Raw genomic sequence first — 230,686 nt, 5'->3', positions numbered from 1 at the left:
GTGGGCAGCGGCTACGCCGTTGACCGGAGCCGCGACTTCGTTTTCCCCACCTACCGCGAAATGGGCGTAGCCCGAGCCATGGGCCTGGACATGGTGGGCTACATGTCCACTCACAAGGCCACGTGGCACGGCGGAATGTACAACCCGTTGGAATCCCGCTTTGCGCCGATCCAGGCCGTCGTGGCCGGCTCCGTGCTGCACGCCGTCGGCTGGGCCCACGGCCAAACCCTGTCCGGAAAGCCTGCCGGCGAATTGGGCGTGGCCATGACCTACTTCGGCGACGGCGCCTCGTCCCAAGGCGATGTGCACGAGGCCATGAACTTCGCCGCGGTCATGAAGGCCCCTGTGGTTTTCTTCATACAGAACAACGGCTGGGCGATCTCGGTCCCCACCGAACGCCAGGTAGCCGGCGGTTCGGTCGCTGCCCGCGCAGCCGGCTACGGCATCCCGTCCCTTCAAGTGGATGGCAACGACGTTGTTGCGGTCTTCGAAGCAACCCGGTCGGCATTCGCGCATTGTCGCAGCGGCAACGGCCCTGTGGTGATCGAAGCCATGACCTACCGGCGTGGCCCGCACTCCACCGCAGACGATCCCGGGCGTTACCGAACGCTGGACGAAGAACGCCTTGATGCCGGCGAGGATCCACTCCAGCGCTTCAAGAAGCGGCTGCTCGCGGACAACGTGGCGGATGAGGCGTTCTTCGCCGCGGCACAACGCATGGCAGAAGAGGAAGAAGAAGCCATCCGCGCAGGTATCGAAGCCCTCGGCCCACGGCCGGGCGCAGAGATGTTCAGCATGGTCTTCCAAGAGCCAACGTCCGCCCTTCAATCCCAAGCCACGGTGTGGCGCGAGGAGTCCGAACATGTCTGAGACCATCACCGATTTGCGCAGCACCGGCAGCAGCACTGATAGCGGCGCTGCTAACGGGGCAGCGGACGTTCCGCAGATGTCCATGCAGCAGGCACTCAACCGAGCACTCGACGAAGTCTTGGCTGAGAATCCCAAGACCGTCATCTTTGGCGAAGACTGTGGCCGGCTGGGCGGCGTCTTCCGAATTACGGACGGCCTGCAGGCCAAGCATGGTGAAGACAGGGTCTTCGATACTCCGCTGGCCGAGTCCGGCATCCTGGGCATGTCGGTGGGCCTGGCCATGGCCGGATTCCACCCCATCCCGGAGGTCCAGTTCGACGGTTTCGCCTACCCCGCCATCAACCAGATCGTCTGCCAGATCGCCCGCATGAATTACCGGAGCCGCGGCACCCTGCCGATGCCGATCACCCTGCGCGTTCCCAGTTTCGGCGGCATCCGCGCCCCCGAACACCACGGCGAGAGCCTCGAAGCGTTGTTCGCCCACGTCCCGGGCCTCAAGGTGGTCTCCCCATCCACCCCGCACGACGCCTACCACCTCCTGAAGTACGCGGCCACGCGACCGGACCCGGTGATCTTCATGGAGCCGAAGTCGCGCTATTGGCAGAAGGGACCCGTTGACGTCACCTCCGCGGCCGCGGACACCGCAGGAAACAGCGGCGGCAGCCTCACCGGCGCCCGCGTGGCAAGGCCGGGCCGCCACCTGACGCTCGTAGCCTGGGGTGCCATGGTGGCTCGCTGCCTGCAGGTCGCCGACCTTGCTGCCGAGGACGGCATCGACGTCGAGGTCCTGGACCTGCGCTGGCTGAAACCGATTGATGCAGAAGCGCTGGCGACCTCAGTGCGCAAGACCCGACGCGCCGTCGTCGTCCATGAAGCGCCGCTGACCTCAGGCCTCGGCGCCGAAGTCGCCCAACTCATCACGCAGAGCTGCTTCGACACGCTGAAGGCTCCGGTGGAGCGCGTCACTGGCTTCGACGTGCCTTATCCCTCCGGTGACCTGGAGGACGAATACATTCCGAACATCGACCGCATCCTTTTTGGGATCCAACGCGTACTGGAGTACCGCCGTGGCTGAAATCTCTTTCCCGCTGCCCGATTTGGGCGAAGGCCTCATCGAGGCAACCGTGCTTGATTGGCTCGTCGCACCAGGCCAGCAAGTGGAACGCAACCAACCGCTCGTGGAGCTCGAAACGAGCAAGTCAGCCCTCGAATTGCCAAGCCCCCAGGCGGGTAAAGTGGTTCGTATTCACGGAACGCCCGGTGACACCATCAACGTTGGCGAACCGCTGATTGTGTTCGAGGTTCCGGACGACACCGCCGGGATCGTGGGCACTGTTCCGAAGGACGAAGCACCCAAGCGCCGGGTCCGCCTGAGCGCCGTACTCGATGAGGACTGACATGATGACCGGCAGGCACACCGTGGAACAGCACAGGCACACAGTGGAGGGCACCGACCCCGAATTGTTCGTGGAAGTCCATGAACCAGCCACCGACGCCGGTCTCCGCCCCATCCTGCTGATCCATGGCTTTTCGTCCTCGAGCAAACTGAACTGGGCGGACAGCGGCTGGATCACCACCCTCCAGGACGCCGGCCGCCGGGTAATCACGGTGGACCTTCCCGGCCACGGCCAAAGCCACTCCCCCGAGGATCTGGACTCCTACACGCCCAGCCGGATCCGCGCCGACCTGCTGCAGATTGTCACCGACGCCGGAGCCCGGCCCCTGCGCGACGGTGACCCTTCCACTGGTATCGACGTCGTGGGCTACTCCTTGGGCTCCAGGCTGGCCTGGGAATTTGGTGCCACGCAGCCGGACCTGGTCCACCGCCTGGTCCTGGGTGGACCGAGTTCCGCAGACCCGCTCGCTGCCTTCGACCTCGCGGCCGCGCAGAGGTACCTGGCGGACGGCTCGCCCATTGAGGACGAGTCCACCGCCGGGCTGCTGAAGATGGCGCAGTTGCTGCCCAGCAACGACCTGTTCGCGATGCTTTCGCTCATTGAGGCCATCAAGGGCGAACCGTTCGATCCTGCCGAGGCCACGCCGCACATGCCCGTCCTGCTCGTTGCAGGCGAGAAGGACGAGCGGGCCGCCACCATGCCCGAGCTCGCTTCCCTTGCCGGTAAGCGCGGAGGCATGGTGGAAACGTTGGTCGTTCCGGGCCGCACGCACACCAACGTCATCACGAGCCGGGCCTTCAAGGAAGCTGCCATCGAGTTCCTGGGAGTCTAGGCCAACGCAGCGGCTGGTCCTCTCTTCCTGAAGTCGTCGGGCTCCACGAAGTTAGCGGGCCAGCCGTTCTGCGTTAAGGCTCATGCGCTCCAGGACACTGAGCGCCATGGCATATTCATCCAGGCCGATCCCCATGGACAGGTCTTGGCGTGCAGCCTCCACGAGCCGCTGTGCCTCGTGGTACTTCTCCCGTCCGCGCTCACTGAGGGTCAACCGGTCATCGATCATGGTGATCATGCCCCTGCCCACCAAGGCAGCGAGTTCCCGCTCCCGCAGCCGGATATCGTCGCCCCAGAACGGGCGCAGGATCCCGTCGAGTTCCTCCGGGCGAAGCGTGGACTCCGCGAGCGTGTTGAGGGTCTGCCATTGGCGCCTGGTGAGTTTGAGTCGCGACAAGGTGCTGTCCAGTTGGGCTTCCAACGCGGCGTCGAGCCTTTTGAGCCAGTATCCGATGGGCTTGTTCACAAGGCCATGTTTCCAGTGGAGGCCGCGCCGGGCAAGGACGGAAAGGTAGGCTTGGAATAGCCGCCGAATGACGTGAAAGTGGGGCAGATGGGCATGCGTTTCAAGGACCGTGCGGAAGCCGGTCGACGCTTGGCCGAGGGCCTCCCCCAATTTCGGGAGCGGCCGGACACCATCGTCCTGGGCTTGGCGCGAGGCGGAATCCCGTTGGCCGTCGCCGCAGCCGAAGCACTCTACCTGCCGTTCGGCGCCATCCTTGTCAGGAAGCTGGGCATCCCGGGCCGGGAAGAAACGGCCTTCGGTGCACTGGCCTGGTGTCAGGGAGACGTTGTCCGGATTGTGAACAAGCCGCTTCGGGACCTCGTGCTGAACCGCGGCATCTCCGAAAGTGCATTGCAGGCCGTCGAGTCGACAGAACGCTCCGAGTTGTTGCGCCGCGCCAAGGAATATCCGGGCATCGACCACGACCTTCGGGGCAAGAACGTGGTGCTGGTGGATGACGGGCTGGCTACGGGCGCCACCATGCGTGCTGCCGTGGAAGCCGCCAGGGCCGCGGGCGCCAGCATGGTGGTGGCCGCCGTTCCCGTTGCGTCCTTGGATGCCTACACCTCGTTGGCACGTGTCTGCGACTTTGTGATGGCTTTGCACACGCCCGGAAAGTTCCACGCCGTGGGAGCCTTCTACGAACACTTCGAGCAACTGTCCGACGCCGACGTCGTGAGCCAACTGGAGGGGGCCGGATCCCAGACCCGGCACCGGCAACACCACTGAAGCCACAAGATGCGGACACAGTCGGTATCGACCATGTCCGCATCTTCTGCTCTTGGTGCGTCTGCTTGAAGTTTGCTGCTTGTGCCTAGTGGTGAACGCTGAAGCCCAGCGGACGGCCCCGGGTTTCCTTGGCCAGGATGACACCTACTGCGGAGATGACGCAGAGGACCATGATGTATATGCCAACGGAGCCGGACCACTTGGTGTTATCCAGGAGCAGCTGTGCAATGAACGGCGCAAACGCGCCACCAAGGATCGCACCGAAGGCGTAACCGATGGAGATTCCTGAGTAGCGGACCTGTGCGGGAAACATCTCGGCGTACATGGCGGACATCGGGCCGTAGGACAGGCCCAGACCGATCGTCAGCACGAACAGCGCAGTTCCGTACAGCAGGATGTCCTTGGAATCGATCAACGCAAACATCGGGATCATCCAGGCGAAGACGAGCGCGTAACCGGCAAGGAAGGTCTTCACGCGGCCAATCTTGTCCGAGAGCCAACCGCCCACCATGGTGAAGATCAGCCAACCGAAAGAGGCGATGGTGGTGGCCAACAACACCTGCGGCGCGGGCATCTTCAGCGCTTTGGTGGCGTAAGAGATGAAGAAGGCAATCAGCAAGTAGCCGGCGGCATTGTTGGCGATGAAGATCAGGGCAGCGAGGACGACTTCTTTCTTGTTCTTGCGGAAGAGTTCGCCCAGGGGCGCCTTGCTTTCGGCCTTTCGTTGCGCGATTTCCTTGAAGACAGGGCTTTCACCAACAGCGCGGCGGATCAGGTAGCCCACCACGATCAGGACGACGGACAGCAGGAACGGAACACGCCAGCCCCACGCTCCGAAGTCTTCCTTGGACATGCCGGACTGCAGGAAGAAGAGCAGGCCCGTTGCCAGGATCATGCCGATGGGAACACCGATCTGCGGGTAAGACCCGAACAGGCCGCGCTTGGAGATCGGCGCGTGTTCAACGGCCATCAGAGCCGCACCGCCCCATTCGCCACCGGCGGAGAAGCCCTGGACCACCCGCAGGGTAATCAACAGGACAGGGGCCCAGAGTCCGATGGTTTCGTAGGTGGGCAGCAAGCCAATGAGCGCCGTGGCTGCACCCATCATGACCAGGGTCATGACGAGAACGGCCTTGCGGCCCAAACGATCGCCGAGATGCCCGGCGACAAACGCGCCGAGTGGACGGAACAGGAAGCTGATGCCGATCGTGGCGAAGGACAAGAGCTGTGCCACCCCCGGGTTGGACTTCTCCAGCGGAGTGAGGAAGAGCGGCGACAACAGCGTGGCCGTGAGCTGGGCAAAGATAAAGAAGTCGTACCACTCGATAGTGGTGCCCACCAAGGTCCCTGCCAGGACCCGGCGCTCTTCGCGTTTGCTGCTGGGACCGGACGGGGAGTCGACAGTGGAAGTTGCGGTCATTGGAACTCCAAGGGGTGAGAGTGACTGGTCGGCGCTTGTGACTTGCATTAACCGACAGAACGGTCAGTTAGGAAAGAATACTACAAACGTGACCCGACGCACAGCATTTTCCGCTTCGCCTCCATTCACGCTGCCACTCGACAGCAAAGGTTCGATAATTGAAGCGCACGTTCTTATATGGAACGATTGCCGGAGATGGCCTTTAGCCCACTATTCCTCCACCGGAAGCTTTCCCCCCACATAGGATGGATCGCATGAATCCCGCCAGCGACGTCAAAAGCCCACAGGACGCACCCAACCAGGCCCCGCCGTCGCAAACCCTCTCGCGCGGGATCCGCGCCCTTGAGATACTGGCCGAAGCAGAACGCCCCCTGAGCATCGCCGAACTTGCCGAAGCCCTGGGAGTCCACCGCTCCGTGGCGTACCGCATCCTCAGGACACTCGAAGACCACTCGCTGCTCATCCGTGACGACTCCGGCCGCGTCCAACCCGGCCCCGGACTCGCCGTCCTGGCCCGGGGCGTGTCACGAAACCTCCAGACCGCCGCACTGCCCGAACTCACGCAATTGGCAAACACCCTCCACATGACAGCGTTTGTTGCCGTATGGGACCACCAGGAATGCGTCACCCTGGTCACCGTCGAACCACGGCATTCCGGCGCAGCACTCGCCCAGCACCCCGGAACCCGCCACCCCATCAGCACGGGCGCACCGGGAATCGCGATCCAATCAACCATGACCGAGGACCGCTGGCACCAAGTCGGCGCGGGCATTCCCTACCGCGCCGAAGCCCACGAGGCCCGACGCATCGGCTACGCAGCAAGCCACGATGAAGTCATCACCGGGCTCTCTTCCCTCGCCGCCCCCATCCACGTGCCCGGCGGAAGGCCGGCCGCGATCGCCGTCGTCTATGTCCGCCTCGACCAGGACACCGAGGCCGTTGGCCAGGCGCTCGCGGCCAGCGCAGCGCGGATCGAAAGCCAGCTGGCCTGATCCACTCCCTCCCGGAACATGTCCGGGACATGAAAGTAGCCCCGGCGCCTGCCGGGGCTACTTTCATGTACGCCTCAGTCCTCCGAGCCGTGGCCTATCCGCGCGTACAGCTCAGGCTGCGAGCGCCGCAACCGCAGGCCCCAGGCAACTCCCACCACACCTGGAAGCAGGACCACCAAGGGAAGGACGAAAGACACTGCCGTTGACTCCGTCTGCCCAAGTAGGACGTTGAAGTTGGCCAGAATCAGCACGAAGACCACAGCCAGCAAGATGAATCCCAGCCCGGGAGCGATGACGCGGACCCACAGGCTTGCCCCATGCTGCCGCCGGCGGAAGAAGCCGATCACGGCCACGGACACGACCGTCATGAGCAGAACCAAGCCCATGGCACCGCTGTTGGTCAACCACGTGAACATGGTCAGCACGGGGTACAGCTCGCCGAGCTCGGAACCTGCCCCCGCGATGGCAAACGCGATGGTCACGACGACGGCGATCAGCGTCTGCGCCAGCGAGCCGGCGAATGGCGCACGGCTCTCCGTACGGACCGCTGCAAGGAAAGGAGGAATGACGCGCTCGCGGCCGAGGGAGAAGAAATAGCGGGCCACGGCGTTGTGGAAGCTGACCAGAGATGCAAAGAGGCTGGTAACGAACAGAATCTGGGCGATGTCGCTGAGCAGCACGCCGCCGTTGGCCCCAAGGAAGGCAAAGATCATGTCCGGACCGTTGCTGGTGGCTGTTTCAATGACGGCGGACGGTCCAGCGCCAACGGTCATCGCCCAGGCAGACACAGCGTAGAACAAAGCAATAATGGCGACAGCCGCGAACGTTGCACGGGCGACGGTGCGCTTGGGATCCTTCGATTCCTCGCCATAGATTGCGGCAGACTCGAACCCCATGAATGCGGCAATGCCGAAGGACAGCACAGCGCCAATGCCCGGAACGAACAGGCTCTCCGGACTGAAGGTCGCGGCGGTGACGCCTTCCGGTGCCACGGCCAGGCTGATCACGTCATAGACAATGACCACCAGGAATTCCAAGGCCACCAGCACGCCCAGTACCTTGGCCGAAAGATCCACACGGTTCACGCCGAGCCAACCAACGATCGCGATACACACCAGGACAGGAATCCACCATGGAACGCTGATGCCCAGGCGGGCAGAGAGAAGTGAGGAGACCGTGAAGCCGAACAGTCCGTAAATGCCCACCTGCATGAGGTTGTAGGCCATCAGCGCCACCAGGGATGCGCCAACGCCGGCAGGGCGCGAGATGCCTTGGGCGATGTAGGCGTAGAAAGCTCCTGCGTTGGTCACGTACCGGCTCATCGCCGCGTAGCCGACCGCGAAGAGTGCCAGGATGCCGCCCAGGATCAGGAAGGACAGCGGGACGCCGGTCACGCCGGTGACGGCGAACGTCGTCGTCACGCCACCGGCCAGGACGGTCAGCGGCGCCGAGGCCGCGATAATCATGAAAGTCACGGCGGGTACGCCGAGTCGCCTTTTGGTGTCTGCGGGCCCTGCAATCTTGCCCTTGACGGGATTGTCCACGCTCATAGTGTGCTCCTGCCTCGGTGCCGCGGGAGATTTGCGCGGCACGGTGTCGGTCATTCCGCAATCTTCCACCGGAGGAGGACCGCGTGACTTGTCTCACACGGCAAGGTGTTTGTCTGTGCACGCAAGCACCAGCGGCGGTGACGCCCCGGTGTAGAATCGTGGGCAAGCTCACGTCCGCGCCGGTGGCCTTTCGGTAACCGTGGAATGCGGCACGGCGGGCCACTGAAAGGGAGTTCGATGACCGTCGTGGCTGACATGGGCCCCGCAACCGTGCATACCGTGGTGGCGGAATCGTTCCAGGAATGGAGCCGGGCCATCTCTGCGTCCTTCGTGCCGCTGGTGGCCAAGGGCCCCAACACCATGCATTTCCGCGGAATGATGCGTGCACGCGTCCTGGGGCAGATCTCGGTGGTTGAAGTCACTGCTGGACCTCACACCGTACTCCGCACGCCTGAACTGATCGCCAAGTCCACTGGGCGCTTCTTCAAACTCAGCATCCAGCTCTCCGGATCCGGCCGCCTGATGCAGGACGACCGCGAGGCGGTGCTTCGCCCCGGCGATCTCGCCATCTATGACACCTCCCGTCCTTATGAACTAACGTTCGACGACGACTTCCGCACTTTGGTGCTGATGTTTCCGCACGTCCTGCTCGACTTGCCGGCCGAAGCCATGGGCCATGTCACGGCCCTCCGGATTCCCGGGGACGAGGGCCTCGGCGAGTTGATCAGCCCGTTCCTGGTGAAATTGGCCGACAACCTCGAAGCCCTCTCTGGCGCAAATGGACTCCGTCTGGTGCACAACGCCTTGGACCTGGTGACGACGCTCTTCAACGGAGAGCTCGATCAGCTGATCGAAACCGGCAGGGACCCGCACCTCCTTTTGCTGGGCCGGATCCACGACTACATCGAGGCCAACCTCGGCGACCCCGAGCTCTCTCCGGGGACCATTGCCGCAGCCCACTACATATCCACCCGGCACCTCCATGACCTGTTCCAGGAGATCGACACCACGGTGGCCGCTTCCATCCGGCAGCGCCGCTTGGAACGTTGCCGGCGCGACCTTCGCGACCCCGTCCTTGCCGACCGTCCCGTCACGGCCATTGCTGCCCGATGGGGATTCACCGACGCGGCCCACTTCAGCCGGATTTTCCGGGCCGCGTTCGGGAACTCGCCCACGGGCTACCGCAACAGCCGCTAACGGCGGGCCGGGCCCGGTAACCCGGTTGCCGCCGTCGAGCATTGCATCAGGCAGCGGCCGTTGGTGCCGTCCCCTGATCCGCAACGGCTGCCATCTCTTCGAGCATGGCCCGCAGCAGCCTGTCCTCCAACGCTGCGAAAGCAGGGTCGCCGGCCCGGTTGACCAACTCACCGGGGTCGCTCCTGTGATCGTACAGTTCGGCCATCTCCGAGCCGAAGTAGCGCGTCAACCGACCCTCGGCTGTGATGATGGTGCGCATCCGTACCGGCCCCGGCAGGCCCTCCAGGCCAAACGGCTGCTCTTCCTCCACCAGCAGCGCCTCCCGGTGATGGCCTGTGGTCCCGTCCAGGAGCGGCACCAACGATCGGCCCTGGATTCCCCGGTACGCGGCGGACCCAGTCAGTTCCAGCAACGTGGGCGCCAGGTCCGCACTGGAAACCAGAGCACTGCTGCGGCTGGGTGCATTACCCGGAACGTGGACCAGCAGAGGCACGTTGGTGACGGCGCGATAGTGCACAAAATGCTTAAGCATCAGGCCATGGTCACCAAACAGGTCTCCGTGATCGCTCGTGAAGACCACTACGGTGTCATCGGCAAGTCCTTGGCGTTCCAGCTCGTCCAGGATCCTGCCAATGTGCTCGTCCATCATCGTGATCAAGCCATACTGGGCGGCGGCAGCATGCCTGTACTGATCCTCGGTGGCCGCCCATGTCATGGTTGGATCCGCGTTGGGCTCGCCCCGGCGTTCCATCATGGCGCGGATATGTTCCGGCGACCCTGAGTGATCCTGGTTGAAGCCCAGTGGCAGCGGAAGGGACTCGGGGTCATACAGGTCCGAGTAGCCGTGCGGCGGAGAAAACGGATGGTGCGGATCCGGGAAGGACACAAACATGAAGAACGGCTGGTCCTGGCCCGCAGCATCCTTCAGATGCTCGATCGCTTTCTCGCTCACATAGCTCGTAGGGTGTGCCTCCGCAGGGATAGCTGTCTCGTACACCTGGTCCCAGCCCGCATAGTGGCTTGCGGAATGACCCTGTCCGCCCAAGGCTTCCGGATCGACGCCACGCTCACGGGCCCAATGGACATAGTGCCCGCCGGGCCGGTCGCCGTGGCCGATGACCAAGTCCACGTGGTGGTAGCCGTAGTAGTCGGCGGGGAGCCCGATGAACCGCTTGTCGTGTGCTTCCCGGTTCTCCCATTGGTCCCATCCCGGGGCGAAGCCCGGCCGCCGCGCATCGGCGGCCCCCGGGTCCAGGAGCATGGGGTCTGTTGCCTTGATCTCGTCCGCTTGATGGGGTTCAAACTCCCAGCCCATGTTTTGGTGATGCAACTTCCCCACGCCGATGGTTCTGTAGCCGCAGGCGCCCAGCGAACCCGGGACGGTCCGTGCCAGCGGATCCAAAGTGATGCCGTTGCACCGTGTTCCATGCGCCGAAGGCCACCGGCCGGTCATGAGGCTGGCACGGTTGGGCATGCAGGTCGGATTCGCGACCGTTGCGGCTTCGAACACCATGCTCTTGGCCGCGAGTGCGTCCAGGTTTGGTGTCTTGACCGTTTCATTGCCACCAAAGCCCACATGGTCTGCCCGCAGCTGATCTGCGATGAAGAACAAGACGTTGGGCCGGCGCCCTGCCTCCCCCGTCATGCCGGCCTCTTGATCATGGAGAGGACTTCGGTGCGTTGCCGCGCGAATTCCGGGAGCGAGCGGGTGGTGATCTGGTCGCGCGGGGCCGGCAGGTCGACGTCGACGATCTTCAGTACCCGTGCGGGCTTGGACCCCAGGACCACCACGCGGTCGGCCAGGTAGACCGCTTCGTCGATGTCGTGGGTGACGACGAGGATGGTCATGTTGAAGTCGTTTCGGATCTTGAGGCACAGGTCCTCGAGGTCAAAACGCGTCTGGGCATCCACCGAAGCGAAGGGTTCATCCATGATGAGGATCTCCGGACGGTAGGCAAGGGCACGGGCGATCGCCACGCGTTGCTGCATACCGCCGGAAAGCTGCCAAGGATAGTGGTTGTCCGCGTGGGAAAGTCCGACGGCGGCCAAGGCACCATCGCAGCGCTCCTTCAGTTCCGCTGCTGACAGTTTCAGGTGCCGCAAGGGAAGGACGAGGTTCTTGCGAACCGTCAGCCACGGCATGAGGGAACGGTTGTAGTCCTGGAAGACGAGCGCCATTTCCGGCGGCGGCCCGCTGATGGTCCGGCCGTCGATGGCAGCCCGGCCACTGCTGGCTGCGTGCAGGCCGGCCAGGCACTTGAGCAGTGTCGTCTTGCCCACGCCTGAGGGGCCGACGATGCAGACGACCTCCCCGGCGTCCACTGTGAAGGTCAGGTCTTCAATGACAGTCCGCGCCTTCTCGCCTGTCCCGTAGGTCTTGGCGAGGTGCGCGACGTCCAACCTTGGAGTGGTTGCACTGGTGCGTGTTTCGGGTTGCTGGGCCATGGCGGACTTTCTGTCTCGGTGCGGAAGGAGAGGGGCCTGCTGGGCGCTCATGCCGCACGCGCCATGCGTCGGGAGCCGATATACCAGGCCAGGACCCTGCGTTTGAGCAGGCTGAATAGGAGGTTGACCAGGAAGCCGATCACGCCCAGAAGCAGGATTCCTGCCCACATGTCGGCGGTCATGAAGCTTTGCTGGGCCAACAGGGTCATGGCCCCGATTCCTTGCGAGCTGCCCAGCATCTCGCTGGCGATCATCACAATGAAGGCCACCTGCAGGCTCACCTGCAGGCCGGAGAAGATCTGCGGCGCAGCCGCGGGAAGGAGGACATTCAACACCCGTTCCTTCCGCGTCAGGCGGTAGACCCTGGCCACGTCCATGAGGTCATTGCCCACCCCGCGGATCCCGTCCACCGTGGCGATCATCGTGGGGAACAGCGCCGCAAGCGCAATGCTGGTGACGCGCATCTGCGTCCCAAAGCCGATGAGGGAGATGAAGATGGGCACCAAGGCGACCGGCGGGATGCCCCGCAGGAAGTGAATCAGTGGATCTATGAGCCAGCGAACAGGTGCAACCAGTGCGGTCACGAAACCGATCGCTACCCCCGCAACGGCCGCGATCACGAAGCCCAGGAACAGGTTTCCCAGGCTCAAGAGGACGTCGGATTGGAAGTGGTCAAAGAGCCAAAGCTCCTGGAAGCGGAGCAGGATGGTCCGCAGTGGCGGGAAGAACGGATCGGTGGAGTTCTCCGACAGGAGCCACCAAGCCACGATCAGCACGATTGGCGTGCCGGCACCGATCAGCCAGTTCCTTGCTATGGAATTCATGATGGCACCACTTCCCGGTAGGACTCATGCCAGTGCAGGACCCTGCGCTCAGCGAGCCGGGTTGCACCTTGGAACAACAGGCCCAGGATGCCGAGAACGATCACCAGACCGTAAAGGGTGGCGTAGTCCCCTGCCGCTTGTGCCTGGTAAATGCTTTGGCCGAGGCCCGGACCGCCGCCCAAGAGGCCTGCCACCACGGTCACCACCAACGCGGCCGGTGCTGCCACGCGCATGGCAGTTCCGATGTAGGGCATGGCGCTGGGCAGCACCACGCGTGCGAGGATTTCTGCCTCGCCCATGCCGTAGGACCGTGCAGTGTCCCGGGCTACGGGGTCAGTGCTCTGCACTCCATCCACGGTCTGCATGACGATCGGCAACAAACAGCCAAACACCACCAAGAACAGTGACATCTCCGTGGTTGGCCCCAAGACCAGAACCGCCAACGGCAGAATGACGATCGGAGGAACGGGCTTGAGGAATTCCAGCACAGCCAAGGTGGCGTACCGGACGGTCTCGAAGCTCCCCACGAGCAAGCCGACCCCCACGCCAGCCACCGCCGAGAGGGCCAGCGCCAGCAAAGCGATACCAATGGTGGCACCGAGGGAAGACCAGAAACTCCCGGTACCCAGGGTGGTGGCCAAGGTGGCAAAGACGGTGCTGGCCGGAGGCAACGCATTGCCCGCAACTTTCGCCTCTGCAAGGAACTGCCAGATGATGATTGCTGCCACGATACCCAGGGCGCTGAAGGCCAAGGGGCGTAATACCGCCTTCATGATCGGTATCCGATTCTTCGGTAACGAATGGTCTTTAACACGCCGGCTACTTTCCGAAAATCAGGTCACCCGGAAGCTTCACGGGCGAGTTCAGGAAGCCGAGATCAGCGAGGTTCGTGTTGGCGCGCTCGATATCTTCGATGCGGACCGCGTCCGGCCAGTAATTGACGGCACCGGATTTGACGACGTCGATGGAGGTCTTGGTGATGTCTGCGCTGACCTGCTGGGCCTCATCGATGTGTTCGTTCGCGTAAGCATTGGCTTTGTAGATTGCGGCCCTGAATCCCTCCAACGCCTTCTCCTTGGACTTCACGGTGTTGGCTCCGGAAACCCACAGGCCGATTGCGCCTTGTTCGAAGAACTCGACGCCGGGGGACGCCAGCAGTCGGTTACCCTCGGACATCGCTTTGGACGTGAAGGGGGCTATCAAAGATGCGGCGTCAACGCGACCGGAGTTCAGTGATTGAAGCGCCGACGACGCGTCCAGGACCATCCAGTTCACCTTGGCGGGATCGCCGCCGTCGTCCTTGACGAGTTTGCTGACGGTCACCTCAAGCTGTGCCTTGCGCGCCGGGACACTGACATTCTTGCCTTCAAGATCCTTGGGCCGGCTGATGGCAGACGTCTTCTGGACGAGCAGCCCGGTATCGTCCACGCGGCTGAGCTCCGACCCGGCATTGGCACCGTCCTTGTAGCCATCGGCCGCGGCCACAATCTTCAGTGGCACGTTCTGGCTGAGGGCGTTCAACAGCGGAATGGAGGGAGTATAGGTGACGTCTATCTGGCCGCTCTGGGCCGCGGCGATGCCTGCAGGAGGGTTGGCAATGACAGAGAACTCGACGTTGAGGCCCTGTTCCTTGAAATAGCCCTTGTCTGCGGCCAGCTTGATCGCGGCATCGGAACCAATGCCGATGGTTCCCACTTTGAGGGTGGTTGTTTCACCGGGTGCAGGGCTTCCCGCCGAGCCCGACGAGTTGCCGCCGCAGGCAGCGAGCGTCATGGTCAGGACCGCGGCCAAAGCCAAAGGAATACTGCGTCGCATGTGGTGCTCCTTGAATCGCGAAGAAATGGAAATTGTTCAGGTGGTGGATTGGTGGACAACACGGCCGCCGCTGACGGTGAGCCTGATGTCGGTTTCGAGAAGCTTCTCTATCTCCTCGTCGTCCGGCCAAGGGCTGGCCAAGAGGCAAAGATCGGCCGCCATACCAGGCACAAGTGCGCCCTTGAAGTGTTCGGCGTGGTCCTGCCACGCCGCCTGGCTGGTCATCGCCGCGAGTGCCTGGAGGCCCGTGATCCGTTCCGGATCATCGGGAGCTCCGGGCGTGGAACGTGTGGCCCTTCGAACTGCGGCGACCACGGTAAGCCGCCAGTCCGGGCTCGTGACGGGGGCGTCGGAGGCGAGGTTGAAGTGCACGCCAGCCTCGAGGGCCGAATGGAGGGGCTGGTGGCGGGAGAACCGTTCCTCGCCGAGCACTCCGCGCATCATGTCGCCGGCCTCTTGGCGGATCAGCGGGTTGGTGCTGTAGCCAATGCCATTGGCAGCCATGGTGGCCAACGTCCCGGTATCGCTGAAAGCTCCGTGGATGATGTAGTGGCGGTTTCCTGATCCCTTGGAAGCGGCCTTGGAACCAGCTTGGCGACCCGCCGCCATGAGGGCCTGGACTGCAACGGAGGTTGCAGCATCGCCCGTGGCGTGCACGCCTGCCTGCAGTCCGGCGTGGTCGATGAGTTCGACGATGCGGTGGAGTTCAGCCACCCGTTCGTCGTCGCTGGCGCCCTGGATCACCAGGCTGCCGTGCTTGCACGCCACGCCGTAGGGCTCGGACATCCACGCTGTACCGCTGCGGGGGATTCCGTCGGCGAAGATCTTGACGCCCGCGATCCTCAATTGCCGGGGATCAATGCCGCGGTCCGTGCAGGAATGGGCGAGTCCGCTGCGCAGGCCTTCGCTGATCGCAGCGGCGTTCGCTCCCCCGGTGCCGGCGAACAACATCAGCACATTGATCCGCAGCGTCAGTTCACCTGCTGCCGCGAGGTCCGCCAGCAGCCCGAGTGCCGCCGTTGAACCTGCACCATCCATGAGCCCGGCGCTGGCCGGCCCCAGACCCGGTTCCGTCAGGGACGTGATGCCCAGCATGTGTAGCTGCTCCTGCAATTGCAGGACTGCGGGACGGAGCGTGGAGTCGGGAATGGGCGGCATCGCCCTGGACAGCAACTCCATGGCGCCATCTTGGAGAAGTCCTGTGGGTGTGCCGTCGGCAGCACGCTCAACCACGCCGCCGTCGACGTCGGATGTTGCCGCCGTGATTCCTGCGCGGTTGAGTGCCTCGTGGTTTGCGAGCAGTTGGTGACCTGTCGCGTCGAACGCCACGACGGGCGTACCGGGGCGGCACCCCAGAAGATTGCCGCTGGAGGTTCCGAGCAGGACTTCATCCCACCCATGGGCGCGAATCCAGCCGTCCTCCCCTGCCGGGGCGGCATTGATGACCTCGACGACGGATGCCCAGTCCGGCGCGACGGCAGGATCGAGACGGACATAGCCAAACGCGGCCATCGCCGCCGAAACGAAATGCAGGTGGGCATCGTTGATGCCCGGAATGACAGCGCCTCCGGCGGCGTCCACAACCTTGGTGTCGGGGCCGGCGAGATGATCCGCTTCTTCGCGGCCCAGCCCCACAATCGTCCCGCCCTTGACGGCGATGGCATCGGAAATGCGGTCAGGCTCTCCAGGGTCCATGGTGTGGACCGAGGCATTCACGATCACCAAATCGGCGAATTCTTGCATCCGTTCTCCTCAAAACACCGCGTCCACATGTGACGCAGACAACGTTCTAGAAAGAAGTATGTCGCCTGACTGGGTCACTTGACTAGGTTTTGCCGTAAAATTCTTTTTACGGGTCATTCCAGCCCGCCCGGCACTGCCGAAAGCTACCCGGGGCACAGAACGCCTAGGATCGATGAGACCGATGATCGGTGAACCTGATCACGGGTGACGAAGCAGAAAGGGGCGCGGATGGCCAGGGTTCCCGCCGAAGCAAGGCGGTTGCAGTTCGTCGAGGCCGCAGCCAGGGTGATCGCCCAGGACGGACTCGCTTCAGCAACAACGCGTCGGATCGCCAGCGAGGCAGACGCGCCACTTGCGGCATTGCACTATTGCTTCCGGAGCAAAGACGAGCTCTTGGAAGAGGTCTACAACTTCCTGAGCCGCGACTACGCCAAGGCGCTGGAACCAGTGACCGACCCCGGCCTGGGCCTACGCCACATGATCGGCGCCCACGCACGACGCATCTGGATGCGCATGCTCGAGAATCCGCACGAGCAAGTCACCACGTTTGAGCTGCTTCTTCGCCGGTTCCGGGTGGAGGCCGTGGACCAGCCCCAAGCCCTGCTCATGAACCGCTCAATGTACGACGGCTGGGTCAGGTCCACCGTTGAGCTTTTCCGCGGAGCCGTTGAAGCCGCCGGCGAGCCCGTCCCCACCAACCTGGATGACATCACCCGCTTGTTCATTTCGGGCATCGACGGGATCAGCATGCAGCATCTGGCGGATCCCGACGACGAACGGTCCCTGCGGCTCGTGGAGCTCATGGCGCGCTCCTTGGCGGCATCGCTCGATTACGACTGAGGACGACTACGGCTACGGACGGCTCTTGAGTGCCAAGGCCGCAATGACACCCAAAAGCAGCAGACCGGCGGCCGCCGCCATGGACACGACGAATGCCGCACCTGGTCCTTGCGACTCGGCCAGCTGACCGGCCACGTAGGATCCGAGCGCCGTGCCAGCCACGATTCCGCTTGCCAGCGCCGTCATGACAGTTGCCATGCGTCCAGCCGGAGCCACTACCCCGCCAATGCTGAACACCGTGACCATGACCGGCCCCACGGGGATACCGAGCACCAGCAGCACCACCACCATGGGCCAAATACCCGCCGGAACCAACAGCAACAGGGACAACAGTGTCATCGCCAGCGCGGCAACCACCCACCGCGCCGAAAGGCCAAAACGCTGCGGCCAGAACGCCACGGACAACGCGGCCACGGCCGAGCTCAAGCCCATGACGGCATAGAGGATCCCTGCGATTTCCGCGGTGGCGAACTCCGCCGAATAGGCACTCAGGGCATTCTGCGTGGCACCAAAGAACGTGCCCATGAAGACCATCGCCAGCACGGGCACGGCCACCACGGCCCACCCCCAGCGGCGTCGACGTTTGTCGGTGGCCGGTGTCGTCCTCGCGGAGCCATGGGAATCCCCGACGCCGGACACCGGCTTCCGCGGTGCCGGCGCCACCGCCAGTTGGCTGGGGTGAACGGCAAACGCCGGGACGAGCGTAATGGTCATGAGGGCAGCCAAGGCGAGGGGCAACCACGGCGCCACCAGGCTGGCCAGGACTCCCACCAAGGCAGGACCAAGGACAAAAGTGATCTCATCAGCCGTGCCCTCGTAGGACAGCGCAGTGTCCAGGTCCGCACGGTTGGCCGCCACGCTGCGGCTTCCCCCGGTGGATGTTGGCTCCGAAAGATTGCGTGTGGTGAGCGCCATCCAGCGAACGCGGGCCATAGGGCCAACTTGGGGGCAACTGGCACCGGCAAGGAACCCTGCCACCAGTACGCCAGCTGCTTCGCTGACGGAACCAAGGGCGGGTGTCAGGTAGGCAACGGCCAACAATGCGACGACGGCAAGCGTGTTGACCACTGCTGCGATCAGGAGAATGCGGCGTTGGCCTGCTCGATCCGCCAATGACCCGAGCACCGGGGCGCCCACTGCCGAGCCGATACCGACCGCTCCCGCCGCCATCCCGCCGATTGCGTAGGAGTTGCTTACGGCCGTGACAAGCGTGAGCGTGCCGACGGTGAGCATCGCCAGGGGAAGCCGGGCAAAGAGGCCAAGGGGCAGGAATCCAGGGCCGGCGAGTTCAGGGAGGCGGGCGAACCTGCCCGGCAGCTTCGATCTGCGCGCGGGCGCAGTGACGCCGGACGAAGGTTCGGTCGCAGGGCCTTGTGGGTGTGCGCCTTGAGCGCGTGCGGCTTGAGAGCGTGCGGCTTGAGAGGCCAAAGAAGTGTTGTCCATGTTTCCGGGTTCAGTAAAGTTGCGCATCGTCCCTCCTCCCGATGCGCGCAACCCGGTGTAACTCAACCAGTCTATCGGATGGGCGCAACCCAAGGCCCGTTTCCCCTTGGCCTTGGCTTGCGGTCGCTCGCTGGTCCTGAGCTGGTCGGGGTTCAGTTAGGCCGGGAGTATTTCAGCGATCCGCACACTCGAGCCGTTTCGCCCCTTGACCACCTGAAGTTGGCTGCTGATGCGCTGTTTCATCTCGGCTACGTGGCTGACGAGCCCCACTACCCTGCCACCGTCTCGAAGGCCTTCCAAGGAGTCCATGACCTGTTCCAGTGCCTGCTCGTCGAGACTGCCAAAGCCTTCGTCCACGAACAACGTTTCGATGTCCACGCCGCCGGCCTCTTGCTGCACAACGTCTGCGAGGCCCAGGGCCAGCGACAACGAGGCCATGAACGACTCCCCACCGGACAATGTGGAGGTGTCCCGTCGCTGGCCCGTCCATTCGTCCACCACCTCCAAGCCCAATCCGGACTTGGCCCCGCGGGCAGCCTTGGCATCGGTGTGTTGCAAGGTGTAGCGGCCGTCGCTCATGGCAACGAGCCTTTCGGATGCTGCATTGGCTACCTGTTCCAGGCGGGCGGCCAGCACGTAGCTGGTCAGGCTCATGCGGTAGCTGTTGTCGCCCGATCCCCTTGCAGTTTCCGCCAATGCCGTCAGGACGCGAGCGTGTTCGCGCGGACCCCGTCCAGACTCGGCAAGGACCACGTACGAGGCGCGGATCCGGGCGACCGAGGCCACCGCCTTTCCCGCGAGGCCCGCGGCAAGGGCTGCCCCCTTTGCTGCCTCTGCTGCTGCGGCGGCTGAGACCCGAACTCCGGCAAGGTCAACTTCGTTCAGGGGCAGCTCACCGATGCTCGCTTCCTTGCCCGCCAAGACCAAATCCTCGGCCGCGAACAACTCATCCAACCGTGCGGTTTCATTCTCAAAATCCGTTATTGCGTTTTCCATCGCTACGACGTCAGCGGTGGGCAACAGCTCGTGTCGGGCCTCGTCAGCCGACTTAAATCCGACGCCGGGAAGCGCCTTTTCCAAGGCAGCAACGGCCTCAGCACTGGCTTGCTCGGCCATTTCGAGTTCGTGCCGGGCGTCGAAGGCCGCTTGAAGGAATCCACGCTGAACGGACAAAGCCTCCAACCGCTCACGGAGAGTCCTAAAGCCCTGCCTCAAACCGGACAATTCAGCTTCCAACGCAAGATATTGCTCTTCCAGCAAGACACGTGAGGAGGAAGCCTGGGCGGCGGCATTCGTCGCTTCACTGTGCTCCTTTTCAAGGAGCACGATCCGCTGACGAACCTTTTCGAGAGCGACGGCGAGCTTCCGCACAGCACTATCTGCGGTGCGTGATGTGGCCGCTTCCGCTTCCGCAGCCACCAGCTTGGCCTCAGCTTCCTCGGGATCGGCAGCGCCACCCTGCGCCGCCAGTCCGGCCAGTCTCTGCGCTGCGGATGACAGCTCTGCGCCGAGGAGTCCCAGTGCTTTCTCGCTGGCTTCGAAGCGGTTGCTCGCGGTCTCCTCTTCCTGGGCGATGGCGAGTGCGGAACGCACAGCCGTTGCGGGGGCAGGATGGTTTTCGCTGCCGCAGACCCCGCAGGGTTGGCCGTCCACGAGCGCCGCTGCGAGTTCGCCAGCAGCATTGGCAAGACGGGCTTCCCTCACATCAAGCCAAGCCTGACGAAGGTCCTGCGACTCAGTCTTGGCCTGCGCATGCCGTGCGGTGATGCCCTCAAGCTGGGCTGCAGCCGCCGCGTGACGTGCAACAACCTCCACCAGCCCGGCCGCAGAGGCTGCTTCCCGCTCAAAATCCGGGAGCTGGGCCGCGATGGGTTCCAATGGCGCGATCTGGGTGGTCAAAGCAGCTTCTTCTTCGCGCAGCTGCTCCAAGGTAGCTGCCGCCACACCGGCTGCGCCCAGGGCCACTGTGTGCTCATCACGCTTGGCAGCCAGCCTTGACGCAATGTCCTCCAGTCGCTTCTCATCGGTGAGCCGGGCCTCCAGGACGGCGCAATTGGCCTTCACAGCATCCAGGGCGGCACCTGGATCGGAGGCATCCAAGGCTGCGGATTCGAGTTGCTCGAAGGCGAGGGAAACTTTGTTGGCGGCCGTTTCAGCCCTGCGCGCTGTGGCGTCAACGGCGTCGAGCTGCCCTCCCAAAACAGCAGCACGACGATGCCTCCCCAAGCGGTCCTTGTTCTCTTGGGCCCTGGGAGCTGCCAGTTCAAGGAGCACGCGCCGTTGCATGGCGGCGGCCAGGCGACCGTGCCGCTGGGTTTTTTCCTGGGCTGCTTGAAGCTGGTCCGCTATCCGCGAGGACGCCGATTCTGCGGCAGTGGCTGCATCCTGCTTCAGCGCATCTTCCGCGCGGAGTTCCATCTCCAAACCGGCGAGCCAGGCCTCAGCGTCCTGACTGGCCTCCGGAGGGGAGTCGTGCATGGCCGCGCCGGATTCGGAGGCAGCGGCCGGCAGACCCAATTGATCGCGTTCTGAAGCCGCCCGTGCAAGCAGGACCTTCAATTCCGATTCGTTGTCCTGCACCAACCTGGCCGCGTCGGCGGCCTGACGGAGCAGTTGCCGTTCCATTGCTTCAAAGCGCTGGGTCCCGAACAACTTCTGCAGGAGTTCCAGTCGCTCGTTGGCCTTGGACCTCAGGAACGCGGCAAAGTCTCCTTGGGGAAGCATGACCACTCGCGTGAATTGCTCGCGATCCATGCCAAGCACGTCCGAAAGTTCGGCTCCCACTTCGTCGTTTCTGGACGACTTTTCCTCCCAGACGCCCGCAACCCGTTCGCGCAAGAGCGTCTTGGCTTGTTGGGTGGTGAAGCCGTTGCGGCCGCGGGCGCTGGGCCTCTCCCATGCCGGGGACCGAGTGACTTCGAAGCGCCTGCCGCGGGCCGAAAATTCGCACACTACACGCGGCTCCACATCGGCGGCCGCATGATCGCTTCGCAGCCTCTTGCCATCTTGGCGGGCCCCGGGCACGGATCCATAGAGGGCAAAACAGATGGCGTCGAGGATGCTGGTTTTTCCGGCTCCCGTGGCGCCATTGAGCAAGAAAAGCCCGTGCGCACTCAGTTGGTCGAAATCGATCTGCTGTGCTGTGGCAAACGGGCCGAAGGCTTCAAGGTCCAAGCGGTGGATTCTCACAGTTCGGCCTCCTCAAGACGGGCAGCTTCAAGGGCGTTCCGCAGGGCGGCTTCCTCAGCGGGGTCGGCGCTTCGGTTCCGCACATGGTCCAGGAAACCACAGCAAATTCCGAGGTCGTCCTCCGCGGCTGCAAGTCGGCCGCTGTAGCTTCCCTTGTTGCGGGCTTCGGCTCCTTCAGGGTCAAAGGCAAGGACCAAGGTGTCCGGGAAGCGGGCACGCAACTGCTCCATGGCCTGCGCCGGGCGCTGGGAATCTGTGAGTGTTATCTGGCAATAGGCAGCCTCAGCCCACGCGTGCTCGGCGGACTCAAGGAGATCCACCAGCTTGCCGCGCAGGACCGCGAGGGCGCGCGGTGCTTCCCACACGACCTCTTCAACGGCCGCGACTCCCTCAACTCCTATGTCCACGAGCCAGGCGCCCTTGCGGTGTTTGGCCTCGGAGAACGAATAAGCCAGCGGGGAACCCGAATACCGGACGTTGGCTGCGAGTTCCTGCCGCCCGTGGAGGTGCCCCAACGCTGTGTAGTCAAAGTCCTCGAAAAGGTCCAAGGGTACGGCTCCCAAACCGCCGATGCTGAGGTCCCGTTCGCTGTCCGAAGTAATTCCGCCGCTGGCAAACGTGTGCGCCAAGACCACTGACTGCACAGGCCGGCCGGCCCGTCTGTGCTCAACGTCCCGCCGGATGCGGGCAACGGCTTCCTGCGTAACGTCGAAGTGACTGGCGTTCTCCACCCCCAGGCGCTCCGCCACGAGTCGCGGCTCCAAGTAGGGGATGCCGTAGATGGCCAGGACAGGATCCCCGTCCGTGCCGGTTGTTTTTGCGGCGTCGAACGGCACCAGTACCGGAACATCAAGGTCCTCAACCCGGGTCCTGAGGTGCACTCCCCCACGTTCCAGCAACCGGGAAGCGAACCCCAACCGGATGGCGGAATCGTGGTTGCCGCTGGTCAGCACCACGCGGGCGCCAGCGGCGGTGATCCGCACCAAGGCGTCATCCAGCAGCTTGACGACATCGAGCCCAGGGAGAGCCCGGTCATAGACATCGCCTGCAATCAGGACAACATCAACCGATTGGGCGTGGACAAAAGACACGAGCTGGTCCACGAAACCACGCTGGGCATCAAGCATGCCAACGCCGTGGAATGACCGGCCGAGGTGCCAATCGGAGGTATGGAGTAACCGCATATTTTCAAGCTAACCGGGGGCACCGACAAAAAAGCGCAGACAGGCCGTCCGCCGTCGATCCTGTCCGGTTTCTAGCCTTTCTTGCCGTCGAAGAAATCGCGTGCGTCGTCGCCGCCGGCTGCGGGCGAAGCAGCAGGTTTGCGGTCACCGTCATGCTTGACCGCACGTGCATCTTCTTCGACGTCGAAGTCGTCATCTTCGGTGTCGTCGGCATCCAGGTGGTAATCGCCGTCGTCGTGGGAGTCAGCATCATCCGGCACAGCATTCGAGGTCGTAGCGTCGCTGAAGCCCCGGTAGACGAATCCGGCCAACGCGGCGCCCACGAGCGGCGCAACCCAGAACAGCCAGAGACCCTCAAGCGCCCACGGTGAGCTGAAGAAGGCTTGGGCAGTTGCGCGGGCAGGGTTGAAGGGAATGTTTCCCAACGATTGGCCCAGCTGAAGCAGGACGGCGAGGGTCAGGCCCACAGCGAACGGAGCCATGGCCGGAACCGCACGGCGCCCGGCGGTGGAACCAAGGAAGACGGCGACCAACATGGCCGAGCCGACGACCTCAACCAGCAGGACGCCTGCAAGCGGTGCCTGAACCATGGAGTGTTCCCCAAAGCCAGGTGCCACGGTGTCAAACGCCGTACGGATGTCCGTAAAGCCCGGCAATGTCCGCAGGACGAAGTAGATCAGTGCGGCACCAATGCCGGCCCCCACCAGTTGCGCTGCAACGTAGGCTGCGGCCGCTACGGGCCGAACGCGGCCTGCAATGAGGTTGCCCAAGGTGATGATCGGGTTGAAATGACCGCCGGACACATAGCCGAAGGCCAACATTGCAGCTGTCACGGCGAGACCGGCGGCCAGAGCGGGGGGCAAAGCGTCAGTCTGCGGAACCCTGAAGATCGCCACGCCTGTCGCCACCAGCACCAGGAACATGGTTCCGAGAAGTTCCGCCGACAACCGGGCGATGAGCCCCGGTTCCCGTTCGGTAGTGACTTGCACAGAAGATGTCATGGCGGATTGTTCCTTACGTTGGTGTGGAGGCCGTTTGGCGGGCTCCGTCGCTGATGACCGGACCGTCGGTTGGCCGGGCCTGCTGCCTCGATCCAGCGGCAGGCCCCTGTGAATCCTGCCAGCCGAATCTGGACAGTTGCTGGGTCCCCGCTGGGTCCCGTATTCGAGCTTAGCCGCCCAAAGCAATGGCCGCGATGGCCGTGCCGCCCAAGCCCATAACGGCCAGAGTGCTTACCAGGACAAGCTTCGCGGACGCCGCCTCGTTTCCGCGGTGCAGCTGACGTGAGCGAACCCACACCACGCACGCCACCACCACGGTGGCCACCGCTGCCATTAACGCACAAACCCCCTGGTAGTCGAGCCCCGGAAGGCCCGGCACCAACTGGTTGGTCGTTGGCTCCGACGTGAACCAGCTCCGCCAAATGAAGAGGTCCACCACCACCAGGGAGATCAACGTTCGCCGCCAAGCCAAAATGGTTCGTTCGGGCTGAAGTCCGGGATCGCGAGTGTCGAAGCTCATGGGGCCGGGCAGCTCAACGGGCCACCAGGATGAGGACGGCGAAAACAAAAGCAGCCAGCGCGACCACGATGGTCATGAAGAGCATGACCCATGAGAAGGGCAAGGCTTCGTCATTGCGCATTGCGGCTTCCATCCGCCCCCACCGACGATAAGCCAGGGCAGCGAGGCCTGCCCCAATAAGGGACAAAACAACGCACAAGATGATCCGCACCGGTTGCGGGGCGATATTAGGTGCCAACTGATCGATGGCGACCGCTCCCGCCAGCAAAGCCAAGGAAGTGCGGATCCAGGCGAGGAAGGTGCGCTCGTTGGCCAGTGAAAACCTGTAGTCAGGGGTCTTGCCGGTCCGTCGCCAAGCCGGTTCACGCACGTTGTCTCTCCAAGTTTCCTAGTGCTGGGCAGCTTCCTCACCATATCAGCGGGGGTGCTTTGGCACGGTAAGTTACTGGCATGAGTGTTCAAGCTTCCCCCGCCGCTGTGCCATCGTTCGAATCCCGCGTCCACGGGTGCCTTCTGGGCGGAGCTTTGGGTGATTCGCTCGGATACGCCGTGGAGTTCGAGCCCATCGAAGCCATTCGCGGACGGTATGGATCGGCGGGACTCACGTCCTTCGGAGAGATCGACGGCGGTAGCCACTTTTCAGACGACACTCAAATGACTCTCTACACGGTTGACGGCTTGGTCGATGCACTTGAATGGGCCAATGACGGCGTTGCCGCCGATGAAATCGCGTGCCTGTGGCTGGCATATCTGCGCTGGCTGGCCACCCAGGACGTCCCCGTTCCAGCGTCTGCCCCGGTTCCGCAGCCACGCTGGATCGATGCCCAAGAGGTCCTCCGGCATCGCCGCGCTCCCGGAAACGCCTGCCTCAGCGGGCTGGCGACGGGCGAGATGGGTACCGTCGGCCGGCCCGTGAATCCCGAGTCAAAGGGCTGCGGCACGGTGATGCGCTCCGCCCCGTTCGGGCTTGTTCCGCACATCTCCCGCGAAGCCGTGTACAAGTTGAGCTCCGACGCAGCTTCGCTGACCCATGGGCACCCCTCGGCCCGGTTGAGTGCAGCTGCCTTCAGCCTGCTGATCCACAACATCGTGGCCGATCAGGACATCCGCCGCGCCGCAACGGCAGCTTTGACCCACATCAACAACGTTCCTACCAAGGCACCTGAGCTCGCCGAGCGATTGGAAACTGCTTTGCGCTTGTCTGCCGACCAGGCCGTCCTCAGCCCGGAGGAACTGACTGCGACGCTCGGTGAAGGCTGGGTGGCTGAGGAAGCACTCGCCGTCGGACTCTATTCGGTGTTGGCCACGCAGGGAAACGACCCTGCAGAACATTTCCGGAACGCCATCGCGGTGGCCATCAACCACAGCGGCGACAGCGACTCCACTGGTTCGATAGCCGGAAATATCCTGGGCGCTTTCTACGGTGAGCAATGCCTTCCCGCTGAATGGCTCAGTGTGCTTGAAGCACCAGAGGTGATCCGTGGCATGGCTGATCGGCTCCTGGCCGTGACCACGGGCTAACTCCGGCGATCTTCAGTTCGGGACGGCCTACAGTCGGCGCAGCGAAATGTTATTGCACGCTTCGCAGATCTCAGCCGGAATCAGTCCGCAGCGCTGCAGGAGACCGAAGATCGCGCAGCCCAGGCAGAAGCCCACGAACGCTTCCAATGACGCCGCCACGATGAGAAGTGCCAGCAGGACCCAGGCGCCCGGTTCCAAGCCAACGAAGAAGAGAACGACGGCGGCGCTCGTCAGCGCGGCGCCGATCCCTTGGGCGAATCGCTTGGGCGGACCCGGCACCAGCTTGGCGTGGCCGATTCGCGGGGCGAGAACCTTGACGGAGAGCAGCGCGATCGGGGAAATCCTCGGCCCAAAAAGCACGCGAAGCCAGAAGCCGACAGCGAGGGCCACCAGCCCCCAGCCAAAACCAGTCAGCAACGTTCCAACCGCAACCACCACTACAAGCCCCGCGGTGATGCGGGCAGCGTATTCGTTGACGGGGTTGGGAAAGGCAAAGACGGCCCGCCAGTCCACGCCCGCGCTGGACGCAGCAGCAACGGGCTCACCCACCGGCCCCTGCGGAAGCTTGGCCTTCTTCATGGACCAAGGCTAGGAGCCGGTTCCACCAGGCCGGAAGCATTGTTGCGCAGTATGACCGGGACGCTTCCCGCATCCCCCGCCCTTCCGGGCCACCCTCCCACATCCCAGGGCGAGCGAACGACGTCGGCACTCAACCGGACTGCCGACGTCGGGCGCCCAGGTCCCACCAAAACCGACGGGACGTGAGAGTGCGTCCCACCAAAACCGACGGGACGTGAAAGTGCGTCCCACCAAAACCGACGGGACGTGAGAGTGCGATCAGGAAAAACCCGCGGGACGTGGGAGAGGATCCGGGGAAGGCGGTAGGGATGTGAGAGAGGAACCGACGGGACGTGGGCTAATTGCCGCCGACCATTTGAAGGAATTCGCCCTCGGAGACTACCTCGATTTGCTGGCCCTTGGCATGGAGCTCCAGGACGCGTTTGGCTTTGCCGGTGAGCCGCCCGGCACGGAGGTCTCCTGCAACGAAGCCGTCGCCCACCACCAAAACGGTCGTGCGCGCAGTTACACGGCTTTCCGGGCGCGCACCCATGTCAGCAGCTCGGGATTTGGCTTCCGGACGCGTCATCGCAAGATCGCCAGTGAAGACCACGGTCTGGCCAAAGAGCGGGTGCCCGGGCTCCGCCGCCGGGTTCGGCAGCGGGTTGGGCCCTTCCTCGGGCCAAGCAGAGAAGGTCCTGCCGGAACCGTCGAGGGTACGTTCGAGCGTCCGTTCGGCCGGACTCGCGGATGCTTTGGCGGCGAGCGCCGCAATCGTGGCCTTGGACAAGCCCCGGGTGGGATCAAACGCTGGCTGCTTCGGCAACGACAGACCCAGCGACAAATAGAGCTCCGCGATGCTGTTGGCATCGTTACGGCGGGCAATGTCAACGAGAATGCCCGCGCAGGCACGGGCATCTTCTGCAGCGTCGTGATGGTTGACGAGGGGCACACCGGCCTCTTCGGCGGCATACGGAAGGGAGTTGGAGACCAAGGAGTAGCATCGCCGCGAGAGCATCACGGTGCAGACGTATTCATAGGCCGGGCCGGCGAGTCCGGACACTTCCAGGCCGGAGCGGATCACTCCGAGGTCGAACGCTGCGTTGTGTGCTGCCAGAACGTCGTCGCCAATGAAGGCCCCGATCTCCGGGAAGAGTTCGCCGAAGCGTGGCAAGCCCACAACGTCTTCCGCGCGGATGCCGTGGATCCGGGTGTTGTGGTACTCGAAGTGATCGTGGTTCTCGGGTGGACGCATCAGCCAGGACGCTTCTTCCACCACGACTCCGCCGCGGACCTTGCTCAGGCCGACGGAGCACGGAGACCCCCTGAAGCCGTTGGCTGTTTCGAAGTCGATCGCCGTAAAGTCCAATGCCACTGGACAAGGTTACAGGTGGAAAGGGCCGCCCTTGCCGTATTGCACGGCGGGGCGGCCCCTTGTGACGTGTTTGTGGCGAACGCTACATCACGGTGTTGCGCGCCGCAGGGTGAGGTAGGAGCCTGCCGCCAACGCCACGCACAGCAGCGCTGCCCATCCGCTGATGCTCATCGGCGTCTGAAGGGTGAACCAGTTGCCGATGGAGCCCCACCACTCGAACATGGTGGACAAAGCGCCGACTCCGATCAGGACGACGCCCGTTCCCACTGTCGAGATGAGGACTCCGGTTGTTCCCCAGCGTTTGAAGATGGTGGCGAACCAGAATCCGATGATGAACATGAACATCATCACCACGAAGAAGAACGCCGCCGTGGCGTACCAAGGCCCGCCTGTAACCCAGGGAATCTGGAAGAAGTACCCTTGGACGCCCCAGCCGTTGGTGGCCCCCTCGATGGTTCCGCCCAGCAAGTAGAGTCCCGTCATTCCGAGGGCGATCAGGGAGAAGAGTCCCAAGGTGCCGAGGTAGAACGCCTTACGGCTGATACTCAGGCCTTGGGAGAACGGGAACACCAGGGTCATGCTTTGGATCCCGAGAACCATGAAGTACCACAGGGGCGCTTGGCTGCCTCCGCCGTATTTGGCGTCCTGGACGGGGATCAGGGCGAAGATGGCGAGTGACATCAGGAACGAAGCCGCCAGGATGGTCAACGGCCATCCGATGTACGTCCATTTGTTGATCAGTTGCATTCGTGCGACAGCCAGCGTCCTGCTCATCGCTTTGCCTCCATCGTGTCATCGGCGAAATCGGTGGAAGCTGAACGTTGTGCGTCCGTTCCCGCTCCGGCCATGGTCTTGCGGACCACCAATTGCTGCAGTGAGACCGGCGACAGTTCCAGGCCAAGTTCGTTTGCTTCAGCCCGTTCGCGGCCATCGAGAGCTTCATCGACAGTGACCGACGCCAACGAACCCAAGGTCTCCCGGTGCAGGATCTTCCGACCAGCCAGGAACGCGTCAACTTTCTCCGCGGAGCCGGATACCGTGACGGCAGAACCGCGGATGGCCTCTGCTTCCGCATCCATGATGATCCGGCCGCGGTCGATGACCACCACGTGCTCAAGAAGGTTGGCAACCTCATCGATCAGGTGCGAGGACAGAATGATCGTCCGCGGGTGTTCTGCATAGTCCTCCACAAGGCGGTCGTAGAACAATTGCCGGGCTACGGCGTCGAGCCCCAAATACGGCTCGTCGAAGAACGTCAGTTCTGCACGCGACGCGAGGCCAATGATGACGCCAACGGCGGACAGCTGTCCTCGGGAAAGTTTCTTGATCCGCCGCTTGACGGGGAGTTGGAAGTCTTTGGCCAGGCGGTCGGCGAAGTTCTGGTCCCAGTTCTTGTAGAACAGCGCCGCAGAACGGAAGGCGTGCTGTGGCTGGAAGTCATCCGGGTACTTCTGGGATTCACGGATGAAGCAGATCCGGGAAAGCATCGCCTCGTTCTCGTAGGCACTGGCTCCGAAGACGAGCGCGTCGCCGGAGGACGCGAAGGCCTGGGCCGTCAGGACCGACATCAGCGTAGTCTTGCCGGCGCCATTGCGTCCCAGCAGACCGTAGATACGGTTTGCTGTGAGGCTCAGATTGACGTTATCCAGTGCGTTGACCTCTTTGTAGCGTTTGCTCAGGTTACGGGCCTCGACGATGGTCTCGTTCACAGGGCCGCGCTCCTTTCTTTGTCTGTCCCGGGTTCCGGGACCAGCCCGGAGCCGCGTTCAATCATGCTGTTCAGCTGCTGCGCCGAGATTCCCAGTTTGCGGGCCTCGACAGTCAGCGGCCTGACGTACTGTTCGAAAAACTCCTCGGTGCGACGCGCCACCAGTTGGGCGCGGGCCCCTGTAGCAACGAACATCCCTATCCCCCTGCGTTTGTAGAGAATTCCTGAATCCACCAGCACATTGACGCCCTTGGCAGCAGTTGCCGGGTTGATGCGATGGAAAGCTGCGAACTCATTGGTGGAGGGTACCTGTGACTCTTCGGCCATGGTGCCGTCCACAATCCCGTTCTCGATGAGTTCGGCGATCTGCATGAAGATCGGCTTGCTGTCATCGATCATGAGCACCACCGCCTCACTGGTTCATTACTCATGTAACTAACCATACAACCAGTGAAGCTCGAGTCAAGAGATTTGCAAGAAATCCCGACGGCGGCAGTCAAGTAGGCTTGATGGGTGATCTTTTCTGCGATGAGCGACCTTGCCGTATCCACTTTCGGGGGCGCGGGACCGGTGCGGCCGCCCATGGCCTCGTTCCTGCCTGACTGGCTCAACCCCCAGATCTTCCTGGCCGATCCCGCCTTGGCTCCCTGGGTTGTCCTGCTGGTCTGTGGCATCGTCTTTGCCGAAACGGGCCTGCTGGTGGGTTTCTTCCTGCCGGGCGATTCCATGCTGTTTACCGCTGGACTCCTGGTAGCCACTGACACCATCAAGTTCAACATTTGGGCCCTTGCCGGCCTCATCATCGTTTCTGCCATCATTGGCAACCAGACCGGCTACCTCATTGGGTCAAAGGCCGGCCCCGCCATCTTCAACCGGCCCGATTCAAGACTCTTCAAAAAAGAGAACGTTGAAAGCGCCCATGCCTTCTTCGAAAAGCACGGCGGCAAGGCCTTGATCCTCGCCAGGTTCGTCCCCATCATCCGCACCTTCGTTCCCGTGATCGTCGGCGTGGCCCAGATGGACAAGCGGAAGTTCTTCCTCTTCAACGTCATCGGCGCTGTCCTTTGGGGCGGGGGCGTCACGCTCCTGGGCTACGTCCTGGGTGACCGCGTGCCGTGGGTGAGCAACAACCTGGACATCATCTTCATCGTCATCGTGCTGATCTCGGTCATCCCCGTCATCATCGAGGTAGCCCGCGGCATCATCGCCAAGCGCAAGGCTGCTGCCCAGGGCACGGACCCCGTGGAGGAATTCATCGAGGAACACGAGGGCGGCAAGCACGGCGAGCGCTGAACATGCAGCTTCGTATTAAAAGCGAATGGCACCCCGCAGCGCGGGGTGCCATTTCTTTGTGGCCACACATGGAGTTTAGAGGCGAACCTTAGTTGGACGCCGCACCGGAGAGCGCAGCCACAATCGCCGGGAGCAAAGCCCGGAAGGCCTGGCCACGATGGCTGATGGCATTCTTTTCCTCGGACGTCAGCTCGGCACAGCTGCGGTCCATGCCGGCCGGCTGCAGCACGGGGTCGTAGCCGAAGCCACCTTCACCGCGGGGTTCGCGGAGCAAAGTTCCTTCGAGCTGACCGTATTCAACGGTTTCGTGCGCGATTCCATCTGCTCCGGGCACGGCAAGCGCGGCGGCGCATACGAACGCTGCGCCGCGGAAGGAATCCGGAACGTCGGAGAGTTGCGCAAGCAGCAATTGCAGGTTTGCGGCGTCGTCCCCGTGCTTGCCGGACCAGCGTGCCGAGAAAATGCCCGGAGCTCCGCCCAGGACGTCCACGGCGAGTCCCGAGTCATCAGCGATCGCCACCAGGCCAGTGGCCTCAGCAACGGCGCGCGCCTTCAATAGCGAGTTCTCAGCAAAGGTGACTCCGGTTTCAGCAACGTCCGGAGCGCCAACCGCAGCTGCGTCCACCACCTGGGTATCGACGTCGAGCCCTGAAACCTGACCGCGCAACAGTTCGCGCAGCTCCTTCAGCTTGCCTTGGTTGTGCGTGGCGAGGACCAGGCGCGGTGCGGGGCTCACGGGGCTTCCGCCAGCGTCTCGCGCTGGATGGCAGCGAGCTGCGTGGTGCCGAGCAGGGCCAGATCCAGCAGGGCGTTGAGCTCGTCGCGGTCGAACGGCGCACCCTCGGCGGTTCCCTGGACCTCGACGAACTTGCCCGAGCCCGTGACAACGACGTTCATGTCCGTCTCGGCGCGGACGTCCTCCACGTACGGCAGGTCCAGCATCGGCACGCCGTCGATGATGCCCACCGAGACGGCGGCAATGGTGTCCACCAGGGGTTCGGCGTTTCGGGCGATCAGCTTGTTCTCTCGCGCGAAACGGATCGCCTCGGCGAGCGCCACGTAGGCGCCGGTGATGGCTGCGGTGCGCGTACCGCCGTCGGCTTGCAGAACGTCGCAGTCCAGGACGATCGTGTTCTCACCGAGTGCTTTGGTATCGATGATGGAGCGCAGCGAACGGCCGATCAGCCGGGAGATCTCATGCGTGCGGCCGCCGATCTTGCCCTTCACGGACTCGCGGTCCGAGCGGGTGTTCGTGGCGCGCGGCAGCATGGCGTATTCGGCCGTGACCCAACCGCGGCCTTCGCCCTTCAGCCAGCGCGGAACGCCCTCGGTCAATGAAGCCGTGCACAGTACCCTGGTGTTGCCGAACTCGATGAGCGCCGAACCTTCGGCCTGCTTTGACCAGCCTCGGGTGATGCTGATGGGTCGCAGTTGGTCAGGAGTCCGGCCATCGGCGCGGATGACGGGGGTGGCAGTAGCTTCAGAAGTCATGGTTCAAGCTTAGCCAAGCTGACGGGACCGCCCGACGCCGGTACCCGCCTTAAGCGGTCGCGGCACGCCGACCCACCCAAGTAAGTCGCAGCACCGCCCGTTGTGAGCCCGCAAAACGGTCCTCAACGGCTCAGGCCTAGACCGTGTAGTGAACGCCCGCTACGGCTACGGCGACGTCTCCGCCAAACACGGGCTTGGCCTCGGACATAACCTTGGTCTGCGATGTCCATACCGGGATGTGGGTCAAAAGCAATCGTTTGGCGCCGGAGTTGCTTGCTGCTTCGCCGGCACGTTTGCCGGTGAGGTGCACGTCCTTGATGGCGTCGTCACGCCCCTCTTCGAAGGCAGCCTCGCACAAGAACAGGTCCGCGTCCTTGGCAGCGTCCTCCAGGCCCTGGCACGAATCGGTGTCGCCCGAGTACGTCAGGACGCGGGTGGACACAACGCCGTCCTTGCCCGTTTCGGTTGCTTCGACGCGGAGCGCGTAGGCCTCTTCGACGGGGTGGTTAACGGCGTAGGGTGTCACCCTGAACGGACCAACCGTGACGGGCTTGAGCTCTGTCCAATTGGTGAAGTCGAATTCCTCATGCATGCCCGGGTCAAGGTCCAGGCCGTACGCAGTGGCCATCCTGTCTGCCGTGGCGGCGGGCCCCCATACGGGAATCCGGTCCCGTCCCCAGCCACCCGGCTTCCAGCGCACGGCGACGTGCAGGCCGCACAGATCCATGCAGTGGTCCGGGTGCAGATGCGTGAGGAAGATCGCATCGATATCTTCGAGATCGGTGTAGCGCTGGATGGCGCCCAGGGCTCCACTGCCCAGGTCCATCACGATCTTCCATTCCCGCTCGCCATCGTGTGCGGTGACCAAGTAGCACGACGCCGGGGAGCCGGGACCGGGGAACGAACCCGTGCAGCCAACAATGGTGAGTTTCACTGGCCACGTCCCGTGGCGTCGCCGATCCCGCCGTCGGGTTGCACAAAATACGAGCGGCGGGAGATGCCGCCGCCCGAACGCGCCGCCGCCAGCATCTCGGGGGTGATGCGGGCCAGGCTGCCTGTGGGGTACTGCGCAGCTACGTGGTCCACGTGTTTCACGGACAGAACTTCGGGGCCCAGGAAACGCCGCGCGAGTGTCTCGAATTGACCGGCGTCGCCGGTCGCGATGAACTCATGGCTGGGGGTACTGGCCGCTGTCCGCTGGATCCCGTGGGTAGCCAGCGCGCGATACACGTCTTTGGCTGTTTCCTCGGCACTGGACACGAGCGTGACGTCCTCCCCCATGACAAAGGAAATAACGCCGGTCAACAAGGGATAGTGCGTGCATCCCAGCACCACGGTGTCCACGCCCGCGGCTTTGAGGGGCTCCAGGTATTCGTTGGCCGCCGCAAGCAGCTCGGGACCAGTGGTCACCCCGGCCTCCACAAAATTGACGAACGCCGGGCAGGCCACGGACGTGATGGTCAGGTCCGGAGCAGCGGCGAACGTGTCTTCATAGGCGCGGGAGCCGACGGTCGCCGACGTCCCGATCACGCCAATCCTGCCCGTACGCGTAGCTGAGACGGCACGGCGGACGGCTGGTTGAATGACTTCGATGACGGGAATGCCATACCGGGCTGTGTAGCGTTCGCGGGCATCCCGAAGTACGGCAGCCGAGGCCGAGTTGCAGGCGATGGTCAGCAGCTTGACGCCCGAGTCCACCAGTTCATCCATGACGCCCAAGGCGTTGGCGCGGACCTCGGCGATGGGCAAGGGCCCGTAGGGTCCATTCGCGGTATCGCCCACGTACAGGATGGATTCGTTGGGCAGTTGGTCGATGATGGACCGTGCCACGGTGAGTCCACCTACGCCCGAGTCAAAAATTCCGATGGGGCGGGTGCCCTGTTGGTCGATGACCACGTTTTCCTGGGATTCTGCTGAACTCATGATTATTCGAGAATAAGGCTTCCCCTGTGTTGCGGCCATCACTTGTGGTCCCTGCCTCGTGTCTGATTTATCACACGCCAGGGGCCACATTCATCCGACCGGATCAGGATTTTGCCTGCCTGGCCGCCATCATGGACTGCACCAGGGACTCCTGGAGCCAGGTGGTGAAGTTGTAGACAAGGGCCAAGTAGCTCTCTACATCCTCGGCTTGGGACCAGTCCTGCATGCTGTGAATGTGCTCGGCGTCGGCTTCGTCGCGGATGTCCAAGCGCTCCGCGAGCACCAGCCGGACGTCGTTGAGCGCCGTGGACCACCTGGTGGCGTCCTCGAGGCTGAGTGAAAGGTCGTCCTTGTCCAACGCCATGACGGTTGCCTTCAAGGCGCCGATTTTGCCTTCCCGGACGGAGCGCTCGGTGAGTTGGCGGAATTCCAAGGACCCGGCGTCGTCGTCTTTCATGACGTTCGGCAACAACCGCAGGAGGGCGCGGTCGCTTGGTTGCTTCACGTCCAGGTCCAGGCCGATCAGCGCTGCCAGCGGATCCTCGTTCTCCTTGGATTCCGAGTCGAGCATGGAGATGACGTCTTCAAGCAGTCCACGCAGGAGGTCCCGCTCGGCGGGTTCAAGAAAACCGGTAATGCCCTTAAGGCCGTATTTGAATGCCTTAGCCACGCTCGCGGCCACCCTTCCCGGGAGTCTCGTTGCCGCTTGCTGCCTTCTCCACAGTGGCCCACAGCCCAAAGCCGTGCATGGCTACGGCGTGCCGTTCCACTTGCTCCTTGCTGCCATAGGCAACAATCGAACGTCCCTTGCGGTGGACCTCGAGCATCAGCTTGTTGGCCTTTGACTCGGAGTAGCCGAAGTAACTCTGGAACACATAGCTCACATAGCTCATCAGGTTGACGGGATCGTTCCAGATCACCAGGTTCCAGGGGATGTCCGGTGCTGTCAGGACATCGGTGGACGACTGCTCCGCAGCTTCTGTCCGCTCATCGATGTCCGTGCCGAACGCAACGCTTGGGGTCATCTGTCCATTCTATGGCCGCTCGCACTAGAGTGAATTCGTGAGTAGAGCCACCTCTTGGGATCACCCCGCAACTTCCTTGTACACCGACCACTACGAGCTGACGATGCTTCAGGCCGCCCTGCATTCGGGGGCAGCACACCGCCGTTCGGTGTTTGAAGCCTTCGCCCGCAGGCTCCCCGACGGTCGCCGCTACGGCGTGGTGGGAGGAACGGGACGCCTGCTCGAAGGCATTGCGGACTTCCGGTTCGGCGACGCCGAACTTGAGTTCCTGGAGCACAAGCAGGTAGTCAACCAGGAGACCCTGGACTACCTCGCCAACTACAAATTCAGCGGCGACATCTGGGGCTACGCCGAAGGCGACGCCTACTTCCCCAACTCCCCCATCCTCATTGTCGAATCGACGTTCGCCGAGGCCTGCATCCTCGAGACATACATCCTGTCCGTGCTAAATCACGACAGCGCCATCGCGTCCGCGGCGTCAAGGATGACGACGGCGGCCGGGAACCGGCCGTGCATCGAGATGGGTTCGCGCCGCACTCAGGAAGAATCGGCGACGGCGGCAGCCCGCGCCGCTGTGATCGCCGGCTTTGCCAGCACGTCCAACCTTGAGGCCGGCCGCCGGTACGGCATCAAAACCGTCGGCACTGCTGCCCACTCCTTCACGCTGCTGCACGACACGGAACGCGAAGCCTTCGAGGCACAAATCGCCGCCTTCGGCCCTGGCACATCGTTGCTGGTTGACACCTACGACGTCGAGACCGCGGTGCGTACCGCCGTCGAACTCGCCGGTGACAAGTTGGGCGCAGTCCGGCTGGATTCCGGCGACCTGATCGCCCAAGCCCAGTGGGTCAGGCAACTCCTGGACGACCTCGGAAACGTCAACACCCGGATCGTGGTGACGTCGGATTTGGACGAATTCGCCATCGCTGCCCTGCAAGCCGCTCCGGTGGACTCGTATGGGGTAGGGACCTCGCTCGTCACGGGATCCGGTGCTCCCACGGCCAGCATGGTCTACAAATTGGTCAGCCGCACCAACGACGCCGGTGAATTCGTCTCCGTTGCCAAGGCTGCCAAAAACAAGGCCAGCGTGGGAGGGCGCAAGTACGCCCTCCGCAGGCTCAACGACCACGGAATCGCCACACAGGAAATCGTCGGAATCGGCCACCGGCCCGAGGACGACGGAAACGATCGCTCCCTGCTGCAGCAATTCATCAAGAACGGTGAATTGCTCCCGGGTTGGACCGGCCCCGAAGGGGTTGTCCGAGCCCAGGAGCGACACGCAGCAACCATGGCCGAAATGCCCGCAGTGGTCAATCGCCTGCAGCGCGGCGAGGCCGCCATCCCCACCGTCTACGAGGAGAACTGATGTCCCGCGCCCTGATCATCGTCGACGTCCAAAACGATTTCTGTGAAGGCGGCGCACTGGCCGTGGAGGGCGGAGCCGCTGTAGCCGGCGCCATCACGGAGTATGTCGATGCCAACCAGCAGCACTTCGACCACATCGTGGCCACCCAGGACTGGCACATCGAACCGGGAAGCCATTTTTCGGAGACTCCTGACATGGTGGACTCCTGGCCACCGCATTGCCGCGCCCGGACAAAAGGTGCGGAGCTCCATCCCGATCTGGACCCCGAATACATCCAGGCGTACTTCCGCAAAGGCCAATACACGGCGGCATACTCCGGATTTGAAGGCGTCCTGGCCCCCGAGGACGACGTTCCCTCCGGTGACCTCAAGGCCGGCGCAGCAGTGGCAGAAGTCCTCGACGACGACGCGATCGGCCTCGATGACTGGCTTCAAAGCCACGACGTTGAGGATGTCGTCGTCGTAGGCATCGCCACGGACTACTGCGTCAAGGCAACCGCCCTGGATGCTGTCCAGGCGGGCTACAACACTACAGTCATCGCGAATCTCACCGCTGGTATTGCGGAGGACCTCAGCGACACGCTGGACGAATTGGAAGAAGCCGGAGTCGACGTCGAAAGCGACTGACGCGGACGCAGGCTCAGATAACAGGCACAAATAAAGGGGCGGCGCGAATGTGCCGCCCCTTTATTTGTGCCCGCGAATATTGATGGGCTGCGAAGCGTGAGCCTATTTACGCCCGATGAACCAGTCCTGAAGTTTCCGGAGCCGGGCCTGCAGCTGCTCCTCATTGGCCTGGGCAACGGCTGGGCCGCCGCAGACCTCGCGCAGCTTCGTGTGCACCACTCCGTGCGGAATGCCTGTCCGGGCTGACCAGGCGGCCACATTCTTGGCCAGTTCGTTGCGCAGGTCCATGAGCATCCGGTGGTCCGGAATGGCTGGAGACGCAGCAGCAGCCAGAGGCGACTGGCGCTTCTTGCGGGACTGTTGCTCGTGCTGGCGCTGGCGTAGGAGCGTGCCTACTTGCTCGGCGTCGAGCAGTCCGGGAATGCCGAGGAAGTCCAGTTCCTCGTCCGAGCCGATGTCCGCTCCGGTGCCGAACTCGCCGCCGTCGAACAGGACACGGTCGAAGGAAGCCTGTGAGTCCAAGGCTTCGAACTTGCCCTTGGTGAGCTCATCGGAGGCCTTGTCCTCACGGTTGGCCTCCGCCATGAGGTTCTCTTCCGGGCTGAACAGGCCGTCCTCGTCTTTTTCCGGACGGTCCAGCGCGTGGTCGCGTTCGGCTTCCATCGTGTTCGCCAGGATCATGAGCGGAGGTACGGACGGCAGGAACACTGAGGCAGTCTCGCCCCGCTTGCGGGCACGCACAAAACGGCCCACAGCCTGGGCAAAGAACAAGGGCGTGGAGGTGGACGTCGCATAGACACCAACCGAAAGTCGCGGAACGTCCACGCCTTCGGACACCATGCGGACGGCGACCATCCACCGCTTGTCCCCAGCGGAGAATTCCTCGATCTTGTTGGAGGCCTTGGAGTCATCGGAGAGGATCACCGTGGGTGATTGCCCCGTGATCTTCTTCAACTGCCCGGCATAGGCACGAGCGTCGTCGTGATCGGTCGCGATCACCAGTCCACCGGCGTCGGGAACCGTGCGTCGAACTTCACTGAGGCGCTTGTCCGCGGCGGCCAGAACGGCAGGGATCCATTCACCCGTTGGGTTCAGTGCCGTACGCCATGCCTGCGATGTGATGTCCTTGGTCACCGCGGCCTCGCCCAGCGAAGCCGCCATCTCATCACCGGCGCTGGTGCGCCAGCGCATCTGCCCCGAGTAGGCCATGAAGAGTACCGGGCGCACCACGTGGTCACGCAAGGCATTGCCGTAGCCGTAGGTGTAGTCGGCCTTCGAACGGCGGATGCCGTCGCGGTCCTCGGCGTATTCGACGAACGGGATCGGCGAAGTGTCCGAGCGGAACGGGGTACCCGTCAGGGACAAACGACGCGCCGCGGGATCGAAGGCCTCGCGAAGCCCGTCGCCCCAGGACAAAGCCTCGCCGCCGTGGTGGATCTCGTCCAGGATCACCAGCGTGCGCGCAGCTTCGGTCTTGGCCCTGTGCAGCATGGGCTTGCTCGCCACCTGGGCGTAGGTCACCGCAACACCCACGAAGCCACGGCCATGCTGGCCGTCCGAATTCTTGAAGTTGGGGTCGATCGCAATGCCCACACGGGCCGCGGCATCGGCCCACTGGCGTTTCAAGTGATCGGTGGGGGCCACGATCGTGATGCGGTTGACCACTCCGTTGTCCAGCAAGGTGGTGGCAATACGCAGCGCGAAAGTGGTCTTACCGGCGCCCGGGGTAGCCACGGCCAGGAAGTCTTTGGGATTGCGCGTGAGGTAGAGGTCCAACGCCTCCTGCTGCCATGCACGCAGCTTGGGCGCAGTACCCCACGCAGCCCGTTCGGGATACGCAGGAGGCAGGGATGGCCCACCAAAAAGTGTCTCGGTCATGCGGACTCCCCCAGTCTGATGGCAGGCAAAGCTATCCCGGTTCCACCGGGTGTGTGGCAAGGGACCGCGTTGCGGTCAAGATGGGCAGGGACCTGTGTGTATTCCCCACCCACTACTTGGAGTTGCCCGAGCCGCTGTCTCCACCGTCTTTGCCAGGACGGAGGCCTTCATAGATTTCCTTGCACTCCGGGCAGACCGGAAACTTCTGGGGGTCACGCCCCGGCGTCCACACTTTGCCGCACAGGGCAATCACGGGCTCGCCGGTCATGGCCGACTCCATGATCTTTTCCTTGCGGACGTAGTGGGCGAACCGCTCGCGGTCGCCGGGCTCCACTTCCTGGCGCGTTTCCTCGCGCTCAATGGTGGCAGTGGACGTTCCGGCTCCGGAAAGCTCGCGCATGGGGTCGTTTTCGAATGGATCCGGAGGAAGCGTAGTCATGCCATCCATCTTAGCGTCTACAGACCCTGCCACTCCGGCTTGTTGTCGTACGTGTGCCGGTAGTAATCGGCCAGTTTCAGGGACGATGCGGCGGCTTCGTCAATCAGGATGGTCGCGTGGGGGTGCATTTGGAGGATGGATGCGGCGCAGATTGCGGCAACCGGACCTTCAACAAAGTCGCGGACCGCTTGCGCCTTTTGCGCACCGGTTGCGACCAACACCACATGACGGGCATCCATGATGGTTCCCAGTCCCTGCGTGACCACATGGTGCGGGACGTCGTCGATGCTGTCGAAGAAGCGGGCGTTGTCCTTGCGCGTCTGCTCGATCAGCGTCTTGATCCGTGTACGCGAGGCCAACGACGAACCTGGCTCGTTGAAGCCGATGTGACCGTCGGTGCCAACGCCCAGGATTTGCAGGTCCACGCCGCCCACTGCCTTGATGGCGTCTTCATAGGCTTGGCAGGCTGCTTCGAGGTCCTTCGCAGCGCCATCCGGGCCGTGGACGTTCTCGGGCTGGATGTTGACCCGGTTGGTAAATTCGCGCCGGATGACTTCGCGGTAGGACTCGGGGTGCCCGGGTTCCAGCCCGACGTACTCGTCCAGGGCGAAGCCGTGCGCCTGGCTGAAGTCCAGCCCGCCCGACTCGTAGCGGCGTGCCAACTCGTCGTAGATCGGCAGAGGCGATGAGCCCGTTGCCAGTCCCAGGACCGCGTTCGGCTTGCGGCGCACCAGGGCTTCGATGGCGTCGGCAGCGAGAGCGCCGATCTGCTTGGTGCCGGGGAGAATGACAACTTCCATCGTCACGGCCTTTCTCGGTAAGGAATCAACGGACGTTTCTGAGATGAGGTTATCCCATGTCCCATAACTTCACCATCGTTCGATGACGGGGACAGGACATACAGCGCCCGACGGCGGTACGGGACTACCGCCGTCGTCGTCGCTTCTACTTGTTGACGGTGAGCTGGGCGAACATCTCGGGCCCCCTTGCATCCAGCCACTTTCCCCCCAAACGCACTCCGATCACAAGAAGGATTACGCCAAGTACGGGGCCAACCACAAGATTGATCCAGCCCGCCTCCGGCCCACCCCCGAATGCCTGGACTGCAACGAACGCCAACTCCGGGACGAGCAGGAGCGCCAAAACGCCCATTCCCACCATCTGCACGGCAAGTGTCTGGGCCACATTTCCCGGCGGTTTCTTGAACGGACTGTCACCTGGCAACGGAACGGCAATGTTGTAGCGGGCCGAAATCACGGACGAAAGACCCAAGCCTGTGAACAGGGTTCCGAGGGACAGCCCCAGGATGTTCGGGAGCCAGAGCCAGTCGCCCGTAAAGAAGAACGGGCCGATGGCGAAAAGGAGCACCACGGGAAGCGATATGGCCAAACACGCCAACGCCCTCCCGAGCCGGTCATCGACGCCACGGACGCCTGCCGCTAAATGCAGGGCAAAAGCCGTGTTGTCATAGGAAATGTCTGCCGAGATCGACCACGCCAGGACGAACGCCGTCAAGGGTCCCAGGATTGTGAGCAGTCCGAGGCTGCCACTCTGCGCACCGCCGAAGAAGAAAATAACAGGCAGCAAGGGAACCACCACCAATGACGCGGAATAGCGCGGATCCTTCAGCCAATAGATCAGCGCCCGAGCGGTGACAGCGCCGGCAGGTGTCCCGGGAAGGACCCCCAGGAGCCCGAGCTTGCCGCCCTTCTTGGCTGCCCCGCCCGCGTAGGGAGGGGTGATCAAAGCGCGCTGCAACAGCACATGCCAGCAAAGGAGCAAAGCCACCACAGTTGCCGCTGCAATCAGGAACTTCAGGGCAGCGGCACCAACATTGCCGGCTTCGAGGTCACCACCCAAGGACCAGGCCGCCCCAAGCGGCGTCCATGACACGGTGCGGGCAAGCTGGGGAAGATAGTCAGCGGTTCCCCGCAAACCCTCGGTCACGCCCACGACGATCGGACCGATCAGCATGAGCGGAATGAAGAAGATGATGCTGCTGACGTCCTTGAATCGGCGCGACGCGGCCAGACCGGCTGTGGCGGTAGTCACAACCTTGGACAACACCACACACGTGAGAGACCCAAGAACGGCCCCCACAAGGGCCCCCGCTACGGCTGGAATACTGCGCCACCAGGTTCCCACGGTGGCCAGTGCAGCCAACGCCGTGGCCAGGCCCGGAATTCCGATGAAACCCGCCAGGGCCAATCCGGTCAACAACTGCTTGGCTGGAATGGCCGAGGTGGTAAAGCGCGCGGGGTCCAGGGTCATGTCAGCAGCGGAAGCCAACAGCGGCACCACCGCCCACCCGAGTACCGTTGCAGCGCCGCCCAACACTACAACCGTGTGGGCGATCCCGGCATCTGCCCATCGCAGTGCAACCAAGGAGCCAGCGAACAAGACCACGATGCCCAACGCGTACAGGATGCCGATTGCCATGCCGATGAGCTGCGCCGGACTGCGCTTGAAGCCGTTGAGGAGCAGCCGCCATTTCAGGCTTAGAAGGTGCGCAACCATTCCAGCCCTTCCGTTCGGTGCCCGCCGCCCACAAGCTGGACGAAGCGTTCTTCAAGGGTGGACCCGTTACGTACTTCGTCCACGGACCCTGCCGCCAGAAGGCGACCCGCGGCCACGACTGCCACATGGCTGCACATGCGTTGCACCAGATCCATAACGTGGCTGGAAACGATCACCGTGCCGCCGGAGGAAACATAGCTTTCCAGAATGCCGCGGATGTTCGCGGCCGAAACCGGGTCCACTGATTCAAACGGCTCATCCAGGACAAGGAGCCTGGGGGCATGGATCAGTGCGGAGGCCAAAGCGATCTTCTTGGTCATACCGGCCGAGTAGTCCACAACCAGCGAGCCCGCGTCGGCATCAAGGTCAAGGGCGGACAACAGCTCCCCGACGCGCGAACGTACAACATCGCGATCCATGCCGCGCAGCAATCCGGCGTACGTGACAAGTTGCTCGCCGGTCAGCCTGTCGAACAGGCGCACGCCGTCCGGCAGCACTCCCATGAGTTTCTTGGCTTCCAAAGGGCGGGCCCACACATCGACGCCATGAACCAACGCCGTGCCAAAGTCCGGGCGCAGGAGTCCCGTCGCCATGGACAGTGTGGTGGTTTTACCGGCGCCGTTGGGGCCCACCATGCCGTAAAAGGAACCGGCCGGCACGTCAAGGCTAATGCCGTCGACGGCGATCTTCCCGCCGAAGCGTTTGGCCAGGCCACGAATCGAGAGCGCTGCCGGCCGCTGCTGTCCGAGCTGAGCCGGCTCCGGATCTGTGGATGGCATGGACATGGGCTCATGGCGTGGTTCCGTCATGAGCCCAGCCTAACCGCGCTGCCGGGGCAGGCGTGAGGTCCTAGAACCCGTGGCGGGGAATTGCCCGTTCGTACTGTGGAACCCAGGCAAGATCGTGCCCTAACTCGTAAGCTGCCCGGAGCCACCAATGTGGATCCCGCAGGGCGGCCCGCGCCATGAATACGGCATCCGCCCGCCCGTTGGCGACGATGTCCTCGGCTTGCGTTGGGCTGGTCAGAAGCCCTACGGCGCCTGTGGGAACACCGGCGTCACGCTTCACCCGTTCCGCGAAACCCGCCTGGTAGCCAGGTTTTGGCTGGATCTGCTGATGCGCTACCGCCCCGCCGCTGGAAACATCCACCAAGTCGACGCCGCGGTCGGCAGCAGTCCGGGCCAGCCGAACGGAGGCTTCCACCTCAACGCCGCCCTCAGCCCAATCCGATGCGGAGATCCGCAGCAGAAGTGGCATCGAATCGGGGATAACGTTGCGGACGGCGTCCACCACAGTCAGCATGAGCCGGTTCCGCCCGTCCTCGCTGCCACCCCACGCATCGGTCCGGGTATTGATGAGGGGGCTCTGGAACTGGTGGAGCAAGTAGCCGTGGGCGCCATGGATCTCAACGGTATCGAAGCCTGCGTCCACTGCCCGTTGTGCGGCAGCTGCGAAGTCGGCCACCACGCTGTGGATGTCGTCTTCAGTCATGGCTTCCGGTGCGGCGTAGCCATCAAACGCGTCGGTGGTAGGGGCCGTGGTAACCCAGCCGCCGTCGGACGCTGGAACTGAACCGGACCGGCCCGAAAAGGGCCAATACGTTGAAGCTTTCCGCCCCGCGTGGGCAAGCTGCGCGCCGATCTTTCCACCCACCGCGCTGTGGCGGTGAACGAAATCCACCATCCGCTCCCAGGCTGCAGCCTGTTCGTCGGAATACATTCCCGCGTCCAAAGGACTGATCCTGCCGGCAGGGTTAACCGCGGCCGCCTCGCTCATGATCAGCGCAGCACCGCCGGTCGCGAACGACCCCAGGTGCATGAGGTGCCAATCGTTGGGAACCCCTTCGCCAGTCTCCGGAAGGCAGCTGTACTGGCACATGGGTGAAACCCAGCCGCGATGCGGGATGGTGAGAGAGCGGAGCCTAAGGGGAGAGAAAAGCGCCGACGTCACTAGAACAGGACCCTCGCGAGCCCCTGACGCGCCTTGGCAACCCTCTCGTCCGACGTCCCGACGACGTCGAAGAGTTCCAGCAACCGGACGCGTGCCGTTTCACGCTCGGGACCGAAGTTCCGGCCGATGAAAGTAATGATGCGGTTGAACGCGTCCTCAATGTGGCCGCCTGAGAGATCAAGGTCGGCGACATCCAGCTGGGCTTGAACGTTGTCCAATTCCTGGGCGGCCAAGTGGCGGAGGTTCTCCGCCTCGGGCGCCGTCACCTTCTCCACGCGGGCCATCAGTTCAACCTGGGCCAGGCCTGCCTTCGCCTCAGCGTCGGCCGGCATTTCGAGGAGGGCTTGTTTGTAGGCTGCCGCTGCTCCGGCATAGTCTCCGGCTTCGATGGCGTCGAATGCCGCTTGGTGGAGCGGTGGCAGCGGAGGTGCTTCAGTTTCCGTCTCCTGGCCGTTTTCGCCACCGATGCTGCCGGTGACGCCGTTGGCCGCAGCCACTTTGAGAAGCTCATCCACCAGGGCACGGATCTGGTCGTCATCTGCAGGACCCTGGAAGAGCGGAACCGGCTGGCCCTTGATCACGGCGATCGCCGTGGGAACGGCCTGCACTTGGAACGCTTGTGCAAGTTGCGGGAAAGCGTCGATATCGGCGGCGGCAAGTACCAACCGGCCGTCATAGCTTTCGACGACGCGCTGCACCCCGTCAAGAACTCCTGGGGACTCGGCGGCGTAGCGTGACCACAGGAGGAACAGGACCGGAATCTGCGATGAGAGTTGAACCAGGTCCTGGAAGTTGGCTTCCGTCGCATCGACGCGAAGGTGTGCGCGCCCTGCTTCGCCTTCTGCGGCCGGGTCGCTGGCAGCGGTCCCCGGCGGCGGCGCTTGGGGTGGTGCGGGGCGGCGCAGCGACGAGAGGTCGACGGCGCCGCGGAGGTTGAGCTGGTTGGCAGCGGCTGGAGTGGGTCGGTGTCCGGGCGAACTCATACCGTCCACTCTAGCCGCTGCCTTGCGGGCGAAACGCCTACTTGAAGCTGGCACCAACCAGTCCACGCGTTGCAGCTACGAGCTTCATCGGGTCCGACGATCCTGCTGGCGGAATGTAGATCGCCACGGATTCCGCGAAGTTCAACACCATTCCCGTTGTGGTCTCCTTGCCACCGGCAAAGACTGCGGAATCGTCTTCGAGGATGAGCTTGTCGCCTGCGGCCTTGGGGGTTCCTTCGAAAGCGAAGTCCAGGCGTCCGACCACCAACGCACCGCCGTCAGCGGTGCGAAGCACCACAGTCTGGGTCGGCACGGGAGTGTGGGTGAACTTGAAGTTGGCACTGGTGCCGTTCTTTACCGTGTCCGCCTGGTACGACAATGCTCCGGCGATGTAGGGCGAGGATTGGCCGTCCGCCAGTTTGCTGCGCTCGGGCGAGTCGGCGCTGGTCAGCAGGCTGCCCAAAACGTCCAAAGCTTCGTTGCCACTGAATGCCAGCCCGGTCTTATCACCGGCCGCTTGGGCACCGGTTCCGTCACGCGGAACAGGGAACGACGGGAAGTTCGTGCCCGGCTGGAGCGGCGCACTGCCCCAGAGCTTGTAGTTCTCGCGGGGTGAGAGCTGCACCAGCGTCAGAATCTGGGGCACCACGTTTCCATCGCCCTGCGTCAAGGCCATGACCGTGCGGGGCCATTCACGCTTGGTGCTGATGACACTGCTCTGAAGCTTGGTGGCGCGGACCGGCATACGGGCCTCGTAGGCCGAGACCGTAGAGCGGATCTTGTAGTTCTGGGTCCGAACCTGGAGTTCCATCTTGTCCACACGCGGTTCCAGCTTCGCAGCGTCCTTGGCGGCATCGGCCGCATCTACGGTGCTTGCAGTCTGCTCAAGGATCCGCTGAAGCTGGGATTCAAGCAACACCGGAACGCCGGCATCGGCTTCAGCAGCAGCTGAGCCTGCAGGGTTCGACGTCGGTTCCGGCGTCGAGGCGTTGGCAGCAATTGCAGTTCCACCCACCAGGACGGCAGCAAGCGTCGCAGCTACTGCCGAGACGCGGAGGGCCGGGCCTTCCGTGCCGGCACGTCGGCGAGCGGCGTCGCTGTCCGTCGGCTGCACAGGGAGCGTGGTGGTTTCCTGACCGCCAAGTGGTCCGTTACCCGAGCCGTCCTTGCCGCGGTTGCTGAGCGCCTTCGCAACGAAAGGAAGGGCTGCGCCAGCGAGGATGATGATGATGCCCAGGACGATCAGCGGGACAGCCCAGGGAGTGGTGGCGTTGTTGGGGAACGTCATGGAAATCGACGACGGCGCCGGCTGGGTGCCGTCGCTGGCCACCAGCAGTGACCACTCGCCGCCAGCGGGCGGGTTCCAGGTGTAGTCCAGTTCGCCGCTGGCATTCTCGGTGTTAACCCAGAGATCCGAGCCGGCGGGCGACGGTGCTGTGGCTTCGCCGTCGGCCGAGGTGACTTCCAAGGACTTCTGGTCCGCGGAAACGCCGGTGAGCGTATTGTGGGCCGTCTTGCCTACCCAGGCCTCGACGTCGTCCGGGCGGCCGGTGGCAACCATGAAGTTGCCTTCGCCCTGGATCTTGATCTTTACGGGCCCGTCATGGAGGGCAATCAACTTCTGGTCGATCACCGTCAGCGGGGCAGCTTTTGTGTCGCCGGGAGCCGAGGCTGTCACAGTCTCGGCGGGAGCCCAGAAAGTCAGCTGGCCAATACCGGCCAGCATCGTCAGCAGGCCCAGCAGCACCAGCAAGGCTGCAGTCTTCAAACGCACAGGAACACCTATCATCAGCGGTCGTTGAACTTCAAGGGTAACCGTTTTGTTACCAAAGAGTCAGATCGGGGGGCCTCAGCGAGGCCGTAATGAGGCCCGCCGAAGCAGTGCTGCGGCGCCATTCCGGGCTCCTGATAGTGTGGCGATGATCATGATATCCGGGCCTGCAGCCGCCTGAATACAGCGTGCACCACCAATGAAAAGGCAGTAGAAACCGCGTGAAAGACCACTTGGAGCCCCGTCCCGACCATGAGTCCGTGCCGACTCAGGTGGACGCCCCCGCCGACGGGACGTCCGCAACGGTTCCGGTCCGGACCGGACGCCTGGCCTCCATGGCGCGAAAGCTTCGGCAGCCGATACCCGGGGCACGGACCCGCGTCCGTTTCGAAATGCCTCCCGAAGAAGAGGAGACCGACAACTCCGTTGACGCCATCAAGGCCGAGGACGACAAGGGCTTTGGCTCTCCGGGTCCGAGGATGTCCTCGCAGCACCCCCTGTATGTAGGTTTCATGGGGACGGCCGGTGTTGGTGTGGCATTGCTGGTCTTCTACATCGCGAGCAACACCACACAGCTCCTCTTGTGGATCGTGGCCGCCCTGTTCATTGCCCTCGGCTTGGATCCTGTTGTCCGCTGGCTTGAGTCGCGCAAAGTCCCGCGGCCCGCAGGCATCCTTCTGTCGCTCTCCGTACTGGTGCTCGCCGTTGCAGGATTCTTCGCAACGCTGATCCCGACGATCGTCGAGCAAGTATCGGAGATCGTACGCCAAGCCCCGGAGTGGATCCGAGGGTTCCTGGATTCAGAATTCTTCCGCAACGTCGATACCCAGTTTGGAATCCGCGACCGCATCACCACGGAACTGGACAAGTTTGTCAAAGATCCGGAAGCGATGGGCGGCATCTTCGGTGGTGTTGTTGGTTTCGGTTCCACCGTGGCCAACGGACTGTTCGGCACGCTGATCGTCCTGGTCCTCAGCCTCTACTTCCTGGCCGCGCTTCCCTCCATGAAGAAGTGGGCCTATCGGCTGGCGCCCAGGTCCCGGCGTCCCCGGGTGGAAGCCCTCTCCGAAGCCATCACCGATTCCGTAGGCAACTACGTGATCGGCCAGGCCTGCGTGGCCCTGCTGAATGCGCTCTTTGCGTTCATCGTCATGAACATCCTGGGCGTGCCCTTCAGCGTCCTGCTGTCGTTTGTGGTTGCGTTGCTGGCCTTCATTCCGCTGGTGGGCGGCATGATTGCAGCTGTCGTCGTCATCCTCGTGGCACTCACGGCAGGCTGGCAAACGGCAGTGGTCTACGCGATCTGCTACTTCGCCTACCTGCAGTTCGAGGCGTACTTCATCTCCCCACGCATCATGCAGCGAGCCGTAGCTGTTCCCGGCGCCGTGGCCGTCATCTCAGTGATCGCAGGCGGCAGCCTCCTGGGCGTGCTTGGGGCATTGATCGCCATCCCCACGGCGGCCGCCATCATGCTGCTGATCAAGGAAGTCTTCATCATCCGCCAGGACAGGCACTGACCCTCTGAGGCCGTAGCTACCGGGCTAGGCGGTAGCCACCGGGCTAGGCGGTAGCTACCGGCCCCGCCCACTCGCGTGGCAGGCCGTCAACGCCCGCACCCGCCTCCGTGACGTCGTCGACAATTTCATTCAGCACGCGGGCAGCGTATTTCTCGCCGACCCACAAATGCTTGGCACCATCGACGCCGACAAGCCGGGCTTGCGGTACCAGGCTGAACCGTTCGGCTGCTTCTGCCGGCTGAAGGTAGTCGTCATGTTCGGGGACCAGGACGGTCAGCGGTTTACCGCTTGCGGCCCATTCCTTGAGGTGCACATCGGTGGCGCGGTGCAGCGGCGGCGACAGGAGCACGGCTCCTTCCACCTGTGAGGCCACCGGCTCCACGGCCCCGTACATCAGGGCAAGCTCGGTGCCGAACGACCACCCAACCAACCAGCGGTTTGGCAGCCCGCGTTCCACTGCAAAGCGGACGGCGGCCTCAACGTCGAACCGTTCGCCGATGCCCTCTTCGAAGTGGCCCTGGCTGGTCCCCCGCGGTGAATGCGTACCACGCGTGTTGAACCTGAGCACGGCGACGCCGGCCAGCGCCGGGAGCCTGTAGGAGGCCTTGCGGTACACATGCGAATCCATGAACCCGCCGTGCGTCGGCAACGGGTGCAGCGTAATGAGCGTGGCAGTAATGTCGCCGGATTCCGGAAGCGCCAACTCGCCCACAAGAACCTTGCCGTCATCGGTGGTGAACTCGACGTTTTCACGCCGGGCCGGCAGGACAGTGGAAGCCCGGATCTCCGAGGCGGCGTCCTGGTGGCTGAAATCGAACGAGGCGGGGTCGAAAGTCATGATTCCAAGCCTAAGGGAATCAGCGGTAGCGGTACGTGCGTGACGTCCAGCAGTTGGTGTGCCAATGCCTGCGTTCTGCGAGCCCTGCGGCATCCCCAAAAATGTGGCTGTCGGACCAGACCACCAAGTGCGCAATTCCGGGGAGGATCGCGGTGGAACAGCCAGGACAAATGTACTGTTTTTCAGCCTTGCGGGCTGTCATGGTACGGACCATCCAGTCTCCGTCCGGCGCGCTTTCCCGGCGGGCAATACCGGCGCGGGCCCGCTCCAGATCAAGCTCGGGGACCTCGCCCGTCCGCTTGCCGCCGCCCTTGGTGGACCGTGTGCTTGACGTGGTACGACGAGGGCGGTTGGAGCGGGGCATGCCTCCATTCTGCCCCAGTCGCCGGTCACTACGCGGTAATGTTGGGCGGGTGCGACTCGTCATAGCCCGTTGTTCTGTTGATTATGTTGGCCGTCTCAAGGCCCACCTCCCGCTTGCCACGCGGCTGCTGCTGGTCAAGGCGGACGGCTCAGTGCTGGTGCACTCTGACGGGGGGTCCTACAAGCCCCTGAACTGGATGAGCCCGCCTGCCAGCCTCCGGGTCACCACCCCGGAAGAGACGGAGGTGGAAGAAGGAGTCGTTGAACAGTGGACCGTCCAGTCCGCAAAGACTGATGATCGCCTGATCATCAACATCTATGAGCAACTGCACGATACTTCCCACGAGCTCGGCACCGATCCCGGCCTCATCAAGGACGGCGTGGAGGCGGATCTGCAACGGCTCCTGGCTGAACAGATCGAAACGTTGGGTGCCGGCTACTCCTTGATCCGCCGGGAGTACTTCACGGCGATCGGCCCGGTGGACATTCTTGCCCGTGATGCGAAAGGCGCCACGGTGGCCATCGAACTGAAACGCCGTGGCGACATCGACGGCGTCGAGCAGTTGACCCGCTACCTCGAACTGCTGAACCGCGATCCCCTGCTGGCACCGGTCCGCGGAATCTTCGCAGCACAACAGATCAAGCCGCAGGCGAAAGTCCTGGCCAATGACCGCGGAATCGACTGCATCACCCTGGATTATGACGCCATGCGCGGAGTGGATGACAGCGAGTCGCGGCTCTTCTAGGCAGTGTGGCCAAGGCCACTAGAATCGAAGGCATGACTGCCGCAGACCTTTTTGCCCCTTCTTCCGCGTCCAGACACCAAATCCTGACGGGAACGCTTGTCAGTGACGGCGTGGTGGTGGAAGACGGTTTGTTGGCCGTCGACGGCGACCGCATCGCCTTCGCAGGGCCTGCGGCCGAATTCGATGATGAAGTGTTCAAAGACTTCAAGGACATCGTCAGGCGTGATGTCCCCAGCGGGCACTACTTGTTCCCAGGCCTCGTGGATATCCACTGCCACGGTGGAAACGGCGGCGATTTCCCGGGCGGCGAGGAAGCTTCGGCACGCAAGGCCGTAGAGTTCCTTCACCGCTCCGGAACCACCACATTCCTCGCCAGCATGGTCACCGCCCCCCGCGAAGACCTGCTGCGCGGCATCGAACTGTACGTCAAGCTTGCCGACGAAGGCCTCGTGGCCGGCATCCACCTTGAGGGCCCTTTCCTCTCGCACGCCCGGTGCGGCGCGCAGAATCCCGCCTACCTGCTGGAGCCTGACCTCGACCTCATGGACGAACTCGTCGGCGCAGCTGCCGGAAAGCTTGCCACCATGACGTACGCACCGGAGCTCCCCGGAGCCGCTGCATTGGTTGACCTGATGACATCCCACGGCGTCACTCCGTCGCTGGGCCACACTGATTGCGACGACGCCACCGCAGCGGCGTCGTTGGCCGCGGCCCGCGAGGGACTTGAGTCAGCAGGGTTCGACGGCGTCAGCTCGCTTCCCACAGTCACCCACCTTTTTAACGGCATGCCTCCGATGCATCACCGTTCCCCTGGCCCCGTGGCTGCTTGTCTGCGGACAGCGCAGGAGGGCAAAGCCGTGGTAGAGCTCATCGCTGACGACACGCATCTCGACCCGCGCATGGTGGCCACGGTGTTCCAGCTTGTGGGCGCCAACAACATCGTCCTCGTCACCGATTCCATGGCAGCCGCAGGCCTTTCGGACGGAAGCTACATGCTCGGCCCCTCACCGGTGACGGTCAGTAACGGCGTGGCGACGTTGGATTCCACTGGTTCCATCGCGGGCGGAACCGCCACGCTCCTGGAAGTTGTCCGCAAGACAGTGAGCGCCGGCGTCGCACTTCCCGATGCCATTTGTTCGGCGACGGCGGTCCCGGCCGCTGTCTTGGGCTTGTCAGACGAAGTCGGTGGGCTGCGTCGGGGACTCCGTGCCGACGTCGTGGTGGCGAATGCCGACCTTGGACTTGCCGCCGTCATGCGCAATGGAAACTGGCTGGCCTAACTGCAGTGTCCAATTGCTTTGCGACGTTACCTTCTTTTTACCGAAAATTTTCCCGAATTGCCTAAAAGACCGTTGACCTCCGGCACAGCGCATGAAAGTGTTGTAGCAGTCTTTGTGTAGGTGGTTTTCATGCTCGCAAGACGAGTTGCGAGCGTGAAGCTCCTGCGAATCCAGCCGGGCTTGTCCTGGAAGGAATCCTGGTCTTCTCGCGGAGTAACAAGACCGGTACGAGGTGTATCGGACTGATGTTCCACAATGAGGAGAAATACATGGCACTGGGAACCGTCAAGTGGTTCAACGCTGAAAAGGGCTTCGGCTTCATCACCCCGGATGACTCGGATGGGGACGTTTTCGTTCACTACTCCGAGATCCAGACCGGTGGCTTCAAGACCCTCGACGAGAACCAGCGCGTTCAGTTCGAGATCGGTCAGGGCGCCAAGGGCCCCCAGGCAACCGGCGTTACCGTCGTCTAGTCTGTCACGTTGATTCTGCTTGCTGCTGAATCAACAAACATGTTGACCCTGGCTTTGTGCCGGGGTCAACATGTTTAACAAACCCGAATGGGCGGGAAATGTCTGATATTTCGACAAGATCAGTTACAAACCTTGAAGAAATGCGAATACCGCGCTTCCAATTGGCGTTGACATTTCAACCAACCAGTGTCCTAAGCAGCCTTGCAGAATGTCGCACTGACAATCCGGGCAGGTATGCCCGGCTCAGCGCCCGGCCCATTGCAGGAAGGTGCAAGGGATCTTGGTAATACATGTACAACGTTCGGTAATCAGGCTGGAACCTTGATTTAAAGGAAGCCAGCGAGCGGAAGCCGTAGACCGGCTCCAAGGCCTGGCCAACCAGATCCAGGATCCCCGCGAGACCTTCCGCCTGCTGTTCGATTTCGCCCTTGTCCCTGGCAAGCGGTGAGCCGGACAGGGATATCACTTCTACCGAATCGCGGAGCTCCAGAACGGCAGACGCGATCAGGAACTCCATGACGCCAGGGAAACCGTCGCCCCTGCGCCGCATGAAGTCCAGTGTCCAACTGACCACGGTTCCATCCGCGTACACGGGCAACCAACTCGTCACCCCGTAGACAAAGCCGCGCTCGTCGGCCGCGACACAGCACAGCACGTCGTCATCCATGAGCTCGTCCAAGCCGCCCAGCGTGAAGCCCATCTCGGGAATGCTCTTCTGTGCAGCCCACTCTTCCGAGACCTCTCCAACCTGGGCCCGCAGGTGGTGTGACAGGTCGGCATACCGTCCCCATACCGCCGTAACCCCCATCTTGGCCGCACGGTTAAGGGAGGTCCGCACGTTCTGCCACTCCTTTCCCCGGAACTCCAAGCCTCGGATCCTGAGCCGCGTCTCCTGGGCAACGGCCACACGGCGGAAGCCGCGGGCCGCCAGCATAGGCCAGAGCTCATCCGTGCACGAATAGAGGCACGGGATGAGTGCGTGGCGGGAACAGTGCTCCAGGAAACTGACGGCAGTAGCCACATGATGCTCCCTGGCTCCAAGGGGACCGGCCAACGTCACGGCAACATTGCCGTGTTGCTGGTAGGCCACTCCCCCGTTGGCCTCGGCGTTGAACCAGTACTTGTTGGGCTCCCACAGAGCCATCCAGGACAGTGAGTCCCCGCCGGCCTTGACCAGTTGCCGGGCACGTTCACGGGCCTGGTGGTCCAGCCCTCCGATGTGATGGCCCCGGATCAGCAGTGTCCAGACGCCAACCAGCGCAACGAGCCAAAACATGGTGCCGGAGTAGGAAAAGAGGAAGACTTCCACGGCGTCGCGCTCAGCGAACACTTTTCTGTAAACACCCGGAAGTGGAACCGGAAGGTACTGTCTGGCGAGTTCAGCGCCCAAACCCAGCAAGCCGCCGTCGCGCGTCATGCCGCCTGATGCCAGCCACACCACGGTGTACGCCAGGCTAAGCGCTGCACCGGTCGAGCCCACCAGCCAAAAGACGCGGCGCCGCAGCCGGGAAGAAGACTCAACCCGGAAGTGGCCGCGGTTGATGAACAACAGCACGGCAAGAATGAGCGGAACCAGCACAAGCGGAAGGATGTGCAGCACCGAGGAGCTCAACATCCCACCCTTCGGACGGCCAGGGCTCAGCGGGACACTTGCAACAAGGCCAAGGTAGACGGTGGACAACGCCACCACCACCAGTTGAACGGCGATCGCAATTCCCAGCGCAAGGCGGCGGCCCCGGCGCATGCCATCAGCGCAAATCAGCAGCAACACCACCGGCACAACTGCCAGGGCCAAGCCGAAAGGACCTGTGTACCCTTGGCGGCCCAGTTCGAGGCAGGCCACATCGATTGAGCCACCACAGTTGCTTTCAATCTGGCCAAGTGTGGGCAGCGGATTCAGGATCACGTCACGCAACAGCGCAAGAGGACCCGACGGGCTTTTCGCCGCCGCCGTCAGGATGGGGCCGACTGCGAAAATCGCCATGGTCAACGACAACAGGTTGCGGACTTCGCGTCCCGTGGATCGGTGCAGGTGCAGATGTCCCTGGCTGCTCTGGTTCCACCAACCCGCCGCAAGCCCGATGATGGCCCCAAGGAGACCCACCACGGTTTCGGCGTGGCCAATGTACAAAACCAAAAGAAGCGACAGAGAAATGGTGACTGTCCGCAGCCGGCGCTGCCACAAAGTGGGAAGCACTCCACTGGCTGCCAGCGCAGTTGCGATGACGGCACCGTACGGGCCAATCAGGCGGGTATCCACCATCTTTGACAGCCAACCATCGTCAGCGAACCGTGCCACCTGGGTGACCAGCAGGAAAGCTGATACACAGGCGAACTGGCTGCCGAAGAACACCAGGGCCGTACGCCGTAATCCAAAATGACGTTCTGCCAATCCCAGCATGAACAGGATCATCAATGCCGCCGTCAGGAACGCCAAGGGGTTGGTCGTGAAAAACAGTGACGTCCAGATGGACCACCAGTCGCCCGACTTGAGTCCATCCATGCTCACGCCGGCCACGGGCAGCATGTGCTCCGGAGGACCGGCAAAGAAACTCCCGGTCAATACCGACGTTGCCACAAAGGCTGCCAGGACGAGGAGCGTGAACGGAGTGGATTTAAGATGCCTGCGGGTTTGTCTCAGAGCGGGCCGGATCACACCTTTGAGGGCAAGGCTCACTGGGGCAACCCCCATCTGGCAGACAAGAACTTCAGCGCACCGGGCATACCCCGGACCACGGCATCCCAGGAGTGACCCGCGTGTTCTATAACGTGCTCCTCCGTAGCGAATCCCGCTCCGCGCGAAGCCTCGGCCAACTCCCGCATGTACTGCGTGAATTCCGTGTCAGTTGCACCGGCCGCAAGATACACGCCGCTGTCCGGGAATTTCCGCTCCTGCATTAACACCAAAGGTGTCCCGGACTCGAACGCTGCCACATCGCCGTCGAAAGAGTCCTCTATTGTCTTGTTCCGGTCCTTGGCCAAAGCCGGCTCCCGCTCGCCTGAGAAGGAAACTATGGAACGGAAGAGATCAGGATGATTGGTGCCCATTTGCAGGGCACAGGTGCCGCCGAAGGAAAAGCCACCAACGCCCCACTGGCCGGGATCGGTTGAAACATCCAACGTAGCCTTGATCCAGGCAGGAACGTCCTGTGAGAGGTAAGTGCCGGCCTGCGCTATACGGCTGTCCATGCACATGGTGTTGGCACTACCTGTGCCATTGGGATCCACCACGATGGTCACTGGCGCCAGCCCGCCGTGGGATTCGGCAAACCTGTCCAGTTGCGATCGGAGTTGACCGCCGGTCAGCCAGTCCGCCGGGCCACCGGGCTGGCCGGAAAAGAGGATCAGGACAGGGAGGCTCGGACGTGCCTTTGTCAGATATGCAGGCGGAAAGTAAATGTACGCTTCCCTTGCCGTAAAGCCGGAAATGCTACCGGGGATCTCGGCTTTCCTGAGAACGCCGGTGCCGGGCATGCCATCCGGCGCTTTCCACGCCGCCGGCCCGGGACCGGGCTTGGTGTCCGGAAGCCGTTTCAGTCCGTCTTCCAAGGGTTGAATACGCGCTACGGCAGTGCCGAGAAGATCGGCGACGGTGTTGTTGAGCCCGAAGTACAGATTGACTTGGACCACGCTCAGGAGAACGACGCCGAGCATCGCAACAGCGCTGGCCGAACGGCCCTTCCACGTCGTGCGGCGCATCCTGGCCCCGCAGAGGATGACTGCTGCAACCGCCGGAACCGACCAGGCCAAGGTCTCAAAGGGAAGGTTTTCCGAGAATATGGCCATGACGTCAACCAGCAGCCAGTGCGCCAAGGCCACAAGGCCGATGGAAACCAGCACACCTGCAGCGATGACCAATGGCCAGGAACGCTGGCGCCGCCACAGTAAGTAGACGGCGCCCGCAACGCCACAGGCAATGCTGAACCAGAGGAACGGCCCGTCAACAAGGCTGACGTCGAAGAGTGAGTCCATGGCGCCTAACGCCAGGTTCCGACGCCGATGACCGGCCCGGCCTCCAGCCAGGACGAAAGTCCGGCATAGGCGTCAAAGTTCATGGCGAGCATGAACTTGCTGCCTTCGTACTGCAATTCGACGACCACGACATCGGGTTGGACCCGGACGAGCTCGTCCTCAGTTGGCTTACGCCGGCCAAGGAGCTCAAGCGAGCTTCGTTTGAACCGGTGCTTGGGAATCACGCTCAAGGACATCAAACGGAACCACTCGAGTTCATTGTCCTGATAACGACAAACCCCCATCTGCCAGCGGTTTCCCGCCGTGCAAATGGAGGCGTCGACCGTGCCCAGGGCGCGCCGCAAATTGAAGCGGCGCACCCCGAAAAGGCACAGTGAAAAGATCAGCAACGCAAACGCCGTTGCCAGGGCGATGAACGGAATAAGGGAATCGTCCATCAAGGTCGTGCTATCGGATCCCCGCTGTAGCCGCTTCGCCCAGTTGGGCGTTGTCAGCAACAATGACCACGCGATCGTTGTCGACGGAGAAGAATCCGCCGTCGACCACTACCGAGATACGGTCACCGGAAACCGGCTGGATTGCCAGCTCGCCACCGGCCAGGATGGCCAGGAGGGGCGAGTGGCCCGGCAGGATTCCGATTTCACCATCACTGGTGCGGGCCTTCACCATCTTGGCCGCACCGGACCACACGAAGTGGTCCGCTGCGACAATCTCAACCTCAAGCTCAGCCATACTACTTGGTCTGTTCCTGGATCCGGGCCCAGTTGCGCTCAACGTCATCCAGGCCACCGACGTTGAAGAACGCCTGCTCTGCGATGTGGTCCAGCTCGCCGTCGCAGATAGCGGTGAAGCCTTCAACGGTGTCCTTGATGGACACAGTGGAGCCCTCGACGCCGGTGAACTGCTTGGCGGTGTAGGTGTTCTGGGACAGGAACTGCTGGATACGACGCGCACGCGATACGACGATCTTGTCTTCTTCAGACAGTTCGTCAACACCGAGGATGGCGATGATGTCCTGGAGTTCCTTGTTCTTCTGCAGGATCTGCTTAACACGGACGGCCGTGTTGTAGTGGTCCTTGCCGATGTACTGGGGGTCCAGGATTCGGGAGGTCGACGTCAGCGGGTCAACGGCCGGGTACAGACCACGGGAGGCGATTTCACGGGAAAGTTCCGTGGTCGCGTCGAGGTGTGCGAAGGTCGTGGCCGGAGCCGGGTCGGTGTAGTCATCTGCGGGAACGTAGATGGCCTGCATCGAGGTGATGGAGTGACCCTTGGTGGAGGTGATTCGCTCCTGGAGGAGACCCATCTCGTCGGCGAGGTTCGGCTGGTAACCCACTGCGGACGGCATACGGCCGAGCAGCGTCGAAACTTCCGAGCCTGCCTGCGTGAAGCGGAAGATGTTGTCGATGAAGAGCAACACGTCCTGGTTCTGGACATCGCGGAAGTACTCCGCCATGGTCAGAGCGGACAGGGCCACGCGCAGACGCGTTCCCGGCGGCTCATCCATCTGGCCGAAGACAAGGGCGGTGTCCTTGAGAACGCCTGCCTCTTCCATTTCAACCCAGAGGTCGTTACCTTCACGGGTACGCTCGCCAACACCGGCGAATACGGAAGTACCACCGAAGTTGCGGGCAACACGGGTGATCATTTCCTGGATCAGAACGGTCTTGCCAACACCGGCGCCACCGAACAGACCGATCTTTCCACCCTTGATGTACGGGGTGAGAAGGTCGATGACCTTGATACCGGTCTCGAGCATCTCCGTGGAGCCCTCGAGGGACGCGAAGGCCGGTGCCTTGCGGTGGATCGGCCAGTAAGCGTCAGCCTTGATCTCGGACTCGTCAACATCCAGCGGCTTGCCGAGGACGTTGAAGATGTGGCCCTTGACGCCGTCGCCAACAGGCACGGAGATCGGGGCACCGGAGTCCCGCACGGTGGTACCGCGGACAAGGCCGTCGGTTGCCTGCAGGGAGATGGCGCGAACGAGGTTGTCACCCAGGTGCTGGGAGGTCTCGAACGTGATGGTCTTCGTCTGGCCGTTGAGAGTGATCTCAGTGGTCAGAGCGTTGTAAATCGAGGGGATTGCGTCAGCCGGGAATTCGACGTCGACAACCGGACCAATAACACGGGCAATGCGGCCGGTTGCACCGGCCGTTGCGGCTACGTGTTCGGTAGCAGTGGCAGTCATCTCTCTCACTTCACTCAGTAGATGGCGTGGGGTTAAGTTTATCTGTTTGGTGCAGGTGCGGCTTCGAGCCGAATCCGTGACCGGCTAGGACGCGAGGGCGTCGGCGCCGGCTACGATCTCGGAAAGCTCCTGCGTAATCTCGGCCTGGCGGGCCGTGTTGCGAAGGCGCGTGTACTTCTTGATCAGATCCGTCGCGTTGTCACCGGCCGACTTCATGGCACGCTGGCGGGCTGCGAGCTCGGAAGCAGCGGCCTGCAGCATGGCTGCGAAGATGCGGGACTCGATGTAACGCGGCAGCAGGGCGTCGAGGACCTGCTCGGTTTCCGGTTCAAATTCGTACAACGGCAGCAGCTCGGACTCCGAGGCTGCTTCTTCTTCGACGACCTCCAGCGGGAGAAGACGGATAACCGTCGGCTCCTGGGTCACCATGGACTTGAAGCGCGTGTAGACAACGTGGATCTCGTCCACGCCACCCTCTTCGTAGTCCGTGGCGAAGTCTTCGAGAAGTGCAGCGCCGACTTCCTGGGCGGTTTCGAATTCCGGTGCGTCCGTGCCGCCGGTCCATACGCGTGCGTAGGAACGGTTGCGGAAATCGAAGTACGCCTGTGCCTTACGGCCAACCAGGTACGCCTTGACTTCCTTGCCTTCTGCGTGAAGAAGCTCGGTGAGACCTTCTGCCTGCTTGAGCACGCTCGCGGAGTACGATCCTGCAAGGCCACGGTCCGAGGTGATGATCAGGACTGCGGCGCGGCGGATCTGCTCCGGCTCGGTGGTCAGCGGGTGGTCGATTTCGCTCTGAGTTGCGACAGCAGAAACGGCACGGGTAATCGCGTTCGCGTAAGGCAGTGAAGCTGCTACGCGGGCGCGGGCCTTACCGATGCGCGAGGTAGCGATCAGTTCCATCGCCTTGAAGATCTTGCGCATCGACGTCGTCGAGCTGATCTTCTGACGGTAGACCCGAATCTGGGCTCCCATACTTATCCTTTCCTAAGTTCTCGATGTACTGCCCTGCCGGGGCCCTTGCGGACCCCGGCAGAACAGGTCAACGAAACTAGCGCTTCTGCTTGACGATCTTTTCCTGGTCGACGTCGCCGCCGGAAATCGCTTCGTGCTCTTCGTGGCCAGCGCCAACCAGGTGGTTGTCGCCTTCCCCGAAGAAGCCCTTCTTGAAGGCAACGATCGATTCCTTCAGCGCGGCAGCGGTGTCGTCATCCAGGACGTTGGTCTGAGCCAGCGTGGTGAGGATGGAGGACTTGTGCTTGAGGTGCTCCAGGAACTCGGACTCGAAGCGGCTGATGTCCTCAACCGGAACGTCGTCCAGGTAACCGTTGGTGCCGGCCCAGATGGAAACAACCTGGTCCTCAACCGGGAACGGCGAGTACTGGCCCTGCTTGAGCAGTTCCATCAGGCGTGCGCCACGGGTCAGCTGCTGGCGGGAAGCCGCATCCAAGTCAGAGGCGAACATGGCGAATGCCTGCATGTCGCGGTACTGGGCCAGGTCCAGCTTCAAGGTACCGGAGACCTTCTTCATGGACTTGACCTGGGCAGCGCCACCAACGCGGGACACGGACACACCAACGTCAACAGCGGGACGCTGGTTGGCGTTGAAGAGGTCCGACTGCAGGAAGATCTGGCCATCGGTGATGGAGATCACGTTGGTCGGGATGTAGGCAGAAACGTCGTTTGCCTTGGTCTCGACGATCGGCAGACCGGTCATGGAGCCTGCGCCGAGCTCGTCGGAGAGCTTTGCACAACGCTCCAGCAGACGGGAGTGCAAGTAGAAGACGTCACCCGGGTATGCTTCGCGTCCCGGCGGACGACGCAGCAGCAGGGACACGGCGCGGTATGCTTCGGCCTGCTTGGACAGGTCATCGAAGATCACCAGAACGTGCTTGCCGCCGTACATCCAGTGCTGGCCAATGGCCGAGCCGGCGTACGGTGCCAGGTACTTGAAGCCTGCGGGGTCCGATGCCGGGGAGGCCACGATCGTGGTGTACTCCAGGGCGCCGTGGTCCTCGAGGGTCTGGCGGACTGCGGCGATGGTGGAAGCCTTCTGGCCGACACCAACGTAAACGCAACGTACCTGCTTGGTCACATCGCCAGAAGCCCAGTTGGCCTTCTGGTTGATGATGGTGTCCACAGCGATTGCGGTCTTACCGGTCTGGCGGTCACCAATGATCAGCTGACGCTGGCCACGGCCGATCGGGATCATGGCGTCGATTGCCTTGAGGCCGGTCTGCATCGGTTCGTGAACCGACTTGCGCTCGGTGACGCCCGGAGCCTGGAGTTCCAGTGCACGGGTGGTCTCGGCCTTGATCTCGCCGAGGTCGTCGATCGGCTGGCCCAGCGGGTCGACGACGCGACCCAGGAAGGCGTCGCCAACCGGAACGGACAGGATTTCACCGGTGCGGTGAACTTCCTGGCCTTCTTCGATGCCGGTGAAGTCACCGAGGATAATGACACCGATCTCGCGGACGTCAAGGTTCTGGGCCAGGCCCAGCGTGCCATCTTCGAAGCGAAGCAGCTCGTTCGCCATGACCGAGGGAAGACCCTCAACACGGGCGATGCCGTCACTTGCGGTGGTCACACGACCAACCTCTACGCGCTCTGCGTTACCGGGTTCGTAGGACGCCGCGAACTCGTTCAACGCATTACGGACGTCGTCGGCGTTGATGGTCAATTCGGCCATCTGCAGTCCCTGCTCTCCTGTTTTCGTGATCATCGTTGCTCACGATGACCGGGTTTTATATCAGTTAAGTTGTGCTTTGTCTGGCTAGCCAGCGAGCTGACGGCGGAGGTCGGTCAGGCGTGCGATGACCGAAGCGTCCAGCACTTCGTCGCCAACCTGGACACGGATTCCACCAATCAGTGAAGGGTCAACAGTGACGTTGACCTTCAGTTCGCGGCCGTACAGGGCATCCAGCCCGGCCTGCAGACGGCTGGCCTGCGTTTCCGTCAACGGACGGGTAACGCTGACAGTTGCAATCCAGCGCTGCTGACGCTTGGCTGCAAGCTTGGCGAAGGAATCGACGAGCTTGCTCGGCTTGACACCGCGCGGCTGTGATACTGCCTGGCCGATGAGAACCTTGGCTTCCTCGCTGCTGGCAGGAACAAGCTTCTCGGCCAGTGCAACCTTGGCCGCGGCGGATGCCTGCGGCTCAGACAGAGCACGTTGTACTTCGTGGCTGGAAGCAACGGCCTGGTTGAAAGCAAACAGATCGTTTTCCAGCTCTTCCAGCCCCGTGATACCGGAGGCAGAAACGGCCGACTTGTTTTCAGCTACGGCGATGACGACCGTGGCGGCAAGCGTCTCGAGTGCATCGCCGATATCGCGTGCAGATGCCCAGCGCGAGCTGGCCAATCCGCCTGCAATTTCAGCAGCATCAGCGGAGACTTTTCCGCCAACCAGCTGCATGACCAGCGCCGACTTCTCGTCTCCGCTACGGGACGGGTCAGTCAGGGCGCGGCGCAAGCCAGCCGAGCTGTCCACCGTTCCCAGGATTCCGAAGAGGTCCTTAGCCAACTGCAGCGAGGCAATGGGAAGCTTGGCTTCCAACTGCGCCAGCGCTGTGGTCAGCGATTCGCTCGATATACCTGCCATTACTTAGCTGCACCTGCGTTCTGGGTCTCCAGATCTGCCAGGAAGCGGTCCACAACACGTGCGGAACGCTCGTCGTCGGTGAGTGCTTCACCAACGATGCGGCCAGCCAGCGTAGTGGCCAGGGTGCCGACCTCGGAGCGGAGCGAGACAACTGCTGCCTGGCGCTCGGACTCAATGGCAGCGTGTGCCTGCTCGGTGATGCGTGCAGACTCAGCAGCTGCCTTCGCCTTCAGATCTGCGAGGATCTGCGCGCCTTCAGCGCGTGCTTCCTCACGGATACGGTTGGCTTCGGCACGGGCGTCGGTGAGCTGCTGCTTGTACTCTTCAAGAGCTGCAGAAGCTTCAGCCTGGGCCTTTTCTGCCTTTGCGATGCCACCTTCAATTGCTTCGGCGCGCTCTGCAAAGGTCTTCTCGAACATCGGGACAATGAACTTGACCACGATGTACAGGAGGACAGCAAAGCCGACGAGGACGACGCCCATTTCCCAAACGTTGGGAACGAGAGGGTTGGCGGCCTCTTCGCCTTCAGTGGCGGCTGAGATGATCAGCTGATTCATATTTCACCCGTCCTATCTACTCGGTTGCGGAATTCGCTTTGTTCTGAAGCCGAAGACTAGAGAACGAAAGCGAAGACGAGGCCGAGGATGGCGAGAGCTTCGGTCAGTGCCAGACCAAGGAATGCGATCGGCTGCAGCACGCGCTGAGCTTCCGGCTGACGAGCAACACCGTTGATGTAAGCCGCGAATACGAGACCCACACCGATACCACCGCCGATTGCGGACAGACCGTAACCTACGAGGTTGAGATTGCCTTCCATTTTTTTCCTTTCAAGATGCCACCCATGTGGCAGGTTGTTTGGTTTACTTCAATCCCCTCAAGGGGAAGTTTTGGGAGCCTAGTGGCTGTCGGCGTGCAGGGCGCCTTCAATGTAGATCGCGGTCAGCAGTGTGAACACATAGGCCTGCAGCGCCATGATCAAAGCTTCGAGCATGTACATGGCGATGGCGCCGACGAGAACAAGAACCGAGGTGCCCTTGAGCAGAACGTTTTCCTGCATGATCAGGAACTCGATTCCGGAGCCGGCGAGCATGACGATCAAGTGGCCAGCCAGCATGGTCGCGAACAGACGGAGGCTGTGCGTTACAGGGCGGACCAGGAAGTTCGAGATGATTTCGATCGGAACGACGATCGGGAGGATGTACCACGGAACGCCGGAAGGAACGGTTGCGAGCTTGAAGTACTTCAAGCCGTTCTTCTTGATACCGATGATGATCCAGGTGAAGTACACGATGCCGGCCAGCACGTAGGCGCCGCCAACATGGGAGAAGCTCGGGAGCTGGATGACCGGAATGGCGCCGTAGATGTTGTTCACCAGAATGAAGAAGAACAAACTGAACAGCAGCGGGACGTACTTGATGAAGTCCTTGCCGCCGATGATGTCCTTGGCGATGCTGTTGCGGACGAAGCCATAGGCCATTTCGCCTGCGAACTGCAGCTTGCCGGGAACCAGCTGCTGCTTACGTGCAGCGAGGATGAAGAATGTAGCGATAATGACGACCGAAAGGATTACCAGCAGCATCTGCTTGGAGAATCCGTCGTGCGCACCCCAAGGCAGGATTGCCGGCAGGTGCATTTCGTCGATTCCGGGTGGGGTGAAGGACCCCGAATCCTGGGCGGGGAGCGCAAGCGCGATCAACGCGTTTCCTCTCTGCTGTGTCCATCATTGGGCATTTGGCGGAATGTGGACACGTTGGACGCATCCGTATTCCATGTGAAATTATTTGGCATTACTGTCCCCGTCCTTGGACGGACCGCTGTCTGCGTTGCTCTCGCCAGAAGAGGTGCTTTGCCTGGTGAGGCCGTGCATATGGGAAAGATAGAACCCCCCTGTGGCTCCCAGCAGAGCGCCGAGGAGCACAATCCAGCGGGTCCCCCACAGATTATCCAGACCCCAGCCTATCAAACTCCAGACAATGATCCCGCCAACGATGTAGCTGAAGACGGCGATGCCTGCGTTGTATCCGCCGTCATTTCCGGCCTCAACCGGATCAGTGGCGTCGAGACCCTCTGAAGCAGAGTCAGACTGGCGGTGCTTGCGCTTACGCAGAGTCATCCGGACGGCCCTTCTCCTCGGCGGGATCGTTGAAGATCTGCAGACGCGCCTTACTGAAAGCGTAGATTTCTGCAGCCTGCCAAAGGACCACGGCTACGACTGCGCCGATGAGGAACCATCGACCGTGCAGCCATTCGGGGGTACCGATCGCAAAAAGAACAACGGCAAATCCGACGACCTTGACGAAGTACGTCGCAACAAAAAGGCCGACTGCGCCCGAGGGATTGCTGCGGCCGACAAAATGGCCGATCAAGAGACTGATCGCAAAGAAGACCATGACGAGTCCGCCACCGAAGGCGGTTGACAGCGCGCCCTGGGCACCATTGATGAATGCTGCCACAACGCTCGTCACGGCCAGTCCGGCCAGAGCAGCGGCGGAACTCACGAACAGCAGGCGGAGCCAGAGGTTCGACGTCTCGCGGGAAACTCCAACAGCACGTTTGCCGGACGGGCGTCCGGAATCGGCGTTGGATGTCATGGGGATACCAATCCTCGTGGCAGGGGAGCCATATTCTCAAAGTGGGGTTACGGGCGAGTGACTGTCCGCAGTAAGAATTCTACATGAGATAGAACTGTGACGATAACCCGGCGTCATGCACTACTCCCCCGATGGCAACGCTTTGCGGGCGAAGTACGGCCAGGCGGTCACAACAGCCATGACAAGGGCAGCGGCCACGTCCACGATCAGCACGATCTGCCAAGGGAACACAGCGAAGGCCACGCCGCCGAACGCCAGGATGCAAGTCCATACGTACAGCATCACAACAGCCGTCCGGTGGGAGTACCCAAGGTCCACGAGCTTGTGATGAAGGTGTCCGCGGTCTGCTGACCAGGGCGACTGGCCCCTGGCTGTACGCCTGATCACTGCCATGCCGAAGTCGAGCAGCGGAAGGGACAGGACAGCGAACGGAAGCAGGATGGGAATGATGGTGGGAATACCGTTTGCGCGGTCGTAAAGGCCGGAACCGATTTGCCCCGTCGCCACCACACCTGCCGAGGCCATGAGCAGCCCGATCAACATGGCTCCGGAGTCGCCCATGAAGATCTTTGCCGGGAACCAGTTGTGCGGAAGGAACCCGAGGCACGCACCCACGAGGATTGCCATGAGGAGCGTCGCGAGATCCGAGTTGTCTGTGGATGGATTATTCCTGTGGACCCAGTAGGCGGTGAGGAAGAAGGCGCCGCCACCAATCGTCGCCACGCCAGCGGCCAAGCCATCAAGCCCGTCGATGAAGTTCACCGCATTCATGGTGGTGACGATGAGTCCGGCGGTGAGCACAATTTGGACGAGCTCGGATTCGATGACGATCGGCTCGGGAATGAACGGCACTACTGACATCCGGACGCCCCAGATAGCCACGATCAAAGCAGCGGCGGCCTGGCCCATGAGTTTGATCCACCAGCGAATGTCCAGGATGTCGTCGGCCACACCAACAGCCACGATCACCATGGCTCCGGCCAGAATTCCCCACGGGGCGTCGTTATGCCGGAAGATGTCCTTCACAAAGAAGGAGTTGCTCGCCACAACCAATGCTACAAAGAAGCCGGCAAAGATCCCCAGCCCCCCGAGCTTGGAAATCAGCGACGAGTGCATGTCCCTGCTCCTGATGGGACGGTACAGCCGCAGGCGGTTACCCAGGACGCGGGCACCCCATGTTCCCGCGTATGCCACCACGGCAGCAGTGAGCATCATCAGCAGATACATGATCATGATGCGGCTCCAAGGCGTACGGCGCCGGCGCCACCAGAGACGTGGACCAGCTGACGCAGCCAGGGCGTCGCCGAAAAGTCGTGTAGTTCTGGGCAGCTCAAGGTCTGGAATTCTGTCTGTCGATAAATGGAACTACTCCGTCGCCATGCCTGCACCGGCTGTGCCGAATGTAGCTGGATTTCAGTGGACTCTAGTCACGATACTAATGCCAACGGCCGTGACCGCTTCGTGACACAGCCGGAGGACCGCAGCTTGATTCGCAGCGGCTTTACGGCTTGGCTTTTACTTCGCTTGCTCCTGCACGTTGCGCAATGGGTAGATTCCATCGAGCACTGCAGCGTTGGACCGCGGAGCTTTCAAGCTATGACGGAGGCCCTTAAGGAAGCCTGCCAGCAACACTCTGCGGTTGGGGGATGACGCGATGGTCCGTGTCCAGTTACGCAGGGATGCTCCGGTGAACAGCACCTTTTCCCACGGCGTCAGGGCATTCGAGCGCGTGTAGACCCACAGCTTATTGCGCACTTCGTAGTAGAAGCGGGGGCCTGGATCTGCGCCTGCGTCGCCGAAAACCTTGGTGTGGTGGTTGGCGACGGATGCAGCGGTTGCCAGCGCCACGCCGTGACGTGAGACCCTGGCCGTGTATTCCAGGTCATCGTTCCAGATGAAGTAGTCGGCGATCGGCAATCCGTGCCTGCGAATCTCTTCGGCCCTCATGAGCACCGAAACGAAGGATGCGCTGCGAATCTGAACAGCACCGATCCGCGACGCGACGGTCCGTGCTTCCACGCTGGCGCCAATCCTTGGGCGCATGCGGTTCATGGGATGGTCTCGTCCGTCGGTCCACACCACCCGACTCGCAATGAACGCCGGCGCGTCGCCGGTCTCGTGCTCGTATGCCTCCGACACGTCCAATGCCTCACGGAGTGCACCCGCCTGCGGTTCTGTGTCGTCATCCATGATCCACACGTAGTCAGCGCTGTGGTCCAGCAGGGCGCGTTCCATGCCCACCACAAAGCCTCCGGCACCACCCACGTTGGTTTTGAGTGTCACGACATCCGTGGGGACCGGTCCCTCATACGAGCGCAGGTATTCTGCGGTGGCGTCCGTGGAGGCATTGTCGATAATGACCACGGCATCAGGCACCAGCGTGCCGGAGGCGATGCCGCCCAGCGTGGTTTCCAGGAGTTCCCGCCGGTTATAGGTCACTACGACAGCGACCACAACAGGTTTAGACGTCATTTACTTGCCTTCGGTATGGGGTGGTTGGAGGCGGCGCCGAATCAGCAGCGCTGCAAGCTTCCAGGGCTCAATGAAGACGCGGTAAGCAACCCGGCCCGGATGAAGGACCAGGCGCCACGCCCATTCAAGGCCCAGCCGTCCCAGCCATCGGGGAGCCAGCTTCTGGACGCCGGCAATCTGTTCAATGGCACCGCCCACGGCACAATACACGGCTGGAGGCAGTTCGGCGAGCCTGCGTCCCAGGACGGATTCCTGGAGTGGCATACCGAGACCCAGAAGGACCAGTTGCGGACGGAAGGCCTTTAGCCAGTCCACCACGGCGACCTCCAAAGCATCGTCCCAGGCCTCGCCGGGCATGCCTTCGACGGACGCGCCGGGAACAATCGATTGAAGTTGCGCTACTGCCTTGGTGTTGGCGTCGCGTCCCGCGCCAATGACGGCCACGCGTTCCAGTCCTTGCACTCCCCCAAGCGCCGGTATCCAGTCCATAGAGCCCAGCCGATAAGACATCGGACCCTGGCCTGAAGCACTGAGCTGCTTTCGGTGGGCCAACCCCCACAGCATAGCCACAGGTGCGCCGTCCAGAAGGACAACGGAGCTGCCCTGGTAGAGGGCTCGAAAGTCGGCACACGAGTGGAGCAGCGTAACACTATGAAGATTGTGGCCGAGCACCGTCTTGGAGTCGCCCGCCGCGATGAGCCCACCCAAGACATCGACGAGGTCATCGACGCGCAGCGGAGTGGCGTCGACGTCGAGGACGGGGACGCGCTGACGCTCAGCGATCATTCGGGCTTGGCCTCGCGTGCAGCGTTCGGTTCAAGGGATTCCTGCGGTGCGTCATCGACGACGACGGGACCGGCCACCGCTTCCTGCTCACCTTCGGCGTCGGTCGTGTCAGCACCAGCCGGCACGTCTTCGGCAGGGAGGGCTTCCACAGCGGGGGCTTCAACGTCTGGCTCGCCGTCGATGCCGGTCGCAGTTTCCGCTTCGGGCTCCGCTTCAGGTACCGCGGTTTCGCCAAAGCCGAGGATCGCCGGCACGATTCCGCGGAGCTGCTCAAGCGACACTGCACCTTGGCGAACCACACGGAAGGGTGTAGCAGTTGCGTCGACGATCGTGGAGGAAACAGCCGCGGTGCCCTCCACTGGGCGGAAGCCGCCCTCAAGGTAGACCTCCACGGACTCCGCCAACTGCATACGGGCTTCGGAGGCGGTCTGTGCCGGTTCCTGCCCCGTACGATTCGCCGAGGACACGGCGAGGGGCCCGGTCAGGGCAAGTAGCTCCAAGGCGATCTCGTCATCGGGCATCCTGAGGGCCACAGTGCCCTTGGTCTCACCGAGATCCCAGTCGAGGGAAGGCTGAGCGTGCAGGATCAGCGTCAGCCCGCCCGGCCAGAATGCTTGCGCGAGCGCCCTGGCATCGGCGGGAACATCGGTAGCCAAGCCATCCAGAGCATTGATCCTGGGGATCAGGACCGGAGGGGGCATCTGCCGGCTACGGCCTTTCGAAGCCAGCAACAGCGTCACAGCCAGTGGGGAAAAGGCGTCAGCGGCGATTCCGTACACGGTGTCCGTTGGCATCACGATGCACTTCTTCTCGCTGATGGCACGCTGGGCGTGCTGAAGTCCGTCAGCACGCAGGTCATCGGAAGTGCAATTGTAGGTTGTGGTCACAGCGCTATTCTTTCACTCATCGGGGGCGGTGTTTGCCAGCACCGCGCTCGTGGCACGTTCCTTACCGTTCAGGTCAAAGTGTGTAGTGATCTGAGTCCAGTTTCCCGTCCGTTGCATCATGCCTGCGATCCACGCCGCTTGCACTTCGGCGTGTTCCATCACGAAGTAGCCACCTGGTTTCAGGAGACGCGCCGCTGACGCGGCTGCCGCCGTCGGCAGTTCCATACCGTCCGCTCCCCCGCCATACAGTGCTTCGGGGGGATCGTGGAGTGCAACTTCGGGTTCGTTCGGGATCGCTTCTGCGGGGATATACGGCGGGTTGGACACGACGACGTCGAAGGTTCCGTCGTGCTCGGGTAGCGCATCACGTAGATCGCCTTGGATCAACCTAACGCCGAGGGGCTCGAGGTTCCTGACAGCCCAGGCATGGGCAAAGACGCTGAACTCCACGGCATGGACCTCAGCACCGGGTACTTCGTGCGCAATTGAACCGGCAATCGCACCGGAACCCGTACCGAGATCCACCACCTTTGGGTGCGGCACGCCAGCCAAATGGTCAATGACCAACTGAACCACGGATTCGGTCTCGGGCCGCGGGATGAAAACCCCCGGACCCACCCGTAGCTCAAGGTGCCGGAAATACGCGACGCCGGTGATGTGTTGCAGCGGCACGCGTCCGGCACGCTCGGCAACCAGTTCACCGTAGCCTTCAGGAGCCAGTGCATCCCCGAGGAGCATGGCCCGCAAACGGCCAAGGCCCACTCCGAGCAAATGGTCGGCGAGCAGTTCTGCGTCCACGCGGGGAGTTGGCACGCCGGCGTCGGACAAAATGGCAGCAGCCTCGCGAACTGCGTCCGCGAGGCTCTGACCTTGGTAAAACGTCATGGATATGCTCTGTTGGCTGTTACTCGCCGATGGCATCCAGGCGCGACTGTTCATCCAGTTCGATGGCCGACTGGATGACGGGTTCGAGGTCGCCGTTCATCACGGCATCGAGGTTGTAGGCCTTGTAGCCGGTCCGGTGATCCGCGATGCGGTTTTCCGGGAAGTTGTAAGTTCGGATGCGCTCGGAGCGGTCCATGGTCCGGATCTGCGACTTGCGCTGCTCGGAGTTGGCGGCGTCAATCTGCTCCTGCTGGTGGGCCAAGAGGCGGGCGCGCAGGACGCGCATGCCGGCTTCGCGGTTCTGCAGCTGCGACTTTTCGTTCTGCATGGCCACCACGATGCCCGTGGGCAGGTGGGTGATGCGGACAGCAGAGTCAGTGGTGTTAACCGACTGGCCACCGGGACCTGAAGACCGGTAAACGTCGATCTTGAGGTCGTTCTGGTTGATCTCAAGCTCTTCTGGCTCGTCCACTTCGGGGAGCACCAGGACACCGGCAGCCGATGTGTGGATGCGGCCTTGGGATTCCGTTACGGGAACGCGCTGCACGCGGTGCACGCCACCCTCAAATTTCAAGCGGGCAAAGACGCCCAAAGCGGGGTCGTTGGAGTTGCCCTTGATCGCAACGGAAACGTCCTTGTAGCCGCCCAGGTCCGATTCGGTGGCGGAGATCATTTCGGTCTTCCAACCGCGGGATTCGGCGTAGCGCATGTACATACGCAGCAGGTCGCCGGCGAACAATGCAGCTTCGTCGCCGCCTTCGCCGCCCTTTACTTCAAGAATGACGTTGCGGGCGTCGTCGGGATCGCGCGGGATCAGGAGACGGCGAAGCCTTTCCTCGGCGGCGGGAATCTGCTCCTGCAGCACCTCCACCTCAGCGGCGAAGTCGGGATCCTCTTCAGCCATCTCCTTGGCAGCTTCAAGGTCATCGTTAAGCCCGCGCCACTTGTTGTACGCCTCCACGATGCCCTGGAGCTGAGCAGAACGCCGGCCCAACTTGCGGGCCGCAGACTGATCGGCATAAACAGCAGGATCACTCAACTGCGCCTGGATAGCAGCATGCTCGTCAAGCAATCCCTGTACGGACTCAAACATTTTCAAACCTCTTTCGACTCGTATCCAAGTCTAATTTGCGCCGACGATTCCGTAGGCCGCACGAATTTCCCGCACGGGGAGATGACGGCCGGACGCAAAGGTGACGAGTCCGCCGTCGAGTAATTTTGCCGGCCCGGGAGTGGCATCGGGCCTTTCGTAACGTTGCTGCTGACGTACGCAGTACGTCAGCAGCAACGCGAAGGGGCGGGGCCGGCAAAATTGCTTGACGGCCCCACCCCACGTAACGCTATTTGTCGTTGTCCGACTTCGCTCCAAGCGTCGTCTTCTGAACCTGCATGAGGAACTCGACGTTGCTCTGCGTCTCCCGGATCTTGTTGGTCAGCAGCTCAAGGCTCTGCTGCTGCTCCAGACCGGAGAGGACCCGGCGCAGCTTCCACATGATCTTGACTTCCTCAGCCGAGAGCAGGTTTTCTTCGCGACGGGTACCGGAGGCGTTGACGTCAACAGCCGGGAAGATGCGCTTATCTGCCAACTGGCGGGACAAGCGGAGCTCCATGTTGCCGGTGCCCTTGAACTCTTCGAAGATGACCTCGTCCATCTTGGAACCGGTCTCGACGAGCGCGGTTGCCAGAATGGTCAGCGAGCCGCCGTTTTCGATGTTGCGAGCTGCACCGAAGAAGCGCTTCGGCGGGTACAGCGCTGCGGAGTCAACACCACCGGACAGGATTCGGCCGGAAGCCGGTGCTGCCAGGTTGTACGCGCGGCCCAATCGGGTCATGGAGTCCAGCAGGACCACCACGTCCATGCCCATCTCCACAAGACGCTTGGCGCGCTCGATGGAGAGTTCAGCAACGGTGGTGTGATCGTCGGCGGGACGGTCGAAGGTGGAGGCAATGACCTCACCCTTGACGGTGCGCTGCATGTCCGTGACTTCTTCCGGACGTTCGTCAACCAGCACCATCATGAGGTGGACCTCAGGGTTGTTGGTGGTGATTGCGTTCGCAATGGACTGCAGGATGAGCGTCTTTCCGGCCTTGGGCGGGGAGACGATCAGGCCACGCTGGCCCTTGCCAATCGGGGCCACGAGGTCGATGACACGCGGTCCGATCTTCTTGGGATCCGTTTCGAGGCGCAGACGTTCGGACGGGTAGAGCGGGACGAGCTTGGCGAACTCGACGCGGTCCTTCAGTTCTTCAGGCGTCTTGCCGTTGACCGAAGTGACACGGACAAGTGCGTTGAACTTCTGGCGTGAGGACTGCTGGTTACGGTCTTCACCATCACGCGGGGCGCGGATGGCACCGACTACGGCGTCGCCCTTGCGCAGGTTGTACTTCTTGACCTGGGCCAAGGAGACGTAGACATCGTTCGCGCCGGGGAGGTATCCCGAGGTGCGGATGAAGGCGTAGTTCTCCAGGACGTCCAGAATGCCGGCCACGGGCAGCAGGACGTCGTCTTCGGTAACCTCGACGTCGTCGACATCCGGTCCCTGGGCACGGCCGCGACGGCGTTCGTTCCGGTCGCGGAATCGGTCGCTGCGGGTGTTTCCGTCACGGCTGTCCTGACCCCCGCGGCGGTCATTGGGCTCGTTGCGGTCACGACGGTTGCGTCGATTGCGGCGGTTGCCGGTCTCTTCGACGTCGATGGTGTCTTCACGGCGACCGCGGGTGTTGTCGCGGCGCTCACGCTGGGCCGGCTCAGCGGACTCGCCGGCCTGCTCGCGCTGCTCAGAACGCTGTTCGCGCGGTTCGCGCTGCTCACGGGGCTCGCGCTGTTCACGCGGTTCGCGCTGTTCACGGGGTTCCCGCTCCGTGCGCGGCTCTGCTGCGGGTGCCTCGGCGGTTTCGACCGGGGCTGCGGCAGCTTCGCCGCGGCGACGGTTGCGGGTGCGGGGCTGGCGGCGCTCAGCAGCAGCGTCACCGGCCTCCGGTGCGGCAGCAGCGGGTACCTCAACAGCGGCAGCAGCCGGAGCTTCGGTGGCCTCGGCAGCGGGAGCTGCCACGACGCCGTCGCTCGTTGCCCGGCGGCTGCGACCACGGCCACGGCCGCGGGGAGCTTCCTGGACGGGCGCTTCGGCAGACCCGGCCGCAGGGGCGCTGGTCTCGGTGGCCTTGGCCTCGGCTGCAGGAGCTTCCTTAGCCGGGGCTGCGGCCTTTGCCGTCGCCTTGGCCGGAGCCTTCACAGTGCTCGTCCCCGCGCGGTGGGCGGAAATGGCCGTGACCAAATCCCCCTTACGCATACGGGACCCCCCGGAGATGCCCAGCTGGCTCGCGAGAGCCTGAAGCTGGGCGAGCTTAAGGCCTGCAAGGCCGCTGCTCTTGGTGGTTGCGGCCGTTGACGACTCGGCAGCAGAAGATGTGGTGTCCACAGCTGAAGCCAGCTCAGTGGTTTCTGTCACGAAGGATCCTTCCCCCTCGACGGCGTCCAGAGCAAGAGCTGGACGCGATGATTTGTTCTGGGCTGCAGTTCAGATCTGCAGCCGGTGATGTCGGCCTTGCCGGACGGATTTGTGGCCAGCAAGGCCGGATACTGATCGTCTTCACTGATTCCAGTTACCCGGACAGCCGACTAAGAGTTCAGGAAACAGAGAGAGTTCTGCGGCACCTGAGACAGGCCGGAAGGAGACGGCACCATCAGGGCGTTGGCACAGTTGACGAAAGGAACGGCGAAATCACCGAAATCCAAAATCAGGGAACTGCCCGCGGCTTTACCGGCGGTGCACTTCCACTCTAGCACCTTCAACGTCCACAGCCAGCGTCATCACACGCCAGCCGACATCGGGTGTGTTGGCCGCAGTGAACGCCTCGATGAGTTCAGCAATCCTGGCGGCCTCGCCGCTGCCGTTGGCCAGAACCATGACGGTGGGCCCGGCCCCAGAGACAACAGCCGCATGACCGGCAGAACGGAGGGCCGCTATGAGGTCCGCGCTCGGGCGCATGGCCTGGGCACGGTAGCTCTGGTGCAGGTAATCCTCGGTACCAGGCAGCAGGAACTCCGGCTGCGTGGTGAGGGCGTGGATCAGCAGCGCCGCACGCCCGGAGTTCATTGCGGCAGCGTGGTGACCGATCGACGCCGGAAGGAGTCCGCGCGCCGTTTCTGTAGAGAGCTCATAGTCCGGCACGGCAACTACAGGAATAACTGACGGCGCGACGTCCGCGCGCGTGCTGCTGTACTGCTCGCTGTCCTGCCATGACAGCGCCAGTCCGCCGAAAATGGCGGGGGCGACGTTGTCTGGGTGGCCTTCCATCTCACTGGTCAGCTGCAGGATCCAGTCGCGGTCCTGCCGTGCTTCCTCGGGAACCAGTGCGTTGGCTGCGGTCACTGCTGCCACGACGGCCGAAGCGGAGGAACCCAACCCGCGGCCGTGCGGATTGACGTTGTCTGCCGTGATGCGCAGGCCCGCACGCTGGTAGCCCAAACGGTCGAGTGCAAGATCAATGGCGCGAACCACAAGGTGGCTCGCGTCGCGGGGAAGGGTATCCGCGCCCTCACCGGAGAGCTCGAACTCGAGCTCTCCGGTGGTCAGCGTTTCGACCGTCAAGGTGTCGTAAATGGACAGGGCCAGGCCAAGGCTGTCGTAGCCGGGACCCAGATTGGCACTCGTACCGGGGACCTTGACGGTCAGCCGCTGGCCTGCCGCGACAAGTGCACGATCGGTCGCGGTGGGCTGCGATGATTCCACTCTTACTTTTCTTCCAGTCCCAGTTCGGCGGCAACGGTGACGACGTCGTTCGGCACCTTGACGGGCTGGACGTCGCTGCCGTCCTCGGTGCGAAGGGCCCACTGCGGATCCTTGAGGCCGTGGCCGGTAACGGTGATGACGATGGTCTTGCCGGACGGAACCTCGCCTGCGGCGTGCTTCTTGATCAAGCCTGCGACGCCGGCGGCCGAACCGGGTTCGACGAAGACACCTTCCTTGGCGGACAGCCACCGGTGGGCTGCCAGGATTTCATCGTCAGTGACGGCTTCAATCAGGCCTCCCGACTCGTCACGGGCTGCCACTGCGGTGTCCCAGGATGCGGGGTTGCCGATGCGGATGGCCGTGGCGATCGTGTCGGGTTCGGTGATCGGGTGTCCGGCAACGAACGGTGCCGCGCCGGCTGCCTGGAAGCCCCACATGATGGGGGTCTTCGTGGAAACGGCCGGAAGGGTGCCGTTCGCGGTCTCGAAGGGCGCGGAGTACTCCTTGTAGCCCTTCCAGTAGGCGCTGATGTTGCCGGCATTGCCGACGGGGAGCACGTGGATGTCCGGGGCGTCGCCGAGGGAGTCTACGATCTCGAAGGCGCCGGTCTTCTGGCCCTGGATGCGGGCCGGGTTGACCGAGTTCACCAGGAACACAGGGTAGGACTCGCCGAGCTTCCGGGCGATGTCCAGGCAGTTGTCGAAGTTGCCGTCCACCTGCAACAAGGTGGCACCGTGCGCGATGGCCTGGCTCAGCTTGCCCATGGAAATCTTGCCCTCGGGAACCAGCACGGCGCACTTGAGTCCGGCAGCAGTGGCGTACGCGGCGGCAGACGCGGACGTGTTGCCGGTGGAAGCACAGACCACTGCCTTGGCGCCGGCTTCAACAGCGGCTGTCATGGCCATGGTCATGCCACGGTCTTTGAACGAACCCGTGGGGTTCATGCCTTCAACCTTGAGGTACACCTGCGAGCCGGTCAGCTCGGAAAGCTTCTGGGCGTGAACGAGGGGCGTGCCGCCCTCGCCGAGGGTGATGACCTTCGTGGCTTCCGTTACGGGCAAACGATCAGCGTATTCGCGGATTACTCCGCGCCATTGGTGAGCCACTTAGACCCCTTCTACCCGCAGTACGGATGTCACAGAATTGATGACGTCCAGGCTCTTGACGGCCTCGACGGTTGCTGCGAGTGCAGCTTCGGATGCACGGTGCGTCACGATCTTCAGCTCGGCCGACTCAACGTTCGACGCAGAGTCACGGTGGATCGTCTGACGCATGATTTCGATCGAGACGCCGTTCTCCGCAAAAATGTGCGCGATACGCGCCAGCACGCCTGCCTGGTCAGCGACGTCCAAGCCGATGTAATAGCTCGTAGTAGAAGCGTCGATGTTAAGCGCCGGGACGTGGCCGGTGGTGGTTTCCGTGCGGCCAGGGCCACCCAGGACCAAGCGACGCGCAGCGGAGACGAGGTCGCCCAGCACCGCAGATGCGGTTGGAGTTCCGCCTGCGCCCTGGCCGTAGAACATCAGCTCGCCGGCGTTTTCGGCCTCAATGAACACAGCGTTGAATGCGCCGCGGACAGCAGCCAGCGGGTGTTCCCGCGGAAGGAGCGTCGGGTGGACGCGCACGGAAATTCCGCTGCCATTGTCCGATGAGTCGATCTTCTCGGCGATCGCCAGCAGCTTGATGACAAAGCCGGCTTCCTTGGCCGACGCGATGTCCGCAGCGCTGACCTTGGTGATGCCTTCGCAGTAGACGTCGTCCAGGGAGAAACGTGTGTGGAAGGACAGTGACGCAAGGATGGCTGCCTTCGCGGCAGCGTCATGACCTTCGACGTCGGCCGTGGGGTCTGCTTCGGCGTAGCCAAGACGCTGGGCTTCTGCCAGGGCATCGGCGAACTGGGCACCCGTGCTGTCCATCTGGTCAAGGATGAAGTTGGTGGTGCCGTTGACGATGCCCAGCACGCGCGTGATGCGGTCGCCGGAGAGGCTGTCGCGGATGGGGCGCAGGATGGGGATGGCGCCGGCCACTGCGGCTTCGTAAGACAGCTGGACGCCGGCCTTGTCTGCCTCTTCGTAGAGTGTGGGACCGTCCTGGGCAAGCAGTGCCTTGTTGCCGGTGACAACGCAGGCGCCGTTCTGGATGGCGGTCAGGATCAGTGAACGGGCAGGCTCGATTCCACCCATGAGTTCGATCACCAGGTCCGCGTCCTTGACGAGCGTTTCGGCGTCGGTGGTGAACAGCTCGCGCGGCAGTTCAACGTCGCGCGGAGAGTCGAGGTTGCGCACGGCGATGCCGGACAACTCCAGACGGGCGCCGCTGCGCGCAGCGAGTGCCTCGGCGTCGTCAATCAGAATCCGCGCGACCTGGGCCCCAACGTTGCCACAGCCCAGCAGGGCCACCTTCAGGGTTCGCACTTCAGACATTCGCCACTCCCATGTCGCGGTTCAAGAGATCTTCTTCGGTTTCCCCGCGGACAATCAGCCTGGCGGCTCCGTCGCGCACAGCGACAACGCCAGGCCGGGCCAGGTAGTTGTAGTTGCTGGAAAGGGCCCAGCAGTAGGCGCCGGTACCCGGTACTGCGAGCAAATCACCGGCTGCCACATCCGCGGGCAGATATACATCTCTAACAACTATGTCGCCGCTCTCGCAATGTTTGCCCACTACGCGGGACAGCTGCGGAGCTGCTTCCGAGTCGCGCGAGGCCAAAATTGCCGAATAATCCGCGTCGTACAGCACCGGGCGGGCGTTGTCGCTCATTCCACCGTCCACTGACACATAGCGGCGCGGATACGTAACGTTCCCGGGACCGTCCTCGCCCGCCGGAGCGTCAACGCGAACCGTTTTCAGCGTTCCGACCTCGTACAGCGTGAACGTGGTGCTGCCGACAATGGCGCGTCCCGGCTCGATCGAAATGCGCGGTGACTCGATGCCGAGTTCGGAGCATTTTGAGCGGACGACGGCGGCCATCGCCTGCGCAATCTCGGCCGCGGGACGAGGGGTGTCCACCGGCGTGTAAGCGATGCCGTAGCCACCGCCAAGGTCCAGCTCCGGCAGGACGATGGAGTACTTGGACTGCATGGCAGCCAGGAAACCAAGGAGTTTCTCTGCAGCGACTGCGAAGCCGTCCGGTTCGAAGATCTGCGAACCGATGTGGCAGTGCAAGCCCAGGAGTTCCACGCTGGGGTAGGACGTCGCTGCGGCTACGGCTTCTTCTGCCGCGGACAGGCCTGCCTCCTCCGTGGAGTCGTCCGCCATGGAAAGGCCAAACTTCTGGTCCTCGTGTGCCGTGGCGATGAACTCGTGGGTGTGTGCGTGGACGCCAGGGGTCAAGCGCAGCATGACCTTTGCCGTTTCCCCCCGGCCGGAGGCGATCTTCGCCACGCGCTCAAGCTCGTCAAGGCTGTCTACAACAATCCGGCCGAGCTTCATGTCCAGAGCACGGTTGATCTCGGCGTCGGACTTGTTGTTGCCGTGCAGGCCAAGGTTGGCGCCGTCTATTCCTGCACGTGCAGCGACGGCGAGTTCGCCGCCGGAGCATGTGTCCAAGCGAAGGCCTTCCTCTGCCACCCAGGCTGCCACCGCGGTGCACAGGAAGGACTTACCTGCGTAGTAGACGTCCACACCCCCGCAAATATCGGCGAAGGCAGCATCGAAGGCGTCCTTGAACGCGCGCGCCCGGGCCCTGAAGTCCGATTCGCTCATCACGAACAGCGGCGTGCCGAACCGGGCTTTGAGCTCACTGACGGGAATCCCGTCGATGGTGACCTCACCGGCGTCGTTCTTCTCAACCCCGGCCGCCCACATGGGCGACTGAAGGACGCTAAGGTCTTCGGGAACAGCCAGCCACTCTGGAGCGAGTGGGGAAGCGTGTGTGTTCATTGCCCTACATCCGTTCCGGCGCCGAGACGCCCAGCAGTTCGAGTCCATTGGCGAGGACCTGGCTTGTGGCGTCGTTCAGCCACAGGCGCGTGCGGTTGACGTCCTGAACGGGATCGTCGCCCTGGGGCGAGACCCTGCAGGCGTCGTACCAGCGGTGGTAGGCGCCGGCGATGACCTCGAGGTGGCGTGCCACGCGGTGCGGCTCGCGCAGTTCGGCAGCCTTGGCCACGATCGAGGGGTAGCTGCCCAGGTAGGAAAGCAGCTCATTTTCGGTGGCGTGGTCCAGCAGCGAGGCGTCGAAAGCGTCCTCGCCATTAACCTGGCGGTCCACCCCGGCATCTGCCGCGTTACGTGCCGTGCCGCGGGAACGGGCGTGGGCGTACTGGACATAGAACACAGGGTTCTCGTTGCTGTTCTTCTTCAGCAGTTCCGGATCCAGCGTCAGCGGCGAGTCGGCCGGGAAGCGCGCCAGCGAATAACGGACCGCGTCCTTGCCGAGCCAGGAAATGAGGTCCTTGAGCTCGATGATGTTGCCCGCACGCTTGGACAGCTTGGCACCATTGACGGACACAAGCTGGCCAATCAGGACCTCGATGTTCACTTCTGGATCGTCGCCCGCGCACGCAGCAATGGCCTTGAGGCGGTTGATATAGCCGTGGTGGTCTGCGCCAAGGAGGTAGATTTTCTCGGTGAAGCCGCGGTCCTTCTTGGACAGGTAATAGGCGGCATCCGCGGCGAAGTAGGTAGGTTCGCCGTTGGCACGGATCATGACACGGTCTTTATCGTCGCCGAAGTCGGTGGTGCGCAACCACACAGCACCGCCGTCGTCGAACACGTGGCCTTGCTCGCGGAGGCGGGCCACGGCCGCTTCGATCGCGCCGGCGTCGTGAAGTTCCTTCTCGGAAAAGTAGACGTCGAATTCAACGCCAAACTCGGCGAGTGTCGTCTTGATGTCGGCCATCTGGGCCTCGTAGGCGGCTGCCCGAATGACGGGAAGCGCAGCTTCATCAGTCAGTTCACGAATGCCCGGGTGCGCCTTGAGGACTTCGTCGCCCAATTCCACGATGTACTCGCCGGGGTAGCCACCCTCCGGTACGCCGCGGCCGTGGAGCCGGGACAGCACCGAGTTGGCGAAGACGTTCATCTGCGAGCCGGCGTCGTTGATGTAGTACTCCGCTGTGACATCGGCGCCGGATGCACGAAGGACACGCGCGATCGCGTCACCCAAGGCAGCCCAGCGGGTGTGGCCGATGTGCAGCGGGCCGGTGGGGTTCGCAGACACAAACTCCATGTTGACCACACGGCCTGCGAGCGCCTGGTTGGTCCCATACGTGGCACCTGCCTCAACGATGACCTTCGCGAGGGCGCCGGCGGTGGCAGCATCGACGGTGATGTTAAGGAAGCCGGGGCCTGCAATCTCCACGCCGGTGACCCCGCTGATCCCCTTGAGTCGATCACTCAGGATTCCGGCGAATTCCCGCGGATTTGTCCCGGCCTGCTTGGCCAGCTGCAGGGCGATGTTGGTGGCCCAGTCTCCATGCTCCCGGTTCTTGGGTCGCTCCACTCGCACCTCGTCGGGCACGGCGGATTCCGTCAAGGCGATTTCGCCGGCGGAGACGGCATCCTTAAGGCAGGTGGATATGGCAGCAGAGAGTTCTTCGGGAGTCACGCATCTAGCCTACCGGGGGCCTGCAAAGTCGCGGAATTGGTGGCCCCGTATGTGGATAATGTGGACACAGCCGGCACACAGAAATGACTGTCTTGAGCCACAGGCTGAACCATTACGCTGAATTCAACGTTGTGAAGACGTAAGAGGTGGCCTCGGCGGTCATCCATTGACCGAATTACATCCGTTGACGAAATCTTGTCCAGTTGAAACGAGCAGAACCATGACTACGCCACTCCGCAAGAGCCTCTACGTCGGCATCGCCGGCCTCTCCCTCGTTGGGGCGGTGACCGGCTGCGCGCCCTCCACGCAATCACCGTCAACGCAGTCGACGCCTGCTGCAGAGAACGGCGGCCAGGCCAGCACCAGCAGCCCCTCGTCGTCTGCCACCAGCGGTTCCACCACGGGGACCTCGACCACCTACAAGGACGGTACCTACAGCGCGGACGGAACATACACCTCCCCCAACGGCCAGGAAACCGTAGGTGTGGAGATCACGCTCGCCGGGGACAAGGTGTCCGCAGTGAACATCACTACGCACCCTTCCAACCCGAACACCAAGAAGTTCCAAGGGGAGTTCGCCAGCGGCATTTCGGCGCAGATCGTGGGCAAAGACATTGATGAACTCAATGTCTCCAAGGTGGCTGGCTCGTCGCTGACCAGCGGCGGCTTCAACGAGGCCGTGGAACAGATCAAGTCCCAGGCGAAGTAGCGTCATGCCGCATCCGGGCTGGAACAACTTCAGTTTCGAAGGGATCGGCACGAAGTGGGAAATTTCGACGCCGGACGGTCTTGCCGTCTCCGTGCAGCAGCGGTTGCTTGAAACCGTGGAGGAATATGACCTGACGTATTCGCGGTTCAGGCCGGATTCGTTGGTCTCCGGCCTGTCCCACGGGCCTGGAAGCGTTGTCCTGCCTGAGCATGCAGCCGAACTTCACGATGTCTACGCCACCCTTTACCGGTTGAGCCACGGGGCGGTGACACCGCTGATCGGCAGCAGCCTTGAACGGCTGGGCTACGATGCCGGCTACACCCTCCGGCCTTCCGGGACCGCGTTGGCCCCGCCCCGGTGGGAAGACGTCCTTGGGTGGTCCGGGTCAAGACTGACCGCCAAGGAAGCTTTGGTCTTTGACATCGGCGCTGCCGGAAAGGGACAGCTCGTGGACCTGCTGGGCGGAGTCCTCCGTTCAGCAGGTCACATGGATTTCTTGGTGGATGGCAGCGGGGACATGTTGCACGCGGGGAACCATCCGGTCACGGTCGCGTTGGAGCACCCCTACAACCGCCGGCAGGCTATCGGAACCGTAGAGCTGGACAATTCCGCTCTCTGCGCTTCCGCCGCCAACCGGCGCAGTTGGGGTGACGGACTGCACCACGTCCTTGACGGGACCACCGGCAAACCGATCCAGACAACAGTTGCCACCTGGACCATGGCCGGGAGCGCCCTTGTGGCTGATGCTTTGGCCACTGCACTCTTCATGGTGGAACCTGCCGGGCTGGAGGACGAGTTCGAATTTTCCTGGCTGCGCGTGTCTTCGACCGGTGCTGCCACGTTTTCGACCGGTTTCGAGGGGAGACTGTTCACATGAACGCCGTGAAGTCGCGATTGGACACTTGGCTGGGCCGCTTCACCATGTACCGGCTAATCCTGTGGGTGTTGGCCATCCTGGTGGTTTACAGCATGCTGCTCAACGTTCTGGGGTGGCTGACATTCGGGCTCCCGCAGATGCTGGTGCACCTGGCCCTTTGCCTCGGCGTGACCTACGTTACCAACCGACTGTTGGCGCTGCTCTTCCGGACAAAGCCCCATTCCGAGTCTTCCCTCATCAGCGGTTTGCTCCTCTATTTCCTGTTCTGGCCAACCTTCGCCTCCTTGGATATGGCAGGAGTTGCACTGGCCTGCTTCTTGGCGAGTGCATCCAAATACGCACTGGCCGTCCGCGGGCGGCACATCTTCAATCCGGCCGCCGCCGGCGCATTCATCACGGGCTTGACGGGCCTGAACATTGCCACGTGGTGGGCCGCCACCCCGGCCATGCTGTGGCTCTTGGTTCCTGGAGTATTTGTCGTCTTGTACAGGACCCGCAAGCTGCTGATGGCCTCCACTTTCCTTGTGGTGGCAGCCGGCATCGTTTGCGTCGAGCTTTTGAGCCGGGGCATGACGTTGGGGCAAGCCCTGTGGCAGCCCCTCGCGCAGCGGCCCTTGCTTTTCTTCGTGGGCTTCATGCTGTCCGAACCGCTCACGCTGCCCCCGCGGCGTTGGCAGCAGTTGGCCCTTGCCGCCGTCGTGGGTGTTGTCTTTGCTGTTCCCTACAACCTGGGCTTCGTCGCCAACTCACCGGAGCTTGCCCTGCTGCTCGGCAACGCGATCGCGTTCTTCCTTGGCCAGCGCGGCGCCGTTGAGCTGACATTCAAGGGGTCCCGGGCGCTTACACCGGGCAGCACTGAGTTCCGCTTCGAGCCAAAGCGTCCGGTCAGGTTCTCGGCCGGTCAATTCATGGAGCTGAACCTGCCGCACACCGGCTCCGACGGTAGGGGACGGCGCCGTGTCTTCAGCATCACCAGCGCGCCGGGCGCTCCCGAGGTGACGTTCGGCGTCGGCACTGCCGAGCCGGTGTCGACCGCTAAAAAATCGCTCCTCAATCTCCAGCCCGGCGACACGATCACCGGAACCGCCGTGGGCGGCGACTTTGTTTTACCGCACGACGCCGGCAAGCCGGTGCTGCTCATTGCCGCGGGTATCGGCGTCACACCTTTCCTCTCGCACCTGGGATCCGAATCCGTTTCGGGCCGCGACACCGTGCTGCTCTACCTTGCAGCCGGACGCGACGAACTTGCCTGCGTCGAGCAGCTTGAGGCGTCCGGAGCGAAGGTGATCGCCCGCCTGTCCGACGGTTCTGCTCCCCCGGCATTCATGCACGACGCCGGTACCGCCAGAATTGACGGCTCGTCGCTGAAGGAGCTCGTCCCCGACATCGGGGCCCGGGATGTGTACGTTTCCGGTTCACCTGTGAGCGTGGATTCGTTGCGCTCGGCTGCCCGCAGCGCAGGTGCCCGGCGCGTCCACGTTGATTCGTTCGCAGGGTACTGACCCGGGGTTTCGTCTTCAGAGCCCCGTTTTCATTTGCGGCGTAGTGGCTGCTAAGCTCTAGGACGTCCCACCGGCAACGGAGGGAACCCCGGATGCCCTCGTAGCTCAGGGGATAGAGCGTCTGCCTCCGGAGCAGAAGGCCGTAGGTTCGAATCCTATCGAGGGCACAGTGAACACCCCGCCAGTCCAACTGGCGGGGTGTTTTTTGCTTGTCGGCCGCTGCCGACTGATGCCACTCTCCCAGTTCGAGGCTTGCCGGGCCGGCACGCAAGAATTGTCAGAGCCCGCTCCTAAGCTGATTCCACGATCTGTCCTCGGACGTTGTCCGGAGCTACGAAGGGGTTTGCCGTGATTTGTTCGATCGTCCCGCCGTACATGCTGCGCAGGATCGCAGCGCAAAACGAACCACGGTTGTGGGCGGTTGCCCGCGCTGCCAAGGAGTCGCTCCTCCACATCAAGGACCTCCAAGCGGTCCGGGCGGCTCCTTCACCTGCCGCGCCACCACGGGCGATTGAGGCCAAGCCAGGGCCGCCCCAGCGCACTGTCTACGACGCCGATACGTCAGAAACCCTGCCTGGCCGGGTGGTCCGCAAAGAAGGCGCAGCACCCACCGGAGACGCCGCCACGGATGAAGCCTACGACGGCCTCGGCAGCACGCACCGCCTCTACGCGGAGGTCTTTGGCCGGGACTCCATCGACGCGGTCGGCCTTGCACTCGATGCAACGGTCCACTATGGCAATCTCTACGACAATGCCTTCTGGGACGGCAAGCAAATGGTGTTTGGCGATGGCGATGGCGAGATCTTCCAGCGGTTCACCAAGTCCGTGAGCGTTATCGGCCACGAACTGGCACATGGCGTCACCCAGTTCACCGCAGGGCTCGCCTACCGCAACCAAGCCGGAGCCTTGAACGAATCCATGTCGGACGTCTTCGGCGTACTCGTGGAGCAATACCTCAAGCAGGAGACCACGGAGCAGGCAAGCTGGCTGATCGGGGAAGGACTTTTCACGGACAAGGTACAGGGTGCCGCGCTGCGGTCAATGAAGGCGCCCGGTACTGCATACGACGACGACGTCCTCGGGAAAGATCCCCAACCCGATTCCATGGATACCTACGTGAGGACGAGTGCTGACAATGGCGGAGTACACATTAATTCGGGCATCCCCAACCGCGCGTTCTACCTCGTGGCCGCGGAACTCGGCGGCAATGCCTGGGGCGTCCCGGGTCAGATCTGGTACGAGACACTCACCAGCGGATCCCTCCCTGCCACGTGCACCTTCGGAAAGTTCGCGAAGACCACGGCCGCGGCCGCCGAGGAACTCTTCGGCCAAGGCTCGGTAGAGCATGACGCCGTCCTGAAGGCGTGGGAGACTGTGAAAGTCAAGGTTTAACCGGCTTCGGGACCGCCCGTCTTCGGGTGGTCCCGCCGGAAACCACCAGCAGGTCGAATGAGAAGCAGCCGGTCATGAAGATCACTGTCCAGCGCAGCGGGGGCGTCGCCGCAATGACCCTTGTTTGGAGCGTGGACGCCGTCTCGCCTGATGACAAGGAACGCTGGATGCCCATCGTGGAGGCGTGTCCTTGGGAAGAGGCAAAGGCCCAGGCCCGGACGCCCAACCAGCCGGACCGCTTCATGTACTCCATCAGGGCCGGCCAACGGCGGGCCACCCTGCCGGACAAGGCAGTGACCGGGCCGTGGCAGGAACTCGTGGAGTGCGCCAAAGCGGAAGGATCCGAGTCCCGCGGACGACTCGGCAGCCGCCGCTGACGCGCCGGACACAGCGCCCAGTGATCAGATAGCCTCCGCCAACTGCCCCCGGAACGCCCTGCGGTAACTCTGCGGACTGGTGTCCAGTACCTTGGCGAAGTGGTGCCGAAGCAGCACAGAGTGCCCGAAGCCGGCCTCCCGCGCGATTTCGTCGATGTTCAGCTCAGTGGATTCCAGCAGTTCCTGCGCCCGCAGGACCCGCTGGGAATTCAGCCACGCGGCCGGAGTGGTACCGGTCTCAGCCCTGAAGCGGCGCGCGAACGTCCTGGGCGACATGTGCAGGCGGGCAGCCAACTCATTGACGCTGTGCTCTTCATCCAAGTGCTCCACCATCCAACGGAGGAGTTCCTCCATGGGAGCCGAACCGCAGCGGGGCATGGGCCGATCGATGAACTGTGCTTGGCCGCCGTCGCGGTGAGGCGGCACCACCATGTCCCTGGCAATCGCGGCAGCGACGTTTGCGCCCAATTCCACCCTGACAAGGTGGAGGCACGCGTCGATGCCGGCTGCCGTACCGGCGCTCGTGATAATGGTGCCGTCCTGTACATACAGGACGTTCTCGTCCACGATGATGTCCGGATACCGGCTCGCCAGGTCTTGGGAGTAGTGCCAGTGCGTGGTGCAGCGGCGCCCGTTGAGCAATCCGGCCCGGGCCAGGGCGTACGCGCCGGAGCAGATGGACATGACCCACGCACCCCTCTCGTGGGCCGCACGAAGCGCCTCGAGAACGGCTTCGGGGACTACCTCATCCCGACCGAAAGGCGTCATGATCACGAGGTCGGCATCGACGGTGGCTTCCAGTCCGAGGCTCACATGCATGGAGAGTCCCGATTTCATCCGGACATCGCCCGGTTCCGGTGTACAGACCCTGAAGTCAAAAGCCGGAACCGAGCTGCCACGTTCGGATCTGTCGATGCCAAAAACCTCGAATGCCGTCCCGAACTCAAAGATCGAGAAGTTGGGTACAACGATCACTGCCACTGATTTCAACATATCTCTAGTGTGGCAGAAAATTGTCTATTTGGGTCGTTTCTGCCACTGTTTCTTGAGTCTTGCCAGGAGAAGGATGGAGTCATGGAAATCTTCGGAATCATCCTCTTCATCGTCCTAGTCACCGCCGTCTCCGCAACCGTTACCGCCCTCTTGAAGGACGGCCGCGGCCACAACCCTCCCATCAACTCAAAGGAACCCTGGAGCGCTTTCGACGCTCCGAGCACGCCGTACTGGAACCCGCGCATTTACTAGCCCGGCAACGTGCACTGTCCTTGTCCCATCACTAACAACCGCCTGACGCCCGCTGACCGGGGAGTTCATCAGTAACTCCAAGGCAGCGGGCGTCCTTTCGTGTCGCCACCCAGCTTGCCGGTCCGTGTGGTGGGCTAGATTCGAAGGCATGATCCAGACCTCCGCCAGGCTCCTCCAATTGCTCTCCCTTTTGCAGGTGCGTCGGGAATGGACAGGACCGGCCCTCGCAGACCGGATGGGCGTCACCGAGCGGACCGTCCGACGCGACGTGGATAAGCTGCGCAATTTGGGTTACCCCATCCATGCGTCTCCGGGGGTTGCTGGCGGCTACCAACTGGGCGCCGGCGCGCAACTCCCGCCTCTGCTCCTGGACGACAATGAGGCGTTGGCGGTCGCACTTGGACTCAACGGCGTGGCGGCGGGCCCGGTGGCCGGAATCGGCGAGGCTTCAGTTCGGGCATTGGCCAAGCTGGAGCAGGTTCTCCCTTCGCGTCTTCGCCCGAAATTCGCCATGCTCAAGGCCGCCGTGACCACGCTCCCCAGCAACGCCGCTTCTGTGGACCCACAGCAACTCACTGTGATCTCGGCAGCCATTTCAGACCGGCGGCAGATTTCCTTCGAATACATCAAGTCCGACGGCGACTCCGGGCGCCGCCTGGTGGAACCGTACCGACTGGTGGACACCGGCCGGCGCTGGTACCTGGTGGCGTGGGACGTGGACCGCGAGGCATGGCGGACGTTCCGCGCAGACCGGCTCGCGTCGCTACCCACGGAACGAAAAAAGTACTCGCCGCGGCCCCTGCCGGCAGAGGACCTGGCCCAGTATGTCCAGCAGTCCATCACGCGGTCCCCGTACCGGTTCGACGTCGTTGTGAGGTTCCATGCGCCTCTCGCTGACGTAGCCGCCGTCGTCAATCCCCAGTATGCGACGCTGAGCGCCGAAGGTCCGGCCGTGACTATCCTGCGGGCTGGTTGGGACAACCTGGCGGCCCCGGCAGCGCATCTGGCCTCCCTCGACCTGGAGTTCGAGATCCTGGAGCCCGCAGAATTCCGGGAGTTCGCACTTCACCTTTCCAGCAGGCTCCGAGCCGCCGCGACCGGCCCTGTGACGGGCGCAGCGGACGTCGGAGCCCCGCCACAGTAGACTGTCAGCAGCCATGACACTTCATATTTCCTATCCCGCAGAGCTGCCCGTATCCGAGCGCCGCGAGGACCTGATGGCGGCCATCGCCGCGAACCAAGTGACCATCATTGCCGGAGAAACGGGTTCCGGTAAGACCACTCAGATCCCCAAGATGTGCTTGGAACTCGGCCTTGGAGACAAAGGCCTGATCGGCCACACGCAGCCGCGTCGCCTCGCCGCGCGCACCGTCGCGGAACGCATCGCGTCCGAACTCGACGTCGAGATCGGCCAGGAAGTGGGCTTCCAGGTCCGCTTCACCGGAGAAGTCAGTGCGTCCACCAAGATCAAGCTGATGACCGATGGCATCCTGCTGGCGGAAATCCAGCGGGACAAACTGCTGCGCAAATACAGCACAATCATCATTGATGAGGCCCACGAGCGCAGCCTGAACATCGACTTCATTCTCGGCTACCTCAAGCGGATCCTGCACCAGCGTCCGGACCTGAAGATCATCATCACCTCGGCAACGATCGATCCCGAGCGCTTCGCCAAGCACTTCGGCAGTGAGGAGTCCCCCGCTCCGATTATTGAGGTATCGGGCCGCACGTACCCCGTGGAAATCCGCTACAGGCCGTTGTCACAGCCAGCCGGCGCCGACGAGGACAGCTCCGACGACGAGCTCGAAGAAGACCGGGATCCCCTGGACGCCGTATGCGATGCCGTGGATGAGCTGGCCAAGGAAGCGCCAGGAGACATCCTGGTGTTCTTCTCCGGTGAGCGGGAAATCCGGGATGCAGCAGAGGCCATCAACGGCCGCATCCAAACAAACCGACGACTCGCAGGGACTGAAGTCCTGCCCCTGTTCGCCCGGCTCAGCCTGCAGGAGCAGCACCGCGTCTTCAATCCTGGCGGAAAGCGCCGCATCATTCTGGCCACCAACGTGGCGGAGACCTCGCTGACGGTTCCCGGCATCAAGTACGTGATTGACACTGGAACCGCACGCATTTCCCGCTATTCGCACCGCACCAAGGTTCAACGCCTGCCCATCGAGCGGGTTTCGCAAGCGTCGGCCAACCAGCGTTCCGGCCGTTGCGGCCGCGTGTCAGAGGGCATCGCCATCCGCCTCTATTCAGAGGAGGACCTCGAGTCGCGTCCGCAGTTCACGGACCCGGAGATCCTGCGGACCAACCTCGCCGCCGTCATCCTGCAGATGACAGCGATGGGGGTTGCCCGCGGCCCCAAGGACGTGGAGAACTTCCCGTTTGTTGAGCCCCCGGACTCCCGCGCTATTAACGACGGCGTCACGCTGCTCCGCGAACTCGGCGCCTTGAGCGCACCTGCCCCGCAGAACGGTTCCCGCGGACCGGCGAGTCAGGGACGCGGCGGCGGGCTGACCGCCGTCGGACAAAAGCTGGCCCAACTGCCGGTGGACCCGAGACTGGGCCGCATGATCGTCGAAGCAGGAAAGCGTGGTTGCGTCCGCGAGGTCATGATCCTCGCAGCTGCCCTCACCATCCAGGATCCGCGGGAGCGGCCCACCGACAAGCAGCAGCTCGCCGCGGAAAAACATGCGCGGTTCCGGGACGAGAATTCGGATTTCACCGGCTACCTCAACCTCTGGAACTACATCCAGGAAAAACAGCGCGAGCTGTCCTCCACGCAGTTCCGCAAACTGTGCCGGACGGAATTCATCAACTACCTGCGCTTGCGGGAATGGCAGGACCTCTTCACCCAGCTGCGCCAGCTTGCCAAGCCACTGGGCATCACGCTGGACAACAAACGCGAGGCCGACCCCGTCGGGCTCCATGAGGGAATCCACATCAGCCTGCTGTCCGGGCTGCTGAGCCACATCGGTCTCCTTGACGAGCGCAAACGTGAATATGCAGGTGCTCGGGGCAGCCGCTTCGCGATCTTCCCGGGCTCTGCGCTTTTCAAGAAATCACCGGCCTTCGTCATGGCCGCCGAGTTGGTGGAAACCAGTCGTCTCTGGGCGCGGGTCGCGGCAAAATTCGATCCCCTATGGGCTGAGCAGGTTGCCCCGGACCTGGTAAAGCGCTCGTACAGTGAGCCCCACTGGTCCTCGCGTCAAGGCTCCGTCATGGCGCATGAGAAGGTCACGCTGTACGGCGTACCCATCATTCCCAACCGCCGCATCAATTACGGCCGTATAGACCCCGAGCTCTCCCGCGAACTGTTCATCCGCCATGCCTTGGTGGAGGGCGAGTGGAAGACGCACCACAAGTTCTTCCATCGAAACCGCGCCCTGCTCCAGGAAATCGAAGAACTGGAAACGCGCATGCGACGGCGCGACCTTCTGGTGGATGACCAAACTCTGTTCGAGTTCTATGACGCCCGGGTGGGCAAGGATGTAGTCTCCGAACGGCACTTCGACAAATGGTGGAAGGACGCCCGGCAAGCTGACGACACTCTCCTGGACTTCGACCAGTCCCTGCTCATGAGTGAGGATCCGGAGGCCCTGGACGATACCGCGTATCCACAGACGTGGATGCACAAGGGCTTCGAGCTGCCATTGAGTTATGAATTCCATCCCGTGGCTCCGGGCTCCCCGCCGAATCCGTCGGATGGTGTCACTGCCGAGGTGCCCGTCCTGTTCCTGAACCAGCTGGATGATGCACCCTTCCGGTGGCAGATTCCCGGCCAACGTACCGATCTGGTCACCGCCCTCATCAAGTCTCTGCCCAAACAGATCCGGAAGAACTTCGTCCCTGCTCCGGACGTCGCCCGCCAGGCAACCGCCGCGTTGGAGGCCGACTTCGACCCCGCCACGGACGAGCTTGAAGCCTCCTTGGAGCTGGTCCTGCGCCGGTTGCGCGGACACGTTATCCCGGCGGGATCGTGGAACTGGGAAGCCGTACCCGCCCACTTGCGCGTGAGCTTCAAGGTTGTCGACAGCCGGGGGAAGGTGCTTGACGAGGGCAAGGACCTTGCCGAACTGCAGGAAAGGCTGGCGCCCGCGACACGCCGCGCGATCGCTGAGTCGCTCGGCGCAACGCCTGCCACGACGGCCCGCGCCAAGGGCGGCAAAGGCACCAGCGCTCCTGCGGGAAGACACGGCCCGACGGCGGCCGGAACCTCTGCAGCGGCCCTGACCGGCCCGAAAGACGGAGTTGTCGCCGAACGAACCGGCATCACCGAATGGGACTTCGGCACCGTGGAGCGCCAGGTCACGCGGACCGTCAAGGGCCATTCCGTCACGGGATTCCCTGCCATTATTGACGAGGGCACAACGGTGGCACTCAGGGTCTTCCAAACGCGGCCCGAACAGGAAGCGGCCATGCGAGGTGGCGTGATCCGGCTGCTGGCCCTCAGGATTCCCGCCCCAGACCGGTATGTCCTGGAGCACTTGAGCAACACGGAGAAACTCACGTTCAGCCAGAACCCCCACGGCTCAGTCAGCGCCTTGATCGCCGATTGCGCCTTGGCGGCCATCGACAAGCTGACGCCCGAGGCCCTGCCGTGGGACAAAACCGGATTCGACGCGTTGTACGAAGTAGTCCGGGCGGAATTGATCGATACTGTCTTCACCGTGACGGCCGTCGTCGAACGTATTCTGGCCAGCACGCGGCGAATCCAGAAGCAGTTGAAGTCCAGCACCAGCCTGCCGCTCATCAGCGCCCTCAACGACATGAAGAGTCAGCTGGAACAACTGGTGTTCCCAGGTTTTGTGGCACAGACGGGTTACGCCCAGTTGAGCCAGCTGCCGCGATATTTGCAGGCAATCGAGAAGCGGCTGGAGAAGCTTCCGGGCAATGTGCAGCGCGACGGCCTGAACATGGCCATGGTGCAAGCTCTGGAGGACGACTACGACGACGCCGTGTCCGCCTTGCTCCCAGGCCGGCGGGCAGGCACTGAGTTAACCCGGGTGCGCTGGATGATCGAGGAATTTCGGGTGAGCTTGTTTGCCGTCGAGCTCGGCACCGCGTATTCAGTGTCCGAGAAACGCATTCGGACTGTGCTGAACCAGGCCCTGGCGCCGGCCTAGCGAAAAAGAAACCCGGCGGCGCTGATTCAGCACCGCCGGGTTAACTCGTGGGGCACTCAGTCCTCCGGGACAGCGTTCTCGTGGCCCGCGGCCCGCAGCGCGCCACGCAGCTTGACGGCAGTGGCGTCCATGATGGCCGGATCCGGGTTGTGGTCCACGTTGTGCACTTCAAAGTCAGCCATGGAGTAGGCCGGCCAGACGTGCACATGCAGGTGGTCCACCTCGAAGCCTTCCATGAGGACACCTACGCGCTTGGCGGCGAACAGCTCTTCCTGGACTTTGCCAATGCTCTGGGCCACATCCATGACCTTGGCAAGAAGTTCGGGGGCGGCGTGAGTCCAGGAATCAACTTCTTCGCGCGGTACCACCAGCGTGTGGCCCGGAGTAATCGGCGCGATGGTCAGGAAGGCGACCACATCCTCGTCCTTCCAGACAAAGCGGCCCGGGATCTCCCCGTTGATGATCTTGGTGAACAGCGTGCTCATGCGTCTGCCCTTTCCGACGGTTTCTGAAGTGTTGAAGTGTCCAGCACAAAACGGTACTTGACGTCGCCCGCAACCATGCGGTCGTAGGCTTCGTTCAGCTGGCCGGCATTCACGATTTCAATATCGCTGGCTACCCCGTGCTCCGCACAGAAGTCCAACATCTCCTGGGTTTCCTCGATGCCACCGATCAAGGAACCGGCGTAGGCAAGGCGGCGCCGGATCAGGAGCCCCGGGCTGACGGGAGGCATGTCCTCAGCCGGGAGTCCCAATTGGAACAGGGCACCATCGAGGCGGAGCGTACGGAAGTATGGGTTGAGGTCGTGCGGGGCAGCTACGGTGTCGATGATGACGTCGATGCTCCGGTTGGCTTCTTCCATGGCTTCGGGATCCTTCGAGAGGACCGCGTGGTCCGCTCCGAGGTCCCGCGCGGCGTCAAACTTGGCTTCGGAGGTGGTGAAGACGGTGACTTCCGCGCCCATGGCCTTGGCGATCTTGACCGCCATGTGCCCGAGACCGCCGAGCCCCACCACACCCACCGAGTCGCCCTCTTCGACGTCGAAGTACCGCAGGGGTGAGTAAGTGGTGATGCCTGCACACAGCAGCGGTGCCGCAGCTGCGGGATCGAGGGCTTCCGGAATCCGCAGGACAAATCGGCGATCCACCACAACCGACGTGGAGTAGCCCCCTTGCGTGATCGACCCACCGTTGCGGACGTCCGTGGCGCCGTAGGTGCCAACGTTGCCTCGCTCACAGTACTGTTCCAGGCCCTCCAGGCAGCTCGCGCATTCGCGGCAGGAGTCCACCATGCATCCGACTCCGACACGGTCGCCGGGGACGAAATCCTGCACTCCGGAACCCACCCGCGTGACCTTGCCGACGATTTCGTGGCCGGGAACCAAGGGGTAGGGCGGCAGCCGCCATTCGCCGCGCGTCGCATGGACGTCCGAGTGGCAGAGGCCGCAGAACTCGATGGCGATCTCCACGTCGTCTTCCTTCGGGGCCCGGCGCGCCACCGTCATGGGCAGCAATCCGCTCTCCGGCGACGTGGCTCCGTAGGCTGCGGCGAGCGTGCTGCCCTGGGACGCGGTGCGCTCAACGGGGATCGGTTTTGCAAGGGGCGGGGGCACAGGGCGTCCGGGTGTCATGTTCCGACGCTACTCCCGGCCGCCGCACTTGTGCCACTTGGGGCACTCGCCCCTGGTTCTTCCTCCCAGTGCTTGTGTTCGAACGGCTCGCTGCCTGCTGCCACTGGATTTTCGGCATGGTTGGACCACTGCGAAAACGAACCCGGGAACAGCGCTGCGCTGTGGCCGGCGATTTCCAACGCGGCGATCTGATGGGATGCGGTCACGCCGGAACCACAGTAAACAGCGACGTTGTCCCCGGCCTCCACCCCCAACTCCGCAAAGCGCCTGCGCAACTCGTCCGCCGACAGGAACGTACCTTCGGTGGCGAGGTTCCCGGTGGTCGGTGCGCTCACCGCGCCTGGGATGTGTCCGGCACGTGGGTCTATCGGTTCGATTTCACCCCGGTAGCGCTCCCCTGCCCGCGCATCCAGGAGGACACCGTCCTCATGCCAACGGGCCGCCTCCTTTTCCGTGATGACCGGCATGAGGCCGTCTCCTAAAGAGACATTTCCGACGGCGGCAGTCACCTCGCCTGCCTCCACGGCGTAACCCGCCGCGCGCCAGGCGGCCAGGCCGCCGTCGAGCAGGAAAACTGTCGAAAGGCCGGCATTGCGCAGCATCCACCAGACGCGGGCGGCGGCCATGCTGCCGCTGTTGTCGTACGCCACGACGGTGTCGCCGTCGTTGATGCCCCAACGCCTGGCGGATTCCTGGAAGGCCTCGGCAGATGGCAACGGGTGCCGCCCCAATCCAGGCTGTGCATGGTCTGCGAGCTCGGTGGGCAGATCAACGAACACAGCTCCAGGAAGATGCGCCGCCACATATTCGCTGTGCCCGTCCGTGCGTCCCAGAACCCACCTGACATCCAGGAGGACAGTGCGCTCCCCCGCGGTGAGCCGGTTCTGCAGTTCTGTTGCACCCATGATGGTGGCCATCGGTTCTCCTTCGTTACGCAGGCTTGGCGCGAGCTATCGACGCCCGGTTTCAAGCCTAGTCTTGTGGTCGATGGCACGCCGGTAGGCTTGGACCGTGAGCAAATCAGCAACGGGCAGCGCGTGCATTCAGGACAGGGCATGGGCCAGCGAGGCCATCCGCAAGATCGAGGCCGAGAACAACCGATCGGCGGACACGCATCTCTACGCAGTGCCACTGCCCCAGCACTGGGGCGTTCAACTCTATCTGAAGGATGAGTCGACGCACCGTTCCGGCAGCCTGAAGCACCGTCTGGCACGCTCACTTTTCCTGTACGGGCTGGTCAACGGCTGGATCACCGAGGGCACCACGGTTGTGGAGGCCTCCAGCGGCAGTACAGCGGTGTCCGAGGCCTACTTTGCCCGCCTCATCGGACTCCCGTTCATCGCGGTCATGGCCAAAACCACCAGCCCGGAAAAGATCGCGCTCATCGAGGAGTTCGGCGGAGCTTGCCTGCTGGTGGACCATGCCTCTGAGGTGTATGCCGTGGCTGAGCAAACCGCCCGGACGTCCGGCGGCTATTACATGGACCAGTTCACTTTTGCCGAGCGCGCCACCGACTGGCGCGGCAACAACAACATCGCTGAATCGATTTTCGAACAGCTCGCGCTCGAAGAACACCCAGTGCCCGAATGGATTGTGGTTGGTGCCGGAACGGGCGGTACCTGCGCCACGATTGGGCGCTACCTGCGCTACAACCGTCACAGCACAAAGCTCGCGGTAGTGGACCCTGAGAATTCGGCTTTCTACCCGGCCTGGCGCGACGCCGGTACCACCGCCGCCACCGGCCTGCCCTCCCGCATCGAAGGCATCGGTCGTCCCCGCGTGGAACCCAGTTTTGTGCCTGCCGTGATCGACCACATGATCCAGGTCCCCGACGCGGCCTCCATAGCGGCCATGCGCCATCTCCGGAAGCTCGCCGGTCTGCACGCCGGGCCATCCACCGGCACCAATCTCTGGGGCGTATGGCAACTCGTGGCGCAGATGGTTTCCGAGGGCCGCAGGGGAAGCATCGTCTCGCTCATGTGCGATGGCGGGGACCGCTACACCGGCAGCTATAACGACGACGGATGGCTGGCCGGGCAGGGTCTGGACCCTTCACCGCACGAAGCCATTATTGACCGCTTCCATGAAACAGGCGTGTGGAGCGGCTAGCTAAACCTCCACTGACTCCCGGGTTGCGAGCCGCGTGTAGCTTGTCCCGTAGCGGGCGCCGATCCGCGTCACATGGCCTTCCACAATTCCCCGGCCCAACTCGTTGAGCAATCCGTCGTGGACCGGGAATGCCTTGGGCGCGCGGACTGATATGACGAAGTCCACTACCTCGCCCACTTTGGACCATGGCGCGTGGATGGGGACCAGGAGCGTTTGGACCTCGATGCCGTCCGGGACCACGAACGAGTCGCCGGGGTGGAAGACGTTCCCGTCCACCAAGTAACCAATGTTGGCCACCACGGGGATCTGCGCATGGATCAGGGCGTGCTGTCCGCCGAAGGTTTGCACCGAGAAGCCCGCGACGTCGAAGGTTGATCCGGGTTCAACGTCGTGAATGCGGGCCGCGACGTCCGCCGGGGCTTCGCTGTGCTGCACAGTCTCCGCCAGGGCACGAGCCACACCCGCAGGGGCGAAAACCTCCAGAGCCGGGTTGCTTCGCAACGCGGCGAGGACTGCAGGACGGTCAATGTGGTCATTATGCTCGTGCGTCACCAGTACCGCGTCCGCGCCGGCCAGTGCCTCATCCGACTCCGAAAAGGTCCCCGGATCCAGGACCAGGACCCTCTTCTCCTTTTCCAGGCGGACACAGGCATGCGTGTACTTGGTGAGCTTCATGCTGACAGCCTAGGGGCCCTCGCTGACCGATTCCAAGCCATGCCTGCTGGTAAAATTGGTATTTGCCAACGTCTCCAGGGAAGTGAGTCCTTAAATGCCACACGGCACCAACTCCGCCACGACCGGCCCAGCCGCGCCGGCCACCAGCGGCGTCAAGGAGCAGCGCGTCACCAAGCAGCGCTTGGCCGTGAGCGCAGCGTTGGACGAACTGGATGACTTCGTCAGCACCCAGGAGTTGTACCGCCTGCTGCAAAACAAAGGCATCTCCGTTTCGCTGGCAACGGCCTACCGCATCCTTCAATCACTGGCCGACGATGGCCTCATCGATGTCCTCCGGAACGGTGAAGGCGAAGCTGTGTACCGCCGCTGCGCCGTCACCGGGCACCACCATCACCTGCTGTGCAGGAACTGCGGCAAGGCTGTAGAGGTGGAGGCACCCGCCGTCGAGACCTGGGCCGCCCGCACTGCAGGGGAACACGGTTTTACCGACGTTGCGCACACGGTTGAAATTTTCGGCCTGTGCCCTGAATGCACCGCCAAAAAGGCAGTAGGGCAGCTCTAGGGCAAGCCGCCCAGGTTACAGACCCCCAAGGCACGCTCAGAGCGCTGCGGCCGGCTGGTCCCGCGTTACCCTGCCGTTGAGGCCCCGGTTGGTACGAATGCGACCAATGACGCGGCACACCACGTAGATCAGGAATGACAGTGTGGTGACGTAGGGACTGATGGGGATCCGGCTGCCAAGGGCCAAAAGGATGCCACCAACGGTTGCCGCGATCGCAAACACCACGCTCAACAGCACCACGAGGCGCGGCGAGGTCGTGACCCGAAGCGCTGCGGCAGCGGGTGTGATCAACAAGGCCAGAACCAGGAGCGCCCCCACGATCTGGATGGACAACGCGACACTGACGCCGAGCAGAACCATGAAGCCGATGGCCAGTCCGCGGACGGGTACGCCCCTTGCCTCCGCCATCTCCGGATCCACACTCGCGAAGCTCAGGGGACGCCACATGGCGGCCAGTGCAATCATGACCACCACGGCCGTTCCGGCGAGAACCTGCAGTTGGACGGTATCTACAGACACAATCTGACCTGTCAAGAGCCCAAACTTGTTCGCAGCGCGACCCTCATAAAGGGCCAGGAACAGGATCCCCAGGCCCAATCCAAAGGGCATGATCACACCGATGATCGAGTTCTTGTCCCGTGCGCGGACGCCCATGAAACCGAGCAACACGGCGGCGGCCACAGAGCCGATCAAGGACCCGAAGATAATATCGGCGCCAATCAGGAGGGCGAAGGCCGCGCCGGCAAAGGAGAGTTCCGAAATGCCGTGTACAGCGAAAGCGAGATCCCGCTTCATGACGAACGTGCCTACCAGCCCGCCGAGCAATCCGAGCACGGCTCCGGCCCAGATGGAGTTCTGGACAAGGACCAGGAGCTCGCCATAGTTCTCGAAATTGAAGATGGTCTGCAGGATGCTGCCGAGATCCATTTAGAAGTCCTCCCCGGCGGTCGCGTGGGCATCGTCATGGAAGTGGGTGGTGGCGTCCGGAAGACCGACGACGACGATCCTTCCGTTGGTATGGATGACCTCCACATGGCTGTTGTAGAGCTCCGACAGGACTTCGGTGGTCATCACTTGTTGCGGCGTTCCCACGCGGAACTGGCCGCCGGCCAAATACAGCACCCGGTCCACATACTCGATGACCGGGTTGATTTCGTGGGTAACGAACACCACGGCACTGTTTCGGGCGTGGCATTGCTCGTTGATCAAAGCGCTGACACCCTGTTGGTGATGCAGGTCCAGGGAAAGCAACGGCTCGTCGCATAACAGGACCTGCGGTTCGGTGGCGAGAGCCTGTGCCACCCGCAGGCGCTGCTGCTCGCCGCCCGACAATTGCCCCACCGGAACCTTCGCATAGTCAGAGGCACCAACGAGTTCCAGCAACTCGTCCACGCGCCGGTTGACCTTGCTCCCTGCGAACCTCATTCCCCACCGGTGTCCGTCAATACCCAGGCCCACCAAGTCGCGTGCCCGCAACGGGGTGTCCGGCGCAAACGACTTCTGCTGCGGGATATAACCGATTCGCTCGCTGCCCCGTTCCACCGCGTGCCCGCCCAGGGACACTGTGCCGGAGTGCAGCTCCTGGAGCCCAAGGAGGACCTTCAGGAAGCTCGTTTTGCCACTGCCGTTCGGACCGAGGACAGCGAAAAACTCCCCGGGGCTGATGTCGAGGTCAAGGCCCCGCCAGAGAGTCCTCTTGCCGAACTGCAGGCTCGCTCCACGGAGGCTCACTACCGGTGTCAAAACTTGTCCTCGATCCATGCGTTGCTGGGGAACGCAAAAGTTGGTGCGCCGTCGGCGCTGAATGTGGCGGCAAGCGCAAAAGCCCCGCAGCCATCCTGATTATCTTAGGACGCCTGCGGGGACCTTCACGGCACTTTGAGGCCTCGGAACTCTACTTCTTCAGGGCTGATGTCAGGGACTCCACGTTGTCCGTCATCCACTGAACATAGTCTTTGCCATCAGGCAGAGTCTCGGTGAAGTTCACCACGGGCACCCCGGCCGTCCCCGCAGCACGCTTGACTGCCTCGGTCTGAGGCCCTTCTGTCTGCTCGTTATAGGCCAACAGGCGCACGCCCTGGGCTCCGAACAAGTCCGTGGTTTCCTTCAGGACCGAGGCTGGGACGTCCGTGCCTTCTTCGATGGCCGCGCTGTACGCCTCGGGGGTCTTGTTTTCGAGTCCTGCTGCTTCCAGGAGGTAGAGCGGCACAGGTTCCGTGATGGCTACCGGAGCGTGTTCATTGGCTGTCTTCAAGGCGTTCAATTTTCCTGTGAGATCAGCCAGCTTCGCCTTGAAGGCAGCGGCGTTGGCCGTAAACGTCGAGGCTGAGGCGCCATCCAGGCTGCCCAGCTTGCCCGCAACAGCGTCCGCAAGCTTGGACACGGTGTCCAGGCTGTACCAAACATGCTCATTGAACTCACCGTGGCTGTGGTCGTGGCCGTCCTCCGAGTGTGATGCCTCCTCGGACGCTTCTTCCGGGGCCAGGCCCGAGATTTCGACCGCGCTGATCATGTTGTCATGGCCAATCTTGGCGTCATCGGCGATCTTGTGCAGGAAGTCGTCGTAGCCGCCGCCGTTTTCCACCACGAGCTTTGCCTTGGAGATCACCAGTTTGTCCTGCGCACTGGCTTCGTAGGAATGCGGGTCTTGGCTGGTTTTAGTGATGATGGAACTGACGTTGACTTTGTCGCCACCCACTGCTTTGACGATGTCGCCATAGACGTTCGTGGAGGTCACCACCTCAATGACACCGGACGACGACGGCCCTGTGGCTTCAACGGTCCCGGCGCAGGAAGTCAGCAGCAGGGCGGCAAGGCCGGCAGACGCGGCAATGGACAGGCGGGCGGCGGAACGACGCACGAAGACCTCGGATCTACTCAAAATGAGAATCAAACACAATTACTGGCGGGTTTCAGTGTAACCCTAATTGGGAATGATTCCTATTTAGGCGACGGTGGCGCCGCCCGAACTGCGGACGGCGCCACCACGGACATCCAGCTACTGCGTTTGTTGACCACCCAAGCGCCGGATGCCAGTGGCCTGTGTGGCGTCGCGAATCTCGCCCACCAACTGTTCGATGACATCCTCCAGGAACAGCACACCCTGGGTGGAGCCGCCCGGGCCCACCACCCGGGCCAAATGCGATCCCGTCCGCTGCATGACGGACATTGCCTGCTCGATTTCGTCTTCCGGCGACAGGTTTGCCAACGAACGGATCCGCCCCTCGGCGATCGGATGCTTGCGCCCTTCATCGGGGATGGACAGGACATCCTTGACGTGCAGGTATCCGGCGAGTTCGCCGTCGTCGTCTACCATCGGGAACCGCGAAAAGCCCGTACGGCTGACCGCTTTCTCCAAGTCCACCGGCGTGGATGCAGTCTTCAAGACCACCAATTTGTCCAGTGGAACCATGATGTGCGCCGCCGTGTGCTCCGAGAACTCCAGGGCGCCGCTCAGCAAACCGGCGTCGTCGTCCACCAGGCCGTGGCGCGTGGACTCCTGGACGATCGACTGGACTTCCTCAAGCGTGAACGACGACGACACTTCATCCTTGGGCTCAATGTTCATCAGACGCAGGATGTGGTTCGCCAGCCAGTTGAGGGTCCAGATCACCGGCTTCACCAGCCCGCCGATGAACATCAAGGGAGGGGCCAGCAGAAGTGCCGCCTTGTCGGCCACGGACACCGAAATATTCTTCGGCACCATTTCGCCAAAGGTCACATGCAGGAACGTCACGAACAGCAAGGCAATGGCAAACGCGATGACGTCGGCCAGCTCCACAGGAACGCCCGCCATCTCCAAGGGCGAGGCCAAGAGGTGGTGGATGGCCGGCTCCGCCACCTGGAGAATCAGGAGCGAACAGACCGTGATCCCCAGCTGTGCACACGCGAGCATCAGCGAAACGTTCTCCATGGCCCGCAGCGTGGTTTGGGCGCGCTTGGATCCGGACTCCGCCAAAGGCTCGATCTGGCTGCGGCGCGCGGACATGACTGCGAATTCCGCAGCCACGAAGAAGGCATTGCCAATCAACAGAATGACGAGCCAGACTATGCCTACCCAGTCGCTCATACGGCACCTGCCTCATGCCGGGAATTCCGCTCATCCTGGGCCGTAGGTTCCTCAGTTTCCGTGTGATGGAAGCAGATTCGGTCAATTCGCCGGCCATCCATCCGGGTGACCGTCAACGTTCCGCCAACGGCTTCCACGACGTCGCCCACCTTGGCGATGCGGCCAAGCTTGCTCATCACGTAGCCGCCTACCGTCTCGTAGGCCGACTCGTCAGGGACAGTCAGGCCCGAAATCTGCTCGGAGACCTCATCCGGTCGCAACAGCCCCGGGAAGTACCAGTCCCCTGAAGCGCTTTGCAACAGTCCTGGGCGGACCTTGTCATGCTCGTCGGAAACCTCGCCCACAATTTCCTCCACGAGGTCCTCAAGGGTTGCGATCCCCGCCGTTCCGCCGTACTCGTCAAGGACGACGGCGAGCTGAAGGTTGCCCTCGCGAAGTTCAGCAAGGAGGGAGTCAAGGTGGATGGTCTCGGGAACCCGAAGGACATCCGTCATGATCGCGCCGGCTTCAAGTTTGGCCCGACGGTCCGCGGGGACCGCCACTGCCTTCTTGACGTGGACGACGCCGCGTATGTCGTCGGCGGAATCGCCAATGACCGGGAACCGGGAGTAGCCCGTACGGCGTGCGGCATCGAGGATGTCGACCACCGGCTGGTCGGCGTCGATGGTTTCCATTCGGATGCGTGGCGTCATGACGTCCGCCGCGGTCCTTCCGGAAAAGTTCAGGGTTCGGGCAACGAAGTTCGCTGTGCCCGCGTCCAAGGTGCCAAGCTCAGCCGAGCGCCGCACCAACGACGCCAGTTCGGCAGGCGTGCGTGCTCCCGAAATCTCTTCTTTGGCTTCAAGCCCGAACAGGTTCAGCACCTTGTTGGAGAAGCCATTGAGCACCACGATCGCCGGTTTGAAGACGGCCGTGAACATGAGCTGGGGACGAGCCAGACGCTTGCCCAGCGGGAAGGCCAGGGCAATGGCCATGTTCTTGGGTACCAGCTCACCGAGCAGCATGGAGAGCAGGGTGGCAAATGCCATCGCCACAATCAAGGCAACGGAATGCGCCACCTCCCTCGGAAGTCCGAGCGCGCCCAGCGGACCCACCAGGAGTTGCCCCACTGACGGCTCCATGACGAAGCCGGTCAGCAGTGTGGTCAGGGTAATGCCGAGCTGGCAGCTGGACAGCTGGGTGGACAAGGACTTGAGGCATTTCAGCAGCGGCGCCGCAGCGTGGTCGCCGTCGTTGACGGCCCTCTGAACGCTCGCCTGGTCCAAGGCGACGAGGGAAAACTCAACCGCTACAAAGAAGCCGGTGCCCAGAATGAGGGCAAAGCCGGCAAGGAGAAGAATCCATTCCACTTAGCGCATCCCCCCAAGGGCGGGCGTGAACACTGGAATGAAAGGCTCCGCCTCGGGACAGCGGCCCGGCGGAGGCTGGTCGGGCGCCGTGGACGCACGGTCCGCGGCACCACCGGCATTGAATGCCGGCGCGTGATGGGCATGTGAACGGGTGTTGCCGGCTCGAGGGGTACGCTGCGCGGGATTGCCTGCTTGGCTCCCCCGACAGTTCCCAGGCCGGCACCTAGATTTACTGTCCATAAGACTTTCAGTCTACAGTCGCCGAGCCGGCCGGCAGAGCCGCAAAACCGGTACCGCGCTTCAATACGTCCGCGCCAACATGATTTAGGTCACCACTATTGGCAGTTAACCAACGATCCTAACTAGACTGTCAGGGGTCTGAGTTCGCGGGACCCGGACCCTGGTGCATTGTTGCGGAAAAGCAACCTTGACCAGCGGGAAATCAACACTCATGGAAGAGGCGTATTTCAAGTGCCAGAGCAGCCCAGCCACCGTCTACCAGAGGAATTTGGCGGAAACGAGTGGCTCGTTGACGAACTGTACGAGCGGTACCAGCAGGACAAGAATTCGGTCGACGCCAAGTGGTGGCCGCTCTTCGAATCCTTTGACACCGGTGACGGCACTTCTTCCAACGGAACCTCCGCAGCTCCAGCAGCTGCCAATCCCCCTACCCAAGTACTTCCCGTGGTAGCTCCGGCTGCAGCGGCTCCGGCACCGGCGCCGGCCGCTCCCTCAGCTGCCCCGGCCCAGGCCCCTGCTGCTCCCGCTCCGGCGAAGAAAGCACCGGCCACCGTTGCCAGGGACGGAGCAAAGAAGCCCGCCGGCGGCAACGCGGCCCAGCCGATCCCTGCCCAGCTCCCGAAGAGCACCAAGGCGCCTACCGCACCAGAGGAAGACGTTGTTTCCGTCCTCCGCGGACCTGCCAAGGCCATCGCCACCAACATGGTGACCAGCCTGGAGGTACCCACCGCCACAAGCGTCAGGGCAGTTCCTGCCAAGCTGCTCATCGACAACCGGGTGGTCATCAACTCCAACCTTGCCCGCGCCCGCGGCGGCAAGGTGTCCTTCACCCACCTCATCGGTTACGCAGTCGTCCGGGCACTTTCCCAGTTCCCGTCGATGAACGTTTACTACGACGAGATCGATGGCAAGCCGAGCGCCGTGCAGCCCGCACACGTCAACTTCGGTATCGCCATTGACATGCCCAAGCCCGATGGCACCCGCCTCCTGATGGTTCCCAACATCAAGAAGGCCGAAACCATGGACTTCGCAGAGTTCTGGCACACCTACGAGGACCTGATCAAGCGCGCCCGCAACGGCAAGCTGACCGCCGACGACCACGCCGGCACCACTGTCTCGCTGACCAACCCCGGCGGCATTGGGACGGTTCACTCCGTGCCTCGCCTCTCCAAGGGGCAGGCCGCCATCATCGGCGTCGGTGCCTTGGACTACCCGGCCGAATTCCAGGGCGCGAGCGAGAAGATCATCGCCCAGAACGCCATCAGCAAGATCCTCACACTGACGTCCACGTATGACCACCGCGTCATCCAGGGTGCCGGCAGCGGCGAGTTCCTCAAGCTCGTCCACCAGCTCCTGCTGGGTGCACAGAACTTCTACGACGAAATCTTCGAAGCCCTGCGCATTCCGTACGAGCCCGTCCGCTGGAGCCCCGACCTCCAGGTGGATCCGGCAGACGAGATCAACAAGGTCGCCCGGATTCAGCAGCTGATCCACTCCTACCGTGTTCGCGGCCACCTGATGGCTGACACCGATCCGTTGGAGTACGTGCAGCGCAAGCACCCGGACCTCGACGTCCTGACCTACGGCCTGACGCTGTGGGACCTGGACCGCGAGTGGCCCACCGGCGGCTTCGGCGGTAAGCCCCAGCTCAAGTTCCGCGACATCCTGGGCGTCCTGCGCGACGCTTACTGCCGCACCACGGGCATCGAGTACATGCACATCCAGGAACCGGCAGAACGCAAGTGGTTCCAGGACCAGCTGGAGCACCCCTACTCCAAGCCGAGCCGCGAAGAGCAGCTGCGCATCGTGTCCAAGCTCAACGCTGCCGAGGCCTTCGAGACCTTCCTGCAGACCAAGTTCGTCGGACAGAAGCGATTCTCCCTTGAAGGTGGCGAGTCGCTGATCCCGCTGCTCGACGCCATCATCTCGGACGCAGCCGACGACGGCCTCGACGAAGTTGCGATCGGCATGGCCCACCGTGGCCGTCTCAACGTTCTCACCAACATCGCCGGCAAGACCTACGCCCAGGTGTTCCGCGAGTTCGAAGGCACCCAGGATCCGCGCTCGGTCCAGGGATCCGGCGACGTCAAGTACCACCTGGGTACGGAAGGCACGTTCACATCGGACAACGGCAAGCAGACCAAGGTTTACCTCGCTGCCAACCCGTCCCACCTCGAGGCCGTGGACTCTGTGCTCGAAGGCATCGTCCGCGCCAAGCAGGACCGTCTGGATCAGGGCGAATCGTTCCCTGTCCTGCCGATCATGGTCCACGGTGACGCTGCATTCGCCGGCCAAGGTGTTGTGGCGGAAACCCTCAACCTGTCCCAGCTGCGCGGCTACCGCACCGGCGGCACCATCCACGTGATCGTCAACAACCAGGTTGGCTTCACCACGGCTCCGTCGTCATCGCGTTCGTCCACGTACTCCACGGACGTTGCCAAGATGATCCAGGCACCGGTCTTCCATGTGAACGGCGACGACCCCGAGGCCGTGGTGCGCATCGCGCAGCTCGCCTACGAGTTCCGTCAGCGTTTCCACAAGGATGTCGTTATCGACATGGTGTGCTACCGCCGCCGTGGTCACAACGAGGGCGACGACCCCTCGATGACCCAGCCGCTGATGTACAACCTGATCGAAGCCAAGCGTTCGGTCCGCAAGTTGTACACCGAATCGCTGATCGGCCGTGGCGACATCACCGAGGAAGAAGCAGAGCAGCTGCTCCGCGACTACCAGGAACGCCTTGAGCGTGTCTTCGCAGAGACCCACGCTGCGCAGACCTCGCCCATCCCGATCATCACTGCGGACTCCGCGGCTGTTTCGGACATCGAGCGTCCCATCGCCCAGCAGGCCGACTTTGGAACCAACTCCCCGGCTTCCACTGCGATTTCCACTGAGACGCTTGCCCGCATCGGCAAGGCCCACCTGGAAATTCCGGAGGGCTTCACGGTGCACTCCAAGCTCAAGCAGCTGTTGGAGAAGCGCGAGCAGATGTCCCGTGAAGGCGGCATCGACTGGGGCTTTGGCGAGATCGCGGCCTTTGGTTCGCTCATCATGGAAGGCGTCCCGGTCCGTTTGGCCGGCCAGGACTCACGCCGCGGTACCTTCGTGCAGCGCCATGCAGTGTTCCACGACCGTGCCAATGGCAACGAATGGCTGCCGCTAGGCAACCTCTCGGACAACCAGGCCAAGCTGTGGATCTACGACTCCCTGCTGTCGGAATATGCCGCGATGGGCTTCGAATACGGCTACTCGGTGGAGCGTCCCGATGCCCTGGTGCTGTGGGAAGCCCAGTTCGGTGACTTCGTCAACGGTGCACAGACCATCATTGACGAGTTCATCTCCTCGGCTGAGCAGAAGTGGGGCCAGCGCTCCTCGCTGGTCCTCATGCTGCCGCATGGCTACGAAGGACAGGGCCCGGACCACTCGTCGGCCCGTATCGAGCGGTTCCTGCAGCTTTGTGCCGAGGACAACATGATCGTGGCCAACCCGACCACGGCAGCCTCGCACTTCCACTTGCTGCGCCGTCAGGCGTACAGCCGCCCGCGCAAGCCGTTGATCATCTTCACGCCGAAGCAGCTGCTCCGCCTCAAGGGCGCCGCATCCGCCGTCGAGGACTTCACTACTGGCGGCTTCAAGCCGGTCATCGGTGACAACGACGTGCAGGCAGCAAATGTGGACCGTGTCATCCTGGTCTCCGGTCGGTTGTACTACGACCTCCTGTCGAACCGCCAGAAGTCCGGCGATACGTCCACTGCGATCATCCGTGTGGAGCAGCTTTACCCGCTGCCGAAGGCCGAGATCGACGCCGAACTCGCCAAGTACCCGAACGCGGACATCGTTTGGGCGCAGGACGAGCCTGCCAACCAGGGCCCGTGGCCGTTCATGGGCCTGAACCTGGCCCCGGAGCTGGACCGCAAGCTTCGCCTCGTGTCGCGTCCGGCCTCGGCATCAACGGCTGCCGGTTCCATGAAGCGCCACGCTGCCGAGCAGGACTCCCTGATCAAGCAGGCCTTCGAACGCAAGTAGGCAAGAAACTGCCCGGCCGGATGCGCTGATAACGCGCCTCTGGCCGGGCAGTTCTGTTTAATGGGACAGGTACCCGGTTCTGGAAGCCGGCCACTGATCCGAAAGCCGTGCAAGGACCGTAACGAGTGTGAAGAGGTAACCGTGGAAGACAGGAAGCTGCGTATCGCGGCTGTAGGAGATGAACTGCTCGCGGGATTGGGTGATCCCCGGGCCTTGGGTTGGCTCGGAAGAGTTCTTGCCCGTACACCCCAGGACGCCGTCCTGGTGGAAAGCTTCTCACTCCCCTGCCCCATGGAAGGCACCGAGGGGCTGGCAGCACGCTGGCAGGATGAGGCCGGCCGCCGCTTCAGTGAAACGCACGAGAATCGGCTGGTCATTGGGCTGTCCGGACGGGACCTGGAATTCGGCCTGTCCACGGCGCGCAGCCGGCTGAACCTTGCCAACATCCTCGATGGTGCATCGCACTCCGGTGTCGAGGTCTTCGTGGTGGGTCCGCCTCCCACCCTGGATCCGGCACGCAACAAGCGCCTTGCGGAACTTAATACGGCTTTCGCCGATGTCACCACCCGGCGCAACCATCATTACGTTGACACTTTCTCGCCCCTGCTCAACCATGAGCAGTGGAGGACGGACCTCGCAGCCAATGGGGGCACACCGGGACAGGCGGGCTATGGGTTGATCGCGTGGCTGGTCCTGCACCGTGGCTGGTTCCAGTGGCTTAGGATCGCTCAGCCGGAGTAGTCATGACACGGAACGTGCAGGGGACTTTTCGAGCAGCAACAGCAGCGTCCGTACTCGTGGTCCTGGCGGCCACAGTTTCCTGCAGTTCCGGGCCACCCGCCCCTCCGTCAGCTCTGGCTCCGCTATCGCGGAGGAACTTGACGGAAAGCCGTTGGCCGCGGTCTTCGGGGAGCGGATCTTCACGCCGCTGGGTCGTTCCGGCACCGTGTTTCCGGCGACCAAGATCACCCTTGCCACCCCTTGGCTCGCGATATATCGTGTTTACATCAACGCGATATATCGCAATTGGAGGAGTCATGTCAGACGAGCTATGGACCGTCACCGGCCCACAAACCATCGATGTGGACGGTGTCCGCTCGCTCAAACTGGGGATCGTCAAGGGTCGTTTTGACGTCGTTACCCACGACGAACCGTTTGTCCGCATCGAAATTACTGAAATCACCGGCGACCCTCTGACTGTCACACTGGTCAACGGCCGCTTGGAGGTACGGCACCAGCTGCAAGGACCCCAGGGCTGGTTCCGCAACCTCATGGGCACGGTCAACAACACGAGCACCAACTCCGTAGTCGTCGGTATTGCCCTTCCGGCTGGCGTAGATGTCGAGGCAGGCACGGTCAGCGGCGACGGCATGGTTTCCGGAGTCAGCGGCACCATCCGGCTCAACACGGTCTCCGGTTCCGTCCTGTCGGACGGAACGCACGGCGAGTTGCATGTCAACACTGTCAGCGGCGAAGTCATCGCGCGGGACCACGACGGCGTCCTTACCGCCAAGAGCGTATCGGGCGAAGTGACCGCTTCGGGCACGTTCAAGAACGTCCGCGCCACAACGGTCAGCGGCGACCTCAGTTTCGATCTTCAGGACTACACCAACGACCTCGGTGCCAACTCGGTGTCCGGAGACCTGACCATCCGTCTGCCGCACGATGTCGGCTTGGACATCGTGGCGAAGTCTGCCAGTGGATCCGTGGTGATCGACGATCAGATGTATGCCCAGCCAGGCAGCAACGTGCACACGATTGTGGGACCCGATGAGCGCCTGATGGTTGTCCGCACCAATACCGTCTCCGGCAAGACGTACATCATTCATGGAAGCGCACCCGCTTCCGGCAACGGCCACCATGTTCCCGGCGAAGCCGGCCTCTGATGCCTCCCGTCTTCGCGCACGGCGCCCTGCGCCTCTATCTGCTTGCACTGCTTGAATCCGGTCCCAAACATGGCTACGAGCTCATCAAGGCCCTGGGTGACCGCTTCGGTGGAACCTACTCCCCCAGCGCCGGGACCATCTATCCGCGCCTGGGGAAGCTGGAAGAGGAAGGCCTCGTCTCTACATCCACCGAGGGGCGGCGCACCAACTACTTCATCACGGAGGCCGGCTTGGCTGAACTCAACAGTCGCCGGGAGGAACTGGCCGATGTAGAGGACAACATCTCCGTCTCGGTTCGGCGGCTGGCCGACAACCTCCGGGAAGATATCAGAAGCAACATGCGTGGGCTTCGGGCAGACTTGGCGGCCACCGCGGAAACCGCGCGAAGCAACGCAACCACGGCCGGATTCCAGAGCCGGACCGGACATTACTCTCCGGAAGGCATCCGCGCGCTGAAAGAGGCCGAACTGATGGTTCAGTCCTTCAGGGATGACATTCGGGTGGAGTTGCGGAAACATGGCGCCACTCACGCCCTCACTCCGGTTGCCCTGGAAACCGTCCGCACCGTGCTGGAGCAGGCGAGGATCTCCATCCGGAATTCGCTGCGGAGTTGATCCGCGCGGCCGCGATGTGGCTCGTGGCACCCTTCCGGTTCGCGGCGCGGCCTCAGGATGTGCGAAACTGGAGGGCAGCTTTATTGAGTACCAATAATTAAAGGAGGCCAGCTATGAGCAAGCGTGCACGTAAGCGTCGTGACCGTAAGCGCGGCGGCGCAAACCACGGCAAGCGTCCCAACACCTAAGCCAGCGGCTTAGCGTAAAGGCTTAAAAGCGAGGGCCCCGGAAACCAGACGGTTTCCGGGGCCCTTGGCGTTCAGCAAGAGTGCCGTTGTCAACGCCCTTGGGCGTCAGGCGTCCACGGGCTTGATGGAGTGAATCCTGTCCAAAATGGAATTCTTCAAATTCTCGGGCGCCGATTCCGTGCAGGAGCGCTTGACCATGGTCCGGATGAGGCACTCAAGGTCATACTGCTCAGCGCACTCCTCGCAGGTGTCCAGGTGCTGCTTGATCTCCGTGAGGTCCTCGCGGGTCAGCGCGCCGTCGAGGTACTCATAGATCCGCTGCATTCGCGTGTCGTCGCAATCGCCCAATCCCTGGCAGTCGCTCATTGCTCTTTCTCCTGATTGTTGCTCCCGGCCGTGGCCTGGTCTTCGGTGTGGGCCTTGAAGCCTCGTTCTGCGGCGTAGTCCGCCAGCATGTCCCGCAGCATCTTCCGGCCGCGGTGCAAGCGCGACATGACAGTGCCGATCGGGGTGTTCATGATCTCTGAAATTTGCTTGTACGCATATCCCTCGACGTCCGCAAAGTAGACAGCCAAGCGGAATTCTTCCGGAATGGACTGAAGCGCGTTCTTGACGTCCGAGTCCGGGAGGTGGTCAAGTGCCTCTGCTTCCGCCGACCGCAATCCGGACGACGTGTGCGATTCGGCCTTGGCCAGCTGCCAATCCTCGATCGTGTCCGAATTGGACTGCAACGGCTCGCGCTGTCGCTTTCGATACAGGTTGATATACGTGTTGGTCAGAATGCGGTACAGCCATGCCTTGAGATTGGTTCCCGGCTTGTACTGGTGGAACGCCGAGAAGGCCTTGGTGTAGGCCTCCTGGACGAGGTCTTCCGCGTCGGAGGGATTCCGCGCCATCCTCATGGCTGCCGAATACAGCTGGTCCACGTACTGCATGGCGTCGCGCTCGAAGCGCAGCCGCCTCTGTTCGGATGTTTCCGTCGTGACATCGACGACGACGGCATCGGTCGCGTCATCGGCTGCTTCGTACATGGCCGCTGCGGCCGGTTCAATGGTGCTCATCGATGCCAAGTCTACTGTCAGCTCCCGGGAAACCGGCCGCACACCGTACTCGGGCTCCTGTAGAACCGCGCGGTCCTTAACCAAAGTCAAAAAACCAACTCCGTTCAGCGAAGCGGCAACAAAATGCCGCAGGCCGGACTCCACCGCACCTGACCTTCACAACGGTGGCTGCTGGGTAATTATTCCGCAAAGATGCAAGACTAGAGCAGACTGCACCCCGTCGAACACGGCAAGCCCATCCAGGAGGCAAGACATGTCTGTAATCCGTTTTCTCGCGCGGCCCATGCTCGCATCAAGCTTCGTCGTCGCAGGTCTGGACAAGCTCAAGAACGCGGATGATACGGCCAAGCAACTGTCACCGATCCTGCGCCGGGCCTCGGAATCGCTGCCGTTTCCCGCTGACGAAAAGGTCCTTGCCCGGGTAATAGGCGGCGCACAACTGGGCGCCGGAGCCCTGCTCGGCCTGGGGAAGCTCTCCCGCTTTGCTGCCACAGTGCTGGCCTTGACGTCGGCGCTGAACTCCTACGTGGAGTGGCGCTCGGCGGACATCACCACCAAGGAAGGCCGGAACGCGCGCCGCGCCCAACTCCTCAAGAACATTTCCTTGACCGGTGGCGTCCTTCTGGCCGCCGTCGATACCGAGGGTCGTCCCAGCCTGGCTTGGCGCGCCGAGCACTTGGCGTCCGACGCGAAGAAGGTCACCGGCAAGCAGTTCAAGCGCGCAGACAAGGCCGTTCGCAAGGCAGTAGATAACGCAGTTGGAGCATAAGGAAGCATGACAGGTACCACCGCAGCAAACACCGACCCATCAAACGACGCCACCACTCTGCCCTTGTGGCCGGCCCCTTACGCGCGGGGCCCTGTGGACGCCACGGTGACGGTGCCCGGGTCCAAATCACTCACCAACCGATTCCTCGTGCTTGCGGCGTTGGCTGAGGGACCGTCACGTCTGCGGGCCCCCCTGCACTCACGGGACTCAGCTTTGATGATCCAGGCTCTCCGCCAGCTGGGCGCCACTGTCACCGAGGTTCCCGGCGATGGCAGCTACGGCCCGGACCTGAGTATCACGCCGATGGATCCTGCCGCGTCCGCGGCGGATACTTCCATTGACTGCGGCCTTGCAGGAACCGTCATGCGGTTCGTGCCGCCCTTGGCCGCACTGCGCAACGGCACCACGGTCTTCGACGGCGACCCGCATGCGCGCAAGCGTCCCATGGGAACCATCATTGAAGCCTTGGTGGCACTCGGCGTCCCCGTTGGCGCTGAAGGCGACCGGACGCCGTCGGCCCTTCCCTTCCGCGTAGAGGGCACGGGCGATGTCCGCGGGGGCCACCTGGTGATCGACGCCAGTGCGTCGTCGCAATTCGTCTCGGCACTGCTGCTCGTGGGAGCCCGCTTCACCGAGGGTCTTCATTTGGAGCACGTTGGGAAACCTGTACCCAGCCTTGATCACATCAACATGACCGTGGCGGTCCTTCGGAGCGTCGGCGTCAAGGTCGATGACTCCGTCCCCAACCACTGGCGGGTATCCCCAGGCCCCATCCGCGCGTTCGACCAGCGGATTGAGCAGGACCTGTCCAACGCTGGTCCTTTCCTTGCCGCGGCCCTGGCAACCAAGGGCACGGTGAGGATCCCCAACTGGCCCACGGAAACCACCCAAGTGGGCGATCTGTGGCGCAGTATCCTGGCCACCATGGGTGCCACTGTCACCCTCACGGACGGCACGCTTACGGTAACAGGCGGATCCGAGATCAAGGGCGCCGACTTCGACGAAACCAGTGAACTCGCACCGACCGTAGCGGCCCTGTGCGCGCTGGCCACCGGACCGTCCCGGCTCACTGGCATCGCCCACCTTCGCGGCCATGAAACCGACCGGCTTGCGGCACTCGTCGCGGAGATCAACAGGCTTGGCGGCGACGCCGAGGAGACTGTCGATGGCCTCATCATCCGACCGGCCACGCTGCACGGCGGAGTCGTTCACAGTTATGCCGACCACCGCATGGCCACCGCGGGCGCCATCCTGGGGCTCGCCGTCGAAGGCATCCAGGTTGAGGACATTGCCACGACTTCCAAGACCATGCCGGAATTCCCGCAGATGTGGTCAGGAATGTTGACCCCGTCCACCGGCACGGATGAGGCCAGCAACTAATCATGGGCCGCGACGCACGCTCCTGGGACGAATCCGATGTCCGGATCCGCCCCAACAAAAAGGGATCACGACCCCGGACCAAAGACCGCCCCAGCCACGACGACGCCGTCATTGGCAGGATCATCACCGTCGACCGCGGCCGCTACACGGCCGTGGTGGGAGAAGATTCCGCAAATGAACGAGTAGTCATCGCGGCCCGCGCCCGCGAACTCCGGCGAAACCCCGTAGTCCCCGGCGATTTCGTTGCTTTGGTGGGCGACGTTTCCGGTAGCCCCGACACGCTCGCACGGTTGGTCCGCGTGGAGGAACGCAAGACGCTCTTGCGCCGCAGCGCCGACGATACCGATCCCATCGAACGTGTCGTCGTCGCAAATGCCGACCAACTGGTCGTGGTAGTTGCGGCAGCCAACCCCGAACCCCGCACGGGCTTCATCGACCGCGCCCTCGTGGCAGCGTACGACGCCGGCATCGAGCCGCTGCTGCTCGTCACCAAAGCGGACGTCAAGGACCCTGCGGAACTGTTGGCCAACTACCTCAGCTTGGACTTCCCGATCATCATCAGCCGGACAGCCGACGCCGATGCCTCCGGGATCGATGCCCGTTCGGACGATGGCCTGTCAGCCCGGTTGGACAGCGACGCCGTCTCGCAGCTCCGCGCCTACCTGGACGGCAAAGTCACCGTCATGCTGGGCCACTCCGGCGTGGGCAAATCCACTATGGTCAATGCGCTGACAGGCGCCGAACGCGCCACGGGCGGCGTTAACGCCGTCACGGGACGTGGCCGGCACACGTCGTCGTCGGCGCTGGCCTTGAAACTCCACGAAGCTCCCTCCGGCAGCTGGATCATCGATACTCCCGGCATTCGTTCCTTTGGTTTGGCCCACGTGGACGCCGACCGCATCCTGCATGCCTTCCCGGACCTCGAACCGGGCACGCAATCGTGCGACCGTGGCTGCAAGCACGATGCCACTGCGATCAATTGCGGCCTCGATCCTTGGGTCAACGAAGGCCATGCCGGACCGTCCGGCGTGGCCCGCCTTGGCTCCCTCCGCAGGCTTCTTGGCGCTGACCCGCGTCTTGAAGCCAAAGAAGCCAAGGAACTGGGAACCGTCAACTGAGCCTTGGGGCAACAGGTCCCCGACTGGAGGAACGTTTCACGGTAGTTTGGTGACATGACCCAACCCGTTTCCAGCTACAACGATGACCTGCGATTGGCCCACGTCCTGGCCGATTCCGTGGATGCCCAGACGATGGACCGCTTCAAGGCACTGGATCTGCAGATCGAAACCAAGCCCGATTTGACGCCCGTTACGGACGCCGACAAGGCTGCCGAGGAGGCTATCCGCGGCCAACTCTCGCGCTCTCGCCCCCGCGACGCCGTGCTGGGCGAGGAGTTCGGCAGCAGTGGTCATGGCTCGCGTCGTTGGATCATCGACCCCATCGACGGCACCAAGAACTTCGTCCGCGGCGTTCCCGTCTGGGCCACACTGATCGCCCTCGTCGATGAGGGCGAGCCCGTGGTCGGCGTCGTCAGCGCACCCGCCTTGGGCAAGCGCTGGTGGGCAGCGAAGGAGATGGGTGCTTACATGGGCCGCTCACTCGCCTCGGCCACGCGCCTCAAGGTATCCAACGTTTCGCGACTGGCAGACGCGTCGATGTCATATTCGAGCCTGACCGGTTGGAAGGAACGTGGCAATTTCGACGATTTCCTGGGTCTCACCGACGACGTCTGGCGCACACGCGCCTACGGCGACTTCTGGTCCTACTGCCTGGTGGCAGAAGGCGCCGTGGATATCGCCTGCGAACCGGAGTTGAACCTCTACGACATGGCTGCACTGGTTCCGATCGTCACGGAGGCAGGTGGACGCTTCACGTCGCTGGAGGGCGAGGATGGGCCGTTCGGCGGCAACGCCCTGGCAACCAATTCAATCCTGCACTCCGAAGTTCTCAAACGCCTCAACCCCGGATTGGACGACCTTCTCTGAGTCTTTGCACAGGCGCTGAAACGCTTCTTTGCAGAATTTTCGACGGCGGCCGCCCCCTTTTGGGGGCCGCCGCCGTTTTTTCTTCGCCAGATTCGCCATTCGTCAATCCAACGTAACAATCGACTTAACATAGCGAACTGACTTTGGAGCGTGCGCGCGGCTTGCCCTAACCTTTTTACAGGTCACGAGTGCCAGCGCTAAACCCCGGTTTGCTGGCCGGCAACCCTCCATTCGCGGTGGGGTGCCCCGGGTGACGACCTGGCCGGTCCGGAACGGATGCGGCAAGCGCGGATCCCCCTTTGGGGGTCCCTCTTGAGTGAGGTCCCATGAGCACTGTTACGTTCAACTCCACTTTCCTGCCGTCCTCCGATCAGCAAACGGCTGCAGCACGGCCCCTGGCCGCCGTGACGGGCGCGGAACTGCAAGCTCCCCTGATCCAGGGCGGCCACGTGCGGTACGCAAACCTCGACTACGGAGCATCTGCCCCGGCACTGACCATCGTCTCTGCCTACCTCAACGAAGTCCTGCCCTACTACGCCAGCGTCCACCGTGGCGCTGGGTACGCATCGCAAATCAGCACCTCGGTCTACGAGAACTCTCGGAACATCGTTCGCGAATTCGTCGGTGGCCGGCCGGACGATTCCGTGATCTTCACGCGCAACACCACTGATTCCCTGAACCTGCTCGCCGGCTGCCTGCCGCACGTCGACGGCCAGCCGACCGGCGGGGTCCTGTACCTGGACATCGAACACCACGCCAACCTGCTTCCTTGGCAAGGTGTTCCGCACCGCAGCGTCATCGCGGCCTCGACCCTTGCGGCGACGCTGGCCAACCTTCGTGCCGAACTCAGCCAGGGTGGCGTATCGCTCCTGGCTGTCACCGGCGCTTCGAACGTCACGGGCGAGATCCTGCCGATCGCCGAACTCGCCTCCTTGGCCCATGAATTCGGCGCCCGGATCGTGGTGGATGCTGCCCAGCTCGCACCACATCGCCGCATCAACATTGCCAAAGCCGACGTCGATTACGTCGTGTTCTCCGGGCACAAGCTCTACGCTCCGTTCGGGGCCGGCGTCATCGTGGGTCGTCCGGATTGGCTGGACGCCGGTACACCGCACCTCGCCGGTGGAGGGGCTGTCCGTGAAGCCCGACTCGATTCGGTCAGTTGGGCAACAGGTCCGGCACGACACGAAGGTGGCTCCCCCAACGTCCTCGGGGCAGCAACACTGGCGCGCGCAACCCAGGTTCTTGCAGGCCTCGACCAGGAAGCCTGGCACGCCCACGAGGCTTCGATCCGTTCCTATCTGGTGGAAGGACTGCGGGCGATCGACGGCGTTACGGTCCACCAGATCTTCAGCGACACGGAAGACACCATCGGTGTGGTCAACTTCTCGGTTGAAGGATTCGACGCCGGTTTGGTCGCCGCCTACCTCGCCGCGGAGCACGGAGTCGGCCTGCGCGATGGCCGTTTCTGCGCCCACCCGCTCCTCAAGCGCCTCGGCCTTCCCTCCGGCTCGTTGCGGGCCAGCTTTGGCGTCGGCTCACGGCTGGAGGATGCCACCCGCCTGCTGAACGGCATCGAGGAACTCAAGCGCACGGGACTCGGCTGGGACTACGTGGTGGACGAGGGACGCTGGGTGCCAGCGAACGATCACCGCGTCTATCCGGAATGGGCCCCCAACACGCCGGGCACCGCCGGCGCTGCGCCCTGCACAGTGGACTAGACGGCAGCACGGTGGACTAGACGGCACGGCACGTGGACAAGGCTGCGCGGTGGATCAGGTTGCGCGCTCGAACGGACAGCCTGGCCGACTCAACAGCATCACCGATTGTGTGCGGCTTTGCTGATCGCCCCAGTGCCCAGTGCGGTAAATTCGTAGGGTAACTTTGCGATCCCCAAAGGAGTCTGTGCGTGTCCTTGCGTTCCCATGGTGATCAAGGCTCCCTGGCGGGTCCTGGCTCCCCGGCTGGTTCCGTTCCCATGGCTGGTCCTGGCGGGCCCAAACTGCATGCCACCCGCCGTCATGAACTCGGCCAAAGTTTCCAGGACGGCGGCGAGCACTACCACCGTGTGCGGCCAGGCTACCCGGCAGATTCCGTGGACTGGCTCCTCCCGGCGGGTGCACGTTCCGCCGCGGATCTCGGCGCTGGCACAGGAAAGTTCACGGCTCTTCTGGTGGAACGCGGACTTGAGGTAACCGCCGTCGATCCTTCGACGGACATGCTCGAACAACTTCGAAAGGCGTACCCGTACGTCACGGCACTGGTGGGGACGGCCGAGGCTACAGGGCTGGCGGACTCAGTATTCGACGTCGTCAGCGTTGCCCAGGCCTGGCACTGGTGCGATCCCCTCAAGGCCAGCACGGAGATCGCCCGGATCCTGCGCCCCGGCGGAGTCCTCGGGCTGGTCTGGAACCAGCTGGATACGTCGGTACCTTGGGTGCACCGTCTCTCCCGCATCATGCACGCCGGAGATGTGCACAAGCCGGGCTTCCGTCCCGTCGTCGGCCCGGAGTTCCATGGCCTGGAAAGCCACCTGACCCGGTGGGAGGACTCCGTTACTCCGGAGGACATCATGGAACTGACCAAGTCCCGCAGTTACTACTTGCGCGCCAATGACACTACGCGGGCCAAGGTCCTTGGCAACCTCGAGTGGTACCTGCATACGCACCTCGGGCATGACCGCGGCAAAACCCTTCAATTACCGTATTTGACGCAGACCTGGCAGGCCCACAAGATTCAGCGTGGCCCGTTCACGGTAGGCTTGGGGGTGTGAAGACCAGCGCGCCCTCCTCCTCGATCGAGGACTACGTCAAGGTCATCTATTCCTATACGGAGTGGCAAGACAAACCCATTACGTCCTCTCAGCTTGCACAGCGGCTCGGAGTTGCGAATTCCTCCGTCTCGGAAATGGTCCGAAAACTCAAAGACCAAGGTCTGGTGGACCACCAGCCCTACAGCGCCATCCGGCTGACTGCCGAAGGAATGCGCCTGGCGCTGGCCATGGTGCGACGCCACCGGCTCATTGAGACTTACCTCGTCGAGGAACTCGGCTATAGCTGGGATGAGGTTCACGACGAAGCCGAGATGCTCGAGCACGCCGTGTCGGACACCTTCATTGAGCGCATGGCGGCCAAGCTGGGCCACCCGGAACGGGACCCTCACGGCGACCCCATTCCTGCCGCAGACGGCTCCGTGGAGTTGCCGCACGCCTACCGGATGATCGAGCTCGACCAAGGCCACTCTGGCAGGATCACGCGCATCAGTGACGAGAACCCGGACCTTCTCCGCTATCTCGCTTCCGAGGACATCGCCTTGGATGCGGCAGTGGAGATTGTGGGCAGGAAGCCATTCGGCGGAGCACTCGTGGTCCGCATTGGCACCGGTCCCCAGCGCCGGGAATTCGATCTCGCAGACGAAGTTACCTCAGCCCTGTGGGTTCAGAGCGCGGACGTGCACGAGGGATGTGTCCTGCCCGTAAGGTAACCCGGGACCACAAGCCGCCAACGGCAGAGCCGGCACGCACCAAGGTCAGGTACGCTGGTCGCTCGTGCCGCCGTCGTCGGGTGCTTTTTCGACCGTAGCTTCCAGCACAGGGTTCCGGATACCGATTGCGGACGCGAGTCCCCCCAGAATGAACAGCACCGCGGTGACCACCAGGGCATTGTAGAGCCCCTCGCGAGTGAACACCGGCCCAACGATCAGCCCAGCGAAGGCTATGCAGATCAGGCCGGCAATACGCGCCACTGCGTTGTTGACTGCAGAGCCAATTCCGGCTTCTTCCTGAGGAACAGCACCCAAAATGGCCGCTGTCAGGGGTGCTACCAAGGTTGTCAGTCCAAGACCGAAGACGATCTGGCCGGGCAGCACCTGGGTCCAGTAATTCAGCGGCTCCTGGACTGTCAGGGACATCAGGAAGCCAACTCCGCAGAGCAACGGCCCGGCCGTCATGAACCACCGTGGACCGTACTTACCGGCCAGGCCACCAAAATAGGACGCCGTGAGCATCAGGATGATGGTGGCTGGCAGCAGGGCAAAGCCGGCTATGGTAGCCGCCATTCCGCCCACCTGCTGCAGGTAGATCCCCAGGACAAAGAACCCCAGCGAAATGGCGCCATAAATGGCCAACGTAGCCAGGTTGCCCCAGCCGAAGTTACGGATGCCGAACAACCTCAGTGGCAGCATCGGTTCGGCTGCCCGGGCTTCGTGGAGGAGGAATAGCACCATCGCGAGAATTCCCGCGGCCAACGGCACCCACACGAGAACGCTTCCCCAGCCCATCCTGCCCTGCTCGATGAACGCGTAAACAGGACCGCCCAGCCCGATCATGGCCAGGAACGCTCCGAGGTAGTCGATTTTTTTGCTCTTGTCCCTGGCAGCGTCAGAGGCACGGAGCCCTGCAAGGATGGGCCAGATCGCGGCTGCCGGTACAACGTTGATGAAGAAAATGACGCGCCAGCTCAGGAGATCCACGGAAAGGCCGCCGATCAACGGGCCAACAATGGCCGCTGCGCTGGTCCAACCCGACCACTGGCCGATTGCCTTGGACTGGGCAGGACCGGAAAATGACGTCACGATCATCGCGAGTGAGCTCGGCACCAGCAATGCCCCGGCGATCCCCTGCAACGCCCTGGATACCACCAGGACTTCGCCGTTCCACGCCAATCCGCACATGACCGAGGTCAGGGTGAAACCCGCGAGACCCCACTCCAGGATCCGTGCCCGTCCGAAATGGTCCGACAACGAACCGGCCACCAGGATCAGCGCACCAAGCGTCAGCAAATACGCATCCACTACCCACTGCTGGATCACGAGCCCGCCGCCCAGCTCGCGTCCTATTGCCGGCAGTGCGAGGTTCACCACAAACCCATCGAGGATGGCGATGAAGGAAGCCACAATCGCCACGGCAAGAACGCGCTTTTGGAGCGGGGTGCTTGGCAGCAGGGCCACTGGGTCCGTCATGTGCACAGCCTACGCTTTGCCGCACCCGGGATGGGCTTAAGTGCCGGAGCGTGCGGCGGGTCCGGCCAGCTCCGCGGCGGCCGGTACTGCCTGACCGTGGCCGCCGCCGCCTTGGAAGTCCCGTATCGTTGAATGGTGATTAGCAGACGTGACGCCGCACTGGCCCTTGATATCTCCATGGAAATGGCCCAACGCCACGGCATTCCGTCCCGGCTGAGCGAAGCAGATCTTCGTGAACTCCAAGACAATCCCCCTGCTTGGCTGGTCCAGTCCCGTTCGAACCGCACTGGCAAGCGTCCGGTGTGGGTCCACTTGACGTGCGCAGTGTGTGGTTACTCCGAAGCTGTTCGGCCCAAGAAATGGTGGCCGGATTTTTCGTTTGTCTTCTGCGGGCACCACCGCAACAATGAACTCCCTGAACTCTTCCTCGGAGATGTTCGCACCGAATACGAAGGCGTTGGCAGCCGCTTCGTCGGCGTCGTGGACGTTCGCGAGGATCAGGCCTAGCCGCATCCTGGACCGAAGCCCGCTAGCTCATCTCAGTAGGTACGGCGATGATGTGCAGGATCCTGCCATCGCGTAGAACCGCCAGTGGGAAAGGCTCGCCGATTGCCTCGGCAAAGAGGAGTTTCTGCAGGCTTTCGGCGCTGGACACGGCCCTGCCTTGCGCGCTGATGACCAGATCCCCCGGTTGGAGACCGGACTGCTCGGCAGGTGAACCCGCAATGACTTCAACCACCCGCAGGCCCTCCTTTTGTCCTGTGCGCACCACGGCGCTGGCGTCCAGCGGGATCGGAGTGCTCACCAGGCCCAAGTAGGCCCGCCTGACCCGGCCATCGCGGAGCAGCGAAGCAATGATTCGTTGCGTGGTCGTATTAATAGGGACGGCCAATCCGAGCCCCAGGCCAGCTACCGCAGTATTGATGCCCACAATCCGGCCACGGGTATCGGCCAACGCTCCGCCGGAATTCCCGGGGTTGAGGGCGGCATCGGTCTGGATGACGTCTTCGATCACCCGTCGGTGCTCGCCTGCCCGCACAGGAATGGACCGGCCCAGACCACTGACGACACCTGCGGTCACGGAACCGGCCAGGCCCAAAGGGTTGCCCACCGCGATCACCAATTGGCCCACCCTGAGAGTTTCAGCGTTGCCCAGGACGGCAGGCGGCGGAGTGCTCTTGAGCCCGCGAACTACCGCGAGGTCGGACAGCGGGTCCGCGCCAATCAGCTCCACATCGCTCTGTTTGCCGTTCGCGAACACCGCTCGGCCGGTCTGGATTCCGGCTACGACATGGGCGTTTGTCAGCATGTAACCATCGCCGGTAAAAACAACGGCCGATCCGCTTCCCATCCGGAGTTGCCCATTTCGGCGTTGGCTGGTCATCTCGATGGCCGCAACATGCGGCGTCACTGACTCCGCCACCTCGATGACGATTCTGGAGTAGGCGTCCAAGGCCCCGGCGTCGTCAGTCTCCGGCTCCGGCAATTCAAACTCCGGCTCGGTACTCATCACTTACCTCCTGCCACGGGCACACCGCCCGGTTGAGCGGCATCGTGCTTACCCTGTACAACGGGCAGTGCGATGCAACTAGTCCACGATCCCCTACGCCGTGGGTGAACTCTCGCGGACGTTGGCGGGACTGGGACTGAACCACCATTACCGCGGGATACGAAAAAGCACCCCGGTCCGAAGACCAGGGTGCTTTTTACGGGTGGAGATGGGGGGAATTGAACCCCCGTCCGATGTCGTTTTGTCAGGGCTTCTCCGGGCGCAGTTTGCGTCGGATTTTCTTGGCCCCAGCCGTCCTGCAAACAGGCGGCTGATCCGGGCCCAGTCATCTAAGAGTCCCGTTTACCTCGGTGACGAAGGCAAACAGCAGTGGCTATCTAAATGACGCCAGGAACCGGGACGATAGCAATCCCGGGCTGACGGACTGTCTTACTGCTTAGGCAGCGAGAGCGAAGTCAGTGCGCTTAGATTCGGCACTTATTGGTTTGCAGACAGCGTTTACGAGATAATTCTGCATCCTCGGCCCGCTTCACCTGTCGCGACTAACATCGTCGAAACCGATCATCCCCGTATTTTGTTACCAACCCAGCAGGCGGATCGATCACTCGAAATCCCTGCTGGACTATTCATCATAACGCATGTGCGCACCCGCGCATTCCCGGGACACACCGCGCCTTTCACTGGCGACAACCGCTAGCGGCGGTTGCGCTCCCGCAACTCCCGCAGCGACTCGCGCTTGTCTTGCTGCTCGCGCAGGGTCTGCCGCTTGTCGTAGTCCTTCTTACCCCGGGCGATGGCAATTTCCACTTTGGCCCGGCCATCCAGGAAGTAAAGCTGCAGTGGCACCACAGTGAACCCGGACTCACGGATCTTGTGTGAGATCTTGTCCAGCTCGTCCCGGTGCAGCAAGAGTTTGCGACGGCGGCGTGCGGCATGGTTGGTCCAACTGCCCTGGTTGTACTCAGGTATATGGATACCTTCCATCCACAACTCATCGTTGTAGAAAGTGCAGAACCCATCGACCATGGAGGCATGGCCCTCACGGAGGGACTTCACTTCGGTACCCATCAGGGCAATGCCGGCCTCATAGGTATCCAGGACATGGTAGTCATGCCGGGCCTTCCGATTGGTGGCCACTACCTTACGGCCACTTTCCTTGGGCACGGTAGAACTCCTTGTTAGATACGGATTTCAACTAGTGTACGCCAGAGCCGTCCCGGCCCTGCGCACTAGAGGAGGGTCATGGGATCGACGGCGGCGCCGTTGAGCCAGGTTTCGAAGTGGGCATGGCAACCCGTCGAGTTACCCGTGCTTCCCGAGTACGCGATGAGCTGTCCCGCAGACACCTGTTGGCCGTTCGCCACTACGATGCTGCTGTTGTGGTAGTAAATGGTGGTCAACGAGTTGCCCTGGACCACGCCATGGGAGAGCTTGACACGCCAACCGCCACCGTCGGCGGAGTTCCAGCCCGAGTTGAAGACCGTGCCTGCCGCGGCCGCGTAAACAGGAGTTCCGCAGGCTGCACCGAAGTCGATGCCCGTGTGCATATAACCACCGGTGCCATAGAAATCGATGGTGCCGGGAGGGGTAGCCCGCCATCCGAATCCGGACGTAATGGGCACGTAGCTGGCGAATGGGTGGCGCAGCCCGAAGGCTGAAGGGGAACCAACAGGGGGCACGTACGGAGTTTCGGGTGGTGCCGGCCTTCCCTGGGCAGCGGCCGCCGCTGCAGCAGCGGCAGCGGCCTCTGCTGCGAGCCTGCGCTGTTCAGCCTCCCACGCTTCCCGAAGTTTACGGTCCCGCTCCACAATTTCCGCAGCCACGGAATCCTGCTCGGACTTCACACGGGCCAAATCTGCTTCAATGCCGGGTTTGGCAGCCTGAAGCTGCCCGTTGAGGCGTGTGGTGTCCTCAATAAGCTTGTCGACCTCAGCCTTCTTGCTTGCAGCTTCGTCGCGTGCTGCCTTCTCCCTTTCAAGTGCGGCGTCGGCTTTGGCCTTGAGGTCCTGGATTTCCTCCTCGACGGCGGCAAGCCTCGCCTGCGAGTTCACGTTGGTGGCATTCTGCTGGGTCAACTTGGTCATGGCAGCGTTTTGGCTTCGCATGGCCTGGTCCGCGAGGTCCATGGACTCGGTCAGGTTGCCTGACTCGTTAGAGCCGAACAGAAGGGCGATATTGGTGGGAACACCGCCGGATTTGTAGGCCTGGGAGGCAATCTGTCCGATCAGTTTCTTGGTGTCAGTGATCTTCTGTTTATCTGTCTCAAGCTGCTCGGTGATCTTGGCTTTGTTCTGCTGGGCCAGCTCAACGCGGGCAGCGAGTGCCTCGACTTCCTTCACGGCGCTGGCAACCCGACCTTGTGCCTCAAGCAGCGCCTGCTGCGCGCCAGGGAGCCGACCCTGATAGATCACGAGGTCGCCGGCCGCCTTGGCGATCTTGGAGTCCACGAACTCAAGCGAAGCCTGCACCCGCGCGGCTTCGGCCTCCAACGCAGCCTGTTGGTCATCCAGGTTGTCGGCATGTGCCAACGGAACCACCGGAGCCGCGGCGACAAGGCTGACTGCAAGGCCCACCGCTATGACGGCACCAAGAATCCGAGCTTGGCCGGACGCGAAGCGCCGGCGCAGTGAGTTCGGGTCCAGCGTGGTCATAGGAAGTCCTTTTCGCTTGTCAGCACTGTGCTTCGAGATGGTCATGATGCGGGCCTAGACCTTGAGATAACGCCGTAGTGTCAACAGCGAGGAGATTCCCGCGAGCCCGCCTCCGAGCGCAATCAGGACCGGGGCGATCACCAGCACCTGGGTGGAGGAGATGAACGGGGTGTTGAGGAACTGCCGCGACAAGTCGCCATTGAGCCAGAAGTGCGCCATCAGCCACAACGTCACCGATGCCAGGAGGGCGCCGACAACGGCTGCGATAACGCCCTCCAGGATGAAGGGCAGTTGAATGACAGTCTTGGATGCGCCCACCAAGCGCATAATTCCGGTCTCCCGACGTCGACTGAACGCGGAAAGCCGGATCGTCGTCGTGATGAGGAGGACCGCACAGAAGATCATCACCGCCGCGACGCCCATGGCCGCCACCGAGGCTCCGTTCATCCAGGAGAAGATCCGTTCAAGAACCTGACGTTGATCACTGACCGTCTCTACTCCGGGCTGGGAGGAAAAAGTCTCGCTGATGATCTGGTACTTCTCCGGGTTCTTCATATTGATCCGGAAGGATGCGGGAAGTTGGTCTTCAGTGACCGAATCAACGATCGGCGAGTTGGAGAACTGCTCCTTGAAGTGCTTGTAGGCCTCAGCCTGGGATTCAAACTGGAAGTCATTGATGTATTGCTTAACGGCCGGAGACTCCAGCATGGCTTGGAGGTTGTCCTGTTGTTCCTTCGTGGCAGGACCCGAAGCGCAACCCACGGCGGTGGAACCGTCATTGCAGAGGAAAACGGCAACCTGGACTTTGTCGTACCAGTAGCCCTTCATCTGGTTGATCTGCATTTGCAACATGCCTGCAGCACCAACAAACGTCAGGGATACAAAAGTCACCAACACCACGGAAATCACCATGGACAGGTTGCGGCGCAGCCCGCTGCCGATTTCCCCCAGAATGAACAGAAGCCTCACAGCTGGGCCCCCTGCGCGCGATCGAGTTCTTCCCCGCTGGCATCTTTGAGTCTCCGGGATTCGCCAACTACCGGAATCATCGAGGTATAAAGTGCCTTGGCTTCGTCACGGATGACCTTGCCGTTCTTGAGCTCCACGACGCGTCGGCGCATTTCGTTGACGATGTCGTCGTCGTGGGTAGCCATGACCACAGTGGTGCCATTCTGGTTGATCTTGTCCAGGACACCCATGATGCCCATCGAGGTGATGGGGTCCAGGTTGCCGGTCGGCTCATCGGCAAGCAGGATGCCGGGACGGTTGACCACGGCGCGCGCGATAGCGACGCGCTGCTGCTCGCCACCGGAAAGTTCGTGCGGCATACGGCGTTCCTTGCCTTCAAGACCTACCGTCTTCAGGACTTCAGGGACAGTTTCCCGGATAATGGAACGGCTTTTGCCAATCACCTGCATGGCGAAAGCGACGTTGGCGAAGACATTCTTCTGCGGGAGCAGGCGGAAGTCCTGGAAGACGACGCCGATGCCGCGCCGAAGCTTCGGCACGCGCCAACTCGAAATGTTGGCCACGTTCTGGCCGGCCACATAGACGGATCCGGAAGAGGCTTTGTCCTCTTTCAGGATCAGCCGCAGGAATGTCGACTTGCCGGAGCCGGAAGCCCCTACAAGGAAGGTGAATTCACCGCGATTGATCTCAAGGCTGACAGAATCGAGCGCCGGTCGGGCATTCTGCTCGTAGACCTTGGTGACATTCTCAAATCTGATCATGGCCCTTTTGGAACCCCGCCGGACATGACTGAGTCGCCCAGTCCAACAGCCGGAGCGCGGGCTTTCGATCGGGGAAGTGAGAGCACCGGCTCCTTGACTATACGCACGGACTGCCCTCTATTCCGGCGGTTTCCGGGGCGTGTCGCCGAAACCGTGCCGTGGGCAGACCTGTTCGGGCGGACTAGTCTTGGGCGGCCGCATTTCTGTTGCCGGTCCGCCACCGGATTCCGGCATCAATGAAATCGTCAATGTCGCCATCGAGCACAGCCGACGTATTACCGACTTCGTGCTCTGTACGCAGGTCCTTAACCATCTGGTACGGGTTCAGAACGTAGGAGCGCATCTGGTCTCCCCAAGAGGCCTTGACGTCGCCGGCGAGGGCTTTCTTCTCAGCATCCTGCTGTTCCTTTTTAAGGAGCAGCAGCCTGGACTGGAGCACGCGCATGGCCGCAGCACGGTTCTGCAGCTGCGACTTCTCGTTCTGCATGGACACCACGATGCCTGAGGGAATGTGGGTGAGGCGCACCGCGGAGTCCGTGGTGTTCACCGACTGTCCGCCCGGTCCTGAGGAACGGAAGACGTCAACGCGGATCTCATTGTCCGGTATTTCAATGGAGTCGGTCTGTTCGATGAGTGGGATAACCTCAACCGCGGCGAACGACGTCTGGCGTCGTCCTTGGTTGTCGAACGGGCTGATGCGGACGAGCCGGTGCGTGCCGGCTTCCACACTGAGCGTCCCGAAAGCGTAAGGGGCCTTGACTTCAAAAGTAGCGGATTTCAGACCGGCTTCTTCTGCATAGGAAGTATCCATCACAGTGGTTGGGTAGCCGTGCCGCTCAGCCCAACGCAAGTACATACGCATCAGCATCTCGGCAAAGTCTGCTGCATCGACGCCGCCGGCTCCGGCCCGGATAGTGACCACGGCCTCGCGTTCGTCGTACTCACCGGAAAGGAGCGTGACTACCTCAAGCTCAGCCAGCGCCTTGCGGATCGAGGCGAGTTCCTTCGCAGCTTCTGCCATCGAGGCTTCATCGCCTTCATCCTGGCCAAGCTCCACCAAGACTTCGAGGTCGTCGATGCGTGCCGTGAGCTTGGAGAGGCGCTCGAGCTCCGACTGACGGTGGGACAGCCGGGAAGTGACAACCTGGGCGGAAGCGGGGTCGTCCCAGAGGTCCGGCGCTCCGGCTTGCTGGCTCAGATCTGCGATCTCAGCCTTCAGTGCCTCTACATCGCTGACGTTCTCGATGGAGTTGTAAGTGGCGCGAAGCGCGCGGATTTCTGCGGGAAAATCAATCTCAGCCATGGTCATTCCAGCGTACGCTATCCGCCGCACTCCCCCGACTGGGCCGTCATCATTGCGTCAGCGGACACCATCATTGCGTCAACCGTGACCTCGCAGTTGACCTCGCCTCAAGAGCAACGCCATCCGGCAGAAGGAAGCTGATCACCGGCGGATGGGCGACGGCACTGAGGACCACCACGGCCGTGCCGCTGTCAGGACTCCCAGTGAGGGCCGAGACGGTCAGGCGATCGTGCGCCCCGAAGGCCCCGCAGTCCAACAAATACTCTTCCGCCACGCTACGTACACGTCCGTCGATGAGCGTTGGCGATGGCATTGCGGCGCCGTCATCGATACTCCCAACGCTGTACGAATCCACGGCGGCAGCCACCGCCCCGTCAGCCAACGAGAGTAACTTCTTGTGTTCCAGATAAACCGCGGAGACTGCCATCACCGTGGCGGCCAGGAGAAGGGCAAGGACAACATAGCCCACAATGAGCACTGTGACCTGCCCTTGTTCTTGGCCCGGATCGGCGTGTTCCTCGTTCCACATCACGGTGCGTTTCATCAACGGAAACGCCCCACGACCTGACTTGAAGAGGCGTGCAAGCGACTGGCCTCCAAGTGAAGCGCCTCGCCGAAAGGCACCATCGGCAGCGGCACGGTGAGCCGAACGGTCGCAGTGACCACCGCACCAGCTGATAAACAATCGTCTCGGTTACACACGATTTCCACGGCGGCTTCGTCCCTTCCATGGCCAAAGTCCGCCAACGCCACAACCACAGCCTGCTCCGCTGCAGCCCTGGCCCTCTCAGCGTCAGGCTGAACGACGAATACTTTTGCCGCCTGATCCGCTGCCCCGACCACCGCGAATGAGCCAGCCTGGATTTGGGCGATGGTCACTACGAAGTAGACCACCGGAACCATCAGCAGCAGCGCCAGGAAAGTGAATTCCACCACCGCACTGCCACGCTCGGAGTCGTCCGTTTCAGGTCCGTCACCGCTTCCCCCCACCAGAGGCGATCGCCTACCCTTCCTACACGCCGCCACATCAAGCCGCTCCTCCACTGAGCCCGATGCCTTAACCCTGCAACACTGCATGACCTTTCACCTCCATCACGCCGGATGGGCCTATCAACCCCATGACCGGGATGGGCGCCCTGATAGTGACCTCCAACGTGATGACTCCGTCCCTTGTAACCTCTGCGGTAGATATGTCCTGGGCAAAGTCCATGTTCAGGGCTCCTCTGATGAGCTCGGCCGATCTCTCCTTGGCGTCCAGAGGCGTGCGATCTGCCAGCGACCCGAGGCGCGCCCCGGACGCCGCCGCATCAATCAGGGTGTTACGGACGTGCAGGATCAACGTCAGCTGGACTATCGCCATGAAGAACAGCGTCAGGAGTGCCCCGACCAAAACGAAATCCACCACGGCCGCCCCACGTTCATCCTGGCGGACTCTGCAGCAAGAGAGCCTCCGCAGGTGCTTGAACCTCCCACCTGGCAGCATCGACTAGCTGCCCACCTTGGCCATGGCTTGATCGAAGAGATCCTTCAGCGCAGGAGATGCGATGGCGAGAAGTCCGGCAACTAAAATTGCGGACATTAAAGTAATCATCACCCAACCCGGAACGTCACCACGCTCGCGATCATGATCCGGCACGGCCGCCTGCCGGTCGGCCCCGCCAATCAAGAGGCCGGAAAAGAGGAACAGCCTGGTTACAGCAATCGACCGACGTGCAATTCGCTTCATGGTTCTACCCCAATATCTCTAGTGGTTGTTATGTGGTCCGTGGTGTGTCCGTTACTGCTATAGGAGCCATCTCAGACTCAGAGGCTCATTTCCAAGGCCGTAATTGCCGGGAACGCCGCGAAGACGACGGTGAGTGGGAGGACACCGAACACCAGCGGCACCATCATGGCTATCTCCTTCCGTCCCGCGGATTCCATCAGTTCGCGTTTGGCGGCGTCGCGAACGTCGGCGGCCTGGGCGCGGAGGACATCCGCCAACGGCGTCCCGCGTTCTACAGCCACCACCATTCCGTCAACGAAGCGGACCAGTGGCGGCAATTCCGTCCGCGACGAAAGCTCCTGAAGGGCCTCGGCAAGAGGCTTTCCCGACCTCGCGTGCGCAAGGACACTTGCAAACTCCTGCGAGAGCTCTCCGCTGGCGCTGCGGCACACCCTGTCCATGGCACCCATGGCGCTCTCCCCCGCGGCGACCGCGAGCGCCATGAGTTCTGCAAGGCTTGGGAACTCGGCCAGCATCGCCTGTTCCCGCCGCTTGATTCTCCGGCCGAGGACATGGTCCCGGAGCAGGTAGCCACCCAACGCGCCACCAGCCACGGCAACCAGCGACAAGGCAGGGTTGAAGCGTCCTGCAGCCGCGCTGATCGCAACCATGAGGAGTGAAAGGAGGAACCCGCCCGAAGCCCACAGGAGTTGCTCCGCCCTGAAGTCCATGGTGGTCTTGCTCGAACCTGCGCGTGCCAGTCTTCTGCCAATGGCAGCCGAACCAACGTTAAGGTGCGACAGGTAGCCAATCCAGTCGTGCACAAGTGGCCGGAGTATTCGCTCCAGCGGACCAAATGGAGTGAGGTTGTGGCTTGGCGCCCGGAGAAGACGCGATTCCAGGTTGTGCGACTTGAGCTGTGGCTCCAGTCGATCCGCAAACGATCTGGCGCGCATGAAAGGCAAACGGACCAGAATCAGCCATGCTCCGGCGCCCAAGGCCAGCCCACAGATTACTGCGAGCGCAGTTGTTGCGCTCACCGAAGGACCCGTTCGTCCTCTGGCAGGGCTCCAATGCGAAGCATGGCCGAATAGCAGAACGCGGACACCAGCACGCCAGCGAGCAGCACGAGGGCTCCCATTCCGGAGTTGTAGGCAAGCATCGCCTCGGGCCGGCCCGCCATGACCACCAGGACGATCCAGGGCGCGGCGACTGCGAGTCGCGCTGCGTTGACCGTCCAGGACTGACGGGCTTCGAGCTCACTCCGCGTCCGGGCGCTGTCCCTCAGGAAGTCGGCCAGCGTGCCCAACATCCGGCCAAGGTCCGAACCGCCAACTTCGCGTGTCATCCGAAGTGCTTCAATAATCCTGTCGGCCACGGGGTCCGCCAGTCGCTCTTTGAGCCTGTTAAGGGCAGCCTCAAACTGTCCACCCGATCGATAGTCCGCACCGAAGTCCAGAAAGAGCGCTCGCAGCTCCTCAGGTCCTTTGTGGCCGAGTTGGATCAGCGCCTCAGGCAGTGACAGACCGGCCCGAATGGCAGACCGCAAGTGGTCCACGACGTCGGGCCACAGTTGGCGCAAAGTTGCGCGTCGCCTGCGCGCCCTCCTGCGAACCACCACAAAAGGAAGCCATGCACCGAAAAGACCGAAACAAAGGGAGACCGGCAGTGCAGCAGTAAGCACCATAAAGCCGAGCAGGATGACGAGCCCCACTCCGGCGCAAGTGAGCACGAGGCCGGCGCCGGAAACATTCTCGATTCCAGCGGCCATAAGGAGCAGGTCCAGGCGTTTCGGCTTCGGCTCCCTTGCAACGGTCGGGGGCTGCTCCCAGGCCGACCACCAGACGAGGAAGACGCCAACTCCGCACAAGGTTCCCAGGAGCGGCGCCATCAGTTCGACTCCAGGAGCGCCGCTACGTCGAATCCCGCTCGCGCAAACTTCCCTGCTGCCGGCATGGAATTGGCCTTGGGCTGCAATTGTCCTTCAATCATCCCGAACACGGCCGAGGACTCGATGATTCCGTTCTCAACACGCCGGCCAAGGGAAAGCACCTCGGTGACTTGCCTCCGACCCGTGGAGTGGCGGCTGCAGTGGACCACCAGGTCAATGCACGAGGCCACCGTGGGAACTACGAAGGCACTTGATATGTTCGAGCCGGCGAGCAGCGGCAACGTGCAGATCTTGGTGACGGCATCCTGCGCCGAGTTTGCGTGCACTGTGCACATTCCTGGGAGACCTGAGTTCAAGGCGATGAGCATGTCGAGGCTTTCTGCTTCCCGTACTTCGCCCACCACCAAGCGGTCCGGGCGCATACGAAGCGCCTCCTTGACGAGGCGGCGCAAGGGAATCCCGCCTTCGCCCTCCAGGTTTGGCTGCCGACACTGAAGGCCGACGACGTCCCTGAGTGGCAGTTGCAGTTCGAAGATCTCCTCCACGGTGACGACGCGCTCCCGCGAACCGATGCTTGCTGCCAGGCAGTTCAACATGGTGGTCTTGCCTGCTTGCGTGGCGCCGGACACCAGGATGTTGAGTCCGCTGGCCACAGCTGCACCGAGGAAGCGGGCGGCCTGTGGAGTTAGCGCTCCCAACTCCACCAGATGCTCCAGGCGGCTCGCCCTGGCCACAAACTTCCTGATATTGACGGCCCAATGCTTTCTGGTGACGTCCGGGATGGCGACGTGCAACCGGGATCCGTCCGGAAGCGCCGCATCCACGAACGGCGAGGACAGGTCCAACCGTCGACCAGACCTCTTGAGCATCCGCTCGACGAGATCGCGGACCTGCTGCTCTGTGAGGTTGATTGCCGTCAGCTCGGATTCGCCGTTCCTTGCTACGTATATTTCATGAGGCGCATTGAGCCATACTTCTTCAATGGCGGGATCATCCAGGAGTGGTTGAAGGGGGCCGAAGCCGGCCACCGCATCAAAGACATGCTGACGCGCGTTTTCGAGCGGGCCCAACGGCGGCAGCGGACCCAGGAGTGAGCGTTCGTCGTAGTCGTTCACGGCGTCATCCACCAAGCGCCGAACCTCGACCACCTGCTCCAAAGGGTCCAGCCCTCGTCGCCGGATCAGCTCGCGGACCTCCTGTTCCACGATCGTTACAGCATCCATGCTTCCCCCATTGATCAGAACACCCCGGTAATCGAGAGATGAATCTCGAATGCTCACGCTAAATGAGGCCCGCCTGCCCTTCAAAGTCGATAACGGAGGCCTGTGGATAACTCAGGCAATCCGCACCTCCTCTGTAACACCAGTCCCACTAGTCACTCCTGACGCGGAATGTTAGGGTAAAGCCCGATAGGAGCTGGCCTTTGGTCCCATGCGCAGGCGCCCGCCCCGGAGCTTGTCCGCAAGCCACCACCATGTGCCGCTGACCCCGCGGTACAGGGCCGGAATTGGATATGACTAAGAATTCGGATAACCCGGTCCGCCGCATCCCGCTGACCAGGACGGGTCTCGCACTGACTGTTGCCCTCATTGCCGGTTCCGTGCTCGGTACGCCGGCGTGGGCTGAGTCCTCGGGCCCCAGACCGGCTCCATCTCCCGTGACATCCCAGTCTGGCAGTGCCGGGGAATTCACGAACCCCGCATCCAGCGATTCAGTCCCTGCCCACCCGGATGCCCCTCCGACGGGCGGCACCGGGGCCTCCCCCCAAGAGCCGCTTCCCGCAACCGAGCCGGTGCCCGCCGTCGGGCCCGTCCCCGAGCCTGCCACGACGACCGAAGCCAGCGGGTCGACAACAAAGGCCATGCCAGGAAACGCCCCGGATGCAGAGTCCATGAAGGCCGCGATGCGGGCATCAATTCCTGCGGGCGGCGCAGAAATGGGTCAGCGCTCCCCCCGGGTGCTGGCTGAAAAGCAGGATGTGACATCTTCCGCCCCCGCCGGCGCACGCGCAGTCGGCAGTCCTGTCCGGACACTGGTGCCCACGGCAACGGATCCCGATCACTGGCGCCCGACCATCGGAATCCAAGGGCAAGACGTCAGCGCGCATCAGGGCAACGTGAATTGGCAGAGCCAATGGAACCAAGGATCCCGGTGGGCCTACGTCAAGGCTTCTGAAGGCAACTACTACCTCAACGAAAACTACGCCCAGCAGTATGACGGTTCACGCAGCGTGGGTATGGTTCGTGGCGCTTACCACTTCGCGATTCCCAATTGGTCATCGGGCGCCGACCAGGCACGGTACTTTGTGGCCAACGGCGGCGACTGGAGCGCCGACGGGTACACGCTGCCCCCTGTTCTGGATATCGAATACAACCCCTACGCCGGACGCACCATCAACGGTTTCTATTTCGGCAACACATGCTATGACATGACCAAGGCGCAGCTCGGCCAGTGGGCGGCGGACTTTGGCGACACCGTCAAGGCGCTGACAGGCCGCTTCCCGGTGATCTACAGCACCACAGATTGGTGGAACACGTGCGTGGGAAACAGTACTTTCGGCAGCTACCCCCTCTGGATCGCCTCGTACTGGAACAACCCGACGAATACCCCGGGCTCAATGCCGGTCAGTTGGGCCAATTACTCCATGTGGCAGTACAGCAGCACAGGCCCATTCGCCGGTGACTCGAACATCTTCAATGGAAGCTATGACCAGCTAAGGACCTTTGCCCGAGGCGCCGCGTGGCCGTCAAGCCCCTCCATCAGATCCTCGGCCGATATTCTCACCACCGACTCCACGGGGCGGCTGGATAAATTTCCTGCCGCAGGTAACGGCAAGATCACGGGTCCTGTTTCCATCGGCACCGGGTGGGGCAACGCCAAGTCCCTGTACGTGGTGGACTGGAACCAGGACGGCGTGCAGGACATCCTCTCCCAATGGACCGATGGAACCCTGAAGGTCTACCGGGGCGCGCCGGGAGGGGGCTTCTCAGGGCCCCTGCAAGTCGGCTCAGGCTGGCATGAAATGTCGCTGACCACCGGCTGGTGGAACTCCAAGGACGCTTACCCGGGCGTCATCGGACAGGATTCCCAAGGCAACTTGTACCGCTACGCGAACACCGCCGGTGGTGCCCTCGGCAACGGCGTCCTGATCGGTACAGGGTTCAGCGGCCATCAGTTGAACCAGATCGATTTTGACGGCGACGGCAGCCAGGACATTGTGTCGCGCACTTCGGACGGCACTCTTCGCCTCTACCGGTCCAACGGCCTTGGTTCATTCCTGTCCGAGTCCAGCCGCATCATCGGAACAGGCTGGGGCTCAATGACAGCGGTCAGCTCAGCCACCAACTTCCATGGCGCCGGCTCGCAAGGCCTGCACGCCCGTGCCGAAAATGGGGATCTGTTCTACTACCCGGCCGTCGCCGGTTCATGGGGCAACCGCAGCCTGATCGGGTTGGGCTGGAACGATGCGGTCCTGATCAGCGGCGCACCGCTTGACGTGGAAACCACGCTCGGCATCGATGAACCCGATGTCCTTGCGGTACGCTCCGACGGCAACCTCTATCGCTACCCCGCAACAGGCACGACGGCGCTGCTTCCCTCGGATCTCGTAGGTACAGGTTGGGCTGGACTCACGGCGGGGTTCCTCACCGACTGGAACGGCGACGGAGCCTTGGACATCGTCGCCCAATGGTCCGATGGACGATTGAACGTGTACCCCGGCCGAAATGGCAGCGGATTCGGGTCTCCCATGAGCCTTGGAACCAGCTGGAAGGGCTGGACCCTCACCGTTGGTTCATGGAAGAAGTCCGACACGTACCCTGGCATCGTGGGCTACGACGCCAATGGCCGGTTGTTCCAGTTCAGCAACCCGTCCGGCAAGACTGTGGCAGGCGGAGTTCAGATCGGGACTGGCTGGAGCGACCTGGATATTGCGCAAATGGATTTCGATAAGGATTCGAATGCTGACCTCCTTGCCAAGACACCGTCGGGCGACTTGAAGCTGTACCGCTCCAATGGCAGCGGCGCCTTTTTCCAGGAATCATCGGACGTCGTTGGAACGGGCTGGAATGTCATTTCGAGTTTCGGGGCAATCCGCGAATTTGCCGGATCCGGTTCCTCCGGAATCATCGCCCGCACGACGATCGGCGAATTGCGCTACTACCCTGTCGGCCAGAACCGGTCCTGGGGATCGCCCACGCGGATCGGAACGGGGTGGAACGGGCTCACCATCCTTGCTCCGGCTGCCAGGTAGCCGCAGACGGCAGATGGACACTGACTCCACATCCAAGGGCCCGAGCACTGGAATTCTCCAGAGCACGGGCCCTTGCCCGTTGCACCGCGGACAACGGTCCCAACCGGGCGATATTGATGTCGAAGGACCGGCCTAAATTCCCGGATCACATGATCTAATGAAGGTGGTCTCACGTTTTGGCTGTTCAGCGCATTAGGGAAACGGACTTTGTTTGGGGGCAAGCGAAGATCACCCACTGCGCACAATCAAGGAGTGATCTTTCATGGCGTTTAGAGTTGGAACCGCAAGCGCTGACATTACGCCCTCGCTGAGCACCAATCCGTACATGGCCGGGTACGGAACAACCGACGGCGGACGTGAGGCCACCAGCAGCTCACCTTTCGAGCCCCTGTACGCGCGGGCAATCCTCATCTGGGAAGACGCCAGTCCGCACATCATCATCAGTGTGGATGTCTTGGCCCTGCCCCGATCCATGCACCAGAGAATCCGCACCAGAATCCTGGCCCTCGCCGACTGGAACAGCAGCGACATCCTGATCCAAGCGACCCACACACACAACGGACCGGCGTTGATCGACATCCTTCACCCCTTCATGGCCTACGGGCTATCGGACCTCGGTTTGATCCGCTCGTACAGCGCAGATCTGGAAGACACCATCGTCGACCTTGCCCAAGCCGCACTGGATGCCAACGAGACCGCCGTAACGTTCGACTACAAGGTCTCTACCCAGAATTTTTCCGCCAATCGTGTCGGTTTGCCCTACACGGAAACGGCTGTGCCGATTCTGGTTGCCAGGCGAGGCAACGGGACTCCCGCTGCTGTTATCTTCAGCTACGGCTGCCACCCCATCAGCGCAGGCTTGCGCACACTGTTCGACGGCGACTTCGCTGCGGGCGCGTGCAATTACATCGAGAACCGGAACCCGGACTGCTTCGCCATGTTCATACAAGGACCGGCCGGCGATCAAGACCCGGGTGGCGTCCGTAGCTGGGAACTGCGCGACCAGCATGGCGACGCCCTCGGAGCCACTGTCCACTCGAACATGCAGTCTGCCGGCAGGGCACTGAGCGGCCCGATGGTCACACGATACCAAGAGGTCCAATTGCCTTTGGATATCACGGCCACAGCGGGCAACCTCGCAGCCGTCAGAGCATCCTACGTCGCCCGGTTGGCGAATCCCGACGGCCAGCCACAGTGGTATCAGCGCCATGCCCAGGTCATGATCGGTCGGATCGACAGCAACAGCTACAGCACCGCCGTTCCATCACCCTTCCAGGTATGGAAATTCAATGGGAGCCCCCAATTGAAGATCGCCATGATCGGCGGTGAACTGGTCAGCGGATATGCAGCGTACTTCCGGAGTCGCAATGGAGGCACCAACGGCATTATTGTTGGCGGCTATGCCAACGAATCGTGCTGTTACATTCCGAGCAATGAGTTCTTCCCACCATTTATGCCACTTGGCAGTTATGAAGGTGGCTGGGAGCCCGATTTTCCCGGTATCGCTGGCGGGTCCATGACAGTTTATGGACATTTAGCCCATTTCAAGGCCGGCACGAACGGCGTGGAAACCACCCTGATCAACGCCATGAATACACTGCTCGCCTGACGGCATAAGCAGGGTGAAGGGCGCGGATCCCGAACGGGATCCGCGCCCTTCCTTCGGTCTACCCGACTTTGGGCTACGGCACTCCAGCGGTCTTGAGCCATTTGGTGAGCACTGCGGCCTGCGGAGCCAACGGGGCCAAGGTCAGCGCACCCTTGACAACCGGCACGCCGTACTCGGCGAGCGAGGCGGCAAGCGTCTTCGGATTTGTCCTTGTGCAGGCTTTGATGATGCGAAGGCAAAGGGCCGAGCCCGATCCGATAGGAGCACCAGCCGCCACAGCAGCGTTGACGGCTGCAGTCTCCTCCGCGTTCAGGACATGTGGTCCGCTACCAACGTAGTCCACCGCGCAATCCGAGACGTGCATGTACCGGGTGGATGCCCACACTTCTTCGAGGCTGGAAAACTTGCCGATCAGCGTACCGTCGACAGCCGTGCAGGTGAACTGGTAGCGGATCAGCGGCTCCGGCCGCTCTATGGGGACTTTGTCGTTGCCCGCAACAGCCGGCACCGCATCAAGCGCGGAGGATTGAGTGTTTTCGTAAGAGGTTCTTGAGCAACCGGCGAGCGCGATTGTAGCCAGTCCTAGCTGAAGAACACTGCGCCTGCGCGTGTCCACCGAGGGATCCCCACTTCATTCGGATGCTCCCCAGCTCCGCATGCATTGGTTATTCGCCCCACGCCGTTTCCGGCTGCGTCTTAGACCATCTTCCCCCAAATTCCGCATTTGTCACTACTAAAATTCTGACCCTCGGTCAAATCAATGTTTTGAGCTGCTTCGGCAGCGCCGCCGCTTGCCACTGGAGTCCCATCGGCGGCGCTCAACGACCACGAACACGCGCTTGCGTCAGGACCAGGCTTAACCAACTGGTAGCCACCGGGCTGCATGGCCGCAAAACCAACCTCGTGGCGGCCGTCCCCCACGCGGGTGCCGGCAGCCCATGCGGCGATGATCCTACCCTGTGGCGCATCAGGACACATCCCCGCGGCAGCCTTCAGGGTCTGGCGATCTGCGTCGGCAAATCCACCCGGGCCGACTTCATCGCTCACCCTCGTGCACAGTCGCAGGACATCCAGGACGACGTCAAGTCCGTTATCGGCCCCCGGTCCCTGGGGTGCCGCCGTCGAAATGGCTTCGGCCTCTCGACCCGTCGGTGCAAACGGTTCGTCTCCCTCATACGTGACTTCACAGGAGGCCATCCGCGTGTAATTGGTGGCGGCCCACACTTCAGCCAAGCTCGATAGCTGGACTTCAGGGGACGCGTCAAGGCTGGTGCACCGGAAGGCGAAGCGGCCCGGTTCGTCGCCACCGTCGTCGGATGGATCCGATCCGGCGGATGAGGTGCCGGGTGATGGGGACGGCGAAGGCCTGGCAGTCTGTGTCGCCGAGGTTGATGGCGCAGACCCTGAGGGCGATGGCTGTGGCGCGGGTGCCATGCATGCAGCTAAGAGAACCATGAGCGGTATCGCCACTGGTATCAGTCTGCGCATTGTGACCTCCACCTCAATCCTGCGGTTCTCCGGATGCGTGGTCAAGACATCGGGAACTGAGTGCCCGGGGAGGGCGAATCCATAGGATTCAGGAATCTACTAGTGACAAATGTGAAAATTGGGGGAAGATGGTCTAAGACGCAGCCGGAAACGGCGTGGGGCGAATAACCAATGCATGCGGAGCTGGGGAGCATCCGAATGAAGTGGGGATCCCTCGGTGGACACGCGCAATCGCAGTGTTCTTCAGCTTGGTTTGGCATGTCTTGCCCTCGCCGGTCGCTCAAGAACGTCTCATAAGAACTCCCAACCGGCAGCCCATCGTGCTGCCAAGCACAAGGCGACCGCCATCATTGCCTCTGCCAGCCTCGCTACGGCTGCCCTGACCGGCGCGCTGACAGCGGGACCGGCCTTCGCAGACCAAGCCCGGACGACGGTAGCATCCGGTCTGACAAAGGCCACGGGCTCTTTGGTTGACCCGAACGGCAGGCTGTGGGTTTCGGACACCAGGGCTGGTTTCTGCCGCGTCATCGAGGCCTCCGGCACAACGGCTGGCGGGATAGATACCAGCACGTGCCTTGGGGGCACGCTACCCGGGCACGGGACGGGACCCGCTGTTGCCGGCACTCCGGCCATCATCGACCCATCGCCAAGCAGCCACGGCAGCGGTGACGAAGTCGCCTTTATCCCGGACGCCGCCGTCGGAAGCGCCGAAGTGGTCCGCGCATTGTGGAACCCCTCAACGGGAGTCTTCAAATACAACGGACAATTGACGGTCCTCGACGGCGACCTTCGCCCCAACGCTGTCAGCGACGGGCCGGACGGCAATATCTACTTGTCGTTTGCCAACGCCCGCTCGATCATCAAGATCGTTGATCCCACGGCACTGCACCCAAGTATTGAGTCAATCGCTTCTGTGAATTCGAGCTCCTTGGGATTGGCGGCCACCCATCGCGATGGCGCCGGCCACGTGGTCGTCTACGTTGCTGAATCGTCGGGGCTGACTGTCTTCACTGCCCCCGAGGATGGCGTCTTGACGAACTTTGTCCCGGCGCCGCTCTACAACGTCGGCAAGCCCACGGCCATCTACTACGACTGGCATTCGCCGCTGGTGCTCTACACAGGAACCGGCGGAGGTACGTCGACGGCCGATGCCGGCAAGGACACCATCTCACGGATCGACCTCAGCACTGACACGGTTGATAACCAATGGGCTCTGGGCTTCAGCAAGGTCGGCGGGATCAGTATGCGGGACGGGAAGGTCCTGGTCATGGAGGATCCCGGCCAGCTTGATCCTGCCAAACCCGTTCAACAGGGTCGGATGCTCGGGCTTGGCGGCATCGTGCCGTCAATCGTCAGCGGCCCGACGGCTGCCAACGGCACGCAGGCCGCAAACCCGGCCTACACCAACGATTCAACGCCCACCTTCACCGTGGCCTCAACCCCGCCCGGCGGTGCGCTCGAATGCAGCCTGCAACTGACTGCCGCGACTCCGGTGTGGCAGGTATGTTCGGGAGGTACTTTCACTGCGGCTCCTGCACTGACCAACGGCGCTTACACATTCTCCGTACGTGCTGCACCGGGTGGACTACCGGTGTCCAGGACATTCACAGTCGACCTGACTCCGCCCAACGCACCCGTCATAACATCACCGACGGCGGCCTCGACCGTCAACGGTGCACCAGTGCTCGGAGTTACCTCGGATGCCGATTCCGTCCTGTCATGCTCTGTGGACTCGACCACCGTATTCACCACCTGCAGTAACGGATATGTGTTCACTTTGGCCACTGCAGGGCAGCACACCCTACGTGTACGGGCCACGGATATGGCTGGAAACGTCAGCGCACTGGCCGCTGTTACCGTCACCGCGGACCTGACAGCACCACAGGTTTCGATCAGTGCCCCGGCAGAGGGCGCAACGGTCGGCATCTCGCCGTCGTTCACCTTCGCATCGACGTCAGCAGATATCGCTGGGTTCCGGTGCAAGCTCGGTTCGAACGCGTTCACGGCCTGCACGTCTCCAAAGGCCTATAACGACCTGCCGAATGGACCTGCGTCCTTCACGGTTGAAGCCCGGGACAACGCAGGCAACATCACCACTGCCACAAGGAATGTCACGGTGTTTGCTCCGGACATCACGGCACCGGTCGTCTCGGTGGCGCCTACGGCAGGTACCTACGGAACCAACAAAACGATCACACTGTCGGTCAATGAGGCGGCGACTATTTACGTCACCACCAATGGGACAACGCCCACCACAGCCAGTCCCGTCTATTCCGGCCCGATCCCGCTGACAACCATGACCCTGAAGTACTTCGCCCGTGACACGGCAGGCAACTCGTCGGCCGTAGCCACCCAGGCCTATGTGCTGGACAACGTGCCACCGGTCTTGTCGGTCTCTCCGGCGGCCGGAGCTTACGCATCAGGGCAATTGATCACGTTGTCCTCAAGTGAAGCCGGGAACATCTACTACACAGTCGACGGAAGCACACCCAATACAACAGGAACCGGAACCACTAAGACCTATGCCGCACCGTTTGCCCTCACGACCAATACCTCAGTCAAGGCAATTGCGGTGGATTCCTACGGAAACGCTTCTGCCGTGACAACCACGGCCTACACGGTGCTGGACACCACTCCCCCGGTGGTGACGGCAACTCCGGCTGCAGGGAGCTACCCGGTCAACCAGCAGATCACACTGGCTGCCAATGAGGCAGGTTCCAGCATCTACTTCACAACGAACGGCACCAACCCGACGGCAACAACTGCCAACAAGTACTCCAGTGCTATCACGCTGACTGCAGCGATGACGCTCAAGTACTTCGCTGTCGATGCGTCAAACAACAGTTCTGCAATTGTCACGCAGGCTTACACGATTGCCGCACCTCCTGCGAATACTTGGAAGAGCTTCAACGGCGACACGAAGAACGACGTCGTGGCTCGTGACAGCGCAGGAACACTCTGGCTCTACCCGGGCAACGGCACGGGCGGCTGGCTGACACAGACCCAGATGGGTACCGGCTGGAATTCACTGAACGCAATCGTCCCCACCAAGGACTTCAACGGCGACGGACGCAGCGACATCCTGGCCCGTGACACGAACGGCGTGCTGTGGCTCTACCCCGGCAACGGCACCGGCGGGCTCCAAGCCAGGGTCCAAGCAGGCACCGGCTGGAGCGGCTTCACGCTGATCCTTGCACCTGGTGATTTCAACGGCGATGGCAAAGCCGATGTGCTTGCAAGAACCTCAGCAGGTGCACTGATGCTGTACCTGGGCAACGGTACGGGTGGCTTCACGTCCAGTATCCAGGTCGGTACCGGGTGGACTTCCATGACAGCGATCCTTAGCACCGGTGACTTCAACGGAGACGGCAAGACCGATGTCCTCGCCAGGGACACGTCAGGCCTCCTGTGGCTGTACCCGGGCAATGGCACCGGCGGATGGCTTGGCAGGGTACAGGTTGGCAGCGGCTGGACCTCGATGACTGCAATCGTCGGGCCGGGCGACTTCAACGGCGACGGAAAGAACGATGTCCTGGCCCGCGACACGGGCGGCAACCTGTTCCTCTACCCGGGCAACGGAACCTCCGGTTGGCTGACTCGCAGCCAGGTCGGCTGGGGTTGGGGAGGCTTCACTTCCCTGCCCTGACCTCGGATACGAAAAGGGAGGGCTGGACGCATACGCGTCCGGCCCTCCCTTTTTCGTATCGATGGAACGTCAGGCACGTTCCTTCATGGGATGCATTGTTGGTCTGTCCGGGCTTGCTTGAATGTCCAGTTGCAGGGAAACCAGCAGCATCTGGACGCCAAGCACAAAGGGCACAACGGCCAACATCACTGACCCCGCGGTGGGCGAACCAACACTTGCGGCCAGAACCCAGGCTCCGACACCCAGACCCATGACGATGAGGACCAGCCCGGCAATCAGAAGCAGTGCGACCGCTGAGAAGGACCAGACCATGTACTTCCACCACACACGGCGCCAGAAGCCACCGAAGAGCATCGCGAGAAGCTCAGGAATGACCTTGCGCAGCTTGATGCTCGAAACTTCGTTGCCGTACACGGCCGGGATTGGCACGTCCACGATCGGCACATCCAGAATGTTCAAGTGGATGAGGAGGTCGTTCTCAAAGCTGTAGCGTGCAGCGACCTTGTTCATGGGCAAGCGGCGAAGGACTTCCGTGCGAATCGCCGTGTAACCGTTCTGCGGATCAAAGATGTGCCAGTAGCCCGATGCAAGTTTGGTCATGAAAGACAAGACAATGTTGCCGAAGATACGGTAGCCGGGCATACCGGCAAAAGATTCACCAGAGAAGAACCGGTTGGCCTTCGCGAAGCCGTAGCCTTCCACGACCGGATCCAACAACTGCGGCAGATAGTCCGGATCCATCTGGGCATCGCCAGCCATGACCACGTTGATGTCTGCCCCAAGCTCCATGGCGGCCTTGTGCGCCGTCAGGACGGCACCGCCAACGCCTTGGTTGACTTCGTGACGGATCAAGGTGACGCGGCCGTCGTCGGCCCGGCGGGCGGCACCGGACGTGTCGTCAGGACTGCAGTCATCGACGATGACGATGTGATCGACAAAATCGGGCATGGTCTCGATGACCTGCGCGATGTGGTTCTCTTCTTTATAGGCCGGTACTACCGCGGCAATTCGAACGCCTCGATACATCGATTATCCTTCGCTGCTGTTTGGTGTGAGATTCTGTGCGGGAGAGTCGGACGACGACCCGCCTGATGTCTGCTCGCTGGCGCTCTTCGGTTTCTTTTGCGGGAAGATCCAGTGCTTGTAGATGAAGTAGTTCCAGCCCATGGTCACGATCGTCGCAACAACTTTACCCACGACGTATCCGGCTCCGACGAACTCGAAAAGCTCCACGATACCCATCACGGCTACAGTGTTGAACGCCAAGAGGCCGGAGTAGCGCAACACGCCACCCAAGGCGGTACCTCCGCCGCCAAAGGCGAAGTGGCGCTGCAGGAAGTAGTTGAAGAAGAAGCTTCCCCAGAAGCCGGCACCTGTGGCCAGCCACAGGGGCCAGCCGAAGACCTGGAAACACAGAGCCAGAAGGCCCAAGTCCACAATAAAGCTGAGTCCGCCTACGATGAGGAACCGGAACAGGCTGGAGGCCAGGAACTTAGTGATAAATGCCTTCATGATCAGCAGATCCTTCCGAGCGGGGCAATGCCGTCAGGATTCCTGTTTTCCAGGATTCCCGCTACACCATCGAGTTGGACGCGGTCCTTGGCGGAAGCGTCAAAGGCTTCTTTTCCGCCTGGAAGCTGTGACCAATCGATCTTGTACAGCGCCGCGTTGCCTTCTCGAACAACCAGGTCCAGGTACGGAATCGAGTCCGGCTGGGTGAGCCCGGCCTTGGGTTCGTCCCATGCCCGGATCCTACCGTCGGCAATGTAAACCCACTCAATTCCCAGCTCGGATGCCGCTGCACGGGCTTCCGCGTCCGTGGCCAGTTCGGGGAGCTTCTGAAGCACCAGCAACTGCCTGTTGGTTGGCAGGATCTCGAAGTGGCGGATCATGGGCATACGGTTGCCCAGTGCGTACATCCAGACCGACCCATCACATGAATCGTTCAAAACGGTCGCATCCTGCGGCACATACTTGTCCATGGAACTGAGCAACTGTACTTCCGAGGTGCTCAACGTGGCACCGTTGACCTTGGTGTTGATGTTAATGCGCTCAGCGTTCTGCTTGAAATACGGAATGGCCGCAATGCCACTGACCAGCAATACCGCTACAGCACTGCCCGCGATGACAACGTGGCTTGGCCTGCGTTCAGTCTTCGCGCCCGCCGCTGCCTGACGCCCACGGACGCGGCGAACCACCCATTCAACAGCTTCCGCTGTCTGTGCGACGCCAAGGCCCGCGAGCGGCACCAGCAGCATGACCAGAATGCCAAAAATACGCCATTGGTCGTCGTAGAAGGGGGCCGTCAGGGTCATGAAGCGTGGGCTGTCGCTTCCCATCGTGTAGACCGACAAGAAGGCGAACGCCAGTACAGGTCCGAAGTACCACCACATTCGAATCCGGAAGACAACGGCGATGCAACCGATGGCAACCAAGGCTGTAAGGATCGGCATCGCCATGGAACCGTGGTTCAGGAAGATGACGTTCTGGATGGCACCCGAGCGGTCCGTGTCAGGGGCCCAGACCATCTTGGAGACCCTTTCGGATTCCTTCAACATCTGGGCAATGATGGGCCACCCGATGATCGCTGCAAGTACGCCCGAAACGGCCAAGTAGACAGCGATGCCCAGGATCCTGCCCTTGCGCCTGATCAACGCCGACAAGAGCCAGAATACGAGCACCGGCAGAACGACAAAGGCAAGTGAAGGATGAACGGCGATGAGGCCTACGGCGCCAACGGCAATGCCAAGGACCCAAAATTTCTGGCGTTCCAAAGCACCCTTCACCGCAAGGAACGCAAAGGGGCCAACCAGTAGCATTCCGGCGAAGAACGGAATCAATGGACCACGCCAGAGGAGATCGTACGGATAGACGGTGAACCAGCCGGAAACGGCAGCGGCCGCGGCGACTGCGATCGGGCGGCGCGTGACGAGCATGGTGAGCGCCATGGTGCTCAGTGGCAACTGGACGGCCATCATGACGAGCACAAAGACATTCAGGAAGACGGGAATGCTGACACCGCTCATCGGCCAAACCAGCGAGAGAACTGCGTGGAAGGCAATGGGGTAACTGCGAATGGGGGCGTCAGGAATCGAAGTGTCGTAGTAGGCGAAGTTCCCGGCAACACCAGGATCCCACTCGTGGTTTACCGACAGCAGCCGGATCATGTTGGCGTGCCAAGGAATGTCCCAGTCCTGGTTGATTCCGAGCAGCCCCTCTGTGCCGACGATCCACGAGACCGCTGCTACTGCTCCGCCCGCGACAAGCCCGGCCAGCAGGATCCACCAGGATCCCGCAAAGCGATGCTTACCGAAGATACTAGGCTGTGTGCGGACCGGAGCGGCGAACTTCTCCGGAAAGTAGCGCCTGAGGCTGAGACGAAGACCAAAGAGTATCCCTGCGAGAACCAGCAATACGGCCGTTACGGGCAGAAGGTCCCAGCTCAGGCCCAGGGAATGACCAGTGACGCCGATGACGGACAGCGCGCCCATACCAAGCAGCGGCGCAACGACAGGCAAGAGGGTCCTGCGCACACCCAATGCTTCGCCCAGGAGCCACCCCGGACCCCACCAGACCACAACGATCAGGAGTACACACAACAGCAGCGGGCCGATACCCATTCCTTCGATCGCCTTTCATAGATGCTTCCACCAGCCATCCGTTGACAGACGACTCTTGCTTTGGGTTGTCGGTTAGTTTTGTTCCCTCAGCCAGGCGACAGCCTGGTCCGCGGGACCTTCGAACTGAACTGTGCCGGACGACAGCACCACGCCCCGGTCGCAGATCCGCGAAATCATGTCCAAGTCGTGGCTGACAACCACAAGGGTCCTGCCTTCATCGGAAAGCTGCTTAATCTTGGCCAGGCATTTCCTCTGGAAGGGCTCGTCGCCAACAGCGAGGATCTCGTCCACCAAGAAGATGTCGGGTTGGGTATGTACAGCGACCGCAAATGCCAATCGAAGAAACATGCCAGAAGAGTAGAACTTCACTTCGGTATCAATGAACTGTTCGATCTCGGAGAAGGCAACGATTTCATCGAATTTCTCGTTGATCTCATCTTCGGTCATCCCCAGGATGGCAGCGTTCAAAAAGACGTTCTCCCGGCCGGAGAGGTCCGGGTGGAATCCCGCACCTACTTCGATCAGGCCGGCGACCCGGCCCTTGGTGCGAACCGTGCCCTTGTCCGGAAGGATGACGCCAGAGATGAGCTTCAGCAGTGTGGACTTTCCCGAGCCGTTGAACCCCAGGAGCGCTACGGTTTCGCCTGGCTGAATCTCAAAACTGACATCATGAAGAGCATCGAACTTCTTGGTGAGTTCGCCCTTGCGCCCCTTAACGAGCCAAACCAGCGTCTCCTTCAAGGAGTGGGAGTGACGAAGATTGAAGGTCTTCTTCAGCCCTTTGACAATAACGGCGGCGCCCACTTAGACCTCCTGCGCAAAGTGGCCTTCAAGCCGGCGGAACACCAGCTGGCCAATGATAAGGAATACCCCAGCCATACCCAGGCCGGCCAGGCCTGTCAGCATCAGGTTCGGCGGCAGTTCAACGGGCGTGGTGACCGTCGGGTACCAAAATGCCCAATGGAAGAGTTCCACGGCCACGGTAACTGGATTCAGCTGATAGATCACCAGCACCCACTCGGGGGCCAGGCGCCGGATCATGGTCCAGTCGTACAGGACAGGAGATGTCCATGTGACGATCATCATCAACATGTCCACGATGTTCTCGGCGTCACGGAAAAACACGTTGATGGCGCCCGCCAACAGTCCCAGGCCAGTCGCCGTCACAGCAACAATCACAAAGCCCAAAACAGCTCCAAGCAGCTGCATGGCGTCGGGATGCCAACCACTCAGCAAGGCTGCGGCCAGAAGCACCACCAGTTGGGGCAGGAAATGCACTGCAGCAACCCAGACGGATGCCACCGGGAAAAGCTCACGTGGCAGGTAGATCTTCTTCACCAGGGCCGCATTCCAGACGATGGATCTCGTGGCATTGGAGAAAGCTTCGGTAAAGAAGTTAATCACGATCACGCCGGAAAACATGTATAAGGCGTAGTTGGGGATCTGGTCCCCAACGCGAAGCACGATGCCCAGCGCGAAGAACAAAACAACGTATTGCACAAGCGGCTTGACGTAGGACCAAGCAAGCCCGAGAACGGAACCTCGGTAGCGGACCCGAAGCTCCTTGCGAACGATCAGCTTGAGGAGGTACCGGCGCCGGAATACATCCAGCAGACCGGCACCTACCCCGGGAACAGCGTAAGTGTCAGTGGAATTCGCCATCGCTACTTTTGGGGCTCCGAAGCATCGAACGTTGCACGCCAGGATTCCATCGACGTGATCTCGGGAAGGGCGTCACGGTACTGCGCACGCAGCGTCTCCCAATTCGAGAACAACTGCGCGTGGAGCCGGGCTGATTCAACCAGCATCTTACGGGCGAGCTTCGGATCACGCTGGTACCAGGAGGCGCCCGTACCGTCGGCGTTTGAGACCACGGCACTGTCCAGGTGCGCCAAGCTCCACCATTTACCGTCCTGATGTGCCACCTGCGCTTCAGGATTTTCCTTGGCAGAGTCGCGGACCGGGGCCATGGTCTGCTTCAGTACGGTCTTGACGGCCCAAGGCAGAAGCCCGAGGGCACCCGGCTGCTTGTAAGTCTGCGGCTTCTTCGGAGGACGCTTGCGGAAGACTTCGGGGAACGCGCCGGGGTCCGTCTTGACCTGGGAGTCGACGAATTCTCCGCGCATGGCACGGAGCTTCGGCATGGTCGTCGGCAGCTGTTCGTGCAGCTTGTCCGGACCGGCGAGAACATCCCGCAGCGCCATAATGCGTGCCTGCTCAGGGTAGTACTGCATCGACACGAGGTGCTTGATGTCGGTGTTGACGCTTTCGCGGAAAATGCGACCGCCCTTGGGGAACGGCGAGTGGAGCAATGTTGCGATCAGGCGGTTGCGCTCGTGATAGTAGGCCTGCCAGTCGACGGAGTCATCCTTGTCGGCCCAGGAAACATGCCAAACGGCGGCACCAGGCAGGGTAACCGTGGGGAATCCGGCAGCGCGGCCACGCAAGGAGTATTCAGCGTCGTCCCATTTAATGAACACCGGAAGCGAAAGGCCAATGGTTTCAACCACGGTCTTCGGGATCAGGCACATCCACCAACCGTTGTAGTCTGCGTCCCAGCGGCGGTGAAGCGCCGGCGTCGAACGCAGGCCTTCAGCCGAGAAATCGTGGTTGCCGAGACCCTCAACAGGTCCCCAGAGGAAACGATAGAAGTTGACTACTTCGGAATAGGCATGCAGAACCGACTTGTTGTACATGTCGAACATGTGGCCACCGACGATCGTGGGCTTACGGCAGAGGTCGGCAAATGCCACCGCGCGAAGAACACCCTCGGTCTCGAGCTCAATGTCGTCGTCGAGCAACATGACGTAGTCGCTCTTGTCAGAGACAACCATCTCGTACATATTGCGCGCGAAGCCACCGGAGCCACCCAGGTTTCCCTGGTTGATGATGCGGAGCTGATCGCCCATCGACGCCGCTACCTGATCGAAGCCGTCCTCATCCGTGACCTTCTGGTTGCCCTGATCGACGATGATCAGCTCGGCCAGAATTTCCCTAAGACCGGAATCCGCGTCGATGGACTTGATCGTCTCGAGGCAGTAATCGGCGCGGTTGAAGGTTGTGACACCCAGGGTAACCCGGCCCTGGGCGCGGCCTTCGTCCGGAACGGCCCAGTGCGCGCCCTTGAGGGTCATGCCATCGCCGCCTGCGATCAGGTCGAACCAGTACCAGCCGCCGTCACCAAACGGTGCGAGCGTCAGTTCGAAGTCGTTGCTGGCCGAGCCTTCGACGAGGATCGAGTCGACACGCTGCGAGGCACCGCGAGCGTTGGAACGATAGACAATGACCGTCCCTTCGCCTTCGGTTTCAAGATGGAGAACCGTCTTGGTTGCAATCGTCCACTTGCGCCAGTAGCTCGCCGGGAAGGCGTTGAAGTAGGAGCCAAATGAGAGCCGTTCACCACGACGGACCTGGACCGAACCACGGTCAAGAATGTCCTCCGGGTGCAGCTTCCGTGCCATGCCAACGGCTTGAACAACAGCGGTGCCGCGGCTGTCTTCCTTGCGGATCTTGTTCGTGTCCGGGTCGACGTAGAGGGGAAGCGTGTCAAGATCGCGGTTGGCGGGGAAAACCACGCGCTGCACGATCCGGAGGTTCTGCTCGGTCGGTGCAGGGGCGTCTGCGACTGTTGGGACCGTCATTTCAGTCTCCTGGCTTTCGTTCGTTGTGGCGGTCATGCGTCCACTCCACCGCTTTCCAGCTTGGCGCCGCCTGTGAAGTGCGGCTTGATCTTGTTGTCGAACATGGACAGGGCCGAACCAATGGCCATGTGCATGTCCAAGTACTTGTACGTTCCGAGGCGGCCGCCGAACAGAACGGACTTTTCCCCGCGGGCAAGATCGCGGTACGCGAGCAGCTTCTGACGGTCGTCGGAGGTGTTCACCGGGTAGTAGGGCTCGTCGCCCTTCTCGGCGAAGCGGGAGAATTCCCGCATGATGACAGTGGCGTCCTTGGTGTAGTCCCGCTCGGGGTGGAAGTGGCGGAACTCGTGGATGCGCGTGTATGCAGCCTCTGCGTCGGGGTAATTCATCACAGCACAGCCCTGGAAGTCCTCAATGGGCAAGACTTCTTCTTCGAGGTCGATGGTGCGCCATGAGAGGTCGCCCTCGGCGTAGTCGAAGTAGCGGTCTACGGGTCCGGTGTAGATGACCGGAACTTGGCCAAGCACTGACGAGCGGCCGAATTCACCATCATCGAAGAAGTCAGTGTTCAGGATGACCTCGATGTTCGGGTGCTCCGCCATGCGTTCAATCCACGCCGTGTAGCCATCCACGGGAAGGCCTTCATAGGTGTCGTTGAAGTAGCGGTTGTCATAGTTGTAGCGCACCGGGAGCCGCGAGATGATCTCAGCAGGCAAATCCTTCGGGTCCGTCTGCCACTGCTTGCCGGTGTAGTGCTTGATGAACGCCTCATACAGCGGGCGGCCGATGAGTTGGATGCCCTTGTCGTTCAGGTTCTGCGGATCCGTTCCGGCGAGCTCGCCTGCCTGCTCTGCGATGAGGGCGCGAGCCTCGGTGGGGCTCATGGCTGAACGGAAGAATTGGTTAATGGTACCGAGGTTGATCGGCATGGGGTACACCTCACCCTTGTGGCTGGTGTACACCTTGTGCTGGTAGCTGGTGAACTGGGTAAACCGGTTCACGTATTCCCATACACGCTCGTTTGACGTGTGGAAGAGGTGTGCCCCATAGCGGTGCACCTCGATTCCCGTCTGCGCTTCGTTCTCGCTGTAGGCGTTTCCTCCAATATGGTGGCGGCGATCAAGAACCGCGACCTTCAGCCCCAACTCGGTAGCGGCGCGTTCTGCAATGGTCAGGCCAAAGAAACCCGAGCCGACGACGACGAGATCAGCGTTCACAAACTCTCCTGTGTATTGGCGTGCGGGCACAGAAGTGCCCACGTCTACTGGTCAAGGCTACCCGACATGACCCGCGTTCCCCGTATCCGGGGCACGGGCCAGGGGCGGACAGCCGGTGTCCGGAAAGGTGAATGGGAGGCTGGCACGCGGCCAGCCTCCCATTCAGGCCTTGCTTGAATTGAGGGTCTAAAGGGTGATGACGGAGCCGGATTTGGCCGATGCCAGCACTGCCTCGGCAACACGCAAAGTCTCCAGGCCCTCGGCCATGGTGACAATATTCATGGACTTGCCCAACACTGCGTCCCGGAAGGCCTCGTGCTCCATCTTCAGCGGCTCACGCTTGGCCAGCGCGAAGCGAGTCGACGAGCCCTCCGACACTCCGCGGAACGCCGCAACTGAATCCCAGTCCGTCTGGAAAGTGCCGTTTTCGACGAACGTCAGGTCAGCCGAGATCGTGTCAGCGATGAAAGCGCCACGTTCGCCGAGGACCACGGTGGTGCGCTCCTTCATGGGTGACAACCAGTTGACGATGTGGTTGGTGACCACGCCGCTGCGGAGGTGACCAATAGCCGTCACCATGTCCTCGTGCTCGCGTCCGCTGCGGGAAGTCGTGTGGGCAACCACGTTGACGAAGTTGCTCTGGGCAAGCCACGCGGTGAGGTCGATGTCGTGCGTGGCAAGGTCCTTGACAACACCGACGTCGGCGATGCGTGCAGGGAACGGCCCCTGGCGTCGCGTGCTGATCTGGTAGACCTCACCAAGGTCGCCATTTTCCAAGCGGTCGCGAAGGCTTTGCAGTGACGGGTTGAAGCGTTCAATGTGCCCGACGGCGCCAATGAGCCCCTTGGAATTGAACGCTTCGGCAATGCGGGCGCCGGACTCGGAGTCATTGGCAATCGGCTTCTCGACGAGGCAGTGCACGCCCGCCTCGGCGAGCCGAAGGGCAACATCCTCGTGCAGGATGGTCGGCACGGCCGCAACGGCCATGTCGATCCCCTGCTCGATGAGCTGCTCAACGGTGCTGTACACGGTCAGGCCATCGGCGACATTGTGCGGATCGCCGAAGGAGTCGGCAACGGCAACAAGGTCGACACCTTCAAGCTCGCGGATGACGCGTGCGTGATGACGGCCCATCATGCCCAGGCCAATGAGCCCTGCGCGAAGGTTTGCCACTAGCTGCCTGCCTTTGCCACTGCGTTGACTGCGCTGACGATGCGTTCCAGATCATCCTGGCTCAGCGACGGGTGAACCGGCAGCGACAGCACGCTGGCGGCGGCCTCCTCCGTGACAGGGAGCTCGTCTGCGGTCTTGAACGGTGCCAAACGGTGGTTCGGAATGGGGTAGTACACGCCACAGCCAACGTTGTATTCCTCGCGCAGGGCCTTGGCGAAACCGTCCCGGTCCTCGGCGATGCGGATGGTGTACTGGTGGTACACGTGCTCGTAGCCCTCGGCTACCTGCGGAGTGATGACACCTTCAATGTTGGCATCGAAGAACGCAGCGTTTTCCTGACGCGTCTTGGTCCAGCCAAGAACCTTGGTCAGCTGAACTCGGCCAATGGCTGCGTGGATATTGGTCATGCGGGCGTTAAAGCCAACCAGTTCGTTTTCGTACTGGCGCTCCATGCCCTGGTTGCGAAGGAGGCGGAGGCGACGTTCGACGTCGGCCAGGCCAGTGCTGACCATTCCGCCTTCGCCGGAGGTCATGTTCTTGGTCGGGTAGAGGCTGAACATGGCGAAGTCACCGAACGTTCCAACCTTGCGTCCGTTGACCGCTGCACCGTGGGCCTGGGCTGCGTCTTCGAAGACCTTGATCCCGTGCTTCGTGGCGAGCGCGCCGATGGCGTCGACGTCAAAGGGGTGGCCGTACAGGTGCACGGGCATGACGGCCGCCGTCTTGTCAGTGATTTTGGCCTCGACAGATGCCGGATCCAGCGTGTAGTGGTCAAGCGTCACGTCCGCGAACACAGGCGTGGCGCCTGTCAGGGCAACCGAGTTCGCCGTAGCGGCGAAGGTAAAGGAGGGAACAATGACTTCGTCGCCTGGACCAATGCCCGCGGCAAGCAGGCCAAGGTGCAGGCCGGAGGTACCGGAGTTGACCGCAACGGCAGCTCTGCCGTCGAGGAGCACCTCGGAGAATTCCTGCTCGAAGCTGGCAACTTCGGAGCCCTGGGCGAGTTGGCCGGAGGCCAGCACGGCCTCTACAGCCTTGCGCTCGTCGTCGCCGATGATGGGCTTGGCTGGGGGAATGAATTCTGGGCTCATGCCTCTACCTCTCGAAGTGTCTCGTTCTGTTCAACATATTTGGCGCCGGTTTCCGGGCACACCCAGTAGTCACCGCTGCGCTGCAGGGGAAAGCCTGCTTTACCGACCCACCCGTGGCGCTTGGCCGGAACCCCTACCATCAGGGCGAAATCAGGAACATCCTTGGCCACAACGGCGCCGGCAGCAACTGTGGCCCAGCGGCCGATCGTCACTGGAGCAACGCATACGGCGCGGGCGCCAATCGATGCGCCTTCACGAATCGTCACGCCTACGGGCTCCCAGTCATGCGCGCTCTTGAGGCTGCCGTCCGGGCTCACCGCCCGGGGATACGTGTCGTTGGTCAGCACAACTGCGGGTCCAATGAAGACACCCGCTTCCAACTCAGCCGGCTCGTAGACGAGTGCATAGTTTTGGACTTTGCAGTTGTCTCCCATCTTGACGCCGGTGCCGATGTAAGCGCCGCGTCCCACAATGCAATTGACACCCAGCTCGGCCTTTTCACGAACTTGGGCCAAATGCCAGATCTTGGATCCATCACCAACTACCGCCTCGTCTGAAACATCGGCGCTGTCTGCAACCACTATCACCGGTGAAGGTCCTTCCTCATTGAGCACACGCGACAACGTGTTTCATCTTAGCCGAGACATGATGCCCTCGTGTCAAGCACCGCTGCAGCGGTGGTGGGCCCAAAGTTGTCCACATACGGCCACCCGGGGGCAGCTATTTCGGTTCCGGTTCCGTAGCGTCAGTGGTGTTTGTTGGCCGCGAGAAAGGACCGGAGATTGAGATTGGAGTGCACTCTCGTACGTGGACCGGCTGCTTTCTCGAGCGCCGGACCGGAAGAACTCACCATCACCGTCGCTCGGGGGACGTCAGGGGATCAACTCCAAGAGCTTCTGTTGGAATCACGCAGCACGGGTCCGATAACCATTGGCGGCCGGGACCTTTCTACCCTTACCGCAGGTGACCCGCCACTGGTTAACGGCGCAGTACTGGTGGACGGGGCAGGACCACTCAATGCCAAAGCAACTGAGGCAGGTCCGGCTGGCCCCATGCCGCTCATGCTGCTGACGCTCTCGGGTCCGGGCGCGGGGGCAGTGTTTCCTTTGCAGCGTGGCCGCTATCGACTCGGCCGCGGCGTGTGCGAGATATCGGTTCCGGACCCCCGGATGTCCAGGGAGCACGCCTTGTTGGAGGTCTCCGGGACTTCCATCACTATTCTTGACGCCGGCAGTGCGAACGCAACACTTGTGGACGAGCAACCCGTGATTGGCCGAAAGGCCCTATCGACCTCGTCGGTGGTCCGCTGCGGCAATTCAACGTTCATGCTCGTAGGCGCTTCCTCCAATGCCAGCGTCCCTGTTGATGCCGGCCGATCAGTTGAGGAACCGCTGGAAGTTCCCCGAAAGGCATCGGCAACGCACCGCGCCACGACGGCTCTGGCAGCCGTATTGCCGTTGGTGGTGGGCGTTGGACTCGCCGTGGCCACAGGGATGTGGATGTTCCTGGCATTCACCGCAGTTTCAGCCGTGAGCCTCCTGGTACCACTGCTGACAGGCAGAAGGGGGCGCAAGGAGCTGAAGGCCGCCGTCTCGCGGGCAGCCGAGGCGGACGGCCAAAGACGACGCCGGCACGCGCCTTCCGCCGCTGAACTCCTCGTGTCGGTGGTGGGACCCAAGCATGGCCTGACGGCGGAGTCCGCTATTCCAGCTCCGCCACGTGAAATTGCGCCGGCCCACTCAGAGCTGACGCCCGATCCGCAAGGGCAAGGTGGCATCTGGCTCCGGATCGGTTCCATGGCGTCGTTGGCCAACATCCGGCTCGTGCCGGAAGATCCGGAGTTCCAGCCACCGCTCATAGGGACGGTGCCGTTATCCCTCGATCCCCGACGATCTTCGGTAACGCTGCGCGGCAACGACGAACACGTAGATGGACTTCTGCGATTCATCCTGATGCAACTGGCCGCTTACCCCTCCGCAGCGGCCTGTAAGGTCATCCTCTTGGGCCCCGTGGAGAGACTGCCACTGAGTGCCAGGTTCCTGACGGGCATGACCCTCGCGGCGGACGCTTCCGCTGCATTTTCAGCGCTGCAGCGGTTGAGCGGACGGACCCATGGCTTGCTGATGGTCATAGACCCCGCCGCAAGCAACTGCACTCCCCTGGTTCAGGCAGCTCGAAACGCTTCATGGCAAGTGATCAGCTTCAGGGAACCGACGGACGACGACGGCGTGGTCGTCACCATCGAGCCATCCGGCTCGACGGCAGTATTGGACACCGGCCACCAACGCCACCAATTCACCCCGGACCTTGTCTCCGCGGAAGTCTTCGACCGGTTCTGCCGGAGCCTGGCGGCCACTTCGCCGGCCTTGGAGACATCCCGCATGCAAGAGATCCCTCCTCGGTGCTCACTCAGGGAACTGCTACCCAGCGGTGCGCGCGGGATAATCCGCAGATGGAGCAACCCCCAACTCCAGCATGGGCTGATTGCCCTTCTTGGGGCCGCAAAGGGAGGTCCACTGACCTTTGATTTGCGGTTGGACGGCCCGCACCTGTTGGTGGCGGGCACCACGGGGTCGGGAAAGTCCGAGCTGCTGCGAACACTGGTGACATCGTTGGCACTCAGCCATTCGCCGGACACCATCACTTTCATGTTCATCGACTTCAAGGGCGGATCCGGCTTGCAGCCCCTTGCCGGCCTGCCGCATTGCGTCGGATTCCTTACGGATCTCGGGAGCCACCAACTTGACCGCGCACTGGTTTCGCTACGCGGCGAGGTCCGGAGGCGGGAGGAAATCTTTGCTGCTTCCGGGTCTGCGGATCTCGCCTCCTACCGGCGTTCGTCAACACCCTCAGACGAGGTGATTCCGCACCTTGCACTGGTCATCGACGAGTTCAGAATGCTTGTGGACGAGGCGCCAGCGGCGCTCCGGGAACTCATGCGCCTTGCTGCCATCGGCCGTTCCCTGGGCATTCATCTCATCATGGCCACGCAACGGCCGCAGGGAGCCCTGACAGCTGATATCCGGGCCAACGTCACCTCCAGTATTGCCCTCCGTGTCCAGACAGAGATGGAGTCCATGGACATCATCAACTCGAAGGCCGCTGCTGCCATTGCGGTGGATACACCTGGCCGCGCATACCTCGCGAGGGCATCCAACCGTCCAGAAGAGTTTCAGACCGCTTCGCTCACGAGCCCTCACCCGGACTCTCCGGCGGAAGCCCGGCAGCGGACAGGCCCCTTGGCCCTCGTGACCACCGTTGAAGGCCTGACCCGCGCGCCCACCACCCGCGACACCAGCGTTGACGTCCGCGCCATGACAGACGCCGCGGAATGGGTGGCCACCGCAACGAAGGAAGCCTGCAACTCACTGGGGCTGTTGTTGCCTCGGCGTCCGGTTGCCGCCCCCTTGCCCGCCTCCATCGGCTGGGACATGGTCCTCCCTGACCAGGCTATGCCCCGAGTCCACGACGCTTCGCGCCAGACAAATCCTGGCAGCCCAGGCCCGCAGAACTTGAAGGCTCTGGGGCTGCTGGATGAACCTGATCAGCAACGAGTGACACCGCTCGTGTGGTCACCGTCAGATCATGGGCACTTAGCGCTGGTGGGGAACAGCCGGAGCGGGTCGGCTGCGAGCTTCAAGGCCGCCGCCACGATACTCGCCACACAGGAGTCTGCACCGTATCTCTATGTCCTTGATGCGGACGGGACCATGGGCAACGTCCCAGTGCGAGACCACGTCGGCGCCGTTGCCGGCCTGAATCAACCGCGTTTGGCCCTGCGGGTCTTGGAACTGCTGACCGAAGAAATGGCCCGTCGTCGGACCGTTCAGGGCACCGGACGTCAGCGCACAGAAGTGGCCCTGATTGTGTCTGGTTGGTGTTCCTGGATCGCCGCCTTCCGTTCAGGACCCTTCGGCAGGGCAGAGGACCTGATGCACGACATCATCAGGGACGGCAGTTCCGTTGGCTTAGCCGTCCTCGTCTCGGGCGAACGGGAACTCGTGGGGGCCAGGTTCTTTAGCTCCATACCTAACCGCGCTTTCTTCCCGGCGGGATCGAGCGAGGAGGCAATGTTTCATTGGCCGCGCCTCCCGGCCATCGAGGCTTTGCCGGGCCGCGCCGTCGCCACGGGCGCGTTCGCTGGCGGGCAGTCCGCTGTTGCCCAGTTTCGTTCCGGTCCGGCCGGCATGACCTGGCCCTCCGCGGGCCCCCGTAGTTCAGGGGAGCCGCCGTTTCGGCTCCGGCCGCTCCCGGACGTCCTTGGCGCCGACGACTTCCAGGCGATCAAGGATTCGCACGGAAGCCAACCGGCGGGACAACCAGGCCAGCCGGAGGCCGCCTGTTCGTCCGACGCACGGGTCGCTGCCCTTCCACACCAACCCACCACCGGCGATCCCGCTCCTTTGTGGATCGGAGTCGGGGGTGACGACGCGTCGCCGGTAGCACTTCCGCTTCGCCCGCACGGTGTCACGCTCATTCTTGGTGGACACGGTGCAGGAAAGAGCTCCCTTCTCGGCACCCTGGAATCACTCAACCCTCACGCCCGATGGGTTCACCCACAGCGGGCGTCCGAGCGCAGCGGTTTTTGGACCCGGGTGGCCGAGGAGGCTTCCGTAGGGGCGCTGCGCCCCGACAGTATTTTGCTCGTTGACGACGCTGAGTCCCTCGACGCAGACGCGAGGGCAGCCCTGGCAGATTTGGCAGGCAAAGTCCTTGGCATCGTCATGACCGCGAACGCCAGCTCCGCACCCGTGCAGAGGCTCCCGTTGGCCCAGGAGATCTTGGCGGCAGGAACAGGAATCTTTCTTGCGCCCAAGACCGCATTTGAAGCCGACATGTTCGGGGTGCGACTTGAGGTGGACCCCCGTGCGCCCGTTGGGCGAGGTTTTCTTGTCCACAACGGAAAAGTACAGCCGTTCCAAGCCGCCTACACAGCTGGGGCGACCCGGTCGGGCTAAAGAGCCGCCGGGGCTCCCCCGACCCGGGACGCATAGGAGATGACTCTCTTCTCAAACAAGAACACGATGGCTGCCAGTGCAGGAGCAATCATGGCGATGCCGGGCAGCACCAGTCCCCCGGTCAATGTTGGGAACCCGATCGTCAGCACGAAAAGTTGGGCAACAAGTGCCGCCGCCCTGGTCCACCGGAAGCCGCGGAACAGAAAATGACCAACTGCAAACAGCCAGGCCGAAAAGGCCAGGAGGAGCCCCAAAGTGAAGATGGCTCCCCAGAAGGTCAGTACGGGTGCTCCCGTCAGGAGTTGGAGCGCATACCAAGCGGCTGCGCCAAGGAGGGCGAGCGCTTCCAAGACCACAACGATCGAGATAACCAATATTCCGGGTGGCCTCTTGCTGGCAGACTGCCCATCATTGGAGCCTGGGAATCGGCCGGGAACAGAGGTTCCGGAGTTGCCACTCCCCTCAGGTCCGGGGGTGGGCTGGGAAGGGTTAACTGGAGGTCTTGACACACTGGCACACTACCGGACATAGTCATCTAGCAGTGAGGGCGGCGGCGGCTGATGTGATGCATCGCTCACGGATTCCGGGCATTTCGAGGACTAATACCCCTTGTTTACAAGGCGTTAACATGAAACGCTTGACTCAGACGACCAAGGGGGCCCATGCGGGCCCCTTTCCTTTGAAGCCTCTCGTGAAGATTTTCACAAAAGGCTGAACTAGTTCTCACGAATGGAGTGACTGATCAGCATGGATTGGCGTAATCGCGCAGCCTGCCTCGACAAGGACCCGGAGCTCTTCTTCCCAGTAGGCAACACGGGACCAGCACTTCTGCAGATTGAGGAAGCGAAAAGCGTTTGTCGCCGCTGTCCTGTTGTCGACACGTGCCTGCAGTGGGCATTGGAGTCCGGACAGGACGCAGGCGTCTGGGGCGGCATGAGTGAAGACGAGCGCCGTGCGCTCAAGCGTCGCGCTGCACGCGCCCGTCGCGCTTCCTAGCTTGCAGTAATTCGCAGCGTCGCTGCACGAAACACAAAAGCGGAAGGCCGCGGACCATTGGTCCGCGGCCTTCCGCTTTGGTTCATTGGGTGGTGAGCTGAAGCCGGCTAAGCCCTCGCCAGATTGAGGACAATCTCCACAGCGGTTCCGCCGCCGTCCCGGGGGCTCCACTGGATGGAACCTCCCAGCTCGCTGGTTACCAAAGTCCGCACGATCTGCAATCCCAGGCCTTCGACGTACTGACCATCCGGCAGCCCAACCCCGTCGTCAGCGATCGTCACGGTCAGGAATTCATCGTTGCCATCTCCGGCGGCGCGGTCGGCGAGCAGCCATACAGTCCCGGTTCTCCCCTCCAGCCCGTGCTCCACTGCGTTGGTGACGAGTTCGTTGATCACCAATGCCAGAGGCGTAGCGAAGTCACTGGGAAGTTCGCCGAACAAGCCCGAACGCTCCGTGCGCACCTGCTGGGACGGGGAGGCAACTTCGGCGGACAAACGGAATTGGCGTCCGATCAGCTCATCAAAATCGACACTCTGCGTGAGTCCCTGTGACAGAGTTTCGTGGACCAGGGCGATCGTGGCCACTCGACGCATGGCCTGCTCCAAACCTTGCTTGGCTTCATCACTGACCATCCGCCTGGACTGCATGCGCAAGAGGGCGGCCACGGTCTGCAGGTTGTTCTTGACCCTGTGATGGATCTCCCGGATGGTCGCGTCCTTGGTGACGAGCTCCATTTCACGACGTCGGAGTTCAGAGACGTCGCGGCACAAGACAAGAGCACCAAAACGATGCTGCTCATCACGCAAGGGAATGGCCCGCAGCGAAAGGCTCACACCGCGGGACTCGATCTCGCTGCGCCACGGCATCCGACCGGTAACAACCAACGGAAGTGTTTCGTCCACCATCCGGCGGTCCTTAAGGAGTCCGGCAGTCACTTCCGCCAGTGAACGCCCCTCAAGGGACTCGACCTCGCCAAGGCGCCGGAACGCAGATACTCCGTTGGGGCTCGCGTACTGGACCACACCGTCAGCGTCCAGCCTGATGAGGCCATCTCCGACGCGCGGTGCGCCGCGGCGGGATCCTGTCGGCGAAGCGAAATCCGGCCACAGGCCCAGTGTGCCCATGCGGAGAAGGTCATAGGCGCATTGGCGATATGTGAGCTCCAGCCTGGAGGGCATGCGGGAACTGGAGAGGTCCATGTGGGACGTGACCACAGCAAGTGTCCGTCCGTTCCGCACCATGGGTACGGCTTCGACGCGCAGAGCCATCTCGCTGCTCCAGCTGGTCTCACTGGACCTCTCAACGGAGCGGCTGTTCCACGCCTTTTCGACCAGAGGCCGGAGGTCGGAGCGAATGCCCTCACCCACGAAGTCCGCGTGGAACACCGTATGCGATGTCGACGGACGAACGTGGGCGAGGGCAATGTAGCCAAGCTCCGGATGCGGGAACCACAACGCGAGGTCCGCAAACGCCAGGTCGGCGACCATTTGCCAGTCGCCGACCAGGAGGTGCAGCCATTCGGCATCTCCAGGCCCGAAATCAGCGTGTTCCCTGATGGGGTCTGTAAAGATTGCCACTGCACCTCCATTTGCGACGCGGGGTGTCTCCCCTAGCGTCGGACGATTGACCTCAAGAGCCTTAATGCTACCGACAGTGAAGCCATGTCGTCGGCTTCAAGTGCGTTGACCTCATCGAACATGGTCTTTGCCCGGCCGAGTTGCTCGGCATTCTGGCCTTCCCAATCCTTCAGGCGATCTTCCGCGGAGGTACCGGAGGACGTCGAATCAAGCACCGACGTCGTCATATCTGCCACAGTCGAATAGAGGTCGTCCCGCAGTGCGGCGCGGGCCAATGCCTGCCACCGATCGTCGCGCGGCAACGCGCTGATCCGCTCGAGCAGCGAATCGACATGGAAGCGGTTGAAGACGGTGTAGTAGACGTTCGCCACATCTTCCACACTCGTGTTCCCAGTCTGCGCTATCCGCGCGATGTCCAGGAGTGCGTAACTTTCGAAGAGCTCAGCCCACCGGCGTGCGAGGTCATCCGGGAGCTCCCAGACACGTGCCTTCTCCAGCCAGCCGGCAATACGGACCTTGTCATCACCACGAAGGTACTCCAGAACCCGTCCCCGCATGGGTGCCATCATCGGCTTGAAGGACTTCACGACCTCGGCAATCGGCTGTGAGGCAATGCCCTGTCCCAGCAGCCAACGGACCGCACGATCGAGCAAGCGGCGGATGTCCAAGTGGACTTCGCTCCAGTGCTCGGTGGGGAACGCTGCCGGCAGGGCATTCAACTCTGCAACCATGGAATCGAGTTCGTAGATTTCCCGCAGAGCCACAAACGCTTTGGCCACCGAGACTTCATTTGCTGAGGTCTCTTCCATCGCCCGGAAAGCGAACGTAATGCCGCCCAGGTTGATGATGTCATTGGCCACGACCGTCGCGATGATCTCGCGGCGTAGTGGATGGGTATCCAGCTCAGCGTCGAACCGTTCACGCAACTGTTTCGGGAAGTACGCACGGATGGTGTCCCTGAACCACGGGTCGTCAGCCAGGTTGCTGTCACGCAGGGCGGAACCCAACTCGATCTTTGCGTAGGCGGCCAAGACCGACAGTTCCGGCGAGGTCAGGCCCTGTCCATGTTCCAAACGTTCGCGCAGCGTTTCCGTCGTCGGCAATGCCTCGAGTTCGCGCTTGAGATCGGCAGACTTCTCGAGCCAGTCCATGAGGCGTTCGTAGCTGGGGCTCCAGTCTGCAACGCGAGTGCGGTCATTGAGCAGCAGGATGTTCTGGTCAATGTTGTCTTCAAGGACCAGCCGGCCGACTTCCTCAGTCATGTCGGACAGGAACGATGCCCGCTCGGCGGCGTCCAGCTTGCCTGCAGCCACCATGCGGTCAACGAAGATCTTGATATTGACTTCATGGTCGGAGCAGTCAACGCCGGCGGAGTTGTCAATGGCATCGGTGTTGAGGATGACGCCTTGCAATGCGGCCTCAATACGTCCCCGCTGCGTCAGCCCAAGGTTGCCACCTTCACCGACAACTTTGACCCGAAGATCCCTTCCGTCCACACGAATGGCATCGTTGGCCTTGTCTCCGACAGCAGCGTGTGTCTCGGTGCTTGCCTTGATGTAAGTGCCGATACCGCCGTTGTACAGCAAGTCCGCCGGGGCCAACAGGATCGCCCGCAGCAGTTCCGGAGGGCTCAACTGCGTTGTGCCGTCCGGAAGACCAAGAGCCGCCCGAACCTGCTCGGAGACCGGGATGACCTTTGCTTGCCGAGGGTAGATTCCACCACCGGCGCTGATCAGCGACCTCTCGTAGTCGTCCCAGGAGGAGCGCGGAAGCTCAAAGAGCCGTTGCCGTTCGGCAAACGAAGAGGCAGCGTCCGGAGTGGGATCAAGGAAGATGTGCCTGTGGTCGAACGCCGCGACGAGCCGGATGTGGCGGGACAGCAGCATACCGTTGCCGAAGACGTCGCCGGACATGTCGCCCACGCCCACCACAGTGAACTCCTCGGTTTGGGTATCCAGATCGAGTTCGCTGAAGTGCCGCTTCACGGACTCCCAAGCGCCGCGGGCAGTGATGCCCATGGCCTTGTGGTCGTAGCCCACGGACCCACCGGACGCGAAGGCATCGCCGAGCCAGAAGCCATATTCAGCGGCCAGCCCATTGGCGGTGTCGGAGAACGTCGCCGTACCCTTGTCTGCCGCAACCACCAGGTACGAGTCGTCGCCGTCGTGGCGAACAACGTCCGACGGCGGCACCAGCCTTTCGCCGTCGGCCGTAGTGACGAGGTTGTCGGTGACGTCCAGCAAACCGCGAATGAAGGTCTTGTAGCTTTCGATCCCTTCGGCCATCCATGCAGCGCGATCCACAGCCGGGTTGGGCAATTGCTTTGCAAAGAAACCACCCTTGGCGCCGGTGGGAACGATCACTGCGTTCTTGACAGTTTGCGCCTTAACCAAGCCAAGGATCTCGGTGCGGAAGTCTTCTCTGCGATCGGACCAACGCAGGCCACCGCGGGCTACCTTGCCGAAGCGAAGATGGACACCTTCGACCCGCGGCGAGTACACCCAGATCTCGAACATCGGACGGGGGAACGGGAGTCCGTCGATCGATGTGGGGTCGAGCTTGAAACTGATGTAACTCTTGTTCTGGAAGAAATTGGTGCGCAGAGTGGCTTCGATGAGGTTGACGAACGTGCGAAGAATCCGGTCCGCATCCAGAGTGGCCACCTGATCGATGGCCTCGGCGAGTGCCGCCGTCGCAGCATCCTGCCTTTCGGCGCGTAGATCGTCGGCAACGGCGGGATCAAACCGGGCCGAGAACAGCGCGGTGAGCCCACGGGTCACGTCAGCGTTGGCCAACAGAGTGTCGGCAATGAATCCGAAAGAGTTCGTGTTGCCCATCTGGCGCATGTACTTGGCGTAGGCACGAAGAACAACAACCTGCCTCCAGTGCATCCCTTCGCGCAGCACCAGACGGTCAAAGCTGTCGGACTCGACCATGCCGGTGACGGCCGCGCCGAACGAATCCGCCAGCAGCTCGCCTGTGGCGACCGGATCAATGCCTGACGGGTACTTGAGCCCCAGGTCGTAAAGGAAGAAGTCACGGTGGTCCGCCGTCTCAATCTCGAACGGTCGCTCGTCCAGGACTTCCAGGCCCAGGTTGTGGAAGTACGGGAGGATCTGGCTCAGACTCTTGGGCTCCATGAGGTAGAGCTTGACCCGTGCATCCTCTTCCAACGCCTCGCCGGCACCCTCAGGAAGGTAGACGTGGACGCCCGGCCGAAGCTCCTTGGCTGCTGCCCCCGCACGCTCAACGCCTGCTCCGTATTGTTCGAAGCGTTCGATGTCTTCCAGCGCGTCTTCAACCTCGTAGTCGACGCGGTAACCCGCCGGGAAAGCTTCGGCCCACAAGGCGGACAAGGAGTCAGCGCTCTCCGCGGGACGGTTTTCCCGAAGCACTTCGGCAACACCCTCGCTCCAGGACCGTGACGCCCGCATCAACCGGTGCTCAAGCTCTTCCACATTGACTTCCGTCAATTCGGCTGTACGTGGCAGCCTGATCCTGAAGAAGACGCGGGCAAGTGCCGACTCCGTAATCCGCGCTTCGTAGTCGATGCTCTCGGCGTGGAACGTTTCGCGGAGTTCCTGCTCGATCCTCAGACGGACGCTGGTGGTGTAACGATCGCGGGGCAGGTACACGACGGCGGACATGAACCGGCCGTAGATATCGGGCCGGAGGAACAGCTTGGTCCTGCGACGCTCCTGCAGGCGCTGAATTCCTGTGGCGGTCGCTGCGAGATCGGGAATTTCAATCTGGAAAAGTTCGTCGCGGGGGTAGGTCTCGAGGATGCCCAGCAGGTCCTTGCCCGAGTGGGAATCGGTGGGGAAGCCGGCGTTCCGCAACACGGCGTCAACTTTGTCACGGACGATCGGGATGCTGCGGACCGACCCGGTGTAGGCGCTCGTGGCGAAAAGTCCAATAAAGCGCCGTTCCCCGTTGACGTTGCCGAGTGCGTCAAAGCTCTTGACCCCGATGTAGTCGAGATAAGCCGGACGATGCACAGTGGAGCGTGAGTTCGCCTTGGTGATGACCAGTGCCCGCTTTTCCCGGGCACGCTTCCGCCCGGCATCGGTCAGATGCTGGACTTGGCGAGTGGTGTCCCCCGCCCGTAGCAGGCCGAGGCCGCTGTCTTCCCGAAGTTCCAGGACGTCTTCGCCCTCTTCATTGACCAGGTCGTATTCCCGGTAACCAAGGAATGTGAAATTGCCATTGTCCAACCAGCGCAGGAGATCCTGGGCCTGGCGCAGCTCTGCAATCTGCTCGGGGTGTGTCACAGTCCCGAGGTTCTCGGCAAGCTCCAGCGCCTTGCTGCGCATCTTCGGCCAATCCTCCACGGCCACTCGGACGTCGCCAAGGACCCGTTGAAGACCTGCGATGAGTTGCTCCCTGGCCTCGTCGGTGACGCGGTCAACTTCGACGGCGATCCAAGACTCCATGTGCGAGGCGTTGTCGCCGTCGCCAAGCAGGTGAGCGACGCTGGGCAGTGCAGCTGTGTCGCCACTGGAGATGCCAATATTGGACGGCACGCGTGAAATGCTGGTGAGCTCCCCGGACACACGGTCACGGGTGATTACGAAAAGCGGGTGCATGACGAGCCGGATGGCGCAGTTCTGGCGCACCAACTCGGCATTGACGGAGTCCACCAGGAACGGCATGTCGTCAGTGACGATGTAGACGACGCTCCGGTCAGCTTCGTTGGCGACGTCCACCAAGGCATTCCCGGGTTTCCGGGTGTGGGCAATGTCCCGATGCTTGCTGGCCCGCGAAATCAGGGTCTCAGGCGAATACCCGCGCGAGTCCTCCTCTGCGAGGTGTTCATAGTAGTCTCCGAAAAAGCCTTCCCGGACAACTGCTGCATCGGACCGATCCTCCACGCTGGATCCTGACGACATCGACAAACGCCTCCATCACATGTTGATTGCTGCGACTCTGCAGCCCACATGCCGAGCCTAGCGCTTAAGGCGACCCAAAGCTCTGGTAGATCGGACAAACGATTTGCGATTTTGCTGGACAGGCGCACAGACGAGTTTCGCGATGGCCATGCGCAAGGCCGATTCCGGCGCCGTTTCCAGCAAAACTGAGCCCGAGAGAAGGGCCGCATCACAGGCGACCGAGTCCTCCGGGAGGTAAGCGTCAACGCCGGTCCCGGGGCCATGTCGGGACCAGGCTTCGGACAGCTGCGATTGCGGTGAACGGCCCACGGAGGAACGGCGGACCTTGTTCAGTACTACCTTCGGCGAGGCATGGGGAATAGCCGCTTCAAGCTCAGCGAGCCCCCGCAACAGCCGGGGAACACCAATCGCGTCCGCCGCGCCCACGGCAAACACGACGTCAGCCAGTTCCAAGCTGCGGAGCGTGGACGCATTGCGCCGGGGTGCCATGGTGTCGAAGCTCAACTCTTCATCGGTCTCAAGGCAGAATCCGGCATCCACCACAATCATCTCTGCAATATGCCTGCACTGCTCCAGCACATGGGTCAGCGCCGCGGCCCGGAGTTCGGTCCAGCGGTCCGCGCGAGTTGTACCGGTGAGCACGCGAAAATGCCCTGCTTTGGTGTAGACAGGAGTGGCGATTCTGGTCAAAGCACTGGAATCGAGCAGCCCCTGGTCCGCCAACCGGCAAGCCTGCGCGAGTCCGGCTGACTCGTCCAATAACCCGAGAGCTGTTGCCACGCTCGCACCGTAGCTGTCTGCATCGACCAAGATGACCGATTTGCCTTCCGCAGCCAGCTCCGCGGCCATATTGACTGCGACGAGCGTCCTTCCCGGCGCACCTGTCGGGCCCCACACCGCAATGATGCTGCCCGCACCCGAGGGACTGCGGTCGAGGGCCTCGCCTGACTGCACGATCCGCAATTCCGCGGAAGTATCCGCGAAACCGGAATCACGAACCGCCCCACGGAGAACCCGTTTTCCCTCCGCTCCGACTGCTTCGGAAATCTTGGCGGCGAGATCAGCAGCGTCAATGTCCAGAGCCGCCGACACCACACCAATCGACCGCAATCGGGCGGACTCTGCGGCGTCATCGGTCAAGGCGACAATGGAAACGCCGACGGCGTCAAGCCTGTCCACAAGGGTTGTTGTCAGGTCCTCGCACCCTTCCGCGACGACGGCTGCCCTCGCGAGACCGCTCTGACAAGCAGCAAGCAGTTCAGCAAGCTCAGAACATCGACGGACCACAGTCACCGGGCCATGCAGTCGCTCGAGACCACCAACGAGGTGCTCCTGAGACTGGCCGACTGTTACTACAGGGATACTCATGGGGACGCTCCTGCCGGATTCCAGACCACGGAGATCTGCGCCTTGTTGGCCTGTGCGCCCAACAACTTAGGCATCTGCTGGTCCGTAACCAGCACCATTACCACGGTTGTCTTGGAGGCACCCAAAGTGGTGGATCCTTCTGCAACTTGGGCAATCTCGGCACCAGGAAGTAATAGTTGTGGTTCATCGAAGGCGGTGCGCGAACCCGGCATGGCAACCCAGACATCGACTGTCGAGCCAGGGACAGCTTGCTCCGGAAGATTAGTCTCAAGAGGGATGGCAACAGGTTTGCGGTCCAAGGCATCCGGCGCGCCAAGGCTCGCTTTGGGCACCAATTGGTTCTTGGCAATCCGCTGCAGCGCCACCTTTCCCTCCGTAAGGCCGCCTTCCACCGTCACGTAGCTGGACTCAATGTCGTCCAGCCGGACGTTGACTATGGCGAGATCGCCCTTCGTGACCGTCTGACCGACAGCAATAGCATCACGTGCGGCAAATACTTGGATGGTTCGGTCAGCTGTTCCAAGGAGCACTACGACTCCGGCCACCGAAGCCAGTACAAGGAGAATTCCCACCACGAGCCGCGGATCTTTCCATGACGGTTTCTTCAGTCTCGCTACGGTCCCGGCAGTACTTGTACCCACGGATTCTGCTCCCCCGTCAGATGGACGACGCGATCGATCGACCGGCTCCCTCATTCTTGCGGCAAACCTGGGCCGGCCAAAGCCGAAGGAAGCAAATCAAGGCAAACTGTGGATAACTACTCCGCGCACCGGGAGGAATGGCAAAATGGAGTCATGCCCCGATTCCTCACCTTGGCCGATGTCGCCGAACAACTGCAGATCAACTCTCCTCAGGCATACGCCTTGGTGCGCAGCGGTGAGCTGAAGGCGATTCAGGTGGGCGGCCGCGGGCAGTGGCGGATCGAGGAAAAGATGCTCGAGCAGTACATCGAGGACCGCTACGCAGAGGCGAGCCGGATGATCGAGGAAGCCAAGTCGAAGTCCCCCTAAGCGTTGCCGCCCAGGATTACCAGGTCATAGTTCGCGGCGCCCTGAAGACCTCATGGCCGCCAACGCGGTGAACGGGACCGTCACTACCGATGCCACATTCCCGGATCGCCTCACTTCGCCATTGGTCAAGACGGCTAGATCGAAGTGGTCCGCCCCTACCCTGTCGATGACTCCGCTGAGCTGTTGCTCGCCTCCGAAACCCACTAGCAGATGCGCCGTCACCTCAGCCCTGTCGCGGGCAAGCCCCCGCAGCGCACTCGCGAGTCCCGGCGTTGGCCGTCCCGGCGATGCGACCTTCTGCGCCAACCGTCCCAACCCTTGATAGGAAACGATGGAGGCGTGTGGCACTAACCACTGCCGCATGCCCTCGTTGAGCACCAGCCACTCGCCGCCAACATGGCTCACACCTCCCCGAAGGTGTGAGCCGGACACAAGAAGCAGCGCAACGTCCGTCCCCACGGCGCCCCTGAGCCTGTCCGCCAGCTCAATGCCGGCCATCTCAACCCTGGCGCGTTCGGTCACCTCAGACTCACCCGCCAAGGCATTTTCTGAAAAAAACTGCGATTCAATGTCGTCAAAGAGAGAGTCCCACCTCATATTGTCAGAGTAGGTGCGTTTAGGAACCGAGGTCAATCCGCGCCCATGCGGCTGGACAAATGGCAACAAACGTGACCAAAATTGTCTAAACATGCCAAATGACATCAAACTGCATATAAAATTGGGGTATCGAATGAGTGGGATCGTCAGACCAGTCCGCAGCGACGCAGTAATGGCTGGAACAATATTTTCGCTCGGGCTTGTCCTTGCAACCCTTGGGCAAATTCTCCTCGCACGGCAGCAGGCGTCGGCAGCCCACAGCCAGGCACTTGCATTCGATGATCTTCTGGGGATGATCGCCAGCTCCGCAGGCATCGCCATCATGGGATGGTGGATGTTCTCCTTGGCCTTCGCATTCCTGGCAGCTCTGCTCCACAGGTCCGGCAAACTCCGTGAAGCCGATGCCGCTTCCAAGCTCAGCCCGGCCTTTATGTTGCGAATCGCAGTCGCAGTTCTCGGTATGAACCTCCTTGGCCTCGGCGCTGCCAACGCTGCCGGAACTCTGCCCGAGCCAGCATGGCAACAGACCTCCGCCGTCACCGCCGCATCGTCCACTTCTCTTCCATGGGCACCGGAAAGTGACACATCAGGAAACCTGGATGTTGAGCCTCGATGGCGGCCCCGCGAACCAGTCGTCGATCCAGGCTTGCTTGGCCGTGCGGCGACGCGCGAGGTCACGCCCGGTCCGGCGCGTCAAGAAGTAGTGGTCAAAGACGGAGACTCACTCTGGTCAATTGCGGCCGAAAGGTTGGGTCCATTTGCCACTGATGTTGAAGTCGCGGTGAACTGGCCCACATGGTACGCAGCCAATCGGGCCACCATCGGAAACGATCCGGCAGTGCTTCGCGTCGGGCAGGTCTTGCAACCCCCGGTTCCAGGCCCGGTCTACGCCAAGTAGGCATTCTCCGCCGCTGAAAGTTGCCCCGCTCAGGGGACAACTTCCAAGGATTCTCTGCGGCAATATCCAACGTCATCCCAGTTGTAGCCATCGTGAGCCACGGCGCCGCCCCCGCCAGAGCCACAAATGTGAACTCCTGAGGATTGACCATGAGCATTGCCCTACCCACCAACCGCCCCGTCGGACACCACCGGAGTAAACGCTCGGCTGTTGTCCATGGTTCTACCGGCTCGGACGTCGATGTACGGCTCGTGGCGCGGAGCATTGCCCAAGCTGCAGTCGAAGTCCTGGCAGGAACACGGCCACTGCAGCAGCTTTCCAGGTCCCTCGACCCGGAGTGCCTTATCTCATTGCAACACCGGGCAGCGCTTACGCGCGAACACAATGCACGTCAAAAAGGCAGACGGCACGTCCACCAAAGCCCCATGGTCCGCTCGGTCCGCGCCTGCGAAATTTCGGACACTATCTACGAGGCCTCGATCGTGGTGACCGAAGAACTCCGATCCCGGGCAATCGCCATGCGACTTGAGCACTGCGATCAGACATGGCGTGTCACGGCCCTGGAGATCGGCTAGGAAAGCCTAGAGGCCCCGGGCACTAGGTGCCTGGAGCCTCTGTTGCAGTTACTCGGACGCGTCAGCGACGCTTCTTTTTGGTCTGTTTCCGCTGGTCTTGGGCTGCCGCCTTGGCAGGGTTGCCCGATCGGCCGGAGGCTCGACCTTCAATGCGGGTCTGGCTTGCTCCGTCTTCGCCCGGAGCTGTGTACTGCAGTTGCGCCGGCTTCTCCGGTGCTTGCAGTCCGGCAGCCCGGATCTGGGGGTCGTGATGCTCGGTGTGCGCACCAGCTGCTGTATCGTCCGCGACGACTACGTCCTCAGCAGGGGTTACTTCAACTTCAAGGTTGTACAGGAACCCGATGCTTTCTTCACGGATTGCTTCCATCATGCTCTGGAACATCGTGAAGCCTTCACGCTGGTATTCCACCAACGGATCACGCTGGGCCATGGCACGAAGGCCGATTCCCTCCTTGAGGTAGTCCATCTCGTAGAGGTGTTCCTGCCACTTGCGGCCCAGAACCGAAAGGACCACGCGGCGTTCGAGCTCGCGCATGCTCTCAGAACCGAGAGCTTCTTCGCGCGCTTGGTAGACAAGGCGGGCGTCCGAAAGAATTTCATCCCGCAGGAAGTCAGCAGTGACCCTGGACCTGCCGCCGGCCTCGTCGATGATTTCCTGAGCCGTGACCGTGACCGGGTAGAGCGTCTTCAGGTTCGACCACAGTTGATTGAAGTCCCAATCGTCGCCGGTGCCTTCCGCAGTCGCGGCGTCAATCAGTGCGTTGATGGTGTCTTCCAGGAAGAACTGGACCTTTTCGTGCAGGTCATCGCCTTCAAGGATTCGTCGGCGGTCACCATAGATGGCCTCGCGCTGTCGATTGAGCACGTCGTCGTATTTAAGGACGTTCTTCCGCTGTTCAGCGTTGCGGCCTTCTACTTGGCCCTGGGCGGACGCGATGGCGCGGGAGACGAGCTTTGATTCCAGGGCGACGTCATCCGGAACTGAACTGTTCATCAGACGTTCGGCAGCGCCGGAGTTGAACAACCTCATGAGATCGTCCGTCAGAGAAAGGTAGAAACGGGACTCACCAGGGTCACCTTGGCGACCTGAACGGCCACGGAGCTGGTTATCGATTCGTCGGGATTCGTGGCGCTCGGTGCCCAGGACGTAGAGGCCGCCCAAGTCCAGGACTTCTTCGTGCTCATCCTTGACGGCCTGCTTCGCGGCGGAAAGCGCCTCGGGCCAGGCGGCCTCATACTCTTCCGAGTTCTCTTCCGGGTCCAGCCCACGCTTGGCGAGTTCTGCAATGGCAGTGAACTCGGCGTTGCCACCCAACATGATGTCGGTGCCACGGCCCGCCATATTCGTTGCAACTGTCACAGCACCCTTGCGTCCGGCCTGCGCAACGATCGAGGCCTCCCGGGCATGGTTCTTGGCGTTCAGGACCTCATGCCGGATGCCTTCCTTGGCCAGCAATTTGGAAAGGTATTCGCTCTTCTCCACGCTGGTTGTACCAACCAGAACCGGCTGGCCTTTTTCGTGGCGTTCGGCGATGTCCTTAACAACGGCGTCAAACTTCACGACTTCGTTCTTGTAAACGAGGTCCGATTGGTCGATGCGCTGCATGTCCCGGTTGGTGGGGATCGGGACGACACCGAGTTTGTACGTGCTCATGAACTCGGCGGCCTCCGTCTCGGCGGTACCGGTCATACCGGCCAGCTTCGAGTACATGCGGAAGTAATTCTGGAGCGTAACAGTGGCCAGGGTCTGGTTCTCGGCCTTGATCTCGACATTTTCCTTGGCCTCAATAGCCTGGTGCATGCCTTCGTTGTAGCGCCTGCCGGCAAGGATGCGACCTGTGTGCTCGTCAACGATCAAAACTTCGCCGTCCAGGATGACGTAGTCTTTGTCCCGTTTGAAGAGTTCCTTGGCCTTGATGGCATTGTTCAGGAACCCGATCAACGGAGTGTTGGCAGACTCGTAGAGGTTCTGGATGCCGAGGTAGTCCTCCACCTTTTCGATGCCCGCCTCAAGGACGCCCACGGTGCGCTTCTTTTCGTCAACTTCATAGTCCAGCTCAGGCTGGAGGCGGAGCACGACCTTGGCGAATTCGCTGTACCAGCGGTTGGTGTCCCCCTGGGCCGGTCCGGAAATGATGAGGGGGGTTCGAGCCTCGTCAATCAAGATGGAGTCGACTTCATCCACAATCGCAAAGTTGTGTCCGCGCTGGACGAGTTCGTTTGCATCCCACGCCATGTTGTCGCGGAGGTAGTCGAAGCCGAACTCGTTGTTTGTGCCGTAAGTGATGTCCGCAGCGTACTGTTCCCTGCGCACCGACGGGTCCTGGTTTGACAGGATACATCCGCTGGTAAGGCCCAGAAAGCGGTAGACGCGGCCCATGAGTTCAGACTGGTATTCGGCAAGGTAGTCGTTAACCGTCACCACGTGCACACCCTTGCCGGTGAGCGCATTGAGGTACGCCGGCGCTGTTGCCACGAGGGTCTTACCTTCACCGGTCTTCATTTCGGCGATGTTGCCGAGATGCAGCGCAGCACCACCCATCAGTTGGACGTCGAAGTGACGCATTCCGAGAGTGCGCGACGAAGCCTCGCGCACAGCTGCGAACGCTTCCGGAAGAAGCTGTTCCAGGGTTTCGCCATCCTGATGGCGGGCGCGCAGACGGTCCGTCTCCTCGCGGAGTTCGGCGTCAGAGAAGGTCTTGAAGGAGTCTTCCAGGGCATTGATGGAATCGGCATAGTTCCGCAGTTGCTTCAGGGTTTTTTTGTCACCCGTGCGGAGAAGTTTTTCGATTAGTGATGCCACGTGAAATTGCTCCCAGTCTCATGCTGCCGAATTCTGGCTGTTTCAGTCTACGGGAGAGACCACGGCCGCGAGGCCCGGTTCACCTGTGAGCGGATTGACGCGATGGCTTGGCCATGCTGTCCTTCCGATCTCCTCAGCAAGTGCCGCTGACAGGTCTCCCACCGGATAGACCACCACCTCGCTCAGTCCAAGCCAGGTTGCCATGAGCTGGAGTTCAGCAGACAGTTCGACGGCGGTATCCGCCGGCGCGTTGACCTCAGCAAAGGCGGAGCGCACCAACAACTGGCCCGCGGATCTGTCGGCCTTGAGGTCAACTCTGGCCACCATTGCGTCCCTGAGCAGGAAGGGCAGGACGTAATACCCGAAGCGGCGCTTCGCCGCAGGTGTATAGATCTCGATCCTGTAGTGGAAACCGAACAGCTCTTCCAAGCGACGTCTTTCAAAGACCAACGAGTCGAAGGGACTCAGGAGTGCTCTCCCTTCGGCCTTCCGCGGGAGCTTGGCGTCGACATGCCGAAAGACTTCCCGGTCCCATCCGCGGACTGAGACGGGTTCCAGCGTTCCAGCCTCTACCAGTCGCCGGACAGCGTCGGTCCCGGCTTTGATGGGCGTTCGGAAATAGTCCGAAAAACACCGGACTGTGCCAATGCCGTGTGCGCGGGCCGCGGCCTCGATGAGCCGGTCGATGGCAGCAGTTGCTCCGGTTGCAGTTATTGCACCAGGGGCGGAAAAGACCCGTGAAGTGAGGGTGTACCGGCGTTCGAACTGCTGGGACCTTGAGGCGGCAGAAACACGCCCCTCTTCAAAAAGGTGTTCCAGGACGCGTTTGACGATATTCCAGTTCCAACCCCAGTTGTCCCGATCCGCTGCGTGGTCGTGGCCCAGCCGCTCGGTCAGCTCGGAAGCCGTCATGGGCCTGCTGGCTTCCAGAGCCGCGAGGATCCGTTCCTCCATGTCCTCCCGGATTGCGGGTTCCAAGTGGTGGGCACCTACCCACGCACGTTTCTGCCACAGGAGGAGATCCGGAAAATGCTCAGGTCGGATGAAGCTTGCTTCGTGCGCCCAATACTCCATCATCCTGCGAGGACTGCGGCTGGCCATCGCGTGCAGAATCGCAGTGTCGTAGTCTCCCAGCCGCGAGAAAAACGGAAGATAGTGGCTCCGGGCCAAGACGTTGACGGAATCGATTTGAACAAGCTGAAGCTGGGCAAAGGTTCGGCCCACCGCCCGTGGGGTCACGGGGCCGGCGGGCCGAACTTTTGCTAAACTTTGGGCTGCCAATGCGATCCGCCGTGCCTGGGAGAGGCTCAGCGAAGCGGTCATTGAAGTCCTTTCATGAAAGCAACTTTGCCTTCTTAGGCAGTGGCTGCCTGGTCATCCGAACGGTAAGCATGGATCTTTTCCTCCACGGCTTCCTCGCCGGGCTCGCAGGTTGAATCAAGCGTAATCACACCGTACGTCCACCCACTGCGCCGGTAAACGACGGAGGGTGCGTTGGTTTCCTTGTCCAGGAACAGGTAGAAGCTGTGGCCCACCAGTTCCATGTTGTCCACGGCGTCGTCGAGTGTCAGGGACGCGGCGGGGAAGACTTTCCGGCGGATCAAGACAGGCGAGTCGCCAGCCGGAATGTCGTTCTCAATGTCGTAGGGCGAGTGCTCCACCGGGGCCGCTGCGGGCTCTTGGTGGTTGCTGGCCTCGACGTAAATCGGTTCAGTGGCGCTGGCGGGCTCAAGGGATGCCGTTGCTTCCCGCACCGCCTTGGGCGTGTGACGACCGTGGTGCACCTTCTTCCTGTCCTTGGCACGACGCAGCCGTTCGAGCAGCTTGTTGTAGGCAAGATCAAAGGCAGCAAATTTGTCAGCGGCTGTGGCCTCTGCACGGATGACGGGGCCACGGCCCAGGACGGTCACTTCTACGGTGAGCTGGCCCGGCGTCTGCCTCGGATTGGTTTCCTTGGAAACCTTGGCGTCTACTCGCTGGACCTTGTCCCCCAGCGATTCAATCTTTGAGATCTTCTCGCCGGCGTATTCGCGAAAGCGGTCAGAAACTGTCAGATTTCGTCCGCTGATCATGAACTCCATGGTGCCCTCCAATAACTCAGGTGACACGACAACGACGCTTGAGGGGGCCGATCTGACTGACAGTCGAGCCCCTTTCCGAGCCGCTATCGACAGGTACATCTGTTCTTGGTACCCATAATCGACGTTAGTTCATCGGCACGAGTTATTCACCCTTTCGTCACTTATTTTTTGATTGCGTCTTCACGCCTCCACCGGGGTCGCGAAGGCGATCGGAATCGTCGTAGGCTGGTGGCCTCGTGGCCGCCAAGACAACGGCGCCGCAGACAATCCCACCCGCCTCAGAGACAGCTCGTGCGGCCTCAGCCAGAGTGGCCCCGGTGGTGAGGACGTCGTCCACAATGAGGCAGTGCCGACCCCTGAGTTTGCTGGCCCACCCCCGTCGTGCCCTCATCGATCTCCGGACACGTCGGGCACGTTCGCCCCTCCCCAACCCCTTTTGGCCTCCGGATTGGACACCAGTTCCTTGCGTAACCGGCACGCCCAGAGTGCGTACGCCCAGTTCGCGAAGCGCAGCACGATTGATATAGCCGCGAAGGACAGGCTCTGCCTTTTCCAAGGCGTCGATGACTTGGCATCCAGGCAGCATCTTTCGGGAGCGAAGGCATGCAAGGAGGAGGTGCACAGGGCTGAACCCCCGCGCCCTGAATGCCTTGCCGCTGCTCGGCACCGGCACAAGGCAGTACTCTTGCCTTCCACCGGTCGCCGCAAGGATTGCCCCACCCAGGCAAGGCGCCAGGACGGCAGCCAGCCGCCATTGGCCCAAGCGTTTGAAGGACAACAAGCACTGCGCCAACTCGTCCCTGTATGGCCCGGCAGCCACAACGCCAAGAAGTACTGCGCCTTCGACATCCACGAGGGCCGGAGACTGTTGTTCCGCGCGGAATGGCCGGCGACAGAGTTGCCGCACGCGCTTCGAACAAACGCTGCAGAGGGTGGTGTCTTCGGCTGTGCAGCAGACACAATCCACGGGAATTGCCAGCTTGCCCAGATCCATGAACATCCCGTGGATACCGGCCAACAGACGGCCCATGGAGGAAGCGTACTCCCCTCGACGGCCCGGCGCTGAAGGATCGCGGGCGGTGAGGTCCGGGTCCAGTGACGGCGGCCGGCCCAACGATTGATGTGTCGTTGCGCCGGGTTCGGGAGGTGTCATGTTGCCAGCTTCAGCCAGCCCGGCGGACGACGACAGTGGCGCTACCGCATATGTGGATAAACCGGACGGAATCCTCAGCCGGGGAATGCGGGCTCAGTCGGGCCTTTCAGCTGCAGCTCCCAACCATTTCCAACGCGTTGGAAGACGCCTTCCGTTGATTGCCCGTAGATTTGTTCGGTCCCGTTGCCCGCGCTGAGGCTTGTCAGGCCGTCCCACGGTGCCAGTTGTTGCGGCTCATCGGAGGCCAAAGACAGCAACTCGGGAACTACAGAACCTGTTGCCGAACTGTTCATCACGGCCACTGTGGATCCGTTGACCCACACGCCCTGGTCCGGAGCGGCAGTGGTGAGCAAGGTGATCGGCGCGGTCAGGTCCTTGGGTGCACCGTCGGCGTTTCTGACGATGCCCGTAATCTGAACCATCGTCTTCCCGTTGAGTTCCGAGATCACCAGGGCCCGCGTCCCTTCGCGGGAGACACGGAAGTCCTTAATGGCTCGGCCCGACAGCCAGGGCGGCGAAACCGTGACTGAGGGAACTGTCATGCCTGGCGCCACGCCGGTGGGCTTGAAAGCCACAATCTCGGAAGCGCCGCTGGCACCTGGCCCCGCTGTCCACACCCAATCATGGGGGCTGAAAGAAGGACCAGTCAGTGTACTTCGAGTGGTCAACGGCCTGGCCGCCTGACCCGGTTCAATGGAGTACAACGTGGTCTTGTCGCCATTGAGGAAAGCCGCGGTCTGGGATACAGGGGACTCCGCCGGCGAATGGGGACCCAATCCCGCCACGGGCTGCATGTCGGGCAGCGGCGAGACCCTGTTGCTCTCGTACCGCACCAGTTCACCGCCGTTGATGGCGATTTGACGGGCCGGGACACTCTTATCAAGGACCGGAGGGAGTACTGAACCGTTGTCCTCAACACGGACCAGGTCCTGGTCGGCACGCAGCTCGACGTTGATGACATCCGGCTGGCTGCGGAAAGTCAAAGCCAACTGATTCTGCATCCGTTGGCGATCTTCCGCTGATGCGCTGAAGAGCTCCTTTGCGGACAAATCCACTTGCGCTGCCCCGGAGACAACAGGAACGGATTCTCTGGCCAGCTTCATTCCTGAGGGAAATGCGCTCACGACGGCGCCACGCAGGTACGGTGCCGGACCGGCCAGAAGAGCACTCGTCATGGACTTCACGGTCTTCTTCTTGATGAACCACCGGAAGTCCGGAACTGCATAGCTGAACGTCGGATCGTAGAAATAGATGGGGTAGGCGCCGTAGATCACCTTGAAGGTTTCCTCGGCAATGGCTGTCCCGTCAGGCACCTTCGAGATCCGCCATTCCCCCTCCACCTGATCCAAGGTGACCGGGATGGTCTCCTTGGTCCCCGGCGGGAAATGGGTGGCGACACCGTCTGCATCTACCGAATACGCGAGGTCGAGCTCGTACAAGTACTCATTCTCCACAGCGGTTTTGACAACCTGTGCCTCCCGGAAAACGATGGCCCGTTTGTCCGGCTTCCACGTCACCGACTGCGCCTGGGTCAGGTATTGACGCGCCACTGGGTAATCATCTTCATAGCCGCTGCCGGCCATGTAAAAGTCCTCAATGACTGATTCGGGACTCGCCCCGGGTCGTGGCGCCGCGGGGAAGAACACCGGAGCATTAGGCGTGCCCGCGCTTTCATCCTTGCTCTTGCCCACGGGCCCTGAGCGGGGAATCTGGGCGCACGAAGCCAACAGGACCACGAGGATGGCCAACAACGCCACCAAGGCGCGCCGGCGTGTCGGGCCAGGAAATGTCATGCTGCCGGCCCCTTTCCAGCGTCCGCTGGCGGGTTCGGATTGCCGCCCTCAGTGGTTGTGCCCGGCGCTGCTTGGATCAGCCCCGTGCCCAGCACCAGCATGTGGCGTTCGCTGGCCGAGCCGGGCAGCTCAATGTCGGCCGGTTCCAACTGCAGCGGTGACTTGATAATCGTCCCGCCCTGGCGAAGGGGCAACGTGAGCCGGAAATTGGATCCGGCCCCCTTGCGGCCCCATGCTTGGAGCCACCCGTTGTGCAGTTTCGTATCCTCTGCGGCGATGGAAAGGCCCAACCCGGATCCGCCGGTGGTCCGTGCCCGGGCGGGGTCCGCCCTCCAGAACCGGTCGAACACCCGTGCAGCCTCTGTCTGGGTCATGCCAATCCCATGGTCTCGCACGGAAACAGCTACGGCGTCGTGGTTGGCTGCAACGGAGATATGGATGGGCTTGCCTTCACCGTGTTCCAGTGCGTTGAGCAACAGGTTCCGCAAGATACGTTCGATCCTTCGGGAGTCCATTTCAACGATGATGCTCTTTGCCCGCGCATTGAGGCGGACCCCGGAGCCGTATTCCGCAGCTACAGGAGCCGCGCCTTCCATGACATGGGAGATCACTTGGAAAATGTCCTGTGGTTCAGCATCCAGCACAGCCGCACCGGCGTCGAAGCGGGAGATTTCCAGCAGATCGGACAGCAACGACTGGAAGCGCTCCACCTGGTTGTAGAGGAGCTCGGCCGATCTCTTGTTCATGGGGTCAAAGTTGTCACGCGCATCGAAGAGCACCTCGGCCGCCATGCGGACTGTTGTCAGTGGTGTGCGCAACTCGTGCGAGACGTCGGAGACGAATCTCTGCTGCATCTGCGACAACGTGGCCAGTTGGGTAATTTGCTCTTGCAAGCTCGCAGCCATGTGGTTGAAGGAGGCGCCCAAACGGGCTACTTCGTCCTCCCCCTTGACCACCATTCGCTCTTGGAGCTGGCCTGCGGCCAGCTTCTCCGAAACGACGGCAGCATGGCTGACGGGACTTACCACGTTGCGGGTGACATACCAGGCGATGGCGCCGATCATCAGGACGAGCGCAGCACCGCCGGCCCACAGAACGTTCTGAATCTCATCGAGCGTCTTTTGCGCGGTGTTGAGGTCGTAAATCAGGTACAGCTCGTAGACCGTTCCATTGAACAGCACCTTGTTTCCGACCGCTATGCCCGGCCGGTCCTCGTTGCCGACGGGGAATTGGATCGATGCCCAATATTGCTCGTTGCCGGACTCCTGGACGGCCTTGCGCAGCTCAGCAGGAATCACCCGCACCGTCAGCTGATCTGACGCCCGGGACTCCACCCAACGGTTTCGCGGCTTTGTCTGTTCCGGCTTTGCTTCAAAAACGTAACGCCGCTGGATGACCGAGCCTTGTCCCTCCACTGCATTCAAGGTGTCGTAGACCAGCGTGATCACGCTTGACTGGTCGGTGACTTGGGCGCCGTTGAACGTGTCCTGTACCTGTTTGACGTGGAATCGGGACTCCGATTCTGCCTGCGCCAGCCGCTCCTGGAACAGGTTGTTGGCAATCTGGTTGGACAGGTAGGCGCCTACTATCGCGAACGACGTGACGGCGAGCAGCAGGGTGGTGAGGACTGTCCTGAATTCCATGGAACGTCGCCATCGACGCAGCAGGGACCGCCAGAGGAAGCGGAGTCCGGGCCTGATTTGCCGGACACCGATCACTACAAGTCGGGACATCCTGAGCACCAGAATGAGCCCCCGGCGCGTCCAGATCCGGCCACGTGTCAAGAGCCACGGGATGTTGAAGGCCCGCGAATCAGAGTGCTCAGGAGCCTGAGGCTCCGATGTTGAATTGTCCGGGGTCGAAGGGACCACGGACTCGTCGGGTTTGCCGGCCGTACCGGCCTCGTCTGTTGTGTCCGGCTTACCGGCTTGGGACTCAGGAACCTGCTTTATACCCGACACCACGCACCGTCAATACGACCTCGGGCGCTTCCGGATCGCGTTCAATCTTCGAGCGCAGACGCTGGACATGGACGTTCACCAACCGGGTATCCGCGGCGTGGCGGTATCCCCAGACCTGCTCGAGGAGAAGTTCGCGGGTGAAAACCTGCCAAGGCTTGCGTGCAAGGGCAACAAGGAGGTCGAATTCGAGCGGAGTCAACGAAATGCGCTCTCCGGAGCGCGTCACCAAGTGACCCGCGACGTCGATTGTCACGTCCGCTATCCGCAACGTTTCCGGGGCCTTCTGCTCGCCCGGGCGAAGCCGTGCGCGCACCCGTGCCACGAGTTCGGCGGGCTTGAAGGGCTTGGGTACGTAATCGTCAGCGCCGGACTCAAGTCCGCGAACGACGTCCGAGGTATCCGACTTTGCCGTCAGCATCACGATGGGAACATCCGATTCCCCACGAATCTGCCGACAAACCTCAATGCCGTCCGAGCCGGGCAGCATGAGATCCAGGAGGACCAGGTCCGGCTTGGCGGAACGGAAGATCTCAAGAGCTTGGCCGCCATCTGCGCAGAACACCGGCTCGAAGCCATCATTGCGCAGGACGATGCCAATCATTTCTGCGAGCGCTTCGTCGTCGTCAACTACCAGGATGCGTGCCTTCATAGTTATATATTCCCTTATCATCAGGCCTTTGTCCCGTTGGGACGGGCCCACGGCATGGCGTCCTTCAGTTACCTTCCCTCACCCCGCGGCAGGCGACCAGCCGGGCCGCCTCCGGAGTTGGCGACGGGCTATGAGGGACGACGACGGGACTATAGGCTGGGGGCGAAGGTCCGTGTGGGGGACGCCGGTGGTCGGCGAACCGGGTCTCGTGGGGAGGAAAACGTGTCACAGCCAGAGCACGGCCAGGATCCGCGTCAAGGTGGGCAACCCGGGTGGGGAAGTCAACCGCAATGGGGCGGGCCACCAACGTGGGCTGCCCCTCAACCCGGTGGGCAATCTTGGCAGGGCCCTCCCGTACCGGGACAACAAAGTCCCGGGACCCCTTACCCGCCCCAACCGGGCCAGTGGCAGGGGCAGCCAGCACCCGGGTGGCCCGGCGGACCGCCCTACGGACAGCCCCTCTACGTCGCTCCCCCGAAGCCGGGAATCATCCCGCTGCGTCCTTTGCAGTTCGGTGAGATCCTGGACGGTTCTTTCCAAACCATCCGCCGCAATGCCGCCTCGATGTTTGGTTCGGCGCTGATCGTCCAGGTCTTTTCCGCTGTGTTGCTCGGAATCGTCACCGTGGCAATGCTGCAAATGACGGAATCGCTCCAGTATGTCGAATCGGACCTCGACATGGAGGAATTCCTTGGCCCCTTCCTGGCTTGGATGGCGGGGCTGCTGGGGGTTACGGTCCTGGTTGGATTCCTGGGAGCCGTCCTTCAAGGCGTCTTGGTTGTCCCCGTCTCACGGTCTGTGCTCAACCGACGTACGGGATTCAAGCAAATGTGGAAACTGGCAGGACGCCGCATCCTGCCCTTATTGGGAGTCTCAGCCTTGCTGACATTCGGTGGCATGCTGGCTTGGGCCGCCGTTGCAGGCATCGCCGTTCTGCTCGTCACTGCGATGGGTCCTGCCGCCCTGCTGCTTGTTTTCCCACTGGGTCTTGGCGCCTTGGTGGTCTTCCTCTGGATTGGCCTCAAGTTGATGTTTGCCCCGGCCGCGATCGTCGTGGAACGAACCGGCGTGTACGACGGTCTGCTGCGTTCCTGGCAATTGACCAAGAACAGTTGGTGGCGGATCTTCGGCATCCTGCTGGTGGTCACCATCATGGTGGGCGTCATCGCGCAGATCGTTCAGATCCCCGTGACGCTGGCCTCCGAGGCCATCGGCACGGTGGTTACCCCGCACCCCGACGCTGAGACTGCGTCGTCTGCCGTGGTGATCAGTACCGTAGTTTCGATGGCGGTGGCAGCTCTGGTCGGTTCCGTGACCTTCGCCTTCCAAACCTCCGTTTCCGCGTTGATCTATATGGACCTTCGAATGAGGCGCGACGGCCTGGACATGGAACTCATGCGGTTGATGGAAACGGGAGCCGACCCTGAAGGCATTCCCGGCGGGCCCGCCGCGCCGTTGACGACTCCCCCCGGGCACCGGCCCACGGCATGACGGCATCCCTGACCCACGTGGGCCTGGTTCTTGGGCGCTTGGAACCGCCCGTCACGCCGGATCGGGACGAGGCTCGTCGCTGGGCAACGGAAGAGTTGGCCAAACCCCAGTACCCGGATGCTGAACCCGGCTGGATAAGCCAGTTGTGGCGCGACTTCCTGGACTGGCTCGGTTCACTCCAAGGCGACGGGCAAGGCCCAGGCAACGACTTCGCAGTTCCGCTGATTGGTGCGCTTGCCGTGGTGCTGATAATCCTGACGATCATCTTCGTCCGCCCCCGTTTGAATGCCCGCCGAAAGGTGGCGGCCGATATCTACGACAAAGAACCAGCCATGGACGCCGGCGCCTACCGGAGACGAGCGGCAGCCGCAGCCGACCAGGGAAACTGGCCTGCCGCCGTCGTCGATCAATTCCGGGCACTGGTCAGGGCCGGCGAAGAGCGTGACGTCATTGAGCCCCGCGCCGGTAGAACGGCCGATGAAGCGGCAACGCAACTTGGCCAGGTATTCGGTTCAGCGACTGAACAGCTGAACCGGGCCGCGCGCATGTTTGACGGCGTCCGATACGGGGATCAGGGCGCCGTAGCTGCCGATTTCAGGGAACTGCAAGAGCTCGATGCCCACATACTGGCCATGGCACCGGACTTCGAGGCACAGCATGGTCACGGATTCGCGGTGCCGCGATGACCTTGGAAGCCGGACGCCGGACCACCGACGAAACGCTCGACCAACCTCAGCAGATACCTGGCCCGGGCTTTGCGACGTGGTTTCGACAGCACCTGGCCTGGATCGCGATCGGAACCCTGCTGGTAGGACTGGTGACGTTCATGGTCTTCGAGCGGTCCTCTTCAGCAGCTGACAACCGCCCCTTGTCTGCGCGAAACCCGGCCCCGGACGGCGCCATGGCGGTGGCCGAAATCCTCGGGCGTCACGGCGTGACCGTAACGCCAACAGAGACCCTGGAGCGGACCTTGGCAGCACTTCGCGGAGTCGAGAACGGCGCCACCGTCCTGCTCTACGATCCGCGGGGGTTCCTGGACGCTGCGCAACTGGATCAACTCATCGCCGCCGGAGACCGAGTGGTGGTGGTCTCGCCCAGGCTGAGGACCCTGAACGCCTTGGACCAAGGCATCAGGCCCGGCGGCGTCGTTCCGGAGTCAATCTCAGGGCTCGAGCCGGCGTGCGACGTCGATGACGCAAAGGTGGCGGGTCGCGTGTCAGCAGAGGGACCTGTCTTTGTGGGCCCCACGGTTTGTTACCCCACCCGCAATGGTGGACCAGGCATGTATGCCGAATCGGACGATGGGCGGGTTGTTGTCCTGGGCAGCACCGAGCTTCTGGACAACGAGCACCTTGCTGTCGAAGGCAATGCCGCACTGGCCCTGCGGACCCTCGGTAAAGACGCCGACTTAATCTGGTACACGCCAGGGCTTTCGGATGCCTCCAACGCAGCGGGCGGCCCGACGCTCAACGACCTCGCGCCTCCATGGCTCGTGTTTGTGGGCCCTTGGCTTGCCGTAGTTGCGTTGCTCGCGATCGTGTGGCGCGGCCGGCGCCTTGGTCCGCTCGTTTTCGAGCCACTGCCTGTGGTGGTCCAGGCAGCAGAAACAGCCGAAGGCCGGGCACGCCTCTACCAGGATTCACGGGCGCTGGATCGCGCAACCGACAATCTTCGGGCCGGCACCTTGGCGCGGCTCGCCAAACACTTCAACCTCGGAACGGAAGCAACGGCGGAGACAGTGCTGGACGCTGTGACCCGCCGCCTGGGCACGTCACCGCCTGAAGTCCGGGCAATACTTCTGGACTACAGACCGCAAACAGAAGGACATCTGGTGCAGTGGGCACAACAGATCGAACGAATGGAACAGGAGGCGACAACCCGATGAGCAGCCAGCCGAACAGCTACACGGACAGCCACAACCGGTATTCCGGTGGGCCCGCGGCAGGGACGGCTTCCCAGGACCCGGCCCCTCAGGCCCCCAGTCCGCAAGTACCCGGCCAAGACCCTGCCCGGCAATCCCTGCTCAACGTCAGGAACGAGGTAGGCAAGGCAGTCGTCGGACAGGACCCCACCGTGACAGGCATGCTGATCGCGCTTTTGTGCGGCGGGCACGTGCTCCTCGAAGGTGTCCCCGGCGTGGCAAAGACGTTGCTGGTCAGGTCGTTGTCCACAGCATTGAGCCTGGACACGAAACGTGTGCAGTTCACCCCGGACCTCATGCCCGGCGACGTCACCGGATCCCTCGTCTATGACTCCCACACCTCGGAGTTCACCTTCCGCGAAGGGCCGGTCTTCACGAACATCCTGCTGGCCGACGAAATCAACCGCACTCCTCCGAAGACCCAGGCGTCCCTCCTGGAAGCCATGGAGGAGCGGCAGGTATCAGTGGACGGCGTGTCACGGCCCCTGCCCGCCCCCTTCATCGTCGCTGCCACGCAGAACCCCGTGGAGTACGAAGGCACGTATCCCCTGCCTGAGGCCCAACTGGATCGATTCCTGCTCAAGCTGACCATGCCGTTGCCTGGCCGGGCCGAGGAGATCGAGGTCATCCGCCGACACGCCAACGGCTTTGACCCCCGCAACCTTGCCGCAGCCGGCGTGCGACCGGTGGCGGGCGCCGTCGAACTCGCCAATGCCCGGGCAGCCGTCGCCGAAGTTGCCGTCGCGCCGGAAATTCTGGCGTACATCGTGGACGTTGTCCGCGCTACGCGGTCTGCGCCGTCGTTCCAGTTGGGAGTCTCACCCCGCGGCGCAACGGCGCTTCTCAATACGTCGAAGGCGTGGGCTTGGTTGTCCGGCCGGACGTTCGTCACCCCCGATGACGTCAAGGCACTGTCACTCCCGTGCTTGCGCCACCGTGTGGGCCTGCGCCCTGAAGCCCAGATGGATGGCATCCAGGTGGATGATGTCCTGGGCAGCATCCTGGCGTCCGTTCCGGTGCCGCGATGACCGCGCACACGCGGGAGGGAAACACAATGCCGGCACCGACCGGTGGAAACGTGGTGCGCTGAATGGCAATTACCGGACGCTTCGTGTTGCTGGCTTTTGCCGGGCTGGCTCCCGTGCTGTTGTTTCCGGCCTGGAGCACAGTATGGTTCGTCGCGGCCGCTCTGTTGATATTGCTGGCGGTAGACCTGCTGATGGCGGCGTCACCGGCGCAGCTGATTTTGAACCGCAAGGAGCTCGGAAACGTCACGCTGGAAAGCAATTCAGAGTCAGTTGTAATGGTGACGAATCCCGGACGGCGGAAGCTTCGGGCGGTAATCCGGGACGCATGGCAGCCGTCCGCCGGTGCTAAAAACCCTGTTCAGCGCCTCGATGTGCCACCCAGCGAACGTCGTCGCCTCAGCGTGCACCTCAGTCCCACACGGCGTGGCGACCTGGAAGCGCCGCACATCACCGTCCGGTCCTACGGCCCCCTTCGCCTCGCGGCCCGCCAGCGGACCCGTCCATTGCCCGGCAGGTTGCGGGTCCTTCCTCCCTTCCATTCCAAACGCCACTTGCCCTCGAAACTGCGCAAACTACGTGAATTGGATGGCAAGGCGGCGGTCCAGATCCGCGGTGCGGGCACTGAATTCGATTCCCTCCGCGACTACGTTCGCGGGGACGACGTCCGTTCCATCGACTGGCGTGCCACTGCACGCCGGACGTCCGTCGTCGTCAGGACCTGGCGTCCTGAACGCGACCGGCGGGTGGTCATTGTCCTGGATACCTCGCGAACGGCAGCGGCCAGGATCGATGACGAGCCCCGGCTGGACACCGGAATTGAGGCAGCATTGCTTTTGGCTGTCCTGGCAGAGCGGGGTGGAGACCGCGTTGATTTCCTTGCCTTTGACCGTCGCCTCCGCGCCCGCGTGGAATCCGCGTCAAAAGGGAACATGCTCGGACAGCTCGTACAGGCGATGGCGCCGCTGGAGGCGGAACTCATCGAACTGGACTGGCAGCAAATACCCAGCCAGGTTCGCGCCGTTTCGGCGCACCGCTCGTTGGTTGTGCTGCTGACAGCGCTCGACGGCGGCGCCCCCGAGGAAGGGCTCCTCCCCATGGTTGCGCAATTGTCCCGGCAACACGTCGTGGTAGTCGCCTCGGTACGCGACCCCCTGCTGGCAGTGATGAAGGAAGAACGCACGACTGCCAGCCAGGTCTTCCGTGCCGCGGCCGCCGAGCGCGCGCTGCTGGAACGGGGAGCAGTCACAGCCCAGCTCCGCCAACTCGGCGCGGAAGTCGTGGACGCCGAACCCTTGGAATTACCTCCGCTGCTGGCCGATACCTATATCCGGCTCAAAGCTGCCGGTCGCCTCTAGGAAGGATCCACCATGAACTCAGGCGTCTACCAGCTCGCCCTCCGCGACGAGTTCAACAAGCTATCGCAGGAACTCCAGGACTACTTCTCCTTGGCCCCCGGTTCAGGGACATACGGAATCGGCGAGGGCGTCTTCGACGTCGTCGGCTGCCGTCAACGCTGGCTGCGGCCGCTCCTTGCCCTGACCGGAAACGAAGAAGCGTTCTTCCCCGAGTACGGCGAAGGTATCCCTTTCCGGATCGAGAACCACGCGCATGTGGATCCCTTCGGCAGGCCAGCACTGACCGCCCGCCGGGAGATCTACTTCCCGTCAGGAACCAGGCTCTTTCACGACACGACGAGCGCCCTGGAAGTCCCCGGCAAAGACGGCGGGCAGGCAAGGGCGCGGCTCGTGGACCACGTGGGCAGGTACCGGCGACTGGTTACCGACCTTGACGTCAGCGTGACCGCCGAAGGCAGGCTCCGTGGCGTTTCGCGGGGTAGCCGCCTGCTCCTGGGACCGCTGCGCCTGCCACTCCCGGACGCCGTGGACGCACGCGCCTACGCCGAGCAATGGTGGGACGCAGCCGAGGGAAAACACAGAATCCAGGTGAAAGTCATTCAGCCGCAGGTGGGACTGGTCCTCGTCTACGCCGGACGGTTCGACTACCGGCTGGCTCCCTACCTGCCGGGATCAGTTGCTGGCACGTCACTCCCCCGCTATGCCGAGCCCGATCGCTGGGAGGAACGGACCTAGCCCTGGGCCAGTTGGTCCAGGCCGTCGGCCACCTGCGTCAACCGCGTCAGCACGCTCCTGGCCTCGGACGGCGTCAAATGCGCAAGCCCGGTGGAGGGAGTGACCCGGATCCCGCCCAGCGCGGCAGCGGGCAAACCCAGTTGCCGCCACGGCCGCCAAATGGTCTCCACAACGTGGGCCGCGCGGGCCAGATTGCCATCACCAGGTGACGGTGTGAGCGCCCCGGCCCAGATTTTCTTCCCCGCTTCCACAGCCCCGGCAAGCTGTTCCCACTGCCTGCTGGTCAGCGCCCTGAGCGGAATCGCCACGCCGTCGGCACCGGCGGCGATGATGCGTTCAATGGGAGCTTCAATCTCCGGTACCGACACGACGACTTCGACGGCACCTGCAGCCTTCAGGGCATCAATAACAACACGCCAGGCACCGGTGACTTCCTCGCCCCCGATCGACCGCAACGTCCGGTAGCCACTCGCCGTCGGAATGGTCCCGCCCATGACGGCGGCAATGTCGGGTTCGTCCACCTGAACAACTATTTCCGCCCCCGGAACCGCGGCGGCAATCCGGCCGAGGTGTTCCGCCACTCCCGCCGCCAACGACTCGGCAATGTCCCGACGTGCGCCGTAGTCGAGCAACGCCCGTTCGCCATTGTGCAAGTGAAGACCTGCCGCCAGGCCCATTGGACCCAAAATCTGTATCTTGAGCTGAGGAGCCGACACGTCTTCCTCGCCTGCCACATCTGCCAGGACGTTCAGGTCAGTGGCCAACGCCGACCGGGCACGCTGGAGGTCCTTCCCTGGCCGGTCCACGAGCCGCCAGCCATGCGGCTGGACGTCCAGTGGCAACTCAACCAACAAGGATCCAGTTCGGCCCAAAGCGTCCGAGCCCACTCCGCGGTCCGGCAACTCCGCCAGGAACGGGATGTGCGGATCTCCGAGCTCGCCACGGATGATGCGGGTTGCCTCCACGGGGTCTGAACCCGGCCATGGCCCCAGTGCCGTGGCGCTGACCCGCTGTACGCCATCTGCAGTCATGCTTCTAGCCCCGGCGGTTCGAGATCTGGTGATCCTCTGCGATGGCTTCGTGGTGGCGGATCACTTCGCTGATGATGAAGTTCAGGAATTTCTCCGCGAACGCGGGGTCCAGATGCGCGTCTTCTGCGAGACGTCGCAGGCGTGCGATCTGCGCCGCTTCCCGCCCCGGGTCACCTGCAGGGAGGCTGTGTGTGGCCTTGAGTATCCCTACCCGCTGAGTCGCCTTGAAGCGCTCCGCCAGTAGAAAGACGAGCGTGGCATCAATGTTGTCGATGCTCGACCGGATGGAGAGCAGCTCGTCCATGATGGCGGGGTCCACCTGGCCGGCAAGGGAGCTCGCGGCAGGGTTGAAGGATTCGGCGGCATCGGAAAGGGCGTTGTTCTGCTCGGTCATGCACCCCAGTCTATGGCGTGGAGCAACGTCTCCGGGCGTGTTACTTCGTCCGGAAGGGCGCATCGTGGCGGAGGCACGGAACGATGTCCGACTGACGCGAAACGGAGCAGAATAGGCGTGATTGACCACACATCGAGGCGAAGGAGCTCCTATGAAAATCGCGGTGCTGGGCACGGGAACGGTGGGGCATGCACTTGCCGGGAAGCTGGTTTCCCTCGGCCATGAAGTCGCCATGGGCTCCCGCGAGTCCGCGAACCCCAAAGGGGCGGCGTGGGCCGAGCAGGCTGGAGCCGGCGCCAGCGCAGGCTCCTTTGCAGAAGCTGCCGGCCCGGCCGAACTCGTAGTGAACGCGACGCCGGGCACTGTCAGTCTGGCCGTGCTGGCCGAGGCCGGCGAGAGCACACTCAACGGCAAGATCCTGCTCGATGTCTCAAATCCGCTGGACCATACGGGAGGCTTCCCGCCGTCGTTGTCAGTGTGCAACACCGACAGTTTGGCTGAAACCATCCAGCGAACCTACCCGAAGCTCCGGGTGGTCAAGTCGCTGAACACGGTTAGTGCCCCGATCATGGTCGAACCGGCCCGGCTGCCTGCTCCGCACGATATCTTCATGGCTGGAAACGATGCCGAAGCCAAGTCGGTCGTGGCAAACGTGCTGCAGGAGTTCGGTTGGTCCCCGGAGCACATCCGCGACCTTGGCGGCTTGGACGCAGCGCGTGGCCTGGAGATGTGGCTGCCGTTGTGGCTGCGGATCTTCATGCAGCAGCCACAAGGGAAGATGTTCAATATCGCGATCGTGTCCGAGTAGCGCAGGAAGGCCCGCCCCTCAAGGGAGAGGGACGGGCATTCGTGTGGATGCGGGCCGCGGGCTAGCTAACCGCCCAGCAGCGCGCGGTGCGCCACACGCCGTCGGGCCTGTTCGTCGGGATCCGGCACCGGGAGTGAGGCAATCAGCCGCTTGGTGTAGTCGTGCTGGGGAGAGCCCATCACGTGATTGCCGATCCCCTGCTCCACCAGTTGCCCCTTGTAGAGGACGCCGACCCAGTGCGACAACATGTCCACCACCGCGAGGTCGTGACTGATGAACAGCGCGGCAAACCCGAACTGTTCCTGGATGTCCTTGAACAAGTCCAGAACCTTGGCCTGCACCGAGACGTCCAAGGCGGACGTCGGCTCGTCGGCTATCAGCAACCGCGGGTTAAGCGCCAGGGATCGGGCGAGCGAGGCGCGCTGGCGCTGGCCACCGGACAGCTCGTGCGGATAGCGCTCAGCGTACGACGCCGGCAACTGAACTGATTCGAGCAGCTCACCCACCTTTTTCCTCGCCTCAGCCGCGCTCGGCCTGGTGTGGATGATCAGAGGTTCCGCGACGCACTCACCGATGGTCAGGTGTGGATTGAACGACGCCGCCGGGTCTTGGAAGACGAAGCCGATTTCCTTCCGGAGCGGACGGAAGGTGCGCTCCTTGAAGTCCAGCATCTCGTAACCCAAAACCTTCAGGCTGCCGCCCGTGGTCCGGTTCAGTCCGGCAATGGCCCGTCCGATGGTGGACTTGCCGGAGCCGGATTCGCCAACCAGCCCAAAGACCTCATTCTCTGAAACCGTGAAACTGACGTTGTCCACTGCCTTGAACCCGTGCCGGCCAAACCGCCCCGGGTATTCGATGGTGAGATTCTTGGCCTCCACCAGGATCTTGCCGTCCTGATGCATGCGGCCGCGGGCACCCTCCGAGGCAGAGTTGCGGCCCAGATGGGGCACGGCGGCCAGCAGTTTCTTCGTATAGTCCTGCCGGGGTTCAGCGAACAAGACTCTGGAAGGAGCCTCCTCGACGACGTCGCCCTGGTACATGACCACAACGCGATCCGCCAGGTCGGCCACTACGCCCATATTGTGGGTGATGAGCACAATCGAGGTGCCGTAATTGTCCCTCAAGTCACGGAGCAGCTGCAGAATTTCGGCCTGGACAGTCACGTCCAATGCAGTGGTGGGCTCATCTGCCACAATCAGCCCGGGGTTCAGGGCGAGCGCAGCTGCGATGACCACACGCTGTTTCTGTCCGCCGGAGAACTGGTGCGGGTAGTAATTAACCCGGGTTTCGGGATCGGGGATGCCCACCTTTCGCAGCGCCTCCGTGGCCCGTGCCTTGGCTTCCTTTGCGGAGACCCGGTGGCCGTCCGTGGCATGGGCGCGGATGCCTTCGGCGATCTGCCATCCCACGGTGAACACGGGGTTCAAGGCCGTCGAGGGTTCCTGGAAGACCATGGCAACATCGCGGCCGCGAATCTTGCGCAGCGCCGTTTTACTGACGCTGATGACGTTGTTGCCGTTGATCACCACCGCACCGGAACTGATGGCCGTCTCCGGAAGCAAGCCCAGGATTGTCTTGGCCGTCACAGTCTTGCCAGAGCCTGACTCCCCTACGATCGCTACGACTTCACCCGCCTTGACGTCGAGACTGACGTCCTTCACTGCATAGACGTCACCACCGTCCGTGGCGAACGTGACCTTGAGCCGGTCTATGGTCAGGACCGGCTGGCCGGAGCCTGCCGGGTCGGACATGTTTCCAAGGTTCATGGTCATGGCTTACCTGCTTCTGCCGGGGTTGACGGCGTCCCTGGAGCCGCGGGTGCTTGCGGGGCGGTTGGCGTTCCGCCCGCGCGTTTCCGGCCACGGATCCGGGGGTCGTTGAGGTCGTTGATGCTTTCGCCCACAAGCGTCAGGCCAAGGACAGTGAGAACGATCGCAATGCCCGGGAACACGCCCGTCCACCAGATACCGGAGGAGGTGTCTGCGAGTGCCTTGTTGAGGTCGAAACCCCATTCAGCAGCGGAGGTCGGTTCGATGCCGAAGCCCAGGAAGCCCAGGCCGGCCAAGGTCAGGATCGCCTCGGACGCGTTCAGCGTGAACATGAGCGGCAAGGTCCGCGTTGCGTTCTTGAAGATGTGCCGTCCGATGATGCGCAGGCTGGACGCGCCCAGCACCTTGGCCGACTCCACGAACGGCTCAGCCTTGAGCCGGATGGTTTCGGCACGGATGACCCTGAAATATTGAGGGACGAAGACAACCGTGATGGAGAACGCACAAGAGAAAATGCCACCCCAGAAGCTGGATTGTCCCCGGCTGATCACAATGGAAATAACGATGGCCAGGAGCAGGGTGGGGAACGCGTAGATGGCGTCTGCCACCACCACGAGGATCCGGTCCAGCCAGCCCCCGAAGTAGCCACTGAGCAAACCCAGTGCGACGCCAAGGAAAAGGGACATCGCTACGGACACCACGATCACGGTCACCGCCGTCTGGGAACCCCAGACAACCCGCGACAAGACGTCGTAGCCGCCAACGGTGGTTCCGAGCAAGTGCTTGGCGCTCGGCGCTTGCTGCGTCGGAAAGGAACCGGATGCATCACTGAGTTGGGAGTACCCATACGGCGCGAGGAGTGGAGCGAGAACACTGGTGAGGATGAACAGGCCGCTAAGGACGACGCCCACGATCAGCATGCCCCGCTGAAGGCCAACGCTCTTCTTAAGGTGTGACACCACAGGAAGCCGGGAGAACAAGGGCTGCTTGGGTCGGGTCAATACAGGAGAGCTCATGGTCAGTACCTCACTCGCGGGTCGATAAGCGCGGCGATGATGTCCACGATGAAGTTGGTGACGGCAACGATGATTGCCAGCAGCACAACGATGCCCTGGACAGCCACGAAGTCGCGGGCATTCAGGTACTGCACCAACTGGTAGCCCAGGCCCTTCCATTCAAACGTGGTCTCCGTCAGGATGGCACCCCCGAGCATCAAGGCAATTTGCAGGCCCATAACTGTGATGATGGGGATGAGCGCCGGCTTGTAGGCATGCTTGGTGACCAGCCGGAATTCGCTCACGCCCCTGGAACGGCCGGCTTCGACGTAATCCTTGCCCAAGGTGCCAATGACGTTGGTGCGCACGAGCCGCAGGAAAACACCAGCAGTGAGCAAGCCGAGCGCAATGGCCGGGAGGACAGCATGCGAAGCGACGTCTCCGAACGCACTGAAGTTGCCGCTGCGAAGCGCATCCAGCCAATAGATGCCCGATGGTGCAGACAGCCCGCTCATGCTCAGTTCCGTCCGGGTGGAGGCTCGACCTGCCACCGGGAACCATCCGAGCCACACCGAAAAGGTCAGCTTGAGAAGCAGCCCTGAGAAGAACACGGGAGTGGCATAGCAGAGGATCGCGAAGAACCTCAGCAGGGCGTCGGGGGTCTTGTCCCGGTGCTGGGCGGCGATTAGGCCAAACGGGATTCCGACGGCGAGGGCGACGATCAGGGCGTTGATCGAAAGCTCCAGCGTCGCCGCGCCAAAGGTAGTCAGCACCTCCACAACGGGACGCCTGTCGGTAATGGTGGTGCCAAAGTTACCCGTGATGAGCTGGCCCAGATACTCAAAGTACTGGACCAGGACGGGCCGGTCGTAGCCGGCATCATGGATTCGCTGGGCCAGGACGTCCGGGGGCAGACGCCCACCTTGCGCGGCGGTGATGGGGTCTCCGATGACCCTCATGAGGAAGAAGACCAGAGTCACGAGGATGAAGACCGTGGGAATGATCAGGAAGAACCTGACCACGATGTATCTGCCAAGGCCTCCTCCGCCTTTGGACTTGCTTTTGGGGACGACGATTCCGGGCTCAGCCTCGGGTACGTCAATAAGTGTTGTCATTGCTACCTGTATTTCCTGCCCGTGGATTACGCGGGATTGGCTTATGCGTGCTGACGACGATTAGGTGTCAGCAAAGGAGGCGGGACACCGGATCAGTGTCCCGCCTCCTCTCCCATCACAGAGGCGTGGTTACTTGGAAATTGTTCCGAGACGGAACTTGAAGGACGGATCCAGCGTCTTGTCGACGCCGTTCACGCCGCTGCCGACTACCGCCACTTGGGCGCCCTGCAGCAACGGCAAGGTGGAGATGTCCTTGGCCAGCGCGTTCTGGACGTCCTTGATGTCCGCTTCGCGCTTGGTCTTGTCAGCTTCGGTGAGCTGCTTGCCGATGAGCTCGTTCACCGCCGGGTTGTTGTAGTGGTTCTTCAGGAAGCCGCCCTCCGGGAAGAACGGAGTGAGGTAGTTATCGGCATCGCTGAAGTCCGGGAACCAACCAAACTGGAACAACGGGTACTCGTCCGCACGGCTGGCCTTGCTGTAAGTGACCCATTCCGTGGACTGCAGGTTCACCGTGAAGAGGCCGGACTTCTCCAACTGTTCCTTGATCATGGCGTATTCGTCTCCGGACGACCCGCCGTAGTGATCCGGGTTGTACTGCAGGTTCAGGGCAACCTTTTCAGTGATCCCGGCATCCGTCAGAACCTTCTTTGCCTTGTCCAGGCTCGGCTTTCCGGCATCGCCGTAAGCATCTTTGAAGGACTCGTTGGCACCGAGGAAACCGCTGGGGACGTTGGAGTACAGCGGCAGGTAAGTGCCCTTGTAGACCTGATCGGCGATGGCCTGCCGATCCACAAGGTTGGCTACTGCCTGGCGAACGGCCAGCGCCTTGGCGGTGTCAGCACCCGCTGCCTTGGTCCCGAACGGCATGGTGTCGAAGTTGAACGTGATGTAGCGGATCTCGCCACCCGGGCCGGTCAGGACCTTGACTTTGGAATCCTTGCGGAGGTCGTCAATGTCCGTGGCGCTCAAGCTGCGGAAGGCCACGTCGATGGCTCCTTGCTGGATTTCCAGCTTGAGGTTGGTGGGGCTGGCGTAGTACTTGATGGTAGCTGCGTCGTTCGCGGGCTTGCCAAGGACGCCTTGGTAGTCGGCGAACGCCTTGAAGGATACAAGCTCGTTCTTCTTGTAGCTGTCGATCGTGTACTGGCCGTAGAACGCGTTGGCCTTGATGATCTCATCGTCCGCGAGGATCTTGTCTGCCGGGAAGACTTCGTCGTCCACGATGGGCGCGGCAGGGCTGGTGAGGATCTGGCTGAAAGTTTGGTCATTGGCGTTCTTCAACTTGAACACCACTGTGGTGGCATCGGGCGTGCTGACACTCTCGATGTTGGTCAGCAGCGATGCAGGACCCGCAGGATCGTTAATGGCTACTTGGCGGTCAAAGGAAAATTTGACGTCCTTGGAATCCAACGTGTGTCCATTTGCCCACTTCAGTCCCGACCGGAGCTTGACCGTGTATTCGGAGGGCGCCGTAAACGACGACGATTCTGCGAGGTCGGGCACGGGTTCGGCTCCGCCTGGCTTGGAGTTCAGGAGGAAGGAGTAGATCTGGTTCATCACCATAAATGAACCGTTGTCATAGGACCCTGCCGGGTCCAGTGATGTGACCTTGTCTGTGGTGCCGTAGGCGATGGGGCCCGCGGCTGCAGGGGCGGACGAGGAGCCGCCGCCCGAGGGCCCGGTGCATGCCGTCAAGGCGAGTGCGGAAATGCCCGCCAGCGCGATAACGCCATGCAGGGCCTTCTTGTTCAGTGCCATCTGGTGAACCTTCTGTTCGATGGATTCGGCGCGCCGCCGTGGGATATTTGTGACGGCGCACACTCTTGATCCCACGATTCAATCAGACTTCCGACTGGGCGAACCCTTGATTTTGTGATTCGAGACACAATATTTACCTTCGAGTAGCTTTCGGCGCGAAGCATCGGACCATTGCCGCTGACGTCGCGCAGGAATATCTTTAGTCAGAGTTGGAAGTCGCTGGATCACGGTGGGGGCCGAGTTCCCCTCGCGAACAGCATCCGGGCGGTGGAGTTGGGGGCCGCCGAAGCAAATCGGTGCAGGAGAAGTCCAAAGGACAGGCACATGAGCAAGGCAGCCCTCTGTGTGGGGATCAACAAGTTCAAGTTCTTACCGCAATCGAGTTGGCTCCAAGGCTGCGTCAACGACGCCGAGGATCTGTCAGCACTCCTCGAGTCGAAGTACGGCTTCGCAGCGTCCGACATCACCGTCCTGCGCGATGCCAAGGCAGTCAAGAAATCGGTGATGGCCGAACTCAACACCTTGGTGGACCGCGCTGTATCCGGCAACGCCGATCACCTCGTCTTCACCTTCTCCAGCCACGGCACCCAGGTCCCGGACACCAGCGGCGACGAGGCCGACCGCCTGGACGAAGCCTTCGCGTGCTACGACATCAACAACACCGGCGATGCTTGGGACCCTGCGACCGTGATCTCGGACGACGAACTCGCCGGTCTCTTCGCCCGGTTGCCGGATGGCATTCTCATGGACGTAGTGCTGGACACATGCCACAGCGGAACAGGGCTCAAGTCGCTGGACCTGCTGCCGGGGCGTCGGCCACGTTTCCTCCCCGCACCAACCCCGCGTGCTGTGATCGCCAGCGAGTTCAACGACACTCGCACACTGCGGGATATGGTCAAGTCCGCCAAACTCTCCAAACCCGTCCTCATGGCAGCGTGCAGATCTGATCAAACGGCAGCAGATGCCCTGATCGACGGGCGCTACAACGGCGCTTTCACCTACCATTTCGTAAAATCCCTGCACAGCGATGGAACAGTGGGCCGCGCAGAAGTACTGAAACTGGTCAGTAAAGGACTCAAGTCGGGCGGATTCGACCAAGTAGCGCAATTGGAAGGCACGACGGCGGCACGCAAGACTGCTTGGGGAAGCTGACCTCGGAAGTTGGAACCGTTCCGGGAAGGCTTTCCTACTCCCCGGTTCCGTGGAATTTGTTCCGGACTCCAGAGGATGCCGCTTCCTCGGCGTCGTGCCGTTCGTCGGAACCGAACATCAACGCCTGGCGCTCCCTGTCCATTACGGGTTTCAGCGCCGCATAGACAAGCCGGCCACCGGCGTCGAAACGCAACAGGCCTCCCCCACGGATGTCCACATAATCCCGTCGCGTCTTGAGACCCAACCGGACGTAGGCTTCCCTGCGGCTCATGCGGACCGTCTGAATAAAGGAGGCGCCGATCTCGGAGATGATGAACCCGTCCGGCGAGACGCGTTCCGACGTCCGCACCCGGGTGGAGCTCAGGGGTGTCCGCCGCTCAAGGCGTGCAGCGTCCAGGAGCCGTGGGTTTTCCCAGACGAACCGTTGCACTTCCTGCGGGTCCGAGCCCAGCGCTGACAACCGGACCGGGTAGCGCAAGCCCTGATAGTTGTCCACGCCTGCGATGTTGTTCATCGAGACCCGACGAATGCCGATCGCAGAGAATTCGGCTTGGAACGCCTCACGGTAGCCGTAGTTGTCTTCCGGGACCATGTCGATGTCAGCAGCAATGACACCGCGGAGCAGGTCCCGCCACGTCACATCCACAGGTGGCATGTAGGACAAACCCCGGATGACCATGCGCAGAATACGAGTAGCGACGATCGATCCCGATTCGGCCTTCTGCTGGAGGCTCTGGTTGTCCCCGAACCTGGCATTCCGCTCGGACCAGAGCTTCTGCACCGTGCGCAGGACGGCCCCCACAACCACCGCACCCTGGGCGTGCGGTTCAAGGACCCCCTGCCAATTCTGCGGTACCGCACCCACGAAGGGTTCACGCAACGGCCCACGTGCGAACAGGTCCCGCGCGAAATCGAAGAGCGAGCGCATCAGCACGGCGTCGTCCACCACTTGCCCTGCTTCGAAGCCGCCGGCTGCCGCCTCAAGTTGCCGGTACACCACTTCGCGGGATGAAAACACTGACAGAATCGCCACGAGGTCGGCAAGAGCCTCATGCATGGCCAGTTGCTCCACGGTTGCCAATTGGTCGGCCCACGCCGGTCTGAAGCCATCAAGAATTGCATGCGTCACCTCGTGGGCGACTATGTCCCGGTAGAGAGCCGTGGGGACTTTGTACCCCATCCTGTCCACGGAGCCGAAGCGGATGATGTTGGTGCCGCGCTCATACCCTGTATCCGTGGCCGTGACGAGGTCCCTGGCCTTGAGGACCACACGTCCCTCGGGATTCCAGGGCATCCGCCGCCCCAGCGTGGTCTCGAACAGATCCGAAGTGCTCATGGCAACGCCGTAGACGTGCTGGGCCAGGAACCGGGTGTCGTCCAGCAGGTCCCGGAGGTCTGGTGGCGGTGGCTCCGAAACAAGCTGCCAAGGATCGCCCTGTCGTGTCAGTGTCACTGGAGAGACCGTGGTGCCGCGCCATTTCCTGATATGGATGGCGAAGCGGTGTCCGGTTGGTCCGCGGCGCAGTCTTTCCACCGGAATACGCACTTGAGCCGTGAGTGGAAGGGCCCCGGCACTGCCGATCGGTCCCTCTGCCAGGACCGTCACGGAGACCATCTGCCCAGCCTTGATGTCTCCCGGGCTTTTCTTTTGAAATGCCACAGTCATCGCCGTCCCGAATGCGGACCCCAACACACCGCAGCGGAAGCGCTGCTTAGCCCAGTATGAAGGCGGTACAGGGCGGAGGCAATGACTCCTAGAGAGCTACCCTCTGCAGGGATCGCGCGGCGTCAATGGTCGCTTGGCCCAGGACGCGACTGCCTTGGTATAAGACGACCGTCTGGCCAGGGGCCACACCACGTAGGGGATCGGTCAACGTGACCACCAGCTCGGCCCGCTCGATGCCTGCGTCATCAGCAATTTTCTCCACCCGTGCGCGTGCCGGGACGGGGTCGCCATGTGCCCGCACCTGGGCGTAGCAATCGAATTCCGCACCCGTGGCGACCTCGGAGATGGGCAGCCCTGCCCACGAGACCTTGATGCCCCGGATTTCATCGATGGCCAAGAGAGCTTCGGGGCCAACGACAACCTTGTTTTCCTTGGGCCGGATCTCCAGCACGAAGCGGGGCTTGCCGTCGGCTGCAGGGGTGCCGAGCTTGAGGCCGCGGCGCTGGCCCACGGTGAACGCGTTGGCTCCCGGGTGCTCCCCCACTTTGGTGCCCGTTTCGTCCACGATGTCACCCGTGGTCATCTCGATCTTTTCGGCCAGCCAACCACGGGTGTCGCCGTCGGAGATGAAGCAAATATCGTGGCTATCAGGCTTGTTTGCCACAGACAGGCCACGGCGTTCAGCCTCCGCCCGGACCTCGGCCTTGGACGGGGTGTCCGCGAGCGGGAACATGGAGTGCTTGAGCTGCTCGTGGGTCAGCACGCCGAGGACATAGCTCTGGTCCTTGGCCCAGTCGGCTGCGCGGTGCAGTTCCCGGTTACCATCGGCATCCTCGATCACCTTTGCGTAGTGACCGGTGCAGACGGCGTCGAAGCCCAAAGCGATGGCCTTCTCCAGCAGGGCAGCAAACTTGATGCGCTCGTTGCACCGCATGCAAGGATTCGGCGTCCTGCCGGCAGCGTATTCGTCGATGAAGTCCTGAACGACGTCTTCCTTGAAGCGCTCGGAGAAGTCCCACACATAATAGGGAATGCCTAGAACGTCGCAGGCTCGCCAGGCGTCGCGGGAGTCCTCGATGGTGCAGCAGCCCCGGCTCCCAGTACGCAAGGTGCCGGGCATTCGCGACAACGCCAAGTGGACTCCGACGACGTCGTGTCCCGCCTCGACGGCGCGGGCGGCGGCCACGGCGGAATCGACTCCGCCGCTCATTGCTGCAAGAACTCGCATGCTGGCTTTCTGTGGTTTGGGCTGTGGCTTGTGGCTGGAATCCGACCAGAGGACAGTCGGCGTGCCCATCCATTCTAGCCTGCGCAGCAATGGCTTAGCGAAGTCCCTTGACGGACCTATCCGCGCCTTCTAAAGTCAAAGATATTGGTTTTAGAATCGAGCTGACATGACAATCCAACGAATGGTCATCGCCGGCGGCGGCCTCACCGGGGCCACTGCAGCTAAAACACTCCGGGCGGAGGGCTTCAACGGCCCCATCACCCTGCTGTGCGCAGAGCCCACCGTCCCTTATCTCCGGCCGCCATTGTCCAAGGAATTCCTCTTGGGCAAGGAAGCGGAGGACGCCGTGCTGGTGGTTCCGTCCGGCTGGTACCAGGACAACGACGTCGAGATCCTGCTCGGCGACCCTGCCGGCACCGTGGACGTTGCCGCCCATACCGTTGGCCTCCGGGACGGTCGCAGCCTTGGCTACGCCAAGCTCCTGATTGCCACGGGCGCCCAACCCCGGAAGATCCCGCTGCCGGGTTTGGAGCTTGACGGCGTGATGAGTTTCCGAACCCTTGAGGACAGCAGGCGGCTGCAAGGGCTCTTGGAGAAGGGAGGGCGGCGCGTCGTGTTGGTCGGCTCGGGCTGGATTGGCATGGAACTCGCCGCAGCGGCACGCACCTACGGCGACGATGTCACGTTGTTGGGCTTGGAGGACATCCCCCTGGCTGCGGCCATCGGGCCGGAGCTCGGCGCCTACTTCCGTAGGCTGCATGAATCCCAGGGTGTCAGCTTCCGACTCCCCGCTAGTGCGGCGAGGATTGAGGGGCAGGGCGGCCACGCCACTGCCGTGGTCACCGACACCGGCGAATCCCTGCCCGCCGATCTCGTGGTCATCGCCGTCGGCGTGGTCCCGGACACAGCCCTTGCCGCGACGGCAGGCCTGGAACTGAGCAATGGGATTCTGGTGGACGCGTCGCTCCGCACAAGTGCTCCCGACGTCTTCGCTGCTGGCGATGCAGCCAACGCGCTCCACCCGTTCACTGGCCAGCATCATCGCAGCGAGCACTGGGCGAATGCCCTCAACGGCGGAAAAGTGGCCGCAAGGTCCATGCTCGGCCAAGAAGCAGTGCTTGACGTCGTCCCGTATTTCTACACTGATCAGTTCACCCTGAGCATGGAGTACTCTGGTTTTCCGTCCCTCACCGAAGGGGTGGCGCCGGTCATCCGCGGCTCGCTGGATGACGGAAGCTTCATCGCCTTCTGGATGCGGGACGGTGCCGCGCGCGCGGGCACAGTGGTGGCCGGCATGAGCGTCAACCAGCGCCGGGTTCAGAAGCCGATCAAGGCATTGATTTCGACTCGAACACAGGTAGACGTCGCACGCCTCACGGACCCCACGGTCCCGCTCGAGGAGCTGTTGCCAGCGGCCTAGGAGCGGCTCACGGAACTAGCCGGCTCCGGTCACTGATTGCCGGGCCACCGTGGCGGCCGTTTGGATACTGGACTCGTGTCCGGCCATCCCGGCTTGCCGCGCCCGGGAGCACGCTTCCGGCAGGGCCTTGAGCAGAGCATCGACGTCCGCTTCCGAGGAGCTGTGGCCCAGGGTAAATCGCTGCGCACCCCGTGCTGTGTCCTCATCCAGCCCCATGGCCAGAAGGACATGGGAGGGACGGGGCACGCCGGCGGTACAGGCGGAGCCAGTGGACGACTCGACACCTGCGAGGTCAAGCAGGAAGAGCAGGGAGTCGCCTTCGCACCCCGGGAACGTGAAGTGGGCATTGCCCGGGAGTCTCCCGTCGCCGGGGGCGCCGCGCAGCACGGCTTCAGGAACCTGTTCCATCACCCCCGCGATCAGGTGGTCTCGAAGTGCACTGATGCGCACACTCTCGGCCTCAAGGTTTTCAGCGGCGGTATTGGCAGCTGCCGCGAACGCCGCGATGGCTGGCGTGTCCAGGGTTCCGGACCGGACGTCGCGTTCCTGTCCGCCACCGTGCTGCACAGGTGTCAGCTTGATCGACCGCCCCAAGAAGAGGGCGCCGACACCTACGGGGCCGCCGATCTTGTGTCCTGATACCGACATCGCAGCAAGACCGGACGCCCGGAAATCCAAAGGAACAGAGCCAAACGCCTGAACGGCGTCCGAATGCACAGGAATGCCGAACTGGTTGGCGAGTTGCACGATCCCGGCCACTGGCTGGATGGTTCCTACCTCGTTGTTGGCCCACATGGCGGTCACCAGAGCCACCGAATCCGGATCCCGCTCGAGTTCGCGCTTGAGGACGTCGAGACGGACCGCGCCATCGGCGTCAACAGGGAGCCACACGGCTTCGGCGCCTTCGTGCCGCTCCAACCATTCCACCGTGTCCATGACGGCATGATGCTCGACGGCGGAGCACAGGATGCGTGTTCGCTGCGGGTTTTCGTCGTGGCGCGCCCAGTAAAGTCCCTTGACGGCCAGATTATCGGCTTCAGTGCCGCCGGAAGTGAAAATAACCTCAGAGGGGTGGGCACCGGCCGCTGACGCCAGTGTTTCGCGGGCATCCTCGACTGCGCGCCTCGCCCTGCGGCCAGCGCTGTGGAGGGAGGAAGGGTTGCCGGTGCGGGCCAATTCGCGCGTCATGACAGCGAGCGCGTTCGCCGACATCGGCGTAGTGGCGGCATGGTCGAGGTATACAGGCACCTTGCAATTCTACCGGGGCAGAATGCGCGCGCAGCAGTGCCCTGCGCCCAGGTCTTCAGCGACGGAATCTTCAAGCAGGCCGGAGCCACTGGCGGCACCCTTCAGGAAGGCTCCGTTCATGGCGCACACCACGTCGGCATGGCCTTGGGAAAGGCGGTGGAAGGGGCAATTGAGGAGCCTGTATCCCCCGGCGTCGTCGCGGGCGGGCTCATATCCGAGACCCTCCAGAACGTCAAAGAAATCATCCGGTCGCCCGGCTGCCCGCCCCGAGCTGTACGCGACGTCAACGAGCGCCTCGCGGACAGGAATGTCATCCGTCATTGAACGTGCGATCGCCGCCGCCATGATCTCGCCGGCGAAATCATAGTGGCGTTCAGGAACGGAGGCGCTTACCTCGGCAAGGGCGGACAGGTACAACTTTGATGGTCGGCCTGAGCCTGGTCCACTCTTGCCGGCGGACTTCCGGAACTCGACCATGAGAAGTCCGTCGCGCACCAGCCGATCCAGATGGAACGATGCCGTGCTGCGGGGCATACCCATGGCGCGGGCTGCTTCATCACGGCCGACCGCATCTACGGCATGGAGCACGTAGGCATAAAGTGCCCTGCGATTGCCATCATCCAAGGAGGCAACGGCTGCGATCCTCTTGAGCCACGGGAGTCCCGGCACGGTCATGCGGAAAGTCTATCTCTAAAAACAAGATTCTCCGCTTAATTGAGTTCCGGATCAGACAGAGCAGCCCAGCCCCAGGACGGCCAGACTCAGGACGGCGGTACCACCACAAGTTTGGCCCCCATCTCCGCTCTGCCCACGGCCAATGAGCGGGCGTCCGGACACGCCACCGAGACATACACGGACGAGCCCGCATTGCTGAACAGGCGGGCAAGGACGGCGGTTGCCCTGCCGCCGGAAGTCGGCGCCGACTCCAAAGCCAGGAACTCGACGGCGTGCTGCGGTTTGTCCGTATCCTCGCCCCAGCGCAGCGCAGCCGGTTTCAGGTTCTCCGGCATGACGTTGGGGTCCAGGAAGCGGAACAGCTCTTGGGTGGACGCAGCGTCGTCGCCTGCCACCGCCAAGGGACCTTGATTTACGCTGACCCGGGCCACCACTGTGCAGCCATCGGACTTCTTGTAGCGGGTTTCGCCCTGCAAACCCGCGTGAACCACAGACCACCCAGGCGTTTCCTCGAGCCGGCTGGCGATCGTCACGGGGACGCCCTGCGCGAGGGTTCCCCCGGCCGAAAGGGGCAAGTCCTTCGCCGCGACAGCGGCGGCGTCGTGGCCGGGCGTAATCGTGGGCGTGGAGAGCGTGGAATCGGATGGAACCGGTTTGGGGGCGGAAGGATCCGGAACATTGACGCTGCACGCGGCCAACAACGCAGCGGCGGCCAGCAACGCAGCGAAAGCCGCCGAGCGTCGTAGAACTTCACATGCCACCATCGTGCCTCGCCTTCGTCCCCCACGGTTCCACTGTCAAACCGCCACAGCCTGTTGCCGCGTTAGAGTCTAGCGTCCGTGCGCGGCGCAAGCTCCTTGCGCGCGACTACGCCAGAATCCGCAAAGCACCGGGAACTACGTCCACGTCCACGGGGAGATGCGCCACGCGCTCCCCATCGGCGTAGGCCACCACACCATCGGCTTCCAGCCTCACCGTGCGGGCACGCCGTATCTCCACAGCCGGGTGCCCCACGTGCCTGCCGGCAAAAACCTTCGGAAACACGGCAAGGAACCGCAGCCGCGAGAGGGGCTTCACGATGAACAAATCCAGCCACCCGTCGTCGGGCCGCGCATCGGGGGTAATCCTCATACCGCCGCCGATCGACTGGCCGTTGGCCACCGAGATCAGCAGGGCGCCCTGACGCCAGGTTTCGCCGTCGGCCGTCACCGTGTATTCAATGCGGCGGAAGGTGCCGAGCTCGCGCAGCATCGCCAGGTTGTAGCGGCTTTTACCACGAGGCCACCGCCAGGAATTGGCCCTCTCGTTAACCGCGGCATCGAAACCGGCGGACAGGACACCGGCGAAGTACGTGGTTCGCCCGCCTGCAGTGACGCGTCCTGCGTCGATCCTCCGGCCACCTGATTCGAGGGCTGCAAAGGCACGCCGCGCCGCAAGGGCAGGATCCTTCAGCGGTATTCCGAGCAGTCGAGCGACGTCGTTCCCCGTTCCACTGGGGACAATCCCCAAAGGAACGTCCGAGCCGGCGAGCGCATTGACTCCCAGATGGACCATGCCGTCGCCACCAACCACCACCAAGGCATCCACACCTGCCGAAACGGCTTGGTCCACCATGGTCCGCAGGGCGGCGTAAGTGCCTGTTTCGAGCATAACGACGTCCGCTCCGGCGGCATTCAAAGAAGCGGCTGCCTGGTCCCCTGCATGGAGCCCACGCCCAAAGGATGCCGACGGGTTGACCGCCACAGCGATCTTCCGTTTCTTGCTGGAAGGGCGGTGCGCAGGGGCCGGAAGATTCACAGCCTGAATTATGCCAGCCGGGAACCAGCGCGCCCGCTGCCGTCGTTCACATAATGGCTGGATAAACTGACCACTACCGCACTGATTCCTGGTGCGGACCATCGTCTAGAGAAGGGCCCGCGCTTGGCCGAGGGCAGCAGTTCGCATTATCAGGTCCTCCGCGTGTCCGTCACCGCGACGGACAAAGAGATCAAGGTGGCCTATCGCAAGGCCGCCCGCAAAGCCCACCCCGATCACGGCGGAGAAGCCGAAGTCTTCCGCCGGGTGACGTTGGCCTACGAAACACTGATCGACCCACAGCGCAGAGCGGAATACGACCGCAGGTACGCTTCGGGGGCCTCCGGCCGCACGCAACCGCGTCCAGGCGACTATACAGGTGCCCCAGCGCCGGCACCGGGTACAAGCACAGGGGTGAAACGTCCCCAACCCCAACGGAACACTGCAGGAGACCCTCCCGTATACGTGCCTGCTTTTGACGACCCCAACGAGGTTCCGTTGATATCGAAGGCGGAAGCGGCCCAACAGGTTCACGGGATTCCCCGCAAGCGCGGCATCTTTGGTGCCGAAGCCCGCATCCAACGAGAGATGCGGACGGTGCAGCTCATCAGCCGGCAGGTTCTGTCTGCCATACCCGCGGCCCGTCTCATCAACGGGCTCCGCTCCCCTTCCGACAACAACCACATCGACCACGCCGTGCTGTCCGGTTATCGCCTGGCCCTGGTCGGTTCAATGCTGCTGCCCAAGGGCGCCTACGCTTGGGACGGCGTCTCCCTCAAACACGGTGGGCGCTCGGTGGCTCCACCGCAACTTGCCCTGATCGTGCGGCACATGCAGGACATTTTCCCGGAGTTGAACGTCACTGGCTGGGTAGTCCTGCACAGCCCCGACGGCAACCTTCACGAGCCGGTCATCGACCAATATGGCCGAGGCCAGTCCAGCCACGGCGCGGTGGAAGTGGTCAATGGTGCCGGCTTGGTGCGCGGCCTGAAGCATTTCCTCAGCTCCGGACCTGCGCCCAACACAGTGGTGGTACCTGTACTTTCCCGGCTTCTGCGCGGCATGCATTAGCCGCCTCTGACTAGGATGGGACAGTGTTCCGCATCCTCTTCCACACTCCAGAAATCCCGGGCAATACGGGCAACGCCATTCGCCTGGCCGCCATTACCGGCGCCGAGCTCCACTTGGTTGAACCGCTCGGGTTCGATTTTTCCGATGCCAAGCTACGCCGCGCGGGCTTGGACTACCACGATCTCGCCGTTGTCACAGTGCATAAGGACATCGACGCCGCGTGGGCTGCTTTGAGCCCCGAACGCGTCTTTGCCTTCACCTCCGACGGCGAAACCTCCTACACGGACATCGCTTACCGCGAGGGCGACGTTTTGATGTTCGGTCCCGAGTCGGTCGGCCTGCCTGACTGGCTCAAGCAGGACCCGCACGTCACTGCGCGCGTTCGGCTCCCCATGCGCCCCTCACTGCGGTCGCTCAACCTTGCCAACGCTGCGTCCATCGCAGTCTTTGAGGCCTGGCGGCAGAACGGATTTGCCGGCGCCAAGGTGTAGCCCATCCGAAGGCTCTACGGCACCGAATACTCTGTGCAGGACAAATCCTGCCATGGGACATTCGTTGAGGGAGCCTACGTGAGCGCACTGGAGACCAGGGCAGCGGCCGCACGCCCTTGCACCACCGCGCCCGCAACACAATTCCAGCGTGGTGACCGTTTCAAACGGGACGACTTATGCTGGACAGTGATGGACATCCCCAACAATCCCGGCCCCCCGGTCTTTGAGGCTTCGGGCACGGCGACAGACCTGAACGCACAATTGGCGGCCTTGCTTGAACTGGTAGCTTCCGGCGACCAGCAGGCTTTCGCCGAGTTCTACCGCCTGACATCCCGGCGGGTGTTCGGCATGGCAAGGCGTGTGCTCATTGACACCGAACTCAGTGAAGACGCCACACAGGAGGTCTTCCTCCAAGTCTGGCAAGGCGCCGCCAAGTTCGACCGCGCCGCCGGCAGCCCGCTGGCCTGGCTGATGACCATCGCCCACCGGCGCGCCATTGACCGGGTCCGTTCCGTGCAGTCCGCCACGGACCGCGAAGCCCGATACGGTGCGGCGAGCCAGGATCCGGACCGCGATGTCGTAGCCGAAGAGGCCGACAGCAACCTGGAAGCCGAGGCAGTCAACCGATGCTTGGGTACGCTGACGGATACGCAGCGGGAATCCGTCCGTCTGGCCTATTATGGCGGGCTCACCTACAGGGAAGTCGCTGAGCACCTGGGTGCCGCCGTCCCGACCATCAAGTCCCGCATCCGCGATGGGCTCCTGCGCCTGAAGACCTGCCTGGGGGTGGGTTGAGATGAGCGAAAACACCGGTGGAGGATTTGTCCGCAGAATGTTCGCCAATGACATTGCAACCGATCTTGCCGAGGGCCGCGCCCTGGAACTGGCGGAGATCTACGCCCTGGACGCCCTCAGTGATCCAGAACGGGCCTTGATTGACAATTACATCAAGGACGCACCTGAGGGGCCTCAGTTCCTGGAACGCGTCCGCCAGGCCCGCGAGACGCTGGCCGTCAGCTTCGCCGCCGAGGAAGAGCCGCCCGCTGCTCTTTTCGGCAACATCATGGACAGGATCACCAAGGACGCTGCCACGCTGCCGACCTCGGAGCCGGCAGCTCCTTCGGTGGCAACTGCCGGCGTCGACGACCTCGCGGCCGCCCGGGCCAAGCGTGGGGAACGCCGTCGCTTTGGTGGCGCACGCGGCTGGCTCGTGGGTGCAGCGGCCGCAGCCGTCATTGCCCTCGGCGGTGTCGGAGTGGGCGCCTACGTGGCCGCACAGAACGATCCTGTCAACCAGGTCCTGCAGGCACAGGATGTCCAGAAGAAAACTGCGCCGGTACCCGGCGGTGGCACGGCCACCATTTCCGCTTCCTCGGCCAAGGACTCCTTCGTGGTGCTGATGGACGGTGTGGCGCCGGCACCTGACGGCAAGGTCTACCAGCTGTGGACGTTGCCCAAGGATGGTTCCGCTCCGGTTCCGCAGGGCACCATGGACGCCGAGACCTTGTCCAAGCCTGCAGTGGTGAAGGGTTTGTCCTCTGCGTCGTCCGTGGCGATCACGGTTGAACCGACAGGCGGATCGAGCTCCCCGACCCTGCCGCTGGTCTTGGTAGTTGCCCTGAGCGCCTGACAGGCACAGGGCCTTAACCGTCGACGGCGGCCATCCCACCAAGGTGGAATGGCCGCCGTCGCTGTTTGCGTTTGCTTTCCTGAGCTACAACACCAGCGACAAGAGCATCACGAAGCCGAAGCCCACCACGGAAATCAGAGTCTCCATCACAGACCAAGTCTTGAACGTTTGGCCCACTGTGAGCCCGAAGAGCTCCTTGACCAGCCAGAAACCGGCGTCATTGACGTGGGACAAGAACAATGAGCCTGCACCGATTGCCAAGGCCAACAAGGCCGCGTGGGTGGGGCTCAAGCTGCTGGCGAGTGGTGCCACGATGCCCGCGGCGGTGACAGTTGCTACCGTAGCGGAGCCTGTGGCCAGACGCAGCGCGACGGCCACAATGAAGCCCAACACAAGTACTGACATGTTGGCGCCTTCTGCCCATTTCTTGACCGCGTCACCCACACCAGCCCCGATCAAGGTCTGCTTGAAGCCGCCGCCGGCACCAACGATCAGCAGGATCGCAGCGATGGGCCCAAGGCTGTCACCGAGCTTCGAGGTGATCTTGGTGCCCGTGAATCCCACGGCGTAGCCGAACGTGACGATCGCGGCCAGGACCGCCAACGTCATGGCGACCAACGGCTGGCCCACGAAGTCGAAGAAGATCCGGATCATCGGGGCGGTGGCGGTGTCGGGCCAGATGATTCCGCCCAGTGCTTTCAAGAGCATGAGCACCACCGGGAAGATGATGGTCAGCAGCGTCACTAGGAACGAGGGCTGGCGTTTGACGTCGCTGAGGTCCGCCGCATGCTGGGTGTCGATGCCACCCGCCACGGCGGGTGCGTCAACAGGAACCCAACGGGCAGCAAGCCTCGAGAAAAGCGGACCACAAATAATCACGGTGGGAATGGCCACCAGGATGCCCAGGCCCAGAGTCGTTCCGAGCTCAGCCTTCACGGCGCTGATGGCGATGAGCGGTCCGGGGTGTGGCGGGACCAGCCCGTGCAGCACGGAGAGGCCGGCCAACGCGGGAATCGCGATGCGCATGAGCTTCATCTTGGATCGCTGTGTCACGAGGACAATGACCGGAAGAAGCAATACGAGTCCGATTTCAAAGAACATGGGCAGCCCGATGATCACCGCAACCAGCGTGATCATCCAGACGAGCTTGTTGCCGCTGGCCTTGGCCAGCAAGGTGTCCACCACACGGTTGGCGCCGCCGGAATCAGCCAACAGCTTGCCGAGCATGGCGCCCAACGCAATAAGCAGGCCGACCTCCTTGAGGACGCCGCCAACTCCGTCCTCGAAGTTGGTGATGACTTTCCCCAGCTCGACTCCCGAGGCCAGGCCGACAAATGCCGAACCAAGGACAAGTGCCAGGAACGGGTGGAGCTTCAGCTTCGCGATCAGGACAACGATCAGGGCGATGCCGAGAGCCGCGACCACCAGAAGCTGGGTGTCATGGCCTGTCCATTCCGGTACCTGCGTGGCTGCTTCCAGCGCCCTCACGAGGCATTCGCTTCGGCACCGGTACCGGCGGGCCGCAGGCCAAGGCGTTCAATGACTTCCTCGGCTTCTTCTGCGGGCGACGCTGAAACACACAGCGAAATGTAGTTCTCGTCTTCCGTGGGCTCTTCGAGTGCGTCGAACTGGGATTCCAAGAGCGACGGCGGCATGAAGTGGCCGTGCCTGGATGCCAGCCGGTCTGAGATCTTGTCCTTGCTCCCCTGCAGGAAAACGAACACGACGCCTTCGGCCCGCAGAACGTCACGGTACCGCTTCTTGAGTGCGGAGCACGTGATGATGGCCGGAGTTCCGGCCTCCGTGCGTTCGCGGATCCAATCAGCAATGATCTCAAGCCAGGGCCAACGATCCTCATCGCTGAGGGGCTGCCCTGCCTGCATCTTGGCTACATTTGCTTCCGGGTGGAGATCATCGCCTTCGGCGAGGTCCCACCCGAGTTTCCCGGCAAGCACGCCGGCTACAGTCGATTTGCCTGAGCCGGAGACTCCCATAATCACCAACACAGGCTGCTGTGCAGTCTTCGCCATCAAAGTCTGCCTTCCTCGAATAAATATGATTTAACCGAGGTCCAGCATATGACACGGGTTACACAAGGGCAATCCTAGAAACCGGCGATCGTGCTCGAACCGTTGACGGGAACCACATGGAAGGCCTCCGCGCTGGCACCGGCCGGTAGTCCTCCACGCTCACCGTTGGCCAGCAGCATGGTGCGCACAACCCGTTCCATTCCCTCGATATCAGGGTGCTGGCTGGCATGGACGCGGATGGCCTCCAACTTGGCATCAACGTGCGCCGTGACATCCACGAAATGGTTCTCACGGGCCTCCGGACTGGAGATAAACCACAACCACGGCAGTTTGTAGGCCTCAAGGCCAGCCTCAGCAAGCTCGGGATATGCGAACGGGTTCTCCACCGCCGGGTAAACGGCACGGGTGACTGCCTCCCCTGCCGCAAGGTGGTCCGGGTGGCTCTTTTGGAGGCGGTCCCAATTCCGTTCCGGATGCATGGTGAGCACAATATCCGGACGGATTTCACGGATGAGTTTGACCACCTGCTTCATGACTCCATGTGTCGGCTCCAGGTAACCGTCGCGCTCATGGAGATAGTAGATGTCGTGCACACCCACCAAGGCTGCTGCTCGTCGCTGCTCCTCCGCACGGAGCTCAATGATGCGTTCACGATCCACGGGATCGAAGCCGCCGGCATCGCCGTCGGTCATGATGCAATAGCTGACCTGGACGCCAGCGGCCGTCCAGGCCGCAATGGTACCAGCCGCACCAAAGTCGATGTCATCAGGATGGGCTGTAAAACAAAGCACCCGTTCAACACGCTCTGTGGAGGCGTTGAACGGGCTCTTTGCTGACGAATCGCCAGTAGACAAAAGGATCAGCCTTTCCGCTTCTTGATCTCCGCAGTGGCCTGCGGAACAACTTTGAAGAGGTCGCCGATGATGCCGAAGTCAGCGATTTCGAAGACCGGCGACTCTGCATCCTTATTGATGGCCACGATGACCTTGGAGGTCTGCATTCCGGCCTTCTGCTGGATTGCTCCCGAGATGCCTGCCGAAATGTACAGCTGCGGAGAAACGGTCTTACCGGTCTGGCCTACTTGGGCGTCGTGATCGATCCAGCCGGCATCGGTGGCTGCGCGGGAGGCACCGACAGCAGCACCCAGGGCGTCTGCGAGTTCTTCGAGCGGACCAAAGTCGCCGTCGACACCCCGGCCGCCGGCAACGACGATCCGGGCTTCACTGAGGTCCGGCCGGCCGCTGACGGGCTTTTCGGTTCGGGCCGAGATACGGGCCGCGTTGGCGGCAGCATCAGCGGGAACTTCAACCGTGGCCGTTACGGGCGATGCAGCAACCGCTGCCGGTTCCGGCTCCACGCTGTTGGGCTTGACCGAAAGGACAGCCACCGGAGTCTTGGCCTTGGCCGTTGTCGTATACGAGCCTGCCAAAACTGACTTGTGCGCCGTTCCGTCGGCATCAACGCCAACGACGTCGGTGATGACGCCTGCATTCAGCTTGATCCCCAGGCGCCCGGCGATCTCCTTACCCTCCGGCGAGTTTTCGATCAGGACTGCGGCCGCACCCGAAGCAGCAACGGCAGCGGCGAGATAGGCCGCCTTCGGACCCGCAAGGTAGTCGCCAAGGTCGCTGGCCGACGGCTGGAAGATGGTGGTGGCACCGTAGGCGCCCAAGATGGCAGCGACGTCGTCGCCCAGCTCGCCGTTGAACGCGACGGCGGTCTCCCCGAGCTTGCGTGCGATGGTCAGGAGCTCCAGGCTGCTCTTCTTGAGCGCTGCTCCCGGGTTGTCAATGAAAACAAGTGCATTTGCCATGGTTGGGGTCCTCTTAGAGCAGCTTCTGGGCGGCCAGGAAATCGACAAGCTGAATGCCGGCGTCGCCTTCGTCGGTGATGATGGTGCCTGCAGTGCGCGGCGGCCGTGCCTCGGCGGTCTCCACGACCGTCCAAGAACCGGCAGCACCAACCTGGGAAGCATCCACTCCGATATCGGCCAATGTCAGCGAAACGATCTTCTTCTTCTTGGCTGCCAGGATGCCCTTGAAGTTCGGGTAACGGGGCTCGTTGATCTGGTCCGTAACCGAGACGAGGGCCGGAAGCTGTGCTTCCACCGTGTCCGAGTGGGCATCGCCGTCGCGGCGGGCAACAACAGTACGCCCACTGACTTCGAGGCTGGAAGCGAACGTCAGTTGCGGAAGCGACAACCGCTCTGCCAGCTGCGCCGGAACCAAAGACGTCTCACCGTCCGTGGAAGCCATGCCTGTCAGGATAAGGTCCACCGGGCCGTCGGCTGCGATGTGCCGAATAGCTGCGGCAAGCGCCAGTGACGTTGCTGCAGCGTCGGATCCTGCCAAAGCGTCATCGCTGAGGTGGACACCCGCGAAAGCACCGATTTGGAGCGACTTCTTCACAGCGTTGACGGCACCTGCCGGTCCCATGCTCAAGGCGATGACTTCGTTGCCCGCCTTCGCGCCGCCGCGTTCTTCGGCAAGCTGCAAAGCCGCCTCCAGCGCGTACTCGTCCAGCTCGGACAAGATGCTCTCATCGCGGTCGGTTGTGTTGCCAGGTCCGGTGATGTGCCGGTCGAACTGCGCGTCCGGGACGTGCTTGACCAGAACGACAATCTTCAATGTCTCTTCCACTGTCTTCGAAGCAGCCTTCCATGCTTGTGGACGGCCAACCGCAACAGCGTGGCCGTGAATTACCCAGCGCGTGGGCTCGTCCTAGCTAAGCATATTGCCCGCAGAAAGCCACTGCCCGCGTTAACCCCTGTTTCATCCGCCTGCCCCTCGCGGGCGATGGCACTCCAAGCCGGGAGCACCCATGCCGGGGACGGCTCGACGGCGGGCCGCACCGTTGTGGTGCCGCCCGCCGTCGTTGTTATGTTCCTGACTGAACCGCCTACTGCTGCGCGGCGTCCAAGGTCACTTCGACCTCCTGCGACTGGCCGTTGCGCTGGATGGTCACCTTCACCTTGGCACCCGCCGACTGTTCTCGGACGGCCGCGGTCAACTGGTTGGGATCGCTCACGGTGTAATCGCCGAACTTGGTGACAACATCGCCGACCTTGATGCCGGCCTTGGCGGCGGCTGAGCCGCTCGTCACGGACGCTACCTCGGCGCCGACCGAGAATCCTGAGTCACTGCCGGTGGAGGACTTGGAGCGAACGGACACACCGAACTGTCCGTGGCTGGCCTTGCCGGTGTCGATGATTTCCTGTGCCACACGCTTGGCGTGGTTGATCGGGATGCTGAAGCCCACGCCGATGTTTCCGCTCGAAGAGTCCGACGTGCCGCTGCCGGCCGATGCGATGGCCACGTTGACGCCGATGATCTCACCCTTGCTGTTCACCAGGGCGCCGCCGGAATTACCCGGGTTGATGGCAGCATCAGTCTGGATCACATTGATGGAAATGGAGCCTTCGTTGGCGGTCGTCTGGCTCTGGCCACCACCCGGAGGAGCAAATTGGAAGCCTTGGTCACCACCCTGGGAATTGTCGGCGCCTTCCTTCGGAGCGGCTGACGATGCGACGCTGATGGTGCGGTTGAGCGTGGAGACAATGCCGTCCGTCACCGTTCCGGTGAGGCCCAACGGGGAACCGATCGCGACGGCGGTGTCCCCTACGTTGATCTTCGAAGAGTCACCGAGTGTGGCCGGAACCAAACCGGACGCATCATCAACCTTGATCACCGCGAGGTCTGACAGGGGGTCGGTACCCACCACCGTGGCCTTCAGCACCTTGCCGCTACTGGTGCGGACCTCGATGGCCGCGTTCGACGTCGCACCATCCAGTGTGACGACGTGCGTGTTGGTCAGGATGTGACCTTGGTCGTCGATGATGATGCCGGAACCTGTTCCGCCCTCACTCCCACTTGTTGCCTTGATGGTGACAACGCTGGGCGAAGCCTTTGCAGCAGCGGCAGTAATGACGTTGACGTCATCCTTGTTGTTGACGATCACAGTGCTGGGCTGGCTGCCGGTGGCCGTGGCCGGAGCTGTGTTGTCGAAGAGCATGTTGCTGCCCGCGACCACGCCGCCGCCCACCAGGCCGGCCGCCAGGATGCTCGCCACCAGAGTTCCAACACCAAAGGCCGGCTTACGCTTTGTGGCTACCGAAGAGTGGCCCGTGGCCTGCTGAGTTCCTGGCGCCTGCTGTGGGGCGCCACCGTAGAACGGCTGGTGCTGTGGGTAGCCGGGGCGCGGAGCGCCGTACGGTTGGCTGGAGCCGTATTGCGGCTGGGGCTGATGGCCTGCTGGCGCCTGGTGTTGCTGGATGGTGGGCTGTTGGGCCTGTGTGGAGGGCTGGTGCTGCTGGGTGGTGGGCTGTTGGGCCTGTGCGGCCGGAGGCTGGAAGGCCGGCAACGGAGTGGTGGTGTGGGTGGCGTTCTCAGCAGGCGCATCCTGACCTGTGCCCTGTCCAGCGTTCCAAGCAGGCTGGTGCTGCGTGGCGGACGTATCCGCGTGGGTGTCGGCCGGCTGCTGCGACCCTGAAGGATCGCGGTCCTCTGGTACTTTGCCCTGCGCTGGGTTCTCCGTCATGGGTCTTCCTTTCATCCTCGTCTCCCACAACTATGGCCCCTCTTACTGGAACAAAAGCGGACGTTCGCTGGGAGCTTGCTGAAAGCCATGGGGGTCACCCGAAAAAGCTTCCAATTCCGGCCTTAACGCTTGCGGAACATGGCTTTCTCCTATATTTCGCTGGTGGCATATTCGCTGCTGTGGACGGGTCAGGGGGTGCACCATAGAATCAAGAGGAATTGCCACAGCGACCTGCGGCTTTACACACCATGCGTGGGGGCGCTGAGCATTCTGTGACGATTGGTTCGCCTTGTTCCAGTCGCAGACGTGCTGAAGGGTTGCACATGCGGTCAATGTTTAAACGTGTACTCGCCGTGATTGGCGTGGCTGGAATGTTGGCCCTCCCGGCCACTGCAGCCTGGGCCGCAGATCCGGTGACCATACCGTCCGGCCAAAATATCGTGGACGATGCCAATGTTCTGGGCAGTCGTAAGGCCGAAGTCCAGGAATCGATCCAGAAACTTCTCAAGGACCACAAGTACAACCTTTACGTTGTCACCGTTACCTCCTTTGAGAACCCCTCGGTACCTGAGGACTGGGCAGAGGCCGTTGCTAGCAAGAAGAAGATGGGCAAGGCCGATGTCATCCTTGCCATCTCCACGGCAGGTCAGTACTACTTTGCGCCGAATTCCGCGAGTGCTATCTACTCCAAGCGCTCTAACATCACGCAGAACGCTATCGTGGCCAACCTTGCTGGCGGCAAGAAGGACTTCGCCCAAGCGGCGATCGATACCGCAGCTGCCATCGGCGATGCCGCTGGTGGCGGCAGTGGCACGGTACCCAGCGGCAACGGAAGCGTCGGCGTCCTGGTTGGCGCCGGCGTTGTAGCAGCTGGTGGCGTGGGCACGTACTTGTACTTGCGGAACCGCCGCAAGAAGGGCCAGGCTTCCAGCGCCAGCTACGGGCCACAAGGCGAACAGCTGGATCCGCTATCCGGACTCAGCATCCCCGAACTCCGCCAGAAGAGCGGCTCCCTCCTGATCGAGGCTGACGATGCCATCAAGTCCAGCGAACAGGAACTCGGCTTCGCCCAGGCACAGTACGGCGACTCTGCAGTTGGCAACTTCACCAAGGCCCTGCAGGAAGCCAAGGGACATATGACGGAGTCGTTCAAGTTGCAGCAGCAGCTGGACGATCACATCCCGGACACCGAGGAACAACAGCGCAGTTGGCTCGGCGAAATCATCCGCCGTTCAGAGGCTGCCCTTGCGTCGCTGCGCGAGCAGAAGGCCGATTTCGACTCGCTGCGCGAACTGGAAAAGAATGCCCCGCAGGCTCTTGCCGCAGTGGCATCCGGAGCCAAGGACGCCGACGCGAAGATATCGAGCGCAGAGCAGTCGCTCCAAGGACTCCGTGCCAAATACGCCGACTCGGCACTGGCCCAGGTTGCCGACAACATCACCCAGGCCAAAGAACGTCTCGCGTTTGTCCAGAATGCCACCACAGCGGCCCAGGAGAAGTTGGCAACCGGTGAGAACAGTCTGGCTGCTGTGGCGGTCCGGGCAGCGGAAGAGAGCCTGCACCAGACCAACGTCCTGATCGATGCCATTTCAAAGACTGCGGGCAGCCTGGACGAGGCCCGGGCATCGCTCGAAGGTGCCGTCGTTGAAACAAGCCAGGACCTCGCGCAGGCCAAGGCCATGATCCAGTCGGGCGAACACCCGGAACTCGCAGGTCCGGTAGCAGGCGTTGAGTCTGCACTGGCACAGGTCAAGGCTGAAATTCAAGGCGGCAAGATCGATCCCATCGCCACACTTGCCCGGGTCGAATCTGCGCATCAGGCGCTGGACCAGTCGCTCTCGGGGATCCGGGACCAGCAGGAGCAGGCCCGCCGGGCACAGGCTTCCCTCCAGCAGACCATCATGGCGGCGCAGGCCCAGATCAGCGCGACCTCCGATTACATCACGGCCCGCCGCGGTGGCGTCGGAACCGAAGCCCGTACCCGGCTGGCTGAGGCGCAGCGCAACCTTGACTACGCCTTGTCAATCTCACGCAACGACCCCGTCACGGCCTTGACCTACGCCCAGCAGGCCCACTCTCTGGCAGCCCAGGCGGCACAGCTGGCGCAGGCGGACGTTGACCACTTTGGTTACGCGGACCAGGGCTACGGCCGTGGCGGCATGTTCGGCGGCGGCGGCGGCGGGCTCGGGGGTGCCATCCTTGGCGGCATCCTCATCAACTCGATCCTCAACGGCGGTGGCGGCGGCTGGGGCGGCGGCAACAACGACGGCGGCGGCGGTGGTGGCTTCTTCGGCGGCGGAGGAGACTCCGGCGGTGACTGGGGAGGCGGCGGCGGAGACTTCGGCGGCGGAGACTCCGGCAGCTTCTAGCTGGCACAGACTAGGTGGGGTCCATGCCCCATGTAGAGCGGTACAACAACTGATCACTGATTTCAGTGGGTTCCACTGAGCAGGACGAAAGGCAACACCATGGTTAAGCAGTCCATTTTCGGTCGGATCGCACAGCTCGCCAAGGCCAACATCAACGCCTTGTTGGACCAGGCTGAGGACCCGCAGAAGATGCTGGACCAGATGGTCCGCGACTACACGAACAACATTGCCGAGGCCGAGTCCGCTGTGGCGCAGACGATCGGCAACCTCCGCATGCTGCAGGCCGACTACAACGAAGACGTCAAGAACGCCCAGGACTGGGGCAACAAGGCTTTGGCAGCGTCCAGGAAGGCTGACGAGTACCGCTCAGCCGGCGACCCCGTTGATGCCGAGAAGTTCGACAACCTTGCCAAGGTCGCCATCCAACGCCAGATGACTGCAGAGGCCGAGGCCAAGTCTGCTGAGCCGAGCATTGCATCCCAGACCGAAGTGGTGGACAAGCTCAAGAGCGGGCTTGACCAGATGAAGAACAAGCTCAACCAGCTCACCGCAAAGCGCAACGAGCTCGTAGCCCGCTCCAAGACCGCCGCTGCCCAGTCCCAGGTGCACGACGCCCTCAAGAGCATCGACATCATGGACCCCACCAGCGAGGTTGGCCGCTTCGAAGAGAAGATCCGCCGCGAGGAGGCCAAGGTTCTTGGCCAGCAGGAACTCGCAGCATCCAGCCTGGACGCACAGTTCAACCAGCTCGAAGATCTCGGTGAGCAGACCGAGATCGATGCCCGTCTGGCCGCACTGAAGTCCGGCGGTGCCAAGCCTGCCATCGGTGCCGGGGCTTCAGCAGCCAGCGGCGCAACCGTCGACGAAGCCGACTTCGACAAGCTCTAGGACGGAACGGGCGCAACGCCCGGCGTCGTACCGCCAAAATACGAATGGCCGGACCCTCAGGGGTCCGGCCATTCGTATTTTGGGGCGCCCAGCTAAGGCTGCGGGCCCGATGCTCCGGCCTCCTGGCTGGGACCGACGTCCGTTGCCACCTCGGCACGAATCTCGAAACCTTTGGGGTGGAAGTAGGTCACCGTACACTCCAGGACTTCTCCGTGCGGCCCCAACGTGGTTCGCTCCAGGCGAGGCACCATAGGGAACTCCCGCACGTTCAATGCGTCGGCAAGATGGTCCGGAGGAGCATGCATGGTGACCGTGATCTCAGCGCGCGCGAGGGGCTTCAGGGTCCGGTCCTGGATCACCTGGTAGATGGAGTTCCGTTCAGCATCCGCAAGGCTGATGTGGCGTCCTACCTGTGACGGGATGAAAATCTCTGCGATGGCGTACGGCCAGCCTCCGCTGGAGTACGAGCGTCGGATCACAAGGACCAGGTTGTCATCCGATACCAACTTGGCCGGAACAGTGTGGTCCTTCTCCATCCATTTGTATTCGATCAGGCCCTTGACGGTCTTCATGCCTGCGGCCGTGAAGGTTTCCATAAAAGGTGCCAGGCGGTTCAGCATCCGCACCGGCCTTTGGGCCATGACGAATGTGCCCTTGCCTTGCCGGCGAACCAGGAGCCCCTTCGCCACCAAGGTCTCGATGGCCTTTCGGACGGTTGTCCGGCTGATGCCGTACTCGTCCATGAGCGACTCTTCGGTGGGGATCCGGGACCCTGGCTCGAGACGGCTGATGTGATCCGTCAGGACGTCCGCCATCTGCTGGTACACGGCAACAGGGCTGTCCCGCTGAAGTGCAGCCGTGCCCGGGCCCTGTGCTCGTTCAAGGCCCCGTTGGTAGTCTTCGTCGACCATGTGGCCTTCCCCGTCGATTCGTGCGTGTGACTGATGCGTGTCACTGACATATGCACCGCTGATCCCGCATCGATGCTAGCACCGGCCCCATCCCGGCTTGCCCTGTCGGCGCCGCCCCCGGGCGGGAAACGTGGGCCGCCAACCCAGAAGACGTGGACGACGGGCAAAACAAAAGGTCCGGATCAGTGTTTCCACTGATCCGGACCTTTTCTCCAGTTGCGGGGACAGGATTTGAACCTGTGACCTCTGGGTTATGAGCCCAGCGAGCTACCGAACTGCTCCACCCCGCGTCGCAAGAACAACTCTACCGCACCCAACAGGGTGCTTATGACCACTTCGGGGGCAAGGTGCTGTAGATCACTTGAGCGCTTCCGGGCTCTAAAAGAATGTAGCCGGCAAAGCAAAAAGGTCCGGATCAGTGTTTCCACCGATCCGGACCTTTTCTCCAGTTGCGGGGACAGGATTTGAACCTGTGACCTCTGGGTTATGAGCCCAGCGAGCTACCGAACTGCTCCACCCCGCGTCGCAAGAACAACACTACCGGCAGGTGAATGCGAGACCAAATCCTGGCGACGTGATGTGCATCTCCCCTGGCCTGTCCATGTTCGGTTTGGCCCGCCGTCGGGCGTTATGACCGGCCACCGGGCGTCTCCTGGGACGCCAAAAGGCCGGTGCCCGCCCCGTGAGGAGCGGCCACCGGCCTCTGATCGCGACCAGCAGGCTATGGATGCCCGTCAGTCATGTGGTGCCGTCAGTTGCTTGGCGACGGCGACGGCGTAGCGCTGGGAGTAGCGGTTGTGGTTGGCGTCGGTTCTGGAGTGACGCCCAAGCGGGTTTCAGCTTCCAGAGCCTTCTTCAGGGCTTCCGAGAGCTTGGTCTGCTGCTCGCCGTATCCAGCGAAGTCGCCCTTGGCCAAGGCGGCCTGGCCGTCCTGGATCGCCTTGTTGGCCTCGTCCAATGCGGCCTTCAAGTCAGCTTTGGCATCCGTCGGGCCCGTCGGCGTGGTGCCGGGAGGAGTCGTTGGCGTCTGCCCGGTATTCGCGGAATCACCAGCGGTAGCACCCGAATCGCCACCGAACAATTGATCCAGCGCCGCATCCAGGGTGGGCGCGAAGCCGATCTTGTCACCGAAGGCCACCAAAACGCGTTGCAGCGTTGGATAGGACGTTTCACCGGTGGACTTCAAATAGACAGGCTGGACGTAAAGCAAGCCGCCCGCAACAGGAAGCGTCAACAGGTTGCCGTTCAACACGTCCGATGCACCCTGACGCAACAGGTTGAGCGCTTGGGAAACGGTGGGATCAGAGTTGAACTTGTTCTGGGCCTGGCCTGGACCAGGCACCTGCGTATCGGTTGGCAACTGAAGCAGACGCAATTGGCCGTAGCTATCGGCCTTAACACCCTTTTGGTTGCCAGCATCTGAATCTGCTGCGAGGAACCCGTAAAGAATGTTCCGGGCGTTATCGCCAACCGTCTGCGGGATGAACGAGGACGTCAGCTGGAACGCAGGCTTGTCCTGGTCCGGCATCTGCAGAGACATGTAGAACGGCGGTTGCTTGACTGCCTCAGACACGGTGGGATCGTTCGGAACACTCCAGGCGTCGTTGTTCTGGTAGAAACTGTCAGCGTCGGTAACGTGATACCGGCCAAGAAGTTCGCGCTGAACCTTGAAGAGATCTTCGGGGTAGCGGACGTGGCTCATCAAATCGCCGGACATTTCCGAGTACGGCTTGATGACGGTCGGGAACACCTTCTGCCAAGCCTTCAGGATCGGGTCCTTGTCATCCCAGGCGTAGAGCGTCACCGAACCGTCGTAGGCATCCACGGTGGCCTTGACCGAGTTCCTGATGTAGTTCACGGAACTGTTCGGCAACGCGACGGTCCTGCCGGCGCTGGTCTGGGAATCAGCCGTTGCGTTCTGCAACTGCTGAGGCTGTGAGTACGGGAAGTACTGGCTGGTGGTGTAACCGTCCACGATCCACTTCACGCGGCCGTCCACAACGGCCGGGTAGGCATTGCCGTCAACCGTCAAGTACGGCGCCAGCTTCTCGACGCGATCCCGCGGGTTGCGGTCATAGAGAATCTGGGACTCCTCGTTCACGCCGTCCGAGAGCAGCAGGTCCGAGGACTGGAACTTGATGGAGTAGAGGATCCGGTTCAGCCAGTTCCCAACATTGGGGCCGCCGTTGCCGGTGAACGTGTACTGCGTTTCGCCGCTGCCTTCACGGCCGGCAGGACGGTCCTGCTCGCGATGCGGGGCACCATCAGGGGCACCTACCACCGAATATTCCGGAGAATTCTCGCCGAAGTAAATGCGGGGCTCGTAGCTGGTGTCGTTGCCCAGTACGCCGTTGGACGGGATGCCCGACTGCAGGAATTCCGGCTTTCCGTCGACCGTGAACTTGTTGCCCTTGGCGGCAACGACGCCATATCCATGGGTGTAGACGATGTGACGGTTCACCCAGGTTTGCTGGGTGGCGCTCAGGCCCTCGGGATTCAGCTCTCGAACCGCAATCACCGTGTCCTGGACCTTGCCGTCGATGGTGTACCGATCAACGTTCAATGTCTTGGGGAACTGGTAATACGGACGGTACTGCTCCAGCTGGGAGAACGCGGAAGAGATCAAGTTAGGGTCCAACAGACGAATGTTGGCCGCCGTCTGGGCATCCTTTGCGAGTGCACCGCTGGTTGCGTTGGTGGTGGCGTTATAGGCAGACACGGCGATCTTGTCCAGACCATACGCCGCCCGCGTCATATCGATATTCCGGTCAATGAACTCACGCTCGAGGGTGTTCTCGGACGGACGGACCTGGAACTGCTGGATGACCCAGGGGTACACGCCACCGGCGAGGATGGCAGTGATGACCAGCATTGCCGTGCCGATCACCGGCAACCGCCAGCGGCCAATGACAGCAGCAACAATGAAGAGAATGGCCACGAGGCCGGCAGCCACGGCAAGGATCGCTTTGGTGGGGACCACGGCGTTCACGTCGGTGTACAGCGCACCGGCCCAACGGCCCGAAGAGCTCTGCACAGTGGTGTAGCGGTCCAGCCAGAAGTTGACACCCAGCAGCAACAGGAAGAACGCACCCGTCACGGCGATGTGGATTTGGGCAGCGCGGCTGGTGAAGATGCCGCGCTCCATGAGCCTGATACTGCCGTAGAGGTAGTGCGTCAGGATCCCGGCGATGCCGGCAACCACTGCGATGCTGATGAGGAACCCGGTGACAAATCCCAGGAACGGCAGCGACATGAGGTAGAAACTGATGTCCATGTTAAAGAGCGGATCAGTCTGGCCGAACGGCTCCTGGTTGAAGAACAGCAGGACTTTCTGCCATTGGCTGGCTGCCGCACTACCGGCAAAAAGGCCGAAGAGGATAGGCAGGCCAATCATAACAACGCGTCGCACAGGCTCAAGTTGTGCCTGGTAGCGGTTCAGGTTGTCCCGCGACTCTGCGTCAGGTGCGTAGACGGGGCGGGCGTGGTACGCGATCCTGATGGCATAGAAAACGGCGGCAAACATCATCGCGAAGCCAACCAGGAAGGTAATGATCCTGGCCAGATTTTCGCGGACGTAGACTTCGAAGAAGCCCAGCTGCTGGTACCAGAGGACGTCAGTCCACACATTGGCGAAGAAAATGAAACCGACGACGGCCACTGCCACGACAATGAGCGTCGGAGTCAGGGCACCTCGTCTCAGCGGCGATCTTCCGGGCGGGTTGGAGCTGGCGGGACGGGACAAACTCTGTACCTCATTGGTGGTCGTCAGTTAACAGTCGGAGTGCGTGAGTCTGACAGCCCATACCTGTTTAGCGATGGCAGAGGCCGTCATATATGCCACGAGTGGCGGTGGAGCTAAGTTCCACCGTCAGTCTAGTTGTTTGTGCAGGTGGGAAGGCCTGCCGTGTCTTTCCCTGAACCGAGTCGCTCCACAGCTGCCTTCGCATCAGCCAGGGTTTCAACCTTGACCACTTGCAGTCCATCCGGAACATGGCCAATGACGTCGTCGCAGTTTGCAGCCGGCGCGAGGAACATCGTGGCCCCGCCTTGCCGGGCCCCGATCATTTTCTGCGCAATTCCGCCAATGGCGCCTACGCCGCCGTCGGCGGTAATGGTTCCGGTCCCCGCCACGTGCTTTCCGCCAGTCAGGTCGCCCGGAGTCAGGTTGTCCACGATGCCCAGAGCGAACATCATGCCTGCGCTCGGGCCACCCACATTGTCCAACGAGATGGTGACGTCAAAAGGGAACGTGAAGTCACTGGCCAGGAGTAGTCCGAGGACGTAGCGGTTCGCGGAGTTCTTGATGGGTGTCACGGTTTCAGTGACTTGAGTGCCGTTCCTGTCGACGACGACGACTGCCGGGGCCCCCGCGCCGGCCGCGAGTTCTGCCTGAACGACGCTCATGGATGCGACCGGCTTGCCGTTGACCGACATCAGAAGGTCGCCCTCCTGGATCTTCCCGGTTGAGGGAGAACCCTCCGAAAGGCCGGCCACCGTCAGTTTCTGTTCGAAAGGGATGTCCAACTCCCGGAACGCAGCGGCCACGGCGTTCTCCTGCGATGTTTCCATCGCGATCTCACTCTGCTGGACCGTTTGTTCAGCCGTAGTACCCTTCGGATAGATCAGCTCTTCCGGATAGACCGCCTTTGCCGGGTCCAACCAAGCTCGGAAGACATCAAAGATCGTGGCCGGAGTCTTCGGGCCGCCGGTCATCACCACTGTTGTGAGGTCCAGGTTGCCCTTCGCTGGAAAGGCCTCGTGGCCCGAGATGCTGATCACCGGCTTGTCGCCGTCCCGCCCGAGAGTGTTGAAGACGGGGCCGGCCGACTCCACAACATAAGGTACGGGCAGCGCTGCCGCTCCGACTCCAAGGCCAAGAGCGAGCAATCCCGAGACCACCATGATCATGTACCGGTTGTCGCGCGGTGGTTCCGCGGGCGCGGCAGGGGGATCGGCGTCGAGCGTTTCACTCGGTTCGACGGACCCCTCAGGGGCTGGAGGAGTAATCATCAAGGGCCTCTCTGTGCCGGCATTCCGCTCGCGACACCATGGCTCCTGCCGCTGGGGGCGGCGACGGGCACGTACCAAACATCCACACTACGCGGTCAGGCCGCCTGAGGCTGCTTTGCCTACAGCGAACTACGCCGCTTACGGGCAGACAGCACTGACACAGCGCGGTACGGTGAAAGTGATCACCAGCCAGTTCGACGATCGGCGGCACCATGACCTCCAACCCCAACAATCCGTCCAACGACGACGACACACCCAAGGATCCGCTGGCAGAAATGCTGCAGAACCTGATGGGCGGCCAGGGCATGGGCAATATCGATCCTGCCGAGCTCGCGAAGGCTGCTGGCCTGCCTAATGACCCGCAATTGCTGCAGCAAATGTTCTCCCAGGTGCAGGCGATGATGAGCTCTACGTCGGACGGTCCGGTGAACTGGCAACTCGCCCACGAGAACGCGCGTCGTGTTGCAGCCGCGGGCAGCGACCCGTCGGTCAATGCCCAGCAGGCTCGTGAAATCGACGAGGCACTTCGGCTCGCCGAGCTGTGGCTGGACCCCGTGACGGACCTGTCGGCTACAGGACTCATGGGCCGCGCATGGTCCCGCGCCGAATGGGTCGAAGCAACCCTCGGCACGTGGAAACGGTTGACCGAGCCCGTCGCCAACAGCATTGCCAACGCTCTGTCCGATGCGCTGACACAGCAAATGCCCGAGGAAATGAAATCCATGATGGGCGGCGCCTCCTCCATGCTGCAGAACATGGGTGGTGCGATCTTCGGAATGCAGCTGGGCCAGGCCATTGGCGCGCTCTCGGCAGAGGTCGTCAGCTCCACTGACATCGGCGTCCCGCTCGCCGATCTGGAAATGGCCTTGCTTCCGGCAAACGTGGCCAAGTTCGGCGAAGGCCTGAGCCTCCCCGAAAACGACGTTCGGTTGTTCCTCGCGGTCCGCGAAGCAGCGCATGCCCGGTTGTTTGTCCAGGTTCCGTGGCTGCGCGGGCATCTGCTCGGCGCTATCGAAGCATACGCGCGCGGCATCCACATCGATATGTCCCGCATCGAAGACCTCGCCCGCGACCTTGATCCGAGCAATCCGGAAGGCATCCAGGAGGCTCTCTCCCAGGGCGTCTTTACCCCGGAACGCACACCAGTCCAGACCGCTGCACTCGAGAAGCTCGAAACCGCCCTTGCTTTGGTCGAGGGGTGGGTAGACGAGCTGACTGCGGCCGCCACGGAAAAGGTTCTGCCATCCTCCACGGCCCTCCGCGAAACCGTGCGTCGCCGCCGTGCGACGGGTGGGCCGGCCGAGCATGCGTTCTCATCGCTTGTGGGACTGGAACTGCGTCCCCGCCGGCTCCGCGAGGCCGCAACTTTGTGGGCAACCCTCAAAGAGGAGCGCGGCATAGAGGGTCGCGACGCCATCTGGCACCACCCGGACCTGCTGCCGACGGGCGAGGACCTTGACGATCCGAAGGGCTTCTCGGAGCGCCGCCGCCTGGCTGAGGCCAGCGACAGTGAAGTGGACGATGCTTTGCAGAAGCTCCTCAGCGGCGGTTACGACACCCCCGCCGAGGACGCATCGGAGGCCAAGGATGGGACTGGCTCCAACGACGCGTCGCCTGATGACACCGATTCCCAGGAACCACCTAAGTAATTAAGAGTTGTGGTCGTTCCTGCGCGTCAGGACGACCACAACCGGGCCTACCAGCCTTCCTCACCTGCTGATGTTTCGACGTCAGCGTCGGGAGCCAACCCCCGGGACGTGGCAAAAGCCACGCCTTCCAAAAACGCCTTGGCCCGCTGGGTCTCCGGATATGCCTCCAGCAAACGCCAAAACGCGGCGTTGTGCCCGGCCACCAACAGGTGAGCCAGCTCGTGCAGCAGCACGTAGTCGATGACCCACTGCGGCATGGGTTGAAGCTTGTTCGAGAGCCGGATGCTGCCGTCCGCCGGGGTTGCCGATCCCCACCGCGAGTTCTGGTTGCTAACCCACCGCACCGACGTCGGGACAGCCCTCCCGCCCAGATACGCGGCGGAGAGCCTGGCGGCATGCTGCTCGAGGTCCTGATCGGTGGCAGGCCGGCGCTTGCCTGGCACGCTGCTCCGACGATCACCCTGCTTCTTCAGCTTGTCCAGCATTCGCCGGACCCATTCCTGTTCCTGCGCTCTGGTGAAGCTGGCCGGGATGGCCACGACGGCGTTGCCATCCTCCCAGAAGGCCGCTACCGTCCTGCGGCGACGGGCCGAGCGACGGACGACTACCGGGGCGCCGTCGTCAGTGGTCTTGGGGACGCCACCGTCAGTGTTCACTGCGTGCCTCACTATGCGTCAGTACTCTCCGCGAGGACCGCCAGAACCGCTTCGCCGTACCGCTCGAGCTTCGACGGACCCACGCCGGCCAGTGCCGCCAGCTCATCGAGCGAGGCCGGACGGGCCTCGGCAATGGCCGTTAGGGTAGCGTCCGTGAACACCACATATGCTGGCACTTCAGCGGTCTTCGCTTCGTCCAGCCGCCACTGCCGCAAAGCATCGAAGGTCTGTTCCTCGTACGTGGGCGGGCACTGGTTGCAGCGCCCCACTTTACGCTCGGCCCCGGTACCGAGCATGCTTCCGCACACCCTGCACGACGCCGGTGCTGCGGCTTTCCGGCGCGTCGGCCCAGTACGGTTGCGGGCATTGGCGGACGCCACAGAGTCGGGGCGAAGGCCGTCGAGGAAACGTGAGGGTTTTCGGTTTGCTCGTCCGCCGGGTGTACGCGCGGTGGACCAGGACAAGTTCAGGTGTTCGCGTGCGCGGGTGATCCCGACATAGAGAAGGCGGCGTTCCTCATCCACATCTTCCGGTGCGTCCGCGAAGGAAATCGGCATAAGGCCTTCGCTGAGTCCCACAAGGAACACCGCATCCCATTCGAGGCCCTTGGCCGCGTGCAGCGAAGCCAGCGTCACACCTTGGACGGTGGGTGCATGTTGGGCCACCGAGCGTTCCTGGAGTTCGTTAACGAACTCAGCCAACGTAAAGGCTTCGCCGCGGCTGACGGCAAGTTCGTCTGCCAAGGCGACCAAAGCAGCCAACGACTCCCACCTCTCGCGAAGCGCTCCCCCACTATGGGGAGCGGCGTCGCTGTACCCCAGCGAGGCAACGATGTCGCGAACAACCTGGCCTAGTGGCTCAACGGGTCCCTCAGCAACCGCGCGGGTTGCCGCCCGAAGCTGCAGAATGGCGTCGCGGACTTCCTTGCGGGCGAAGAAGCGCTCGCCACCGCGAAGTTGGTAACCAATGCCGGCCGATGCCAAGGCTTGCTCGTAGGCTTCCGACTGGCCGTTGGTACGGAACAGGATCGCGACCTCGCTCGCCTTGACCCCGGCGTCCAACAGCTCCTTGATCCTGCCGGCCACCACCGCGGCCTCGGCTTCGTCATCCGGGCATTCCATGAACTTCGGTTCTGGTCCGGACGGCCGCTGTGCAACGAGCTTCAGTGGCGGCGCCCAGGCGGCATCGGCCACTGGTCCCCCGCTTCGCCGGGAGCCCAGGAGTTCGTTGGCCAGCTTCACAACTTGGGGAGTAGATCTGTAGTCGCGTATGAGCTTGACCACGTTGGCGGCCGGATATTGGGCCTTGAAACCCAACAAATGCTTGGGCGAGGCGCCTGTGAAGGAATAGATGGTCTGGCTTGCATCGCCAACGACGCACAACTCGTCCCTGCCACCGAGCCACAGCTCCAGAAGCCGCTGCTGGAGCGGCGAAACGTCCTGGTATTCGTCCACCACAAAATGGCGGTACTGCTCCCTGACCGTTGCCGCAACCTTCGGGTCTTCCTGGAGGATGCCGACAGTGATCAGCAAAACGTCCTCGAAGTCGATCACATTCCGGTCCGTCTTAATATCCTCGTAAGCCTGGAACACTCTTGAGACCGCCGTCAGGTCAAAACCACCCGGGGTCCCCCGATCCTGTGCATTCTCGAGATAGTTCGCCGGAGTCAGCATGGACACCTTGGCCCACTCGATCTCCGCAGCAAGATCCCGGATGGAAGCGCGGTCTGTACTCAACCGAAGCCTGCGGGAGGCCTCTGCGATCATGTTGGCTTTGTGGTCCAGGAGGTTCGGCAGGGTGCCGCCAATCGCTTGCGGCCAAAAGAACTGAAGCTGCCGCAAAGCCGCCGCGTGGAAAGTACGCGCCTGAACATTGGCCACCCCGAGATCCCTCAGGCGGCTGCGCATCTCGGCGGCCGCCCTTGCCGTAAACGTCACAGCCAGCAAACGCTGTGGAGTGTAGACACCGGAGTGGACGCCATAAGCGATGCGGTGCGTTATGGCACGGGTCTTGCCTGTCCCTGCTCCGGCCAAGACACACATGGGGCCGTTGAGCGTGCTGGCGACCTCCCGCTGCTCGTCATCCAGCCCCCCAAGGATGCGATCCTCAAGTGAGACGTCGGACTCAAAAATTCCCTCCGTCACGGCAGGAGGTCTTCGATAACGCCGCCGTACCAGTGTTCGATGAGTGAGCGTGCGATGGACAGTCGCGTGGAGATGGTGATCTCGCCACTGAGCACGGCTGCCTGCAGCTCTTCGCGGCTGAACCAGCGCGCGCGGGTGACCTCAACGCCGTCGGGCCGCGCATCGGCGTCGTTGGTGGTTGCCGTGAAGCCGAGCATCAGCGAAGCCGGGAACGGCCAAGACTGAGAGCCAAGGTATTGGCAGGCAGTGACGCGCACGCCGACTTCTTCCGCGATTTCACGGACCACGGCCTGTTCAAGGGATTCACCGGGCTCAACGAACCCGGCGAGCGTGGAATAGTTCTTGGCGTCCACAGGGCCCCCACCGCCAAGCAGGAGACGGCCGTCCGGGCCCACGACCGTCACAATGATGGCAGGATCTGTCCGGGGATAGTGCTCTGAATTGTCAGCAGGGCACCGCCGGACCCAACCGCCGGCTTCGATATCTGTGGGGACGCCGCACTGCGGGCAGTGAGTGTGGGTGGCATGCCAGTTTGAAATGGCGCTGGCCTCGATGAACAAAGCCGTGTGCTGGGCATCCAGACGGCCAGCTACTTCCCGGAAGCCTGCCCACTCTGCATCCGCCGGAACCAAAGCCGATCCCGGCACCGGCGGCTCCGCCACTGTGAAGAGCAGTATCGGTGTACCCTCCGCAGGCGACGACGGACCCGCGGTGGTGCCCAAATAGATAGCGACGACGGGTCCGAGCTCGGCCGCCTGGAGAGCCTGCCACAGCGGGCCGGCATCGCCGAACCAAAGACCATCGGAGGAAACCAAGGCCTTGCGTTGGGAAATCACCATGGCTTTGGCAGTTCCGGAGGCGAGGAGGTCCTCCACCATGCCGGGCTTCATGCGGATGGCGGAACCGCGGTCCACCATGGCAGGGCGCACTGGAAGAACGGTATCCATCAGGTGGTTGGCCAGCGCCGGCGACTCCGCGTAACTCATGTATCTACCGTACTGACTCGCACCGACAAAGAACATTTGGAGAAACGCCTCAGGAATGCACTTTGAGGCCTCAGCGGGCCGGTGGACCAGGTACGCGACGGTACTTTTGCCCTGTTTTCCTGCGGATCTCAAGACTCGCCGCACTACATCATGGCCAGAAGCGTCAGTCAATCTACCGTGGAAGGCGTGAGAAGAACACCGCTCGAACTGGCCGCAGTAGCAACCGCGGCGGTGCCTGGCCTGGCGCCGACGGCTACAGCTTATTCCCCCGACGACGACGCTGATTTCGACTCGGCGTTGCTGCTCGACGCGGAAGGTAAGCGCTGGCGCGTCCGTTCGCCACGACATCCTGAGGCCAGCACGCGTCTCGAGACGGAGTTCATGGTTCTGCGCGCCTTCATACCTGCCATCCGCGCCGAACTGCCTTTTCATGTTCCGACCATTGCCGGCACAGTCCGCCAAGGTGCACTCACCACGTTCGTTTACGCCCACCTGCAGGGAAGCACCCTGACGATCGAAGAGTTGTCCGCCGGCAGCCCGGCCCTCGCCCAGGAAGTTGGCGCGGCTTTGGCTGCCGTGCATGATTTGCCGTTGGCCTTGGTCAACAACGCCGACCTGCCCAGCTACTCGGCCAATGAGTTCAGGCAGCGGAAGCTCAACGAACTCGACCAAGCCGCAACGACAGGAAAAATCCCGCCTGCGCTGCTTCGTCGTTGGGAGCACGCGCTCGAAGACGTCGCACTGTGGCGGTTCAACCCTTCAGTAGTCCATGGTGACCTGCACGAAGACAACATGCTGGTTCACAACGACACAGTGACTGCGCTGACAGGCTGGACCGACCTGCGGATCGGCGACCCCGCCGATGACTTCGCCTGGTTGGTGGCTTCCAACGAGCAATCGTTCGTCGATGCCGTCCTGAAGCACTACTCCTCTGCGCGCAGGGACACCCCGGACGCCCACTTGATTCGCCGTGCCGCCCTGCTCGCGGAGTTTGCCCTGGCCCAATACTTGGTGAAGGCCATGGCTGCCGGGCACCGGGACATGACTGCCGAAGCCGAGTCCATGCTGCGCAGCCTGGCCGATGACATCCAAGAGCATGTCAACCAAGAGCTGGCCGAACAGGAGCTGGCTGCCCAAGAGTTGGCGGCCCGGTCCCTAGTTGAACACAATGGCGCGGAGTCCAGCAGGGTCGGCACCGTTGCGGGCGCCGTTGGTCCGTCCGCCGCCCAGTCCCCGGCGTCCACACAATCCAAGGCACCGGCAGTGACTGTCGCCGCCATTCCCGACGCTGGACCAACTGTGACGGTGGAGGCCATCCCTGAAACCGAAATCCCGTCAACACCGGTGATGCCCGCCGTGATCGACCAAGCATCCCGGCCCCCCGAGACAGATGCTGGGGCTGCAAACACGGACTCGATGACAGACAACGACTCGACAGGCAGTGACGAGTCCGCATCAGCCCACGACGACACGTCCACAACTGCACTCAAAATTGTTGATGTAACACCCCTTCATTCGGCGGACCGGACCTAGCGGGCAGGTAGCTGCCGGCCTAACGCTTGATGGCTTCACCGCTTCCGTTGCTCTGCGCCAAAGCGTGGGCGATGATGGCTTCCAGTTCCTCGGCCGTGCCGAGATCGTGTGGCCTCACTACTGCATCTTCTGTTACGTAGTAGAATGCGGCGCTGACCTCGTCCAGAGAAATGCCTTTAAGGCGGGCCCAGGCCAAGCGATATACCGCGAGTTGGACGGCGCGTGTTGCCAGTTGCTTCCCGGACGGTCGCCGTCCCGTCTTCCAGTCGATGAGTTGCCAGCGGCCGTCGGCATCGACGAAGACGGCGTCGATCCTGCCTCGAACCACGACGTCGCCGATCCTTGTCTCCACGGGCACTTCAACGAACGCCGGAGCGCGATGGGCCCACTCGGACTCTTTGAACGCAGCAACCATGTGGTCCAGGCCGTAGGCCTCGTCAATGTGAGCATCCGAGCCCGGCGCTTCGTCAAGATCGAGCATGCCGGAGGTGCCGAAGTACTCCTCCACCCATGCATGGAACGCGGTTCCCTTGCGCGCAGATACGCCGGGCTCCCGGGGCACGGGGCGGCGAAGCTGGCGTAGCACGGCTGCAGGATCAGCCCCGAGATCGACGAAGAGCGACGCAGATATGTGGCTTGGAAGGTGAACGTCCTGAATCGGTTTCCTATGACGTTGACGCTCCAGCAGCAGGCTTGCTTCCTCGGACCAACGTCCCGACATGCCCTGCGCCTGCTCGGCGGCGGATCCTGATTCGTACTCCGCAAGGAAGCTCCGGACCATCTCTGCCGCACGGTCCATGGCGAGTCGTCGACCAGGTACGAGTCGGAGCCGTGCGCCGGTCCGGGGATCGCATGGACCCTCCAAGGGGTCGTAGGGAAACTGCGCCACTTCCACGGTGCTGGTGAGTGGGCTGGTTTCCGGCAACGCTTCCTCGGCGACGGACTCCCGGTGGATCATCGCAGAGACGAGTGAAGTTTGGCCGGATCCAGAAGCGGTTCCGGCCGAACCCTCGACGCTGGCGAGCGGGGCAAGTTCCGACAGGAACGGTGACATCTCCGCCATCCCGGAGCGTGAGCCATTCCAGGCTGCGCTGGACACCCAGAGGACAAATTTGGCACGGGTGTAGGCCACATAGGCCAATCGCCGCTCTTCGGCCTCGCCATGGTGCTGGACGTCCGACTTGAAGTCCTTCTCAGCATCCAACCACCCCTTCTGGTCTGGCTGGTCAAGGTCCCACTGTGGAAGGTCCGCCCGGTCGCCCCGCAATGGCCATGGCAGGGCGGCTGCGCCGCTGCTCCACCTCGAGTCCCTGCTGCTGGGAAAGGACCCGGCGTTGAGGCCCGGCACGAAGACAACGTCCCATTCCAGGCCCTTGGACGCGTGGACCGTCAGCAACTGAACGGCCTCACGGTTGGTCTCGATGGGGGCGATGTCCAGTCCGCCTTCCTCCCCGGCAGCGGCCTCCAGCCACGAGAGGAACGCCAGCAAGTCAACGCGCTGTGAGGTCTGCAGGAATCCCGCGGCTGCGTCCTGAAAGGCATCCAGGTTTCGGCGCGCTTGATGGATACTGATGCCGGGTTTTGCCGCGACTTCAATATCGAGGAGCATGGCACGCTCCACTTCACCGAGCAGCGTGCTGAGGTCGTCGCCTATATAGCTGCGCAGGGACCTGAGTTCGTGTGACAGCGTATTCAGGCGCTCCAGTGCCACATTGCTGAGGGACCGCCCCTGTCCGGACGTCCAGCCCGGCCGCGGCAGGAAGTCCAGCGCTTCGACGAGGCTCGCTGCATCCGTGATGTCGCTTTCAACCACGGCCACTGATTCGTCACTGAACTCAGTGCTGTCCGCCGCGCCTGAGGGGCCCGAACGGCGTCGGGCAAGGAAACGGGACCAATCGCTGAAGGCCATCAAATCTGCTGGCCCGATGCGCCAGCGGGCGCCGGCGAGCAGCCGCATCAACGCATCCGAGCGCCCCGGGTCCGCCAGGACCCTCAGCGTCGACACCAGGTCCACGATCTCTGGAGTGTCGAGCAGGCCGCCCAATCCAACGATCTCGTAGGCGATGCCTTGGAGTTCAAACTCCCGGCGGAGGCATTCCATCTGGGCCCTCCGGCGGCACAGGACGGCCATGGTCGGCCTGACCGCAGTTCCGTCTTTCTCTTCTTCGAAGACTGTCCGCTGGTAGCGGCGGATGTCCCGGCCGATGACGGCGGCCTCGTCCTCGTCGGTAGCAAAACGGCCAAGGACGACATTCCCGTCGACGGCAGCGGGACTGGGATTCAGTGCGGGAACGGAGACGGTTCCTGCGCCGCCGCGTTCTCCCGCCGGGCCGACCGACGTGGCCGCCTTGTTCAGCGGCGCGGCAATGGTATTGGCTGCCTCGAGGATGTGCCGACCGTTCCGCCAGGCAGTCGTCAGGTAAGACGTGGGCGCCACGGAATAGTTCTCCGCCCCGGAGGAATCGACATCACGGACGGGGAATTCCCTCACGAAGTGGAAGAGCTGCCCGGCAGAGGCGCCCCGGAAACCATAGATTGATTGGTTGGGGTCGCCCACTGCGGTCACCGCATGTCCGCCGCTGAAGAGCCGGGAGAAAAGGACCAACTGAGCATGCGAAGTGTCTTGGAACTCGTCCAAAAGCACCACCTTATAGCGCGCACGTTCAGTGAAAGCAGCCAGAGGGATGTCACTCGCAATCCGCGCGGCCAGGGCAACCAAGTCACCGAAATCGAGGACTCCGCGCTGCCTCTTCGCCTGCTGGTAGCGGACGACCATGTCAGCCACACTCGCGCGCGTGCGGAGCATGGCTGCCAGTTCGCCCGCGGCCTGGGTGG

General features: G+C 62.4%; 202 protein-coding genes, 3 tRNA genes, 1 other RNA gene and 1 riboswitch (2 of these 207 running past the window's edge). Of the genes, 65 read left to right on the top strand and 141 right to left on the bottom strand.

Features of this window, described 5'->3' with window-relative positions; all coding sequences use genetic code 11:
* The 4 genes in view from ACIQC5_RS04080 to ACIQC5_RS04065 are tightly spaced (at most 1 nt apart) and all read left to right on the top strand, a layout consistent with a single transcriptional unit that may run on beyond the window.
* Positions 1 to 870 carry the 3' portion of a thiamine pyrophosphate-dependent enzyme gene (locus tag ACIQC5_RS04080; protein ID WP_400278595.1) on the top strand. 183 nt of this gene lie to the left of the window's left edge, so the window shows 870 of its 1,053 coding nt (coding positions 184–1,053); its start codon lies beyond the left edge, outside the window; the stop codon is at positions 868 to 870.
* Entirely contained in the window at positions 863 to 1,945 is a 1,083-nt protein-coding gene (locus ACIQC5_RS04075; RefSeq protein ID WP_400278593.1) for an alpha-ketoacid dehydrogenase subunit beta, read from the top strand. Before ACIQC5_RS04080 ends, ACIQC5_RS04075 begins: the two co-directional genes overlap by 8 nt.
* The gene (locus ACIQC5_RS04070) at positions 1,938 to 2,267 is read left to right on the top strand and encodes a biotin/lipoyl-containing protein (RefSeq protein ID WP_400278591.1); all 330 of its coding nucleotides are present in this window, start codon (positions 1,938 to 1,940) and stop codon (positions 2,265 to 2,267) included. Before ACIQC5_RS04075 ends, ACIQC5_RS04070 begins: the two co-directional genes overlap by 8 nt.
* A gap of 1 nt (position 2,268) precedes the next feature.
* The gene (locus ACIQC5_RS04065; protein WP_400278589.1) at positions 2,269 to 3,099 is read left to right on the top strand and encodes an alpha/beta fold hydrolase; all 831 of its coding nucleotides are present in this window, start codon (positions 2,269 to 2,271) and stop codon (positions 3,097 to 3,099) included.
* A 51-nt stretch (positions 3,100 to 3,150) separates the two neighbouring features.
* Here ACIQC5_RS04065 and ACIQC5_RS04060 read toward each other — a convergent pair whose 3' ends face one another.
* A complete protein-coding gene (locus ACIQC5_RS04060; protein ID WP_400278587.1) occupies positions 3,151 to 3,564 on the bottom strand; it encodes a MarR family transcriptional regulator in 414 nt (137 codons plus the stop codon).
* 87 nt (positions 3,565 to 3,651) lie between these two features.
* Here ACIQC5_RS04060 and ACIQC5_RS04055 point away from each other — a divergent pair, with 87 nt between their 5' ends.
* A complete protein-coding gene (locus ACIQC5_RS04055; RefSeq protein ID WP_400278585.1) occupies positions 3,652 to 4,332 on the top strand; it encodes a phosphoribosyltransferase in 681 nt (226 codons plus the stop codon).
* Between the two features lie 85 nt (positions 4,333 to 4,417).
* Here ACIQC5_RS04055 and ACIQC5_RS04050 read toward each other — a convergent pair whose 3' ends face one another.
* Positions 4,418 to 5,752, bottom strand: coding sequence for an MFS transporter (locus ACIQC5_RS04050; RefSeq protein ID WP_400278583.1), 1,335 nt, complete (start codon positions 5,750 to 5,752; stop codon positions 4,418 to 4,420).
* Positions 5,753 to 5,997: 245 nt separating this feature from the next.
* On the opposite strand from ACIQC5_RS04050, the gene ACIQC5_RS04045 reads away from it, so the two are divergent.
* Positions 5,998 to 6,744, top strand: a complete 747-nt coding sequence (locus ACIQC5_RS04045) for an IclR family transcriptional regulator (RefSeq protein ID WP_400278581.1) — start codon at positions 5,998 to 6,000, stop codon at positions 6,742 to 6,744.
* 74 nt (positions 6,745 to 6,818) lie between these two features.
* On the opposite strand, the gene ACIQC5_RS04040 is transcribed toward ACIQC5_RS04045, so the two are convergent.
* The gene (locus ACIQC5_RS04040) at positions 6,819 to 8,294 is read right to left on the bottom strand and encodes an APC family permease (RefSeq protein ID WP_400278579.1); all 1,476 of its coding nucleotides are present in this window, start codon (positions 8,292 to 8,294) and stop codon (positions 6,819 to 6,821) included.
* Between the two features lie 237 nt (positions 8,295 to 8,531).
* On the opposite strand from ACIQC5_RS04040, the gene ACIQC5_RS04035 reads away from it, so the two are divergent.
* Entirely contained in the window at positions 8,532 to 9,491 is a 960-nt protein-coding gene (locus ACIQC5_RS04035) for a helix-turn-helix domain-containing protein (RefSeq protein ID WP_400278577.1), read from the top strand.
* A 46-nt stretch (positions 9,492 to 9,537) separates the two neighbouring features.
* Here the strand turns inward: ACIQC5_RS04035 and ACIQC5_RS04030 are convergent, their stop codons facing one another.
* The 6 genes from ACIQC5_RS04030 to ACIQC5_RS04005 are packed head-to-tail and all read right to left on the bottom strand — an operon-like array spanning position 9,538 to position 16,318.
* A complete protein-coding gene (locus ACIQC5_RS04030; protein ID WP_400278575.1) occupies positions 9,538 to 11,136 on the bottom strand; it encodes a sulfatase-like hydrolase/transferase in 1,599 nt (532 codons plus the stop codon).
* Positions 11,133 to 11,987 carry an ABC transporter ATP-binding protein gene (locus tag ACIQC5_RS04025; RefSeq protein ID WP_400278573.1) on the bottom strand — a complete coding sequence of 285 codons (855 nt, stop codon included), beginning with the start codon at positions 11,985 to 11,987 and terminating at the stop codon, positions 11,133 to 11,135. The genes ACIQC5_RS04030 and ACIQC5_RS04025 overlap by 4 nt, the downstream gene beginning before the upstream one ends.
* Entirely contained in the window at positions 11,984 to 12,760 is a 777-nt protein-coding gene (locus ACIQC5_RS04020) for an ABC transporter permease (RefSeq protein WP_400278572.1), read from the bottom strand. The genes ACIQC5_RS04025 and ACIQC5_RS04020 overlap by 4 nt, the downstream gene beginning before the upstream one ends.
* Positions 12,757 to 13,533: an ABC transporter permease gene (locus tag ACIQC5_RS04015; protein WP_400278570.1), complete on the bottom strand. Its 777-nt coding sequence runs from the start codon at positions 13,531 to 13,533 to the stop codon at positions 12,757 to 12,759. Before ACIQC5_RS04015 ends, ACIQC5_RS04020 begins: the two co-directional genes overlap by 4 nt.
* Positions 13,534 to 13,579: 46 nt before the next feature.
* Positions 13,580 to 14,575: an ABC transporter substrate-binding protein gene (locus tag ACIQC5_RS04010; protein ID WP_400278569.1), complete on the bottom strand. Its 996-nt coding sequence runs from the start codon at positions 14,573 to 14,575 to the stop codon at positions 13,580 to 13,582.
* 36 nt (positions 14,576 to 14,611) lie between these two features.
* The gene (locus tag ACIQC5_RS04005) at positions 14,612 to 16,318 is read right to left on the bottom strand and encodes an amidohydrolase (RefSeq protein ID WP_400278568.1); all 1,707 of its coding nucleotides are present in this window, start codon (positions 16,316 to 16,318) and stop codon (positions 14,612 to 14,614) included.
* A 228-nt stretch (positions 16,319 to 16,546) separates the two neighbouring features.
* On the opposite strand from ACIQC5_RS04005, the gene ACIQC5_RS04000 reads away from it, so the two are divergent.
* The gene (locus ACIQC5_RS04000) at positions 16,547 to 17,158 is read left to right on the top strand and encodes a TetR/AcrR family transcriptional regulator (RefSeq protein WP_400278566.1); all 612 of its coding nucleotides are present in this window, start codon (positions 16,547 to 16,549) and stop codon (positions 17,156 to 17,158) included.
* Between the two features lie 12 nt (positions 17,159 to 17,170).
* Here the strand turns inward: ACIQC5_RS04000 and ACIQC5_RS03995 are convergent, their stop codons facing one another.
* The 6 genes from ACIQC5_RS03995 to ACIQC5_RS03970 all read right to left on the bottom strand — a co-directional run bounded on the left by ACIQC5_RS03995 (position 17,171) and on the right by ACIQC5_RS03970 (position 24,865).
* Positions 17,171 to 18,628: an MFS transporter gene (locus tag ACIQC5_RS03995; protein ID WP_400278565.1), complete on the bottom strand. Its 1,458-nt coding sequence runs from the start codon at positions 18,626 to 18,628 to the stop codon at positions 17,171 to 17,173.
* 129 nt (positions 18,629 to 18,757) lie between these two features.
* Entirely contained in the window at positions 18,758 to 21,790 is a 3,033-nt protein-coding gene (locus ACIQC5_RS03990; RefSeq protein ID WP_400278564.1) for an AAA family ATPase, read from the bottom strand.
* Positions 21,787 to 22,974 (bottom strand): exonuclease SbcCD subunit D, encoded by a 1,188-nt coding sequence (locus tag ACIQC5_RS03985; RefSeq protein ID WP_400278562.1) that lies wholly within the window; start codon positions 22,972 to 22,974, stop codon positions 21,787 to 21,789. Before ACIQC5_RS03985 ends, ACIQC5_RS03990 begins: the two co-directional genes overlap by 4 nt.
* 71 nt (positions 22,975 to 23,045) lie before the next feature.
* Positions 23,046 to 23,975, bottom strand: coding sequence for an MIP/aquaporin family protein (locus ACIQC5_RS03980; protein ID WP_400278560.1), 930 nt, complete (start codon positions 23,973 to 23,975; stop codon positions 23,046 to 23,048).
* 169 nt (positions 23,976 to 24,144) lie between these two features.
* Positions 24,145 to 24,495: a DUF202 domain-containing protein gene (locus ACIQC5_RS03975; protein ID WP_400278559.1), complete on the bottom strand. Its 351-nt coding sequence runs from the start codon at positions 24,493 to 24,495 to the stop codon at positions 24,145 to 24,147.
* A 13-nt stretch (positions 24,496 to 24,508) separates the two neighbouring features.
* Positions 24,509 to 24,865 carry a YidH family protein gene (locus tag ACIQC5_RS03970; RefSeq protein ID WP_400278558.1) on the bottom strand — a complete coding sequence of 119 codons (357 nt, stop codon included), beginning with the start codon at positions 24,863 to 24,865 and terminating at the stop codon, positions 24,509 to 24,511.
* Positions 24,866 to 24,945: 80 nt separating this feature from the next.
* On the opposite strand from ACIQC5_RS03970, the gene ACIQC5_RS03965 reads away from it, so the two are divergent.
* Positions 24,946 to 26,016 (top strand): ADP-ribosylglycohydrolase family protein, encoded by a 1,071-nt coding sequence (locus ACIQC5_RS03965; RefSeq protein ID WP_400278556.1) that lies wholly within the window; start codon positions 24,946 to 24,948, stop codon positions 26,014 to 26,016.
* Positions 26,017 to 26,043: 27 nt separating this feature from the next.
* Here ACIQC5_RS03965 and ACIQC5_RS03960 read toward each other — a convergent pair whose 3' ends face one another.
* The 5 genes from ACIQC5_RS03960 to ACIQC5_RS03940 form a co-directional block, all read right to left on the bottom strand.
* On the bottom strand, positions 26,044 to 26,595 hold the full coding sequence (locus ACIQC5_RS03960; RefSeq protein WP_400278554.1) for a DUF4395 domain-containing protein: 552 nt from the start codon (positions 26,593 to 26,595) through the stop codon (positions 26,044 to 26,046).
* 337 nt (positions 26,596 to 26,932) lie between these two features.
* Positions 26,933 to 27,949, bottom strand: a complete 1,017-nt coding sequence (locus ACIQC5_RS03955) for an exonuclease domain-containing protein (RefSeq protein WP_400278552.1) — start codon at positions 27,947 to 27,949, stop codon at positions 26,933 to 26,935.
* Positions 27,950 to 28,036: 87 nt separating this feature from the next.
* Complete coding sequence (locus ACIQC5_RS03950) at positions 28,037 to 28,723, bottom strand: hypothetical protein (RefSeq protein WP_400278551.1); 687 nt, start codon at positions 28,721 to 28,723, stop codon at positions 28,037 to 28,039.
* The gene (locus ACIQC5_RS03945; RefSeq protein ID WP_400278549.1) at positions 28,720 to 29,658 is read right to left on the bottom strand and encodes an ABC transporter ATP-binding protein; all 939 of its coding nucleotides are present in this window, start codon (positions 29,656 to 29,658) and stop codon (positions 28,720 to 28,722) included. Before ACIQC5_RS03945 ends, ACIQC5_RS03950 begins: the two co-directional genes overlap by 4 nt.
* The gene (locus tag ACIQC5_RS03940) at positions 29,655 to 30,056 is read right to left on the bottom strand and encodes a GntR family transcriptional regulator (protein ID WP_400278547.1); all 402 of its coding nucleotides are present in this window, start codon (positions 30,054 to 30,056) and stop codon (positions 29,655 to 29,657) included. The genes ACIQC5_RS03945 and ACIQC5_RS03940 overlap by 4 nt, the downstream gene beginning before the upstream one ends.
* 129 nt (positions 30,057 to 30,185) lie before the next feature.
* Between ACIQC5_RS03940 and ACIQC5_RS03935 the strand changes: the two genes are divergently transcribed.
* On the top strand, positions 30,186 to 30,950 hold the full coding sequence (locus ACIQC5_RS03935; protein ID WP_400278703.1) for a DedA family protein: 765 nt from the start codon (positions 30,186 to 30,188) through the stop codon (positions 30,948 to 30,950).
* Between the two features lie 88 nt (positions 30,951 to 31,038).
* Here ACIQC5_RS03935 and rdgB read toward each other — a convergent pair whose 3' ends face one another.
* The 6 genes from rdgB to clpS all read right to left on the bottom strand — a co-directional run bounded on the left by rdgB (position 31,039) and on the right by clpS (position 35,389).
* Positions 31,039 to 31,686 carry an RdgB/HAM1 family non-canonical purine NTP pyrophosphatase gene (rdgB, locus tag ACIQC5_RS03930; RefSeq protein WP_400278545.1) on the bottom strand — a complete coding sequence of 216 codons (648 nt, stop codon included), beginning with the start codon at positions 31,684 to 31,686 and terminating at the stop codon, positions 31,039 to 31,041.
* Positions 31,683 to 32,441: a ribonuclease PH gene (gene rph, locus ACIQC5_RS03925; RefSeq protein ID WP_315973348.1), complete on the bottom strand. Its 759-nt coding sequence runs from the start codon at positions 32,439 to 32,441 to the stop codon at positions 31,683 to 31,685. Before rph ends, rdgB begins: the two co-directional genes overlap by 4 nt.
* A 136-nt stretch (positions 32,442 to 32,577) precedes the next feature.
* The gene (locus ACIQC5_RS03920) at positions 32,578 to 33,375 is read right to left on the bottom strand and encodes an MBL fold metallo-hydrolase (RefSeq protein ID WP_400278543.1); all 798 of its coding nucleotides are present in this window, start codon (positions 33,373 to 33,375) and stop codon (positions 32,578 to 32,580) included.
* A complete protein-coding gene (gene murI, locus ACIQC5_RS03915; RefSeq protein WP_400278542.1) occupies positions 33,372 to 34,364 on the bottom strand; it encodes a glutamate racemase in 993 nt (330 codons plus the stop codon). Before murI ends, ACIQC5_RS03920 begins: the two co-directional genes overlap by 4 nt.
* Positions 34,365 to 34,467: 103 nt before the next feature.
* Positions 34,468 to 35,034, bottom strand: a complete 567-nt coding sequence (locus ACIQC5_RS03910) for a DUF2017 domain-containing protein (RefSeq protein ID WP_400278540.1) — start codon at positions 35,032 to 35,034, stop codon at positions 34,468 to 34,470.
* Positions 35,027 to 35,389, bottom strand: a complete 363-nt coding sequence (gene clpS / locus ACIQC5_RS03905) for an ATP-dependent Clp protease adapter ClpS (protein ID WP_400278539.1) — start codon at positions 35,387 to 35,389, stop codon at positions 35,027 to 35,029. The genes ACIQC5_RS03910 and clpS overlap by 8 nt, the downstream gene beginning before the upstream one ends.
* A gap of 37 nt (positions 35,390 to 35,426) precedes the next feature.
* Here clpS and ACIQC5_RS03900 point away from each other — a divergent pair, with 37 nt between their 5' ends.
* Both ACIQC5_RS03900 and ACIQC5_RS03895 read left to right on the top strand, forming a co-directional pair.
* Positions 35,427 to 36,755, top strand: a complete 1,329-nt coding sequence (locus ACIQC5_RS03900) for a nicotinate phosphoribosyltransferase (RefSeq protein WP_400278537.1) — start codon at positions 35,427 to 35,429, stop codon at positions 36,753 to 36,755.
* Positions 36,755 to 37,381, top strand: coding sequence for an isochorismatase family protein (locus tag ACIQC5_RS03895; protein WP_400278535.1), 627 nt, complete (start codon positions 36,755 to 36,757; stop codon positions 37,379 to 37,381). Before ACIQC5_RS03900 ends, ACIQC5_RS03895 begins: the two co-directional genes overlap by 1 nt.
* Positions 37,382 to 37,483: 102 nt before the next feature.
* Here the strand turns inward: ACIQC5_RS03895 and ACIQC5_RS03890 are convergent, their stop codons facing one another.
* From ACIQC5_RS03890 to ACIQC5_RS03855, 8 genes are all read right to left on the bottom strand, one after another.
* Positions 37,484 to 39,259, bottom strand: a complete 1,776-nt coding sequence (locus tag ACIQC5_RS03890) for a DEAD/DEAH box helicase (RefSeq protein WP_400278534.1) — start codon at positions 39,257 to 39,259, stop codon at positions 37,484 to 37,486.
* 112 nt (positions 39,260 to 39,371) lie between these two features.
* Positions 39,372 to 39,707: a DUF3039 domain-containing protein gene (locus ACIQC5_RS03885; RefSeq protein WP_400278533.1), complete on the bottom strand. Its 336-nt coding sequence runs from the start codon at positions 39,705 to 39,707 to the stop codon at positions 39,372 to 39,374.
* A gap of 8 nt (positions 39,708 to 39,715) precedes the next feature.
* A complete protein-coding gene (nagB, locus tag ACIQC5_RS03880) occupies positions 39,716 to 40,498 on the bottom strand; it encodes a glucosamine-6-phosphate deaminase (protein WP_400278532.1) in 783 nt (260 codons plus the stop codon).
* 145 nt (positions 40,499 to 40,643) lie between these two features.
* Entirely contained in the window at positions 40,644 to 42,215 is a 1,572-nt protein-coding gene (locus tag ACIQC5_RS03875; RefSeq protein ID WP_400278530.1) for a transporter, read from the bottom strand.
* Positions 42,197 to 42,994 carry an ABC transporter ATP-binding protein gene (locus tag ACIQC5_RS03870; protein WP_400278700.1) on the bottom strand — a complete coding sequence of 266 codons (798 nt, stop codon included), beginning with the start codon at positions 42,992 to 42,994 and terminating at the stop codon, positions 42,197 to 42,199. The genes ACIQC5_RS03875 and ACIQC5_RS03870 overlap by 19 nt, the downstream gene beginning before the upstream one ends.
* A 70-nt stretch (positions 42,995 to 43,064) precedes the next feature.
* Positions 43,065 to 44,165, bottom strand: coding sequence for an NADH:flavin oxidoreductase/NADH oxidase (locus tag ACIQC5_RS03865; protein WP_400278529.1), 1,101 nt, complete (start codon positions 44,163 to 44,165; stop codon positions 43,065 to 43,067).
* Positions 44,165 to 45,148 (bottom strand): co-chaperone YbbN, encoded by a 984-nt coding sequence (locus ACIQC5_RS03860; protein ID WP_400278527.1) that lies wholly within the window; start codon positions 45,146 to 45,148, stop codon positions 44,165 to 44,167. Before ACIQC5_RS03860 ends, ACIQC5_RS03865 begins: the two co-directional genes overlap by 1 nt.
* 37 nt (positions 45,149 to 45,185) lie before the next feature.
* Positions 45,186 to 46,937 (bottom strand): hypothetical protein, encoded by a 1,752-nt coding sequence (locus ACIQC5_RS03855; protein ID WP_400278525.1) that lies wholly within the window; start codon positions 46,935 to 46,937, stop codon positions 45,186 to 45,188.
* Positions 46,938 to 47,140: 203 nt separating this feature from the next.
* Here ACIQC5_RS03855 and ACIQC5_RS03850 point away from each other — a divergent pair, with 203 nt between their 5' ends.
* On the top strand, positions 47,141 to 48,436 hold the full coding sequence (locus ACIQC5_RS03850) for an AI-2E family transporter (protein WP_400278524.1): 1,296 nt from the start codon (positions 47,141 to 47,143) through the stop codon (positions 48,434 to 48,436).
* Between the two features lie 43 nt (positions 48,437 to 48,479).
* On the opposite strand, the gene ACIQC5_RS03845 is transcribed toward ACIQC5_RS03850, so the two are convergent.
* Both ACIQC5_RS03845 and ACIQC5_RS03840 read right to left on the bottom strand, forming a co-directional pair.
* Entirely contained in the window at positions 48,480 to 49,274 is a 795-nt protein-coding gene (locus tag ACIQC5_RS03845; RefSeq protein ID WP_400278522.1) for an alpha/beta hydrolase, read from the bottom strand.
* A gap of 19 nt (positions 49,275 to 49,293) precedes the next feature.
* Positions 49,294 to 49,638 carry an ATP/GTP-binding protein gene (locus ACIQC5_RS03840; RefSeq protein WP_400278520.1) on the bottom strand — a complete coding sequence of 115 codons (345 nt, stop codon included), beginning with the start codon at positions 49,636 to 49,638 and terminating at the stop codon, positions 49,294 to 49,296.
* Positions 49,639 to 49,687: 49 nt separating this feature from the next.
* On the opposite strand from ACIQC5_RS03840, the gene nucS reads away from it, so the two are divergent.
* From nucS to ACIQC5_RS03825, 3 genes are all read left to right on the top strand, one after another.
* Complete coding sequence (nucS, locus tag ACIQC5_RS03835; RefSeq protein WP_400278519.1) at positions 49,688 to 50,383, top strand: endonuclease NucS; 696 nt, start codon at positions 49,688 to 49,690, stop codon at positions 50,381 to 50,383.
* A 32-nt stretch (positions 50,384 to 50,415) separates the two neighbouring features.
* On the top strand, positions 50,416 to 51,663 hold the full coding sequence (locus tag ACIQC5_RS03830; protein WP_400278517.1) for an N-acetylglucosamine-6-phosphate deacetylase: 1,248 nt from the start codon (positions 50,416 to 50,418) through the stop codon (positions 51,661 to 51,663).
* A gap of 269 nt (positions 51,664 to 51,932) precedes the next feature.
* Positions 51,933 to 52,136: a cold-shock protein gene (locus tag ACIQC5_RS03825; protein WP_018776337.1), complete on the top strand. Its 204-nt coding sequence runs from the start codon at positions 51,933 to 51,935 to the stop codon at positions 52,134 to 52,136.
* A gap of 175 nt (positions 52,137 to 52,311) precedes the next feature.
* Here ACIQC5_RS03825 and ACIQC5_RS03820 read toward each other — a convergent pair whose 3' ends face one another.
* The 25 genes from ACIQC5_RS03820 to argS all read right to left on the bottom strand — a co-directional run bounded on the left by ACIQC5_RS03820 (position 52,312) and on the right by argS (position 79,799).
* Positions 52,312 to 54,828, bottom strand: coding sequence for a bifunctional lysylphosphatidylglycerol flippase/synthetase MprF (locus tag ACIQC5_RS03820; protein ID WP_400278515.1), 2,517 nt, complete (start codon positions 54,826 to 54,828; stop codon positions 52,312 to 52,314).
* Positions 54,810 to 56,108 carry an alpha/beta hydrolase gene (locus ACIQC5_RS03815; protein WP_400278513.1) on the bottom strand — a complete coding sequence of 433 codons (1,299 nt, stop codon included), beginning with the start codon at positions 56,106 to 56,108 and terminating at the stop codon, positions 54,810 to 54,812. The genes ACIQC5_RS03820 and ACIQC5_RS03815 overlap by 19 nt, the downstream gene beginning before the upstream one ends.
* A 5-nt stretch (positions 56,109 to 56,113) precedes the next feature.
* On the bottom strand, positions 56,114 to 56,545 hold the full coding sequence (locus ACIQC5_RS03810) for a DUF2550 domain-containing protein (protein WP_400278512.1): 432 nt from the start codon (positions 56,543 to 56,545) through the stop codon (positions 56,114 to 56,116).
* 10 nt (positions 56,546 to 56,555) lie between these two features.
* On the bottom strand, positions 56,556 to 56,840 hold the full coding sequence (locus ACIQC5_RS03805; RefSeq protein ID WP_400278510.1) for a F0F1 ATP synthase subunit epsilon: 285 nt from the start codon (positions 56,838 to 56,840) through the stop codon (positions 56,556 to 56,558).
* Position 56,841: 1 nt separating this feature from the next.
* Entirely contained in the window at positions 56,842 to 58,296 is a 1,455-nt protein-coding gene (gene atpD / locus ACIQC5_RS03800) for a F0F1 ATP synthase subunit beta (RefSeq protein WP_400278508.1), read from the bottom strand.
* A gap of 84 nt (positions 58,297 to 58,380) precedes the next feature.
* Positions 58,381 to 59,271 carry a F0F1 ATP synthase subunit gamma gene (locus ACIQC5_RS03795; protein WP_400278507.1) on the bottom strand — a complete coding sequence of 297 codons (891 nt, stop codon included), beginning with the start codon at positions 59,269 to 59,271 and terminating at the stop codon, positions 58,381 to 58,383.
* Between the two features lie 76 nt (positions 59,272 to 59,347).
* Complete coding sequence (gene atpA / locus ACIQC5_RS03790) at positions 59,348 to 60,985, bottom strand: F0F1 ATP synthase subunit alpha (protein ID WP_400278698.1); 1,638 nt, start codon at positions 60,983 to 60,985, stop codon at positions 59,348 to 59,350.
* Between the two features lie 84 nt (positions 60,986 to 61,069).
* Positions 61,070 to 61,897, bottom strand: coding sequence for a F0F1 ATP synthase subunit delta (locus tag ACIQC5_RS03785; protein WP_400278506.1), 828 nt, complete (start codon positions 61,895 to 61,897; stop codon positions 61,070 to 61,072).
* A complete protein-coding gene (locus tag ACIQC5_RS03780) occupies positions 61,897 to 62,454 on the bottom strand; it encodes a F0F1 ATP synthase subunit B (protein ID WP_400278504.1) in 558 nt (185 codons plus the stop codon). The genes ACIQC5_RS03785 and ACIQC5_RS03780 overlap by 1 nt, the downstream gene beginning before the upstream one ends.
* 56 nt (positions 62,455 to 62,510) lie before the next feature.
* Entirely contained in the window at positions 62,511 to 62,714 is a 204-nt protein-coding gene (gene atpE, locus ACIQC5_RS03775) for an ATP synthase F0 subunit C (RefSeq protein WP_009356484.1), read from the bottom strand.
* A gap of 78 nt (positions 62,715 to 62,792) precedes the next feature.
* A complete protein-coding gene (gene atpB, locus ACIQC5_RS03770; RefSeq protein WP_216923956.1) occupies positions 62,793 to 63,593 on the bottom strand; it encodes a F0F1 ATP synthase subunit A in 801 nt (266 codons plus the stop codon).
* 81 nt (positions 63,594 to 63,674) lie between these two features.
* A complete protein-coding gene (locus tag ACIQC5_RS03765) occupies positions 63,675 to 64,010 on the bottom strand; it encodes a hypothetical protein (RefSeq protein ID WP_400278503.1) in 336 nt (111 codons plus the stop codon).
* Positions 63,997 to 64,488 carry a hypothetical protein gene (locus ACIQC5_RS03760; RefSeq protein WP_400278502.1) on the bottom strand — a complete coding sequence of 164 codons (492 nt, stop codon included), beginning with the start codon at positions 64,486 to 64,488 and terminating at the stop codon, positions 63,997 to 63,999. The genes ACIQC5_RS03765 and ACIQC5_RS03760 overlap by 14 nt, the downstream gene beginning before the upstream one ends.
* Positions 64,489 to 64,608: 120 nt before the next feature.
* Entirely contained in the window at positions 64,609 to 65,721 is a 1,113-nt protein-coding gene (locus ACIQC5_RS03755; RefSeq protein ID WP_400278500.1) for an MraY family glycosyltransferase, read from the bottom strand.
* A 282-nt stretch (positions 65,722 to 66,003) separates the two neighbouring features.
* On the bottom strand, positions 66,004 to 66,960 hold the full coding sequence (locus tag ACIQC5_RS03750) for a glycosyltransferase (protein ID WP_400278499.1): 957 nt from the start codon (positions 66,958 to 66,960) through the stop codon (positions 66,004 to 66,006).
* Positions 66,961 to 67,746, bottom strand: a complete 786-nt coding sequence (locus ACIQC5_RS03745) for a WecB/TagA/CpsF family glycosyltransferase (protein WP_400278498.1) — start codon at positions 67,744 to 67,746, stop codon at positions 66,961 to 66,963.
* Entirely contained in the window at positions 67,743 to 68,633 is an 891-nt protein-coding gene (locus ACIQC5_RS03740; RefSeq protein ID WP_400278496.1) for an L-threonylcarbamoyladenylate synthase, read from the bottom strand. Before ACIQC5_RS03740 ends, ACIQC5_RS03745 begins: the two co-directional genes overlap by 4 nt.
* A gap of 12 nt (positions 68,634 to 68,645) precedes the next feature.
* Positions 68,646 to 69,518: a peptide chain release factor N(5)-glutamine methyltransferase gene (prmC, locus tag ACIQC5_RS03735; RefSeq protein WP_400278495.1), complete on the bottom strand. Its 873-nt coding sequence runs from the start codon at positions 69,516 to 69,518 to the stop codon at positions 68,646 to 68,648.
* Positions 69,519 to 69,537: 19 nt separating this feature from the next.
* Positions 69,538 to 70,611: a peptide chain release factor 1 gene (prfA, locus tag ACIQC5_RS03730; RefSeq protein WP_400278493.1), complete on the bottom strand. Its 1,074-nt coding sequence runs from the start codon at positions 70,609 to 70,611 to the stop codon at positions 69,538 to 69,540.
* A 247-nt stretch (positions 70,612 to 70,858) separates the two neighbouring features.
* Positions 70,859 to 72,967 (bottom strand): transcription termination factor Rho, encoded by a 2,109-nt coding sequence (rho, locus tag ACIQC5_RS03725; RefSeq protein ID WP_400278492.1) that lies wholly within the window; start codon positions 72,965 to 72,967, stop codon positions 70,859 to 70,861.
* 309 nt (positions 72,968 to 73,276) lie between these two features.
* On the bottom strand, positions 73,277 to 74,251 hold the full coding sequence (thrB, locus tag ACIQC5_RS03720) for a homoserine kinase (RefSeq protein ID WP_400278491.1): 975 nt from the start codon (positions 74,249 to 74,251) through the stop codon (positions 73,277 to 73,279).
* 2 nt (positions 74,252 to 74,253) lie between these two features.
* On the bottom strand, positions 74,254 to 75,357 hold the full coding sequence (gene thrC, locus ACIQC5_RS03715) for a threonine synthase (protein WP_400278489.1): 1,104 nt from the start codon (positions 75,355 to 75,357) through the stop codon (positions 74,254 to 74,256).
* On the bottom strand, positions 75,358 to 76,674 hold the full coding sequence (locus tag ACIQC5_RS03710; protein WP_400278488.1) for a homoserine dehydrogenase: 1,317 nt from the start codon (positions 76,672 to 76,674) through the stop codon (positions 75,358 to 75,360).
* The gene (gene lysA / locus ACIQC5_RS03705; protein ID WP_400278486.1) at positions 76,667 to 78,130 is read right to left on the bottom strand and encodes a diaminopimelate decarboxylase; all 1,464 of its coding nucleotides are present in this window, start codon (positions 78,128 to 78,130) and stop codon (positions 76,667 to 76,669) included. Before lysA ends, ACIQC5_RS03710 begins: the two co-directional genes overlap by 8 nt.
* Positions 78,131 to 78,134: 4 nt before the next feature.
* Positions 78,135 to 79,799 (bottom strand): arginine--tRNA ligase, encoded by a 1,665-nt coding sequence (argS, locus tag ACIQC5_RS03700; RefSeq protein ID WP_400278485.1) that lies wholly within the window; start codon positions 79,797 to 79,799, stop codon positions 78,135 to 78,137.
* Positions 79,800 to 80,019: 220 nt separating this feature from the next.
* Here argS and ACIQC5_RS03695 point away from each other — a divergent pair, with 220 nt between their 5' ends.
* The 6 genes from ACIQC5_RS03695 (at position 80,020) to ACIQC5_RS03670 (ending at position 84,656) form a co-directional block, all read left to right on the top strand.
* Positions 80,020 to 80,508, top strand: coding sequence for a hypothetical protein (locus ACIQC5_RS03695; RefSeq protein WP_400278483.1), 489 nt, complete (start codon positions 80,020 to 80,022; stop codon positions 80,506 to 80,508).
* Positions 80,509 to 80,512: 4 nt separating this feature from the next.
* Positions 80,513 to 81,385 carry an FAD:protein FMN transferase gene (locus ACIQC5_RS03690; protein ID WP_400278481.1) on the top strand — a complete coding sequence of 291 codons (873 nt, stop codon included), beginning with the start codon at positions 80,513 to 80,515 and terminating at the stop codon, positions 81,383 to 81,385.
* Positions 81,382 to 82,887, top strand: a complete 1,506-nt coding sequence (locus tag ACIQC5_RS03685; protein ID WP_400278480.1) for an FAD-dependent oxidoreductase — start codon at positions 81,382 to 81,384, stop codon at positions 82,885 to 82,887. Before ACIQC5_RS03690 ends, ACIQC5_RS03685 begins: the two co-directional genes overlap by 4 nt.
* A gap of 94 nt (positions 82,888 to 82,981) precedes the next feature.
* Positions 82,982 to 83,054 (top strand) — tRNA-Arg (locus tag ACIQC5_RS03680).
* Between the two features lie 208 nt (positions 83,055 to 83,262).
* The gene (locus ACIQC5_RS03675) at positions 83,263 to 84,279 is read left to right on the top strand and encodes a M4 family metallopeptidase (protein ID WP_400278697.1); all 1,017 of its coding nucleotides are present in this window, start codon (positions 83,263 to 83,265) and stop codon (positions 84,277 to 84,279) included.
* 74 nt (positions 84,280 to 84,353) lie between these two features.
* Entirely contained in the window at positions 84,354 to 84,656 is a 303-nt protein-coding gene (locus ACIQC5_RS03670) for a protealysin inhibitor emfourin (RefSeq protein ID WP_400278479.1), read from the top strand.
* Positions 84,657 to 84,680: 24 nt separating this feature from the next.
* On the opposite strand, the gene ACIQC5_RS03665 is transcribed toward ACIQC5_RS03670, so the two are convergent.
* A complete protein-coding gene (locus ACIQC5_RS03665) occupies positions 84,681 to 85,649 on the bottom strand; it encodes a helix-turn-helix domain-containing protein (RefSeq protein ID WP_400278478.1) in 969 nt (322 codons plus the stop codon).
* 81 nt (positions 85,650 to 85,730) lie between these two features.
* Between ACIQC5_RS03665 and ACIQC5_RS03660 the strand changes: the two genes are divergently transcribed.
* From ACIQC5_RS03660 to hrpA, 3 genes are all read left to right on the top strand, one after another.
* Positions 85,731 to 85,901 (top strand): hypothetical protein, encoded by a 171-nt coding sequence (locus tag ACIQC5_RS03660; protein WP_400278477.1) that lies wholly within the window; start codon positions 85,731 to 85,733, stop codon positions 85,899 to 85,901.
* Positions 85,902 to 86,049: 148 nt separating this feature from the next.
* Positions 86,050 to 87,045 carry a helix-turn-helix transcriptional regulator gene (locus ACIQC5_RS03655; RefSeq protein ID WP_400278476.1) on the top strand — a complete coding sequence of 332 codons (996 nt, stop codon included), beginning with the start codon at positions 86,050 to 86,052 and terminating at the stop codon, positions 87,043 to 87,045.
* Between the two features lie 13 nt (positions 87,046 to 87,058).
* A complete protein-coding gene (hrpA, locus tag ACIQC5_RS03650; RefSeq protein WP_400278475.1) occupies positions 87,059 to 91,027 on the top strand; it encodes an ATP-dependent RNA helicase HrpA in 3,969 nt (1,322 codons plus the stop codon).
* A gap of 56 nt (positions 91,028 to 91,083) precedes the next feature.
* On the opposite strand, the gene ACIQC5_RS03645 is transcribed toward hrpA, so the two are convergent.
* From ACIQC5_RS03645 to ACIQC5_RS03635, 3 genes are read right to left on the bottom strand one after another with little or no spacing between them, the layout of a single operon-like run.
* Entirely contained in the window at positions 91,084 to 91,512 is a 429-nt protein-coding gene (locus tag ACIQC5_RS03645; RefSeq protein WP_400278473.1) for an HIT family protein, read from the bottom strand.
* On the bottom strand, positions 91,509 to 92,657 hold the full coding sequence (locus ACIQC5_RS03640) for an NAD(P)-dependent alcohol dehydrogenase (RefSeq protein WP_400278471.1): 1,149 nt from the start codon (positions 92,655 to 92,657) through the stop codon (positions 91,509 to 91,511). Before ACIQC5_RS03640 ends, ACIQC5_RS03645 begins: the two co-directional genes overlap by 4 nt.
* The gene (locus ACIQC5_RS03635) at positions 92,654 to 93,574 is read right to left on the bottom strand and encodes a sulfurtransferase (RefSeq protein ID WP_400278469.1); all 921 of its coding nucleotides are present in this window, start codon (positions 93,572 to 93,574) and stop codon (positions 92,654 to 92,656) included. Before ACIQC5_RS03635 ends, ACIQC5_RS03640 begins: the two co-directional genes overlap by 4 nt.
* Before the next feature lie 94 nt (positions 93,575 to 93,668).
* Here ACIQC5_RS03635 and ACIQC5_RS03630 point away from each other — a divergent pair, with 94 nt between their 5' ends.
* The gene (locus tag ACIQC5_RS03630) at positions 93,669 to 94,766 is read left to right on the top strand and encodes a PLP-dependent cysteine synthase family protein (RefSeq protein WP_400278467.1); all 1,098 of its coding nucleotides are present in this window, start codon (positions 93,669 to 93,671) and stop codon (positions 94,764 to 94,766) included.
* Here ACIQC5_RS03630 and ACIQC5_RS03625 read toward each other — a convergent pair whose 3' ends face one another.
* On the bottom strand, positions 94,767 to 95,441 hold the full coding sequence (locus tag ACIQC5_RS03625) for an MBL fold metallo-hydrolase (protein ID WP_400278466.1): 675 nt from the start codon (positions 95,439 to 95,441) through the stop codon (positions 94,767 to 94,769). It lies immediately after the preceding gene.
* Positions 95,442 to 95,535: 94 nt separating this feature from the next.
* On the opposite strand from ACIQC5_RS03625, the gene ACIQC5_RS03620 reads away from it, so the two are divergent.
* Positions 95,536 to 96,003: a Fur family transcriptional regulator gene (locus ACIQC5_RS03620; protein WP_400278465.1), complete on the top strand. Its 468-nt coding sequence runs from the start codon at positions 95,536 to 95,538 to the stop codon at positions 96,001 to 96,003.
* A gap of 36 nt (positions 96,004 to 96,039) precedes the next feature.
* Here the strand turns inward: ACIQC5_RS03620 and ACIQC5_RS03615 are convergent, their stop codons facing one another.
* From ACIQC5_RS03615 to ACIQC5_RS03595, 5 genes are all read right to left on the bottom strand, one after another.
* Complete coding sequence (locus ACIQC5_RS03615) at positions 96,040 to 96,930, bottom strand: metal ABC transporter permease (RefSeq protein WP_400278464.1); 891 nt, start codon at positions 96,928 to 96,930, stop codon at positions 96,040 to 96,042.
* Positions 96,931 to 97,734: a metal ABC transporter ATP-binding protein gene (locus ACIQC5_RS03610; RefSeq protein WP_400278462.1), complete on the bottom strand. Its 804-nt coding sequence runs from the start codon at positions 97,732 to 97,734 to the stop codon at positions 96,931 to 96,933.
* 163 nt (positions 97,735 to 97,897) lie between these two features.
* Positions 97,898 to 98,896: a metal ABC transporter solute-binding protein, Zn/Mn family gene (locus ACIQC5_RS03605; protein ID WP_400278461.1), complete on the bottom strand. Its 999-nt coding sequence runs from the start codon at positions 98,894 to 98,896 to the stop codon at positions 97,898 to 97,900.
* A gap of 105 nt (positions 98,897 to 99,001) precedes the next feature.
* Positions 99,002 to 100,072, bottom strand: a complete 1,071-nt coding sequence (locus tag ACIQC5_RS03600) for a hemolysin family protein (RefSeq protein ID WP_400278460.1) — start codon at positions 100,070 to 100,072, stop codon at positions 99,002 to 99,004.
* The gene (locus tag ACIQC5_RS03595; protein WP_400278459.1) at positions 100,069 to 101,421 is read right to left on the bottom strand and encodes a hemolysin family protein; all 1,353 of its coding nucleotides are present in this window, start codon (positions 101,419 to 101,421) and stop codon (positions 100,069 to 100,071) included. The genes ACIQC5_RS03600 and ACIQC5_RS03595 overlap by 4 nt, the downstream gene beginning before the upstream one ends.
* A 471-nt stretch (positions 101,422 to 101,892) precedes the next feature.
* Here ACIQC5_RS03595 and ACIQC5_RS03590 point away from each other — a divergent pair, with 471 nt between their 5' ends.
* From ACIQC5_RS03590 to ACIQC5_RS03570, 5 genes are all read left to right on the top strand, one after another.
* A complete protein-coding gene (locus ACIQC5_RS03590) occupies positions 101,893 to 105,687 on the top strand; it encodes a multifunctional oxoglutarate decarboxylase/oxoglutarate dehydrogenase thiamine pyrophosphate-binding subunit/dihydrolipoyllysine-residue succinyltransferase subunit (RefSeq protein ID WP_400278458.1) in 3,795 nt (1,264 codons plus the stop codon).
* A gap of 141 nt (positions 105,688 to 105,828) precedes the next feature.
* The gene (locus ACIQC5_RS03585) at positions 105,829 to 106,428 is read left to right on the top strand and encodes a GDSL-type esterase/lipase family protein (RefSeq protein WP_400278457.1); all 600 of its coding nucleotides are present in this window, start codon (positions 105,829 to 105,831) and stop codon (positions 106,426 to 106,428) included.
* Positions 106,429 to 106,724: 296 nt separating this feature from the next.
* Positions 106,725 to 107,573, top strand: coding sequence for a DUF4097 family beta strand repeat-containing protein (locus tag ACIQC5_RS03580; protein WP_400278455.1), 849 nt, complete (start codon positions 106,725 to 106,727; stop codon positions 107,571 to 107,573).
* A complete protein-coding gene (locus ACIQC5_RS03575; protein ID WP_400278454.1) occupies positions 107,573 to 108,187 on the top strand; it encodes a PadR family transcriptional regulator in 615 nt (204 codons plus the stop codon). The genes ACIQC5_RS03580 and ACIQC5_RS03575 overlap by 1 nt, the downstream gene beginning before the upstream one ends.
* Positions 108,188 to 108,300: 113 nt before the next feature.
* Positions 108,301 to 108,375 (top strand): 50S ribosomal protein bL37, encoded by a 75-nt coding sequence (locus tag ACIQC5_RS03570; protein ID WP_369299106.1) that lies wholly within the window; start codon positions 108,301 to 108,303, stop codon positions 108,373 to 108,375.
* Between the two features lie 105 nt (positions 108,376 to 108,480).
* Here the strand turns inward: ACIQC5_RS03570 and rsrA are convergent, their stop codons facing one another.
* Positions 108,481 to 108,741 (bottom strand): mycothiol system anti-sigma-R factor, encoded by a 261-nt coding sequence (rsrA, locus tag ACIQC5_RS03565; protein WP_018776387.1) that lies wholly within the window; start codon positions 108,739 to 108,741, stop codon positions 108,481 to 108,483.
* Positions 108,738 to 109,526 carry a sigma-70 family RNA polymerase sigma factor gene (locus tag ACIQC5_RS03560; RefSeq protein WP_400278452.1) on the bottom strand — a complete coding sequence of 263 codons (789 nt, stop codon included), beginning with the start codon at positions 109,524 to 109,526 and terminating at the stop codon, positions 108,738 to 108,740. The genes rsrA and ACIQC5_RS03560 overlap by 4 nt, the downstream gene beginning before the upstream one ends.
* A gap of 163 nt (positions 109,527 to 109,689) precedes the next feature.
* On the opposite strand from ACIQC5_RS03560, the gene ACIQC5_RS03555 reads away from it, so the two are divergent.
* From ACIQC5_RS03555 to ACIQC5_RS03525, 7 genes are all read left to right on the top strand, one after another.
* Positions 109,690 to 110,205 (top strand): DoxX family membrane protein, encoded by a 516-nt coding sequence (locus ACIQC5_RS03555; protein ID WP_400278451.1) that lies wholly within the window; start codon positions 109,690 to 109,692, stop codon positions 110,203 to 110,205.
* A 6-nt stretch (positions 110,206 to 110,211) separates the two neighbouring features.
* Positions 110,212 to 111,585, top strand: a complete 1,374-nt coding sequence (gene aroA / locus ACIQC5_RS03550; RefSeq protein ID WP_400278449.1) for a 3-phosphoshikimate 1-carboxyvinyltransferase — start codon at positions 110,212 to 110,214, stop codon at positions 111,583 to 111,585.
* Between the two features lie 2 nt (positions 111,586 to 111,587).
* Positions 111,588 to 112,703, top strand: a complete 1,116-nt coding sequence (locus ACIQC5_RS03545; protein WP_400278448.1) for a ribosome small subunit-dependent GTPase A — start codon at positions 111,588 to 111,590, stop codon at positions 112,701 to 112,703.
* A gap of 54 nt (positions 112,704 to 112,757) precedes the next feature.
* Positions 112,758 to 113,570: a histidinol-phosphatase gene (gene hisN / locus ACIQC5_RS03540; RefSeq protein ID WP_400278446.1), complete on the top strand. Its 813-nt coding sequence runs from the start codon at positions 112,758 to 112,760 to the stop codon at positions 113,568 to 113,570.
* A gap of 180 nt (positions 113,571 to 113,750) precedes the next feature.
* A riboswitch (SAM riboswitch) is annotated at positions 113,751 to 113,864 on the top strand.
* Positions 113,865 to 113,896: 32 nt separating this feature from the next.
* Entirely contained in the window at positions 113,897 to 115,291 is a 1,395-nt protein-coding gene (locus tag ACIQC5_RS03535; protein ID WP_400278444.1) for an aminotransferase class V-fold PLP-dependent enzyme, read from the top strand.
* 257 nt (positions 115,292 to 115,548) lie between these two features.
* Entirely contained in the window at positions 115,549 to 116,343 is a 795-nt protein-coding gene (locus ACIQC5_RS03530; protein ID WP_400278695.1) for a class I SAM-dependent methyltransferase, read from the top strand.
* The gene (locus ACIQC5_RS03525; RefSeq protein ID WP_400278443.1) at positions 116,340 to 117,053 is read left to right on the top strand and encodes a metal-dependent transcriptional regulator; all 714 of its coding nucleotides are present in this window, start codon (positions 116,340 to 116,342) and stop codon (positions 117,051 to 117,053) included. The genes ACIQC5_RS03530 and ACIQC5_RS03525 overlap by 4 nt, the downstream gene beginning before the upstream one ends.
* Before the next feature lie 45 nt (positions 117,054 to 117,098).
* Here the strand turns inward: ACIQC5_RS03525 and ACIQC5_RS03520 are convergent, their stop codons facing one another.
* Positions 117,099 to 118,535: an MFS transporter gene (locus ACIQC5_RS03520; protein WP_400278442.1), complete on the bottom strand. Its 1,437-nt coding sequence runs from the start codon at positions 118,533 to 118,535 to the stop codon at positions 117,099 to 117,101.
* Positions 118,536 to 118,661: 126 nt separating this feature from the next.
* Between ACIQC5_RS03520 and ACIQC5_RS03515 the strand changes: the two genes are divergently transcribed.
* Complete coding sequence (locus ACIQC5_RS03515; protein ID WP_400278441.1) at positions 118,662 to 119,036, top strand: hypothetical protein; 375 nt, start codon at positions 118,662 to 118,664, stop codon at positions 119,034 to 119,036.
* A 22-nt stretch (positions 119,037 to 119,058) separates the two neighbouring features.
* Here ACIQC5_RS03515 and ACIQC5_RS03510 read toward each other — a convergent pair whose 3' ends face one another.
* The 14 genes from ACIQC5_RS03510 to ACIQC5_RS03445 form a co-directional block, all read right to left on the bottom strand.
* On the bottom strand, positions 119,059 to 120,039 hold the full coding sequence (locus ACIQC5_RS03510; protein ID WP_400278440.1) for a S1C family serine protease: 981 nt from the start codon (positions 120,037 to 120,039) through the stop codon (positions 119,059 to 119,061).
* Positions 120,040 to 120,239: 200 nt separating this feature from the next.
* Positions 120,240 to 120,608: a transfer-messenger RNA gene (ssrA, locus tag ACIQC5_RS03505) on the bottom strand.
* Between the two features lie 124 nt (positions 120,609 to 120,732).
* A complete protein-coding gene (gene smpB, locus ACIQC5_RS03500) occupies positions 120,733 to 121,203 on the bottom strand; it encodes an SsrA-binding protein SmpB (protein WP_400278439.1) in 471 nt (156 codons plus the stop codon).
* 65 nt (positions 121,204 to 121,268) lie between these two features.
* Complete coding sequence (locus ACIQC5_RS03495) at positions 121,269 to 122,690, bottom strand: peptidoglycan DD-metalloendopeptidase family protein (RefSeq protein WP_400278437.1); 1,422 nt, start codon at positions 122,688 to 122,690, stop codon at positions 121,269 to 121,271.
* A gap of 54 nt (positions 122,691 to 122,744) precedes the next feature.
* Positions 122,745 to 123,659 (bottom strand): permease-like cell division protein FtsX, encoded by a 915-nt coding sequence (gene ftsX, locus ACIQC5_RS03490; protein WP_400278436.1) that lies wholly within the window; start codon positions 123,657 to 123,659, stop codon positions 122,745 to 122,747.
* A complete protein-coding gene (ftsE, locus tag ACIQC5_RS03485; RefSeq protein ID WP_377670897.1) occupies positions 123,656 to 124,420 on the bottom strand; it encodes a cell division ATP-binding protein FtsE in 765 nt (254 codons plus the stop codon). Before ftsE ends, ftsX begins: the two co-directional genes overlap by 4 nt.
* 181 nt (positions 124,421 to 124,601) lie before the next feature.
* Positions 124,602 to 125,723: a peptide chain release factor 2 gene (gene prfB / locus ACIQC5_RS03480; RefSeq protein ID WP_400278435.1), complete on the bottom strand. Its 1,122-nt coding sequence runs from the start codon at positions 125,721 to 125,723 to the stop codon at positions 124,602 to 124,604.
* A gap of 70 nt (positions 125,724 to 125,793) precedes the next feature.
* Positions 125,794 to 126,267, bottom strand: coding sequence for a pilus assembly protein TadG-related protein (locus ACIQC5_RS03475; RefSeq protein WP_400278433.1), 474 nt, complete (start codon positions 126,265 to 126,267; stop codon positions 125,794 to 125,796).
* Positions 126,267 to 126,713, bottom strand: coding sequence for a hypothetical protein (locus ACIQC5_RS03470; protein ID WP_400278432.1), 447 nt, complete (start codon positions 126,711 to 126,713; stop codon positions 126,267 to 126,269). The genes ACIQC5_RS03475 and ACIQC5_RS03470 overlap by 1 nt, the downstream gene beginning before the upstream one ends.
* A 67-nt stretch (positions 126,714 to 126,780) precedes the next feature.
* On the bottom strand, positions 126,781 to 127,128 hold the full coding sequence (locus ACIQC5_RS03465) for a TadE/TadG family type IV pilus assembly protein (RefSeq protein WP_400278431.1): 348 nt from the start codon (positions 127,126 to 127,128) through the stop codon (positions 126,781 to 126,783).
* An 81-nt stretch (positions 127,129 to 127,209) separates the two neighbouring features.
* Complete coding sequence (locus ACIQC5_RS03460; RefSeq protein WP_400278429.1) at positions 127,210 to 127,449, bottom strand: hypothetical protein; 240 nt, start codon at positions 127,447 to 127,449, stop codon at positions 127,210 to 127,212.
* 77 nt (positions 127,450 to 127,526) lie between these two features.
* Positions 127,527 to 128,468, bottom strand: a complete 942-nt coding sequence (locus ACIQC5_RS03455; protein WP_400278428.1) for a type II secretion system F family protein — start codon at positions 128,466 to 128,468, stop codon at positions 127,527 to 127,529.
* Positions 128,465 to 129,319, bottom strand: a complete 855-nt coding sequence (locus ACIQC5_RS03450) for a type II secretion system F family protein (RefSeq protein ID WP_400278427.1) — start codon at positions 129,317 to 129,319, stop codon at positions 128,465 to 128,467. Before ACIQC5_RS03450 ends, ACIQC5_RS03455 begins: the two co-directional genes overlap by 4 nt.
* Positions 129,319 to 130,542, bottom strand: a complete 1,224-nt coding sequence (locus ACIQC5_RS03445; RefSeq protein WP_400278426.1) for a CpaF family protein — start codon at positions 130,540 to 130,542, stop codon at positions 129,319 to 129,321. The genes ACIQC5_RS03450 and ACIQC5_RS03445 overlap by 1 nt, the downstream gene beginning before the upstream one ends.
* Positions 130,543 to 130,832: 290 nt before the next feature.
* Between ACIQC5_RS03445 and ACIQC5_RS03440 the strand changes: the two genes are divergently transcribed.
* Positions 130,833 to 133,571, top strand: a complete 2,739-nt coding sequence (locus ACIQC5_RS03440; protein WP_400278424.1) for a GH25 family lysozyme — start codon at positions 130,833 to 130,835, stop codon at positions 133,569 to 133,571.
* Positions 133,572 to 133,833: 262 nt separating this feature from the next.
* Positions 133,834 to 135,180, top strand: coding sequence for a hypothetical protein (locus ACIQC5_RS03435; protein ID WP_400278423.1), 1,347 nt, complete (start codon positions 133,834 to 133,836; stop codon positions 135,178 to 135,180).
* A 73-nt stretch (positions 135,181 to 135,253) separates the two neighbouring features.
* On the opposite strand, the gene ACIQC5_RS03430 is transcribed toward ACIQC5_RS03435, so the two are convergent.
* The 3 genes from ACIQC5_RS03430 to ACIQC5_RS03420 all read right to left on the bottom strand — a co-directional run bounded on the left by ACIQC5_RS03430 (position 135,254) and on the right by ACIQC5_RS03420 (position 136,618).
* Entirely contained in the window at positions 135,254 to 135,688 is a 435-nt protein-coding gene (locus ACIQC5_RS03430) for a hypothetical protein (RefSeq protein WP_400278422.1), read from the bottom strand.
* A 188-nt stretch (positions 135,689 to 135,876) separates the two neighbouring features.
* The gene (locus tag ACIQC5_RS03425; protein ID WP_400278421.1) at positions 135,877 to 136,413 is read right to left on the bottom strand and encodes a hypothetical protein; all 537 of its coding nucleotides are present in this window, start codon (positions 136,411 to 136,413) and stop codon (positions 135,877 to 135,879) included.
* Positions 136,414 to 136,441: 28 nt separating this feature from the next.
* Positions 136,442 to 136,618 carry a hypothetical protein gene (locus ACIQC5_RS03420; protein WP_400278420.1) on the bottom strand — a complete coding sequence of 59 codons (177 nt, stop codon included), beginning with the start codon at positions 136,616 to 136,618 and terminating at the stop codon, positions 136,442 to 136,444.
* Between the two features lie 267 nt (positions 136,619 to 136,885).
* Here ACIQC5_RS03420 and ACIQC5_RS03415 point away from each other — a divergent pair, with 267 nt between their 5' ends.
* Entirely contained in the window at positions 136,886 to 140,314 is a 3,429-nt protein-coding gene (locus ACIQC5_RS03415) for a chitobiase/beta-hexosaminidase C-terminal domain-containing protein (protein WP_400278418.1), read from the top strand.
* A gap of 69 nt (positions 140,315 to 140,383) precedes the next feature.
* On the opposite strand, the gene ACIQC5_RS03410 is transcribed toward ACIQC5_RS03415, so the two are convergent.
* From ACIQC5_RS03410 to ACIQC5_RS03365, 10 genes are all read right to left on the bottom strand, one after another.
* Positions 140,384 to 141,340 (bottom strand): glycosyltransferase family 2 protein, encoded by a 957-nt coding sequence (locus ACIQC5_RS03410; RefSeq protein ID WP_400278416.1) that lies wholly within the window; start codon positions 141,338 to 141,340, stop codon positions 140,384 to 140,386.
* Positions 141,341 to 141,343: 3 nt separating this feature from the next.
* Positions 141,344 to 141,826 carry a GtrA family protein gene (locus tag ACIQC5_RS03405; RefSeq protein ID WP_400278415.1) on the bottom strand — a complete coding sequence of 161 codons (483 nt, stop codon included), beginning with the start codon at positions 141,824 to 141,826 and terminating at the stop codon, positions 141,344 to 141,346.
* Between the two features lie 2 nt (positions 141,827 to 141,828).
* The gene (locus tag ACIQC5_RS03400) at positions 141,829 to 143,934 is read right to left on the bottom strand and encodes a DUF6541 family protein (RefSeq protein ID WP_400278413.1); all 2,106 of its coding nucleotides are present in this window, start codon (positions 143,932 to 143,934) and stop codon (positions 141,829 to 141,831) included.
* 72 nt (positions 143,935 to 144,006) lie between these two features.
* The gene (locus ACIQC5_RS03395; RefSeq protein WP_400278411.1) at positions 144,007 to 144,738 is read right to left on the bottom strand and encodes an ABC transporter ATP-binding protein; all 732 of its coding nucleotides are present in this window, start codon (positions 144,736 to 144,738) and stop codon (positions 144,007 to 144,009) included.
* A complete protein-coding gene (locus ACIQC5_RS03390) occupies positions 144,739 to 145,596 on the bottom strand; it encodes an ABC transporter permease (RefSeq protein WP_400278409.1) in 858 nt (285 codons plus the stop codon). It abuts the gene before it with no gap.
* A 2-nt stretch (positions 145,597 to 145,598) separates the two neighbouring features.
* A complete protein-coding gene (locus ACIQC5_RS03385; RefSeq protein ID WP_400278407.1) occupies positions 145,599 to 147,611 on the bottom strand; it encodes a glycosyltransferase in 2,013 nt (670 codons plus the stop codon).
* A complete protein-coding gene (gene glf, locus ACIQC5_RS03380) occupies positions 147,608 to 148,792 on the bottom strand; it encodes a UDP-galactopyranose mutase (RefSeq protein WP_400278405.1) in 1,185 nt (394 codons plus the stop codon). Before glf ends, ACIQC5_RS03385 begins: the two co-directional genes overlap by 4 nt.
* 186 nt (positions 148,793 to 148,978) lie before the next feature.
* Entirely contained in the window at positions 148,979 to 149,965 is a 987-nt protein-coding gene (locus tag ACIQC5_RS03375) for a Gfo/Idh/MocA family oxidoreductase (RefSeq protein ID WP_400278403.1), read from the bottom strand.
* Positions 149,965 to 151,056: a DegT/DnrJ/EryC1/StrS family aminotransferase gene (locus ACIQC5_RS03370; protein ID WP_400278401.1), complete on the bottom strand. Its 1,092-nt coding sequence runs from the start codon at positions 151,054 to 151,056 to the stop codon at positions 149,965 to 149,967. Before ACIQC5_RS03370 ends, ACIQC5_RS03375 begins: the two co-directional genes overlap by 1 nt.
* On the bottom strand, positions 151,053 to 151,670 hold the full coding sequence (locus tag ACIQC5_RS03365; RefSeq protein WP_400278400.1) for an acyltransferase: 618 nt from the start codon (positions 151,668 to 151,670) through the stop codon (positions 151,053 to 151,055). Before ACIQC5_RS03365 ends, ACIQC5_RS03370 begins: the two co-directional genes overlap by 4 nt.
* 168 nt (positions 151,671 to 151,838) lie before the next feature.
* Between ACIQC5_RS03365 and ACIQC5_RS03360 the strand changes: the two genes are divergently transcribed.
* Positions 151,839 to 156,014: an FtsK/SpoIIIE domain-containing protein gene (locus ACIQC5_RS03360; RefSeq protein ID WP_400278398.1), complete on the top strand. Its 4,176-nt coding sequence runs from the start codon at positions 151,839 to 151,841 to the stop codon at positions 156,012 to 156,014.
* On the opposite strand, the gene ACIQC5_RS03355 is transcribed toward ACIQC5_RS03360, so the two are convergent.
* Positions 156,011 to 156,388 (bottom strand): hypothetical protein, encoded by a 378-nt coding sequence (locus ACIQC5_RS03355; RefSeq protein WP_400278396.1) that lies wholly within the window; start codon positions 156,386 to 156,388, stop codon positions 156,011 to 156,013. The genes ACIQC5_RS03360 and ACIQC5_RS03355 overlap by 4 nt on opposite strands.
* A 373-nt stretch (positions 156,389 to 156,761) precedes the next feature.
* On the opposite strand from ACIQC5_RS03355, the gene ACIQC5_RS03350 reads away from it, so the two are divergent.
* Positions 156,762 to 157,010, top strand: a complete 249-nt coding sequence (locus ACIQC5_RS03350; RefSeq protein WP_003804966.1) for a WhiB family transcriptional regulator — start codon at positions 156,762 to 156,764, stop codon at positions 157,008 to 157,010.
* Between the two features lie 107 nt (positions 157,011 to 157,117).
* On the opposite strand, the gene ACIQC5_RS03345 is transcribed toward ACIQC5_RS03350, so the two are convergent.
* Genes ACIQC5_RS03345 through ACIQC5_RS03330 form a run of 4 tightly spaced genes read right to left on the bottom strand, consistent with a single transcriptional unit; the run spans position 157,118 to position 165,485 of the window.
* Positions 157,118 to 158,587, bottom strand: a complete 1,470-nt coding sequence (locus ACIQC5_RS03345; RefSeq protein WP_400278394.1) for a sensor histidine kinase — start codon at positions 158,585 to 158,587, stop codon at positions 157,118 to 157,120.
* 32 nt (positions 158,588 to 158,619) lie between these two features.
* Positions 158,620 to 163,476, bottom strand: a complete 4,857-nt coding sequence (locus ACIQC5_RS03340) for an NAD-glutamate dehydrogenase (RefSeq protein ID WP_400278393.1) — start codon at positions 163,474 to 163,476, stop codon at positions 158,620 to 158,622.
* Positions 163,477 to 163,533: 57 nt separating this feature from the next.
* The gene (locus ACIQC5_RS03335) at positions 163,534 to 164,844 is read right to left on the bottom strand and encodes a CpaE family protein (RefSeq protein ID WP_400278391.1); all 1,311 of its coding nucleotides are present in this window, start codon (positions 164,842 to 164,844) and stop codon (positions 163,534 to 163,536) included.
* Positions 164,841 to 165,485 (bottom strand): SAF domain-containing protein, encoded by a 645-nt coding sequence (locus ACIQC5_RS03330; RefSeq protein WP_400278390.1) that lies wholly within the window; start codon positions 165,483 to 165,485, stop codon positions 164,841 to 164,843. Before ACIQC5_RS03330 ends, ACIQC5_RS03335 begins: the two co-directional genes overlap by 4 nt.
* Before the next feature lie 153 nt (positions 165,486 to 165,638).
* Between ACIQC5_RS03330 and ACIQC5_RS03325 the strand changes: the two genes are divergently transcribed.
* Entirely contained in the window at positions 165,639 to 165,854 is a 216-nt protein-coding gene (locus ACIQC5_RS03325; RefSeq protein WP_400278388.1) for a helix-turn-helix domain-containing protein, read from the top strand.
* A 24-nt stretch (positions 165,855 to 165,878) separates the two neighbouring features.
* Here ACIQC5_RS03325 and ACIQC5_RS03320 read toward each other — a convergent pair whose 3' ends face one another.
* On the bottom strand, positions 165,879 to 166,451 hold the full coding sequence (locus ACIQC5_RS03320) for a hypothetical protein (RefSeq protein WP_400278386.1): 573 nt from the start codon (positions 166,449 to 166,451) through the stop codon (positions 165,879 to 165,881).
* 172 nt (positions 166,452 to 166,623) lie between these two features.
* Between ACIQC5_RS03320 and ACIQC5_RS03315 the strand changes: the two genes are divergently transcribed.
* Positions 166,624 to 167,349 (top strand): LysM peptidoglycan-binding domain-containing protein, encoded by a 726-nt coding sequence (locus ACIQC5_RS03315; protein ID WP_400278384.1) that lies wholly within the window; start codon positions 166,624 to 166,626, stop codon positions 167,347 to 167,349.
* A 149-nt stretch (positions 167,350 to 167,498) separates the two neighbouring features.
* Positions 167,499 to 167,924, top strand: coding sequence for an Rv3235 family protein (locus tag ACIQC5_RS03310; RefSeq protein WP_400278382.1), 426 nt, complete (start codon positions 167,499 to 167,501; stop codon positions 167,922 to 167,924).
* A 61-nt stretch (positions 167,925 to 167,985) separates the two neighbouring features.
* Here ACIQC5_RS03310 and secA read toward each other — a convergent pair whose 3' ends face one another.
* The 7 genes from secA to mtrA form a co-directional block, all read right to left on the bottom strand.
* Positions 167,986 to 170,727, bottom strand: coding sequence for a preprotein translocase subunit SecA (secA, locus tag ACIQC5_RS03305; RefSeq protein WP_400278380.1), 2,742 nt, complete (start codon positions 170,725 to 170,727; stop codon positions 167,986 to 167,988).
* Positions 170,728 to 170,769: 42 nt separating this feature from the next.
* Entirely contained in the window at positions 170,770 to 172,050 is a 1,281-nt protein-coding gene (locus tag ACIQC5_RS03300; protein ID WP_400278378.1) for a winged helix-turn-helix domain-containing protein, read from the bottom strand.
* A gap of 32 nt (positions 172,051 to 172,082) precedes the next feature.
* On the bottom strand, positions 172,083 to 172,808 hold the full coding sequence (hpf, locus tag ACIQC5_RS03295; RefSeq protein ID WP_400278693.1) for a ribosome hibernation-promoting factor, HPF/YfiA family: 726 nt from the start codon (positions 172,806 to 172,808) through the stop codon (positions 172,083 to 172,085).
* A 157-nt stretch (positions 172,809 to 172,965) separates the two neighbouring features.
* Positions 172,966 to 173,961 (bottom strand): ComF family protein, encoded by a 996-nt coding sequence (locus tag ACIQC5_RS03290; protein ID WP_400278376.1) that lies wholly within the window; start codon positions 173,959 to 173,961, stop codon positions 172,966 to 172,968.
* A 74-nt stretch (positions 173,962 to 174,035) separates the two neighbouring features.
* On the bottom strand, positions 174,036 to 175,754 hold the full coding sequence (locus ACIQC5_RS03285) for an LpqB family beta-propeller domain-containing protein (protein WP_400278375.1): 1,719 nt from the start codon (positions 175,752 to 175,754) through the stop codon (positions 174,036 to 174,038).
* Positions 175,751 to 177,550 carry an MtrAB system histidine kinase MtrB gene (mtrB, locus tag ACIQC5_RS03280; protein WP_400278691.1) on the bottom strand — a complete coding sequence of 600 codons (1,800 nt, stop codon included), beginning with the start codon at positions 177,548 to 177,550 and terminating at the stop codon, positions 175,751 to 175,753. The genes ACIQC5_RS03285 and mtrB overlap by 4 nt, the downstream gene beginning before the upstream one ends.
* A 139-nt stretch (positions 177,551 to 177,689) precedes the next feature.
* Positions 177,690 to 178,364 (bottom strand): MtrAB system response regulator MtrA, encoded by a 675-nt coding sequence (gene mtrA / locus ACIQC5_RS03275; protein ID WP_400278373.1) that lies wholly within the window; start codon positions 178,362 to 178,364, stop codon positions 177,690 to 177,692.
* A 504-nt stretch (positions 178,365 to 178,868) separates the two neighbouring features.
* On the opposite strand from mtrA, the gene ACIQC5_RS03270 reads away from it, so the two are divergent.
* The 6 genes from ACIQC5_RS03270 to ACIQC5_RS03245 all read left to right on the top strand — a co-directional run bounded on the left by ACIQC5_RS03270 (position 178,869) and on the right by ACIQC5_RS03245 (position 184,894).
* Positions 178,869 to 179,855, top strand: a complete 987-nt coding sequence (locus ACIQC5_RS03270) for a glycerophosphoryl diester phosphodiesterase membrane domain-containing protein (RefSeq protein WP_400278372.1) — start codon at positions 178,869 to 178,871, stop codon at positions 179,853 to 179,855.
* Entirely contained in the window at positions 179,852 to 180,541 is a 690-nt protein-coding gene (locus tag ACIQC5_RS03265) for a DUF4129 domain-containing protein (protein WP_400278370.1), read from the top strand. Before ACIQC5_RS03270 ends, ACIQC5_RS03265 begins: the two co-directional genes overlap by 4 nt.
* Positions 180,538 to 181,740: a DUF4350 domain-containing protein gene (locus tag ACIQC5_RS03260; protein WP_400278368.1), complete on the top strand. Its 1,203-nt coding sequence runs from the start codon at positions 180,538 to 180,540 to the stop codon at positions 181,738 to 181,740. Before ACIQC5_RS03265 ends, ACIQC5_RS03260 begins: the two co-directional genes overlap by 4 nt.
* Complete coding sequence (locus ACIQC5_RS03255; protein ID WP_400278367.1) at positions 181,737 to 182,804, top strand: AAA family ATPase; 1,068 nt, start codon at positions 181,737 to 181,739, stop codon at positions 182,802 to 182,804. Before ACIQC5_RS03260 ends, ACIQC5_RS03255 begins: the two co-directional genes overlap by 4 nt.
* Positions 182,805 to 182,866: 62 nt before the next feature.
* The gene (locus ACIQC5_RS03250) at positions 182,867 to 184,159 is read left to right on the top strand and encodes a DUF58 domain-containing protein (protein ID WP_400278366.1); all 1,293 of its coding nucleotides are present in this window, start codon (positions 182,867 to 182,869) and stop codon (positions 184,157 to 184,159) included.
* 12 nt (positions 184,160 to 184,171) lie between these two features.
* Positions 184,172 to 184,894: a DUF4166 domain-containing protein gene (locus tag ACIQC5_RS03245; protein ID WP_400278364.1), complete on the top strand. Its 723-nt coding sequence runs from the start codon at positions 184,172 to 184,174 to the stop codon at positions 184,892 to 184,894.
* Here ACIQC5_RS03245 and ACIQC5_RS03240 read toward each other — a convergent pair.
* Together ACIQC5_RS03240 and ACIQC5_RS03235 are read right to left on the bottom strand one after the other, a co-directional pair.
* Positions 184,891 to 185,925 (bottom strand): hypothetical protein, encoded by a 1,035-nt coding sequence (locus ACIQC5_RS03240; RefSeq protein WP_400278362.1) that lies wholly within the window; start codon positions 185,923 to 185,925, stop codon positions 184,891 to 184,893. The genes ACIQC5_RS03245 and ACIQC5_RS03240 overlap by 4 nt on opposite strands.
* Positions 185,926 to 185,929: 4 nt before the next feature.
* Positions 185,930 to 186,319, bottom strand: a complete 390-nt coding sequence (locus tag ACIQC5_RS03235; protein ID WP_400278360.1) for a chorismate mutase — start codon at positions 186,317 to 186,319, stop codon at positions 185,930 to 185,932.
* A 151-nt stretch (positions 186,320 to 186,470) separates the two neighbouring features.
* Here ACIQC5_RS03235 and ACIQC5_RS03230 point away from each other — a divergent pair, with 151 nt between their 5' ends.
* Positions 186,471 to 187,127, top strand: coding sequence for an NADPH-dependent F420 reductase (locus tag ACIQC5_RS03230; protein WP_400278359.1), 657 nt, complete (start codon positions 186,471 to 186,473; stop codon positions 187,125 to 187,127).
* Between the two features lie 65 nt (positions 187,128 to 187,192).
* Here the strand turns inward: ACIQC5_RS03230 and ACIQC5_RS03225 are convergent, their stop codons facing one another.
* From ACIQC5_RS03225 to ACIQC5_RS03210, 4 genes are all read right to left on the bottom strand, one after another.
* Positions 187,193 to 188,899, bottom strand: coding sequence for a dipeptide ABC transporter ATP-binding protein (locus ACIQC5_RS03225; protein ID WP_400278358.1), 1,707 nt, complete (start codon positions 188,897 to 188,899; stop codon positions 187,193 to 187,195).
* The gene (locus ACIQC5_RS03220) at positions 188,896 to 189,912 is read right to left on the bottom strand and encodes an ABC transporter permease (RefSeq protein ID WP_400278356.1); all 1,017 of its coding nucleotides are present in this window, start codon (positions 189,910 to 189,912) and stop codon (positions 188,896 to 188,898) included. Before ACIQC5_RS03220 ends, ACIQC5_RS03225 begins: the two co-directional genes overlap by 4 nt.
* Positions 189,913 to 189,914: 2 nt before the next feature.
* On the bottom strand, positions 189,915 to 191,006 hold the full coding sequence (locus ACIQC5_RS03215; RefSeq protein WP_400278355.1) for an ABC transporter permease: 1,092 nt from the start codon (positions 191,004 to 191,006) through the stop codon (positions 189,915 to 189,917).
* A gap of 129 nt (positions 191,007 to 191,135) precedes the next feature.
* Positions 191,136 to 192,764 carry an ABC transporter substrate-binding protein gene (locus ACIQC5_RS03210; RefSeq protein WP_400278353.1) on the bottom strand — a complete coding sequence of 543 codons (1,629 nt, stop codon included), beginning with the start codon at positions 192,762 to 192,764 and terminating at the stop codon, positions 191,136 to 191,138.
* 324 nt (positions 192,765 to 193,088) lie between these two features.
* On the opposite strand from ACIQC5_RS03210, the gene ACIQC5_RS03205 reads away from it, so the two are divergent.
* Complete coding sequence (locus tag ACIQC5_RS03205; RefSeq protein ID WP_400278352.1) at positions 193,089 to 193,916, top strand: caspase domain-containing protein; 828 nt, start codon at positions 193,089 to 193,091, stop codon at positions 193,914 to 193,916.
* Between the two features lie 34 nt (positions 193,917 to 193,950).
* Here ACIQC5_RS03205 and ACIQC5_RS03200 read toward each other — a convergent pair whose 3' ends face one another.
* Positions 193,951 to 195,582 (bottom strand): hypothetical protein, encoded by a 1,632-nt coding sequence (locus ACIQC5_RS03200; RefSeq protein WP_400278350.1) that lies wholly within the window; start codon positions 195,580 to 195,582, stop codon positions 193,951 to 193,953.
* Between the two features lie 88 nt (positions 195,583 to 195,670).
* Positions 195,671 to 196,792: a tRNA 2-thiouridine(34) synthase MnmA gene (gene mnmA, locus ACIQC5_RS03195; RefSeq protein ID WP_400278689.1), complete on the bottom strand. Its 1,122-nt coding sequence runs from the start codon at positions 196,790 to 196,792 to the stop codon at positions 195,671 to 195,673.
* A gap of 184 nt (positions 196,793 to 196,976) precedes the next feature.
* On the opposite strand from mnmA, the gene ACIQC5_RS03190 reads away from it, so the two are divergent.
* Positions 196,977 to 198,230 (top strand): NAD(P)/FAD-dependent oxidoreductase, encoded by a 1,254-nt coding sequence (locus ACIQC5_RS03190; RefSeq protein ID WP_400278348.1) that lies wholly within the window; start codon positions 196,977 to 196,979, stop codon positions 198,228 to 198,230.
* Positions 198,231 to 198,245: 15 nt separating this feature from the next.
* On the opposite strand, the gene ACIQC5_RS03185 is transcribed toward ACIQC5_RS03190, so the two are convergent.
* From ACIQC5_RS03185 to ACIQC5_RS03170, 4 genes are all read right to left on the bottom strand, one after another.
* Entirely contained in the window at positions 198,246 to 199,478 is a 1,233-nt protein-coding gene (locus ACIQC5_RS03185; protein WP_400278346.1) for a cysteine desulfurase family protein, read from the bottom strand.
* Between the two features lie 9 nt (positions 199,479 to 199,487).
* Positions 199,488 to 200,153, bottom strand: coding sequence for a helix-turn-helix transcriptional regulator (locus tag ACIQC5_RS03180; RefSeq protein WP_400278345.1), 666 nt, complete (start codon positions 200,151 to 200,153; stop codon positions 199,488 to 199,490).
* Between the two features lie 86 nt (positions 200,154 to 200,239).
* A complete protein-coding gene (locus ACIQC5_RS03175; RefSeq protein WP_400278344.1) occupies positions 200,240 to 200,917 on the bottom strand; it encodes a hypothetical protein in 678 nt (225 codons plus the stop codon).
* A 103-nt stretch (positions 200,918 to 201,020) separates the two neighbouring features.
* Positions 201,021 to 201,950, bottom strand: coding sequence for a diacylglycerol/lipid kinase family protein (locus tag ACIQC5_RS03170; protein ID WP_400278343.1), 930 nt, complete (start codon positions 201,948 to 201,950; stop codon positions 201,021 to 201,023).
* 123 nt (positions 201,951 to 202,073) lie between these two features.
* Here ACIQC5_RS03170 and ACIQC5_RS03165 point away from each other — a divergent pair, with 123 nt between their 5' ends.
* The 4 genes from ACIQC5_RS03165 to ACIQC5_RS03150 all read left to right on the top strand — a co-directional run bounded on the left by ACIQC5_RS03165 (position 202,074) and on the right by ACIQC5_RS03150 (position 205,139).
* Positions 202,074 to 203,018, top strand: a complete 945-nt coding sequence (locus ACIQC5_RS03165) for a J domain-containing protein (protein WP_400278342.1) — start codon at positions 202,074 to 202,076, stop codon at positions 203,016 to 203,018.
* A gap of 23 nt (positions 203,019 to 203,041) precedes the next feature.
* Positions 203,042 to 203,509, top strand: coding sequence for a tRNA (cytidine(34)-2'-O)-methyltransferase (locus ACIQC5_RS03160; RefSeq protein WP_400278340.1), 468 nt, complete (start codon positions 203,042 to 203,044; stop codon positions 203,507 to 203,509).
* A gap of 189 nt (positions 203,510 to 203,698) precedes the next feature.
* Positions 203,699 to 204,304 (top strand): ECF RNA polymerase sigma factor SigK, encoded by a 606-nt coding sequence (gene sigK, locus ACIQC5_RS03155; protein WP_400278687.1) that lies wholly within the window; start codon positions 203,699 to 203,701, stop codon positions 204,302 to 204,304.
* A gap of 1 nt (position 204,305) precedes the next feature.
* Entirely contained in the window at positions 204,306 to 205,139 is an 834-nt protein-coding gene (locus ACIQC5_RS03150; RefSeq protein WP_400278338.1) for an anti-sigma factor domain-containing protein, read from the top strand.
* An 84-nt stretch (positions 205,140 to 205,223) separates the two neighbouring features.
* Here the strand turns inward: ACIQC5_RS03150 and ACIQC5_RS03145 are convergent, their stop codons facing one another.
* From ACIQC5_RS03145 to ACIQC5_RS03120, 6 genes are all read right to left on the bottom strand, one after another.
* Positions 205,224 to 206,627 carry a gluconate:H+ symporter gene (locus ACIQC5_RS03145; RefSeq protein ID WP_400278336.1) on the bottom strand — a complete coding sequence of 468 codons (1,404 nt, stop codon included), beginning with the start codon at positions 206,625 to 206,627 and terminating at the stop codon, positions 205,224 to 205,226.
* Positions 206,624 to 207,169 carry a gluconokinase gene (locus ACIQC5_RS03140; protein ID WP_400278334.1) on the bottom strand — a complete coding sequence of 182 codons (546 nt, stop codon included), beginning with the start codon at positions 207,167 to 207,169 and terminating at the stop codon, positions 206,624 to 206,626. Before ACIQC5_RS03140 ends, ACIQC5_RS03145 begins: the two co-directional genes overlap by 4 nt.
* A 74-nt stretch (positions 207,170 to 207,243) precedes the next feature.
* Positions 207,244 to 208,023, bottom strand: coding sequence for a PIG-L deacetylase family protein (locus ACIQC5_RS03135; RefSeq protein ID WP_400278332.1), 780 nt, complete (start codon positions 208,021 to 208,023; stop codon positions 207,244 to 207,246).
* A gap of 5 nt (positions 208,024 to 208,028) precedes the next feature.
* Positions 208,029 to 208,982: an electron transfer flavoprotein subunit alpha/FixB family protein gene (locus ACIQC5_RS03130; protein WP_400278331.1), complete on the bottom strand. Its 954-nt coding sequence runs from the start codon at positions 208,980 to 208,982 to the stop codon at positions 208,029 to 208,031.
* Between the two features lie 13 nt (positions 208,983 to 208,995).
* Positions 208,996 to 209,796 carry an electron transfer flavoprotein subunit beta/FixA family protein gene (locus tag ACIQC5_RS03125; RefSeq protein ID WP_400278329.1) on the bottom strand — a complete coding sequence of 267 codons (801 nt, stop codon included), beginning with the start codon at positions 209,794 to 209,796 and terminating at the stop codon, positions 208,996 to 208,998.
* Positions 209,797 to 210,067: 271 nt separating this feature from the next.
* A complete protein-coding gene (locus ACIQC5_RS03120) occupies positions 210,068 to 211,705 on the bottom strand; it encodes a trypsin-like peptidase domain-containing protein (RefSeq protein WP_400278327.1) in 1,638 nt (545 codons plus the stop codon).
* Positions 211,706 to 212,028: 323 nt separating this feature from the next.
* Between ACIQC5_RS03120 and ACIQC5_RS03115 the strand changes: the two genes are divergently transcribed.
* Together ACIQC5_RS03115 and ACIQC5_RS03110 are read left to right on the top strand one after the other, a co-directional pair.
* The gene (locus ACIQC5_RS03115; protein WP_400278325.1) at positions 212,029 to 214,074 is read left to right on the top strand and encodes a TPM domain-containing protein; all 2,046 of its coding nucleotides are present in this window, start codon (positions 212,029 to 212,031) and stop codon (positions 214,072 to 214,074) included.
* A gap of 99 nt (positions 214,075 to 214,173) precedes the next feature.
* Positions 214,174 to 214,962 (top strand): PspA/IM30 family protein, encoded by a 789-nt coding sequence (locus ACIQC5_RS03110; protein ID WP_400278323.1) that lies wholly within the window; start codon positions 214,174 to 214,176, stop codon positions 214,960 to 214,962.
* A 92-nt stretch (positions 214,963 to 215,054) separates the two neighbouring features.
* Here the strand turns inward: ACIQC5_RS03110 and ACIQC5_RS03105 are convergent, their stop codons facing one another.
* From ACIQC5_RS03105 to ACIQC5_RS03085, 5 genes are all read right to left on the bottom strand, one after another.
* Positions 215,055 to 215,873, bottom strand: coding sequence for a GntR family transcriptional regulator (locus ACIQC5_RS03105; RefSeq protein ID WP_400278321.1), 819 nt, complete (start codon positions 215,871 to 215,873; stop codon positions 215,055 to 215,057).
* A 216-nt stretch (positions 215,874 to 216,089) separates the two neighbouring features.
* A tRNA-Met gene (locus ACIQC5_RS03100) sits at positions 216,090 to 216,163 on the bottom strand.
* A gap of 159 nt (positions 216,164 to 216,322) precedes the next feature.
* A tRNA-Met gene (locus tag ACIQC5_RS03095) sits at positions 216,323 to 216,396 on the bottom strand.
* Between the two features lie 228 nt (positions 216,397 to 216,624).
* Positions 216,625 to 219,615: a UPF0182 family protein gene (locus ACIQC5_RS03090; protein ID WP_400278320.1), complete on the bottom strand. Its 2,991-nt coding sequence runs from the start codon at positions 219,613 to 219,615 to the stop codon at positions 216,625 to 216,627.
* Positions 219,616 to 219,746: 131 nt separating this feature from the next.
* On the bottom strand, positions 219,747 to 220,883 hold the full coding sequence (locus tag ACIQC5_RS03085) for a PDZ domain-containing protein (RefSeq protein ID WP_400278319.1): 1,137 nt from the start codon (positions 220,881 to 220,883) through the stop codon (positions 219,747 to 219,749).
* 212 nt (positions 220,884 to 221,095) lie between these two features.
* Between ACIQC5_RS03085 and ACIQC5_RS03080 the strand changes: the two genes are divergently transcribed.
* A complete protein-coding gene (locus ACIQC5_RS03080) occupies positions 221,096 to 222,532 on the top strand; it encodes a zinc-dependent metalloprotease (RefSeq protein ID WP_400278318.1) in 1,437 nt (478 codons plus the stop codon).
* 47 nt (positions 222,533 to 222,579) lie between these two features.
* Here ACIQC5_RS03080 and ACIQC5_RS03075 read toward each other — a convergent pair whose 3' ends face one another.
* Genes ACIQC5_RS03075 through nudC form a run of 3 tightly spaced genes read right to left on the bottom strand, consistent with a single transcriptional unit; the run spans position 222,580 to position 226,318 of the window.
* Positions 222,580 to 223,188, bottom strand: a complete 609-nt coding sequence (locus ACIQC5_RS03075; RefSeq protein ID WP_400278317.1) for a M48 family metallopeptidase — start codon at positions 223,186 to 223,188, stop codon at positions 222,580 to 222,582.
* 11 nt (positions 223,189 to 223,199) lie between these two features.
* Positions 223,200 to 225,332, bottom strand: coding sequence for an ATP-dependent DNA helicase UvrD2 (locus ACIQC5_RS03070; protein WP_400278315.1), 2,133 nt, complete (start codon positions 225,330 to 225,332; stop codon positions 223,200 to 223,202).
* On the bottom strand, positions 225,329 to 226,318 hold the full coding sequence (gene nudC, locus ACIQC5_RS03065; protein ID WP_400278314.1) for an NAD(+) diphosphatase: 990 nt from the start codon (positions 226,316 to 226,318) through the stop codon (positions 225,329 to 225,331). The genes ACIQC5_RS03070 and nudC overlap by 4 nt, the downstream gene beginning before the upstream one ends.
* Before the next feature lie 186 nt (positions 226,319 to 226,504).
* Between nudC and ACIQC5_RS03060 the strand changes: the two genes are divergently transcribed.
* Positions 226,505 to 227,851: a phosphotransferase gene (locus tag ACIQC5_RS03060; protein ID WP_400278312.1), complete on the top strand. Its 1,347-nt coding sequence runs from the start codon at positions 226,505 to 226,507 to the stop codon at positions 227,849 to 227,851.
* 19 nt (positions 227,852 to 227,870) lie between these two features.
* Here ACIQC5_RS03060 and ACIQC5_RS03055 read toward each other — a convergent pair whose 3' ends face one another.
* Positions 227,871 to 230,686, bottom strand: the 3' portion of a protein-coding gene (locus ACIQC5_RS03055) for an ATP-dependent helicase (RefSeq protein ID WP_400278311.1). Its footprint extends 727 nt past the window's final position; only the last 2,816 of its 3,543 coding nucleotides appear in the window; its start codon lies off the right edge, out of view — the gene reads right to left on this strand; it ends in the stop codon at positions 227,871 to 227,873.

It is taken from the genome of Paenarthrobacter sp. NPDC092416, from assembly GCF_044755025.1.
Classification (GTDB): Bacteria; Actinomycetota; Actinomycetes; order Actinomycetales; family Micrococcaceae; genus Arthrobacter.
Note: the sequence above shows the minus strand (reverse complement) of the source record. Positions and strands in the feature narration are given on the sequence as shown.

Bases quoted from the DNA above. Each gene is read 5' to 3' on its own strand.
- ACIQC5_RS04075 (WP_400278593.1), top strand. From the start codon at position 863: ATGTCTGAGACCATCACCGATTTGCGCAGCACCGGCAGCAGCACTGAT.
- ACIQC5_RS04065 (WP_400278589.1), top strand. From the start codon at position 2,269: ATGATGACCGGCAGGCACACCGTGGAACAGCACAGGCACACAGTGGAG.
- ACIQC5_RS04055 (WP_400278585.1), top strand. From the start codon at position 3,652: ATGGGCATGCGTTTCAAGGACCGTGCGGAAGCCGGTCGACGCTTGGCC.
- ACIQC5_RS04050 (WP_400278583.1), bottom strand. From the start codon at position 5,752: ATGACCGCAACTTCCACTGTCGACTCCCCGTCCGGTCCCAGCAGCAAA.
- ACIQC5_RS04045 (WP_400278581.1), top strand. From the start codon at position 5,998: ATGGATCGCATGAATCCCGCCAGCGACGTCAAAAGCCCACAGGACGCA.
- ACIQC5_RS04040 (WP_400278579.1), bottom strand. From the start codon at position 8,294: ATGAGCGTGGACAATCCCGTCAAGGGCAAGATTGCAGGGCCCGCAGAC.
- ACIQC5_RS04035 (WP_400278577.1), top strand. From the start codon at position 8,532: ATGACCGTCGTGGCTGACATGGGCCCCGCAACCGTGCATACCGTGGTG.
- ACIQC5_RS04030 (WP_400278575.1), bottom strand. From the start codon at position 11,136: ATGACGGGGGAGGCAGGGCGCCGGCCCAACGTCTTGTTCTTCATCGCA.
- ACIQC5_RS04025 (WP_400278573.1), bottom strand. From the start codon at position 11,987: ATGAGCGCCCAGCAGGCCCCTCTCCTTCCGCACCGAGACAGAAAGTCC.
- ACIQC5_RS04020 (WP_400278572.1), bottom strand. From the start codon at position 12,760: ATGAATTCCATAGCAAGGAACTGGCTGATCGGTGCCGGCACGCCAATC.
- ACIQC5_RS04015 (WP_400278570.1), bottom strand. From the start codon at position 13,533: ATGAAGGCGGTATTACGCCCCTTGGCCTTCAGCGCCCTGGGTATCGTG.
- ACIQC5_RS04010 (WP_400278569.1), bottom strand. From the start codon at position 14,575: ATGCGACGCAGTATTCCTTTGGCTTTGGCCGCGGTCCTGACCATGACG.
- ACIQC5_RS04005 (WP_400278568.1), bottom strand. From the start codon at position 16,318: ATGCAAGAATTCGCCGATTTGGTGATCGTGAATGCCTCGGTCCACACC.
- ACIQC5_RS04000 (WP_400278566.1), top strand. From the start codon at position 16,547: ATGGCCAGGGTTCCCGCCGAAGCAAGGCGGTTGCAGTTCGTCGAGGCC.
- ACIQC5_RS03995 (WP_400278565.1), bottom strand. From the start codon at position 18,628: ATGCGCAACTTTACTGAACCCGGAAACATGGACAACACTTCTTTGGCC.
- ACIQC5_RS03985 (WP_400278562.1), bottom strand. From the start codon at position 22,974: ATGCGGTTACTCCATACCTCCGATTGGCACCTCGGCCGGTCATTCCAC.
- ACIQC5_RS03980 (WP_400278560.1), bottom strand. From the start codon at position 23,975: ATGACATCTTCTGTGCAAGTCACTACCGAACGGGAACCGGGGCTCATC.
- ACIQC5_RS03975 (WP_400278559.1), bottom strand. From the start codon at position 24,495: ATGAGCTTCGACACTCGCGATCCCGGACTTCAGCCCGAACGAACCATT.
- ACIQC5_RS03965 (WP_400278556.1), top strand. From the start codon at position 24,946: ATGAGTGTTCAAGCTTCCCCCGCCGCTGTGCCATCGTTCGAATCCCGC.
- ACIQC5_RS03960 (WP_400278554.1), bottom strand. From the start codon at position 26,595: ATGAAGAAGGCCAAGCTTCCGCAGGGGCCGGTGGGTGAGCCCGTTGCT.
- ACIQC5_RS03950 (WP_400278551.1), bottom strand. From the start codon at position 28,723: ATGAGCAGGACGCTGGCTGTCGCACGAATGCAACTGATCAACAAATGG.
- ACIQC5_RS03940 (WP_400278547.1), bottom strand. From the start codon at position 30,056: ATGATCGATGACAGCAAGCCGATCTTCATGCAGATCGCCGAACTCATC.
- ACIQC5_RS03935 (WP_400278703.1), top strand. From the start codon at position 30,186: ATGAGCGACCTTGCCGTATCCACTTTCGGGGGCGCGGGACCGGTGCGG.
- rph (WP_315973348.1), bottom strand. From the start codon at position 32,441: ATGACTTCTGAAGCTACTGCCACCCCCGTCATCCGCGCCGATGGCCGG.
- murI (WP_400278542.1), bottom strand. From the start codon at position 34,364: ATGAGTTCAGCAGAATCCCAGGAAAACGTGGTCATCGACCAACAGGGC.
- clpS (WP_400278539.1), bottom strand. From the start codon at position 35,389: ATGACCCCAAGCGTTGCGTTCGGCACGGACATCGATGAGCGGACAGAA.
- ACIQC5_RS03895 (WP_400278535.1), top strand. From the start codon at position 36,755: ATGTCCCGCGCCCTGATCATCGTCGACGTCCAAAACGATTTCTGTGAA.
- ACIQC5_RS03890 (WP_400278534.1), bottom strand. From the start codon at position 39,259: ATGACCGAGACACTTTTTGGTGGGCCATCCCTGCCTCCTGCGTATCCC.
- ACIQC5_RS03885 (WP_400278533.1), bottom strand. From the start codon at position 39,707: ATGGATGGCATGACTACGCTTCCTCCGGATCCATTCGAAAACGACCCC.
- nagB (WP_400278532.1), bottom strand. From the start codon at position 40,498: ATGGAAGTTGTCATTCTCCCCGGCACCAAGCAGATCGGCGCTCTCGCT.
- ACIQC5_RS03875 (WP_400278530.1), bottom strand. From the start codon at position 42,215: ATGGTTGCGCACCTTCTAAGCCTGAAATGGCGGCTGCTCCTCAACGGC.
- ACIQC5_RS03870 (WP_400278700.1), bottom strand. From the start codon at position 42,994: ATGCCATCCACAGATCCGGAGCCGGCTCAGCTCGGACAGCAGCGGCCG.
- ACIQC5_RS03860 (WP_400278527.1), bottom strand. From the start codon at position 45,148: ATGAGTTCGCCCGGACACCGACCCACTCCAGCCGCTGCCAACCAGCTC.
- ACIQC5_RS03855 (WP_400278525.1), bottom strand. From the start codon at position 46,937: ATGATAGGTGTTCCTGTGCGTTTGAAGACTGCAGCCTTGCTGGTGCTG.
- ACIQC5_RS03845 (WP_400278522.1), bottom strand. From the start codon at position 49,274: ATGACTTTCGACCCCGCCTCGTTCGATTTCAGCCACCAGGACGCCGCC.
- ACIQC5_RS03840 (WP_400278520.1), bottom strand. From the start codon at position 49,638: ATGCCCCGCTCCAACCGCCCTCGTCGTACCACGTCAAGCACACGGTCC.
- ACIQC5_RS03830 (WP_400278517.1), top strand. From the start codon at position 50,416: ATGACTGCCGCAGACCTTTTTGCCCCTTCTTCCGCGTCCAGACACCAA.
- ACIQC5_RS03825 (WP_018776337.1), top strand. From the start codon at position 51,933: ATGGCACTGGGAACCGTCAAGTGGTTCAACGCTGAAAAGGGCTTCGGC.
- ACIQC5_RS03820 (WP_400278515.1), bottom strand. From the start codon at position 54,828: ATGGGGGTTGCCCCAGTGAGCCTTGCCCTCAAAGGTGTGATCCGGCCC.
- ACIQC5_RS03815 (WP_400278513.1), bottom strand. From the start codon at position 56,108: ATGGACTCACTCTTCGACGTCAGCCTTGTTGACGGGCCGTTCCTCTGG.
- ACIQC5_RS03810 (WP_400278512.1), bottom strand. From the start codon at position 56,545: ATGGACGATTCCCTTATTCCGTTCATCGCCCTGGCAACGGCGTTTGCG.
- ACIQC5_RS03805 (WP_400278510.1), bottom strand. From the start codon at position 56,840: ATGGCTGAGCTTGAGGTTGAGATTGTCGCAGCGGACCACTTCGTGTGG.
- atpD (WP_400278508.1), bottom strand. From the start codon at position 58,296: ATGACTGCCACTGCTACCGAACACGTAGCCGCAACGGCCGGTGCAACC.
- ACIQC5_RS03795 (WP_400278507.1), bottom strand. From the start codon at position 59,271: ATGGGAGCCCAGATTCGGGTCTACCGTCAGAAGATCAGCTCGACGACG.
- atpA (WP_400278698.1), bottom strand. From the start codon at position 60,985: ATGGCCGAATTGACCATCAACGCCGACGACGTCCGTAATGCGTTGAAC.
- ACIQC5_RS03785 (WP_400278506.1), bottom strand. From the start codon at position 61,897: ATGGCAGGTATATCGAGCGAATCGCTGACCACAGCGCTGGCGCAGTTG.
- ACIQC5_RS03780 (WP_400278504.1), bottom strand. From the start codon at position 62,454: ATGAATCAGCTGATCATCTCAGCCGCCACTGAAGGCGAAGAGGCCGCC.
- atpE (WP_009356484.1), bottom strand. From the start codon at position 62,714: ATGGAAGGCAATCTCAACCTCGTAGGTTACGGTCTGTCCGCAATCGGC.
- ACIQC5_RS03765 (WP_400278503.1), bottom strand. From the start codon at position 64,010: ATGACTCTGCGTAAGCGCAAGCACCGCCAGTCTGACTCTGCTTCAGAG.
- ACIQC5_RS03760 (WP_400278502.1), bottom strand. From the start codon at position 64,488: ATGACATCCAACGCCGATTCCGGACGCCCGTCCGGCAAACGTGCTGTT.
- ACIQC5_RS03755 (WP_400278500.1), bottom strand. From the start codon at position 65,721: ATGATCATGTATCTGCTGATGATGCTCACTGCTGCCGTGGTGGCATAC.
- ACIQC5_RS03750 (WP_400278499.1), bottom strand. From the start codon at position 66,960: ATGACGTCTAAACCTGTTGTGGTCGCTGTCGTAGTGACCTATAACCGG.
- ACIQC5_RS03745 (WP_400278498.1), bottom strand. From the start codon at position 67,746: ATGATCGCTGAGCGTCAGCGCGTCCCCGTCCTCGACGTCGACGCCACT.
- prmC (WP_400278495.1), bottom strand. From the start codon at position 69,518: ATGACGTTTTACCAAGGTCAGAGCCTCGCGGACGCAGTTCGCGAGGCT.
- prfA (WP_400278493.1), bottom strand. From the start codon at position 70,611: ATGTTTGAGTCCGTACAGGGATTGCTTGACGAGCATGCTGCTATCCAG.
- ACIQC5_RS03710 (WP_400278488.1), bottom strand. From the start codon at position 76,674: ATGTCTGAAGTGCGAACCCTGAAGGTGGCCCTGCTGGGCTGTGGCAAC.
- lysA (WP_400278486.1), bottom strand. From the start codon at position 78,130: ATGAACACACACGCTTCCCCACTCGCTCCAGAGTGGCTGGCTGTTCCC.
- ACIQC5_RS03695 (WP_400278483.1), top strand. From the start codon at position 80,020: ATGACTACGCCACTCCGCAAGAGCCTCTACGTCGGCATCGCCGGCCTC.
- ACIQC5_RS03690 (WP_400278481.1), top strand. From the start codon at position 80,513: ATGCCGCATCCGGGCTGGAACAACTTCAGTTTCGAAGGGATCGGCACG.
- ACIQC5_RS03685 (WP_400278480.1), top strand. From the start codon at position 81,382: ATGAACGCCGTGAAGTCGCGATTGGACACTTGGCTGGGCCGCTTCACC.
- ACIQC5_RS03675 (WP_400278697.1), top strand. From the start codon at position 83,263: ATGCTGCGCAGGATCGCAGCGCAAAACGAACCACGGTTGTGGGCGGTT.
- ACIQC5_RS03670 (WP_400278479.1), top strand. From the start codon at position 84,354: ATGAAGATCACTGTCCAGCGCAGCGGGGGCGTCGCCGCAATGACCCTT.
- ACIQC5_RS03665 (WP_400278478.1), bottom strand. From the start codon at position 85,649: ATGTTGAAATCAGTGGCAGTGATCGTTGTACCCAACTTCTCGATCTTT.
- ACIQC5_RS03660 (WP_400278477.1), top strand. From the start codon at position 85,731: ATGGAAATCTTCGGAATCATCCTCTTCATCGTCCTAGTCACCGCCGTC.
- ACIQC5_RS03655 (WP_400278476.1), top strand. From the start codon at position 86,050: ATGATCCAGACCTCCGCCAGGCTCCTCCAATTGCTCTCCCTTTTGCAG.
- hrpA (WP_400278475.1), top strand. From the start codon at position 87,059: ATGACACTTCATATTTCCTATCCCGCAGAGCTGCCCGTATCCGAGCGC.
- ACIQC5_RS03645 (WP_400278473.1), bottom strand. From the start codon at position 91,512: ATGAGCACGCTGTTCACCAAGATCATCAACGGGGAGATCCCGGGCCGC.
- ACIQC5_RS03640 (WP_400278471.1), bottom strand. From the start codon at position 92,657: ATGACACCCGGACGCCCTGTGCCCCCGCCCCTTGCAAAACCGATCCCC.
- ACIQC5_RS03635 (WP_400278469.1), bottom strand. From the start codon at position 93,574: ATGGCCACCATCATGGGTGCAACAGAACTGCAGAACCGGCTCACCGCG.
- ACIQC5_RS03625 (WP_400278466.1), bottom strand. From the start codon at position 95,441: ATGAAGCTCACCAAGTACACGCATGCCTGTGTCCGCCTGGAAAAGGAG.
- ACIQC5_RS03620 (WP_400278465.1), top strand. From the start codon at position 95,536: ATGCCACACGGCACCAACTCCGCCACGACCGGCCCAGCCGCGCCGGCC.
- ACIQC5_RS03615 (WP_400278464.1), bottom strand. From the start codon at position 96,930: ATGGATCTCGGCAGCATCCTGCAGACCATCTTCAATTTCGAGAACTAT.
- ACIQC5_RS03600 (WP_400278460.1), bottom strand. From the start codon at position 100,072: ATGAGCGACTGGGTAGGCATAGTCTGGCTCGTCATTCTGTTGATTGGC.
- ACIQC5_RS03580 (WP_400278455.1), top strand. From the start codon at position 106,725: ATGTCAGACGAGCTATGGACCGTCACCGGCCCACAAACCATCGATGTG.
- ACIQC5_RS03575 (WP_400278454.1), top strand. From the start codon at position 107,573: ATGCCTCCCGTCTTCGCGCACGGCGCCCTGCGCCTCTATCTGCTTGCA.
- rsrA (WP_018776387.1), bottom strand. From the start codon at position 108,741: ATGAGCGACTGCCAGGGATTGGGCGATTGCGACGACACGCGAATGCAG.
- ACIQC5_RS03555 (WP_400278451.1), top strand. From the start codon at position 109,690: ATGTCTGTAATCCGTTTTCTCGCGCGGCCCATGCTCGCATCAAGCTTC.
- aroA (WP_400278449.1), top strand. From the start codon at position 110,212: ATGACAGGTACCACCGCAGCAAACACCGACCCATCAAACGACGCCACC.
- ACIQC5_RS03545 (WP_400278448.1), top strand. From the start codon at position 111,588: ATGGGCCGCGACGCACGCTCCTGGGACGAATCCGATGTCCGGATCCGC.
- hisN (WP_400278446.1), top strand. From the start codon at position 112,758: ATGACCCAACCCGTTTCCAGCTACAACGATGACCTGCGATTGGCCCAC.
- ACIQC5_RS03535 (WP_400278444.1), top strand. From the start codon at position 113,897: ATGAGCACTGTTACGTTCAACTCCACTTTCCTGCCGTCCTCCGATCAG.
- ACIQC5_RS03530 (WP_400278695.1), top strand. From the start codon at position 115,549: ATGGCTGGTCCTGGCGGGCCCAAACTGCATGCCACCCGCCGTCATGAA.
- ACIQC5_RS03515 (WP_400278441.1), top strand. From the start codon at position 118,662: ATGGTGATTAGCAGACGTGACGCCGCACTGGCCCTTGATATCTCCATG.
- ACIQC5_RS03510 (WP_400278440.1), bottom strand. From the start codon at position 120,039: ATGAGTACCGAGCCGGAGTTTGAATTGCCGGAGCCGGAGACTGACGAC.
- ACIQC5_RS03495 (WP_400278437.1), bottom strand. From the start codon at position 122,690: ATGACCACGCTGGACCCGAACTCACTGCGCCGGCGCTTCGCGTCCGGC.
- ftsE (WP_377670897.1), bottom strand. From the start codon at position 124,420: ATGATCAGATTTGAGAATGTCACCAAGGTCTACGAGCAGAATGCCCGA.
- prfB (WP_400278435.1), bottom strand. From the start codon at position 125,723: ATGGCTGAGATTGATTTTCCCGCAGAAATCCGCGCGCTTCGCGCCACT.
- ACIQC5_RS03475 (WP_400278433.1), bottom strand. From the start codon at position 126,267: ATGAAACGCACCGTGATGTGGAACGAGGAACACGCCGATCCGGGCCAA.
- ACIQC5_RS03460 (WP_400278429.1), bottom strand. From the start codon at position 127,449: ATGAAGCGAATTGCACGTCGGTCGATTGCTGTAACCAGGCTGTTCCTC.
- ACIQC5_RS03450 (WP_400278427.1), bottom strand. From the start codon at position 129,319: ATGGCGCCGCTCCTGGGAACCTTGTGCGGAGTTGGCGTCTTCCTCGTC.
- ACIQC5_RS03445 (WP_400278426.1), bottom strand. From the start codon at position 130,542: ATGGATGCTGTAACGATCGTGGAACAGGAGGTCCGCGAGCTGATCCGG.
- ACIQC5_RS03440 (WP_400278424.1), top strand. From the start codon at position 130,833: ATGACTAAGAATTCGGATAACCCGGTCCGCCGCATCCCGCTGACCAGG.
- ACIQC5_RS03435 (WP_400278423.1), top strand. From the start codon at position 133,834: ATGGCGTTTAGAGTTGGAACCGCAAGCGCTGACATTACGCCCTCGCTG.
- ACIQC5_RS03420 (WP_400278420.1), bottom strand. From the start codon at position 136,618: ATGCATGGCACCCGCGCCACAGCCATCGCCCTCAGGGTCTGCGCCATC.
- ACIQC5_RS03410 (WP_400278416.1), bottom strand. From the start codon at position 141,340: ATGTATCGAGGCGTTCGAATTGCCGCGGTAGTACCGGCCTATAAAGAA.
- ACIQC5_RS03405 (WP_400278415.1), bottom strand. From the start codon at position 141,826: ATGAAGGCATTTATCACTAAGTTCCTGGCCTCCAGCCTGTTCCGGTTC.
- ACIQC5_RS03400 (WP_400278413.1), bottom strand. From the start codon at position 143,934: ATGGGTATCGGCCCGCTGCTGTTGTGTGTACTCCTGATCGTTGTGGTC.
- ACIQC5_RS03390 (WP_400278409.1), bottom strand. From the start codon at position 145,596: ATGGCGAATTCCACTGACACTTACGCTGTTCCCGGGGTAGGTGCCGGT.
- ACIQC5_RS03385 (WP_400278407.1), bottom strand. From the start codon at position 147,611: ATGACCGCCACAACGAACGAAAGCCAGGAGACTGAAATGACGGTCCCA.
- ACIQC5_RS03370 (WP_400278401.1), bottom strand. From the start codon at position 151,056: ATGAGCCCAGAATTCATTCCCCCAGCCAAGCCCATCATCGGCGACGAC.
- ACIQC5_RS03350 (WP_003804966.1), top strand. From the start codon at position 156,762: ATGGATTGGCGTAATCGCGCAGCCTGCCTCGACAAGGACCCGGAGCTC.
- ACIQC5_RS03340 (WP_400278393.1), bottom strand. From the start codon at position 163,476: ATGTCGTCAGGATCCAGCGTGGAGGATCGGTCCGATGCAGCAGTTGTC.
- ACIQC5_RS03335 (WP_400278391.1), bottom strand. From the start codon at position 164,844: ATGAGTATCCCTGTAGTAACAGTCGGCCAGTCTCAGGAGCACCTCGTT.
- ACIQC5_RS03325 (WP_400278388.1), top strand. From the start codon at position 165,639: ATGCCCCGATTCCTCACCTTGGCCGATGTCGCCGAACAACTGCAGATC.
- ACIQC5_RS03320 (WP_400278386.1), bottom strand. From the start codon at position 166,451: ATGAGGTGGGACTCTCTCTTTGACGACATTGAATCGCAGTTTTTTTCA.
- ACIQC5_RS03315 (WP_400278384.1), top strand. From the start codon at position 166,624: ATGGCTGGAACAATATTTTCGCTCGGGCTTGTCCTTGCAACCCTTGGG.
- ACIQC5_RS03310 (WP_400278382.1), top strand. From the start codon at position 167,499: ATGAGCATTGCCCTACCCACCAACCGCCCCGTCGGACACCACCGGAGT.
- ACIQC5_RS03300 (WP_400278378.1), bottom strand. From the start codon at position 172,050: ATGACCGCTTCGCTGAGCCTCTCCCAGGCACGGCGGATCGCATTGGCA.
- hpf (WP_400278693.1), bottom strand. From the start codon at position 172,808: ATGGAGTTCATGATCAGCGGACGAAATCTGACAGTTTCTGACCGCTTT.
- ACIQC5_RS03290 (WP_400278376.1), bottom strand. From the start codon at position 173,961: ATGACACCTCCCGAACCCGGCGCAACGACACATCAATCGTTGGGCCGG.
- ACIQC5_RS03285 (WP_400278375.1), bottom strand. From the start codon at position 175,754: ATGACATTTCCTGGCCCGACACGCCGGCGCGCCTTGGTGGCGTTGTTG.
- mtrA (WP_400278373.1), bottom strand. From the start codon at position 178,364: ATGAAGGCACGCATCCTGGTAGTTGACGACGACGAAGCGCTCGCAGAA.
- ACIQC5_RS03265 (WP_400278370.1), top strand. From the start codon at position 179,852: ATGACGGCATCCCTGACCCACGTGGGCCTGGTTCTTGGGCGCTTGGAA.
- ACIQC5_RS03260 (WP_400278368.1), top strand. From the start codon at position 180,538: ATGACCTTGGAAGCCGGACGCCGGACCACCGACGAAACGCTCGACCAA.
- ACIQC5_RS03255 (WP_400278367.1), top strand. From the start codon at position 181,737: ATGAGCAGCCAGCCGAACAGCTACACGGACAGCCACAACCGGTATTCC.
- ACIQC5_RS03250 (WP_400278366.1), top strand. From the start codon at position 182,867: ATGGCAATTACCGGACGCTTCGTGTTGCTGGCTTTTGCCGGGCTGGCT.
- ACIQC5_RS03245 (WP_400278364.1), top strand. From the start codon at position 184,172: ATGAACTCAGGCGTCTACCAGCTCGCCCTCCGCGACGAGTTCAACAAG.
- ACIQC5_RS03240 (WP_400278362.1), bottom strand. From the start codon at position 185,925: ATGACTGCAGATGGCGTACAGCGGGTCAGCGCCACGGCACTGGGGCCA.
- ACIQC5_RS03235 (WP_400278360.1), bottom strand. From the start codon at position 186,319: ATGACCGAGCAGAACAACGCCCTTTCCGATGCCGCCGAATCCTTCAAC.
- ACIQC5_RS03230 (WP_400278359.1), top strand. From the start codon at position 186,471: ATGAAAATCGCGGTGCTGGGCACGGGAACGGTGGGGCATGCACTTGCC.
- ACIQC5_RS03225 (WP_400278358.1), bottom strand. From the start codon at position 188,899: ATGACCATGAACCTTGGAAACATGTCCGACCCGGCAGGCTCCGGCCAG.
- ACIQC5_RS03220 (WP_400278356.1), bottom strand. From the start codon at position 189,912: ATGAGCTCTCCTGTATTGACCCGACCCAAGCAGCCCTTGTTCTCCCGG.
- ACIQC5_RS03215 (WP_400278355.1), bottom strand. From the start codon at position 191,006: ATGACAACACTTATTGACGTACCCGAGGCTGAGCCCGGAATCGTCGTC.
- ACIQC5_RS03210 (WP_400278353.1), bottom strand. From the start codon at position 192,764: ATGGCACTGAACAAGAAGGCCCTGCATGGCGTTATCGCGCTGGCGGGC.
- ACIQC5_RS03205 (WP_400278352.1), top strand. From the start codon at position 193,089: ATGAGCAAGGCAGCCCTCTGTGTGGGGATCAACAAGTTCAAGTTCTTA.
- ACIQC5_RS03200 (WP_400278350.1), bottom strand. From the start codon at position 195,582: ATGACTGTGGCATTTCAAAAGAAAAGCCCGGGAGACATCAAGGCTGGG.
- mnmA (WP_400278689.1), bottom strand. From the start codon at position 196,792: ATGAGCGGCGGAGTCGATTCCGCCGTGGCCGCCGCCCGCGCCGTCGAG.
- ACIQC5_RS03190 (WP_400278348.1), top strand. From the start codon at position 196,977: ATGACAATCCAACGAATGGTCATCGCCGGCGGCGGCCTCACCGGGGCC.
- ACIQC5_RS03180 (WP_400278345.1), bottom strand. From the start codon at position 200,153: ATGACCGTGCCGGGACTCCCGTGGCTCAAGAGGATCGCAGCCGTTGCC.
- ACIQC5_RS03175 (WP_400278344.1), bottom strand. From the start codon at position 200,917: ATGGTGGCATGTGAAGTTCTACGACGCTCGGCGGCTTTCGCTGCGTTG.
- sigK (WP_400278687.1), top strand. From the start codon at position 203,699: ATGGACATCCCCAACAATCCCGGCCCCCCGGTCTTTGAGGCTTCGGGC.
- ACIQC5_RS03150 (WP_400278338.1), top strand. From the start codon at position 204,306: ATGAGCGAAAACACCGGTGGAGGATTTGTCCGCAGAATGTTCGCCAAT.
- ACIQC5_RS03140 (WP_400278334.1), bottom strand. From the start codon at position 207,169: ATGGCGAAGACTGCACAGCAGCCTGTGTTGGTGATTATGGGAGTCTCC.
- ACIQC5_RS03130 (WP_400278331.1), bottom strand. From the start codon at position 208,982: ATGGCAAATGCACTTGTTTTCATTGACAACCCGGGAGCAGCGCTCAAG.
- ACIQC5_RS03120 (WP_400278327.1), bottom strand. From the start codon at position 211,705: ATGACGGAGAACCCAGCGCAGGGCAAAGTACCAGAGGACCGCGATCCT.
- ACIQC5_RS03115 (WP_400278325.1), top strand. From the start codon at position 212,029: ATGCGGTCAATGTTTAAACGTGTACTCGCCGTGATTGGCGTGGCTGGA.
- ACIQC5_RS03110 (WP_400278323.1), top strand. From the start codon at position 214,174: ATGGTTAAGCAGTCCATTTTCGGTCGGATCGCACAGCTCGCCAAGGCC.
- ACIQC5_RS03105 (WP_400278321.1), bottom strand. From the start codon at position 215,873: ATGGTCGACGAAGACTACCAACGGGGCCTTGAACGAGCACAGGGCCCG.
- ACIQC5_RS03085 (WP_400278319.1), bottom strand. From the start codon at position 220,883: ATGATTACTCCTCCAGCCCCTGAGGGGTCCGTCGAACCGAGTGAAACG.
- ACIQC5_RS03080 (WP_400278318.1), top strand. From the start codon at position 221,096: ATGACCTCCAACCCCAACAATCCGTCCAACGACGACGACACACCCAAG.
- nudC (WP_400278314.1), bottom strand. From the start codon at position 226,318: ATGAGTTACGCGGAGTCGCCGGCGCTGGCCAACCACCTGATGGATACC.